Source organism: Mycolicibacterium sp. P4_G11, assembly GCF_056555145.1.
This window is the reverse complement of the sequence record NZ_JBFUJW010000009.1, coordinates 55,967-282,893: the sequence shown is the minus strand read 5'-3', so window position 1 is coordinate 282,893 and position 226,927 is coordinate 55,967. Positions and strand designations below refer to the sequence as shown.

Here is a 226,927-nt window from a genome sequence, read left to right as displayed (position 1 = left end):
GGCTACCCCACCACCGGACTCACACCCGAACGCCTCCGCGACGGATGGCGCCTCAACCCCACCACCGAGACACCAACGATCTACTACATCACCGACGACAGCCACATCATCACCGCACCCGCCACCGCACCAACCGCCCACATCGCCAGCCAAATGTCCGCAGAATTCCGCAACCGACACCCCATCGAGAACCCACCACCAGCCCACGACACAGGCACCGACATCTTCGACTGAAACAATCGGCCACAGTTGCGCTCCCGCAACCGCACGCCGGAATAGCGCCCGAGCGCAGAAACCGGAACCCACGCCGGTGGGCACCGAGACTCAGCCCAGGACGATCGAGTCCCCCTGCACCTGAACAACTTTGGCCGCCAGCGGCTTCTTGGCCGGCCCCTGCGCCACCGTGCCGTCGAGGTTGAACTTGCTGCCGTGGCACGGGCAGTTGATGGTGCCGTCCGCGACCGTGGTCACCGCGCAGCCCTGGTGTGTACAGGTCGTCGAGAATCCCTTGAACACGCCCGCCGTCGGCTGCGTCACGACCAGTTCGCCGACGATCACCCCCGAGCCCACCGGCACCGCGGACGTCTTGACCAGCCCGCCGTCAGTTTTGATCGGCCCCCCATCTGTCTTGGCCCCGCCGTCAGGCGCCGGGGGCGGCGCCTGACTGGCTGCGGCGGGCGGCTTGCCGTAGGTCTGGCAACCCGCTATCGCGGTGACGCCCAAGGCGATTCCCGTGTAGGCGAGCACATCCCGCCGGCCCAGGTTTTCGGACATCAGAACTTCAACCCCTCTCCGACGAAGAGCCACAACGCCGAGGTCAGCCAGAGGTAGACCAGGCTGGTGAACACTGCACCGCCGAGCACCGGAAGCGCCCAGCCGGGAACACCCTTGCGCGTCAACAGCAGCATCTTCGCGACGAACGCGCCGTAGAAGAAGCAACCCAGCAGTGAATGGGTGAGCACCCGCAGATCGGTGGTCTGGAACCCCACGGCGTACAGGCAGTGCACCGCGACCGGGACACTGGCCAAGACGGCCAGCCGACCCGACCACACGTGCGCGGCACCGATCCACGTCGGCGCCTTCACCGGCACCTTGCCGTACAGCACCAGGGCCGAGAAGACTTGGAACAGCCCAAGACTCGCGGACAACGTGGCCAGCCACGCCTTCGCATACAGCCCGCTGGAGAAGCCGGCGAAGTTGACCGAGAAGAACTTCGGCTCGTGGACCGACCCGAACACCCCGAGGCCGACCGCAACCAGTGCCCCGACCATCAGGGTGACGACGACGAAACCCGCGCCGCCCGAAGGGATTGGCGCGCGCTGCGTAGGGGCGTCGGCCGACGGATCAAACGCCATCGCTGTCGCCTTCCACGCGCTTGGCGTCCGGGGTCAGCGGAGGGGCCGGCGATGTCGCACCGTCGGCCGCGCGCTGCACGCCCGTCACCGACTTGTCCTCGCCGACGATCCAGCTGTTGCGCACGCCGTTGTCCTGGCTCACGTACAGGCCGGCCGGGGGCTGAACGGCGGAAGCCGTGAAGGGCCAACTCTTTTCGCCGATCGACAGCGTGCCGGCCACATTCTTGCCGTCATGCCGGCCCTCGAGGTGGCTGGTCTTGTCCTTGCTCGTCAGGGTGACGGTGCCGGCCTCTGCCGGTCCACTCAGCCAGGTTTCGATGGCCTTGCCATCGCACGCGTAGGCGCGGGCTGTCGCACCCTTGACCGAAATGTCCAGCGTGATGACGCCGGTTTTCGTCTCGACCTTGCCCTGGTAGTCAGCGGCCGCCGGGAACGGCACCGCGGCGGGCGCGGTGCTCGGCGGCGCCGTGGCCGACGTGGCCGGTGCGGCCTGACTGGTCGATGTCGCCGGCGCGGTGGTCGGTGCCGCGGGCCCTGACTCCTTGGAAACATTCACCGCGTAGATCCCGACGCCGAGGGCGGCGACCGCGCCCAGGGTGACGAGTGGACCCGTTACCTTCATGTTTGCTCCTCATCGGCTGTGAACCCGATGGCAACAATGATCCACCCGTCGGGACACCCGTTCATCAGATTCGGTGAGATATTCGGCCAATTCCAGTTAACGATTGGCCGACTCAACCGGAACAACGGAGCAGCGTCACAGAAGGTTCAAAGCAACTTGCTAGCCAGGAAGCACGGGCAGCGCGCCCGCGACCATCAGCGGCCGGACATCGGTCCACATCAGGTTGTTGTCCGCTGCTGAGCCCGACAGCTGCAGGACCCCGCGCTGGTCGGCGATGTACACCGTCGAGGTGTTGGCCGCCACGGTGGACACCGGAACCACCAGATTCCGTGTTGGCCCATCGGAATTCACGCCGTCGAGGTTGACGTACGACACGGGATGCGCGCCGTCGGTGCGCGTCACCACGATGTCGTCGCCGGTGCGCCAGGACAACGACAGCGCCGTGTTGCCGAGGCCGTAACCGAGTCGGCGCGGGTAGGTGAGCGCGAGCTGACCGCCCTGGCCTTGCTCGACGCTGGCCAGGATCACCTGGCCGTTGATCACCATCGCGGCCCGCGTGGCGTCCCGGGACAGCTGCAGCCCGCTGATCGGGCCGGGGAATTTGGTGGCCACGGCCGACGAGTCGACGGGGATGCGGGCGGGTTGGCCCGAAGCCGCTTCCTGGATCGCCCGTACGACGTTGGTGCCGTCGACCACGATCCAGATTGCGTCGTCGAGCGACCAACTGGGACGCGACAGGGTGTGCGCGTCAAGCGCCTGCGCGGCGTCGCCGTTGACCGGGCCCACCCACAGCGACTGCGCCATGTCCGGGGCACCGGGCCGCAGCGTCACCACCGAGGCGACCTCCTGCCCGCTGCGCGACAGCGCGGCCGAGGTCTGGCCCGGCAGTTGCCCGAAGGCCCCGCCGACCCGCGGCGCGTTGTCGCCTTCCAGGGAAACCAGCGATCCTCCGGCCAGAGCATGCAAGCCGGCCGCGGCGCCGGGGTCGGCACCCGGGTCGGTGGCCGCGACGTCGGAGGTGTTCCAGCCTTCGGCGAACCGGTCGTCGAGAGCGGCGCCGTCGGCGTTGATCACGTACGGGCCGTTGACCCCGGCCCGGAACAACGTCCAGATGATCTGCGCCGCAAGCAATTGCCGGCTGTGCGGGTCAGTGGTCGACAGGCTCTCGAGGTCGATCCTGGCGCCGCCATACCCGCGCCCGACACCGGTCTTGCCGCCGTCGGCCCGGGTCACCGGACCACGCAGCCGCAGCGGTGCGGCCATCAGATTCCGAACGCTGCTGGCCATCTCGGGCCGCGGTCCGGACAGCAGCTTGGTGACCAGTTCGGTGGCCAACTGGTCAGGGTCGGACACCGCGACGTAGCGCGGGTCCGGCACGACGGTCTTGCCGGTCGGGTCGACGAAGTAGAGCGTGTCCCGTTTGTAGGTGGACTGGAACTGTTGCCAATCCAGGAAAACCCCATTGGGTAGCTTGTCGATCCGCCAGCCCCGCGGCGTCTTCACGAGATCGATGGGGCCGGGGTCGGGCAGCGCGCCCTCGCCCGTCTCGAACACCCCGACGTCCGACAGCGAGCCCAGGATGTCGGCGTGCATGGTCACCGAAACCTTGTCCGTGCCACGGGTTTCCACGAAGACGACGCGGTCGATCAACAGGGCGCTGCCGGCGTCGTCCCAGGAGCGGGACGCCGATTCGGTGAGGAACTGACGCGCGGCCAGGTGCCGATTCGCGGGATCGGCGGTGGCCTTGAGGAATTCGCGCAGCAGCAAGTCCGGGTCCATGCCCGGCGACGGTGTCGGCAGATTGCGCGGCGCCGGCCGGTCGACCGTACCCACAGCCTGCGGCGCGGACGAACTGGGCACCCCAGCGCACCCCGTCAACACCAGCAGCAGCACGGCGCAGACCGCCAATGCCCCTTTCACGAGGTCTCCACGGCGGGCAGTTCTCCGGCGGAAAGGGCCGTAACCGATTTGGGCCCAGCAGGTTTGAGCGGCAGCGGGCTGGTGGTCACCTTGTGACCTCGCACCAGCGGCAGCGTGAGCCGGAAGCAGGCGCCGTGGCCGGGTTCGCCCCAGGCCTCCAACCGGCCCTGGTGCAGGCGGGCATCCTCGATGCTGATGGCCAGGCCGAGGCCGGTGCCACCGGAGCGGCGCACCCGCGAGGGGTCGGACCGCCAGAACCGGCTGAACACCATCTTCTCCTCGCCCGGTCGCAGACCCACGCCGAAATCGCGGACCGTCACTGCCACGGTATCCACGTCGGCCGCCATCTTGATCTGCACTGGCTTCTTCTCGGCATGGTCGATCGCGTTGGCGATGAGGTTGCGCAGGATGCGCTCGACACGGCGGGGATCCACCTCGGCGATGACGGCCTCGTCCGGAAGATGCACGGCGAGTTTGATATTCGCGTCGTCGGCCAGGTGCCCGACGTTGTCGAGCGCGCTCTGCACGGTGTCGCGCAAGTCGACCGACTCCACCGATAGTTCGGCCACACCGGCGTCGTGCCGGGAGATTTCCAGCAGATCGGCCAGCAGCGTCTCGAAGCGGTCGAGTTCGTTGACCATCAACTCCGTCGAGCGCCTCAGCGCCGGCTCGAGGTCCTCGCTGTGGTCGTAGATCAGGTCCGCCGCCATGCGCACGGTGGTCAACGGCGTCCGCAGTTCGTGACTGACGTCAGAGGTGAAGCGGCGCTGCAGGTTTCCGAACTCTTCGAGCTGGGTGATCTGCTTGTGCAGGCTTTCGGCCATGTCGTTGAACGACACCGCCAGGCGCGCCATGTCGTCCTCGCCGCGCACGGGCATGCGCTCGGTGAGGTGGCCCTCGGCGAACCGCTCGGCGATGCGCGACGCTGACCGCACCGGCAGCACGATCTGCCGGGCCACCAGCAGCGCGATGGCCGCGAGCAGGCCCAGCAGCACGATGCCACCGGTGGCCATGGTGCCGCGCACCAGCGCGATCGTGCTCTCTTCGTTGCTCAGCGGAAAGATCAGGTACAGCTCGAGATTGGTGACCTGCGACGACGTCGGGCTGCCGACGATCAGCGCGGGCCCGGAGAAGCCGTCGGTGTGGACGGTGGCGTACTGGTAGCTGACCTGTCCGGCTTTGACGAAGTCGCGCAAGGAATTCGGAATTTCCCCCACCGGGCCGGCCGATGTGGCCGCGCGCGGACCGTCACCGGGGACCACCAGAACCGCATCGAAGGCACCGGCCAGGCGGGAGCCCGAATCGACCTTGCGGTCGATGAGGGTGTTGCGCGCCAGCTGCAGGCTGCTGCCCAGCGAGCGCGTCTCCTCGCCGCCGACGATGCCACTAACTGTGGTTCGGGCGTGCTCGACCTCTTCGGTGCCGGCGCGGACCTTGGCTTCCAGGATGCGGTCGGTGATCTGACTGGTCAGCACAAAACCCAGCACGAGGATGACAGCGAGGGACAACCCCAGAGTCAGGGACACCACGCGCAGCTGCAGCGAGCGGCGCCAGGCGTAGCCGACCACCCGGCCGACAGCACCCAACCCACGCACGAAAGCGCCCGAGCCGAAACCGCCACGGATGCGCCGTCGGGATCCCCAGATCACCGGCGCCCTACGGTCTCAGGCTCGGGCTTGACGAGCCGACCGATCACGGCGGTCCGGCCTTGTATCCCACTCCTCGAACGGTCAGCACCACCTGCGGGTTCTCCGGGTCCTTCTCGACCTTGGCCCGCAGCCGCTGCACGTGGACGTTCACCAGACGGGTGTCTGCCGGGTGGCGGTAGCCCCACACCTGTTCGAGCAGCACGTCACGAGTAAACACCTGGCGCGGCTTCCGCGCGAGGGCGACGAGCAGGTCGAACTCCAGCGGCGTCAGCGAAATCTGCTCACCCTGACGGGTCACCTTGTGGGCCGGCACGTCGATGTCGACATCGGCGATGGACAGCATCTCTGCCGGCTCGTCGTCGTTGCGGCGCAACCGCGCCCGCACCCGCGCCACGAGCTCCTTCGGCTTGAACGGCTTCATGACGTAGTCGTCGGCGCCGGACTCCAGGCCAAGCACCACGTCGACCGTGTCGGTCTTGGCGGTCAGCATGACGATGGGCACGCCCGAGTCGGCGCGCAGCACACGGCACACGTCGATGCCGTTCATTCCAGGCAGCATGAGGTCCAACAGCACCAGATCAGGGCGCAGCTCGCGGACCGCAGTCAGCGCCTGGCTGCCGTCACCGATGACGGCGGTGTCGAAGCCTTCACCGCGCAGCACGATGGTGAGCATCTCGGCCAGAGATGGGTCGTCGTCGACGACCAGAATGCGTTGCCTCATGGCGTCCATGGTGTCACCAGATCGCGATAAAGCTGTGATCTCCGATGGGTGTTTTGCTTCTTACCTGACAACTTGCTGGTAAACGGCGCAGCCGGGTCAGCCCAGGAGTCGGCCGGCCAACTCCCCCGGGTCGACGTCGGGCGCGACCAAAGCCCAACGCCCGACCCAATTTTCGGCCGCCAGCGCGGTGTACACCGCGCCCGTACGACCCTGCAGGCCCCCGTCGCGCTCGTAGGCGTCGCGGGTCCGCGCAGAGTCCTGGGCTTCCCGGCGCGCCGCCCGCTCAGCGGCCAACTCCGTCGGCACATTCAGATAGAGCTGCCAGTCCGGCACCGGCAGTGCCAATCGCTCGAACTCCAGCTGCCGCACCCAGGCGACGACGTCCCCGTCCGCGTCCTGGTGCAGCCGCGCCGCGCTGTACGCGGCGTTGGAGCCGACGTACCGGTCGAGGATCACAACATCGTGCGCGTCGTTCATCGCTGCGATCTCGGCTTTGGCGCCGGCGCGGTCGAGCGCGAACAGCATCGCCATGGCGTACACCGACTCGGCGAGGTCACCGTGCTGACCATGGAGCGCCTCAGCGGCGATGTCCGCCTCGACGGACCGGCCGTACCGCGGGAACGCCACGGTGGTCACCGACTTGCCGCGGGCTTCGAACTGCGCCCGCAGCCCCTGGGTCAGGGTGTTCTTCCCCGCTCCATCGACGCCTTCGATTGCGATCAGCACGGTAGGAGCGTAATTGGCGCCCGGGCGTATGCCCTGGCGCCCACGGTCACAAACCCAACGGCCGCAGCATCAACTGATCGAGCTCCGGGCCGAGTTCTGAAACGCTGAAGTCCCCTTCGAAGTTCACCGCCACCTGGCCGACCTCCAGTTCCGGTGAGGTGCACCAGGCGGTGTCGCCACCGTTGGTGGTCAGCCACAGCATCTGCGTCGACGCGATGCGGTCCTCGGTGTTCCAGTCCGGGATGCCGTCCGGAAAATCGGGAAAGCCCGCCCACGCGGCGAATGTGGACATGTACGACGGCTGCGCCAGTCCGTAGGACTCACCGTCGAGCATGGTGAAACCGGGGTGCACGTCGGTGAGGAACGTGCGCACCGCAGCTGGCAGGGATTCCCAATACGGCGGCGTCGGTCCGGTGTTGAACCGCGGATCCCAACCCACCCAGATGAGCGGATCACCGTCAGTGCCTTCGAAGTAATACAGCAGCGCGACACCGTCCTCACGCCAGAAGCTGACGCGCACGTCGCGCAGCCGCGTTCGCAGTGCGTCCGCGAAACCTGGCACCATGGCCAGGAAATCGGCATTCCACCGAGCCAGTGCCAGCTGCACACGCTCGGCAGGATCGCCAGATAACGCGATCGCCCCGAACGGACCCGCCATGTCCGGAACCGGGGACTCGAACACAGCCACCTCGTCGGCGGCACACAGCTCCTCCAGCTTGCGCGGCCCGGTGACCGTCGACGGCACCCCGTAGTCGAGTTGGTCGAGCGCAGTGGTGTCCCCGGCCGCCGCCGTGGCAACCACGTGGCGCAAATGGGCGCGCACACCTTCCTCCAGCGCCACCTGGTCGGCCTGATAACCGGAGTCAACACCACGCAGCCACTGAGCGCTGCGACCGCTCTGCATCCAGTACACGGGACGCGATACCCACTGCAAGTTGAACGGCGTGTAGGCCACTCGAGACATCTGCTCGGGGGTCAGCTCGGTGAAGCCGGGGATGTACAGGATTTCGGCGAGCGTGATGATCCGTGCCGCAACCACCGCGGCCTCGAACTTGCCCTTACCGATTGTCGGGGGTACCAACGGCGCTTCATCCACGCCATCCAACGTAAGGGCGAAACCGGAGGGCTCCTGACACGAATTTCTTTGTCGGTGGCAGGCGGTACCGTCATGAACGTGGGCGGAGGCCGGTCGCTGAATGCTGCACCGATGGCCCGAATCATGTTGCACCATAGGATAATTCACGCGATTTCACGGTTGCGCCGCACCACACAATGCGAGTAGTATCGAACATATGTGCGAGACCGTGTTCGCCATCGATCCCGACGCCACCGAGGCGGCGTTGGTCGATCAACTCGCCGCGATGAGCCGCGCCACCTCCAGCATCGCGGCAGCCCAGGCCCAAGTGACCGCATTGCTGCAAGCCAAGCGCAAAGCACGCGAAGACGCCGAGCACGTGCCGGCGTCTCAGCGCGGCAAGGGCCTCGCCACCGAAATCGGGCTGGCTCGCCAAGCCTCGCCGTGGCACGGCGCCAGGTACCTGAAGATGTCCCGCATCCTGGTCGACGACATGCCTCACACGATGGCCGCACTGGCCCGCGGAATGCTCACCGAGCGCCGGGCCATGATCATCGCCGGCCACGCGGAGTGCCTGTCACCCGAGAACCGGCGGGCACTCGACGCCGAACTGTGCGCCGACCCGGCCGAGCTAGAAGGCAAGGGCGACAAGAAGATCAACGCCGACGCCGGGCGCATCGCCTTCCGGCTCGACAGCGACGCCGTCCTGGCCGCCATGAGTCGCCACCAATGCGACCGCACCATCACCGTGCGTCCCGCGCCCTACGGCATGGCATATGTCACCGCACTGCTCACCGCCGCCGAAGCCTGTGCCGTGCAGCAGGCACTGCAACAGGATGCGGCCGACGCAGCCGCCGAATCGATCGCCAGCGGCGGCGGACTCGGCAGCCGCGGACAGCTGTTGGCCGACGCGTTCTACCGCCGCACCACCGGTCGCGACGTCGGCGCCGCCGTCCCCATCACCATCAATCTGGTGCTGTCCGACGAAAGCCTGCTGGCCCAGGGCACCGAACCCGCGATCCTCGACGGCTACGGCCCCATCCCAGCGGCCGTGGCGCGCCAGATGATCTGGGCCACGGTGGTCGACCCGGATACCGACGCCGCGGTGCGCAGGCTGTACGCCAACCCGGCCACCGGCAACCTCGTCGCGATGGAATCACGGGCGCGCGCATTCCCGAAGGGCCTCAAGTGGCTCATCAAACTGCGCGACCAAACCTGCCGCACCCCTTACTGCGACGCCCCCATCCGCCACATCGACCACGTCAACCCACACGCCGCCCATGGCGCCACCAGTGCCCACAATGGCCAAGGACTCTGCGAGAGGTGCAACTACACCAAGGAACAGCCCGGGTGGCAGACCAGAACCATCTATGACCAATACGGTCGGCACACGACCGAGGTCATCACACCTACCGGCCGGACCTACCGCAGCACCGCGCCACCGACCCCCACCGGTGCCCGAGTACTCACCAGCGACATCCACGTCGTCAGAATCCACGCCGCCTGAATCGGGGGCACACCAGACGGTAGGTTGGCGCGCATGACCGGGGTCGAGGAGTCGCGGGGTTCGCGGAAAAAAGCGCGAACCTATGCCGCGATCCTGGATGCCGCTGAGGTGCTCTTTCGTGAGCGTGGCGTTCGGGCCACCACGATTGACGACGTGGCCGAACAGGCCGATGTCTCGGTCGGGTCTGTCTACGTGCACTTCAAGAACAAGTCAGGCCTGTATTTGGCACTGGTCGAACGGGCCTTGGACTTGAACGAGAAGGCGATGGCTCGTGTTGCCGAGCAGAACATCGCAAGCCCGCTCGAGCGGGTCCTTGCGGCTGGTGAGGCGTATCTGCGGTTCCACCTCGAGGAGCCGGGCGCGTTCCAGATGATTGCGTTGCGCGTCCTCGAGCCGGGCTCGGGCCAGGACGACCCGGAGGTGGAAAGTCGCATTGCCGATCGCGTCGAAGCCCTTGTCGGTGCCGTACATGCCGACCTGGTGCTGGCAGCGCAGGCGGGCGAGATCCGCGACGATCTGGACCTCGCCCGCGTGATGCGCTTCGTCTGGGGCGCATGGAACGGCGTCATCGCTTTGGCGTTGCGTCAGGATCGCCTACGTGTTGACGACGCCGAGCTCGAACAGACCCTCAACGTGGGTCTGCAACTCCTCAGTGACGCGCTGCGCGTCGACGGCGCACGGCCGTAACAGCCATCCCGACGAACCCGACGGTCGTCGACACGAACGAAGCCCCCGCCGCTGCCTGATACTTCTTGTCCTGAAAGAGCTTTGGCTCGAACGCCAGTGGCAGGAACAGCATCGCGTTGCTCCACGCGCCGGTGGCCAGCGAGCGCTGGACGATCTTCGGGGCGTCGGGGACCGCAAGCCCGAGAGCCACGGTGCAGGTCCCGAGCATGACCAGGTCAAGGTGCCATTGCCGCACGCGCTCGGCACTGACGATGCCCAGGCGCTCGGCCTTTTCCTTGTCGGTCATCGCCAGGGTGTAGACCCACCCGGACAGGGCTGCGGCGGCGAGCTCGACGACACCGGAGGTGACGAGCCCGGAGGGACGCGCGCTCACGCGTTGACCTCCTTGCGCCGCGCGGCCTGCGCGCGGTCGTAGAAACGGCGACCGACCAGGTTCTGGTAGCTCCACGCCGCGGCGGCGATGGTTCCGCGCTGCTGGAGCCAGAACCGGTCACTGGCATACGTCTCGGTCGTGCGGCCCAGCTCGACCTGAGCCATGGCGATGCCTTCACCTTGCTCACGGCTTCGACGGGCGAGGACGCGGCCGGTCTTGTCGACGATCTGAGCGCCGCCCTCGAAGTGGCCCCGATACGTGAACGGGGTTCCGAGGAAGCGGCACTCAACGGTTCCGGCGTGGGCGGCGTGGATGACCGGTGCGCCGACGTGGCGGGCGAAGGTCGCGGGCGCCCGGGTCGCACGAGCCTGGTTGCCGGGCTCGAGACGGGTGAGCAGCGGCCAGTTGGTCGGCAGGCTCCACCAGCCCGAACCGCCGACGACCAGGTCGACCTGCCCGCCGAGTCGGGCGACGGTCTGCGAGCGCATGAGTTCCCAACACATGGCCACGCCGACCGAATGCTCGCCGGCCTCGAAGCGGCCGGGATCGGTGCCGCCGGTGTAGAGAGCGCTCTCCCACATCGTGGGGAGGTCCTTGTCATGGCGGCCGACGAGGTCGCCGCCGGGACCGTAGAGGAAGAACGCGTTGCGGGTCTCGCCATCGCTGTCGCGAACAATGATGGAGCCGCCGACATGGATGCCGTGTGACTGTGCAAGGCGCGCAAGGAGTTTGGTCGGCTCGCCGTCGGCCGGTGGCGCGTTCTCGGTCAACTCAGGAAGAAAGCCGACGCCCGTGGCGAAGAACTCGGGCAGTACCACCCAGCTCGCGCCGTCGCCGGCTGCCCGGTTCACGAGACGCTCGCAGTCCTCGAGGTTGTAGTCGATGTCACCGACCTTCGCCTCGGTCTGGACGGCAGCCGCCAGTACCATTTTTGTAGCCTCACTCATAACTGAACGATACTATAAAAACTCTTCGGCGGGCAGCCCCCCACACCGGATTGAACGATTTCCGCGCGCCCTACGTGTCAACAGGTATAGGACCGGAAGGACCCTGAGATGCGTACTGCACTAATAACTCTCATTACACTCGCCGCCACTGCCGCCGTTCTTGCCCCCGCCGCGCCGGCAGCGGCCGAGTCAGCCATCGTCACGATCGGCCAGTTGGAGGCCGAGGGATTCCACGTCAACGTCGACCGGGTCGGCAGCGGACCGCTCGATCAGTGCGTGGTCACCAGCGTCCGCAACCCGCAGGAGCAGACCAGGCTCATTCGGGTGGACGGTCCCGGCAACCGGGATCAGGTCATCCGCGTGGTGGTCCGCCGGACCATCACCGTGTCGCTGGATTGCAGCAGGTAGCGCGGGCTCAGTGCGCGATCACCGGCAACGTGATCGACGACGGATGTGCCGGGTCGTGCAGGATGGTCTGCGTCGCCACCACGGTCGCCGCGTCGCGCCCGAATGGCGCCCCGGTGTTGGGGTTCGGCGCGAACTGCGGGTAGTCGCTGCTGGAAATCTCCACCCGCACCCGGTCCCCGGCGCTGAGTTGGTAACTGGTGGGCCAGATTTGGATGCGGTACTGGTACGGCTGGCCGGGCACGATGGGCGTCGGCGCTGACAGCGAGTCCCGGAACGACGCCCGCAGAATCCCGTTGTTCAGATTGACGGCCGTCCCGTCGGGCTTGACCACCACCAGCTTGGCCGTGAAATCGGTGTCCACCGCAGATGATTGGGCCCACAGCGTGACGGTGGCCGCCCCGGTGATCTCGGTGGCGTGAGCCACCGGGTCGCCGGTATAGACGAGAACGTCGGAGCGCTGCTCCACGGGTGTCTGATCATAGGGTCCTTGCGGACCGGAACGCGCACCGCAGCACGAGTGCCCGCCCAGGCTCGGAGCCGGGTTCAGCGGGTCGTAGGTGTAGGTGTCGGGCGGCTGCGGTCCGGGCAGGACGGGCTGCAGCTTTCCCTCGCGGTCGGCGATGCCGCCGGCGCCGGATAGGAAGTAGTTGATCCATTGGGTCTGTGGCAGTGGCCAATTGGTGGCCGTCTGCCAGGTGTCGGCGCCCATGGTGAAGTAGTCGACGCGCGGCTTGCCGGCCACACCATTGTCGACTCCCTTGAGGAAGTGGTCGAACCAGGCCAACATCAGCTCATTGATCGGGCTGTTGCCCACTGCCCCAATATCTTTGAGCATCGGTGCAGGTTCGGAATCGGGGCGGCCCCAGGCCACGTGGTCCCACGGCCCGATCACCAAGCGCTGGTTCGCACGCGCAACGTCATTGCCGCCGTGGGCGACCATCCCGGCGAAGTTCTCCACTCCCCCGGCCAGGAAGGCGTCGTACCAGCCCTCGAAGTGCAGCACCGGAATTCGCACTGCCGGATACCGGTCGCGGATGCTGAGCTGCTGCCAGAAGGCATCACGCGTGTTGTGCCGGACCCAGTCGAAATACCACGGCGCCACCGCCGGGTTGTGCGGCTGCATCGGCGGAAGGTCTTGTTGCGGGCGGAAATTCAGCCAGCGGGTGGGGTCGGCTGCAGCATCCCGCAACAGCCGCTCCGCCTCGGCGTCCCGGCGGTTCTGCGCAGCCCCGAGGGCAATCGAATCGATGGCCCACGGCTGCACGAACCCCAGCCGGAACTCGCCGCCCTCGTAGGTCCAGCCGTCGTAGTAGTCGGATGCCGTGTTGGCCGGCGCGATGGTCACCAGATGCGGCGGCGCCGTCACCGCTGCAAGCCACTGCGTCGCACCGACATACGACGACCCGTACATGGCGACCTTGCCGTTGGCCCCGGGCAGTCCGGCTGCCCATTCGACGGTGTCGTAGCCGTCGGCCATGTCGTTGGTGAACTCGCTGAACACCCCGCCAGAGCTGCCTTGGCCCCGAACATCTTGAATCACAACGAGATAGCAGTGCGAGGCGAACCAGTCCGGCGGCTGGTAGCGCTCCGGCGAGGTCTGCGCCCCCGACTTTCCGTACTGAGTGCGCATGAGCAGCACCGGTACGGGGTCAGCGGTCTTCGGGCGGTAGACGTCAGCGCGCAGGACGACGCCGTCGCGCATGGTGGCGCCGACGTCGCGTTGGGTATCGACCGCGCACGGCCCCCGGCCCGCGGCAGCAGGAAACAGCGAGCCCGGCGGGCGGTCCGCACCACAGGCAGCCACCAGCACCAGCACCATCGCGAACACCGCACCGCGGATCAAAGCGCGCACGCTCCCACGCTAGTGCGTCGCCGAAACCGCGGGTGCGCGGACGGTTACGGAAGCCCGGGGCCGCCCGACGTCGTCGTCAGGACCAGGACGTTCTGGTCCCGGTCCAGGAACGCCTGGGTCGCCATGGTGGGGCTGGAGAACAGCTTGTTCAGCTCGGGGCCCGACAGATACGGACCATCGGGCAGCTCCGACTGCAGAATCTTCTGCACCATCGGTTGCCGGTCGGTGGCGACCGGGTGGTACTCCGCCAACAGCCGGGTGGTCTCCGCGGGCGACAGTTTGACCACCGCGTCGATCCAGTTCACCTTGCCGGCCAGGCTGGGATCACCACTGTTGTTCCAGGTGACCCACACCGCTTCGTCGGGCTTGTGCAGTTGCGGGAACTGCCAGACCAATTGCTGGACGTCGTGCCGGACCATCCCCGGCGGTACCGGCGGGCCCTTGACGGGCTGCGACGTGCCGCCGAAGAAGTCGAGGCTGCCCAGATTCACGCCGTCGCAGCCGGCGGTCAACGCCACCCCGACCAGGGCCAGCAACGCGACGAGCCTTCCCACCGGGTTGTTCCGCATGCCTCGACCTCCCGTCACGAGGGTGCCCTGATGTGCGGAGATTCTAACTCTGAAACCCGCCGATCAGCAGTTCTTCAGCAAACACTTCAGCGCGTCGCCGGAATCGTAATTATCGCGCATTGCAATATAAGCCGCCACCGCAGGCGGACACTTCAGCTAATCTCACACCCGCCCGCCCCCAGGCGATTACGTCACACCCTTCGCGGGCACGCAAAAGCCCCCAATTTCCTTGGAAATTGGGGGCTTTCGCGTTTGCTCGTGCCGCGAAGGCTACTTAGTAGCGGTAGTGCTCCGGCTTGTACGGGCCTTCGACGTCCACGCCGATGTACTCGGCCTGGTCCTTCGACAGCTTGGTCAGCGTGCCGCCGAGAGCCTCGACGTGGATGCGCGCGACCTTCTCGTCGAGGTGCTTGGCCAGGCGGTAGACCTCGTTGTCGTACTCATCGTTCTTGGTCCACAGCTCGATCTGGGCGATGACCTGGTTGGAGAACGAGTTCGACATCACGAACGACGGGTGGCCGGTCGCGTTGCCCAGGTTCAGCAGGCGCCCCTCGGACAGCACGATGATCGACTTGCCGCTGTCGCCGAAGGTCCACAGGTCGACCTGCGGCTTGATGTTCAGCTTGGTGGCGCCGGACTTCTCGAGCGCGGCCATGTCGATCTCGTTGTCGAAGTGGCCGATGTTGCCCAGGATGGCCTGGTTCTTCATGGCCTTCATGTGATCGAGCAGGATGATGTCGTAGTTGCCGGTCGCGGTGATGACGATGTCCGCCTGGGCGATGCCCTGCTCGACGGTGACGACGTCGAAGCCGTCCATCAGCGCCTGCAGCGCGTTGATCGGGTCGATCTCGGTGACCGCGACGCGCGCGCCCTGTCCGGCCATCGACTCCGCACAGCCCTTGCCGACGTCGCCGTAGCCACAGATCAGCACCTTCTTGCCACCGATCAGCACGTCGGTGCCGCGGTTGATGCCGTCGATCAGCGAGTGGCGGGTGCCGTACTTGTTGTCGAACTTGCTCTTGGTGACCGAGTCGTTGACGTTGATGGCCGGGAAGACCAGCTCACCCGCGGCGGCGAACTGGTACAGGCGCAGCACGCCGGTGGTGGTCTCCTCGGTGACACCCTTGACCGACTCGGCGATCTTGGTCCACTTGGTCTTGTCGTTCTCGAAGCCGTTGCGCACCAGCTCGAGGAAGACCTTCCACTCGGCCGAGTCGTCTTCTTCAGCGGGCGGCACGACGCCGGCCTTCTCGTACTGCGCACCGCGCAGCACCAGCATGGTGGCGTCGCCGCCGTCGTCCAGGATCATGTTGCAGGGCTCGCCGTCCCAGGTGAGCATCTGCTCGGCGCACCACCAGTACTCCTCCAGCGTCTCGCCCTTCCAGGCGAAGACCGGGGTGCCCTGGGGCTCCTCGGGGGTGCCGTGCGGGCCGACGACGATGGCCGCGGCGGCATGGTCCTGGGTGGAGAAGATGTTGCACGACGCCCAGCGGACCTCTGCGCCGAGCGCGGTCAGCGTCTCGATGAGCACCGCGGTCTGCACGGTCATGTGCAGCGAGCCGGAGATGCGTGCACCCTTGAGCGGCTGCACGTCGTGGTACTCGCGACGCAGCGCCATCAAGCCGGGCATCTCGTGCTCGGCGAGGCGAATCTCCTTGCGGCCGAACTCGGCTTCGGACAGGTCGGCGACCTTGTAGTCGATGCCGTTACGGACGTCTGCCTTCAATTCCGTCATGGATTAGAGCCCCATTCATTCGTCAGTTGCCTGTGCGTGCGCCAAAGCGCACCGGAGTGACCCCATGGCCTGCGGGCTCGCGGGACAGGCACCAAGAAAACTGCTCGCATGGCGCGCTGACGGCTACGGAGTATCCGTACTACCGTAACGGTCGGCGAACGGCGTCATGAGCCGGGCCAGGTCAGCGGCCACATCGTGGTCCGCTTCCGGCGGCATTGACACGTAACTGATCGCCAGCCGGACGATCGCCCGGGCCAGCACCCCGGCGTCTTCGTCGGAAGTCCGCACCCAGCTGCTGCGGAAGATCTCGGTCAGGCGCACAGAACAATGCGAGATGATCGGCGCGCTGTCGGTGGTGATGATCTGCAGCAGATCGGGCTTGGCGACGCCGGTCAGCAACGAGATGACCAGCGGGTCGGACGCCGACTCGGTGAAGAACATCCGGAAGCCCTGCAGGAACGCCGCGTGGATGTCACCGACGTTGGCGTAGATGGAGTGCTCGACGGCGTCGACCAGGCGATCGGCGAGGCGCATCGCGTAACCCTCGGCCAGGCCCTGGCGCGAGCCGAACTCGTTGTAGATGGTCTGTCGACTGATGCCGGCCGCGCGGGCGACGTCGGAGAGCGTGATGGACGACCAGTCCTTGGCCAGCAACAGCTCTCGCATGCCGTCCAGGATCGAGTGCCGCAGCAGGACCCGAGAGGCCTCGGCGTACGGCACGCGAGGTGCCGCGGGACGCGGCACCTCGGGTCCGTCGGGTACTGCGGCGGCGGCGGTCACGACGCCACGACCTCCACCATGTCGAAATCGGCCTTGGCGGCGCCGCAGTCCGGGCAGCTCCAGTCTTCGGGGATGTCGGCCCAGCGGGTGCCGGGCGCGATGCCGTCCTCCGGCCAGCCCTTCTCCTCGTCGTACTCGAAGCCGCACTGCAGGCAGACGAACTTCTTGAACGGCTCACTCATTGGTTCACTCCCACCTGTTCGAAATCGACCTTCTCGCGGACCGCACAGTCGGGGCAGCACCACTCGTCGGGGACATCATCCCACGCCGTGCCGGCCGGAAACCCTTCACGCGGAGCCCCTTTGGCCTCGTCATAGACATAACCACAGCCCGGGCAAGCGTATGAACTCATACTCAGGCCACCCCGTACTTGGCCATCACCTTGTTCCGCACCCGCGGGTGGACGTTGACCTTGGTGATGTCGCCGTCGTAGTGCTCGATGACCCGGTGGTCCATCATCCGGCGCCACAGCGGCGGGATGTAGGTCAGGCCGATCAGGGTGGCGTAGCCACTGGGCAGATTCGGGGCGCCGTCGATGCTGCGCAGCGTCTGGTAGCGACGCGTCGGGTTGGCGTGGTGGTCACTGTGCCGCTGCAGGTGGTACAGGAACAGGTTGGTGACGATGTGGTCGGAGTTCCAGCTGTGCACCGGCGCGCAGCGCTCGTAGCGTCCGCTCTCGGTCTTCTGCCGCAGCAGGCCGTAGTGCTCCAGGTAGTTGACCGACTCCAGCAGGCTGAATCCGTAGATGCCCTGGATCAGGACGAACGGGATGAGCGCCGGGCCGAACACCGCGATCAGGACGCCGAAGAACACCAGCGACATGAGCCACGCGTTGAGGACATCGTTCTTGAGGTAGGTGCGGGGATCCCACGGGCTGCGTCCGAGGCGACGGATGCGCTGGGCCTCCAGCTCGACCGAGGACTTCAGGGCACCCCACACGGTGCGCGGCAGGAACTCCCAGAAGGTCTCACCGAAGCGGGCCGACGCGGGGTCTTCCGGGGTGGCGACGCGGACGTGGTGACCGCGGTTGTGCTCGATGTAGAAGTGGCCGTAGAACGTCTGGGCCAGGGTGATCTTGGCCAGCCAGCGCTCCAGGTTCTCCTTCTTGTGTCCCATCTCGTGCGCGGTGTTGATACCGACGCCACCGAGCACGCCGACCGACAGTGCGACGCCGAGCTTGGCCCACCAGGCCAGCCCGCCCTCGAAGCCGAGCCAGCTCAGGTCCTTGGCGGTGAACAGGTACGCGCCCATGATGACGCTGGCGTACTGGAACGGGATGTAGACGTAGGTGCAGTAGCGGTAGTACTTGTCGTTCGCCAGCTGGTCCATCATCTCGTCCGGCGGGTTCTCCCCGTCGGGCCCGAACTTCAGGTCGAGGATCGGCAGCAGCACATAGAGCAGGCCGGGGCCGATCCACAGCGGCACCTGCGCCAACGCGTGCCATCCCGCCTGGTTCAGTGCCCAGATCAGCGGGAGCATCACGAACAGCGCCGTGGGCGCGATCAGGCCCATGAGCCACAGATGACGCTTGCGATCACGCCACTGCTCAACGTTGACGTCGGATACCTCGACTGACACGGGTCCACCTCCATTGGTTTGCCGACAACTTGTGATCTTGACTATAGACCGCAGTTTGTCGCCGGTCTAGACATTAGAGGCGATTTTGTAAAACGACTTGTGGCAGCCGTCACCGCTGCAGGTGACTGCGGGTTTTGTCGGCGTCAGCCGCGGTACAGGTCGGGCTCGATGTAGATGATGCGGGCGTTGGGGACCGCAGCGCGGATCGCGACCTCGGCGGCGTCGATCGTCGTGGCGACGGTCTCCAGGTCGGTCTTCGGGGCCAGCGCGACCTTCACACCGACGAGCATCTCCTCCGGCCCCAGGTACTGGGTCCGCAGGTGGATGACGCGGTCGATGTGCGCCGTCTGCTCCAGCGCGCTGCGGATGCTGCCGGTCTCGTCGACGGTCGCGCCTTCACCGATCAGCAGGCTCTTCATCTCGACCATCAGCACCACCGCGATGACGCCGAGCAGCACACCGATGGCCGCGGTGCCGATGCCGTCCCACACCGGGTCGCCCGTCAGCATCGACAAGCCGACGCCGCCCAGGGCCAGCACCAGACCGATCAGCGCGCCGGTGTCCTCCAGCAGCACCACCGGCAGCTCCGGGTTACGCGAGGTCCGGATGAACCGCCACCAGCTGCCGGACCCCTTGAGCGGACGCGATTCCTTCACCGCGGTGTAGAAGCTGAAACCCTCGAGCCCGATCGCGACGACCAGGATGGCGACGGCGACGATCGGCGAGGACAGCGGCTCGGGGTGGCTGATCTTGTGATAGCCCTCGTACAGGGCGAACATGGCACCGAGGCTAAACAGCACCAGCGCCACCACGAACGAATAGAAGTAGCGGCTACGGCCGTAGCCGAACGGATGCAGATGGTCGGCATCCTTGCGCGCCTGCCGCTGCCCCCACAGCAGCAGCCCCTGGTTGGACGTGTCCGCCAGCGAGTGCACCGACTCCGCGAGCATCGACGAACTACCGGTGATCAGAAAGCCGACGAACTTCGCCGCCGCGATCCCGGCATTGGCCAACAGCGCCGCGACAATCGCGCGCGCACTCCCCGAGGCCGACATGACCTGCCCTTTCGTAGGTTTTTTTAGATCCCTACCGTCGCACGGAACACCGTCGACGGCTCTTCGGCCACCAACCGCACGGGTCCCTCCCCGGCGGCGATCCAGGCGGCGGCCCCCTGGTTCAGGGTCAGCTCGCCACCTGCGGAATGCACCTGCACCCGGCCCTGCGTGCCCAGCAGAATCTGCGGGCCGGCGTGCTCCTTGGGCACCTCGACCGCACTGCCCACCCGGTCGTCGCCGATCCGCAGGATCGACACCGCGAACTCCGGTGCGGGCGTGTCGAACACCTCCTCGACGCCGGCGGTTGAGCCATGCTCGGCCGGCCGCGGGCGGATCGGCCGACCATCGGTCGGGGTGAAGTCGAGTACGCGAAGAAGTTCCGGCACATCCACGTGCTTGGGTGTCAGGCCACCGCGTAACACGTTGTCGGAGTTGGCCATGACCTCGAACCCCAGGCCGTGCAGATAGGCGTGCAGATTGCCGGCGGGCAGATAGATGCCCTCCCCCTCGACCAGGCTGATGCGGTTGAGCAGCATGGCGGCCAGCACGCCGGCATCGCCCGGGTACCGCTCGCCGAGTTCGAGCACGGTCTTGGCCTCGGCCGCGAATTCCGTTGCCCCCGAACGGATGTAGTTCACCGCGCCGTCGAGCACGGCCGGCACCAGCACGTCGAGATCGGGCTGCGGCAAGGTGATCCAGGTGGTGAACACGGCCCGCAGCCCGGCCCCGTCCGACTGGCCGGCCAGCAGGTTGATGTACGGATCGAGGTCGGACACCGCCAGTGCCCGCATCAACTCGACGGTGCGGACCACCGGCCGGAATCCGGCGAGCGCCTCGAACGGGCCGAGGGCCACGATCAACTCGGGTTTGTGGCTGCGGTCCCGGTAATTGCGATTGCGCGCGTTGACGGCAATACCTTGGCGCTCTTCACGATTGAAGCCCTCGGCGGCCTGCTCGGCACTGGGGTGCGCCTGCAGCGACAGCGGTTCGTCGGCGGCCAGCACCTTCGCCAGGAACGGCAAGACCTCACCGAACCGGGCCCGGACCTCAGGCCCCAGCTCGCCGCCGGGATCGGCCCGGATGACGTCGAGCAGCGACACCTCGCCGTCTGCGGTCTCCAGCCGCGCCGGGTCCCCCGGGTTCGCACCCAACCACAGTTCAGCCTCGGGATGCGCTGTGGGACTGGGCTTTCCGGCGAAATCGGCCAAGGCGGTACGCGACCCCCAGGCGTAGTTCCTGACCGCGCCTCGTAGCAGATGCACTATGTCTAACCTCGAACCAGTTTCAGGTACACGGCCGTCATCTCCAGCCGTACCGCCAGCATCGCGATCTGTTGTTCCAAGCGGCTACCCGGCACCTGCAGCCCCGCGTCGGGCACGTCGTCGGCGCTGAGCACGTCGACGTCACCACCGAGGGCGTCCATCCGGGCGATCACGCCGGGGCGCTCCTCGTCAGCACACAGCACCACGGTGCGGACCCGGGCCGGCACGGGCCCGTCGATCTCGGGATCATGGAAAAGCGAGTCCTCGTAAGACATTTCGACGGTCTGCCGGCCGAGCCCACCGTGCAACGCCACCAGGGCGTCGGCGCCGCCGGTCGCGGTCACCAGTTGATGGGCCACCCGCAGCAGCACCGTCGCGCCATGGCGGACCAACGCCAGCATGGCCGCGCCCTCCCCGGCCAGCACCACCTGCCGGCCGGACATCCGCTCGGCCAGGTTCTTGGCCGGGTTGGTGAAGATCTCGCGGGCCGCGCTGTTGCGCAGGGCCTCGGCGTCCAACTCGTCGGCCAGGGCATCCAGATCGATGCGCAGTGCCGGGTCGACGACCATCATGGTCGCGAGCCCCGCGGCCAGGTACCGGGTGAGGCCGAAGTCGTCGGGCACCGACAGCCGCGGCGGCAGCACCACCGCACGGCCGGCGGCGGCGTCGCGCAACGGACCGTCGTTGGGCGCCACCACGATCACGCGGGCACCGCGGCGCACGCCGGTCGCGACCGCGGTCACCAGCGCCGGGTCGGCCGCGTCGTCGCCCGCCACGATCACGACGTCCAGTGCGCCGATCCACGGCGGCACATCCGGGGTGACCACCAGCGGGATCGACGACGTCGCCCCCAGTGCCGCGGCCAGCACGGCCCCGGCCGCGCCGGGTGCTCCGGACGCCCCGCGCCCGCACACCCAGGTGACGGTGCGCGGACGTTGATCGGAGCGCAGCTCGTCGAGTTCGCCCTCAGTGAGTGCCGCGGCGACCGCGCGGGTCTGCGCGCCGGCCATCGACGCCGCCCGCAGCAGGCCGTCGCGGTCGGCCGCGATCAGGCCATCGACATCGTCGAGGTCCAGGGTCGCCGGGGCGGCACTCATGGCGTCGACTCGCCGGTGCGCCCACTGACCGCCTTGATCTGTGCCGCGATGTGCTCGACGATCTGGTCGACCTCCGCACCCGTGCGGGATTCGACGTTGAGCCGCAGCAGCGGTTCGGTGTTGGAGGTGCGCAGGTTGAACCAGCGCCCGTCGCCGAGGTCGACGGTCACCCCGTCGAGTTCGTCGGTCGACACGATCTCGCTGCCGTACGAGGTGATGACCGCCTGGACGCACGCCGGTGCGTCGGCGACGGTGAAGTTGATCTCGCCGGACGCCTCGTACCGCTGGTACTTGGCCATCAGCTCGGACAGCGGACGGTCCTGCTCCCCGAGCGCCGCCAGCACGTGCAGTGCGGCGAGCATGCCGGAGTCGGCACCCCAGAAATCGCGGAAGTAGTAGTGCGCCGAATGCTCGCCGCCGAAGATCGCGTTGCTCTCGGCCATCAGGGCCTTGATGTACGAGTGGCCGACGCGCGAGCGCACTGCCTTACCGCCGCGCTCGGCGATCAGTTCGGGCACCGCACGCGAGGTGATGAGGTTGTGGATGACGGTCGCGCCGGCCTCCCGGGTCAGCTCGCGATCGGCGACCAGCGCCGTCACGGCCGACGGCGACACCGGGTCGCCCTTCTCGTCGACGACGAAGCAGCGGTCGGCGTCGCCGTCGAAGGCCAGACCGATGTCGGCGCCGTTGTCGATGACATGCTTCTGCAGGTCCACCAGGTTGGCCGGGTCCAGCGGGTTGGCCTCGTGGTTGGGGAACGTGCCGTCGAGTTCGAAGTACAACGGCAGCAAGGCGATCGACGCGACGGTGCCCAGCACCTCCGGAGTGGTGTGCCCGCCCATGCCGTTTCCGGCGTCGACCGAGACCCGCAGCGGACGCAGCCCCGAGACGTCGACCAGCGAACGCAGGAAGGTGCCGTACTCGGCGAGCACGTCGCGATCCTCCACAGTGCCGGCGGCGCCGTCGTGACCGGGCACGCCGCCGATGACCTCATCGCTGATGTCCGTCAGACCAGTGTCCTTGCCGACAGGCTTCGCCCCGGCGCGGCACAGCTTGATGCCGTTGTAGGCCGCCGGGTTGTGGCTGGCCGTGAACATGGCGCCCGGGCAATCGAGCAGACCCGAGGCGAAGTAGAGCTGATCGGTCGACGCCAACCCGATCCGGACCACGTCCAGACCCTGCGCGGTGACCCCGCTGGCGAACGCCGCAGCCAATGACGGTGAGCTGGGCCGCATGTCGTAACCGACCGCCACGCGGGTGGCGCCCTCGGCGCGCATCAGCCGGGCGAACGCACCGCCGACGTCGGCGACAAACGACTCGTCGATCTCCTCGCCGACCAGCCCGCGTACGTCATATGCCTTGATAACGCGCTGTACAGAGGCAGCAGGCCGAGACATAGCCCTCCCGATCTCATCGTTTGCAGACCACTGCATACCGAGGGTCTGTGACAGTCAGCCTATCGGCTGGCCCATCTGCCCGGGGACGGTCGGTGGGGTTCGGCAGGAGTTGGGGCGCTAACCCTCAGGAGGGTCCGGCAACACTCGCAGATGGCCGCGGCGTCGTCCATTGGGCTGCCCGCCGTGCTGCGTGCGCGGCGCGGGCGGTGCCATGACCGCGCCACCCTGCGCTCCGGCGTGGCTGCCGGGGGGCGGATCGCTGAAACCTGTTGGGATACCGCCGCGAGACGGCGAGTCGCGACCTTCGCGCACCGCGTCGGCGAGCGCGACGAGGTCGTCATCGTCCGAAGGCGTGGGCAGCGGACCCGCATGGCGGACCAACTCCCACCCGCGGGGCGCGGTGATGCGGCTGGCGTGCGACACACACAGGTCCCACGAATGCGGCTCCGACACGGTCGCCAACGGACCTACGACTGCCGTGGAATCCGAATAGACAAATGTCAGCGTCGCCACGGCGTAGTGCGGGCAACCTGGCCGGCAGCAGCGACGGGGAACATTCACTCGGCGAGATTATCGCGCCGCCGACGCGCCCACTGCCGGACACGCGCGTCGCGGGTACGTCGATCTCCAACCGTTACTATCGGCCGATGGCCCACTCGCGTGTGCGCCGCCGTCGCGGCATGCGCGGCCCGCTACTCCCCCCGACCGTTCCCGGATGGCGCAGTCGCGCCGAACGATTCGACATGGCGGTGCTGGAGGCCTACGAACCCATCGAGCGCCGCTGGAGCAGCCGGGTGTCCGGGCTCGACGTCGCAGTCGATGAGATTCCGCGGATCTCCCCCAAAGATCCCGATGCCATCCAGTGGCCGCCCGAGGTGATCGCCGACGGGCCGGTGGCGCTGGCGCGGCTCATCCCGGCCGGGGTGGATGTTCGAGGGAATTCGACACGGGCGCGAATTGTGTTGTTCCGCAAGCCCATTGAGCGGAGGGCGAAGGACTCCGTTGACCTCGCCGACCTGTTGCACGAGATTCTCGTGGCGCAGGTAGCCACGTATCTCGGCGTTGAACCATCGGTGATCGACCCGACCATGCTGGACGACTGACAGGCCGGTCGACCTACCCGCGAGCGCGGTGCGTCAGATGACGCCGCGCTTGATCCGCCGGCGCTCGCGCTCCGACAGACCGCCCCAGATGCCGAAGCGCTCGTCATGCGCCAGGGCGTACTCGAGGCACGCGTCGCGCACCTCGCAGCCCAGGCAGATGCGCTTGGCTTCCCGGGTCGAGCCACCCTTCTCGGGGAAGAACGCCTCAGGGTCAGTTTGCGCGCACAGGGCACGCTCCTGCCACTGGTCTTCCGTGAGCTCGGGCTCGTTGTCGATGTGTTCGGGCACCAGACTCAGCTGCGGCCGTCCGGCGACGACGTTCTGGACAGGTCCGGTGTTCGTGTGCGGTGCGGTCCCAACAGAGCCGAGCATCCGCCCATCGAATTGAACGACATGATCGAAATCAGCGTGTTCGTAAGACATTTGCCGCCTCCTCCCCTGCTTTACGTAGTTTTCAAAACGGAGTCCAACTACTTGCCCTGCGTGCCGTCGGTGGCGATCAAAATTCGAACATACGGTCGAATCTCAGTCTGCTGCACCGGAACCGGTAAACAAACCGGGAATGACACTGGTGTGATTACACACGGGTTAGCTGCCATGGTCAAGCGGATGAAGCGCATTTCCTACCATCTTGTGACCTGTTTACGGCGCGTCGTTATCGCGGCGTGTCGCGATAGTGACCAATAACACGCTGCTGCACAACGCACTTGGTAATTGCGATAGCCGATACGCCTGTTACTCAAGTGAATACTGAGGTTTTAAGTTTGCTGCGCGCCAAATTGCCTTTCCGGGCGCGTCATTCCACCCGGCCGTCATCGCCTAGGGTGAGTCGACGTGAAGGTGACGGTTCTGGTCGGTGGCGTCGGCGGCGCTCGTTTTCTGCTCGGCGTCCAGAAACTTCTGGGGTTGGGTCAATTCGCCGAACCCGGCACAAACTCCTCGGGCCCCTCGCCGCACGAATTGACCGCGATCGTCAACGTCGGTGACGACGCCTGGATGTACGGCGTCCGCATCTGCCCCGACCTCGACACGTGCATGTACACCCTCGGCGGCGGCATCGACCCCGAACGCGGCTGGGGCCACCGCGACGAGACCTGGCACGCCAAGGAAGAGCTCGCCGCGTACGGCGTACAGCCGGACTGGTTCGGGCTCGGCGACCGCGACCTGGCCACCCACCTGGTGCGCACCCAGATGCTGCGGGCCGGCTACCCCCTGTCCCAGGTGACCGAGGCGTTGTGCGACCGCTGGCAGCCCGGCGCCCGGCTGCTGCCGGCCAGCGACGATCGCAGCGAAACCCACGTGGTGGTAACCGATCCCGAAACCGGCAACCAGCGCGCCATCCACTTCCAGGAGTGGTGGGTTCGCTACCGCGCCCAGATCCCCACCCACAGCTTCGCGTTCATCGGTACCGAGAAGGCCACCGCCGCACCGGGAGTCGCCGACGCCATCGCCGGCGCCGACGTGGTGCTGCTGGCCCCCTCGAATCCCGTCGTCAGCATCGGTTCGATCCTCGCCGTGCCCGGCCTGCGCCGCGCGCTGCGGTCCACGCCCGCACCGGTGATCGGGTACTCCCCGATCGTGGCCGGAAAACCGTTGCGCGGGATGGCCGATGACTGCCTCAAGGTGATCGGCGTCGACAGCACCTCGGAAGCCGTGGGCACGCACTACGGCGCCCGCGGTACGACCGGCATCCTCGACGGCTGGCTGATCGACGAGGGCGACCACGCCGAGATCGAAGGCGTCAACGTCAAAGCCGTGCCGCTGTTGATGACCGACCCGGCGGCCACGGCCGAGATGGTCCGGGCCGGACTGCAACTCGCCGGAATCCAGCTGTGACCGAACGCGCCGAAGTGAGTGAACACGGCGCCGCGGCCGCCATCGAAATCCTGCCCGTGCCAGGGCTGCCCGAATTCCGCCCGGGTGACGACGTGGCCGCCGTCATCGCCGCCGCCGCCCCCTGGCTGCGCGACGACGACGTGCTGGTGGTCACCAGCAAGGTGCTCTCCAAGTCCGAGGGCCGCATCGTCGCCGCACCGACCGACCCCGACGAGCGGGACGCCCTGCGGCGCAGGCTGATCGACGACGAGGCCGTGCGCGTGCTGGCCCGCAAGGGCCGCACCCTGATCACCGAGAACGCCATCGGCTTGGTCCAGGCCGCCGCCGGTGTCGACGGATCCAATGTCAGCACAACCGAATTGGCCCTGCTGCCGGTCGACCCCGACGGCAGCGCGGCCCGGCTGCGCACCGGCCTGGCCGAGCGGCTCGGCGTCACCGTCGCCGTCGTCGTCACCGACACCATGGGCCGGGCCTGGCGCAACGGTCAGATCGATGCCGCCATCGGCGCGGCGGGACTGGCTGTACTGCACGGCTATTCCGGTGTCCAGGACACCCATGGCAACGAATTGCTGGTGACGGAGGTCGCCATCGCCGACGAGATCGCGGCCGCCGCCGATCTGGTCAAGGGCAAGCTCACCGGTATCCCCGTCGCCGTCGTGCGGGGCCTGTCGCCGCGCGACGACGGCTCGAACGGCCGAACCCTGGTGCGCGCCGGTCAGGACGACCTGTTCTGGCTGGGCACCGAGGAAGCACTGGCGTTGGGCCGCAGGCAGGCTCAGCTGATGCGTCGTTCGGTGCGCACGTTCAGCGCCGAGCCGGTCGCACCGGAACTCATCGAGGAATCCGTCGCCGAGGCCCTGACCGCGCCCGCACCGCACCACACCCGCCCGGTCCGCTTCGTCTGGGTGCAGGACCACGACACGCGGATCCGGTTGCTGGACCGCATGAAAGACAAGTGGCGGACCGACCTGACCGGCGATGGCCGGCCCGCCGATTCGGTCGACCGGCGCGTCGGACGCGGCCAGATCCTCTACGACGCACCGGAACTCGTCATCCCGTTCCTGGTTCCCGATGGCGCACACAGCTATCCGGACGCGGCCCGCACCGACGCCGAGCACACCATGTTCACCGTCGCGGTGGGCGCCGCGGTACAGGGGCTGCTGGTGGCCCTGGCCGCGCGGGATGTCGGCAGCTGCTGGATCGGGTCGACGATCTTCGCCGCCGACCTCGTGCGCGCAGAGCTCGACCTGCCGGCCGACTGGGAGCCGTTGGGCGCCATCGCGATCGGCCATCTGCCCGAGACCGACGAGCCACGCACACCGCGGGAGCCGGTATCCACCGACGAGCTCTTGATCCGCCGATGAGCGACACCCTGCACGCCTCCGTTGTGGCAGCGCTGCGCGACTGGCCGGCCCCGGACGCTGACCAGGACACCTTGCGGCATGCTGTCGCGGCATTCGTCGCAGCCCGGCCCGACGCCTGCCGGCGGGCCTGCGAGCCCGGACACATCACCGCGTCGGCACTGGTGCTCGATCACACCCGGACCAATGCCCTGCTCACCCTGCACCCGCGTTTGGGCCGCTGGGTGCAACTCGGCGGCCATTGCGAGGACGTCGACACCGACATCCGGGCCGCCGCACTGCGTGAGGCCACCGAAGAGTCCGGTATCGCCGGATTGACTATCGCCGAGTTGCCGGCCGCGCTGCACGTGCACGCGCTGACCTGCTCACTGGGCGTACCGACCCGGCATCTCGACGTGCAGTACCTGGCCGTCGCGCCCGAGCACGCCGAAATTCATTGCAGCGACGAATCGCTGGATCTGCGGTGGTGGCCCCTGGACGCGTTCCCGGACCCCGACCCCGGCCTGGAACGGCTCGCGCGGGCCGCTCAGACGTCCGTCGAGTAACGAATACCGCCGTCGGGGATGGTGACCCCCGGCCACACCCGCGCACCGCGCAGCAGCTCGCACCGGGCGCCGATGTTGGCACCGTCACCGATCACGCCGTCGCGGATCAGCGCCCGCGGGCCGATCCGGGCGCCGAACCCGATGATGGACCGCTCGATCACCGACCCGGCCTCGATCTTGACGCCGTCGAAGATCACCGCACCGTCCAGCCGGGCACCGGCGCCGATCTCGGCGCCGCGGCCCACCACGGTCCCGCCGATCAACAACGCACCGGGCGCCACCGCGGCACCCTCGTGCACCAGGCTCTCGCCGCGGTGCCCGTCGAGCACCGGCGACGGCGCGATACCGCGCACCAGATCCGCTGAGCCACGGACGAAGTCGTCGGGCGTACCCATGTCACGCCAGTAGCTGGCGTCGACGTAACCGCACACCTTGAAACCGTCGGACAGCAGCTTGGGGAACACCTCGCGTTCCACCGACACCTCACGGCCGGTGGGGATCTCGTCGATCACCTCACGCTGGAACAGGTAGCAGCCCGCGTTGATCTGGTCGGTCGGCGGGTCCTGCGTCTTCTCCAGGAACGCCGTCACCACACCGTCGGAATCGGTTGGCACACAACCGAACGCCCGCGGGTCACTCACCCGCACCAGGTGCAGTGTGACATCGGCCTGCCGCTCGAGGTGGCTGGTCAGCATCGCGCGCAGGTCCAGGCCGGAGAGCACGTCACCGTTGAACACCATGGCGGTCCGGTGGCGCAGCTTGGGCGCCACGTTGGCGATACCGCCACCGGTGCCCCGGGCCTCCTCCTCCACCACGTACTCGATCTCGAGGCCCAGCTTGGAACCGTCGCCGAATTCCTCCTCGAAGACCTCCGCCTTGTACGAGGTGCCCAACACCACGTGGCGGATGCCCGCGGCGGCGATCCGCGCGAGCAGGTGGGACAGGAACGGCACACCAGCGGTCGGCAGCATCGGCTTGGGGGCCGAGAGGGTCAGCGGGCGCAGCCGGGTGCCCTGCCCACCCACCAGGATGACCGCGTCGACGTCAACCGGATTCACCGCGTCACTCAACTCGCGTCCTTTCACCATGACTGAAGATGTTTGCGCCGATGCAAGCCCCCGCCACCATCGGTCGTCGCAGGTAGCCTAGTTTGCCCGACGGCGCTTACGCCTGGAATTGCCCACCACTGCGCGTTCGCGGGCACCGAGGGCCGATTTGATGGTCCATCGCAGCGGGGCCTGCCACCAGCGCGGATGCCGGTCGGCCAGGAATGTATAGGTGCTGCGGTGGTGCGCGGCCAGGTTGCGGGCCGGGTCACGTCCGGTGGAATGTCCCTTGTCGTGCAGGATTTCGGCGGCCGGGACGTACACGTTCTGCCAGCCCCCACGTGCCAGCCGGTCGCCCAGGTCGACGTCCTCCATGTACATGAAGTAGTTCTCGTCGAATCCGCCGATCTGCCGGAACGCCTTGGTGCGCAACAACAGACACGAACCCGACAACCAGCCGACCGCGCGTTCGCTCGGCTCCAACCGGTCCTGGCGGTAGGCCGCCGTCCACGGGTTGGATTTCCAGAACGGACCGACCACGGCATGCATGCCGCCGCGGATCAGGCTCGGCTGATGCCGGGCCGAGGGGTAGACCGAACCGTCGGGGTCGCGGATCAGCGGTCCCACCGAGCCGGCGGCCGGCCATCGCGCCGCACCGGCGAACAGCTCGTCGATGCTGTGCGGGCCCCATTGCACGTCCGGGTTGACCACCACGAAGAACTCCTGGTCGACGACGCTGTCGGGCGTGTCCAGGTACGCCGCCACCGCGCGGTTCACCGCGGTGCCGTAGCCGAGGTTGCCGCCGGTACGGAACAACTCGACATCGGCATACCGGTGCAGGGCCGCCTCGGGGGCACCGTCGGTCGATCCGTTGTCGGCCATCACCACCAGCAGCTTGCGTTCGGTGGCGTGCGCCAGCGTCTTCAGGAAACGGTCCAGATGCGGGCCGGGTGAATAGGTCACCGTCACCACGAGCAGCGGGCGGTCCGGCACAGGTGATCTGTCGGACTGCGTCCTCGGCGGTCCGGAAGGCTCCTCGATCACGGGCTAGAGGTTAGCGGGCCGACGGCCGTACCCGCACCACGGTGTGACCCGCCGAACCTCGGGCTACCGGCCACGGCAACCGCTCACCAGTAGCCTGTCCTGGTGCCAGGTCGACTGTTCCGCATCCTCGCCGTCATGATGACGGTGCTCGTGATGGTGGGCACCGGCGTGGCCTGGAGCAGCCTGCGTTCGCTGGAATCGGGCATCAACCGCATCAGCGCCGCGGCCCTCGGCGGCGGGGGCGACGACGGTGCCGTCGACATCCTGCTGGTGGGCATGGACAGCCGCACCGACGCGCACGGAAACCCCTTGTCAGAGGACGAACTCGCGACGCTGCGGGCCGGCGACGACGTGTCCACCAACACCGACACCATCATCCTGGTGCGCATCCCCAACAACGGGCGCTCGGCCACCGCCATCTCGATCCCGCGCGACTCCTATGTGCAGTCGCCGGGTCTGGGCAAGACCAAGATCAACGGCGTCTTCGGTCAGGTGAAGCTCGAGAAGATGAAGGAACTCGTCGAGCAGCAGGGCGAGGACGCGGCCACCGCGGAACCGAAGGCCGTCGAGGCCGGACGCGAAGCGCTGATCAAAACCGTGGCAAAGCTCACAGGCGTCACCGTCGATCACTACGCCGAGGTCGGATTGCTGGGCTTCGCCTTGATCACCGACGCGCTCGGCGGCGTCAACGTGTGTCTGAAGAACGCCGTCGACGAACCGTTGTCGGGGGCCAACTTCCCGGCCGGCTGGCAGAAACTCAACGGCCCGCAGGCCCTGAGCTTCGTGCGGCAGCGCCACGATCTGCCCCGCGGCGACCTGGACCGGGTGACCCGCCAGCAGGTGTTCATGGCGTCGCTGGCGCACGACATCATCTCCGGGCAGACGCTGTCCAGCCCCAGCACCCTGAGCCGGCTGCGCCAGGCCGTGCAGCGGTCGGTGGTGCTGTCCGACGGTTGGGACATCATGGATTTCGTCCAGCAGATGCAGAAGCTGGCGGGCGGCAACGTGGCATTCGCCACCATCCCGGTGCTGGCCGAGGACGGCTGGAGCGACGACGGCACCCAGAGCGTCGTGCGGGTCGATCCCGCGGAGGTGCAGGAGTGGGTGGCCGGTCTGCTCAAGGACCAGGCCGACGGCAAGACCGAGAAGCTGGCCTATACGCCCGGCAACACCACCGTCGACGTGGTCAACGACAGTGACATCAACGGACTGGCCGCGGCGGTGTCGGAGGCACTCACCGCAAAGGGCTTCGTCGCAGGCAAGATCGGCAACAACGAGGCCGACCACGTGACATCGAGCCAGATCCAGGCCGCGAAGTCGGACGACCTCGGGGCGCAGGCCATCGCCCAGCAACTGGGCAATCTGCCCGTGGTGGAGAACGCCTCGGTGCCCAGCGGTGCGGTGCGGGTGGTGCTGGCGCACGACTACGCGGGCCCCGGCTCCGGCCTGGAGGGCGGAACGCACACCGTGACGCAATCCGCCGCCGACACCACCGATTCCGGCGCGGCCACGCCGGTGCCGCCGTCCCCGATCATCACGGCGGGTACCTCCGATCCGAAGTGCGTCGACTGACCGTGACCAATCTGTCCAGCGCGATCCTCGACCCGTTGCTGCGCGCCGACCCGGCCGGGCCGCGCATCACCTACTACGACGACGCCACCGGCGAGCGCATCGAGCTGTCGGCGGTGACGCTGGGCAACTGGGCCGCCAAGACCGCCAACCTGCTGCGTGACGAACTGGGCGCCGGGCCGGGCAGCCGGGTCGCGGTGCTGCTGCCCGCGCACTGGCAGACGGCGGGCGTGCTGTTCGGAATCTGGTACATCGGCGCGGAAGTTGTTGCCGGCGAATCACTTCCGGCGGACTGTGACGTCGCGCTGTGCACGGCCGACCTCTTCGACGCGGCCGACGAGACCGGCGCCGCCGAGGTCGTGGTGCTGTCACTCGACCCGTTCGGCAAGTCCGTCCCCGACCTGCCGATCGGGGTCACCGACTACGCCACCGCCGTGCGGGTGCACGGCGACCAGATCGTGCCCGAACGCGCGCCCGGTCCGGCACTGGCCGGCCGCTCGGTCGACGACGTGCTCGCCGAAGCCCAGAACGGTGCCGCGGCAAAGGGATTCACCGCAGGCACCCGGCTGCTGTCGACCGCCGCCTGGGGTACCGCCGACGAACTCGTGGCCAACCTGCTGGCAGTCTTCGCCGGCGGCGCCTCCCTGGTGCAGGTGGCCAACCCCGACGCGGGCGCGCTGGAGCGGCGCCGCGCGACGGAGAAGGTCACCCAAGACCTCTAGCCCGACGCGTCAGCGCAGCAGAGCGCGGGACATCACGACCCGCTGAATCTGGTTGGTGCCCTCGTAGATCTGGGTGATCTTGGCGTCGCGCATCATGCGCTCCACCGGGAAGTCGACGGTGTAACCGGCTCCGCCGAACAGCTGCACGGCGTTGGTGGTGACCTCCATCGCGACATCCGAGGCGAAACACTTCGACGCCGCCGAGATGAAGCCCAGGTTGCCTTCACCACGCTCGGCGCGGGCCGCGGCGCTGTAGACCATCAGCCGGGCCGCCTCGGTCTTCATCGCCATGTCCGCGATCATGAACTCGACGCCCTGGAACTGGCTGATCGACTTGCCGAACTGCTTGCGGTCCTTGGTGTAGGCGATGGCCGCGTCCAGCGCACCCTGCGCCACCCCGACGGCCTGCGCGCCGATGGTGGGGCGGGTGTGGTCGAGCGTCGCCAGGGCGGTCTTGAAGCCGGTGCCCGGCTCGCCGATGATCCGGTCGCCGGGGATGCGGCAGTTCTCGAAGTACAACTCGACGGTCGGCGAGCCCTTGATGCCGAGCTTGCGCTCCTTCGGGCCGATGGTGAAGCCCTCGTCGTCGAGGTGCACCATGAACGCCGAGATGCCGTTGGCGCCCTTGTCGGGGTCGGTCACCGCCATCACGGTGTACCAGGTCGACTTGCCACCGTTGGTGATCCACGCCTTGGCGCCGTTGAGAATCCAGTCGTCGCCGTCGGCCTTGGCGCGGGTGCGCATGGCGGCGGCATCGCTACCGGCCTCACGCTCGGACAGCGCGTACGACGCCAGCTTGCCGTCGACGAGGTCGGGCAGCACCTTGCGCTTGAGGTCGTCGGAGCCGCTCAGGATCAGGCCCATGGTGCCGAGCTTGTTGACCGCGGGGATCAGCGACGCCGAGACGTCGACCCGGGCCACTTCCTCGATGACGATGCACGCGGCGACCGAGTCGGCGCCCTGGCCGCCGAACTCCTCCGGCACGTGGACGGCGTTGAAGCCCGACGCGGTCAGCGCGTCACTGGCCTCCTGCGGGAAGCGGGCGTGCTCGTCGACGTCGGCGGCGTACGGAGCGATTTCCTTCTCGGCCAGGGCCCGGATCGCGGCCCGAAGTTCCTGATGCTCTTCCGGCAGCTGAAACAGATCGAATGACGGGTTACCGAGAGACATTGATGGCTCCTTGCCTGCCCATGTGGCGAGATACGGGTTGTTGCTACTCGCCGGTAACTTTACCGCCCCTGGCCCGACACCTTCTGCAGACCACGGACCAACTCGCGGTAGGTGCGGTGATAGACGGTGCGCAGCGTCTCGCTACGGCGCAGCACGTCGACGGCCGTCACCGGGCCGAGCAGCAGCACCGGATGCCCGGCGAAAACCGAGGTGGTGTGCTGCATGCGGGCCGAGCGGTGCGCCGCCGACTCCAGTTCGGCCTGGTAGTAGTCGCAGTACTCCGGCTGGGTGAAGAACACCTTGTTGAACCCGATCGCGAACGGGGCCAGCCCGGCTCCGTCGTCGAGGTACTTGAGTGTGCCCACCGCGACGCCGGGCCAGAACTCGTTGAAGACGTCGTCGGCGATGACAACGCCGCCGTCGGCCAGCGTGGCCTCGGCCAGCTGCATGTCGCTGTAGACGATCTCCTCGGTGTGCCCACCGTCGACGCTGAAGAACCGGATGGGCCCACCCGCCTCCTCCAGCAGCACCTCGGGTGCCAGCTTGGTGGAGTCGCCCTGGTGGATCACCACGCCGTCCATCGACGACCACACGTCGACGTTGCTGGTGAACTTCGCCAGGTCACCGGCCCCGGAACCGTCGATGTTGAGGTCCTGGTCGCCGAAAATGTCGATGGCAACGGACTTTTCGTCGTCTCGCTGCAACAGGTTCAGGCCGATGAACAGCTTGCCGTGGTGCACGCCGATCTCGGCGACCGCACCGGCGACGGACCTGGCCCGCTGGGCCTCGTCCAGCGCCCCCGCGACCAGGAGCACCTCTGGCTCCATGAATCCCGTGACGAGCTTGTGGCCGACGCTGCGGTACCGCGCGAATGAAGATTTCATCGATCGTGAGCTTACTTGCCCAGCAACCGATTCCGTAGCGCCTCGTCCTTGGCGAGCACCATCTGCTCCAGGTCCGCCTGGAAGCGCTGCATCCGGGCACGCAATCCGGCATCGGCCGACCCCAGGATGCGTACCGCCAGCAGGCCCGCGTTGCGCGCGCCACCGATCGACACCGTGGCCACCGGCACACCGGCGGGCATCTGCACGATCGACAGCAACGAGTCCATGCCGTCGAGCCGGGCCAGCGGCACCGGCACGCCGATCACCGGCAGCGGGGTGGCCGACGCCACCATCCCGGGCAGGTGCGCGGCACCGCCGGCGCCGGCAATGATCACCTCGACGCCCCGGTCCGCGGCGGACTTCGCGTAGTCGAGCATGCGCTGCGGGGTGCGGTGCGCCGACACCACGCCGACCTCGAACGGCACCTCGAACTCGGCGAGCGCGGTGGCCGCGTCCTCCATCACCGACCAATCGCTGTCACTGCCCATGATCAGGCCGACCCGCGGTCCAGCCTGTCCGGCCACGTGCTCACTCATGTCCACTCCATCCGTCCGTCCACTCAGCGTGCGACAACCAATGCGCGGCCCGTACGGCCCGCTCGCGCACGTCTGCCACGTAGTCCTCGTCGTCGAGCGAGCCGCCCGGCGCGCCGACGATGTTGACGTGCCCGATCTTGCGGCCGGGCCGCTCCCCCTTGCCGTACAGGTGCACCCGGGCCTCGGGCAGCCGGCCGAACAGGTGATGCAGCCGCTCGTCCATGGTCATCTCCGGCTGCGTCGGCGCGCCCAGCACGTTGGCCATCACCGTCACCGGGGCCAGCGGTGCCGTCGACCCCAGCGGGTAGTCCAGCACTGCCCGCAGATGCTGCTCGAACTGGCTGGTCGTCGCGCCGTCCATCGTCCAGTGCCCGGAGTTGTGCGGCCGCATGGCCAGCTCGTTGACCACCAACGCCCCGTCGACGGTCTCGAAGAGCTCGACCGCCAGCACGCCGACCACACCGAGCTCGTCGGCGATCCGCAGGGCGAGCTGTTCGGCCGCGGTGGCCACTCCGGAGTCCAACCGCGCCGCAGGCGCGATCACCTCGACGCAGATGCCGTCCTCCTGCACGGTGTGCACCACGGGCCAGGCCGCGCCCTGCCCGAACGGCGAGCGCGCGACCAGCGCGGCCAGCTCGCGCCGCATGGCGACCTTCTCCTCGACCAGCACGGCGACGCCGTCGGCCAGGTAGCCCTCGGCGGCGGCGCGGGCCTGTGCCACGTCGTCGGTCAGGGTGACGCCCTTACCGTCATAGCCACCACGGCTGGCCTTGACGACGAGCCCGCCGCCGACCTCAGCGGCGAGTTCGTCGATGGCATCGAGATCGGCGGCCGACGCCACCTCCCGGTAGCGCGGCACCGGCGCACCGAGTTCGGCCAGCCGGCGGCGCATCACCAGCTTGTCCTGCGCGTGGACCAGCGCCGACGGCGGCGGGGCCACGTTGACCCCGTCCGCGACGAGGGCCTCCAGCAGCTCGGTGGGGACGTGCTCGTGATCGAACGTCAGAGCCGACGCACCGGCCGCCACCTCACGCAGCGCGGCGAGGTCGGTGTGCGAGCCCAGCACCACCGCCGGACTCACCTGGGCGGCCGGCTCGTCGGCGGAGACCGCCAGCACCCGCAGGGTCTGGCCGAGCGCGATGGCTGCCTGGTGGGTCATGCGGGCCAGCTGGCCGCCACCGATCATTGCCACGACGGGGGGTTGCGTCACGGCGCCTAGTTTGTCACGCACCACGGATGTCCCCCGAATCTGCCTATGCCGCCTAGCTACCGCCCGCTACCTGCACGGGTACGTGAAATGCAGGTACTTTCCGTAAACTGCCCGATTATGTCGTTCACCGAGGCCACAATCGCGCGGCTCCCGCGAGTGATCAGGCCGTTTGCCGAACGGCATCACGAGCTCATCAAGTTCGCGATCGTCGGCGCCACCACGTTCGTCATCGACTCGGGCATCTTCTACACGCTCAAGCTCACCGTGCTCGAGCCCAAGCCGGTGACCGCGAAGATCATCGCCGGCATCGTCGCGGTGATCGCGTCGTACGTGCTGAACCGCGAATGGAGCTTCCAGAACCGCGGCGGACGCGAGCGTCATCACGAGGCCCTGCTGTTCTTCGCGGTCAGTGGCGTCGGCGTGCTGCTCAGCATGGCCCCGCTGTGGGTGTCCAGCTACATGCTGCAGTTGCGCGTGCCCAACGTGTCGCTGACCGTCGAGAACATCGCGGACTTCGTGTCGGCGTACATCATCGGCAACCTGCTGCAGATGGCGTTCCGGTTCTGGGCGTTCCGGCGCTGGGTGTTCCCCGACGAGATGGCGCAGCACGCACCCGACATGACGCTCGAGGCGACCATGACCGCCGGCGGTTTCGCCGAGGCCTACGACGGGCTCTCGGACGACCCTCAGCTGGGCGACTCCTCCGACCCCAGGGTGTCGAAGACTTCGTGATACAGCAGCGAGTGGACCTGCTCCACTCGCGGAATGTCATGGAATTCCAGCGGATCCTGCGATGCCGACTCGATGATCAGGGTGCCGGTGCGCAGTATCCGGTCGATTAGTTGGTGCCGGAACTCCACACTGTTGATGCGGGCCAGCGGAATGTCGATGCCCGACCGGGTCAGCACCCCGCGCCGGAACATCACCCGGCGGTCGGTGATCACGAAATGCGTTGAGCGCCAGTTCAGGAACGGCCAGACGGTCAGCCACCCGACCACCACCAGCCAGATCACCCCGATCACCGCGAAGATGATGTTCTTGGCGTTGCTGTCCCAGTTGGTGTGGTTGACCACCGCCGCGACGAACGCGGCCAGCGCCGTCCCGGCCAGGAGCACCACAACCGGGCCGATCAGCCGTTTCCAGTGCGGGTGCCGATGCAGCACGACATTCTCGTCGGCCGCCAGCACGTTGTCCGGGTAACCCATACCCAGACTCTAGGTGGTGCTGGGCCGCAAATGGACGACGTCGCCGGCAGAGACGGCGACGACACCGTCGGCCGAGTCGATCACCAATGAACCGTTGACGTCGATGTCGGTCGCCTGTCCGACCACCTCGCGCCCGCCGGGCAGCTCGGCCCGCACCGACTGCCCCAGCGTGCTGCTGTGGTCGCGGTAGACAGCCAGCAGCTCGACGTTGCCGCCCGCGCGCCATTCGGCGATCCTGGCATGCAGACGATTCAGCAGCGCCACGGCCAGCCGCTGCCGGTCCGGTTGCGCCACACCGAGACTCAACAAAGACACGGCCACCGGGTCGGGCAGTTCGTCAGCGGCGAGCGACACGTTCAGGCCGATCCCGACGACGATGACGGGCGACCCGCCACCGGGTGCGGCGACCTCCGCGAGGATCCCGGCCAGCTTTCCGGTGCCAACCAAGACGTCGTTGGGCCACTTGAGTGCGGCCTGCACGCCGGCCACCTCGGCCACCGCCTCGACGACGGCCACACCGGCCGCCAGCGACAGCAGTCCCCAGGTTTCGCTCGGCACGTCGGTGGCGTCCACGCCGACCGACACCAGAATCTGTGAGCGCGGCACGGCCGTCCAGGTGCGGCCCTGGCGTCCCCGGCCCGCGATCTGATCCTCGGTGAACAGGGCCACCCCGGCGACCTTCTCACCGGCCTGCGCCCGGGCCGCGAGATCGGCGTTGGTGGAACCGGTTTCGGCCACCACCTCGACGCGCCAGCGGTCGCCGGACTCCGCCTGGATCGCCGCGGCGTCCAGTGGCAGGCGGTCAGCAGTCATTGGTTACCTTCTTCCCGGCGAACCGATCCGCCATCCAGTCGAGCATCTCCTGCGCCGCGGGCGGGTTGTGTCCACCCCGCGGATCGAATTCCGCGGTCACCGTGCCACCGAGCGAGCAGGCCCGCCCGATCGCGGCCTTGGTCCAGCCGGCATCGATGAAGGGGTCCTGACCGCCGTACCAGACGTACAGCGGCGCCGTCAGCCGTCGTTGCGGAATCGCCCACGCCTGCAACAGATTCTGCAGCCGCTCGGCGGCGTCCGGCGAGACCGGGAGGAAGTCGCGCGGCCCGAGTTGCCCGGAGGCGACGGCGCGCTTGTAGGCCGCGTCCGCGCTGCAGTCCGTCAGCACATTCCAGTAGCGCGCCGCGCCGCCGTGCCGGTAGTCGTCCCGGTTGAGGTCGGTGTGCAGCCGGGCCAGCGATTCGATCAGTGCCTGCAGCACCGGCCGCTGCTCGCTGGTCAACGTGCCCGTCTGCGATTTCGACACCAGGCCACTGACATCGGCCGCGGGAGCGACGGCGACGGCACCGACGAGCGTGAGCTCCGGGGCGTAGGGCTCGGCCTGTTCGTCTGCCGCCCATGCCGCGGCGCCGCCCTGAGAGTCACCGAAGGCCGCCCATGTCGTCCCGACGTCACCGAACACATGACGCGCCGCGCGGACCGCATCGATCAGGTTGAGACCGGCGGTGCGGGCGTCGGAGTACGGGTGGATGCCCTTGACGCCGAGGCCCTGGTAGTCGGGCAGCGCGACGGCGTACCCGAGATTGATCACCACTTTCGCGATGGGCAGCAGGTTCATCAGCGTCGGTGACAGCGACGGCCCGCAATTGTTGTCGATGCCCAGGGTGCCGTGGCCGAGGGCCACCACCGGCCAGCCGCCCTTGGGCGCCCGGCCCAGCGGGGTGAGCACCGCACCCGAGACGACGGTCTGTGCACCGGTGTCACCCGAGGTGGAGCGGTACACCACCCGTGCGGCGCGAATCCCCTGGCCGTTGAAGGTGCTGGTGACTCCCGGCATGGTGGTCGCCGACAGCAGGCTGCCCGGACCGGAGCCGGCGAGATCGGCCGAACCGATCGGCTCCGGAGCGCCCGACAGCGGGATGAACATGTCCAGGACCTTCGAGGTCCCGATCAGCACCAGTGGCCGCAGGTAGGTCGCGGCGGTGAGTCCACCGACGACGAGTACGGCGACCACGATCCACGGCAGGGCTTTACGCATCAAAGGGGATTATTCACCGGCGGTCGCCCGAACGGGTTCAGTAGGCGCCGGAACCGCCGATGATCGTGCGGAAAGTCTTGGCCGCGATCAACAGATCGTTGGTGATGGACCAGTTCTCGACGTAGGACAGGTCGAGTCGCACCGAGTCCTCCCACGACAGATCGGCCCGGCCACTCACCTGCCACAGCCCGGTGATCCCGGGGAGCACCAGCAGCCGGCGGCGCACCTGCTCGTTGTAGGTGTCGAATTCACGGCGCAGCGGCGGCCGCGGACCGACCACGCTCATGTCGCGGCACAGCACGTTGAAGAACTGCGGGAGCTCGTCGATGCTGTAGCGCCGCAGGTACTTTCCGACGAGCGTGACCCGCGGGTCCTCGTGGATCTTGAACAGCACGCCGCTGCCGCTCTCGTTGAGATCCAGGCTGATCAGGTCGTCGACCATCCGGTCGGCACCCTGCACCATGGTGCGGAACTTCGTCATCTGGAAAGGCTTGCCGTCCAGGCCGATTCGCTCGGAGCGGTAGAAGACGGGGCCGCGGCTGGTGAGCTTGATGGCGATGGCCGACAGCACCATCAGCGGCGAGGTCACCGTGAGCGCGAACAGCGCGACGAAGATGTCGAAGGCGCGCTTCTGGAGTTTCTTGGTTCCGCTGTACTGCGGACGCTCGACGTGGATCAGCGGCAGTCCGGCGACGGGACGCATGGTGAGCCGAGGGCCGGCGACGTCGATGACGCTCGGCGACACGACCATGTCGATGCCCAGCTTGTCCAGCTCCCAGGACAGCTCGCGCATCCCTTCCGGCCCGAGATGATCGGTCGTGGTGAGGGCGACGGCGTCGAAAGCGGCCTTGGTGATGGCATCGGAGACCTGGGACTCGTTGCCGAGCACCGGCAATTCGCCGACCCCGGCCACCTCGAAGGTGCCACCTGCCGGGCGTCCGGTGAGGCAGACGCCGGCGACGGAGTAGCCGTACCACCACTCGCGGTGCAGGGACTGCACCAGATTGGTGACGGCGCGCGGGTCACCGACCGCCAGCACCGAGGAGACGCACTTGTTGCGCCGGCGCAGCCGCGCCAGCACCCGGCGGCAGACGGTCCGGCCGACCACCAGACCGACCAGGCCGAGCGGCAGCGCGACGGCCAAGTAGCCGCGAGCGTAATCAGGGCGGAAGATCATCAGTGCGACGGCGATGATGCCGACGGTGGCCAGCGTCGCGGAGAAGACCCGGCGGTACTCCTCGACACCGGCGCCGACGATGCGCGGCGAACGGGTCCGGTACGCGGCCAGCATGGCGAGCCAGATCACGGCGACGAAAAGGGACAGCACCGAGTAGTACGAGAAGACGTGCAGGTACGTCGAAGTGAATTCCAGTGACGCATTCGGTGTACCGAGCTTGACGAACTGGGCACTCGCCAGGGCCAACACCACGACGAGCAGATCGAATGCGATCAGGCACCACCGGTAGCGCGATTGCCAGGCCCGGTCAGCTAAAGGTGCGACGGCCCGTACAGGAGGCGCGGGAGAAGCCTTTGGAACGAAGAGTTCTTCTGCCACTGACACTGACGCCTGCTCCCTCCCATTTGCTGGAAGTTCGCTATAGCCCCCGCTCAGCGAACTGCGACTACTATCGCATCGTTTGCTCGAAATTACCACCGATCGGAAAAATAGGCAGGTCAACCACAGTGTCCCTGCAGAGCAGCCTTAGCGAACCCGGCAAACTGATAGAAGAACGTCAATTCCCACCCGATCGGCGAAAAGTCATAGTCCCTGGGCAGCGCCACCGCAACCACTGAACCCTGATTCGTCGAATAGCACTGCCGGAAGACCAAGCGGGCACGCGGCAGGTGATACCGCCAGCTGACCACGATGATCCGGTGCCAGGCGCGGCCCTCGGAAAGTTCGCGCATCATCATGGCCTCGCCGCGGGTCGTCAGGATCTCCGGCTTCCGGCAGATCACCTCGATGTCCGTCGCCGGCGCGCAGGCGCTCTTCATCTGCGAGTCGCCCGGCAGATACGGATTGGACAGCACGACGGTGCGCGCCCAGCCCTGCCGGGCCAGGCTCAGTCCGTACTGTTCGCGGCCGTCGTGTTCGCCGGCGAGCACGATGATGGCGTCGGCCCGCTGCAGTTGATCGGATTTGGCGTTGGCGAACAGCGCCACCCCGGCGAGCCCCACATCGACCAGCACCACGACCGTGACCACGGCGATGACCCGACGAATGACCCGGCCGAGTTCAGCGCGCGGCATGGTCCGCAAGTTGTTCCCCACACATCTCGCGGTACTGCTGCCACATGCGGCGACCCAGCTCGCGCTGCCCGGCGGCGCTGTAGTGCCGGTCGTCCGGGCTGTTGTACGAATCCCGAGGTCCCGGCACGAAGGTGATCAGCGGCCACCGGTTCGGGGTGTCGGCGTGCACGGCGTCGATCGCCGCGTAGGGCTTGCCGCTCAGCTCCATCTCCTCGGGCACCATCTGCCCCAGGACGAACGGCAGGTCGGCGCCGTACCGCGCGCGCAGGTCGCCGATCAGCGAGTCGAGCTTGGCCTGGTACTGCGCGCCCGAGATCAGCGGCACGTCGGTCTCGCCCTGGTGCCACAGCACGGTGGCGATCTCACTGCCGGGAAACCGCGCCAGTGCCGCATCGATGGCCGCCACCGCCCGGCGGTACAGGTTCACCCGGGTCTTGCGGTCGGCCGGATCCCAGGTGTGCCCGTTCTTCGGGGTGAACGAGGTGTCGCCCCGCGCTCCGGGGATCAGCAGCACCGGGCGCCCGGTGGCCTCGGCGAGTTGTTTTGCGAAGGTCGGGCCGAAACCGACGTATTTGCACGGTATTTCGTGCAGCAGCGGCTGCGTCGCCAACACCGCGGTGCCTTTGGACGGCCCGCACATGGCCCACTGGTGCACCAGCGGATGCGGCCGGTCCAACCCGTCGGGCTCGACGGGCAGCCCCATGCCGAACGCGTTGGACTGCCCGAGGATGGGCAGGATCAGGTACGGCCGTTCGGTGGCGCCGACGGCGGTGCCGCGCGGCGCGATCAGTCGCTTCACGATGCACTTCGCCTCGATCAGCAACTGCTGATGAATCGGGCTGTCGCCGTCGGGATTACGTGGTTCCCTGCGCAGGACAGTCATTGACCGCCTCGCCTCCCCTGAATCGTTCTGCCAGCCACCGCAATTGACCCGGACCGTCGATGTCCGCGTGCCCGCCATCCGGCTGGAAATTCCAGACCACCGTACCGCCCAGCGAACACGCCCGGGAGATGGCGGCCTTCGTCCACGCCGGATCGAGGAAGCTGTCCTTGCCGCCGTAGACCACCGACATGGGTGCCGACAACGGCTGCTGCGGCAAAGCCCAGTCCTGCAGGTAGCGCCGCAGCCGGTCGGCGGCCGCCGCGTCGACCGGCGCCAGGTCGGCCGGTCCGATCTCGTCGATGGCGGCGGCACGGTAGGCGACGTCGGGACCTGAGCACGCCGACAGCACCTTCCAGTACCTGGTCGCCGCGCCCCTGCGGTAGTCGTCGCGGTTCAGGTCGGGATGCAGCCGGGCCAGCGACTCGACGATCGCCTGGAATGCCGCCTGCTGGTCCTTGGTCATGGTGCCGGCCTTGCCCTGGTCGAAGATGCCGGCCTTGTCGACGATGCCCGCCACATCGGCCGACGGCACGCTGGCCGCCGCGCCGATCAGGTCGAGTTCGGGGGCGTACGTCCGCGCCTGTTCGTCGGCGGCCCACGCCGCACCGCCGCCCTGCGAGCCGCCGAACACGGCCCAGCGGTTGGAGATGTCGCGGAAGGTGTGGCGCAGGGCCCGAACGGAGTCGATGACGTTGCGGCCCGCGGTGCGGCTGTCGGTGTACGGATGGACGCCGGGCGCACCCAGTCCCTGGTAGTCGGCGAGGGCGACGGCGAAACCGAGGTGGACGAAGCCCTGCACGAACACCACGTTGCCGAGCAGATTCGCCGACAGCGACGGCGCACAGGGCTGGTCGATGCCGGTGGTGCCGTGCGCCAGCGCGATCACCGGCCAGCCGCCGTCGGGCGCCTTGCCCATGGGCGTGAACACCGATCCCGACACCACCGTCGGCGCGTCGGTGTCGCCGGAGGTGGACCGGTAGACAACGCGGGCGGCCTGTAGGTCCTTGCCTTCCACCGAGTTGGTCACCGTGGGCATGGTCATCGCACTGATCAGGCTGCCCGGGCCGGAGGCCGTGAGGTCGGCGGTGCGGATCGGCATCGGGTTACCGGCGCCGCCGTGCCGCAGCTTGTCCAGCGCCCAGCTACCGACCTGCCACATCACCGGCAACGACGCCGCGATCAGGAGCACTGCGGCGATCGCGGCACCCCATTGGATCGCACGACGCATTCAGGACCACCTGGTCCGGTACCGCTTGGCGAATTTCATGACGGGCTCTTCCACCGCGTAGTACGTGACGGCCGAGACCACCAGTGTCACCGCCAGGACGAGCGCGACGTTGCGCAGCATGCCGGGCACGGAGTCGCCGGCCATCAGACCCCAGCGTCCCATCAACAGCATGAGTGGGAAGTGCCAGAGGTACGCCGACAGCGAGACCTTGCCGACGAACCGGAAGGGCGCGGTGTCGAGCAGCTCCGCCAGCCCGGACCGCTCGCCGCGGAACAGCGGCGCGACGATCACCAGGATGCCGAGCGCGCACAGCACGGCCAGGGCCGACGTGGCGTACGGGTTCGCCAGCGCGATCAGCCCGAGCATGACGACGCCCACCGGGAACATCGCCAGGAAGCTGTACAGCCGGACGCGGCGGCTGAGCTTCTCGCGAATCACCTTGTGCTCCATGGCCACGACCAGTACCGCGGCCGCCATACCGAACGCGAAGGTGTCCGAGTTGGTCAGGAAGGTCTTGGTATAGACCGCGACCCAGTTGGCGCCCCAGTTGATCTGCGTCGGGTCGGTCAGATGCAGCGCCGAGATCATCCACGGCACGAATGCCCGGCCGATGAACCCGAGCGCGATCAGCAGCGCCGGCCCGAGCGTCACGATCAACCACGGCCGCAGGTTCGAGCGCCGGCCGAGGGCGAACAGCAGCATGCCCAGCAGCGGGATCGACAGGTAGAAGGCGTATTCCAGCGTCAGCGACCACGACGGGTTCAGGCCCGTCTGGAAGTACTTCGGGATGTACGACTGCGTCAGGGTCAGGTTGGCGATCAACTGCCACGGGTCGGTGATCATGCCGGTGCCGTCTTCGGTGCGGGTCGGCTGCAGCGACGCGTTCTGCACGTAGACGATCTGCAGCAGGTAGTTGCACAGCAGGAAGATCACCAGGTAGCCGGGCAGAATCCGGGCGATGCGGTGAACGGCGAAATTCGCGGTGCTCGGCAGTTCGCGCTGCTCGATCAGGTTGCGCACGTACGGCAGGAACAGCAGGAACCCGCTGAGCGCGTAGAAGAAGATCAGCGACAGCCCGACCAGGTTCGTCTTCCAGTGGGAGGCGGTCAGCGGTGAGTAGTGGCCGGTGACGTGCATGACGGCGACGCCGAGGCACGACAGCCCGCGGGCGCCGTCCAACCCGATGATGCGGGCCCGGGTCCGGACCGGTGCCGATGTCGGCGCGTTCACTGTCCTGCTCCCTGGGTGGATTCGAATGACGGACAACTGTTGGGCGCGGGAACGCCGTCGAAGCGGTCCTTGATCCAGTCGGAGGACATGGCCACGTCGATGTCGGCGTGCCCCTTGGTCGGCTGGAACATGATGTCGATGACGTCGCCGAGCCGGCACGCGGCGGAGAGCGCCTTGTTCGTCCAGTCCGGCAGCAGCAGCGTGTCCTGACCCCCGTACAGCACCAGCATCGGCGCGGATGTCGGGTCCTTGGGCAAGCTCCGCTTGGCCAGCAGTTCCTGCAGGTTCGCTTCGGCCTGCGGGCTCGCGGGCCGCAGGTCCTCCGGCGTGATCTTGTCGATCGCCGCGGCCCGGGCGGTGGCGTCCTCGGTGCGGCACGACGCGAGGACGTTCCAGTGCTCGGCGACGTCGCCGCGGCGATAGTCCTGCAGGTTCAGCGACGGATTCTCTGTGGCCAGTGCGGCGAGGATCAGCTGCAGGATGGCGCCCTGCTCTTTCGACAGGCTGCCGGCCGCGGCCCCGGCGGCCAGGCCGGTGAGATCAGTGGCCGGCGACAGGCTGACGGTGCCGACGAGCGTCAGTCCGGTGCCGTAGCGGGCGGCGAGTTCGTTTGCGGCCCAGGTGGCTTGGCCGCCCTGGGATACCCCGACGGCGAGCCAGCGGTCCGCCGATTCCGGCACCAGCCGGTGCGCCGCCCGCGCGGAGTCGATGACGTTGTAGCCCACCGTGGTGGCATCGGCGTACGGATGGCCGGCGGTGCCCGGCCCGAGGCCCTGGTAGTCCGGCAGGCTCACCAGGTAGCCGGCCTTGACCAGCGCGGTGACCGTCGGCGAGAGACCGAGCAGCGTCGACGACCCGGACGGCCCGCACTCCGGTTGCATGCCGGACGTGGCGTGGCCGAAGACGACGATCGGCCAGCCGCCCGGCGGCGGCGTCCCGTTCGGCACGAACACCGAACCCGAGACCTCGGTGTGCTCACCGGTGATGCCCGACGTCGACGTGTAGGCGATGCGGGCCGCCAGCGACACCGCCGATTTCAGCCGCAGGTCCAGCGTGGGGAACGTCGACGCCGACACCAGTGCGCCGGGTACCTGACCGGCGCCCTTGGTGTCCGGTTTGAGATCGATCCCCGGAACCGTAACGGGCCCGGCCTTTTTCGGGGGTGAATCACTCTGGCAGGCCGGTGCGGTCAGGCACACCGCGGCGAGCAGACCCGCCGAGACCGCGCGCCGCAGCCGCCGCGAGTTCATCCCGGCGTCCCGGCGCTCGCGTCACCGACCACCCGTTCGAGGTGCCGGCGACTCTGTACCCGGTCCAGGATCAGCGCCCGGGCGATCACCGCGAGGACGCACAGCGCGAAACCGAGCACCGTCCCGGTCATCACGTAGGACCACACCCCGCCCACGCGCTCCGCGGGACTGGCGTCGTCGATGACGACGAGCGTCGCACTGGTACCGGCGACCAGGGCCAGCCGGGTCCCCACTGCGACCATGTCGTTGACGACCTCGTGCGCGATCTGCGTGGTCTGGTCGGCGTCACCGCCGGTGACCGTGACGTTCAACATCGCTGTGGCACTGGGCAATATGACGATCCGGGCGGCGAGTTCCTTGTCGGACTCGATCAGGCCCAGCTTCTGGATGATCGGCGCGGTGATCTGTGAGCTGGTGGCCAACTGCCGGTAGGTCTCCATCAGGCCGAGCATGTCGGCGTCGCCGTAGTAGGCGTCCAGCGGCGAGGCACTGCCCTCGGTCCTGACGAACACCGATGCGGTCGACTGGTATTCGGGCTTGGCGTTGTCCCAGCCGACCCAGCCCACCAGCGCGCTCGCGATGGTGGTGATCAGCACGAGCACCCAACTGTTCTTGACGAACAGCACGTAGTCGCGCACCCGCGGCACTGCCGCCGGGGTGATCACGTTGCCCCCACGCAGACGTCGGCGACGCGCTCGCCGTCGAACCGCGCCTGCAGCCAAGCCAGCGCGTTCTGCATCGTCTGATCGTTGATCTGGCCGCTGTCGCCGACGCCGCGCATCACCACGATCTGCTGGCCGCGGGCGCAGGCGGCCCCGGTGGCCGCCAGCACGCCGGCCGGCGGATTGACCGTGTCGGCCGTGCCGAATGCCACCAGCACCGGCGGATCAGCGGGTCCGGCAGCGGCACCGGGCAGTGCGACGGCGCCGAGGCGGCGCTTGAGGTCCGCGGCCGCGGCCGCATCCTTGGCCTGGAAATCGTTGGGCGTCAACTGGTTCAGCGCCAACTGAGCAGACGCGACGTCGCGCGGGGCGCAGTCGACCAACAGGTCCCACTGGTCTTTGAGTTTCGCCGAGCGGTGCGCGTCGAGATCGAAATCGGGCTGCATGGTTTCCAGGCTCTGCAGCATCCGAATCTGCAGCCGATATTGGTCGGCCGTCGCCAGCGCGGCCGTGCGGTCCGGGTCGGCCAGCGGCGCCAGATCGGCGATCGGGTTGACGGCCACCGCGCCCACCATGTTCATGCCCGCGCCGTAGGCCCCGTTGCGTTCTGCCGCGGCCCACGCGGCCAGGCCGCCTTCGCCGGCGCCGAGGGCGCCCCAGTTGGTGCTGGTGGACGGTACCGCGCGATGGATCGCGCGGGCGGCATCGATGATGCTGTTCCCGAGGCTGGCCGTATCCAGGATGGAGTGCTGGCGGGCGCTGGCACCCGGGTCGATGCCCAGCCCCTGATAGTCGGACAGGGCGATGGCGAAGCCGCGCCGCAGATAGACCGACATCCCGGTCGAATAGCCCCAGAACTGCGGGGCGAGGGTCGGCGCGCACTTGGGCAGCAGCCCGGTGGTGTCGTGTCCGAACGAGATGATCGGCCAGCCGCCCTTCGGCGCCGGGCCGGCGGGCACTGCGATCAGGGCGCTGACCTGGATGGGACGGCCGTCCACGCCGCTGGTCGAGCGGTAGACGATGCGCGCCGCGGTGGCGCCGGCCTCGTCGAAGCTCCGGTCACCTTTGACGGGCTTCAACTCGACCAGCGAGCCCGGGCCGTCGTCGGTGAGGTCGGGAGCCGGGAGGGCCTCGGCGCCCGGGAACATCGGCGTCAGTTCCCGGGTGGGACGCGAGTCGTCACCCGACCGGGGCGGCACCGGGCCCGACTGGCCGCACGCAGCCACGGTGACCAGCACCGCAGCCAGTGCCAGTACGGTGCGCCGCAGCTCAACCCGACGTCGCATCACGGCTTCTGGTGCGCCGCCGTCTTGGCCTCGGACTCGGGTGCGGCCTTGGGCGCGGCCTTGGCTGCCGCCTTCTTGCCGCCACCGGACTTCGGGCCGTCGGACCCGCCGATGTGGATCTTGAACTCGACCGGTTCGTCGGTGGCGACCGAGCCGATCAGCACCGCGTTGGCAGACTTCAGGGTCTGCACGGCACGGGTGAGCGCGCTGCTCGTGGTGTGCCGGATGCGGCCGACCAGCAGCGCACCGTCGGACAGCGCGGCGGCAACGGCACCGTCGTTGTACTTGCCCAGGGACGGGGTATCCACGACGACGTAGTCGAACTGGGCAGACAGTTCGGCGAACAGGTTCGAGGTGTGGTCGCCCGCCCACAGCTCCCCCGGACGGGTGGTGGCGGGGCCGGCCGGCAACACCGCGATCCGGTGCTGACCGACGGGAACCTCGGGGATCAGGCCTTCGGCGAGGGTGTTCTCGCCGACCAACACGGTGGTCAGACCGCGATCGGCTGCGCCTTGACGGGCCGCCGGCGTCAGGTCCAATCGCTGCGCCACCGCCGGGTTGCGCAGGTCACCGTCCACCAGCACCACGCGCTTGCCGGTCTCGGCGAGTGCTGCGGCCAGGTCGATCGCCACGGTCGTACGTCCGTCGGACCGCGACGGGCTGGCCACCGCGATCACCCGAGCGGCTTCATCACGGTTTGCCGGCACGGCGAACCGCAAATTGTTCCGGAGCTCGCGCAGGGCCTCGGGGTAGGCACCCTCGGCGGCCAGGTCGACCACCGGCGCGTGGCTTCGCGCCGAGTCCGCGGGCAACGCGCCCATGAGCAGCGACCCACTGGCGTCGGCCACGCGCTCGCGGCCACGCACCCGGCGGTCGATGATGCCGAGCGCGATCGCGGCCAGCAGACCGAGGACCGCGCCGCCTGCGATGCCCATCCCGATCCGGGTGATCATCGAATAGCCAAGGGGCTTGGTCGGATAACCGGCCTCGTCCACCACGATGGCGCCCGCGGCGGGGCKGCCGCCGCGGCGGGAGGTCTCCAGCTCCCCGACCAGTCCGGCGAGCTGATCGGCAACCGCGCTGGCATAGGTCTGCGCCTGGCCCGGATCCTTGTCTGTCACCGAGACCTGCAGCAACACCGTCTTCGGCAACGGGACGGCGGTGATCTTGGCCCGCAGCTCGTTGGCGGAGATGGTGGCCTTGAGCTGGTCCACCGCACGGGCGGCCACCTGCTCGCTCATGGCGAGCGTGGCGTAGGAGTTCACGCGGTCCTGGGAGAACAGGTTGTTCTGGTAGGCCTCGGTGACCGAGGTGCCGTTCTGGGTCGCCACGAACAGCGTCGCGCTGGACTGGTACTCGCGATCGCCGAATTCCCACCACGACCAGCCCGCGACACCCCCGACAACCGCGAGCGCCACGATCGCCCACCAGTACCGGCCGAATATCCGCAGGTACTCTTTGATCTCCAAGGTCGTGCCCCTTATTTCAGCAATGCGACAGCTCACAGATTAACGGCTGGGAACCGGACCGACCATTCAGACTCGCCACGGGTCCGGGCAACCTGCTTGAGCTTAGCTGGTTGAGCTGAGAACATAGTCGGCATGAACGCCCGTTTGGGTCAACTCGGCAATCTTAAATCATCGGCCGGGATTCTGGCTGGGATCATGGGCTTGGTCTGGTTGGCGACGTCTTTCGGCCAGCTCACTTTGTTGGGCATTGTCGCTATTGCCGCACTGGTCGCCGGCATCTATGTCGGTTTGCGGCATCCACTGTGGTTCTTGTACGGATTGGCGCTCGTCACCGGTGCTCTGCCATTCGGGTATTTCCCTGGCGTTCACGTCCCCTTATATCTGCCGTTCGCATTCGGTGCAGTGGTCGCGTTGTTCGTGCATCCCCGACTGGCCCGCCCGATTCACCCGATGGAATGGTCGATCATCGCTCTGGTGCTGACCTCGATCGCCTCCGTCGCGGTAACCGGCGTCGGCATGGGCGACGTCATCCAGATCGTCCGGTGGTCCGTCGTGACCCTCGTCGCGATCGCACTGAGCAGCCTGACCACCGAGCATCTGGAGAAATTCGGCCGGATATTCGTCTACGGGACGTTGTTCAACGCGGTATTCGGCTTGTACATCGTGGCTTTCGACCCCAATCAGACCTCGTTCCGATACCTGCGAGTCTTCGGCTATGCCGCGGAATACACCGCCACCCGTTTCGCCTTCACCGACGGCGGCATGGCCCGCTCCATGCGACTCGGCGGCACGTCGGTCGATCCCAACGCCGAAGGCATCGCGCTCGTGGTCGCGATCGCCGTCGCCCTGGTCGTATTTGCCGGCTGGCAGCGCATCGCGATCACCGGCATCTTCGCGGTCGCGTTGCTGCTCACGCTGAGTCGGGCCGGCATGTTCACCGTCGTCGCCGGGACGCTGCTGGTGCTGGCCTTCCACACCATGCGGTCGAAGGATCGCGCGCTCGCCATCGCCGCCATGGTGGCCGCCCTGGGCCTGGCTGCGGCGATACCCGAAGTGCGCACCAGGTTCATGCATTCCTTCAGCAGTGACGACGTCGGCTCCACTTCACGAATTGATGCCATCCGCGAATTCCCCGATACCATGGCCGGCTACTGGTTGTTCGGAAAAGGCTGGAACCGACTCGAATTCCGGGACGGCAACTATGCCTTCGTGCTGAACCACGTGTCGAACGCGCCATTGCTGACGATTTACCGCGGCGGCATCTTCACCGGCCTGGCGTTCTTTGCGATCATGCTGATCGGTTGCATCATGAGCTACCGGGCCATCCGCTCCAATTCATTTCCATGGGCGGTGTATGGCGGCATCTTCATCGGATTCTGCGTTGTCGCGCTCCAACTCGATCACCCGGTGGTCGGTATCCCGCCGGCCACCCTCAAATTCTCGATTTTGCTGGCATTCCTGGTGCATATAGACCGACAACGCCGAGAAGAGATACGGCTGCGACACGCCCAAGCAGATTCACAGCAAATGCCCATTACTGCTGCACACTGAGTGCGCGTTTGCTCCCTGCGACGCACTTCATAGGTGAAGGGCGGTTGCATGATGCCCGGGAAGCGCCCCACTGGATCTGCCCGCCGCTTCACCAGCGTGGCATCGACGATCGCCGGCACCATGGTGTGCACCCTCATCGCCCTGACCGGCATCCCGGGCGACGCCCCGCAGCAGGTCAGGGTGGCCGAGCGGGCCAACGTCGTCACCCTGCCGACCACCATCGGTTTCGCGGACTCCGACATCTATGGCCTGTCGCAAGACGATGTGAACCGGACGTTGACCCTGATGGCCAACAATCGGGTGAACACCATCAGGTTGATGATTCCGTGGGCCGGGGTCGAGCCGGTCCTCGGCCAACTCGACTGGAGCCTGGTCGACAAGACGGTGAATGCCGCTGCCGCCATGAACATGTCGATCATCGCGTTCATCAACGCCACCCCACCGTGGGCCATGTCGCAAGGGGGTCTGCCGCTGAGCAGCCGGCCTGCCAACCCGGATGCCTACGGCAATTTCACCGCGAAGGTGGCCACCCGCTACAAGGGGAAGATCTCCGCATACGAGGTCTGGAACGAGCCGAACGCGGTGTTCTTCTACAGCCCCGCACCGGATCCCGCCGGCTACACCGATCTGCTGAAGGCGGCCTACCCACGGATCAAGGCCGTCGATCCGGACGCGACGGTGATCGGCGGGGTCGTCGGCGCGGTGGTGGATTTCGGCTCGTGGGCGATCAACCCCGTGCGCTTCATCGCCGGGATGTACGCCGCAGGCGCCAAGGGGAACTTCGACGCGTTGTCGTTTCACCCGTACAACTACAACCTGAAGTTCTCCGACGGCATGCTGATCGCGAATTCGCCTGTCCTGCAATTGGTTCAGATGCGCCAGGTGATGATCGACAACGGCGACGAGGAAAAGCGGATCTGGGCCACCGAGTACGGCGAGCCCACCTCGGTGGTCAACGAAACCACCCAGGCCGCCTACCTGAAGGACATCTACACCAAGTGGCAGGAGATGCCGTACACCGGCCCGCTGATGGTGTACACCACGCGTGACCGGAAGACCGGAAGCAATCAGGCGGACGCCACCGTCGGGCTCTACCGCAGCGACTGGACGCCGAAGCCCGCGGCGGCAGAACTGGCGGCGACCATCGCCGCCGGCGTGCCGAAATCACCGGAATTCCAGCGCTTTTCGCAGATCACCGACCCGGCACACGGCTCGGTCCTCAGCCCGGTGTTCAAGGCCACCAAGACGGTGTGGGCGCAGGTGCGCACGATCAACACCATCTACGAGATGCCGAGCGGCTACGTATCGTCGCCGCGCCCGGTGGCCGACATTGCGATGGCGCGCAACTCAGTGCCCGCGAGCCTGTTCGCCAACGGCCAACAGGACTTCTCCGGGGGCAGCCAGTTCCGGGTGTGGTGGTCGCCCGAGACCGGTGCGCACTGGGCCTCGAGCGCGTTCGCGCAGGCCTGGAAGCCGCAACTGGGGCTGGCCACCATCGACGAGCGCTACGTCAACGGCACCAACCGCGTCGACTTCCAGCACGGCTACATGGTCTGGGCGCCGTGGGTGGGCGTGAAGGTCTACTACACCTGATTCTCGCCGCGCAGCAGGTCGGCCACCGCCCGGTGCGGCAACCGGTCCTGCCACCGCTGACGATTGATCTCGTACAACTGGTTCCCCAGGTCGACCGCGGCCGGCACCTCCGTGAGCAGACGGCGGCATTCGGCGATGAACGCGGCGTCGTCGTCCAACGGGCGCAGCCCGAAGATCGGCCCGAGTGATCCGATGGCAGCGGTGGTCGCCACCGCAGGCAGCCCGATCCGGATGGTGTCGAGCAGCTTGACCCGGACTCCCCCGCCGGTGCTGATCGGTGCGATCAGGGCGCGGCAGGTGCCGAGGAACGCCCCGAGGTCGTCGACGAATCCGAGGTCGCGGACCCCGTCGGGGTAGACGGGGTCGGCCGCACCGGGCTTCTTCGCCCCGATGATGCACAGTTCGGCGCCGGCGATGCCCGCCGAAATCCGCGGCCACAGTTCGAGGGCCCGCAGGAACCCCTCCTGGTTGGGTGGCCAGTCGCGGGTGCCCATGAACACCAGCCGGGGCGGGGACGCCGCGACGTCGACCTGCGTGCCCGGCGGCATCGTGATGTCCATGAAGCGGGCGTCGCGGACACCGTTGTCGCGGTAGTACCCGGCTTCCTCGGCGTCGTAGGTGCCGACGCCGTCGGCCGCGCGCGCGACGCGCAGTTCGTCACGGATCAGCCGTGGTTCCTCGATGCGCCCGAGCGCGCCGCGGGAGGCCCGCCAGACCAGCGACTCGCTCACGTTCGTGTTGACGACGAGTCGCTTCTTGCCGAAATGCTTGCTGCGGAAGAAGGATTCGGCCATGTAGCTGTGTTCGGCGACGAACACGTCGGCGTCGCTGCGGTCGATGGCGCGGACCAGCTCGTCGGTGTCGAAGCGGACATGCACCAAGCTGCGCCGGCGCCGCAGGGAGTCGATGAGCAGCCGGTGCGGGCGCACGGCCGGCTTGTGCACCCGCTCCAGCGGCAGGCCGCCGGGAATCAGGTCGGCGGTGACGGTGCCAGGTTCGGGCGACAGGGCGATGGCCGACACCTCGAACGAGTCGGCGGCCAGCCGCATGAGCATGCGGGCCAGCGCGACGTCACCGGTGTGTTCGAGCACCGGGTCTTTCGACAGGATGAACGCGGCCTTCGGTGTGGTCATGATTCCTGGGTGTGATCGGACGGCTCGGCGGTCGGTACTGCGTCGCGCGGCCGGTACACCGCCCAGGTGAACCCGGCCAGCATGATCGCGTCGGCGACGGTGGCCGCGATGGCGGCGCCCACCGCGCCGAGCGGCGTCAACGTCGCGAGGGCGGCGACCATGCCGAGCTTCACCGGCACCAGTCCGACCGCGATGGTGAGCCGGAAGACGTCGCGACGCTGGGTGTACAGGATCACCTGGAGCACGAAGATGCAGATGCGCAGGGCGGCGAAGCCACCCATGATCATCATGGTCGTGGCCAGCTGGGTGGGCGCCCCGAAGGCGAACAGGCAGGCGCCGATGATCAGCAGCAGCGACCCGCCGAGTGCTGCCATCCGCAGGATGTTGCGCAGCGGTGGGGCCGCCGACAGGTCACCACCACTCTCGCGCAGCGGCTCGTGGTAGGTCATGCCGAAGGACTGCCCGGCGGCTGCCACGGCTGCCGCCACCACCCACGCCAGCTGGTAGTAGCCGGCGGCCTTGGTGTCCACGAGGGTGCCGAGCAGCAGCACGTCGCCGCCCAGATACAGGGTGGTGCCGAGCATTTCGCCGGTGAGCGCCGCGATCAACCGGGGCGGGCCGGGCGGTGCCGGCCGGTGACCGATGGCCAACTTGGCCCCGACCAACAGCGCCAGCACGTAGGGCGTGCAGTACAGCAGCGACGCGTGGGTGAGCGTCGGGTGCGCCGCCGTGTACAGGTACACCGCGCCGATGCCGGCGCTGGTGAACTGCCGCGCCGTGTCGAGCCGATACACCTTGTCCGGGTGGCCATCTCGCGCCGACTGGCTCTTCACCACGTTCATGGCGATCTCACCGCCGGCGACCATCAGGCCGAAGCCGATGACGTAGTTGAGGTCGAAGGTGGCCGCGCCGGCGGTGACCAGCCCCAGCGCGAGCAGGTAGCGCATGGTGCGTTCACGAAGGAAGTGCTCTTCGGATTCCCGGATGGCCCGGACCGCGAAGGCGTTGTCGATGGTGTTGCCGACGATGCCGTTGAGGACCGTCGCCATGGCGTACAAACCGTATTCGGAGACGCCGAGGCGCTGGACGATGATCAGCGTCCACAGCAGGCCCACCCCGCGACCGCCGTAGATCCAGATCAGGGAGATGAGCGTCTTCGCCACATTACGGCCGGGCGCTTCGGTGGCAGTCAGGTCACACGCTCACAGATGATCGGGACAGCAGGTCGGTCCACACCCGCCCGAAAGCTTCGGCGGTGCGCGGCCCGGAACAGGCTGCACGGTAGGCCTCGACGTGCCGGCCGAACTCGGCCAGCCGCTGATCGTCGTCGACGAGGGACACGATGGCCTCGGCCAATGAGGCCGCGACCTGCTCGGCGTCCTTGTCGCCGATGGGGACCACGAGGGCACCGGCGCGCTCGTCCAGTTCGGCCAGTGCGCCGTAGTCGGTGCACACCACGGGCGTGCGGTACGCCATCGAGTGGGCCACCGAGCCGGACGCCGGGTAGGTCTCGGCGTAGAAGTGCCGCTTGCCGTACGGAATCACCACGGCCCGCACCGAATCGAAGAACGCATCCTCGGCCGCACCGTCGACCGGGCCCACGATCTCGACCCCGGGGCCACCGGTCAGCGCCTCGGTCCCCCGGCCCGCCACCCGGATCACGATGTCATCGGGCAACTGCCGGCGAATCCGGGCGATCTGCTCAAAACCCTTGCCCCGGTATACATGCCCGAAGAAACCGACCGCCTTCGGCCGCTCGGTCAGCGGACGCAACTGCGGCCGTTCGGAGATGATGTGCGGCACGGCGGCGACGTTGGAATCGGGGTACGTGGCCTTGATGGAGTCCGCGCCGATCTGACTCAACGCGATCATCGTCCGATCACCGTTGACCATGCCCTCGACCATCCGCGACACCGGACGCAACGGGTAGTGCAAGCCGTGCATGACGAGCCGGTGCTGGGCCACGAACCGCGTCCGCGCCGGCCACCAGATGCCCTGCGGCGGATCATGAACCGTCGCCGTCACCGGCACGCCACGCAACCCGGCGATGGACCAGAACGCCGACACCGCACCGGCCGCCAGCTCCGCGTGCACCAACACCCGCCCAGGCTTCCCGCCGGCCACCATTTCGGCGACGGCGCGCCGGTGCCCCCGCACCTGGGCCACCGTCTCGGCGCCGGGTCCCAGGGTGCGACGTTGCACGACCTCGCCGAACAGTGGCTGTACCGCGTTGACGAAGTTCTCGGCGTAGTCACCCACGGCCGTCTGGCCTTCGGCCGGCCCTATGTAGACCAACCGGTACTCGCGTAGATCGACCGGCATCAGCAGAACAGCGGCCGGTACTTTGCGCTGTAGCCCAAGGCATCCGGATTTCGCTTGGCGAACACTTTGGCGGGGTTACCGCCGACCACGTCGAGCGGGGCCACGTCTTTGACCACCAGCGCCTGTGCGGCGACGACGGCGCCGCGGCCGATCAGCGCGGGCAGCACCATGGCCCGGCTGGCGATCCAGACGTAGTCCTCGATCACCGTCGGGATCGGGATCGGCAGGAAGTCCGGGTGATTGATGTCGTGACCACCGCCGAGCAGGTGCACGTCGCTCGCGATGGTGACGTTGTCACCGATCCACAGGCCGGCGCGCGCGTCGAGCAGGCACCGGAACCCGATGGTGGTGCCGTTGCCGATCGTCAGGAATTCGATGTCGAGGATGGTGGTGCCGCGCATGATGGTCGACCACTCACCGATGGTGGCGCCGAACAGCCGCAGGAAGCCCTGGCGGATGGTGTGCGACGGGATGTGCGTGATGAACATGTTGAACAGCAGTTCACCAATTCGGTTGCGCGCCTTGCGACGAACATCCATGGCCTGCATCTTGTAGTAAGTGACGCGACCGTCCTCGCCGAGCTCCCATTCCGGCTCGGGTGGCAATTTCAATGTCGGTGCGGCCGCTTTCTTACGTGCCACATCTGCCGGGTCTGCCGTTGCCGGCTCGCCAATCACGTTGTTCGCTCCCGTCGTCCCGGATTCCGAGTTAACCACAGTGTTTCGGCCTCGTCAGTGCAGTCGGCCCTGGCGCGCCAGCATCTCCGACCACTTTGCGGCGTAGGCGGCGGCGACGTTCTCCGGCGAGCGTTCGCGACGGGTCCGGTCGGCGTTCACCTCCAGTTGCTTGAGCCGGATTTCGTCATTGAGCAGCGCTTCGATGGCCGCGGAGAATCCGGCCGGCAGCGCCTTCGGATCGTCGGAGTCCATGGGCACGACGACCGCGCCGGTCTCGGTGCCGAATTCGGCCAGCGAGCCGTAGTCGGTGCAGACCACCGGTGTGCGGTAGGCCAGGGCGTGCGCCGCGACAGAGGACGCGGGGTAAGTCTCGGCGTAGAAATGCCGCTTGCCGTACGGAATCACCACGGCCCGCACCGAATCGAAGAACGCATCCTCGGCCGCACCGTCGACCGCACCAACGATCTCCACCCCGGGGCCGCCCGGCAACGCCTCGGTCCCCCGGCCCGCCACCCGGATCACGATGTCCTCGGGCAACTCCCGGCGAATCCGGGCGATCTGCTCAAAACCCTTGCCCCGGTACACATGCCCGAAGAAACCAACCGCCTTCGGCCGCTCGATCACCGGGCGGACCTTGGGCCGCTCGCAGACGAGATAGGGGGCGTACGCCACATCGGTCTTCGGATAGGTGTCACGAATGGACTGCGCGCCGATCTGGCTCAGCGCGAACAACGTCCGATCGCCGTTGACCATGCCCTCGAGCATCCGCGACACCGGACGCAACGGGTAGTGCAGCCCATGCATCACCAGCTTGTGCCGTGCCACGAACTTCGTGCGCCCCGGCCACCAGATGCCCTGCGGCGGATCGTGCACCGTCGCCGTCACCGGCACCCCACGCAACCCCGCGATCGACCAGAACGCCGACACCGCACCGGCCGCCAGCTCCGCGTGCACCAACACCCGCCCCGGCTTGCCGGCCGCAACCAGACCCGCCACCGCACGCCGGTGCTCCAGGACTTCCCGCGCGCTGTCCGAACCCGGACCCAGCGTGCGGTGCTCGACCAGCTCGCCGACGTGTGGCCGCAGCGCGCGGGTCAGGTTCTCGGCGTAGTCGCCGACCGCCGTCTCGTGATCCGCCGGCCCGACGTACACCAGGCGGTAGTCCTTCAGCGTGGCGACCGGAGTCGCGTCTGGCGCCATCAGTACCCGGCCAGCTTGTCGACCGCTTCATGCAGTCGAGCGCTGAACGCGTCTTCGGTGAACTGGGAGACGTGGTGCTTGATCTTCTCCTGGTCCCACGTCGCCGATTCGAATCGGTCCAACGCCTCGCGAACCGAATCTGGTTGCGGCTCATCGAAATACAGTCCGGTGACACCCTCGTCGATGGTGTCGAGGAAGCCGCCGAAGCGCAGGGCGACGCTCGGCCGGCCCCACACCCCCGCCTCGATCGGGGTCAGGCCGTAGTCCTCGAAACTCGACGACATCAGCGCCCGGCAGTTCTTGTAGAGCCAGGCCATCTGACCGTCGGTGAGGTTGTGGAGCATGGTGACGTTGTCGGTCTTCATCGACCGCAGGCGGTCGGCCTCCGGACCGTTGCCGACGACCACCAGCTGCCGGTCGCTGCCCGCGAACGCCCGCACGATGACGTCGACGTTCTTGTACGGCAGCAGCCGGCACACGACCAGGTAGAAGCTGCCGTCCGGATCGCTCAGATCGACCTTGTCCTCGAGCTCTTCGACGGGCTCGACGGCGTACGACCGCGACATCGCCACCGGAGCGAACATCACCTCGGCATCGATGTCGTAGGCCTTCTTGACGTACCCGCTGATCATGGTCGAGATCGCGAGGTACTTGTCAGCGGCGAGCGCCTGCCGGCGGTCCCAGTCCAGCAACCGCTTCTTGGTGAGCTTGAGGCCCAGACTCTTGAGCGGGTTCGCGTGGTCCCCGAGGTAGGCCTCGGTCTGGTACAGCCAGCGCGCCGGGTTGTAGCAGTAGACGAGCTTCTTGCCGTTGGTGCGGAAACCGTGCGACCAGCCGCTGCAGCTCGCCAGCACGACGTCGGCGTCGATGTACATCGACTCGGCGACTCGTGGGTAGATCGGCAGGGCGGCCCGGTGGTACTTGCGGGCCAGACCCACCTTGTTCAGCGCGGAAACCCGGATATCCAGGTCGGCAAACTCCGGATAGGTCAGCTCGGGGTCGTACAGCATCGTGTACAGCGGGGCGTCCGGGAACGCCTTGGTCATCGACAGGACAACTTTTTCCGCGCCGCCGAACTGGGTCAGATAGTCGTGGGCGAGCGCAACCTTCGGCCCGTCCACTCCGTCGTACTTGCGCGTCGAATGCACTGTTGAATATCCCCTTGCGCCGATCGGCGGATCATTTCGCGGTCGTGAAGTCAGCTACCCGAAAACAGCGGGCACGCATATCGAACCGCAAACTTACGCAAATGACAAGCTAAATGCATCGGACCTGCACAGGACGTGCCTACGACAAAGCCGACTCACCCCTCCAGCTAAGTCGATTCCAGTGCTCACGGACGGTGACGGGGCGTACCGGTCAGGCGGGTCGACGCGCACACCGCACTGGCCCGACCAGGCATTACCCACCCCGCGGCGAGCAGCCGCCGGCGCTGCGCTCAGGGGCTGCTCAGCAAATATCACGCCCCGAGCGGCATTCAACCCAAGTGACGGGCGAGACACGCGCGCGGAGTGTATATTTACCTACCAGCAAACTGCTGACGCAGGACGCGCCAGCCACGGGGGCGGAACAATCTATGAACGGTGCGCAGATGAGCGGTACACACGTGGACGTCGACTACAAGGACCTGGACACCCTGTGGCAGGGCTACGACGAGTCCGTCCGCACGCTGGCCGAGCGCGAAGGCGTCAAGGCCGTCGCCGAGCTCGGTGGCGGAGCCAACCCGATCATCGGCGGCGACGACTGGAACTTCGCCGACGAGCGCGTCGTCATCGACATCTCGGCCACCGAGCTGGCCAAGGCCAACAGCCGCGTGCACACCCGCGTCGCCGATCTCTGCAAACCGATCGACAACGAGTTGAACGCATACGACCTGGTGTTCTCCAAGATGCTCTGCGAGCACCTGCCCGACGCCCGGACGTTCCATGAGAACTGCTTCAAACTCCTTCGCCCGGGCGGACTTTCGGTGCATTTCTTCCCGACGCTGTTCGCGTTCCCGTTCGTGGTCAACCTGCTGATCCCCGAGCAGGCGGCGCGCACGGTCATCAGCAAGCTGCAGCCGGGGCGCCTGCAGAACCCGCACCACGAGAAGTTCCCGGCCTACTACCGCTGGACCACCGGCCCCACCCAGAAGGCCATCAAGCGCTACGAAAGCGTGGGCTTCGAGGTCGAATCCTGGTCCGGCGCCTACGGCCACGGCTACTACCGCGTGCTGCCGCCGCTCGACGCCCTCGAGCGCGCGAAGAGCCGTTTCCTTCTTAAGCACCCGGTCCCGGCACTCACGAGTTTCGCGGCAGTGGTCCTGCGCAAACCGGCGTGACCCGCCGAGTGGGCACCCCAACTTCACAACTTTCTTAGAGAACCGTTAACATCGTCGCCATGACGAGCGTGACCGAGCCAACGGTGGACAAGGCGATCGACATCCACACCACCGCAGGCAAGCTGGAAGACCTGCGTAGGCGTACCGAAGAGACCCTGCACCCCGTCGGCGAGGCCGCCGTGGAGAAGGTCCACCAGAAGGGCAAGCTCACCGCCCGCGAGCGGATCCTGGCGCTGCTGGACGAGGGCTCGTTCGTCGAACTCGACGCGCTGGCCAAGCACCGGAGCACCAACTTCGGCCTGGGCGACAAGCACCCGCTCGGCGACGGCGTGGTGACCGGCTACGGCACCATCGACGGCCGCGAGGTCTGCATCTTCAGCCAGGACGCCACCGTCTTCGGCGGCAGCCTCGGCGAGGTCTACGGCGAGAAGATCGTCAAGGTCCAGGAGCTGGCCATCAAGACCGGCCGCCCGCTGATCGGCATCAACGACGGCGCCGGCGCCCGCATCCAGGAGGGTGTGGTCTCGCTCGGCCTGTACAGCCGCATCTTCCGCAACAACATCCTGGCCTCGGGTGTCATCCCCCAGATTTCGCTCATCATGGGTGCCGCGGCCGGCGGCCACGTCTACTCCCCCGCGCTCACCGACTTCATCGTCATGGTCGACCAGACCAGCCAGATGTTCATCACCGGACCCGACGTCATCAAGACCGTCACCGGCGAAGAGGTCACCATGGAGGAGCTGGGCGGCGCCCACACCCATGAGGCCAAGTCGGGCACCGTGCACTACGTCGCCTCCGGCGAGCAGGACGCCCTGGACTACGTGCGTGACCTGCTGAGCTACCTGCCCCCGAACAACTACGCCGAGCCGCCGCGCTTCCCCGCGCCGCCGCATCCGGGCGCCATCGAGGACAACCTCACCGACGAGGATCTCGAGCTCGACACCCTGATCCCGGATTCGCCGAACCAGCCGTACGACATGCATGAGGTCATCTCGCGCATCCTCGACGACGACGAGTTCCTCGAGATCCAGCAGGGCTACGCGCAGAACATCGTCATCGGCTTCGGCCGCATCGACGGCCGTCCGGTCGGCATCGTGGCCAACCAGCCGACCCAGTTCGCCGGCTGCCTGGACATCAACGCCTCGGAGAAGGCCGCGCGGTTCATCCGCACCTGCGACGCCTTCAACATCCCGATCATCATGCTGGTGGACGTCCCGGGCTTCCTGCCGGGCACCGAGCAGGAATACAACGGCATCATCCGCCGCGGCGCGAAGCTGCTGTACGCCTACGGTGAGGCCACCGTCGCCAAGATCACCGTCATCACCCGTAAGGCCTACGGCGGCGCGTACTGCGTCATGGGCTCCAAGGACATGGGTTGCGACGTCAACCTGGCGTGGCCGACGGCCCAGATCGCCGTCATGGGTGCCTCCGGTGCGGTCGGCTTCGTCTACCGCTCCGAGCTCAAGGCCGCCGCGGCCAACGGCGAGGATGTCGACGCCCTGCGCCTGCAGCTGCAGCAGCAGTACGAGGACACCCTGGTGAACCCGTACGTCGCCGCCGAGCGTGGTTACGTCGACGCGGTCATCCCGCCGTCGCACACCCGCGGCTACATCGCCAACTCGCTGCGACTGCTGGAGCGCAAGATCGTCCAGACGCCGCCGAAGAAGCACGGGAACATCCCACTGTGAGCGGGGCGAACGATTTGGCAGACGTGAGCGCCGACAACGTGTCCGAAGCTGAAGCCGCAGAAGCGCCCGTGGCCCCGCTGTTCCAGGTCGTCAAGGGCAACCCGTCCGACGAGGAGCTCGCTGCTCTGGTGACGGTGCTGGCCTCGGCCTCCGGCGGCGGTGCCGCCGAGGCAGGCGACCGCAACGACTGGGGCCACCCGGTCTCCAAGCTGCGGTACGCGTACACCAGCTGGCAGCTGGTGACCCTGGTGGAGCGCACCTTCATCCGTCGCTGATGAGGCTCGTCCTCGGCTCGGCCTCCTCCGGCCGGCTCAGCGTGTTGCGCAAGGCCGGTGTCGAACCGGTCGTGCTGGTGTCCGATGTCGACGAGGACGCGATCATCGCGTCTCTCGGCGACGCCGGCCCCGGCGACGTCGTGCAAGCCCTGGCGACAGCCAAGGCACAGCGGGTCGCCGAATCACTCGACCCGGAGCTGTCGTCGGATTGCGTTGTGATCGGCTGCGATTCGATGCTCGAGTTCGACCGCCGACTGACCGGCAAGCCGGGCTCCCCCGATGTGGCACGGCAGCAATGGAATTCGATGGCGGGGCGTAGCGCCGTCCTGCATACCGGTCACTGCGTGCTGCGCCTGAACGACGGCAACGTCACCGCCGCGGTCAGTGAACTCGGTTCCACCACAGTGCATTTCGGCAAGCCGAGCCCCGCCGACCTGGAGGCCTACCTCGGCACCGGCGAACCGCTGTGGGTGGCGGGCGCGTTCACTCTCGACGGCCTCGGCAGCTGGTTCATCGACGGGATCGACGGCGACCCCTCCAACGTCATCGGGCTGAGCCTGCCGCTGCTGCGCCGGATGCTGGCACAGCTCGGCGTCTCCGTCGCCGAATTGTGGGCGGCGAACAGTCCCGGACCGTCCGAATAGATTTTCCCGGAATCCACCTATCCGCACCGCAGCCCGCTCCGAATTCCTGGTGACCAACCAGGAGGGACGGCACAGTGCGGCGGATTGCAGTGATCGGGAGCGGCATATCGGGGCTCACCGCGGCCTGGGTGCTCGCGCGGGACGCGGAAATCACGCTGTTCGAGGCACAACCGCGATGCGGTGGCCACGCCCACACCCATGAATTGGCCGTTCGTCACGGCAGCAGCGGCACCGTCGGCGTCGACTCCGGCTTCATCGTGCACAACGACCGGACCTACCCGACCCTGCTTCGACTGTTCTCCGAACTCGGCGTCCGCACCCAGGAGTCCGACATGTCGATGTCGGTCTGCTGCGAAGGATGCGGCTTGGAGTACGCCGGGGCAAAGGGGCTGACCGGTCTCTTCGCCGCGCCGGGCTCGCTGTTCACCGCGCGCTATCTGCGCATGCTCGCGGAGGTGACGCGGTTCCACCGGCTCGCCCGCGCCGAACTCGCGGCCGGGGTGGCCGACGGCCGGACCCTCGGTGAATTCCTCACGGCAGCAGGGTTTTCCAGCTATTTCATCGCGCATTTCATGGTGCCGTTGGTCGCCGCGGTCTGGTCGTGCCCACCGGACGTCGCGCTCGACTATCCGGTCGGCTATCTGCTGGCGTTTCTCGACCACCACGGGATGTTGACGGTGTTCGGTTCGCCGACCTGGCGCACGGTCACCGGAGGGTCAGCGCGCTACGTCGAGGCGATCACCGCCCGGCTACCATCGGTGCGCTCCGGGGTGCCCGTGCGCACCGTCACCCGCAACGCGGACGGAGTGACGGTGCGTGACGACGCGGACCGAGTCGAGCAATTCGACGCGGCAGTGATCGCGACGCATCCGAATCAGGCCCTCTCGATCCTGGACCAGCCGGCGGCGAACGAGATCGAGATACTCGGCGCGCTGCGGTACTCGATCAATCACACTGCGCTGCACACCGATACGTCGCTGCTACCACGACGTCCCGGCGCCCGCGCGTCGTGGAACTATCGGATGCCGGCCTGCGACGTGACCGCAGACCAGGTCCTGGTCAGCTACGACCTGACCCGCCTGCAGCGACTCGACGGGATCGCCGATCGCCGCTTCGTGGTGACGCTGGGTGGCGGTGGTCGGGTCGACCCGAGCCAGGTCATCGCCACCATGCTGTACGACCATCCGCAGTACTCCCCCGAGTTCCGCGCGGCACAGCAGCGCCTGCACACGCTCGGCGATCACCGGTTGGCGTTCGCCGGCGCCTATCACGGCTGGGGTTTTCACGAGGACGGCGCGGTGTCCGGCGTCGTCGCGGCGGAGCGACTCGGCGGCAGGTGGAGCGGTCCGGTGCCGCCGCTGCTCCGTCCAGCGGGGAATGTGGCATGAGCCCACCACAGATCGTGCGGACCAGCATCCACCACGCTCGCACCGCCCCTGTCCGCCACGCGTTCACCTATCGCAGCTACAGCTGGCTGGTCGACCTCGACGCCGTGCCCGAACTACCCCGGCTGCTGCGGCCGCTCGCCGGGTTTCATGCGGCCGACCACGTCGGCGATCCGCACCGGACGCTGCGCGAGAACGTCGACTCCTATCTGGACGGACACGGGATCGACCTCGGCGGCGGTCGGGTCCGAATGCTGGCCAACGCCAGGGTTTTCGGCTTCGTGTTCAATCCGCTGACCCTCTACTGGTGCCACGATGCCGGCGGCGCGCTGGTCTGTGTCGTCGCCGAGGTGCACAACACGTACGGCGGGCGGCACCGGTACCTGCTGCGCATCGATCATCGCGGCGAGGCGAGCGTGCCGAAGGCGTTCTACGTCTCACCGTTCAACCCGGTGGGTGGCCGGTACGTGCTCCGGGTGCCTGCGCCTTCGCATGACCGGCTCAGCGTCGCGATCACGCTGCGCGACGCGTCCGGCGCGGTCGTCCTCACCGCCAGCTGGGCAGGGTCGATCCACCCCGCCCGCCCCGCAACCGTTTTGACCACCGCACTGGCAGCGCCGCTGGCGCCGCTGCTGGTCGCCGCACGCATCCGCTGGCAAGGCCTGCGCCTCTGGGCGCGCGGCCTGCCCCTGCACCCCCGCCCCCAGGAGGCCGCCCTATGACGAATCAGCTCCACGACGGTGCTGCGTACGATCCGTTCCTGCCGGCCAGGTGGACCGAAATCGCCCAGGTGCCAAGCGGTCTGCGCACCAGGCTTGGTGCTCCCGTCGCCCGCGCGTTGTTCCGGGGCGCCGTACGGGACCTACCGCTGCGGGTCGAATATCCGGACGGCACCGTACAGGGTGCAGCCGGAGCGGCAGACCCGGCAGCACCGCGAATGTTGTTGCACCGCCCCGATGATTTCTTCGGCCGGATCGCGAACAGTGGTCTGATCGGCTTCGGCGAGGCGTATATGGTCGGCGACTGGTCGGCCCCCGAGCTCACCGCCGTACTGACCGCGCTGGCGTCGCGCATCGACACGGTAGTACCGGCCATGTTCCAGGGACTGCGGACCGTTCTGCTGCCCCGGACACCCCGCAACCACCGCGGGGCGCGCCCGGACACCCGCGCGAACATCGCGCATCACTACGACCTGTCCAACGAGTTCTTCAGCATGTTCCTCGATCCGACGCTGACCTACTCGTGCGCGCTGTTCGGCACGGTCGACCCACCGCCGGCCTGGCGCGATCTGAAGTCCGCGCAGCACCGCAAGATCGACCGGCTGCTCGACGCCACCGGCGTCGGGTTCGGCACGCGCCTGCTCGAAATCGGCACCGGCTGGGGCGAATTGGCGATCCGCGCCGCGCGGCGTGGAGCACACGTGCACACCGTGACACTGTCGCGCGAGCAACAACTGCTGGCCCGGGAGCGCATCGCCGCCGCAGGGCTGTCGGACCGGATCACCGTCGAGTTGTGCGATTACCGCGACATCACCGGCACCTATGACGCGATCATCTCCATCGAGATGATCGAGGCCGTCGGGTATCGCTACCTACCCGCCTACCTGCGCACGCTCGACAGCCTCCTCGATGTCGACGGACGCATCGGCCTACAGCTGATCACCATGCCGCACAAGCGCATGCTGGCTTCCCGCGACACCTACACCTGGGTGCACAAGTACATTTTCCCGGGCGGGTTCCTGCCGTCGGTGAAGCTCATCGAGCGCTCGATCGCGGCCCACACCGCACTCCGGATCACCGACCGCCATTCGTTCGGGCCGCATTACGCCCACACCCTGAGACTGTGGCTGCAGCGATTCACGGCCAACAGCGCCGGCGCCGACGCACTTGGGTTCGACCGGGTTTTCCGGCGGATGTGGCGCTTCTACCTCGCCTACTCCGAAGCCGGCTTCGCTTCCGGTTACCTGGACCTGCACCAGCTGGTGCTGCAGCCGGAGGCACGATCGTGAGCACGCCTTCGGGATCCGATGGGTTGCGCCGGACCGACACGGCTGCCGCCCGGCTGTGCGACGATGCCCGGATGGAGGCCGAGCCGGACCGCGCCGCACTCCTGGCCGCGATCGCCGACGGCGACGGCGCGGCTTTCACCGAGTTCTACGACCTGACCTCTGCGCGCGTACACGGGCTTGCCTATCGCGTCGTACGTAACCAGGTGCTGGCCGAGGACGTCGTACAGGAGGTGTTCCTCCAGGTGTGGACGACGGCGGCGCGGCAATACGATCCCGCGCTCGCCAGCCCGATGGGCTGGCTGCTGACCTTGACTCATCGTCGCAGCGTCGATCGGGTGCGCTCCGAGCAGTCGGCTGCGGACCGCAATCACGTCTACGGCGTATCGAGCCTCGGCCGGGAACACGATGCCGTCGCGGACGAGGTTGCACAGCGACTCGACGAACAAGAAGTTGCCGACTGTCTCGATGGACTGACCACCGTCCAGCGTGAAGCCATCGGCCTGGCGTACTACAGCGGCCACACCTACCGGGAGGTCGCCGAACACCTCGACGTCACGCTCCCCACCATCAAGGCCCGTATCCGCGACGGACTGATCCGTCTGAAGAACTGCCTGGGGGTGGGCACCGATGCCTGACAGCTACACCGACGACGAACAGCAATTGCTCGATCTGGCCTACGTGTACGCACTCGATGCGGTGTCCGAAGCCGAACGCTCGGATATCGCCGGTCGCCTCGGTGCGGTCGCGCCACACACCGCACAGGAGTTCGCCCGGATCGTCGGCGACGCTCAGGAGACCATGGCACTGGTCACCGCCGGCGACGCCCTGCCGCCATCCCCCGAGCTGCGCACGCGCATCCTGCAGGCGATCGGTATCCAGTCGGCAGGCGACGGTTCAGATGAACTGGCGCTCAAACGCATTCGACGACGCAGGCTGATGGTCCGAGTCGTGGCCGCAGCGGCCGCGATCTGCGCGGTCGTCATCGGCACGACGGTGGTCGCCGAGCGGTTCGCGAATCACCCGGCGCAGCAGACGGTTTCGCAGGTGCTGGCCAACCCCGACATCCGCACGTTCTCCGCTGCGGTCGCCGGCGGCACCATCACGCTCAGCGCCTCACAACAGGCGAACGCCGTCGTCGTGGCCATGTCCAATGTGCCTGCGCCACCGGCAGGCCACGTCTATCAGATGTGGTTCATCCCGGCGTCCGGAGCACCGCGGTCCGCCGGCACCATGAGCGCGGACACCATGCCACCGCCCGGCGGCGAGGTGATACCTGCGCTGAACTCGGCCGCCAAGGTGGCCGTGACCGTCGAGCCCGGAACGGGATCGAGCCAACCGACGAGCACACCGGTGGTCGTCGTCTCACTGACCTGATCATGACTGCCGAAGGATTGTTCGACCAGCTGCTGGACCGCACCGTGGTGCTCGGGTATTCGCGTGTGGGTTTGGCCGTGCGGCAACGGTTCTGGCCGGCGTCCGGCCTGCCGTCAGACGCACTCTCCGGCCGCACGGCGCTGGTGACCGGCGCGAATTCGGGCATCGGCAAAGCCATTTCCACCCAACTAGCGGGGCTCGGCGCGACAGTGTTGATGACGGTGCGCGACCGGGCCCGCGGGGAGGCCGCGCGACGCGACGTGCTCGCCGCCGTGCCGGACGCCGACATCGTGGTCGAGGTGTGCGACGTATCGCACCTGGCCGCGGTCCGCACGTTCGCCGGCGACCTGTTGCGCCGGCGTCAACGCCTGGACACGGTGATCCACAACGCCGGGGTGATGCCGGAACGCCGGACCGAAAGCGCTGAAGGGCATGAGCTTTCGTTGGCCACCCATGTGCTGGGTCCCGTGTTGCTGACGGAACTCCTGCTGCCCGCGCTGGCCGCGGCGCCAGACCCACGCGCCGTGCTCATGTCCTCGGGTGGCATGTACACCCAGCCGCTTCCGGTCGACGACATCGAATACCGGCAGGGGCACTACCGCGGCGCGACGGCCTATGCCCGTAGTAAGCGCATCCAGGTCGCGTTGACTCCACTGTTGGCGCAGCGCTGGTCCGGCGTGATGCTGGCCGCCATGCATCCCGGCTGGGCGGACACACCCGGCGTGGCTCAGTCGCTGCCCGGATTCCGTCGGCTGACGCGGCCGATCCTGCGTACCTCCGAGCAGGCCGCCGACACCGCGGTCTGGTTGACCGCGACCAAACCCACTCCAGTTTCCGGACAGTTCTGGCACGACCGCCGGATCCGTCCCACGCATTATTTGCCCACCACGCACCACGCCGATGCGGAGCTGGATGAGGTGTGGCGGTACTGCACCGCCGCCGTGGACATGTGACGACTTCGGCTGTCGCGGAATCAGATTCGCGCCAATTCGCGGCGAAGGCCACGCGCCCCGTCGTCGAGTAGGTGCGCCACCGCCAGTTGGAGCAGCGGTTCGAGCCACCGCAGCCAACCCTGAAAGGCAAATCTGACCCGGTAGGTGATGCGGGTCCCGTCGGCGTGCGGACTCACCGTGATGGTGTCACGAGCGATCAGGTACTGGTTGACCCCGCGCAGTTCGATCGACCGCCCCGGCGTCATGCTGGTCACCTCGTAAGTGATGTCCGACGTGCGGCCGGCGAAGCGCGACGTGTTGACGTAGCGCGTGCCCACCCGGCCGTCGCCGGCGATACGTTCAGTCCGCACGGTGGCGGGGTCCCACTGCTGCGTGGTGGTGAAGTCGGCGAGGTAGGCGAACACCGCGTCGGCCGGCGCATCGACGACCAACTGTCGCTGTGCGTCGATCATCGGCTCGCCCTCACGAGGTCTCCTCGAGATGACCCAGCTGGTGGCGCAGGCACTGCTCCAGTGCGGGCCGCCGGAATCGATGTCCCGCCTCGATGAGCCGGGCGGGGACCACTCGCTGGCTCGCCAAGGCCAGCTCGCGAGCGCCCTGAGGCCCCAGCAGCAGCCCCGGCGCCACCGCGGGCACCCGCAGCACGGCCGGGCGGTGCAGCACCCCGGCCAGCGACCGGGTGTAGTCGACGTTGCGGACCGGTTGTGGCGCAACCGCATTCACCGGGCCGGACAACCCGGCATCGACCAGAGCCCGGTGGTACACATCGATCAGGTCATCGATGTCGATCCAGGAAAGCCACTGGCTGCCGTCGCCCAAGGGCCCGCCCAGACCGGCGGCGAACAACGGCCGCATCAGCTGCAACGTGCCGCCTCGTGGCGTCTGCACGATCCCGGTGCGAACGTTGACCACGCGCAGTCCTGCAGCGGCGGCCGGTGCCGTCGCCGCTTCCCACGCGGCGACCACCTCGGCCAGGAATCCGTCGCCCCGGTGTGCCGACTCATCGAGTTGCTCGTCGGCCCGGTCATGCCCGTACCACCCGATCGCCGACGCGCTGACGAAGACCGACGGTCCGTCGGTCGCCCGCGCGGCACACTCAGCCAGCCGCCGGGTCGGCTCAATCCTGCTGTCGCGCACCGTCTTCTTGTGCCCTTCGGTGAATCGTCCGGCAATCGACGCGCCGGCGAGGTGCACCACGGCATCGATCCCGTCGAGCAGTTGCTCGGCGGGCGACTCGGGATTCCAGCGACGTTCGGTGTCGTCTCGCGGCTCATGGCGGACCAGCCTTATCACCCGGTAGCCACCAGTCGTCAGGAAGGCGGTCAGCGCGCTGCCGATCAATCCCGACGCCCCGGTCACCGCCACCGACCCGGGTCGGTCACCGTGCTCACTCGCCCATCGGTGGGCGGCCAGATCGTCGCTCAGCTGGCGGTGCCGATACTGGAACGTCGGCCGCAGCAGCCGCCCGGGCACCGGTGTGTCGACGCGATCGGTGATTCGGGTACGCCCGTCGCCGACCGTGTCGAAACGATGTTCATGCCGCCAATGCCCGATCAGACCCGTTGGCAGCGAACGCAATCCGCCCCGGCTCAATTCGTCGACGAAGCGGGCGGGTGGGGCGTAGCGATCGGGATTGTGTTGCGCGTGCCAGCGCAGCCCGCCGGGCAAGCCCAGTACCGCGCACCCGTCGGCCAGCGACGCCGCTTCCGCGACGACGCTCATCGGCTGCCACGGCGGCAGCATCCGGTGGATGGCACCCGGCCGTGCGTGCCAGGCGAACACGTCGTCGCGGGGTGCGTCGACGACGCTGCTGTACTCGATTCCCATGAAACCTCCGAGTCGATTCGGCCTCAGGTGAGATTCGTAGCCACCCGGCCGGCGGATGGGTCCGGAATACCCGCGAGGAGATTTCAGAAACGGTGAATCAGCTCACCGGCTTATAGCTGAACGACACCTTGCCGTCGGCGACGTCGGTGACCTTGAGGGTGTAGTCGCGGCTCTGCCCGCCGACGAGCGCGGTGCACTCCTGGGTCGCCCCGACCTTGCTGTCCACATCTCCGGCGCACTTGACGGTGCTCGGGCTCTGGCCCAGTTGCGCCGCGAGAGAACTCTCCGCCACCGACTTCTCCAACACCGGCGTCAGGCCGTAATTCATTGCGAGCCCGGATACTTCGCTCACGATCGCGGTGCGCCGGCTGGTGAAACCGTCATCGGTGATGTCGCACAAGGCCACCGCCCCCTGCTTGCCCTCGAGCCCCGACAGGCACACCACGGCATCGGGTGCGGACTTGCGCGCCCGGGTCACCATGTCGGCCACAGCCGCCTCCAACTGGGGCTTGGAGACGGCCGGGGTCATCGAATAACTGACCTTGCCGCCGTCGACCCCCGACACCGTGATGGTCGGCTGAATACCGTAGGCCGCCGACATCGTGACATCGCAGCGCGTGCTCTGCCCGACCCGGGCGATGAGGCCGCGCTCGCAGATCACCGCCTGGGGCGGCTGGCTGGTGAAGGCGTCGTGGATCGCCCGCTCCAGTGACGCCTTGTCCACCATCGGCAACTGCGCCGACGGCTTGGCCTGAGTGGCTTCCTGGTCCGGGCGCGTCAGGCTGTAGACCAGCGCCGCCAGCCCGGTGAGGAGCAGCCCAGCGATGACGACCAGTGCCAAGATGCGCGCCCTCATGCCGCCATTCTGCCTGGGCTACATCAAGTCATTTGCGGGCACGTCATTTCGGTGCTCGCGGTACCACGCGACCGTGCGCGCCAGACCGTCGTCCAGGGCCACCTGCGGCGACCAGCCCAGCGCCCGCATCTTCGAGATGTCCGGGCATCGGCGCGGCGTGCCACCGGCCTGCAATTCGCCGGGCTTGATCTCGAGCTCGACCCCGACGGCCCGGCCGATCCGGGTCGCCAGCTCCCGGACGCTGAGTTCCTCGTCGCTGCCGATGTGGTAAACCTCGCGGTGCCCGCCCTTTTCGTACATCGTCAAGATGCCCTGGACGATGTCGTCGACGTAGCAGAACGAGCGCGTCTCGCTGCCGTCGCCCTGGATCGGGAACACCGGGTCGCCGGCCTCCTGGCAGCCCAGCGCCCGCAGGATGAACTGCGGCTCGACGTGCTTCCACCCCATGTTGGGTCCAAACACGTTGTGCGGCCGGAAGACCTGCACCTGCCGGTAGTGGTCCTGCCCGTAGTTGAAGGCGATCAGCTCGCTGACGATCTTGCCGCCGCCGTAGGAGTACCGCGGGTTGAGGCTGTCGGGCAGCATCAGCGGGATGGTCTCGGGCGTCGGGATGATCGCGGGTGTCTGGTAGACCTCGGCGGTCGAGGCGACGATGAGGTCCGGCACCCCCGCAGCGCGTCCGGCATTGGTCACCGCGAGCGCGCCGCGCAGGCCGACGTCGAGCACCAGTTCCGGTTGCTTGTAGAAGTTCTCGGTGCCGTTGATGGCGGCCAGGTGCATGACGACCTCGGCGCCGGCGAACGCCTTCTCCAGCGCGTCCTGATCGCGGACGTCGCACGTGAAAAGCTCGACGTCCGAGGCGACTTCGGCGAATCGGCTCGCATCGCCGCGGACCATGGAGTCCACCACCGCGACCTGCCAACCGTCCCGGACCAGTCGCTTGACCAGGTAGGCACCGATGAATCCGCCACCACCGGTGACCACGACCCGCTTAGACACGCTCGACGACCTTTCCGCTGCGGCCCACGGCGAAGTAGCTGTCGCCCAGTTCGGTGGACGGCAGGTGGCTGTAGTGGTTCCAGTAGTCGAAGACGAAACCGTCGGGGCTGATGAACTCGCTGATGGTGCGCGGCGAGATGGTGCCCAGCGACGGGTGGTTGTTGCCGAGGACGACGACGTCCGCGCCGCTCACCGCGTCACCGAACCGCTTGTAGATCGTGTGCCCCGGGAACGCTTCGGCCAGCACGTCATTCGGCGTGACAGGGTCGTAGACCCCGATCTCGGCATCCGGGTGCGCAGCCTTCAACTCGCCCAGCACCTTGATGGACATCGACCCGCGCAGGTCGCTGGTCTCGGGCTGGCCCTTGAACGCCATGCCCAGCAGGTTGATCTTCAGCGGCCCTTCGGCACCCAGCTTCCGGCGCGCGATCTCGCTGCTGATGAAGCGCACGGTCTCGGCGGGCTGGCGTTCGTTGACCAGGCGGCCGGCGGCGGTGATGTCCAGCGTGACGCCGCGTTCGCGCACGCTCTCCATCAGGATGTGCGGGTCCTTCTCCAGGCACGGCCCGCCGACCAGACCCGGCAACGGGATGTTGGTGCGGTTGTATCCGAGCTTGCCCGCCGAGATCACCTCGTAGGCGCTGACGCCGAATGCATCGCAGATCCGGGCGACTTCGTTGGCGAACGCGAACTGCACATCGCGGAACGTGTTGCTCACCAGCTTGATGATCTCGGCCGTCTCGATATCGGAGACCAGCACGATCGAGCTGGTGAGCTTGCGGAACACCGCGGCGGCACGGTCGGCGACCGCCGGGTCGTCGGCGCCGACGATCTGCGGCAGCTCACGCAGCTCCTGCAGCGCCTTGCCCTCCAGGGTGCGCTCGGGGCACATCGCGATGTCGAAGCTCTTGCCGCTGGCGGCCAGCTGTGGCGCCACCACGTCGCGGGTGGTGCCGACCTTGACCGTCGACCGCAGGATGACGAGCGCGCCGTCCTGCATGTTGCCGGCGATGTCGCGGGCCGCCGCCTCGATCATGTCGACGCGGGCCACGCCGTCCGCCGACAACGGGGTGCCGACGGTGATGATGTACGTGTCGCACGAGAAGCTGTCGTCAAATGCGGTGACGGCCTTCAGTTTCCCGAATCGGGTGACGCCCTCGAGGGCGTCGGGCAGGCCGGTCTCGGTGAAATGCGGCAAACCCTGATTGGTCATATCGACCAATTCCTGACGGGTCTCGATTCCGATTACGGAGTTTCCGGCTTCCGCGAGCACGGTGGCCAGGGTCAGCCCCACATATCCCAGGCCGATGATTCCGACGTCGTATTTCTCTGGCAAATCCTCAATCCCTCCAGTCAGCCCTGTGGGAGACAGCTGATTTCATACCGCAGCGGCTCTCGCGCAAACAAGTTTCGACCTTACGGGTCTGCGGCGCATTTCGGGCCTAGGTACGCTCACAGTGTGCCGCTGCCCGCAGACCCGCATCCCGCTTTCTCCACCTATGCGCATCCCGATCGCCTGGTGACCGCCGACTGGCTGTCAGGCAACATCGGACGCCCCGGTTTGGTCATCGTCGAATCGGACGAAGACGTCCTGTTGTACGACACCGGCCACATCCCCGGCGCGGTGAAGATCGACTGGCATACCGACCTCAATGACCCGCACGTCCGCGATTACATCGACGGCGCCCAGTTCGCCGCACTGATGGATCGCAAGGGCATCAGCCGGGACGACACCGTGGTGATCTACGGCGACAAGAGCAACTGGTGGGCGGCCTACGCGCTGTGGGTGTTCACCCTCTTCGGACACCCCGATGTCCGCCTGCTCGACGGTGGCCGCGATCTATGGATCACCAACGGCCGGGACACCACCTTGGACGTCCCGAGCAAGCAGACCACGGGTTACCCGGTGGTCGAGCGCAACGACGCTCCGATCCGCGCCTTCAAGAATGACGTCCTCGCCATCCTCGGCAAAGAGCCGCTGATCGACGTGCGGTCGCCGCAGGAGTACACCGGCGAGCGCACCCACATGCCCGACTACCCGGAGGAGGGTGCGCTGCGCGGCGGCCACATCCCCACCGCGCGGTCCATTCCGTGGGCAAAGGCCGTCGACGACAGTGGCCGCTTCCGCAGCCGCGCCGAACTCGACGACCTGTACGGCTTCATCTCCCCCGACGACAAGGCCGTCGCCTACTGCCGCATCGGCGAGCGCTCCAGCCACACCTGGTTCGTGCTGACACATCTGATCGGTCTGCCTGCCGTCCGCAACTACGACGGTTCGTGGACCGAATGGGGCAACGCGGTGCGGGTGCCGGTGGCTGTTGGTGAGGAACCGGGGCCGGCGCCGGGCCCGGCATGACCGTGCCCGCGGCCCTGGCCGAGGTGGTGTCGGATTTCGCCGACGTCCAGGGACAGGACAAGCTGGCGCTGCTGCTGGAGTTCGCCAACGAACTCCCGCCGCTGCCGTCGTCGCTCGAAGAAGCCTCGATGGAGCCGGTGCCGGAGTGCCAGTCACCGTTGTTCCTGCATGTCGATGCGCAGGACCCCGAGCACGTGCGGCTGTACTTCAGCGCGCCGGCCGAAGCACCGACGACGCGGGGTTTCGCGGCGATCCTCGCGGCCGGTCTGGACGGCCTGCCGGCGTCCGACATCTTGGCGGTGCCCGACGATTTCTACGCGGACCTGGGGCTGGCCAAGCTGATCAGCCCGCTGCGCCTGCGGGGTATGTCGGCGATGCTGACGCGCATCAAGCGCCGTCTGCGCGACGCCTGACCCGGGTACGGCTCAGAAGAACGGCAGCTTGAACTTGCCGCTGTAGTGCAGCGCGTCCGGGTTGCGCTGCCCGATGATCTTGCCGGGCACGCCGCCGACGATGCCGAACGGCGGCACCTCCTTGTTCACCACGGTGTGTGCGGCGACGACGGCGCCGCGGCCGAGCAGGCACGGCAGGATCATGGCGCGGGTCGCGATCCACACGTGGTCGTCGATCACGATGGGGTCCGGCGGGTTGGGTGCCGGCACGAAGTTCGGGTGATTGATGTCGTGCCCGCCGGCGATGATGTGCGTGTCGCTGGCGATGACGACGTCGTTGCCGATCGCGATGCCCGCGCGTGCGTCCAGCAGGCAGCGGAAGCCGATCGAGACCCGGTCACCGATCACCAGGTAGGGAATGGACCAGACGCTGGTGCCGCGGTTGATCGCGGTGTCCTTGCCGATCTTGGCCCCGAACAGCCGGAGATAGCCCAGCCGTATGAAATGGAACGGGATATGGGTGACGACCGAGCTGTAGAACAGGGCGGCATAGGTGTCCCGGATGCGGTGCCACAGGGTCTCCCCGGGCAACTCGTGCTTGAGGATGTTGCCGTCCTCGTCGGTCACCCACTGCATCTTCGGTGGGATGCGGACGTTCGGGTTGACCGCCCTTTTACGTGCGATCAATTCCGGGTCTGATGCCTGCGGCTCGACGAACAACGGCGTCCCCTTACTCGCGGCTCCCTGGCGGGACCGGTGCCGCATCAGTATTGCTCAAGCCGTCGGACGCGGCAGAAAGTGCCGGTGAAACCGGTCGATTCGGCGATTTCTAAGAAAATCTCCTAACGACCCGCTACCCGAATCGGGGATCCACCTGTATTGGCCTTACACTGCACCCGATACATTCTTAAAGACATTTCTTAGAGAACCGCCGTCAGGAGGCACTGTGGCCAACCACGCCAGTTCCAAGATCTCCAAGGTGCTAGTCGCCAACCGTGGAGAGATTGCCGTCCGGGTCATCCGGGCTGCCAAGGACGCCGGACTGGCCAGCGTCGCCGTTTACGCGGAGCCGGATGCCGATGCGCCGCACGTGCGGCTCGCCGACGAGGCCTTCGCGCTGGGCGGCCAGACCTCGGCCGAGTCGTACCTGGTCTTCGACAAGATTCTGGATGCCGCTGCCAAGTCGGGCGCCAACGCGATCCACCCGGGCTACGGCTTCCTTTCCGAGAACGCCGACTTCGCGCAGGCCGTCCTCGACGCCGGCCTGATCTGGATCGGACCCAGCCCGCAGTCGATCCGCGACCTGGGTGACAAGGTCACCGCGCGGCACATCGCCGCCAAGGCCAACGCTCCGCTGGTGCCGGGTACCCCGGACCCGGTCAAGGACGCCGACGAGATCCTGGCTTTCGCCAAGGAGTTCGGCCTGCCGATCGCCATCAAGGCCGCCTTCGGCGGTGGTGGCCGCGGTATGAAGGTCGCCCGCACCATCGAAGAAATCCCCGAGCTGTTCGACTCGGCCACCCGTGAGGCCGTCGCCGCCTTCGGCCGTGGCGAGTGCTTCGTCGAGCGTTACCTGGACAAGCCGCGCCACGTCGAGGCTCAGGTCATCGCCGATACGCACGGCAACGTCGTCGTCGCCGGTACCCGCGACTGCTCGCTGCAGCGCCGCTTCCAGAAGCTGGTCGAGGAGGCCCCCGCGCCGTTCCTGACCGACGCCCAGCGCAAGGAAATCCACGAGTCCGCCAAGCGCATCTGCAAGGAAGCCGGCTACTACGGCGCGGGCACCGTCGAGTACCTGGTCGGCCAGGACGGCCTGATCAGCTTCCTCGAGGTCAACACCCGTCTGCAGGTGGAACACCCGGTCACCGAGGAGACCGCAGGCGTCGACCTCGTGCTGCAGCAGTTCAAGATCGCCAACGGCGAGGCCCTGGACATCACCGAGGACCCGACCCCGCGCGGCCACTCGTTCGAGTTCCGGATCAACGGCGAGGACGCCGGTCGCGGCTTCCTGCCGGCCCCCGGCCCCGTCTCGAAGTTCGAGGCCCCGACCGGCCCCGGTGTCCGCATGGACTCGGGTGTCGAGACCGGTTCGGTCATCGGCGGCCAGTTCGACTCGATGCTGGCCAAGCTGATCGTCACCGGCGCCACCCGCGACGAGGCCCTGGCCCGCTCGCGTCGTGCGCTGGCGGAGTTCAACGTCGAGGGTCTGGCCACGGTCATCCCGTTCCACCGCGCCGTGGTCTCCGACCCGGCCTTCATCGGTGACGGCGAGAAGTTCGACGTGCACACCCGCTGGATCGAGACCGAGTGGGACAACACGGTCGAGCCGTTCACCGGTGGCGAGCCGCTGGACGACGAGGACGCCACCCCGCGCCAGAAGGTCGTCGTCGAGGTCGGTGGCCGTCGCGTCGAGGTGTCGCTGCCCGGTGACCTGGCCATCGGTGGTGGCGGCGGTGGCGCAGCCACCGGCGCGATCAAGAAGAAGCCGAAGCCGCGCAAGCGTGGCGCTGCCGGCGGCAAGGCCGCCTCGGGTGACTCCGTCACCGCGCCGATGCAGGGCACCGTCGTGAAGGTCGCCGTCGAGGAGGGCCAGCAGGTCTCCGCGGGTGACCTGATCGTGGTGCTGGAGGCCATGAAGATGGAGAACCCGGTGACGGCCCACAAGGACGGCACCGTGACCGGCCTGTCGGTCGAGGCCGGCGCCGCCATCACGCAGGGCACCGTCATCGCTGAGCTGAAGGACTAGTTTCCAGTCTGCTGGTTTGACTCAGGGCTGCGATCCACCACGGATCGCAGCCCTGAGTTGTCTTTGAGGAGGAGTGCTGTGGAAGCCATCGAGATCAACGCCGGCGCCTGGTATCTGCGCGCCCTGCGCGCCGATGAGCGGATGGACGACCGGCCGTCCCTGGCGGATTTGGGCGAGCACTCCCCCGATCACGTGGAAACCCGCACGGCGCAATGGGAATCCGACACGTTGTACTCGTGGGCCGTGTGCGAGCCGACGACCGGTGAACTGCTCGCCGAGATCACCTTGGACCCCGCCACGCGGGAGATTTCCGTTCGCACCCGCGCCGGGTTCGACGAAGCCGCCGCAACGGGAGTCGAGTCCGTGCGCCGCTTCGCCGCCGCGATGCTCGGCTAGGAAGTCGCGCCGAACAACCTCAGGCGAACAGCAGCACCGGCAGGCTCATCGTCAGCACGATGGACATCAGCAGCAACAGGAACCATCCGGCGCCCTGCCAAGCCCACCAGACCTGATTGTCGCGCCAGGCCCGATAGGTCCGGACGAAGGCCCACACGCCGCTGCCGAACAGGAACAGCGGACCGGCCAGTGCCAGCACGGTTCGGTAGGGCTTCGAATACACCCAGGCGCACTCCGTCGTATCAATACCGTGGCAGTGCCGGACCCAGACGGCGGCCAGCACCATGAACCCGACCCCGAGGCTCCCCATCACCAGACCGAATCGCGCGGCCTCGTGCACGCTGGGATCGTCGTCGCGGAACTGGTCAGTTGTCGGACTGAGCATCGATATCACCGCCAACCCCAGTATGCGCTCGCCCGGCACTAGGGCGCCAGCGGCCCCTCTGCAATCCGCTTGATCGCGGCCAGTCGCCGATCCCATTGCCTGCCAATGGTTTCCAGCTCGTTGCCCAGCGCGCTGAGCTTGGCGCCCAGCGCCCGGTAGCGAATCTCTCGACCCACTTTGACGGGCTCGACCAACCCCGCGTCGGCCAGCACCGTCAAATGCTTGGCGATGGCCTGCCGGCTCACCGGCAACCGGCCCGCCAGTGCGCTCGCAGACAGGTCATCGGCGCCGAGCTCGGTCAGGATCCGCCACCGGGTCTCGTCGGCGAGCACCGCCAACACCGCCGGCATGTGGGTGTCGGTCACACCGACACTCGCAGGTACGCCACCAGGTCGTCGAGTTCGGCCGCCCAGCCACCGGTGTTCTCGGCCTGCGCGGTCTGCGGGTCGGTGAGGTTCTCAAAGCCCGTCTCGCACAGGTCAAGTCGAGTGCCGCCCTCGATCTCGGTCAGCTCGAAGCGCACGACGGTGGAGTTCTCGGGAGTCGGATCGGCGTCGGCCTCGCGGTGCGCCCACCGATATACCAGGGTGTGCGGCGCGTCGGCGCTTTCGACCACGACGCGGAACTTGCCGTGGGCGTTCCAACCGAAAAACCCGGTGCCACCCGGGATCGCCTCGAGTTCCGCTTCGTCACCGAACCATTGCGCGATGAGCTCGGCTTTCGTCAGCGCATCCCAGACGCGCTGGATCGGAGCGTTGATGTCGATGGTGCGGGTGATGTCCAGCGTGTCCATGATTCCCCTTCGAGCGGCGTTATGTGCAACTCAAGAGTTGCACAACCCTGCTCGTACTGCAACCGTCAGATTGCAGTTTGTGCGACGCGGCGCTCCCGCAGCAACATCAGCCCGATGGTGCCGAAGACCAGGTTGGCGGCAATCTCCAGGATCGCGGTCACCCACGAGAACGTCGTCACCCGCGCCCAAGACGGCGCATTGATGAAGCTGTCGCTGAAGAATCCCCATTTCGGAAGCAGGTGCGCCGCAGTGAATCCCACCGCGCCGGCATAGCCAATTCCAACGGCGGCGAGCGGCGCCCACCTGTTCCGTTTGAACACCAACGCGATCGTCACAGCCGCGAGAATCAGCTGCAACGTGCCGCCCACCATCACCGCCGGCGGGATGACGTCCATCCCCCGCCTCAGATGATCGGCGCCGTGCAGCACCAGCGCGACCGCCAAAAAGCCTGCAGCCCAATCGAAGTTACGTTGCCAATTCCTGGAATCACCAGTCATCCGGATCACCTCTACTACGGAGAGTAGTAGTCATGTGATGTCGTGTAAAGACCTGATTGGTCTCCGCCCCGGACCGACGGCGCCTACACTCAGCAGTTGTCGAGGTACTACACAGCAAACACTCAAATCTGCGCCATCCACCCCCAGGAGTCCGCCATGACTTCCCCAGCGCGCATCATCGTTTCAATCCCAGCCGTCATCGCCTGTATTGCCGTGGCCGGCGCACCAGTTGCCTCCGCTGATCGGAACGGTTACCTGGCCTGCATGAAAGAGGGAGTCAAGAGCTTCACCAGCTGCTGCATCGACAACGGCGGTGGCTATGCCTGGGACCCGGCGCATGAGCCGTATCCGCACTGCAGTTGGTCGGCCAGCGTGTCACCGAATCAAGGCGACACCCCGCCGCCGACCAAGGCCCCGGTCACGGTGCCGCAGGCACCCGCGCCAGGCCGGTCCAGCTGACCTGGTTGCCCACCGGCACAGAGCATTTCGCCCGAAATCCTCGGGCTACGATTCTGGCGTGCGGATGAAACTCTTGGGCGCGGCAGGGCTGTTCGCCGGCGGCGCGGCGTATCTGCACGGCTGGACGTGGCCACCGGCGCTGGCCGTGGCCGTCGGCGTCCCGTTACTGCTCGCCGCCATCCCGCACATCGTCGCCGGAATGCGCACCCCGAGCCGCCGCGAGGACCCCGTGCACGACATGTCCGGCACCGAATTCGAGGACTACGTCGCACGTATCGCCCGGTCCTGCGGTGTGCCCGTCATCATGACCGAGCTGTCCGGGGACTGGGGCGTCGATCTGATCGTCGGGACGCGCCCCAATCGCCTTGCCATTCAATGCAAGAGATTGTCCCGGCCCGTTGGCCCCGGTGCCGTCCAGGAGGTGGTCGCCGGCGCTCCCATGCAGGACTGCGCGCACACCATGGTGGTCACCAACAACGATTTCACCGCAGCCGCACGGAAATTGGCCGAGTTGCACGACTGCACCCTGGTCAGCGGCACCGAGCTGACTCGGCTCCGCGGGTTGATCCGGCAGCAGGTTCTAGAGCGTCCGTAGCACTTCCCGCACGGCCTGGACAGCTTCGTCGATCTCGGCCCGCGACACTGTCAGCGCCGGGCGGAACCGCACCGAGTCGACGCCACTGGCCAGCAGAATGACATGTCGCTCCCAGAGCCGCCGGATCGCCTCGTCACGCTGCGCGGTCGACGGCATGCTGAACGCGCACATCAGCCCGCGGCCGCGCGGGTTGAGTACCAGATCAGGAAATTCGCTTGCCAGACAACGCAGCTGGCCGACCAGGTACCACCCCATCCGCACGGCGTTCCCGATCAGCCCGTCGGCCTCGATGACCTCGAGGATGCGGCGGGCCCGCACCATGTCGGTGAGGTTGCCACCCCAGGTGGAGTTGATCCGTGAGCTGACCCGGAAGACGTTGTCGGCGACGTCGTCGACGCGTCCGCCCGCCATCACCCCGCACACCTGGGCCTTCTTGCCGAAGGCCACCACGTCGGGCGTGACACCCAATTGCTGGTAGGCCCAGGGGGTTCCGGTCATCCCGACGCCCGTCTGTACCTCGTCGAAGATCAAGAGCGCGTCGTACTCGACGCACAAATCCCGCATTGCGGCGAAGAACTCGGCCCGCAGGTGCCGATCGCCGCCTTCACCCTGGATCGGCTCGGCGATGAAGCAGGCGATGTCGTGCGGGTACGCCTCGAAAGCCGCCCGGGCCTGCCGCAGCGATTCCCGTTCCAGTGCAACGATATCCACGCCCGGAGCCACCACGGGCGCGTCGATACGCGGCCAGTCGAACTTCGGGAAGCGGGCCACCTTGTTGGGGTCGGTGTTGGTCAGCGACATGGTGTAACCGCTGCGGCCGTGGAAGGCGCCGCGCAGGTGCAGCACCCGGGTGCCCAGCGCCGGGTCGATCCCGCGCGACTCATTGAGCCGGCTCTTCCAGTCGAAGGCGACCTTCAGCGCGTTCTCCACCGCCAGTGCACCACCGTCGACGAAGAACAGGTGCGGCAGCGCCGGGTCACCCAGCACGCGCGCAAACGTCTGCACGAAGCGCGCCATTGGCACCGAGTACACGTCCGAGTTGCTCGGCTTGTTCACCGCCGCCTGCGCGAGCTCGGCCCGGAAGGCCGGGTCGGTCAACGCCGGATGGTTCATCCCCAGCGCCGACGACGCGAAGAACGTGAACATGTCGAGATACCGGCTGCCGTCACGCGCATCGACGAGATATGAGCCACCGGAGCGGTCGAGATCGAGAACGAGGTCCAAACCGTCGGTCAGGATGCTGCGCCCCAGTACGTCACGAACGTCGCGGGCGCTGTCCGCCGACAGCCCGTCACCAGAAGTCAGAACAGCGGTCATGCCGCCATCCTAACGCAATATTTACAGTTTGTTCGACCTCAAACAGGAACTATTCCGGTAGCGACACCTGATCATCGTAAAAAGTCTGTAAGATGATGGTGCTTCGCGTGCGAACGTTGGCGACGGTCCGAATCCGCTGCAGCAGGCCTTCCAGCGCCCGCGCCGAGGCAACACGCACCACCAGCACGTAGCTCTCTTCGCCGGCCACCGAGTGGCAGGACTCGATTTCGGTGAAGGACTGCAGCCGCGCCGGGGCATCATCAGGTTGGGAAGGATCAAGTGGGGTGATCGCGACGAACGCCGACAGCATGTGGCCGACGGCCTCGGGGTTGATCCGTGCGGTGTACCCGATGATCACGCCGCGAGATTCCAGCCTGCGCACCCGTGACTGCACCGCCGACACCGACAGGCCCGCCGCCGTCGCCAGGTGCGCCAACGTCGCCCGGCCGTCGGCTATCAGCTCCCGCACCAGGATTCGATCGACGTCGTCAAGCTCCGCTTCGGCCATGGCCGGAGATTACCCCCAGGCGCAGTCATGACAGTTCAGACGTGGGAGCTGCGCGCCGCGTTCGCCGCCGCGCTGTCGCGCATGTACGGCGCCGAGGTTCCCGCCTACACCACACTCGTGGACGTCAGCACGGCCGTGAACCGGGACTGCGCCACCGACGGCCGGCTCGGTTCCCTCGACCGGGTCACCGCGGAACGGCACGGCGCGATCCGGGTCGGCAGCCGGGCCGAACTCGCCGACGTCGCAGACCTTTTCGCGGCTTTCGGCATGTACCCGGTCGGCTTCTACGACCTGCGCGAAGCCACCTCGCCCGTGCCAGTGGTCTCCACCGCGTTCCGTCCCATCGAGGCAGACGAGCTGGACCGCAACCCGTTTCGGGTCTTCACCTCGATGCTGGCCACCGATGACGCCCGCTTCTTCTCCTCCGACCTGCGGACTCGCGTACAACGGTTCGTCGGGCAGCGTCAGCTGTTCGACCCGGCACTGATCGCGCAGGCCCGTCGCATCGCCGTCGACGGCTGCCCGACGGCCGATGCCGGCGAGTTCGTCCGCCGCTGCGCCGGGGCGTTCTCGTTGTCCCGCACACCGATCGACAAGGCCTGGTACGACGAGCTCAGCGACATCTCCGCCGTCGCCGCCGACATCGCCGGCGTCAGCACCACCCACATCAATCACCTGACGCCGCGCGTGCTCGACATCGATGAGCTGTACCGCCGGATGACGGCCCTCGGTATCACCATGATCGATGCGATCCAGGGGCCGCCCCGCACCGACGGACCGCCGGTCCTGTTGCGGCAGACGTCGTTTCGGGCCCTGGCCGAGCCGCGCACGTTCCGCGCCCCGGACGGCACCGTGTTCGACGGGAGTCTGCGGGTGCGTTTCGGTGAGGTCGAGGCACGCGGGGTGGCGCTGACCCGTGCGGGCCGGGAACGCTACGACGCCGCCATGGCCGACCGCGAACACTGGGACCGGTACTTCCCCGCCACCGACGTCGAGATGGCGGCTCAGGGGCTGGCCTACTACCGCGCCGGCGATCCCGCGAAACCCGTTGTCTACGAGGACTTCCTGCCGGCGTCGGCGGCAGGCATCTTCCGCTCGAACCTCGACAGCGAGACGCGTGCCAGCGACGCGGTCGCCGACCCCGCTCACTACAGCCTCGACTGGATGGCCGGCGCCATCGGCCATCACATCCATGACCCTTACGACCTCTACGAGAAAGCGGCATCATGACTTCCGTGCAGACACTGTTGCCCACCGCAGACCAGCTCCGGGACCGCGTGCGAACCGCGCTACAGGCCGTGGGAGCGCACGTCGCCCTGGGAGAGCCCGGCGCCCAGGGCTTGCACGCCAGCACACCCATCACCGGTGAGGTCCTGTTCACCATCGCGGAGAGCACGCGTGACGAGACGGATGTCGCGATCGCCGAAGCAGCACAGGCCTTCTCCACGTGGCGCACCACCCCGGCACCGGTGCGCGGCGCGCTCGTGGCCCGCCTGGGCGAGCTGCTCATCGAGCACAAGGCCGATCTGGGCACCCTGGTGACCATCGAGGCCGGCAAGATCACCTCGGAAGCCCTCGGCGAGGTGCAGGAGATGATCGACGTCTGTCAGTTCGCGGTCGGCCTGTCCCGACAGCTCTACGGCAAGACGATCGCCTCCGAACGCCCCGGGCACCGGCTCATGGAGAACTGGCATCCGCTCGGGGTCGTCGGCGTCATCACCGCGTTCAACTTCCCCGTCGCGGTGTGGGCCTGGAACACCGCCATCGCGCTGGTGTGCGGCGACACCGTGGTGTGGAAGCCCTCCGAGCTGACCCCGCTGACCGCCGTCGCCTGTCAGGCGCTGCTGGAGCGCGCCGCGGCTGATGTCGGGGCGCCCGGCGCGGTCTCGCGGTTGGTGCTGGGCGGCCGCGAGATCGGCGAGCAGCTGGTCGACGACCCCCGCGTCGCGCTGCTGAGTGCGACGGGGTCGGTGCGGATGGGTCAGCAGATCGGCCCGCGCGTGGCCGAGCGATTCGGGAAGGTGCTGCTGGAGCTCGGCGGCAACAACGCGACCATCGTCACGCCGTCGGCCGACCTGGACCTGGCGGTGCGGGGCATCGTGTTCGCCGCGGCCGGCACCGCCGGCCAGCGGTGCACCACACTGCGCCGGGTCATCGCACACCGCAGCGTGGCCGACACGTTGGTGGAGCGCATCGTCACCGCGTACCAGAGCCTTCCGGTGGGCGACCCCTCCGCCGAGGGCACCCTGATCGGGCCGCTGATCCATGAGCGGTCCTACCGCGACATGGTGGGCGCGCTGGAGCAGGCCCGCGCCGAAGGCGGCGAGGTCACCGGCGGCGAGCGGGTGCAGCTGCACCCCAGCTCCTACTACGTCACACCGGCGGTGGTCAGGATGCCCGGGCAGACGGCCATCGTGCACCAGGAGACGTTCGCGCCCATCCTGTACGTCCTGACCTACGACACTCTTGAGGAGGCCATCGCCCTCAACAACGCGGTGCCGCAGGGCCTTTCGTCGGCCATCTTCACCACCGACATCCGGGAGGCCGAGCGCTTCATGGCCGCCGACGGGTCCGACTGCGGCATCGCCAACGTCAACATCGGCACGTCGGGCGCGGAGATCGGCGGGGCGTTCGGCGGCGAGAAGCAGACCGGCGGCGGTCGCGAATCCGGCTCGGATTCCTGGCAGGCCTACATGCGCCGGGCCACCAACACCGTCAACTACTCGTCCGATCTTCCTCTGGCTCAAGGAGTTCAGTTCGGCTGAGCCCGCGATGCGGTAGACATGAGCCCGTGAAGATCGAAGGTGCGGTGGCTGTGGTCACCGGGGCGGGTTCGGGCATCGGCAGGTCCATCGCGACGGCGCTGGCCGCCGCGGGCGCGTCAGTGGTGGCCGGCGACATCAACGCCGAAGCCGCCGCCGAGACGGCCGCGGGCTTCGGGGGTGTCGGCGTCGGTGCCGATGCCTCGTCGGTGGACGGCATTGCAGCGCTGCTCGACGCGGCCCGCGAGGCGTACGGGCCCGTGGACATCTACGTCGCCAACGCCGGTATCACCGGGGCACCGGGACTGGGCGACGACGAAGCCGCGTGGGACCGCATCATCGACATCAACCTGCGCGCGCACATCCGCGCCGCCAAAGCTGTTGTGCCCGAATGGGTTGAACGCGGCACCGGACATTTCGTCGCCGTGGCTTCGGCCGCCGGCCTGCTCACCCAACTCGGCGCGGCCGGGTACAGCGTGACCAAGCACGCCGCTGTCGGCTTCGCGGAGTGGCTGACCATCACTTACGGCGACCAGGGCATCGGCGTGAGCTGCGTCTGCCCGATGGGCGTGGACACCCCGCTGCTGCGCGGGATGACCGACTCCCCCGACGCCGCGATTCGGGTCGCCGGCAACGCCGTGACCCACGCCGGCAACGTCGTCGGGCCCGATGACGTCGCCACCCTGGTGGTCCAGGCCATCGGACAAGGATCGGCGGACGGCTCCTTTCTCGTCCTGCCCCATCCCGAGGTGCTGGAGATGTACCGGCACAAGGGCGCCGATTACGACCGCTGGATCGCCGGCATGCGCCGCTACCAGCGCACCCTCTGACCTGCGATTTGTGCACGATTTTCCGCGCTGACCGCGGATCTTCGTGCACAAATCGCTCGGGCTTGTCGGTGCCGCCGGGCAGGATGGACACGTGAATCCGCTCGACAGGTTCAGTGACCTGACCCGGGAGTGGTTCTCGGCTGCCTTCAGCACGCCCACCCCGGCTCAGGCACAGGCCTGGCAAGCCATCGCCGACGGGCACAACACGCTGGTCATCGCCCCCACCGGGTCCGGCAAGACGCTGGCGGCGTTCCTCTGGGCCATCGATCAGCTGGCGCAGGAGCCCGACGGCAAGGGCACCCGCGTGCTGTACGTATCGCCGCTGAAGGCGCTCGCGGTCGACGTCGAACGCAACCTGTCCACGCCGCTCACCGGCATCACACGGGTGGCCGAGCGCCTGGGCAAGCCCGCGCCCAAGATCACCGTGGGTGTGCGGTCGGGCGACACCTCCCCGGCGCAGCGCCGCCAGCTGATCGCCAAACCGCCGGACATCCTGATCACCACACCCGAGTCGCTGTTCCTGATGTTGACGTCGGCGGCGCGCGAGACACTGGCGACGGTGCGGACCGTCATCGTCGACGAGGTGCACGCGGTCGCTGCCACCAAACGTGGTGCACACCTGGCGCTTTCGCTGGAGCGGCTGGACCAGCTGACCGCGGCACCTGCGCAGCGGATCGGCCTGTCCGCCACCGTCAAACCACCCGAGGAGGTGGCCCGTTTCCTGTCGGGCGCAGCCCCCACCACCATCGTCAAACCACCGGCCGCCAAGACCTTCGACCTGACCGTCGAGGTTCCGGTGCCCGACATGGCCAACCTCGACGGCGGCACCATCTGGCCCGATGTCGAGGAACGCATCGTCGACCTGATCGAGTCGCACAATTCGTCCCTGGTGTTCACCAACTCCCGGCGGCTGGCCGAACGGCTCACCGCGCGGCTCAACGAGATTCACGCCGCCCGCTCCGGCATCGAGCTACCCAACGAACGGAACCCGCAGATCGGTGGCGGCGCGCCCGCCACCATCATGGCCAGCGGCCAGACCTTCGGCGCACCGAGTCTGCTGGCCAAGGCTCACCACGGATCGGTCAGCAAGGAGGCCCGCGCCCAGGTCGAAGATGACCTCAAGAGCGGCCGGCTCAAAGCCGTGGTGGCCACCTCGAGCCTCGAACTCGGCATCGACATGGGTGCGGTCGATCTGGTCATCCAGGTCGAAGCGCCACCGTCGGTGGCCAGCGGCCTGCAGCGCATCGGCCGCGCCGGTCACCAGGTCGGCGAGATCTCCGAGGGCGTGCTGCTGCCCAAGCACCGGATCGACCTGATCAACTGCGCGGTCACCGTGCAGCGGATGCGCGCCGGCGAGATCGAAACCCTGCAGGTACCCACCAATCCCCTCGATGTGCTGGCCCAGCACACCGTCGCGGCCGCCGCCCTCGAGCCGCTCGACGCCGACCGGTGGTTCGACGCGGTCCGCCGCAGCGCGCCGTTCGCCGCGTTGCCGCGCAGCGCCTTCGAAGCGACAATGGATCTGCTGGCCGGCAAGTACCCGTCCACCGAGTTCGCGGAGCTACGGCCGCGGCTCGTCTACGATCGCGACACCGGAACCCTGACCGCTCGCCCCGGCGCGCAGCGACTGGCCGTCACCTCCGGCGGCGCGATCCCGGACCGCGGCATGTTCACCGTCTACCTGGCCACCGGTGACGAAAAGCCCTCGCGGGTAGGCGAACTCGATGAGGAGATGGTCTACGAGTCGCGCCCTGGCGACGTCATCTCCCTGGGTGCCACCAGCTGGCGGATCACCGAGATCACCCATGACCGGGTACTGGTCCTGCCCGCACCCGGCCAGCCCGCGCGGTTGCCGTTCTGGCGCGGCGACGCCGTCGGCCGTCCCGCCGAGCTGGGTGCCGCTATCGGTGCCTTCACCGGAAAACTGGCCGGACTGACGCGCACCGACTTCGACGAGTACTGCAGCACAATGGGTTTCAACGGCTACGCCACAGACAATCTGTGGCAGCTGCTGGACGAGCAGCGCCAGGCCACCGGCACCGTACCGACCGACACCACCTTCGTGGTGGAACGGTTCCGCGACGAGCTCGGCGATTGGCGGATCGTCCTGCATTCCCCCTACGGACTGCGGGTCCACGGGCCGCTGGCGCTGGCCGTCGGCCGCCGGATCATGGAGCGGTACGGCATCGACGAGAAGCCCACCGCATCCGACGACGGCATCGTGCTGCGGCTGCCCGACACCGGGGAAACCCCGCCCGGCGCAGATATTTTCGTGTTCGACGCCGACGAGATCGAGTCCATCGTCACGGCCGAGGTCGGCGGGTCGGCGCTGTTCGCCTCCCGCTTCCGCGAGTGTGCGGCACGGGCGCTGCTGCTGCCGCGGCGTCACCCCGGCAAGCGGTCGCCGCTGTGGCATCAGCGGCAGCGGGCCGCCCAGCTGCTGGACATCGCGCGCAAGTACCCGGATTTCCCGATCGTGCTGGAGACCGTGCGGGAATGCCTGCAGGACGTCTACGACGTCCCGATGCTCACCGAGTTGATGCGCCGCGTCGCGCAACGCCGGATCCGGATACTCGACGTGCAGACCGCCACACCGTCACCGTTCGCCGCGTCGTTGTTGTTCGGCTACGTCGGGGCGTTCATGTACGAGGGCGACAGCCCGCTCGCCGAACGTCGCGCTGCCGCACTGTCGTTGGACGCCACCTTGCTCGCCGAGCTGCTGGGCCGGGTGGAACTGCGCGAGCTGCTCGAACCCGACGTGGTGGCGGCCACCATCCGGCAGCTGCAGCATCTGACCGAGGACCGGGCGGCCCGCGATGCCGAGGGAATCGCCGACCTCCTGCGGCTGCTCGGACCACTGAGCACCGAGGAACTTCGGCAGCGTTGCACCGCAAGCGATGTCGAGGCCTGGTGTGCCACCCTGCAAGCCGCCAAACGAGCGGTCGCGGTGACCTTCGCCGGGCAGAGCTGGTGGGCCGCCGTCGAAGACATGGGGCTGCTGCGCGACGGCCTCGGGGTCGCGGTGCCGGTCGGAGTGCCGGCCAGTTTCACCGCTGCCGTGTCCGACCCGCTCGGCGAACTGCTCGGCCGCTACGCCCGGACCAACGGGCCGTTCACCACGACCCAGGCGGCCGCCAGGTTCGGCCTGGGCCACCGGGTGACGGCCGATGTCCTGAGCCGGATGGTGTTGGACGGCAAGCTCATTCGCGGTGAGTTCACCGACATCCCGGACAGCGTCGATCAACAATGGTGTGACGCCACGGTTCTCAAGATTCTGCGGCGCCGGTCGCTGGCCGCGCTGCGGGCCCAGATCGAACCGGTCAGCACAGCCGCATACGCGCGGTTCCTGCCCGCCTGGCAGCAGTTCGGCGACGCCCGCGGCATCGACGGCCTGGCGTCGGTCGTCGAACAGCTTGCCGGCGTGCCGATTCCGGCGTCGGCGGTCGAGCCGCTCGTGTTCGGTCAGCGCGTGTCGGACTACCAACCGGCGATGCTCGACGAACTGCTGGCGTCCGGTGAGGTCACCTGGTCGGGGGCGGGACAGATCGCCGGCAGTGACGGGTGGGTCGTCTTCCATCGGGCCGACACCGCGCCACTGTCCCTGGCACCCGGTACGGAGATCGAATTCACCGACACGCATCGCGCGATCATGGAAACCCTCGGCTCAGCTGATGGGCCCGGTGGCGCCTACTTCTTCCGCCAGCTGGCGTCGGAGGACAACGCCGAGGCGAAACAGGCGCTGTGGGAACTGATCTGGGCCGGCTGGATCACCGGCGACACCTTCGCGCCAATACGTGCGCTCCTGGGCAACGCGGGGCGCAAACCCGGCGGCGCGCACCGCCAGCGGCAGCAGCGCCCGCCACGGCTCAGTCGCTACAGCGTCGCCCGGCCGCAGGCCCGCACCGTCGACCCGACGGTCGCCGGCCGATGGTCGGCACTGCCGCCCGCCGAGCCGGAATCCACCATGCGGGCACACTTTCAGGCCGAGCTGCTGCTGAACCGCTACGGCGTCGTCACCCGCGGCGCAGCCGACGGCCTGCCCGGCGGATTCGCCACGCTGTACAAAGTGCTGACGGCTTTCGAGGAGGCCGGGCGCTGCCAGCGCGGATATTTCATCGAATCGCTTGGCGGCGCGCAGTTCGCCGTGGCCTCGACCGTCGACCGGTTGCGTAACTATCTCGACAGCGTCGACCAGAGCAGCCCTGACTACACCGCCATCGTGCTGGCCGCCACCGATCCCGCGAACCCCTACGGCGTCGCGCTCCCATGGCCCGAGGTGGCCGGCCACCGGCCAGGTCGCAAGGCGGGCGCGCTGGTGGCGTTGGTCGACGGCGAGTTGGTGTGGTTCCTGGAACGCGGCGGAAAGTCGTTGTTGTCGTTCGATGCGACCCCGGATCAACAACGTGCGGCGGCCGGCGCGCTGGCCGACCTGGTGAGTGCGGGGCGCTTGCAGTCGCTGCTGATCGAAAAGGTCAATGGGGAGCCGGTATTGGCCCCTACCCCCGACGCCGCGCAGGCGCAGGTCCATGCGGCGCTGGCCGGCGCCGGTTTCTCCCGCACGCCGCGCGGGCTGCGGCTGCGCTGATCCGATGGGTCGAGTTGGATCTCTCTAGATCCTGCAAGCTCACGGTCCACTGCTTACGATGTGATGAGCTCGGAAATCATCGGCCGGCGTCCCACACGCCGGTCGGTGTGACGAGCGTCGCCATCAGTCGACCTACCGTCTAGTTAGGTTAGGCTAAGCTGGTTGATTGCGTCGGCTGCCGGCCTGGCCGCGCCGGCCATGGCGGGTCGCTCAACGACGAGAACCCACGGGACACGCCGGTATGCGGCTGAAGGGTTTGAGGAGACGCGATTGCCCGGACTGTACGACCCGGATCAGGACAAGAGCAGTTGCGGTGTCGGCTTCTTGACCCGGAAGGACGGCGTCCAGACTCACGACGTCATCCGCAAACTCCACGAGGCGTTGTGCGCCGTACCGCACCGCGGCGGCATGTCCTCCGAAGGCGTGGGCGACGGCGCAGGCGTCAACCTCGATCTGTCACTGCGATTCTTCGCCGAACTCACCAATCGGTCCGACCTACGCCTCGGCCAGTTCGGCGTGGGCAACTTCTTCCTGCCGAATGATCCCGCCCACCATGACGAGGCCGAGGCGGTTGTCGAGAAGGCGCTCCTTGACCAGGGTTTCGAAATTCTGCTCAAGCGCGATGTCCCCGTGGATGATTCCGCAATCAGGGCCGCCGCGACGAAGTATCAGCTCCCCATCCGGCAGTGGGTGTTCCTGTCGGATTCGGATCGCAAGATCCACGATGCCCTCATGGCCATCGAAGCGATCGCCTACACCCGCCCCGAACTGCTTGGCCTGTACCCGCTTTCGTTGAGCGCACGCACGCAGGTGCTCAAGGGCCGGCTCAACTCGAACGAGGTGGTGCCCTACTTCCGCGATCTGTCCGATCCGCGGATGGAGGTGCACTCCATGTTCTTCCACACCCGCTTCTCCACCAACACCGCGCCCAATGCCACCATGGCCCAGCCATTCCGGTTGATGGCCCACAACGGCGAGCTCAACACCGACAAGAAAAACCGGCTCTCCGACAACGCGATCGCACGGGCTCACAACCGCGCCATCATCCGTCCCGCCGGACAGTCGGACAGCTGCCGGCTCGACCAGACGCTGCAGCACCGGGTGCTCGAGGACGAACTGGACCTCGTCACGGCCGTGGTCGCCATGATGCCGCCGGCGTGGGAGAACGACACCACACTGTCGCCTGAGGTCCGCGCCATGCTCGAGTACTTCAGCCTCTACGAGGAGAAGAACGACGGTCCTGCCGCACTGATCTTCGGCGACGACCGGTTCATCGGCGCGCGCCTCGACCGCTTGGGACTGCGCCCGCTGCGCACCGTGGAGACCGCCGAGTATCTGGGCGTCATGTCCGAAGCCGGGCAGGTGTACTTCCCGCCGGAGGAAGTGATCAAACGGGGCCGCATCGAAGCCGGCGGAATGCTGTACTACGACCACAAAGAGCAGCGGTCGTACGGCTCCACCGAAGCCCTGGAAATGCTTGCTGCACAACATGATTATCCGGCCATGCTGGCGCGGGCCCGGGTCAACCTGGCCGACCTGCCCGCGGTGCCGCCGGAAAACCAGCTCTCCCCCGCCCGGTACAACGGCGACCTGAACCGCTATCAGCGCTATGTCGCCTATTCCATGAGCCAGGAAGATTTCAAGTTCCTGATGGACCCGATGCTGGCCACCGGGCAGGAGAAGATCTCGGCGATGGGTTACGGCGCCGCGATCAACGCGCTGTCCAACCACGAAGGCGGTATTGCCCGGTATTTCTCACAGCGGTTCGCTCAGGTCACCAATCCGCCGCTGGACAGCATCCGTGAAGCCGACGGCATGACACTGCGGGTGGCACTCGGCGCCAAGCCGGGTAGTGGCGGCATACCGGCGCCGCAGATCGTCATCCCGTCTCCGATCCTGTCGCACCTGGACATGCTGATGATCCGCGACCAGAGCCACACCCCGGTGCGGGTATTCGGCATGCGATACCGAGTGGCCCTCGATGGCGGGCAGTACAACGCCGACGTTCTGGTGCACGCGATCGACAAGCTGTGCGATGAGGTCGAGGCGTTCGCGCGCGAGTCGGGCGGCATCGCCGTCATCTCCGACCGTCACGTCGAAGGTGCCCGGGCGCCAATGCCTCTCACCATCGTGGTTTCGGCCATCAACCAGCGGCTCATCGAAGAAGGCCTGCGGCTGCGGGTGTCGCTGATCGCCGAGAGCGGCCAACTGGCGTCGTCGCATCACATCGCGACGGTGCTCGGGTTCGGCGCGTCCGCGGTGTATCCGCTGACGGTGCAGATGCGCGCCGAGGAGAAGTTCGGCCCCGACGAGCAATCGGTTGCCGCCGCCTACAAGCGTTTCGCCAAGGCGGCGGAGAAGTCGTTGATGAAGACCATGGGCCGCGTCGGCCTGTGCACCGTCGAAAGTTACATCGGCGGTGAGTTTTTCGAGCCCAACTACCTCGACACCGCAGGGCCGGTGCTCCGCAAGTACTTTCCGAACGTCACCGCGGTCGTCGGCGGCGTCGGCTTCCGTACGCTGTCCGACACCTCGGCTGAGTGGCATAACCGCGCCCTGCAGGTCAGCACCGAAAAAGACCTGCCGCTGCTCGGCCTGTTCAAGGAACGGGCGGAAGGCGCCGGGCACTCGTACGGCACCACGGCCGTGCGGGGATTCGTCGACATGACCGAGGAATCCATCGCATTCGACGACGCTGCGCGGCCCAATAATGCCGACATGGCCGACCCGGTGTTCCTGCGAACGCTGCCATTGAACCAACTCGAAGGTGCGTTCGGCCTGAACGACGAAGCCTACCGCAACAACAGCTTTGAGGAACTGACGCCGCGGGCCATCAACAGCTTCGACATCACTCCCGGCTACCGCAGTTTCGTGTTCGCCATGAACGACGAACGTGCCCGCCGGCCTGCAGCTCTGCGCGATGTGCTGGCGTTCCCCGCCGACGTCACTTTCGCCACCACGGCGGACGAATTCCGTTCCGAGATGGGCAAGTTCGCTCGCTTCGGCAACAACTCCTACCTGGTGCGCGGTCTGACGGTGGACCGGATGGGAGACGAGTTCACAATCCGACTGAGCCACTCACCGGAGCGACTGCACGCACTGGCGGACTCGTTGGTGCAGCGGTTCGGTGAGGAAATCATCGACCACCGGATCGCCGACGACCGGCTGTGGCTCGTCGCTCGCGCGAGAGCTCGGCATTTCCTGGGAATGACGCAGACCGCGCCGGAAGCGATTCCGCTGGATTCGGTCCAACCGGCCGATGAGATCGCGGCCACGCTCACCTCCGGCGCCATGAGTCACGGTGCGCTGGTGGCGAACGCCCACGAGGCCGTCGCGCACGGCACCAACATGGTGGGCGGTCTGTCGAACTGCGGTGAGGGCGGCGAGCACATCAGCCGCTACGGCACCATCCGCGGCTCCCGCATCAAGCAGTTCGCCTCCGGCCGCTTCGGCGTGTGGGCCGGCTATCTGGCCGATCCGATGCTCCGCGAGCTGGAGATCAAGATCGGGCAGGGCGCCAAACCCGGTGAGGGCGGCCAGCTTCCGGCCCCCAAGGTGACGGTACAGATCGCGGCCGCCCGCGGCGGCACCCCCGGCGTCGAGCTGGTGTCGCCACCGCCGCACCACGACACGTATTCGATCGAGGACCTGGCGCAGCTGATCCACGACTGCAAGGCCGCACGCGTGCGGGTGATCGTCAAGCTGGTGTCGAGTGAAGGAATCGGAATCATCGCCGCCGGTGTCGCCAAGGCCGGCGCAGACGTCATCAACGTGGCCGGCAACACCGGTGGCACCGGCGCGGCCGCCGTCACGAGCCTCAAATACGCGGGCCGCTCGGCGGAGATCGGCGTCGCCGAAGTGCATCAGGCCTTGGTGGCCAACGGTATTCGGCAGAAAGTCATCCTGCGATGTTCAGGCGCGCACCAAACCGCCAGTGACGTGATCAAATCGGCGCTACTCGGAGCGGACAGCTACGAGTTCGGCACCACCGCCCTGATGATGCTCAAGTGCGTCATGGCGAAGAACTGCAATATCAAATGCCCGGCAGGCCTGACCACCAACGCCGAGGCGTTCGAGGGCGATCCTCGTGCCTTGGCGCAGTACCTGCTCAACATCTCCCATGAAGTCCGCGAAATTCTCGCCACGCTCGGGCTGCCGTCATTGCAGCATGCCCGCGGCCGCAGCGACCTGCTACACCTGCTGGATCACCCGTCGAGTATCGGCCAACTCGATCTGCGGGCAGTGCTCGCCCCCGCAGAGGGTTTCGTCCCCGAAGACCCGATCTACATGGAACGGGACTACTCCGTCGACGACTCGTTTCTGGCCCAGCTCGACCTGGCCGGCGTCGCGATGGAACCGGTGACGCTGACCAACCGGAACAAGAGCGTCGGCGGACAGCTGGCGATCGACATCGAGCGCATGCTCAACCACGAGGGTGCCGATGGTCCGGCGGTGGCGACCGACGACCGCGGCCGCCGCTTCCTGAAACCGGACAGCGTCGTCATCACCACGTCCGGATCGGCCGGACAGAGCTACGGCGCGTTCTGCAACGATGGAATGCTGTTGACGCACACCGGAACCTGCAACGACGGCGTCGGCAAGAGCGCCTGTGGCGGCACCATTGCGGTGCTGTCCCCCGGCGGCGGATCGGACGAGCCCGGCGGCAACGTGCTGATCGGTAACTTCGTTCTGTTCGGCGCATCGGGCGGCCGGCTGTTCGTCGCAGGTGAGGCTGGTGACCGGTTCGCCGTGCGTAACTCCGGCGCCACGGCAGTGGTCGAAGGCGTCGGCGAATTCCTCTGCGAGTACATGACCAACGGCGCGGTGTTCAACATCGGCGAGTTCGGCAAGGGTGTCGCCAATGGCATGAGTGGCGGATTCCTCTACCAGTTCGACCCCGACGGTCAGCTGCCCTCGAAGGTCAGTGCCGACTCGGTGGTCGTCGCCCCGATAGCGGAGGCGCCGTTTCACGAAGCGACGGCACTGACTCTGCTGCAGTGGCATGCTGAGGCCACAGGTTCGGCGAAAGCGCGGCGGCTGCTTGACGATTGGCACGTCACCCGCCAGCACGTGGTGTACGCCATGCCGCGGGCACTGCTGCAGTACCAGGACGCCGACGCAATCCTGGCGGCCAAGACCCGCAAGGAACTGCTCGACGAACTGGCCACTGCGCTCGCCGGCTACCAGGTGGCCAAATTCAAGCGGTCCTACCGCAACAACGAAACAGTGCTCGGCGGTGCGGTACCCGGGTACGGCGATACCGACACCGAGGAGATGTACGCGCTGCTCAACACCTACACGGTGCTGCACATGGCTCAGCAACTCGCCATGTCTCGCACCCCCGGGGTGGCTGACGTGACCGATCCACGGATCGGAAAGACTGTGCGCAACTTGGTGCTCACCGAGGATTTCTTCCTCATCCAGAAGCTGCAGCGCTACGCCCGCGAGGCCATCGACGGGTTCAGCGACGAGGACCTCGCGGTGTTCGTCGCCAACAAGCGGATCAACGACTACAAGGAGGCGCTGGCCCAACGCAATGTGCTGTCCATGGACAGTCCCGGCACCTACGGCTGGATTCTGTACCAAGATGCGAAGAACGTCGAGAAGATCGGCCGACTGCCGTCCTTCGAGGAACTGTTTGCCGCACAATCTGTCCCGGATGTCGCCGCCTCGTTCGACTCCCTGGAGAGCGCACAGTGAAGATCGCCTACATTCCCGAAGACGCCCCGTTCAGCGGAGACCAGCGTGCCTGGATCTCCGGCTTCCTGGCCGGTCTGCATTCCCGACTGGCGATCAATGTCGCTGCCCCGCCGCCCGTGGTCGTCGGTGACCAACCGGCCTCGCTTCCGCAGCTGCGTATCCTGTACGGAACCCAGACGGGCAACGCCGAGGGCGTCGCCAATGATGCTGCGGCAGCGGCCAAGTCACAGGGTTTCGACGTCAAGGTCAGCGGACTCGACGAGATCGAACTGGGCGAGTTCGCCGGCCTGAAGTTCGTGCTGATCGTCACCTCGACCTATGGCGAGGGCGAGATGCCCGACAATGCCGAATTGTTCTGGGAGGCCCTGTCGGCGTCGACGGCACCGCGGCTGGAGGGTGTCTCGTTCGGTGTACTGGCCCTCGGCGACACCGGCTATGACGCCTTCTGCCAGGCCGGCAAGCTGTTCGACATGCGCCTGGAGCAACTCGGCGCGACCCGCGTCGTCCCGCGCACCGACTGCGACGTCGACTACGAGGCACAGGCCGCCGACTGGATTCAGAGTGCACTGATGGCGCTGGTGCCGACATCCGGTGCCAGTGGGCGCCCGTCGGCGCCGCCGCCCAGTGCGGTCGCGCGCTCCGGATGGACGCGGAAGAACCCGTTCGTCGCGGCGTTGGCGCTCAACCGCTTGCTGTCGGGCTCGGGTTCGGACAAGGAGATCCGGCATTACGAATTCGCCTTGGCGGACAGCGGTATCGAATACGAGGCCGGTGACGCGCTGGCCGTGCTGCCGCAGAACAATCCTGCTCTGGTGGAGGCTATCGCCGAGCATTTCCGGGTGTCCGTCGACACGATGGTCGACGGCGAGCCGCTGAGCGAGCTCCTTGGTAATCGCTACGAAATCAGTTCTCCATCAAAGGATTTGCTCGGCGAGGTGGAAAGCCGCGCCGAAAACGAAGAACTGTCGCATGTGCTGCGCGGCGGCGTGAAGGAGAGACTGGACCGCTGGCTGTGGGGCAAGGACATCCTCGACGTGCTGCGCATCGCCGGCGACGACCTGGGCGTCGAAGAATTCGTCGGATTGCTCAAACCCCTTCAGCACCGGGCATATTCGATCTCATCGAGCGCGCTCGCGCATCCTGATCGTATCCACCTGACGGTGGCCAGCGTGCGCTACGAAATGGGCGGGCGCATGCGCGGCGGCGTGTGCTCGACGTTCCTGGCCGACCGCAGCGAGACGGCGAAAATCTTTCTGCAACCGAACAAGTCGTTCCGAGTACCGGCCGATAACGACGTGCCGATGATCATGGTCGGTCCAGGCACCGGCATCGCACCATTCCGGGCGTTCCTGCAAGAACGCGAAAAGCGCGGTGCCGGCGGCCGCAACTGGCTGTTCTTCGGCGACCAGCATCGCGCGGACGACTACGTCTACGAAGACGAACTGACGGCGTGGCAGGCCTCCGGTCTGCTGGACCGGCTGGACCTGGCATTCTCGCGCGATCAGAGCGAGAAGGTCTATGTGCAGCACCGGATGCGCGAAAACGGCAAAGAACTGTTCGGCTGGCTCCAGGACGGTGGCCACTTCTACGTCTGTGGCGACGCGTTACGGATGGCCAAAGATGTCGACCAGGCACTGCACGATGTGGTCGCCGAACACGGCGGACTCGATCATGACGCCGCCACTGACTACGTCAACGAACTCAAACGCGAGAAACGGTACGTGCGCGATGTGTACTGACGGTCGACGATGCCCGAACTGCCCCGCACAACGGCTCGCGGCCGGCAGCCGCGCACTGGCCGAAGCGCTGCCCGCGCTGGGCACGGTGGTCTCGGTGACCGCCAATGATGCTGCGCTACTGTCGCAGACCGGCGAGTACGGCGCGGTCGCGCACCCCGGTGAAGCGCTCGTGTACAACGAGGATCGGATCGGACTACGGATCTCGCCCAGTGTGGTCGGGTACCGGAGCTCGCGGGCACTGACACTGCTCGACGACTTCGGCACGCACCGCGCCTATCTGACACCGTTGACGGACCAGCTTGTGGTGGAGGCACTCTCGACTACACCGGCCGATGCATCGGAGCCTGTCTCGCCGGTCGACTGGGGTGCGGTCAACTGGGACGACACCGACCAACTCGACCATCTCGACGATCTGTCGCACGCGCGCTACCAGGTGCTGCCATTTCAGGGCGCCCGGCGGATTGTTCCTGCAGTGGTTCCTCACCTCTTGGCGTATCTGGTGTCCGAGGGGCTGGGTTTCACGGTCGCTGTGCGCGGCGGCGGGTGCGTGCAGCTACACCGCGGCCGGGCGTCGATGGCAGATGGGGCGAACCAACATTTCGCGGTGATATTCGGGGCAGCACGATATGCCGTTGACCCCGTGCAGCTTTCGGAATGCTGGGTGACCCGCGCGCATGGCATATCCGGGCCGACGTCAGCGATCGAGCTGTACGACCACAGCCGCCACTGCGTGACGGTTCTGACGCAGACCGGAGCGGTGTGCGAGCATGTCCGGAAAGCCTGGGAAGCCATGGTGGCATCGTTGCCGACCTGCGAGGACTAGAAAGCTCAGGCAGCAGCAGGGTTTTCGATCACAATCGCGACGCCCTGACCCGAGCCGACGCAGACGCCGATGGCCCCGTACCGCGCGTTGCGCTCGCGCAGTTCGGTGGCCAGGGTCAGGACGTACCGGGCCCCGGTGGCGCCGAACGGATGGCCGATCGCCACGGCGCCTCCGTTGGGCGTGAGCTTCTCGTCGGGAACGACGAACCCGTCGAGCTGGTTCGGCAGTTCCCGCAGCACTCCGAGAGCCTGCGCACTGAACGCTTCATGGACTTCCCAGACGTCGATCTGCTCGGGCGTCAATCCTGCACGTTTGATCGCCAGGGGCAGCGCCCACGCCGGCGCGAGACCCATGAACAGCGGATCGATCCCGTACACCGCCGAGGACACCACCCGTGCCAACGGCTCGACGCCGAGTTCTGCCGCCCGCTCCCCCGACGCCAGGACCAGGGCGCTGGCGCCATCGGTCAGCGGCGTCGAGTTGGCAGCGGTCATCTGCGTGGTGCCCGGTTGCGGGCGCAGGGCCGCCAGTTGCTCGGCCGTGGTTTCGTCGCGGATGAATTCGTCATGTTCGAACAGCCTTGCCGGGGATTTCTTCGTCGCGGCGATCTGGACCGGCATGATCTCCTTGGCCAGGCGCCCGGAATCACGCGCCGCCTTGGCATTTCGCTGCGTCCGCAGCGCAAACGCGTCGATCTCCTCGCGCGTCAGGCCATAGCGATCAGCCACTTTCTGCGCGGTCTCGATCATGCTGATGTACGCGTTGCGCGCCAGCAGCGCCGGGTTGGGTGGGCCGCCGGCGCCGGCCCACATGGTGTCGAGCAGGATGACCGGCCCGCGCGGCGCGAAGGCCGCGTCACCTTTCATGTAGGCCCAGCCCGATCGTGACATCGACTCGACACCGCACGCGATACCGACGCCGAGGTCGCCGGCCTTGATGGCATGCGCGACGTTGATCGTGGCACTCAGCGACGACCCACAGAACCGGTTGATGGTCGTCCCGGCCACCGTGTCGGGAAATCCGGCGGCGAGCGCCGCCCAGCGGGCGATGTCGCCCATTCCCTCGTGCGCGGGATTCACACAGCCGGCAATGACGTCCTCGATGGCTCCGAGATCGACGCCGACGCGCTCGCACGCACCCTTCATCGTCATGCCGAGGAGGTCGTCGGTGCGGATGTGCGACAGCGAACTGCCGTACCGCGCAAATGGAGTGCGGACACCACCAAGCACAAATGCTTCTGTCATCAACCGTCTCCCGCTCGATGTCAAAGCGAGCGTAACCAGTCGAGCACCTGCTGCGCGTGGGTATTCGGCGGGAAGATCGGATAGAAGACGTGCTCGATCCGGCCATCCCGGATCACCATGGTCAGGCGGGTGTAGAGCCGCGGGTGCCCGTCGGCGGCGAAAGTCGGGAGCCCCAACTCTTCTGCCAGTGCGAAGGTCTCGTCCGACAGCATGTGGAACGGCAATCGCAGGCGCCGCACCACTTCCGCCTGATAATCGACATCCTGGCTCGATAGTCCCCAGACGTGGTTCGCACCAGCGGCTTTCAACTCGGCGAAGTGGTCGCGGAAGTCGCACGCCTCGGTCGAGCAACCCCGCGCGCCGGGAATCGCATCCCAGCCCTCGGGGAGGTCGGCACCAGGACGACCGGTCAGCGGATACAGGTACAGAATCGTCCGTCCCGCCGGCAGATCACTCAGCTGAACCTCACCGCCGCCACTCGCCGGCAACATGATGTCGGGCATCGCAAGCCCGACCAGATGGTCAGCCGCACCGTCGTTTTCGGGGACAGGCAGGCCGGTGGGAAGCGTCGTGAAATCGGTCAACGGATCATCCTTCGTGTCGAATGCTCGGCATGCAGCGGCGTCGAGCCGCGCCGCGAGGTCCTGCCGCCGCTGTGTCAGCGACGCAATGGTCTCGTCCAGAACCGCGATGCTGTCCCGATAGGCCGCAAGCGACTCGGGGCACTCATCGCTGTGTTCATGTCCGAGGCGAAGACAGTCGATGAATGGGCCGGCCTTCGACGGGGCGATGCCGACGGCAGCGAGCGCACGCACCTCGCTCACGACCTGCACGTCTTCCTCGGAGTAGTCCCGGTACCCGTTACCCAGGCGCGACGGATCGAGAAGACCGAGCTGCTCGTAATACCGCACGGCCTTGGTCGACGCGCCCGTTCGCCGGGCCAGTTCAGAAATCTGCATGTTCAGTCCTCGGCACCGAGGGTAAACATTGCCACCAGGGGCAAGGTCAAACCCGAGTCATAGAGTGAAACCATGGCGCTGCACACCCCGCTGACCGAGCTGTTCGGCATCGCCCATCCGATCGTCCTGGCCCCGATGGGCGACGTATCCGGTGGCCGGCTGGCGGCGGCGGTGTCCGAAGGGGGCGGACTGGGCCTGATCGGCGGCGGTCGTGGTGACCTCACCATGCTCGCCGCCGAATGCCAGTTGGCCGCCCAGGACACCGAAAAGCCCTGGGGTATAGGTCTACTCACGTGGGCTGTCAATCGGGAGATCATCGATTGGGTCATCGCCCGACGACCCGCCGCCATCATGCTGTCGTTCGGTGACCCGGCCCCATTTGCCGAGGCCATCCATGACGCGAACATCCCACTGATGTCCCAGGTGCACACCCTCGACGAAGCCAGACAGGCCCTCGACGCGGGGGTGCAGGTGCTGGTGGCGCAGGGCAGAGAGGCCGGCGGCCACCACGGCGGCCGGTCGACGCTGCCGTTCGTTCCCGCAGTGGTCGACCTGGCGCACGGCACCCCGGTGCTGGCGGCGGGCGGCATCGGCGACGGCCGCGGTCTGGCGGCGGCACTGACTCTCGGTGCCGCGGGCGCCATGATCGGCACCCGGTTCGAAGCCACCCACGAGTCGCTGCTCAGCGCCGCCGAGTCGAAGGTCATGCTGAAGGCGACGGCGGAAGACACCACCACCGGCCGCGCCATCGACATCGCCGCCCGGCCCCTCGAAACGCGGTGGCCGGCCCAATATCCGGCGCGGACGCTGCGCAGCGTCTTCACCGACCAATGGCAGGACCGGGACGCCGAACTGGAAGCGGATCCCAAGGCACAAAAGGAGTTCCGCGACCGGGCGGCCAAGGTGGATCTGGACTACGTCCCCATCTGGGCCGGCGAAGCCCTCGACCTGATCGACGAGCTCGAACTGGCCGCTCCCCTGGTGCAGAAGATCGCCCATGATGCCGAACAAGCTCTGACCCGAGCCCACACCTACATCCGCTGATGCCCGAAGGCGACACCGTCTGGCATACCGCAGCAGTCCTCCGCGAGGCACTGCAGGGAAAGACGCTGACGCGCTGCGACATTCGCGTCCCGAAATTCGCGACCGTCGACCTCAGCGGACAACAGGTCGACGAAGTGCTCAGCCGCGGCAAGCACCTGTTCATCCGCACCACCGGGGCCAGCATCCACTCGCACCTCAAGATGGAGGGCAAGTGGCAGGTCAACACCAGGCCGAGAAGGCCCGACCACAAGACCAGGATCATTCTGGAAACCAACGACATTCAAGCGGTGGGCACCGAGCTCGGCACCTTGGAGATTCTCGAAAGAGACCACGACCAAGACGTCGTCAAATACCTCGGACCGGATCTCCTTGGCCCGGACTGGGATCCGCGCACAGCAGCCCAGAACATCACCCAGGACCCGGAACGTCCACTGCACGAAGCGCTGCTCGACCAACGCAATCTGGCCGGCGTCGGCAACGTCTATGCCAACGAGCTGTGTTTCATCGTCGGCCGCCGCCCCACCGCCCTGGTCAGCACCGTGAAAGACCCGCTGCGACTGGCGCAGCGGGCCCGGGACATGTTGTGGTTGAACAGAAACCGGTGGAACCGGACTACAACGGGTGATACCCGACCCGGCCGTCAACTCTGGGTGTACGGCCGGGCCGGGCAGGCGTGTCGCAGGTGCGGGACGCTGATCGAATCAGGCGACCGAGACCGGCTCGCGAACCTCGGGAACCTCGCTGACCGGATCACCTTCTGGTGCCCGCTTTGTCAGCCATGAGTCCGGCAGGGCCAGGCGGCAGATCTTCTTGACCACCGAGAAGAACTGCGTGTGGAGCGGGCCGGAGTTGTAGGGCAGGTCGTACTTCTCGCATAGCGCCTGGACCTCCGGCGAGATTTCCGCGTAGCGGTGCGCCGGGATGTCGGGGAACAGGTGGTGCTCGATCTGGAACGAGAGGTTGCCGCTGAAGATGTGGAACCACTTGCCGCCGGACAGGTTTGCCGAACCCAGCAGCTGGCGGTAGTACCACTGGCCGCGGGTCTCCGCCTTGGTCTCCTCGATGGTGAACTCGTAGGTGCCCTCGGGGAAGTGACCGCAGAAGATGATGGCGTACGACCACACGTTGCGCATCAGGTTGGCGGTCATGTTGCCGGCGAACACGAACGGCAGGAACGGTCCGGCGAGCAGCGGGAAGGCGACGTAGTCCTTCAGCGTCTGGCGACTGACCTTGGCCCACATCTCACGCAGCATGTCCTTCTTGTCCCGCAGCTTGATCTCGCCGGAGCGGATCCGCTCGGTCTCCAGCTCGTGCAGCGCGACGCCGTACTGGAAGAACACCATCAGCAGGAAGGCGTAGACCGGGTTGCCTAGGTAGTACGGGGTCCACTTCTGGTCTTCGCTCATCCGCAGCACGCCGTAGCCGATGTCGCGGTCCAGGTCGACGACGTTGGTGTAGGTGTGGTGCATGTAGTTGTGCGAGTGCCGCCACTGGTTGGACGGGCAGGCCGAATCCCATTCGAAGTTCTGGCCGCGCAGCGCCGGGTCGCCCATCCAGTCGTACTGGCCGTGCATGACGTTGTGGCCGATCTCCATGTTGTCGAGGATTTTCGACAGGCCGAGCATCACGGTGCCGACGGGCCACGCCGGGGGTAGGAACAGCAGCGCACGGCCACCGATCTCCAGCTTGCGCTGCATGGCGATGATGCTGCGGATGTAGTCGGAGTCACGGTCGCCGAGGTCGGCGAGGTGGCGCTCGCGGATGGCGTCGAGCGCGCGGCCGAAGTCGTCGAACTGCTCGGGAGTCAGGGTGTTGGGACGTTGAGCCATGGGTTCGTCTCCTTGAGTGCGTGGGCTGGTGGGGTGGTTCAGAGATCGATCTGGACGTCGCCGCACGGGGCGGTCACGCAGATTTCGATGATTTCGTCGGGGGCGGTCGAGACCGCGCCGGTGATCAGGTTCTTCACGGGGCCGCTGATCTTCGTGCGGGTGCAGGTGTGGCAGATACCCATCCGGCAGCCGCTGGTCGGGTTCAGGCCGGCGGCTTCGGCCTGCTCGAGGATGGAGCGACCGTCGTCGACGATGTCGACTTTGCTCTCGGTGAAGGCGATGTTGCCACCCGACGCCTCTGTCGGGACGGCGATGACCGGGGGCACGAAGCTCTCGGACTGGGCACCCGGCAGCAGGTCCTTGACCGCGTCGACCAGGGCCGGCGGGCCACAGACGAACACGGCGTCGGGGTTGGGCATTGCGGCCGCCAGGTGGTCCGGCCCGAAGTGGCCGCTCAGGTCACCGCGGTTCGACCGGGTGAAGCTGTGCAGCACCTTCACGCCCGGGGTGGCCGCCAGCTCGGTGGCGTAGGCAGCCTCTTCGGGGTTGCGGGCGTAGTGGATGAACGCGACCTCGCCGTCGTAGTTCTCCTCGCGCAGGGTGCGCAGCATCGACAGCACCGGCGTGATGCCGCTGCCGCCCGAAACCAGCAGGATGCGACGCGGTCGGACGGCCGGCATCACGAAGTCGCCGCCGACGGAGTCGAGGTGGACGACCATGCCGGGCTCGGCGTGCTCGTACAGGTGGGTGGAGACCAGGCCGCCGTCGTGCAGGCCGACGGTCAGCTCGATGACCGGGCTGCCCTCCGAGTTGGCCGGCGAGTAGCACCGGGTGCGGCGGCGGCCGTCGATCTCGACGGTCAGGTTGATGTGCTGGCCGGCTTTGAAGCCCTGCCAGGCGTCGTTGGGCTGCAGCGTCAGGGTCACGCTGCGCGGCGTCTGCCGACGGACCGCGACCACCTTGGCGCGGGCATCGTTGACAGTCCAGGTGCGGTCGAAAACCTCGGTGTACCGGTCCACGCCGTGCGGGCCGGTGAGGATGCCAACCAGGGCGGAGCGCCGAACTCGGCGGCTCAAAGTTTCGGTGAACATGTGTACACAGTGACCGATTCCAAGCGTTCGCGTCAAGACTTAAAGCGCAGGTTGTTGCTGGGATCACACAGTGAACATCCGTATGCTTGTGCCATACACAAGCGTTTCAATCTGCGGCAATGCCACGCTGTGTAAACTTTGTTCGGTGAACAGTCGTACCCCTGGTTCACGCGACCGGAGGTCGAGCCGCTCATCAGGCTCTCGCGTCCAGGACAACCTGTCGCGCGAAGAGCGCAAGGAAGCAACCCGCCGCGCCATCATCACGGCTGCCCTCACACTGCTCGAAGAGGACAGCTTCAGCGCGCTCAGCCTGCGTGAGGTCACCCGCGAGGCCGGCATCGTGCCCGCCGCCTTCTACCGGCACTTCGAGACGATGGATGCGCTCGGCCTGGTGCTCATCGACGAGTCCTTCCGCGCTCTCCGCGAGATGCTCCGCGGTGGCCGCGCCGGCCAGCTCGACCCCAAGCGCTTCATCGAGTCCTCCGTCGACATCCTCTTCAACAGCGTTGCCGAACGACCCGAGCATTGGCGCTTCATCAGCCGGGAACGCAACAGCGGCGTCACCGCGCTGCGCTACGCCATCCGCACGGAAATCCGGTTGATCACCTCGGAGCTCGCGATCGATCTGGGTCGGCTACCGGGGCTCACCACCTGGAGCGCCGAGGACCTGAACATCGTGGCCGGACTGTTCGTCAACACGATGATGACCACCGCCGAGTCCATCGACGACGCCAATGACGCGAAGGCACTGGACGACGTCAAGCGGACTGCACGCAAGCAGCTGCGAATGATCGCCGTCGGCGTGGCCGGGTGGCACAGCAGCTAACGTCAGCTGCATGCCGCCGCTGTCACTCTCCTATCCGCGCCCCGATATCGCCGTTCTGACGCTGGACCGCCCGGAGAAACTCAATGCGCTGAGCTTCGAACTCGTCGAAGCCCTGCACAGCACACTCGAGGACATCCACCGGAACAACGAGTGCCGCGTCGTCGTACTCACCGGTGCCGGCCGCGGATTCTGTTCGGGCCTGGACCTGTCGGACCCCAACCCACCGGAAGCCGGTGGCGGACTGGAATTTCCGCGGTCGGGCATGCGCTGGCAAGAACGTATCGCCGAGCTGACCACCCGTATCCAGAATCTGCGCCAGCCGGTGATCGCCGCGGTGAACGGGCCCGCGTACGGCGGCGGCTTCGCCATCGCACTGGCCGCCGACATCCGGATCGCCGGGCCGGGCGCACGGTTCTGCACCCAGTTCATCAAGCTGGGCATCGGCGGCTGCGACATCGGGGTGAGCTACACGCTCCCCCGGATCGTCGGTGCCGGGCAGGCGTTCGACCTGATCCTGACCGCCCGGACGGTGGCGGCCGACGAAGCACTGCGCCTAGGGCTGGTCTCACGGCTGTCCGCGGACGACGTCGTCGCCGATGCCCTGGCCATCGCCGAAACCCTGTGCAGCTACGGCAAGTTCGGTGTCGAGTCGACCAAGCAGGTGCTGTGGGCCAACCTCGAAGCCCCCAGCCTGCAGGCCGCGCTGCACGTGGAGAACCGCAGCCAGATTCTCGCTGCCTCAGCCCAGATCGATTTGGCGGCAAAGGCGTTCGGCGACCGGTAGGCGGCTAAGCCACCAGCGCGGGACTCGCGGGCACGCGCTTCTTCAGTCGTGCCACCCGGTGCAGCTGACCGAAGATGTTCAGCGAGGTCAGCATCGGGATGCCCCCGATGAAGGTGCGAAACGAGGGATGGCCGCCGTGGACCTGCAGCTCGTAGAGGCACCCGACGACGTAGAAGGAGCCCATGGTGAAAAGGACTGCGGGTATCGCGTAGGCCAGCGGTGAGCCGGCGTCAGACACCAGTTCGTTCGCATAGTCGATCTCGCCCTGCGACATCGGTTGGCCTTTACGCACTTTGGCCAGGACGGCTTTGTGGGCGCCCACCTGTTCGCCCAATGGAGCGGGTGGTCGCCGCTCCAACCCGCGGACGTACACGAAGACACACGCGACGAAGGTCAGCGCCATCATCCCGGCAAGGATGGTGAGACCGCCCCACAGCTCCATGCCCGTCATGCGTCACCTCCGTGGCTTCGCGCGCCTGCACCCGATCCACTCACCGCCGGATCCCCGTCCTCCCACAGCAGCAGCTGACGCACCGCCTGACGTGACCCGTACGGCTGCAGCATCTGACTGGCCGGGCGTTGCCGCACCTTCAGCGGCCACCAGAACCACCGCCCGAGCAGCACCGCGATGGACGGCGTCATGAACGACCGCACGATCAAGGTGTCGAACAGCAGGCCCAGGGCGATCGTGGTGCCGATCTGGCCGAGCACCCGTAGGTCCGCGAACACGAAGGACGCCATGGTCGCGGCGAACACCAGCCCGGCCGAGGTCACCACCGCGCCCGAGCCGGCCATCGAGCGGATGATGCCCGTGTTGATGCCGGCGTGGATCTCTTCTTTGAACCGCGAGACCAGCAGCAGGTTGTAGTCCGACCCCACCGCCAGCAGCAGGATGACGGCCAGCGCCAAGACAATCCAATACAGCTCGATACCGAAGATGTCCTGCCAGATCAGTACGGACAGCCCGAATGAGGCACCCAGCGACAGCGCCACGGTGCCCACGATGACCAACGCGGCGACGATGCTTCGGGTGATGAACATCATCACCAGCAGAATCAGGCTCAGCGCAGCGATTCCCGCGATCATCAGGTCGTACTTGGCGCCCTCCTGAATGTCCTTGTAGGTGGCCGCGGTACCGGCGAGGTAGACCTTCGATCCACCCAGCGGCGTGCCTTTGACCGCCTGCGCCGCGGCGTGCCTGATGGCGGCGATATGCGAAATACCTTCCGGCGTAGCGGGATCGCCTTCGTGCGTGATGATCATGCGGGCGGCCTTGCCGTCCGGTGACATGAACAGCTTCATGCCGCGCTGGAACTCGGGGTTGGTGAACGCCTCGGGCGGAAGATAGAACGAGTCGTCAGTTTTCGACGCGTCGTACGCCTGCCCCAGCGCGGTCGCGTTCTCCAGCGACGCGGCGGCCTGATCGTTCAGACCCGAGTTCGTGGCGTAGTTCGTCATCGTCAGTTCGCGGTTGGTCTGTTGACTGGCGATCTGCGGCGGGATCAACGCGAGCAGTTTCGGTTGCAGCGCATCGAGTTTGGCGATGCTGCCCGCGACATCACCCAGTTGATCGGTCAGGTCGTCGATACCGTCGAGAGAATCGAACACCGACCGCAACGCCGCGCAGACCGGGATGTCGTAGCAATGCGGCTCCCAGTAGAAGTAGTTGCGCAGCGGCCGGAAGAAGTCCTCGAAGTTGGCGATCTTGTCGCGTAAATCCTTGGCGGTCGCGACCGTCTGCTGGAATGCCTGGGCCTGTTCGTGGGTGATACCGCTGGACTGCTGTTGCAGCGAATACTGTTGGCGCAGAATGTCGATCGACTTGTTGATCACGTCAACCTGCTTGAGCAGGTCGGCGCTGCGAGCCTGCTGAAAGGGCAGGTTGTTGATCTGCCCAGCGTTACCGGCGCTGATCAGGAACGGTATCGACGAGTGGTCCAGGGGCGTCCCGAGCGGCCGGGTGATCGATTGCACCTGCGCGATGCCGTCGGTGTGGAAGACGGCTTTCGCCACGCGCTCCAACAGGATCATGTCGGTGGAATTGCGCAGATCGTGGTCGGCTTCGATCATCAGCAATTCGGGATTGAGTCGGGCCTGCGAGAAATGGCGTTCGGCGGCCGCGTAACCGATGTTGGCGGGCGCGCTTGCCGGCATATATGGCCGGGTGTCGTAGCTGGTCTTGTACCCGGGCAGGGCGATCAGGCCGATGAGGGCCACTGCGACGGTCACCACGAGGATTGGGCCGGGCCAGCGCACGATGGCCGTGCCGATGCGCCGCCAGCCCTGGGTCTGCAGCTGGCGCACGGGTTCGAAGAGGCCGAAATGCCGGCCGATGCACAGCATCGCGGGCGCGAGCGTCAACGCGGCGACCACCGCGACGAGAACACCTGTGCCGGCGGGAATTCCGAGACTCTGGAAGTACGGCAGCCGGGTGAACATCAGGCAGAACACCGCGCCGGCGATGGTCAGGCCCGATCCCAGGATGATGTGCGACGTCCCGCGATACATGGTGTTGTACGCGGTGACCCGATCCTGCCCGGCGTATCTGGCTTCGTGGAACCGGCCGAGAATGAAGATCGCATAGTCGGTGCCGGCAGCGATGACCAAGAGCGTCAACAGGTTTGTCGAGTACGTCGACAGCTCGATGATGCCGGCGTTGGCCAGCGAGGCGACGACGCCGCGCGACGCCGTCAGTTCCATCATCACCGTGAAGATCACCATGATCACCGTGGTGAACCGGCGGTAGAGCGAGAACAGCATCACCATGATCACGCCGATGGTGATCAAGGTCGTCTTCAGCGTCCCATGACGGCCCACCTCGAACTGGTCGGTGATCAGGGGCGCGGCGCCGGTGAGGTACACCTTCAGACCTGTTGGCGGCGGGGTGTTCTCGATGATCCTGCGGACGGAGTCGACGGACTCGTTGGCCAGCGACTCACCCTGATTGCCGGCGAGATACACCTGCACCAGCGCGGCCTTGCCGTCGGCGCTCTGCGAACCGGCCGCCGTCAGCGGGTCACCCCAGAAGTTCTGCACATGCTGGACGTGTTTGGTGTCGGCGGTGAGCTTGTCGATCAGGCCGTCGTAGTAGTGGTGCGCGGCAGCGCCCAATGGCTGGTCGCCCTCCAGCACGATCATGGCCGAGCTGTCGGAATCAAACTCGTGGAAGACCTTGCCGATCCGCTTCGCCGCCTGCAACGACGGCGCGTCTGTCGGGCTCAGCGACACGTTGTGGGATTCGGCCACCGTCTCTAGCTGTGGCACAAAGACATTCGTGACGACGGCCAGGGCCAGCCAGAAGAAGGCGATGAGCACTGAATACCGCCGGATGAAGTTCGGCACCCGGTTCGCGCTCATCCGGATTTGTCCAGACAGTAGGTGAAGGCGTGCACAGTGTTCACCGTTCTCTCGTCCTTGACGGCGTCATCGATGGTGATGCGGCAGCCGATCGAGTCGCTGTCGCCTTGCGCCTGGAGGTTGACGAACACCGCCGGCTGCGTGGTGGTCGTGTCGTAGGTCCACGGCAACCTGACGGCGTCGGCGCGCTGTGGCCGGGCATCGACGTCCAGGTAGGTGACGGTGGCGACGGTGCCCGGCGGTCCGAACACCTCCATCACCACATGTTTGGGGTTGAACGGCACGATGTCGTTCACCGCACCGCTCGGGGTCGACGTGACGTCCTGCGACGCGAAGATGCCGTGCAGTCGGTACACCGCGAATCCGGCGACGACGACCACCACCACGGCCACCACATACATCCAGTGCTGACCGAGTCTGCGTCTGATCGAAAACCGCTGCATCCGTGGACCTTTCGCACGGGTGGGCGCGAACTGCGCGGAACGTCTCTGCTGCGTGGCTAATCAAGAAGGTTGACGGTACGACATTAGACCCGCCAGGGCTATAATTCAACACGTAAAGAATTCTGTGAACGGGGAGCCGAATGACCGAGCGAACCTCTCGCGGTGGACGCCGTCCAGGACCTAACGGCACCCGCGAGGCGATCGAGGAAACCGCACGAAAGCTGTTCGCGGAGCTCGGGTACGAGCGCACGTCGCTGCGGCAAGTCGCGTTGCAAGCCGGCGTCGACCCCGCGTTGGTCAGCCACTTCTACGGCAAGAAGCTCGACCTGTTCCTCACGGTCGTCGAACTGCCGGTGGAACCCTCCGCGATCATCGGCCGGGTACTCGACGGCGACAAGGACTCGGCAGGGCTGCGATTGGCGACGTTCATCCTCGAGGTTCTCGACGACGAGGTCCGGCGACGGCCCATGATCGGCATGGTGCGCGCCGCCACGGCCGAGCCCGAGGCCGCGAAGCTCGTGCGGGACTTCCTGGCCCGCAAGATCATTGCGCCCATCGCCGAGGGGCTCGGCTCAACGGACGCCGACTACCGCGCCGCCCTGGTCATGTCGCAGGTCAACGGTTTCGCGATGGCGCGGTACGTCATCGGCCTCGAACCGCTGGCCAACCGGTCCAACGAACAACTCGCCGCCGACCTCGGCGTCACGCTGCAGCGCTACCTACTCGGCGATCTCGCACCGTCCGGTTCAGCCAGCTGATCGTGCCGGCGACCGGACTGAGCCAGCTCATGCCGGATGAGGCGCGAGCTGTTGGTGACAACGGCGACCGATGATGCGTTGTGCAAGATCGCGGCCAGTACCGGGGAGAGTCCGCCGATCGCTCCGAGCAGTAGCCCGACCGCGTTCACCGCGATCGACATGGCGTAATTCTGTCGGATGACGGCGACCGCGTGGTTGCTGAGATCTCTGACGTCAAGCAGCCGTCGCAGATCGTCTGTCGACAGAGCCACGTCGGCGGTCTCGACGGCGACGTCTGTGCCGGCCAATCCCATTGCGATACCGATGTCTGCCGCGGCCAGCGCGGGTGCATCGTTGACCCCATCGCCTACCACGGCGACGGTATAGCCCTCATCGTGCAGACTGCGCACGAGCGCGAGCTTGTCCTCTGGTAGCGCGTTGGCCTTCCATTCGGTGATGCCGAGTTCGGCAGCGACCGCCTGCGCAGTCTCTGCGTGATCACCGGTGAGCATGACGATCCGCTGCACACCCGATGCTCTCAGGCGCGCAAGCACTTTTGCCGATTCGGGGCGTACCTCATCGCGAAGGCTGATCAAACCCACAAGTTCACCGTCGACGGCAAGCAGCAGCGGTGTCTCGGCCTGACGGCGCAGGCGCTGCACCCATGCATCTGCCTCGCCACACACGGCGACATCCTCGCGATCGAGCAAAGACGGGCTGCCGAGCAGCAACGTGCGGCCGTCGGCGCGGGTCCGCATGCCCAGACCCACGAGCACCTCGCACTCTTCGTGCGGCGGAATCACGATGTGTTTGGCCTCGGTCGAGCGGATCACTGCTTCGGCCAGTGGGTGCCGTGAGTGAATCTCTGAGCTCGCGGCGTAGGCGAGGATGTCCTCTGGAGCCCAATTATCTTGGAAAGAAACAATATTCGTGACAATGTGCCGACCCATGGTGAGGGTGCCGGTTTTGTCGAAGATCACGGCATCGGCCCGGCCGGCCGCTTCCAGGTGCGAACCGCCTTTGATGAGAATGCCGCGACGGGCTCCGTTACCGATGGCGGCACTGATCGCGGTCGGGGTAGCCAGCCCCACCGCGCACGGGCACGCCACCAGCAGCATGGTCATTGCTCGGCGGACGTCGCCGGTGGCGAGGAACGTTGCCGCTGCCAATACGAATGAAGCGGGCACAAAGCGACGGGAGAAGTTCTCTCCCACTGTCTGGATCGGCGCCCGATCACGTTGCGCTTCTTCGACTCTCGCCACGATCCGGCCCAGCACGGTATGACTGCCCACCGCCCGGGCGCGCACGACGACACGGCCCCGCACGACCACTGACCCCGCGTGTACGGTCGCACCGAGCGCCACGGTCACGGGCAAGGTCTCACCGGTTATGGCGGACTGGTCGACGATCGCCTCCCCCGCGACGACGTCGCCGTCGACGGGGATCGCGACCTGCTCATGAACGACGACCAGATCGCCAATCCGCAGAGCTTCGGCGTTGACCTGCACTTCGGTACCGTCTTCCAACTGCACCCATGCGGTGTCCTGAACTCCGCGCAGTAGGTCTGCGATGGCGCGGCGGGTACGGCGCAGCGTCAGATCCTGAAGGTACTCGCCGATATTCAGCAGCCACAGCACCGTGAGTGCGACGACGTTCTCGCGGAGGATCAGACTCGCGATGGTGGCCGCAGACACCAGCAGATCGGTGCCGGGAGATTTGCCCCCACGCAGCGAGCGAAGCGCGCCGCGCAGAAACGGGTATCCGGTGATGATGGTCGCTCCGGTGGCGAACGTCCGACTGGCCGGCCCGAGCAGCCGCGGGCGGGACAGGCCGTAGCGACGGACTCCCAAGAGCCCCAGGGCCAGAGCCCCGAGCGCCATCCGTAGGACATCCGCGTTGTGAATGTCGGCCGAACGTGGCGGGCGGGCCGGGACCAGCTGCGGCGGTATGACTCGCGCGGCGAGAATCGCGGTCAGCAGCTCCGTGGTGTCGCAGCGCTGAGGCGAGTACCAGATCACCACCGACGCGGTGCGTGGGTAGGCGTGGACCGTTCTGACGCCACCGATCTTGTCGACAGTGTCTTCGATCGCCACAGCGCGGATGGAGTCGCCCCGCAGCCACGGAGCATGAACCCGAATCCGCCCCGCAGCAACGGATATCACCGTCAGGTCGGACTTGGCATCGACACGGGACGCATCGGCCGCATCGGTCAGCACATCAGTGGTCATGGGAATGTTCGGAGTCGGCCACCGACGGCGGTGGCACCTCTTCGCCGATTCGCTCGCGCGCTTCGGCCATCACATCGGCGACCTTCAGCCGGGCGTTCTCCGCCGCTTCCTCGGCTTTACGGGTACCGCGCAGTGCCCACGATGCCGTGGTGACACTCGCTTCGTGGATGGGCGCCGCGCGCAGTGCCTTACGTAGTACGTCGTAGGCTGCCACGCCGATGACGCCGGTGGCCACAGTCCTGGTGGCTTTGATCAATGCTGGGTGAATGGACATCAGGCGGTCCCTCTCATCGTGTGATGTGTTGTGCAATTGTGGTTTTCGCTCGCTCCCCGGTGGTGAGGCACGAGCAGCGGCCGTGATCACGGCGCACCGGGTCGGCACCGCGGACACGCGTCATACAGGTCAAGGTAGTGCGTGATACCGGTTGGTGGCGAGCTTGCGCCTAATGGCGCGTCGGGACTGCGCGCGACAGTGGCGCCGCGGCACCTTTCAGACGTGACTGTGTGCTGCGGTCCATGCCGGCAGGGGATCCGCGTACCGCAGCCACGCGCTCGTGCCGTCGGCAATTTCGTCGTCGGTGAGCAGCGCTGAGTCGAGAAGCGCTCGCACCTTGCCGGATTCGAGGCGAATGCCAATGAAGACGATCTCTTGGCCGGGCTCGATCTCGGTACTCGTCCAGTACTGGGCGGGTTCGATGGTCAGGTTGGGTCCGGCCTGCGACCAGATTGCGGCGATGTTCGGTCGGGTGGCGATCCAGCAGAAACCCTTGCTGCGCAGCAATCCTCGCACCTGATCGAGGGCAGCGGCGAGGCGCTGCGGATGGAACGGCCGGTCGGCACGGAACGTCATGCTGCTGATGCCGTATTCCTCGGTTTCGGGCGTGTGCCCATTGGCGATCTCTTCATCCCATCCCGGCGCCTCGGCGGCGAGGTCCGGATCGAACAACCCGGTGTCCAAAACGGTTGCCAGCGGCACGATCCCGTGCTCGGTGCGCTCGATCCGCGCCTTGGGGTTGAGCCGTCGCACGACGGCCTCAACGGTCGCAATCGTTTTCGCGCTGACCAGATCGGTCTTGTTGACCAGAATGACGTCGGCGAACTCGACCTGATCGACCAGCAGATCGGCGATGTTGCGTCCGTCGCCGTCGCCCACCGCCAGATTGCGCTCGGTGAGCGCTTCCCCGCGCGCCAACTCCGGTAAGAAGGTGCACGCATCGATGACGGTGACCATCGTGTCCAGGCGGGCGAGGTCGGACAGCACGAAGCCGTCTTCGAATTCCCAACTGAAGGTGGCGGCCACGGGCATCGGCTCGGAGATGCCCGTCGATTCGATCACGATCTGGTCGAATCGCTGCTGACGAGCCAGATCGGCGACGGCGGTGATGAGGTCTTCACGCAGGGTGCAGCAGATGCATCCGTTGGTGAGTTCGACCAGCTTCTCTTCCGTCCGGTCCAGGTGACCTTGACCGGCGATCAGGGCCGCGTCGATGTTCACCTCGCTCATATCGTTGACGATCACCGCGACGCGGCGGCCTTCCCGGTTGGCGAGGATGTGGTTGAGCAGCGTGGTCTTGCCGGCTCCCAGGAAGCCTGAAAGCACGGTCACCGGGATGAGATCAGCGGAGGTCGAGGGCATGACCTTAATGGTAATCATTTTCATTAAGGAACGCGAGCCGCCCAGGAGCGGCCGACGTCGGTCAGACGCTTGAGCGAGGCGACCCCGACGCGATACTTCCGACCGGCAGATCGCCCCAGCCCGCGTTCTCGACCAGGTCGAACCACGTCAACTGCGGCGCCTCGGGGTACATCAGTTGGTGGACATGACCGGAGAAGCTGAGCGGCGGCGCTTTGAGCGGATTGTCCTGTGCTTGCCGCGCGATGACTTCCGCGAGGGCATATCCGAGGTTGTGACGCGGGAACGCCTCATGGACGCGGTCAGCGAAACCACTTGGCAGCAGCTGACGCCCGATCCCGATGATGTCCGTCCCGATGCCCAGATGCGCGATGCCCTGCACGGCGCCGAACCTGGGGGCCAACCCGGCACTGGTGTGCAAGGCGATCGCCTGCCACACAGTGTTGATCTCCGCTTCTGGCACGGCGCGCTCCCGGAGAAACCGAGCCGCGGCGTCGGCACCGTCGACCTCGAAACGCTGATCGCCATTGCCATCCTCGGTCGCGCCGAGGTCGTGCAGCATGCAGCTCAAGAACACGAGTTCGTCGTCGTAGTCGGTGCCTGCCCGCAATCCCTGGGCCGCGGCAATCTCACGCGCGAACAGATAACTGCGGACGCAGTGATGAGCCACGAACTCTGGTGAGACCGTGTAGACGAACTCCTTTGCGGCAGTGGCGATATCGGAATCCGGGAGGCCGAATTTCTGCCCCTGGTCGGTGAGCTGATCGGCCATGGAGATCCCTTCCTGGGTGAACATGACACGACAGTGCCGCACGGACGGCCCCCAGACCAGTGGCCAGATGGACCAATGTTGTGCAAATCTGGCCACATGCTCATTGGCGTCCTCGCGCTCGGTCAAGTCGTCGGATTCGAGCTGATGATTCCCGGCCAGGTCTTCGGGATGGCCAATCTGGCGAGCGCAGAGGACGGCCACACACCGCGCGCGGGAGACTCCCCCGTGCCGCCACGGTTCGATATCCGAGTCTGCGGTCAAGGCAGGTCCGTGGGCACCGCGGCGGAATTGGGACACGTCGAGATACGCACCCCGCACCGACTCGACACCCTCCTGCAGGCCGATCTGATCATGGTGCCGGGGACCCAAAAGTTCTTGGAACAGCCTGATCCCCAAGCGCTTTCCGTGTTGCGGGCGGCCGCGGAGGGCGGCATCCGGATCGCCTCCTTCTGCGTCGGCGCGTTCACCCTTGCGGCGGCCGGACTGTTGGACGGGCGACGTGCGACCACCCACTGGCAGTACGCCGGCGAATTGGCCCGGCGCTACCCCCGGGTCGACGTGGACCCACGGGCGCTGTTCGTGGACGACGGGCCGGTGCTCACGTCGGCTGGTGTCGCCGCCGGCGTCGACCTCTGCCTACACCTGCTCCGTCAACTGGCCGGGCCTGAGCTGGCCGGGCGGACGGCACGTCGAGTTGTCGTGCCCGCCTGGCGTGACGGCGGCCAGGCCCAGTACATCGAGAACGCCGAACACGTTGCCGCCGAACATCCCCTGCAGCCGACGATCAACTGGATGAAGGACAACGCGGTCGCCGACCTCGACCTCCGAACCATCGCGAACCACGCTGCCGTGAGCGTGCGGACACTGAATCGGCAGTTCCGCGACTACCTCGGTACCACCCCGTTGGGGGTGCTGGCCGGCATGCGGGTCGACCGCGCCCGCGGACTCCTCGAGACGACCACCCTGCCCATGGATCAGGTCGCCGAGCGGGCCGGATTCGGCTCGTACGCCTCGCTGCGCTACCACTTCGTCCGCACCGTTGGGGTGTCGCCCCAGAAGTACCGACAGAGTTACTTCGCCGGGCGCTGACCCCTCGGGGCGACGCGCTGGGGCGACTGCGCCGGCCGACTCCCAGAGATTCCCACCGGCCGCGGGAAATAATCCGGACCGTAGTCCGGTTGGACACCTTCAGAGGCCGGAACGCCGGCGCTCGGACCAAGAACAAAGGACAGGCACATGACCACCGCAACCACTCCCCTCAGTGTCGGCACCTGGGCGATCGACAATGCCCATTCCACGGTCGAGTTTTCGGTACGCCACCTGATGGTCAGCAAGGTCCGCGGCAAGTTCGAGAACTTCAGCGGCGCCATCACCGTCGACGCCGACGGCACCCCGTCGGTCACCGCCGAGATCGACGTGACGTCGCTCAACACCGGCAACGAACAGCGCGACGGCCACGTCAAGTCGGCCGACTTCTTCGACGCCGAGAACCACCCGGTGGCGACCTTCGCATCGACCTCGGTTCGGCAGAACGGCGCCTCCTACCTGCTGGACGGCAACCTGACCATCAAGGGCAACACCCGCCCGGTCACGCTGAGCCTGGAGTTCAACGGCGTGAGCCCCGGCATGGGTGCCGGCGAGGTCTCCGGCTACGAAGCATCAGTTGTCATCAACCGCAAGGACTTCGGCGTCGACCTCGACCTGCCGATGGAGACCGGTGGCGCCGTCGTCGGCGACAAGGTCACCATCACCCTCGACATCGAAGCCGTCAAGCAAGCCTGATCAGAAAGGCAACGCCGGGCCGGGTTCCCAAGCCTGTCACCCGGCCCGGCATTGCCCATCCCGGTCGTGCGGACTCACTCCGGCCAGGCGTTGTTCTCAATGAGGTCAACGAAATTCGTCCGCTGGAACGACGGGTCGAAGTGTGCGAGCACGTCGTCGTTCATCGTGCCGAACGTGGTGTCCGGACGATTGACCATGCCGTCGTTGAACGCCCGAAGGATGCGGTTCTTGAAGTCGGGGCGCGGATGCGCCGCCACCACCTCAGCCCGTTGTGCGTCGGTGATCTCATCCAAACCCATTCCCAGCACATCGGTTTCGACGCCGAGACTCACCACGGCAACCTCGGGTGCCAGGTGGTGCGGCACTTCCGGAGTGGTGTGCAGCGCGATCGCCAGCCACACGTTCGTCGCCTCCTGCTCGGTACGGCCGAAGTCCAACAACAGCTTCCGAGCCATTGCCGCGCCATCGATCTCGAACCTTTGATCCTTGGTGCCATGCGCCGCCGTCAGGCCCAGGTCGTGGAACATGCCGCCGACGTAGGCGAGTTCCGGATCGACCTCCAGCCCGCGCGCAGCCGCTTTCAATGAGCCCCACAGGAACACGCGGCGGGAATGGTTGAACAACGTTTCGTCGGTCGCCTGCCGGACGATCGAGGTGGCCTCCCGGACCAGCTCGGTGTCCGGAATCGTCACTCCTGCAATCACTTCAGCCATGATGTGCCACTCCCGTCGGGACTAATTGGACACATTCCATTTTGCCCGCCGGTTAGCCGCGGCCACATGGCGCAAGCGGCCACGCAGCCCTCAATTCAGGACACCTTGTCAGACGTACTTCTCGTGCACGTAGCACCACCGCCAGTTCTCGCCCGGCTCGAAGGACTGCACGATCTCGTGCCCCGGCGTCTGCGCGTGAGCACTCGCGTGGCGCATCGGCGACGAATCGCAACAGCCGACGTGGCCGCACGTCAGACACAACCGCAGATGGACCCAGCGGGTACCGGCCGCGATGCAGTCCTGACACCCCTTCGTCGTCTGCGGGGTGACCAGGCGGACGTGCTTCAGGTGCGAGTCGCCGAAGATGGATGCCACGGCTCCCACGGTAGCCCCATCGGGTAAGTAGTCCACCTGGCGGCGTCGCCCGAAAGCTGATGAACTGGAGCTTCTTCGGGACTGGGGGCGGACTCTGTGACACAGCACTATGACATCGTCGTCGCCGGTGGTGGCCCGTCGGGTTCCGCCGCGGCATGGCAGGCGGCGCAGGTGGGCGCCAAGGTGCTGGTCGTCGACAAGGCCGAGTTTCCCCGGGATAAGCCGTGTGGTGACGGATTGACCGCCCGCGCCGTCAGTTACCTGCAGAAGATGGGCCTGGCAGACGAAGTCGCGACCTTCCACCGGGTCAACCGGGTCACGGTGTTCAGCCCGAGTCGGTGGGAGATGTCCTTCCCGAGGCGCCCCGGTATGCCCGATCACGGACATACCGTCAGCCGCACCCACCTGGACACGGTGTTGCTCAGGCACGCCGAGAAGGCCGGGGCGGAAGTTCGCGAGGGCGCCGAAGTGGCAGGACCGGAACTCGATGCAGACGGTCGTGTGGTCGGCGTGGTTCTCAAGACCGGGGAGAAGATCTCGGCAGATGCAGTCATCGCCGCCGACGGTGCGTACTCACCGATCAAGCGCGCGCTGAACATCGATTCGGAGTACAACGGCTACTCGGCCATCGCGATCCGCTCGGAGATGCACGTCAACCGGCCGGACACCGATTCGCTCGACATCTACCTCAAGCTGCAGTTCGAGGGCGATCAGTTGCCCGGCTACGGCTGGGTGTTCCCGATGGGCGACGGCGTGTTCAACATCGGCGTGGGCTATGTCAACTGCTTCCGAAACTGGCAGGCGATCAACGCCACCCAGCTACTCGGCGAGTTTCTGCGTTCCCTGCCGCGTGATTGGGACCTGCCGCCGATTGCCGACTTGAAGAAGAGCAAGAGCGTGCGGGCATGGCGACTGCCGATGGGTTTCACTGCATGGCCACCGTGGCGTCCCGGCGTCGTCTTCACCGGCGACGCACTCGGTGCCGCCAAACCGGTTTCGGGCGCAGGCATCTCGAAGGCGCTCGAATCCGGTTTGGTCGCCGGGGAAAGCGTGATCGCGGCCCTGCTGAACGGCGGCCCCGACGATTTCACCAACTACACCCAGCGCCTTGAAGCTGCCTGGGGCAGGGAGTACCGAATGGGCCGCTTCGGACACAAGCTCGCCGGTATCCCTGCCATCCCGAACGCAGGCATCAAGCTCCTCGACAACGGGCTCGTCCGCGATTGCGCTCTCAGGGTGATGTACGGGAAATCGCACGGTCCCCTGCATACGTACTGACAGCCGGCTGCAGCCCTACCTCGGTGTCCCGCCGCCGTCGACGATGACGACCTGCCCGGTGATGTAACTGCCTGCGCCCGAACACAACAGCAGCGCCGCGCCCACCAATTCATCGGGGTTGGCCAACCGCTTCAGCAGGGTGTTGGAGGCCATCGCGTCGATGACCGACTGCGGGTTGTTGCGCACCATGTCGGTGTCGACTGGGCCGGGCGCGATGGCGTTGACGCGGATGCCGTCGGCTGCGAAACCGGCCGCCATCGACCGGGTGAACGACAACAGCGCCGACTTACCCGCGGCATACATCGACACGAACGGCGCGAACTGGAACGCGCCGACCGACGACATGTTCAGCACCGCCGCGGCCGGGCTGGCCTTCAAGTGCGGCAACGCTTTCTGCACCAGGAACACCGGACCGCGCAGGTTCGAGTCGTACGACTTGGCCCACGCCTCGGGCGTCATCTCCCCCAGCGGCTGGGCGAGCGCGTTGGCCGCGTTGTTGACCAGGACGTCGATGCCACCGAACTCCGCGACGGTGGCCGCCACCAGCCGGTCGAGATCGTCCAGGCTGCCCATGTTGGTGGGCACGCCGATCGCCTTTCCACCCAGACCGCGCAGGTGCTCGGCCGCAGCCTCACAGGCGTCGGGCTTGCGGCTCGCCACCACCACGTTGGCACCGGCCAGGATGAACCCCTCCGCCATCGCGAGGCCGATGCCGCGCGTCCCGCCCGTCACGATGACGGTGCGGCCGGTCATGTCGAACAGGCGGTCAAATGTGGTGCGGTCCATGGCTAGCAGTAGAACACAGGGGTTGAACGCGTTGACCCGGCCTACTCCACTGGGCGGGCACAGGCCGCCGAGACCAGCTCGGCGTGTCACGGCGAGATCAGCGCGGCGTATCGGCTCTGTTGTGACACTTGCGGTTTGGGGGCGTCAACTTTCCTGGACGCGTCAGGGAAAGTTGACGGCTTCCAGCGCGAGTTGAGTGGAGAGAGCTGGCTCGACGGCGCCGCGGTTCCCCGGATCTAGGTCCCAGCCTCCAACGTCCGCTCACTGACGAACTCCTGCTCAACCCCGGTCACCGGATCGGTGAACGCCAGCCGGTGGGCCAGCAACTGCAGCGGCGTCGAGAAGTCCCCGGCGGCAACATCAAGCACCGCGGGATACAACGGATCCCCGTCGATGGGCAGTCCGAGCGAGTTCATGTGCACCCGCAGCTGGTGCGTACGGCCCGTCGACGGCGTCAGCTGGAACAACCCCGAACCCAACGGCGCGACCACCGTCACCGCGTTGACCTCACCGGGTTCCACGACGGCCTGTAAAGACCCGCGCCGCTTCACAATTCGGTTGCGCAACTCGACGGGCTCGGCCAACGTCCCGGCCGACGACCGGGCCAGATACGTCTTGGACACCGCACCCGAGGCGAACATCGTCTGATAGGCCCCACGCACCGAGCGGCGCGCCGTGAACACCAGCACGCCCGCCGTCAGCCGGTCCAGGCGATGCGCCGGTGAGAGCTCCCACAATTCCAAGGCTCGGCGCAGCCGCACCAGGGCTGTCTGCACCACATGCCCACCGCGGGGCATGGTCGCCAGAAAGTGCGGCTTGTCGACCACGACGATGTTCTCGTCGCGGTACAGCACCGGCACGTCGAACGGCACCACGGCCTCGTCGGGCAAGTCCCGGTACCAGTAGATGAACGCGCCGGCGGGCAGCTCGGTGATCTCATCCACGACCGACCCGTCAGCGCAAACCACTTCGCCGGCAAGCACTTTCGCGGCTGCCTCGTCGCCGAACCGGGACCGCAGCTCGGCCAGCACCGGTCCGCCGTGCAGCCGTAGCCGGGAAGGCCCGATCCCCTCGTATCCGGGACGGACAGGCAGGCTCAATCGAGCGGCACCGGCTCGAGAATCTCCGCACGGGATTCCGGAGCCGCGGCGCGCAGCGCGTCGGCCGATTCATCGTCGGGCTGGGTCTGCGACAGCACCTCGGCCTCGACGCGCGCCAGGTAGGTCGCGACCTCGCGGTCGATGTCCTCGGCACTCCAACCCAGTACCGGCGCAATGACTTCCGCAACCTCGCGGGCGCAGTCCACGCCGCGGTGCTGGTACTCGATGGAGATCCGCATGCGGCGGGCGAGGATGTCCTCGAGGTGCAGCGCACCCTCGGCGGCGGCCGCGTACCAGGCCTCGACCTTCAGGTACACCGGCGCCTCGGTGATGGGCTCCAGCAGCTCGGGGCGGTCGGCGGCCATGTCCAGCACTTCGCCGATCAGCGAGCCGTAGCGGTCCAGCAGGTGGCGCACCCGGTAGGGATGCAGGCCGTAGTGCTGGCCGACGTGTTCGGTCTGGTTGATCAGCGCGAAGTAGCCGTCGGCGCCGAGCAGCGGCACCTTCTCGGTGATCGACGGCGCCACCCGCGTCGGCACGAACTCGCTGGCCGCATCGATGGCGTCCTCGCCCATGACGCGGTAAGTGGTGTACTTGCCGCCCGCGATGGCCACCAGGCCCGGGGCCGGCACCGCGACCGCGTGTTCGCGGGACAGCTTGGAGGTCTCCTCGCTCTCCCCGGCCAGCAGCGGGCGAAGGCCCGCGTAGACGCCGTCGATGTCGTCATGGTTGAGCGGGGTGGCCAGCACCTTGTTGACGTGCCCGAGGATGTAGTCGATGTCGGCCTTGGTCGCCGCCGGGTGCGCCAGGTCCAGGTTCCAGTCGGTGTCGGTGGTGCCGATGATCCAGTGCGTGCCCCACGGGATCACGAACAGCACCGACTTCTCGGTGCGCAGGATGATCGCCACCTCGCTGACGATCCGGTCCCGCGGCACGACGATGTGCACGCCCTTGGAAGCGCGGACCCGGAAGCGCCCGCGCTGCTTCGACAGCGCCTGAATCTCGTCGGTCCACACGCCGGTGGCGTTGACCACAACGTGGCCGCACACCTCGGTCACCGCGCCGGTCTCGGAGTCGCGGACGCGGACGCCGGTGACCCGGTCACCTTCGCGCAGCAGCGCCACGACCTGCGTCGAGGTGCGGACCACCGCGCCGTAGTGCGCCGCGGTGCGGGCGACCGTCATGGTGTGCCGCGCGTCGTCGACGACGGTGTCGTAGTAGCGGATCGCACCGACCAGCGAGCTGCGCTTGAGCCCCGGCGCCAGCCGCAGCGCCCCGGCCTTGAGCAGGTGCTTCTGCGCGGGGACCGACTTGGCGCCGCCCAACTGGTCGTACAGGAAGATGCCGGCGGCGATGTACGGGCGTTCCCAGATCCGCTTCGTCAGCGGGAACAGGAACGGCAGCGGCTTCACCAGGTGCGGCGCCAGGGTGGTCAGCGATAGTTCACGTTCGTACAGCGCTTCACGGACCAGACCGAACTCGAGCTGCTCCAGGTAGCGCAGGCCGCCGTGGAACATCTTGCTGCTGCGGCTGGACGTGCCGGAGGCAAAGTCGCGTGCTTCGACCAGTGCGACCTTCAGCCCGCGCGTCGCCGCGTCCAGCGCCGCACCGGCACCGACGACGCCGCCGCCGATCACGATGACGTCGAACTGCTCGGAACCCAGCCGGTTCCAGGCGGTCTCGCGCTGCGCGCGGTTCAGCAGGGTCTGCCCATTGCCTGGACCGGGAATCGGGTCACTCACGGCGGAACTCCTCGTGGTTACTCGTCGGTAGGCCTTGCATGGTCGAGCCTACGTGGTCGGCCCCGGTTCGTGCGTCAGTCCAGATCGTCGTGAGCCATGAGCCGGCGGGCCGTTTCGATGATCGAGCCCGACAGCGACGGGTAGACCGACAAGGTCTGCGCCAGATCGGTCACCGAGATCCGGTTCTGTACCGCCAGGGCAATCGGCAGGATCAGCTCGGAGGCGATCGGCGCGACCACCACGCCGCCGATCACCACGCCGGTGGCCGGACGGCAGAAGATCTTCACGAAACCGTGCTCGAGCAACGACATCTTGGCCCGCGCATTGGTGTTCAGCGGCAGCATCAGGGTGCGGGCCGGGACTGTGCCGGCGTCGATCGCCGATTGCGGCACTCCGACCGCGGCGATTTCCGGGCGAGTGAAGACCGCAGCCGCAACCGTGCGCAGCTTGATCGGCGAAACCCCTTCACCCAGTGCGTGATACATCGCGATGCGGCCCTGCATGGCGGCCACCGAGGCCAGCGGCAGCAGGCCGGTGCAGTCACCCGCGGCGTAGATGCCCGACGCCTTGGTGCGCGACACCCGGTCGACGGTCAGGTAATTACCGGGCCCGAGCTCGATGCCCACCTTCTCCAGTCCCAGGCCCGAAGTGTTGGGTACCGAACCGATGCTCATCAACGCATGGCTGCCCTCCACGACGCGACCATCGGCCAGGCTCACCTTGACGCCCTTTTCGGTACGGACCACCGAATCGGCGCGGGCGTTCTTGACCAACGTCACACCGCGCTCGGAGAACACCTCCTCGAGCACCGCAGCGGCGTCGGAGTCCTCGTGCGGCAGGATCTGGTCGCGGCTGGCCACCACCGTGACCTTGACGCCCAGTTCGGTGTAGGCATTGCAGAACTCGGCACCGGTGACACCGGAACCCACGATGATCAGGTGCTCGGGCAGGTCGGTGAGGTCGTAGAGCTGACGCCAGTTCAGGATGCGATCCCCGTCGGGTACCGCGTTGGGCAGCACCCGAGGGCTGGCGCCGGTGGCGATCAGCACCACGTCGGCCTTCAGCACGCCGGACCGGCCGTCGGGTGTGGTGACTTTCACCCGGTGGTGCGCCATGCCGGGGATGCTGTCGACGAGCTCGCCGCAGCCTGCCACCACGTTGACGCCCGCGCGCAGCAGCTGCCCGCCGATGTCGACCGACTGGCTACGGGCCAGCGTCTTGACGCGGTTGTTGATCTGCGGCAACGAGATCTTGGCGTCCTCGATCTTGATGTCGAAGCCCAGCCCGTCGGCGCGGCGCAGCTCGGTGCGCACGCCGGTCGACGCGATGAAGGTCTTGGACGGCACGCAGTCCCACAGCACGCAGGCGCCACCGATACCGTCGCGGTCGACGACGGTGACTTCAGTTGCCTCAGGGCCATAACCGGCAGCAACCAGGGCTGCCTCATACCCGGCGGGACCGCCGCCGATGATCACGATGCGGGTAACCACGGCTACATCTAACCCTGAGTTGGGTGTTGGTCGCCGGACAACAAGCCGTACGCTTGCCAGGTGCCGCTCTACGCCGCTTACGGATCGAACATGCATCCGGAGCAGATGCTGCAGCGGGCCCCTCATTCCCCGATGGCGGCCACCGGTTGGCTGCACGGCTGGCGGCTGACGTTCGCCGGCGCGGACATCGGCTGGGAGGGCGCGCTGGCGACGCTGGTCCAGGATCCCATGTCCAAGGTTTTCGTCGTGCTCTACGACATGACCCGCGAAGACGAGGAACGCCTGGACCGCTGGGAAGGCTCAGAGCTCGGCATCCACAAGAAGATCCGGTGCCGGGTGAACCGAGTGTCGTCGGACACTTCGACCGAACCGGTGCTGGCGTGGCTGTACGTGGTCGACGCCTGGGAAGGCGGGCTGCCATCGGCGCGCTACCTGGGCGTGATGGCGCTCACCGTTGATGAGCGCGACGAAATGGTCAGGCCGTGAGCGCTGATCCGCATCATCCACAGTTCGCGATCCATCCACAGATGGCGCGCGAGCACTGTTGACGAACGCGATGCGACTCCAGGATCGGGATTGCCATGCAGCTGCGTCACGCTCGGGCCGCGTGACAGTGCCCAAAATGCACCGAAATTGCAGCGTGTCGGACGCAAACACGCACGCTCGCGGTTAGAAGGAAGCGGCCTGCTCGATGATGTTGACCAGCACCCGGACGCCGACGCCGAGGGCGCGTTCATCGAGATCGAAGGTCGGCTGGTGCAGGTCGAGCTGCGGGCCGACGCCGGGCCACACGCCGAGGCGCGCCATCGCTCCCGGCACCTCTTCGAGGTACCACGAGAAGTCTTCTCCGCCACCGGATTGCTTGGTGTCGGCCAGGGAGTCCGGGCCCAGCGCTTCGATGGCGTGAGTCATGATCCGGGTGGACAGTTCTTCGTTGACCACCGGCGGGACGCCGCGCCGGTACAGCACCGTGTGATCCACGTTGAGCGGCGCCAGCAGCGACGAAACGATCTCGCGGACAATCGATTCCATCTCGACCCAGGCGTCACGGCTGGCAGTGCGGATGGTCCCGGCCAGGGTCCCCGTCTGCGGAATGGCGTTCGACGCGAACCCGGCGTTCACCGCACCCCACACCATGACGGTGCTGTGCCGCGGATCGACCCGGCGGGACAGAATGCCGGGCACCCCGGTGATCAACGTGCCGAGCGCATAGACCAGATCGCCGGTCAGATGGGGGCGCGACGTGTGCCCACCCGGCGAGTGCAGGGTGATCTCCATCTGGTCGGCGGCCGACGTGATCGGCCCCGGAATGGTGGCGACCTTGCCCACTTCCAGCCGCGGATCACAATGCAGCGCAAAGATTCTCGACACCCCGGCCAGTGCACCCGCAGAAATGGCATCCAGTGCACCGCCGGGCATCAGCTCCTCGGCGGCCTGGAACACCAGGCGCACCCCGACGGGCAGCGTCGGTGCGGACGCCAGCGCCAGCCCGGCACCCAGCAGCACCGACGTGTGGCCGTCGTGGCCGCAGGCGTGTGCCACGTTAGGGATTGTCGACGCGAACGGCAGGCCGGTGCGCTCATCCATCGGCAGCGCATCCATGTCGGCACGCAGGGCGATCCGCGGCTGGTCCTCGGGACCGAAATCGCAAGTCAGACCGGTACCGCCGGGCAGAATCTTCGGGTTCAACCCGGCCTCGGCCAGTCGTGTCGCAACGAACTTGGTGGTCTCGAACTCCTGCCTGCCCAACTCCGGGTTGGCGTGCAGATGCCGCCGCCACCCGACCAGGTCACCGTAGTTCGTGGCCAGCCAGCGCTCGGCGTGGTCCGAGAGGGTCATCCGCGCCCTGCCTTCACTTGTTGCTGAACCGCTGCCCGGTCCGCCATCTTCTGCAAAACCCGGGCTCGCTCATCAGGCGCCTGCGCCAGCGCAACCACGGTGCGCGCCAACATGATTGCGCCCTCGGTGACGGCCCTGTCCGCACTCGGCCCGGCCGCGGCCGCGGTGAACTCCGGTTGGTGGATCGACGCCCCGTTGGCCTCGATCCCGACCACCGGGTGGATACCCGGCATCACCTGCGTGACGTTGCCCATGTCGGTACTGCCAAGGGGTACAGAGACTTCCAGGTCCATCGGCAGCGGGGTACGGCCCAGCCGCTCCATCTCGGCGCGGAACACCGTGGTCAACCACGGGTCGGGCGTCAGCGCGTCGTACCGGGGCGACACCTCGGTCACCTCGTGCGTACAGCCCGCCGCCAGTGCGCCGGCCGCGAAGCAGGAGAACATCCGTACCTCCAGCTCGTCCAGCGACGCCGAGTCGGTCGCCCGCATGGTATACAGCAATTCCGTATGCGCCGGAATGACATTCGGGGCCTGACCGCCGTCGGTGACGATGCCGTGCATCATCTGGCCGGGCGTCAACTGCTGACGCAACAGCCCGATCGCGACCTGAGCGACCGTCACCGCATCGGAGGCGTTGATACCCAGATACGGCGCGACGGCGGCATGCGATTCGCGCCCGCGGTAGGCCACCGACACCTCGGACAGCGCCAGGGAGCGCGCGCCCGCGATGTCCACCGGGCCGGGGTGCAGCATCACCGATGCCGCGATGTCGTCGAACACTCCGGCATTGAGCAACAGCGCTTTTCCGCCACCGGCTTCTTCGGCGGGCGTGCCGATCAAGGCCACGGTGATGCCGATTTCGTCGGCAACCTCGGCCAGCGCCAGCGCCGTGCCGACCGCCGAAGCGGCAATGATGTTGTGCCCACACGCATGTCCGATGCTGGGCAGCGCGTCGTACTCGGCACAGATGCCGATCACCAGTTCGCCACTGCCGTAGTCGGCGCGGAACGCGGTGTCCAGACCGCCGGCGGCCGCGGTGACCTCGAAGCCACGCTCGGCGACGAGCGCCTGGGTCTTGGCGCAACTGCGATGCTCGGCGAAGGCCAGTTCCGGCTCGGCGTGAATCGAGTGGGACAGTTCGATCAGATCGGCACGGTGACGCGCGACGGCATCGGAGACCGTCTGCAGCGCGTCGCCAGTGAGCATCATGGAAGTATCGCACCGGCCCGTTTGGGCGCGGCTGGCAACTAAGGTGGACGCCGTGACCGATCCGCAGGCCACCCCTGACCTCGCCGCCGCTGAGGCCGCCGCCGCCATCCGTGACCGCACCGGAATCTCGCACTTCGACGTGGCTGTCGTGCTGGGTTCGGGCTGGGCCCCCGCTGCCGCGGTGCTGGGCGAGCCGACCTCCGCCATCGCCATGGCTGACCTACCCGGATTCACCCCGCCGACCGCGTCCGGACACGGCGGGCAGGCGCTGGCGCTGCAGGTCGGCGCCCGCAACGTGCTGGTCCTGTTGGGCCGCATCCACGCCTATGAGGGCCATGACCTGCGCCATGTGGTCCACCCGGTGCGCACCGCCATCGCGGCCGGTGCACGGACCGTGGTGCTGACCAACGCCGCCGGCGGCCTGCGTCCCGAGTACTCGGTCGGCCAGCCGGTGCTGATCAGTGACCACCTGAACCTGACGGCGCGCTCACCCTTGGTGGGCGCGCAGTTCGTCGACCTGGTCGACGCCTACTCGCCGCGGCTGCGGGCCCTGGCGCGAGAGGTGGACCCGTCACTGACCGAGGGTGTCTACGCCGGCCTGCCCGGCCCGCACTACGAGACGCCCGCCGAAATCCGGATGCTGCGCACCCTGGGCGCCGATCTGGTCGGCATGTCGACGGTGCACGAGACCATCGCCGCCCGCGCGGGCGGCGCCGAGGTGCTCGGCATCTCGATGGTGACCAACCTGGCCGCCGGCATGACCGGCGAGCCGCTGAGCCACGCCGAAGTGCTGGAGGCCGGACGCCAGTCCGCGACCCGAATGGGGACGCTGCTGGCCGAGGTGCTGGCGCGGCTGTGACCGTCACACCCCTGGCGTTCGGCACCGCCGGCCTTCGTGGTCCTATGCGCGAAGGCCTCGACGCCATGAACGTCACCACCGTCAGCCGGGCGACGTGGGCCGTCGCGAAGGTGCTCAAAGACCGTTGTCTGGGCGGGTCGACGGTTGTGGTCGGCCGCGACGCGCGGCATCACTCCGACGAATTCGCCACGGCGACAGCGGAAATCTTTGCCGCCGAGGGATTTTCCGTCGTCCTGCTCCCCCACCCGGCGCCCACGCCCGTCGTCGCCTACGCGGTGCGCCAACTCAATGCCGTTGCCGGCGTACAGATCACCGCGTCGCACAATCCGCCGGCCGACAACGGCTACAAGGTCTACTTCGACGGCGGCATCCAGATCGTGCCGCCGACTGACAGCGACATCGAAACCGCGATGCGACAGGCGCCGACGGACATCGCCCGGCAGCCGGTCACGCCCACCGATGACACCCTCATCGAGCAGTACGCGCGACGGGCCGGGTCACTGCGTAAGACCGAAGGCGACGTCCGGGTGGCGCTGACCGCCATGCACGGCGTCGGGGGTGCGCTGGCAGTCGACGTCCTGAACCGAGCCGGCATCACCACTATCCACACGGTGGCAACACAATTCGCCCCCGACCCCGACTTTCCGACGGTCGCGTTCCCCAACCCCGAGGAACCCGGCGCCACCGACCTGCTGCTCGCGGTGGCCGCCGAGAACAACGCCGAAGTCGCCATCGCCCTTGACCCCGATGCCGACCGCTGCGCCGTGGGCATCCCGACCACCAGCGGTTGGCGCATGCTGTCCGGCAACGAAACCGGTTGGCTGCTGGGCGATTACCTGCTGTCGGACCTCACCCCGAACCAAGCCAAAAATACCGTCGTTGCCAGCTCGATCGTCTCGTCGCAGCTGCTCGCCAACATCGCCGCCGACTACGGGGCCCATCACGTCGAAACCCTCACCGGCTTCAAATGGCTGGCTCGCGCCGACAAGGACATCCCCGGCGCCACGCTGCGGTACGCCTACGAAGAGGCCATCGGCCACTGCGTCGACCCTGACACCGTGCGCGACAAGGACGGCATCAGCGCGGCCGTCGTGGTCTGCGATCTGGTTGCGGCACTGCGCAATCAAGGTCAGACGGTGCCGGACCGATTGGACGCACTCGCAGCGAAACACGGCGTGCACGTCACCGGCGCGGTATCGGTGCACACCGACGCCGACGCGGTGATGGCCCGCCTACGCGCCGAGCCACCAACCGAGATCGCCGGTATCCCCGTCACCACCGAGGACTTGGCCCAGCTCCGGGGTCAACGCCGCACCGACGCGCTGATCTTCACCGGCGACGGCCTGCGGGTAGCGGTGCGCCCGTCGGGCACCGAACCAAAAGTCAAGGGCTACCTGGAGATCAGCAGACCGCCCGCTGGGGACGTATCTGCCTCGCGGACTGCCGCCGAATCAGAACTGGCGAGAATCAAAGCCGCTGTGACGGGCCTGCTGGCGCCACGTTGAGCGCTCGACCTATCCACCTGACTTCTTCGCGCCGGAACCCGTCAGCGTGGGTTGACATTGTCAACACACGCTGACGCCTCCCGATCGCAAGTGTTGCAGGAGAGGACGACACGCCGCCCCGCACGACGCGCCCAACATCACCTTCAGCGCGGCCCGAACTGCCGATCCCCTGCATCGCCCAGGCCCGGCACGATGTAGGCGTCTGCGTTCAACGAAGCATCAATGGTGGCCGTGAACAGTCGCAACGACGGAACGGTCTTCTCCACCAACGCAATTCCCTCCGGCGCGCACACCACACACACGGCGGTGATGTCATCGGCGCCGCGGTCGAGCAGCAACTGCAGCGTGTGAGCCATGGAACCGCCCGTGGCCAGCATCGGGTCGAGCACCATCACCGGCCGGCCGCTCAGGTCGGCGGGCAGCGACTCGAGGTACGGCGTCGGTTGGTGCGTCGTCTCGTCACGGGCCATACCGACGAAGCCGACTTGAGCCTCCGGAATCAGCGCGTGCGCCTGATCGACCATGCCCAGGCCGGCCCGCAGCACCGGGACCAACAAAGGCGGGTTCGACAGCCGCGACCCGGTGGTCAACGCCACCGGGGTCTGAACCGGCAGCTCGTCGCAGGCCAACGAGCGCGTGGCCTCGTAGACGAGCATCAGCGTCAGATCTCGCAACGCCGCCCGGAACCCGGCATTGTCGGTGCGCTCGTCACGCAAGGTGGTCAGCCGCGCGGCGGCCAACGGATGATCGACGACCCGGACGTCCATGCGCGCCAACATTAGTGGAACCGAACGGGCCTGACGCCCGTCTTATCCACATGACCCGAAATCTGACCGCGGACCCGTCGGCTCTGCACGCCCTTGCCGCGGACTACCGCGGCCACAGCACCGAACTGGCGGCGCACGCCGCGGACCTGGCCACCATCGCCGGACAGTTCAACGTGTTCGGCCCGGTCGGCGCGGCCTTCGCCGCCGCCCTGGCACAGGCCACGCACCATCAGGCCCAACTGGCGCACCGCCTCAGCGCGCACCTCGACACCGGCAGCGAAGCGGCCGTCGCCACCGCGGACGGCTTCGTCGACGCCGACCACAGTGTCGGTAGCCGGATCGGAGCCTGGTGATGATCGGCTCACTGACATCCGCACTGGCAGCCCCGATCCGTGAGGTGCAGGCCCTCCTGGGCCCCGGTTTCCCCGGCCCCGACCCGGCCGACGCCCTGCGCACGGTGCAGTCCGGGCTCGACGGCGTCGCCGCCGCTGCCGACAACGCATGGCAGCAGACCCAAGGCCAGTGGACCGGCGCCGCGGCGGGCAGTGCGGGTCAGTTCGCGAATGCAGCCGTCACGGCCATCGTGGCGATGGCGATGACCGCCGGGCAGCTGAGCACCCACACGCAGCAGGCCGCTGCCGCGGTGACCAGGGCGCGCGAACGACTCGACACCATCCTGCGCAATTTCGAGACCAGAGCGGCCGAACTCGAAGCCACCCTGGAATCCCCCGCCGACGCCGCGGTGCTCATCGACGAAGCCAGCCGCGCGCTCGACGAGGCCATCACCGTCGTCGACGAGCTGCACACCGAACTCGCCGCGCAGGCCGAGCAGATCACCGCCATGGCGAGCACTCCTCCGCCTCAGAACGGATCGCCTTGGGAGGCAAGTGGATCCGGCGCAGACACCGGATCAGGTGCAGGCACCGGCGCGGGCATGAGCCTGCCGAGCCTGGGCACGCCGGCCGGTCCCGGCGCCGATTGGGCGAGCGGACTCGCCGCGCCCGCGGCCCACGCCGCCCAGGCCGCGCTCACCCACCGCCGACCGCCCGACCCCGGGAAGTTCGGCGCCGGCGAAGCCGTCACGCTGCCCGACGGCAGCACCGCCACCGCGCCCAACAAGGTTGCGGCCGATGCGGTCCGCCACGCCCTCACCCAACTCGGCGTGCCGTACGTGTGGGGTGGCACGACGCCCGGCGTCGGACTGGACTGCAGCGGCCTGACGCAGTGGGCCTACCGCGAGGCCGGCCTGGACCTCCCGCGGCTGGCGCAGGAGCAGGACATCGGCGCCGCCGTCGACCGCGGCTCGCTGCGCCCGGGCGATCTGGCGGTGTGGGACGGTCATGTCGCGATGATCGTGGGAAACGGCCTGATGGTGGAGGCAGGCGACCCCGTCCAGCTGTCCCCGATCCGCACCACCAACCTCGATCAGGGTTTCCACGGCTTCTTCCGCCCGACCGCATGACCATCCAATGACGGCCGCATGACCGCCGCCGATTACGACGACGCGATGGCACGTGCGCGCACGACGCTGGCGGTGCTCAAACGCGCGGCCGCGGAACTATCCACGCCGGGGCGGGACTCCGACGCCGCGGCCACCGTCCTGCGCCATCTACGCGACGACCTGTACCGACCCGACGCCCCCAGCATGGCCCCAGCCGCACGTCGATAGGCTGTGCCGCATGGCTGCTGACATCGTGCCGGTTCGGCTCGGTTTGACCCATGGCGATCTCTACACCCTGTGGGCGCCGTTGTGGCGTGACTCGGACGACGAGTGGGAAGCGTTCCTCGGCGACGACGACGCCCTCTTCGGGTTCGACTCCGTCGCTGACCTGGCCGCCTTCGTGCGGACCAACACCGACAACGACCTCGCTGACCACCCCAAGTGGCAGGCGCTCGGCGAGGCCAACGCCCACCGCCTGAACCCGGACGAGAGCCACCTGCACGACCTGGTCGGTGTGCCGGAACTGGTCGCCGAGAAGCCCACCGACGAGTCCGTCACCTCGCTGCGGCGCACGCTCCAGGTGGTCGGCGCGCTCGGCTCGGTGTGCGATCTGATCGCGGTGGCGAAGTTCTTCAACGGCAACCCCGTGTTGTCGACGCTCGGCGGCGGCGCCGAGGCCTTCTCGGGCCGCGCCGGCCGCAAGCGCTGGGCGGACATCGAGGCCGCCGTCGGCCGCAGCTGGGATCACGTGCTCGACGCCATCGACGAGCTGGTGACCACCCCCGAGGTCGACGCCACGGCGGCGGCCAAGGCCCAAGCCGAGCTCGACGAGCCCGCACCTGAGCCCGAGGAAGACGAACTCGACGAGGCCGAAGCGGCAGCCGAGGACTCCGAAGACGAGGTCATCGAGGGCGAGGTGGACACCGACTCCGAGGAGGCGGCCCTCACCGTCCAGGCGGAGCGCCAGCTGCTCGGCAGCGACGAGGACTTCTGGGAGCGCGTCGGCATCGACCCGATCCGCATCATGACCAAGGGCGGCACCTTCTACACGCTGCGGTGCTACTACAACGACCAGCCGCGGTTCCTCGGCCGCAACGGCCGCATCAGCGTGTTCGGCTCGGAGCGCACCCTGGCCCGCTACCTGGCCGACGAGCACGAGAGCGACCTGTCGAGCTTCGAGGCCTACGCCGACATCCGCACCGCGGCCACCGACGGCTCGCTGCAGATCCGCGTCACCGAGGACAACGTCTACGTGCTCAGCGGGCTGTCCGACGACATCTCCGACGGCCCCGACGCCGTCGACCGCGAGCAGCTGGACCTGGCGGTCGAGTTCGCCCGCGACGTCTGCGACTACGCCGACGACGGCACCGCCGACAAGGCCCTGACCACGAGCCAGCCGCTGGGCAAGTTCGTCGGCCACGTGCTCGAGCCCGAGACCGTCGGCGCCCCGTCGAAGCCGTACGCCGAGGCCGTCGCCCAATGGGAGACCCTCGAGCGCTTCGTCGAGTCCCGACTCCGCCAGGAGTAAGTCCAGACGGCGATGAGTTCCGGGGATGCCACCGGTCTGCACTGACATGACCCAGACCGGCACCCAGCCCATCGTCCGAAATCTCGCCGTACCCGGCGCGACCCTGCACTACGAGGTGCGCGGCAGCGGGCCGGTGCTCGCCGTCATCGGTTCCCCGATGACGGCGTCCGAGTTCGCTCTCGTCGCCGACGCGCTGGCCGCCGACCACACCGTCGTGACATACGACCCACGTGGGCTCGGCGCCAGCCCCATCGACGATCCCGCACAGGACTCGACGCCAGAGCTGCGGGCCGCCGACGTCGCCGCGATCCTCGATGACCTCGGCGCCGGTCCGGCCGACGTGTTCGGCTCCAGCGGCGGCGCGGTGACCGGTCTGGCGCTGGCCACGAAGTACCCCGGGTGGGTGCGGACACTGGTCGCGCACGAGCCACCGCTGCTGGAGCTGCTGCCCGCATCGGAAGCCTCCAAGCAGCGCGCGGCGACGCAGGACATCATCGCCACCTTCCACAGCGACGGGCCCGGCGCGGCGATGGCGAAGTTCATGGCGACGGCGGGCTTCGATCAGTCCGAAGACGGGGCTCCGGGGCAGCCGGGACAGCCCTCGCCCGACGAGATGACCAAGCAGCTCGCCGACCTGGCCCGGTTCTTCAACCATGAATTGCTGTGCACCACAACGTATGTGCCGGACCTCGAGGCGTTGAAAGCAAGCCGGGTCATCGTCGGCATCGGCGCCGATTCCGAACATCTCATCACCCACGGCACCTCGATGGCGCTGTGCCACCTGCTAGGTGTCGAGCCCGTCATCTTCCCCGGCGATCACGGCGGGTTCATGAGCGCGCCCGACGAGTTCGCGGCCGCACTGAGGGCCGTTCTGCCCGACTGAAAATCCCAGGTCACCCGGCCACCGCGCACACTCCCAGCCGACACCCGGCATAACCGCGTTGCAATATTAGTTAGCAAGGCGTAAGAATTTCCCAAGAATCCGCTGAGTCAGCGGAGCCGCCTGCCGAGGGCAGGACAGGCAGCAGCCTGATCGTCGGGGTTTCGGTCAGCGGGTTGAGCGGAAGGTGGTCGGGTGCGGTCGTTTTCGATGGGGCGCCTGGTGAAGAAGGTCTGGATACCGCTTCTTCTGGTGGTCGTGTTGGCGGTGTCGGGCCTGGTGGTGTCGCGCCTGCACGCGAAGTTCGGGTCCGAGAACCTCAATGCCCATGCCGGTGCGGGGATCGAGATCGTCCAGTTCAACCCCAAGGTCGTCGTGTACGAGGTCTACGGACCACCCGGGAGCTCGGCCGACATCAGCTACTTCGATCCGGACGCCAACGTGCACTCGGTCACCGCGACACTGCCGTGGTCGGTCACCCTGTCCACCACGCTGCCGACGGTCAGCGCGAACTTGATGGCCCGCAGCGACGGTGAGCAGAGCAGCGACCACATCGGTTGCCGTGTCACCGTCAACGGCACCGTCCGTGAAGAGAAGTCAGCCGATGGCGTCAACGCCCAGACCTACTGCTTGGTGAAGTCCGCATGACCGAAACACTTGAGACACAGCCCAGCACGACAGCCAAGCGGCCCAAGTTCGCCCATGCGCTGCGCATCCTGTCAGTGCCGATCATCCTGTTCTGGATCGCGATCGCCGTTCTGGTGAACGTGATCGCACCGCCGCTGGAGGTCGTCGGCGAGCTGCACGCCGCGCCGATGGCGCCCGAGGACGCCCCGTCGATGCACGCGATGAAGTTGATGGGCAGCAACTTCAAGGAGTTCAACTCCAACAGCACGATCATGGTCGTCGTCGAGGGCAAGGAGCCGCTCGGCCCGGACGCCCACAAGTACTACGACGAGATCATCCGCAAGCTGCAGCAGGATCCCGAGCACATCCAGCACATCCAGGATTTCTGGGGTGACACGCTGACGGCGGCCGGCGCGCAGAGCGCCGACGGCAAGGCGTCCTACGTGATGATCAACCTCGCCGGCGAGCAGGGCATGACGCTCGCCAACGAAGGCGTGGACGCCGTCCGCAAGGTGATCAAGGAGACCAAGGCCCCACCGGGGGTCCAGGCCCACGTCGCCGGTCCCGCCGCACTGACCGACGACATGCACGTCATCGGCAACGCGAGCCTGATCATGATCACGCTGATCACCCTCGCCGCGATCGCCGGCATGCTGCTGGTGGTCTACCGCTCGGTCAGGACCACCCTGGTCCAGCTGTTCCTGACGTTCCTGGCACTGCTGACCGCTCGGGGCGTGGTGTCGGTGCTCGCCACCCACGACGTGTTCGGGCTGACAACCTTCGCGGGCAACATCCTGACCATGCTGGCGATCGCCGCCGCCACCGACTACGGCATCTTCATCTTCGGCCGGTACCGCGAAGACCGCGGCATCGGGCTGGACCGTGATGACTCGTACTACGCCACGTTCAAGTCCGTCGCACCCGTGATCGTGGGTTCCGGACTGACCATCGCCGGCGCGACGTACTGCCTGAGCTTCTGCCGCCTGCCCTACTTCACCACCATGGGCGCTCCGGTCGCGATCGGCATGCTCGTCGTGGTGGCGATCTCGGTCACGCTCGGCCCCGCCGTCCTGTACCTCGGCAGCCGAGTCGGCATGTACGAGTCCAAGCGGCCACCGCAGAGCAGGTTCTGGCGGCGCATCGGCACGGCCGTGGTGCGGTGGCCCGCACCGATTCTGATGGCCAGCCTGTTCGTGGTGCTGATCGGCATCGTCGCCATCCCCGGCTACAAGCCGGCCTACAACGACCGCTACTACCTGCCCGAGGACGCCCCGGTCAACGTCGGCTTCGCCGCCGCCGACCGGCACTTCACGCAGGCTCGCATGAACCCCGACATCCTGATGGTCGAGTCGACCCACGACATGCGCAATCCGGCCGACATGCTGGTGCTGAACAAGATTTCGAGCAACGTGATGCACACCGACGGCATCGCGATGGTGCAGAGCATCACCCGCCCGCTGGGCATCCCCATCCAGCACAGCTCGATTCCGTTCCAGACGAGCGTCTCTGGCCAGACCAGCAACATGAACCTGCCGTTCCAGCGCAAGCAGCTGGAGGACCAGCTGAGGATGGTTGACGCCACCAACGTGTCGATCAGCATCCTGGAAAAGCAGTACGCGCTGTCGCTCGAGCAGACCAAGCTGACCCAGGACTCGGCCGCCAAGTCCCAAGCGCTCCTGGAGGTCACCGAGGAGATGCGCAACAACATCGCGAACTTCGATGACCAGTTCCGGCCGATGCGCAACTACTTCTACTGGGAACCGCACTGCTTCGACATCCCGATGTGCGCCGCGGTGCGCTCGGTGTTCGATTCCCTCGACGGCATCGACGAGCTGACCGACCGGACCGGCGACGTTCAGGTCAACACCGACAAGCTGGCCGACCTGGCACCGAAGCTGACGGCGCTGCTCCCCCAGACCATCGCGTCGATGAAGACCAGCAGGGACCTGTCGCTGGCGTCGTACAACTCGCAGAAGGCCCTCATCGACCAGATGCAGGCCATGAACGACACCGCGCTGTCGATGGGTGCCGCCTTCGACGGCGCCAAGAACGACGACCTGTTCTACCTGCCGCCCGAGGCCTTCCAGAACCCGGACTTCCAGCGCGGGCTGAAGATGTTCATGTCACCGGACGGCAAGTCGGCGCGCATGTTCATCACCCACCAGACCGATCCGGCGACCGTCGACGGCATCGCCCGCGTCGAATCCGAGCGCAAGGCCGCGCAGGACGCCTTGAAGATGTCGTCCCTGTCGGACGCCAAGATCTACCTCGGCGGCGTCGCGGCGACCTACCGTGACATGGCCGACGGCGCCCGCTACGACCTGATGATCGCCGTCATCTCCTCGCTGACGCTGATCTTCATGATCATGCTCATCCTGACGCGCAGCGCCGTCGCGGCATTGACGATCGTCGGCACCGCGGGCAGTTCCATCGCCGCGTCGTTCGGCATCTCGGTGCTGATCTGGCAGGACCTGTTCGGCATCCAGGTGCAGTGGCTGGTCATGCTGATGTCGGTCATCATCCTGTTGGCCGTCGGCTCGGACTACAACCTGCTGCTGGTGTCCCGGTTCCAGGACGAGATCCACGCCGGCCTCAAGACCGGCATCATCCGGTCCATGGCCGGCACCGGCGGTGTCGTCACCTCGGCCGGACTGGTGTTCGCGGCCACCATGGCCGGCATGATGGCCAGCAAGCTGATCGTGCTGGCGCAGATGGGTTCGACCATCGCCATCGGCCTGCTGATCGACACCTTCATCGTGCGGTCGCTGCTGATGCCGTCGATCGCGGTGCTGCTCGGACGCTGGTTCTGGTGGCCGCAGGTGGTCCATCCGCGGGGCAAGTACAACTTCGAGAAGTTCGTGCCCAAGTCGTTCCGACAGGCGCAGCAGCCTGAGCCGGCAGGTGCGGCAGCCGGGCGGTCTGGCTTCGTCGACGACACCCCGACGGACAGCTACCCGACGAGCACGGCGTAACGCGGTTTGATGACTTCGTCGATGATCGCCAGCCGCTCATCGAACGGGATGAAAGCCGACTTCATGGCGTTGATCGTGAACCGCTGCAGGTCGGTCCAGCCGTAGCCGAACGCCTCCACCAGGTGCGCCATCTCCTGGGTCATGGTGGTGTCGCTCATCAGGCGGTTGTCGGTGTTGACGGTGACGCGGAAGCGAAGCCGGGCCAACCGGTCGAACGGGTGCTCGGCGATGCTCGTCGCGGCGCCGGTCTGCACGTTGCTGCTCGGGCACATCTCCAGCGGAATTCGCTTGTCCCGCACGATGTTCGCTACCCGGCCGAGCCGGAAGGCACCGTCCGGCCCAGCTTCGATGTCGTCGACGATGCGTACCCCGTGGCCCAGCCGGTCGGCGCCGCAGAAGGCGATCGCCTCGTGGATGGACGGCAGACCGAAGGCCTCACCGGCGTGAATCGTGAAGCGCGCGTTGTTGCCCCGCATGTATTCGAAGGCGTCGAGGTGACGGGTCGGAGGGTAGCCGGCCTCGGCACCGGCGATGTCGAACCCGACCACGCCGCGGTCGCGGAACCGGATGGCCAATTCGGCGATCTCGCGGGACCGGGCGGCATGCCGCATCGCGGTGACCAGGCACCGGACCGTCGCTGCCTGCCCTGCGGCTGCTGCGGCCTTCTCCCCGTCCGCGAACCCGGCCAGCACCGCGTCGACGACCTCGTCCAGCACCAGACCGCCGTCGATGTGCAGCTCGGGCGCGAACCGCACCTCGGCGTAGACGACGTTGTCGGCAGCAAGATCCTCGACGCACTCGTAGGCGACGCGGTACAGCGCGTCGGTGCTCTGCATGACGCCGACGGTGTGCGCGAACGGCTCCAGGTAGCGGACCAGCGAGCCGCTGTGCGCCTGGGTGCGGAACCACCTCGCCAGTTCATCGACGTCCATGGTGGGCAGGTCGCCGTAGCCGCTCTGCTCGGCCAACTCCACCACGGTGGCGGGGCGCAGGCCGCCGTCGAGGTGATCGTGCAACAGAGCTTTCGGTGCTTGCTTTATCTGATCCAGCGTCAGGGTCATGCGTCCATCTTGCGCCGGATGATGGCTTTTAGCCCGCCGGTTCCGTGGCCGGCAGCAGCCGTGTCCGGAACAGGTCCAGTACCTGGTCCAGCGCGGCTCGGGTGGCCTGGCCCGGCTCGTCGATCAGGTGCTCGGTGACCACCGAGTGCGGTGGCAGCCGCGCATCCGGGTTCGCGTCGGCGTCCTCGAGTTCGACGGCGATGAAGGCGTCCCCCAGCTGCTCCCGCAGGAAGTCGAAACGCGCTGCCGGGACCAGCTTGTCGCTCTTGAACCGCATGCCGAGGACGTTGAGCCCACGGGCGCACCGGCCTTTGACGACTTCCAGGTCGGCGGGCGAGATGTCGATGTTGTGGCGCTGTTTGGCGGTCAGGCCGATCGGCATCGACGGCTGGGACAGCACCGGGGCCAGGATGACGTCGTCGGTGGCCATCGCCAGGGCGTAGCCGCCGGTGAAGCACATCCCGATCGCGCCGACGCCGGGGCCGCCGCAGCGTTCGTGCTCCGACCGCGCCAGTGCCCGCAGCCAGTCGACCACCGGCGACGTCTTGCCGGTGGCGAGGAGGGTGAACTCCTTGCTGACGCACGCCGGCAGGACCGAGGCCATGCCTTTGAGCGCAGCCATGTTGCTCGCGTTGGGGTCAAGGCCCGGAATGCCGAACAGGTGGGGCAGGACGGCGGTACAGCCGATATCGGCGACCTTGCGGGCGAAGTCGAGAACCTTAGGCGTGATGCCCGGAATCTCGGCGATCACGATGACGGCCGGACCGGTACCGCGGCGGTAGACGGTGCGGGTCGTGCCATCGTGGGTGAACTCGGTGCGCTCGAAGTCGCGGAGGTCATCGTCAGCCATGCGGTCGACCCTAGCGGCGCAGACCTGCCAGAGCCATGGATGCTGCTTTCGCCCAAGGCGAATCAGCTGTCGTCTACCCGATGCGGTCGAGCACCACGGGCCGCTGCGCCGGCGCCGCGTTGTCCACGGACCAGCCACCGTCGAGTTCGGCCAAGGCTGACGGCAGCCGCTCGGGGGTCTCGGTATACAGCGTGAACAGCGTCTCGCCGGCAGCGACGGGCTCGCCGCTGCGCCGGTGGAGGTACAGCCCCGCCCCGGCCTGCACGGGGTCGCCGGGCTGGGCCCGGCCCGCACCGAGCCGCCACACGGCCATCGCGACCGCCATGGCGTCGATGTCGCCCATCACCCCACCGCGGGTCGCCACCACCGTCTCGGTGTGCGTGCCCATCGGCAGCGGCGCCTCGGGATCGCCGCCCTGCGCCGCGATCAGCTGCCGGAAACAGTCCATCGCGGTGCCGTCGGTCAGGGTCTGCGCCGGGTCGACGCCGTCGATCCCGGCAACGTCCAGCATCTCGCGGGCCAGCGCGACGGTCAGCGTGACGACGTCGTCCGGACCGCCGCCGGCCAGCACGTCCAGCGACTCGGCGACCTCGATCGCGTTGCCGACCGCGCGGCCCAGCGGCCGGTCCATGTCGGTGAGCAGCGCCCGGGTCGGAACGCCGTAGGCGACACCGAGGTCGACCATGGTGCGCGCCAGCTCGCGCGACTCGGCCTCGGTCTTGAGAAATGCGCCGCGACCGACCTTGACGTCCAGCACCAGCGAGCGGGCGCCCTCGGCCAGTTTCTTGCTCATGATCGAGCTGGCGATGAGCGGCAGCGATTCCGTCGTACCGGTGACGTCGCGCAGGGCGTAGATCTTCCGGTCGGCGGGCGCCAGGTCCCCGGCCGCGAAAACCGCTGCCCCGATATCGGAAAGCTGTTGGCGGATACGGCCTTTGGACAATTCGGCGGTGAACCCCGGAATCGCTTCGAGCTTGTCCAAGGTGCCACCGGTATGCCCGAGGCCGCGGCCCGCCGCCTGCGGGACGGCGCCGCCGCAGGCCATGACGACGGGGACCAGCGGGATGGTGATCTTGTCGCCGACGCCGCCGGTCGAGTGTTTGTCCACCAGCGCCAGCGGCCGGCCGGCACACCGCAGGTCGGTGAAGTCGAACCGCTCGCCCGAGCCGACCATCGCCGCGGTCCAGCGGGCGATCTCGGCCGGCGTCATACCGCGCAGGAAGATGGCCATCAGCAACGCCGACATCTGCGCGTCGGCCACCCGGCCGTGGGTGTAGCCGTCGATCACCCAGTCGATCGCGGCATCGGACAGCACACCGCCGTCGCGTTTGGTGCGAATGACTGTCGGAGCATCGAGATGCGACCCGTGGTTGTGCGCGTCCGACGACACGATGACATCCTCCTGCCGGCGACCCTGGCCGCCTCGTCGAGCTGGTTACCGGCCAGTAACCAGAAGTGTTGCCCCGCTTGGCGTTACCGGCGGTTCAGGTCATCCGGCCCGAAGGCGTCGGGCAGCAGTTCGGCCAGCGCCCGCGGACCCGATGCGTGGTCGATCAGCATGGCCGGTCCGCCGTGCTCGAGAAGCACTTGCCGGCACCGCCCACACGGCATCAGCACCGCCCCGGAACCGTCCACGCACGCCAGCGCGAGCAGCCGTCCGCCGCCGCTGGAATGTAGGGCACAGACCACAGCACACTCGGCGCAGAGGCCAAGGCCATATGAGACATTTTCCACATTGCAGCCCACCACGATTCGACCATCGTCGACCAGCGCCGCCGCCCCCACGGGGAAGTTCGAGTAGGGCGCGTAGGCATCACCGGAGACAGCTATTGCCTTGTCCCGCAACAGCTTCCAGTCAATTTCCGACATCACCGACACCCCGTTCCCGGCGCCCCGAAACCACCTCGAGACCCGTCCCGACCACCCAGTAAGTTAATGTAGGCAAACCTAATTTCCGACGCGGGTTCACCATTCCCCCCACACCGTAGTTCTGACTGTGCGCAAATTGGGATTAGAGTCGCCCCGAGGTTTGGGCTCGGCACGCGAAAAAGTTGCTGCCGGGTCATGCGTCCACCGACGGCGTTGGAGGTCGAAATGAGTACAGCGGCAGCCGCGGATTCCATACCCGCGCCGCGTTCATCCCCGCAGAAGCGGCGGAGCCTGTATCGCGGAGACCCGGGCATGTGGTCCTGGGTACTACACCGCATCACCGGTGCCACCATCTTCTTCTTTCTGCTGGTCCATGTTCTGGACACGGCACTGGTCCGGGTCAGCCCCGAGGCCTACAACGAGGTGATCAACACCTATAAGACGCCGATCATCGGGCTCATGGAGATGGGCCTGGTCGCGGCGGTGCTCTACCACGCCCTCAACGGCGTGCGAGTCATCCTGATCGACTTCTGGCAGCAGGGACCCAAGTACCAGCGGGTCATGCTGTGGACCATCCTGGCCATCTGGATCGCGGTCGTCATCGCCGCAGTTGGGGTAGAGGGCATGCACATGGTTGAGCACTACGGGTGGCTCAAGTGACCACGCATACCGATTCCGGCGCCGCTGAGGCGCGCCGCGGAGGACGTCCGGCCCCGGTCCTGGAGCGCGAGTACGACCGCCCCGCCGCCCTCGACCACCCGCGCGCTCCCCGGCGCCCCCGCGGCATCCCGTACTTCGAGAAGTACGCCTGGCTGTTCATGCGCTTCTCCGGCGCGGCACTGGTGCTGCTCGCCCTCGGTCACCTGTTCATCGGGCTGATCTGGGCGAACGGCGTCTACCGCATCGACTTCAACTACGTCGCGCAGCGGTGGGCCTCCCCGTTCTGGCAGATCTGGGACATGGCCCTGCTGTGGCTGGCGCTGGTCCACGGCGCCAACGGCATGCGCACCATCATCGGTGACTACGCCCGCAAGAACACCACCAAGTTCTGGCTGAACTCGATTCTGCTGCTGGCCACCGGATTCACCCTGGTGCTGGGCAGCTACGTGCTCGTCACCTTCGACGCGAACATCAAGTAGGGACGCAGATGATTCAGGAACATCGCTACGACGTCGTCATCGTCGGTGCCGGTGGCGCAGGTATGCGCGCGGCCGTCGAGTCCGGTCCCCGGGTCCGCACCGCGGTGCTGACCAAGCTGTACCCGACTCGCTCGCACACCGGTGCCGCCCAGGGTGGCATGTGCGCCGCGCTCGCCAACGTCGAGGACGACAACTGGGAGTGGCACACCTTCGACACCGTCAAGGGCGGCGACTACCTCGCTGACCAGGACGCCGTCGAGATCATGTGCAAGGAAGCCATCGACGCGGTGCTGGACCTCGAGAAGATGGGCATGCCGTTCAACCGGACGCCCGAGGGCCGCATCGACCAGCGTCGCTTCGGCGGCCACACCCGCGACCACGGCAAGGCCCCGGTCCGCCGCGCCTGCTACGCCGCCGACCGCACCGGCCATATGATCCTGCAGACGCTGTACCAAAACTGCGTCAAGCACGACGTCCAGTTCTTCAACGAGTTCTACGCACTCGACGTGGTCCTCACCGAGACCGCCAGCGGCCCGGTTGCCACCGGCATCATCGCCTACGAACTGGCCACCGGCGACATCCACATCTTCCACGCCAAGGCGATCGTCTTCGCCACTGGCGGCTCGGGCCGGATGTACAAGACCACCTCCAACGCCCACACCCTCACCGGTGACGGCCTGGGCATCATCTTCCGCAAGGGACTTCCCTTGGAGGACATGGAGTTCCACCAGTTCCATCCGACAGGCCTGGCCGGCCTGGGCATCCTGATCTCGGAAGCCGTGCGTGGTGAGGGTGGTCGTCTGCTCAACGCCGACGGCGAGCGCTTCATGGAGCGCTACGCCCCCACCATCGTCGACCTCGCGCCCCGCGACATCGTGGCCCGCTCGATGGTGCTCGAGGTCCTCGAAGGCCGCGGCGCCGGACCCAACAAGGACTACGTCTACATCGACGTGCGTCACCTCGGCGAGGAGGTGCTGGAGGCCAAGCTGCCGGACATCACCGAATTCGCCCGCACCTACCTGGGCGTCGACCCCGTCACCGAACTGGTGCCGGTGTACCCGACCTGCCACTACGTCATGGGCGGTATCCCGACCACGATCAACGGCCAGGTGCTGCGCGACAACGTCAACGTGGTTCCGGGTCTGTACGCCGCCGGTGAGTGCGCCTGCGTCTCGGTGCACGGCGCGAACCGCCTTGGCACCAACTCGCTGCTCGACATCAACGTGTTCGGCCGTCGCGCCGGCATCGCTGCCGCCGAGTACGCGCAGAACCACAACTACATCGAGCTGCCCGACAACCCGGCGGACATGGTCATCGGTTGGGTCGGCGACATCCTGTCCGACCACGGCAACGAGCGTGTCGCCGACATCCGCACCGCGCTGCAGCAGTCGATGGACAACAACGCCGCGGTGTTCCGCACCGAGGAGACCCTCAAGCAGGCGCTGACGGACATCCACGCGCTCAAGGAGCGGTACTCGCGAATCACGGTGCACGACAAGGGCAAGCGCTACAACAGCGACCTGCTCGAGGCCATCGAGCTGGGCTTCCTGCTCGAGCTGGCCGAGGTCACCGTCGTCGGTGCGCTGAACCGCAAGGAGTCGCGTGGCGGCCACGCCCGCGAGGACTACCCGGACCGCGACGATACCAACTACATGCGCCACACCATGGCCTACAAGCAGGGCGCCGACCTCCTGTCCGATATCCGGCTGGACTACAAGCCTGTCGTCCAGACCCGGTACGAGCCGATGGAACGGAAGTACTAACCATGAGTGCACCTGTCCTCGACAAGCCCGAAGCCGGCGACCCGCCGCTGCCCCCGGTGCCGGACGGCGCCGTCATGGTCACGCTGAAGATCGCCCGGTTCAACCCGGAAGACCCGGACGCCGCCGGCTTCCAGAGCTTCCGCGTGCCCTGCCTGCCCAGCGACCGGTTGCTCAACCTGCTGCTGTACGTGAAGGGCTACCTGGACGGCACGCTGACGTTCCGGCGGTCCTGCGCGCACGGCGTGTGTGGCTCGGACGCCATGCGGATCAACGGCGTCAACCGGCTGGCCTGCAAGGTCCTCATGCGCGACCTGCTGCCGAAGAAGGCCGGCAAGGACCTGACCATCACCATCGAGCCCATCCGCGGCCTGCCCGTGGAGAAGGACCTCGTGGTGGACATGGAGCCGTTCTTCGACGCCTTCCGCGCCGTGAAGCCGTTCCTGATCACGTCGGGTAACCCCCCGACCCGTGAGCGCATCCAGTCGCAGACCGACCGCGCCCGCTTCGACGACACCACCAAGTGCATCCTGTGCGCCTGCTGCACCACCTCGTGCCCGGTGTACTGGAGCGAGGGCTCGTACTTCGGCCCCGCCGCGATCGTCAACGCGCACCGGTTCATCTTCGACTCGCGTGACGAGGCAGCCGCCGAGCGGCTCGACATCCTCAACGAGGTCGACGGTGTGTGGCGCTGCCGCACCACCTTCAACTGCACCGAGGCCTGCCCCGTGTTGGCTTGTGTTCGAGATTCATTGAAATTCTCGAACACAAGCCAACTTTCGTTAGTAGGGTCCACCTGCGGCGCGGAGGGCGTCGCGAGTGCGGGCAATGATGGTGCTTTGGCGCGAACGAAGTAAGTCAGCGCCGACGCGAACCATGCGCCAACCGAGATCCCGATACTCCACGTCTTGGTCGATGTCTTTTGTGCGCCGGCGCGGGTCCTGCCAGTGCTGGATGCCGTCGTACTGCACGCCGACTTTCCACTCCGGCCAGCCCATGTCGATGCGGCCCACCAAGTATCGGCCATCGAACACCTCGATCTGGGTATGCGACGGCCGCATGCCGTTCTCGGTGAACAACAGTCGTAGTCGGGTCTCCTGCGGCGACTCCCCGCCATAGTCGGCGAGGTCAAGCACCTGCTCCAGCTGCCTCAGTCCTCGAACTCCGGGATGGCGATCGGCGAGTGATTGCACTTCCGGGATCTTCAACTCGGTGGCCTGGAGCAAGGCGTCCACCCGGACTACGGCGACCGTCTGCCCTTTTCGTCGCCCAAGGTCGAATGCCGTTCTTGCCGGCGTCGTGACGTTGATGCCCCGCACCTGACATATCTCGTCGTCGGGGAGCTTGTCACTGCGGATGAGAATGCCAGTTGGCCGCGTCCTGCTCGCCTGGTTGAGCTCTGCGGGTTGCCTCGCATCGATCCAAAGTGAGCCGTGCAGGGCGGCGGCCGACAACCCGACAGCAGTTGCCCTGCGCTCGGACCACAGCCAGGCCGCGACCGCCTTGTCGACGGGTGTGAGCTCCTGACCACGGGCAACGTAGACATTGCGATGAATCGCGTCGTATCGAGTTCTGAGTTGGTATCGATTGACCCTGCCCGCGGCCAGTGCCTCAGTACCCAAAAACGGCATGTGGATAAGACGCGTGCGCCACCTGCCCGGTTCCACCTTCATCGAGTGTTGGCCTGTGTGCGACTAATGCGCGAAATGTCGCACACAACCCAACACTCGGCGCAGGAAATTTCGGGTATTTACTGGGACCGCCGTTCCCGGTAAATTGGTGGCATGACTCAGGCAATGAAGCCCGACTACCAGAACCTGCTCGATGTGTTGTCCGAAGGCTCGGTGCGACGCCGCTTCGACCCGTACCTCGACATCGCGTGGGACGCCCCCGACATGCAGATCGACCTGCAGGATCCGCGGTGGGTGCTGTCCACCACCATCGACCCACTGGGCGCGACCGAGTGGTACCAGAGCCAGCCCCTCGCCCGGCAGATCGAGATCGGCCGCTGGCGGACGCTCAACACCGTCAAGGTGGGTGCGGCGTTCGAGAGCATCCTGATCCGCGGGCTGATGGCGTTCATCATGAAGCTGCCGAACAACTCCCCCGAGTTCCGCTACGCGCTGCACGAGATGACCGAAGAGTGCAACCACATCCAGATGTTCCAGGAGCTGGTCAACCGCTCCGGGACCGATGTGCCGGGCATGCGGAAGCTGTTCTTCCGGCTGTCGCCGTACATCGGATTGGTGGGCCAGTACTCGCCGACGGCGTTCATGGCAGGCATCCTCGCCGGCGAAGAGCCCATCGACCACTTCCAGAAGGGCATGATCCGAGACGGCGCGAACCTGCCGCCGGCCGTGCTGCGGACGATGCAGATCCACATCGCCGAGGAGGCCCGCCACATCTCGTGGGCCAACGAGTTCCTCAAGACCCACATGCCGAAACGGTCGTGGCGGTTCAGGGCCTTCGCCACCGTCGCGTTCCCGCTGACGCTGCGCTGGTTGGCGCACGAGATCATGGCGTCGCCGAAGTCGTTCGGCAAGCAGTTCGATATCCCCGAAGAGGTCATGCGGCAAGCATTCTGGCGCAGCCCGCAGTCGCGGAAGATCATGGCGAGCTTCTTCGACGAGACCCGTGCGCTCGCCGAGGAGATCGGCCTGATGAACCGCGTCGGACGCTGGATGTGGAAGCGCTGCGGCATCGCCGGTGAGACGGCCCGCTACCGCAGTGCCCCCAACCGCCAGGCGCAGTTGATCGCCTGATGCCCCACGTCATCACGCAGTCCTGCTGCAGCGACGCGTCCTGCGTCTACGCCTGTCCGGTCAACTGCATTCACCCCACGCCCGACGAGCCCGACTTCCACACCGCCGAGATGCTCTACATCGATCCGGTGGAGTGCGTCGACTGCGGTGCGTGCGTGACGGCCTGCCCGGTCGACGCCATCAAGCACGACGGTTCTCTGGACCCGTCCGAGAAGGTCTTTCTGGAGCTCAACGCCGACTTCTACAAGGAACCCCGGCCCCGTCCGCTGCTGGCCCCGGTCGTGCCGCCGCTGCAAGTCCGAGCGCCGGGCAAGCTGCGGGTGGCCATCGTCGGGTCAGGCCCGGCCGCGATGTATGCGGCCGACGAAGTGCTGACGATCCCGGCAGCGCGCGTCCGGATGTACGAGCGACTCCCCCAACCTGGTGGCCTCGCCCGCTTCGGGGTGGCTCCCGATCACCGGCGTACCCGGGCAGTGTCCCGGCAGTTCGACGCCATCACCGCCGACCCGCGGCTGGAGCTGGTGACGGGCGTCGAGGTCGGCACCGACGTCACCCATCAGCAGCTGCTCGCCGACCATGACGCCGTCATCTACGCGGTCGGCGCAGCCACGGACCGCCCGCTCGACGTACCCGGCGCCGACCTGCCGGGCGTCAGCTCGGCCACCCGATTCGTGGCTTGGTACAACGGCCATCCCGACTTCGCCGACGCCACCTTCGATCTGTCGCAGCCCCGCGCCGTCGTGATCGGCAACGGCAACGTCGCACTCGACGTCGCCCGGATACTCACCATCGATCCCGACCGCCTGGCCGCCACCGACATCGCGCCCCAGGCGTTGAAAGCCTTGCAGCAGAGCAAGATCGACGAGGTCGTGGTCGTCGGGCGGCGGGGCCTCGCGCAGTCGGCGTTCACGGTGCCGGAGCTGGTCGGCCTGACGTCCATGCCCGACGTCGACGTCGTCGTCGCCGATGCGGACCTGCAGGCGCTGCCCGACACCGATCCGCGCGCCCGCATCCTGCGCGACCTGCCGCGACGCCCCGGCAACCGCCGCATCGTGTTGGCGTACCTGCAGTCGCCCACCGCCATTGCGCGCACCGCGGCCGGACTGGAAATCGAATTCGCCCGCAACGAGCTGGTGGCGGCGGCCGATGGCACCACGAAGGTCAAACCCACCGGGGAGCTGCACACCGTCAGCGCCGGACTCGTGCTGACGTCCATCGGATACCGCGGTCGGCCGGTCACGGACCTGCCGTTCGATGACGCGCGCGGCACCGTCCCGCACACCGCGGGCCGGGTCGACGGAGTCGCAGCGACGTACGTGACCGGCTGGATCAAACGCGGCCCGACGGGGTTCATCGGCACCAACAAGTCGTGCGCGCAGGAAACTGTGCGCAGCCTGGTCGCTGACTACAACTCGGGGTTGCTTGCCTGACGGTTCGCCAGCGCGGCGACGACCGCGACCAGCGGTTCGTCCCGGCTGACCTCGAACCCGATGGCCCGGGCGGCGCCGTCGATGACGTACCACGTGAAGTCGGCCAGGTGCGCAATCATCTGTTCGCGAGTGTGGGTCGGCGCCGGGCTGCGCACCCAGGCGAACAGCGTCTCCTCGACCATCGTCACAATCGCCAGCGGGACCAGTTTGAACGCGCTGTCCTCGACGCCGATGGCCAACTGGATAGCGGCGATGATGCCGTCCGCGCGCTCGATGATGCGCAGCTTCAACTCACCGACGGCGTCGAGCGTCTCATCCCCTTCGAACGACGGACCGCTGCGGGCGAACTCGTTCAGCCGCGGATGGTCGATCATCCAGTCCGCCACCGACTCGATGGTCCGGGTCAGGATCTCCCGGAGCGAACCGTCGGTGATGTCGAGCTTGCCGACCAGGACGGAGCCGAAGTCGTCGATCAGGTACGACCGCACCCGACGCTCGAGCTCCTCCTTGCCGGAGGTCTGCCGGTAGATCACCGACTTGGCGACGCCGGCGCGCTTGGCGATGGCCGCGACGGAAATGTCGACGCCGGGTGGGCTCTCCTCGAGCAGCTCGATCATCGCGAGCAGGATTTGGGACCGCCGTTCGGCGTTGTGCTGTTCCCACCGCGCCTCGTAGCCACTCACCGACGCAGGGTTCGGGGCCACAGACATGTGTGCCACGGTAGTCGCTGACCCTCCGCGTGACGCCCGCCACACCCCGTCACACATCGCCGCCCTGTCTCGTCCAACCGATATGACGACAACACCACGCATCGCGCCCCTGCCCCCACAACGAGCCGGCCTGCTGACCCGGCTCATGTACCGCTACGCCAAGCGTGAGTTCGGCGAAGTGCCCGAACCGTTCGCCGTCGCGGCGCACCACCCGCGACTGCTGGTCGCCAACGCCGTGCACGAAGGCCTACTGAAGAGCGGTTCGAAGACGCTGCCCGAGTCGGTGCGCGACCTCGCCGTGCTCTGGACCGCACGGACGGTGGGCTGCTCCTGGTGCGTCGACTTCGGCACCATGCTGATGCGTCTGGAGAGCCTGGACGTGGAGAGGCTCAAGCACATAGACAGTTATGCGACTTCCCCTTTGTTCACCGACGACGAGCGGGCCGCGATCGCCTACGCCAACGCCATGACCACCGATCCGCACACCGTGACCGACGAACAGGTCGACGACCTCAAGCGCCGGTTCGGAGAGGCCGGCGTCATCGAGCTGACCTACCAGATCGGCGTGGAGAACATGCGAGCCCGGATGTATGCGGCGTTGGGCATCACCGAGCAGGGCTTCAGCTCCGGCGACGCGTGCCGGGTGCCGTGGGCCGACTGAGCCCGGGGCGCTGGCTTCCCGACGCAGCAAGGTGGTAGAACACGTTACAGAAATAGCGTCCCGAGTCGCTGAAACCACCTGCTCAACGAGGAGCGCCCATGCACTGGTACACCGGCAACACGTTCTACGACACGGTGCTGACCGCTGCCTTCGCGTTCGCCGCATTCGTGATCATCGGCGGTTTCTTCGCACAGAGTTCGTACGGGCGTTTCTCGACGACGAAACTCGGCTTGAACCTCAACCCGAAGCTCGGCTGGTGGCTGATGGAAATCCCCGCGACCGTGGTGTTCCTGATCAGCTACCTGGCCGGGCCGCACCGGTTCGAGCCGACCTCGCTGGTGCTGGCCGGGATCTGGCTGCTGCACTACGCCAACCGGGGTTGGTTCTTCCCGCTGGCGATCCGCCAGGCGCCCGGCAAACGCGGCACCTTCAACGTCTCGGTGATCGTGATGGGCATGCTCGTCACGTCGATGCACGGCTACCTCAACGGGACCCTGTTCAGCCACGACTTCTTCGGGCAGTACACCACCGCGTGGCTGACCGATCCTCGATTCCTGGTGGGGTTGGCGATCTACCTGTGCGGATTCGCGCTGCTGGTGAACTCCGAATCGATCGTTCGGAACCTGCGCGACAAGAACAATCCCGGCGGTGCGGAATATCGGATTCCGTTCGGCGGCGGCTTCCGGTTCGTCACCAGCCCGGCATACCTGGGCGAGCTCATCGCCTGGTCCGGCTTCGCGCTGCTTACCTGGGCGCTGCCAGGGCTCGTCATCCTGCTCATCACCGCGGGCAACCTGATCCCCCGAGCGTTGGGCACGCATACCTGGTACCAGGAGAAGTTTCCCGAGTACCCCACCGATCGCAAGGCGTTGCTCCCCTACGTGCTGTGAGCCGCTAGTTCTGCTTGAGCGGGGACGCCGTGAACTTGTCCGGGTTCGCGATGTCCCACAACGCGACGACTTTGCCGTCGCGCACACTCAGCGCGGTGACGCGCGGCAGCATCTCGGGATGCTCGCCGTCGGCCGGCAGACCCGGCGAGTAGGCGCCGAGCTCGCCGTTGATCAGCGCCAGTTGCGACGTCGAAAGCCATTGCGGTCCATAGCGTCTGGCCAAGCCGAACAGGAACCGAGCCACCTTGTCCGCGCCGACGATCGTGCGGGGGGCCGTGGGTGCCCGGCGGTTGGAGTCGCCGGTGAACGTCGCGTCGGGGTGCAGCAGTTCGACGACGGCGGCCATGTCACCACTGGCGAGGGCGGCCATCAGCTTGCCGACGATCTCGTTGTGGCCGGCATCCGGCGGCGGTGCCGGAGCCGCGGCGACCGCGCGGCGGGCTCGCGACGCGAGTTGCCGCGCACCCGCGTCGGTCACGCCGAGAACCGAGGCGATCTCGGAGAACGGCACCGCGAAGCCGTCGTGCAGCACGAAGGCCACCCGCTGATCGGGCGTCAACCGCTCCAGCACCACCATCGCGGCGAAGCGGGCGTCCTCCCCTGCAACCACGGCGGCCAGCGGATCGGCGACGTCGAAACCGGTCACGACCGGCTCCGGCAGCCACTCACCGAAATACGCTTCGCGGCGGTGCGCGGCAGACCGTAGCCGGTCCAGGCCGAGGCGGCTGACGACTGTCGTCAGCCAGGCGCGGGGTTCGGCGATGGTCTCGATATCTGCTGCGTGCCAGCGCAACCAGGCGTCTTGCACGATGTCCTCGGCGTCGGCGTACACGCCGGTCAGCCGATAGGCGACGGACAGCAGGTGCGGGCGCAGCCGCTCGAACTCGTCGGTGTCCTGCGCGGTAGTCACCCCACCAACCTACGACTCGTCGCTTCGAGGCGGCGAACCGTAGCATCTTCTGGTCAATCGTCAGGAGTGAGCGGGGAGCGTAGATGACGGCAACTGCACCGGGCATCGTCGTCGAGGACAAAGGCCTCAAACGGGGTGCCCTCGGTCTGGTGTCCAGCGTGGTGGTGGGACTGGCGTCCACGGCGCCGGCGTACAGCCTGGCCGCGACGCTCGGCCTGGTTATCGCGGCCGGCGGCACACTGCTGGCGGGCGTCAAAGCGCCTGCGATCATGCTCATTTCGTTCGTGCCGATGTATCTCATCGCCGTCGCCTACCAGGAGCTGAACAAGGCCGAGCCCGACTGCGGCACCACGTTCACCTGGGCGGCAAGGGCTTTCGGCCCGGTGGTCGGCTGGCTGGGCGGTTGGGGCATCATCGCCTCCGACGTCATCGTGATGGCCAATCTGGCGCAGATCGCCGGGTCGTACTCGTTCACCTTCGTCGGCGACCTGGGGTGGCATTCGGCCGCGGGTCTGGCGAACAGCACCCTGTGGTCGACAGTGGCGGGCGTCATCTGGATCGTGCTCATGACGTACATCTGCTACCGCGGCATCGAGGTGTCGGCCCGGTTGCAGTACGTGTTGTTGACCGTCGAGGTCGTCGTGCTGATCGTGGTGTCGGTGGTAGCGCTGGCGAAGGTGTACACGCACCATGGGCATGCCTACTCGATCATGCCGTCGTGGTCCTGGTTCTGGCCTGGCGGAATGGATTTCGGCACGGTGATCGCCCCGGCGGTGCTGGCCACGATCTTCATCTACTGGGGCTGGGACACCGCGGTGGCGTGCAACGAGGAGTCCGACGATCCGGGCCGTACGCCGGGCCGCGCCGCCGTCATCTCGACGTTCCTGCTGCTGGCCACCTATGCGTTGGTGACGGTCTCGACCATCGCGTTCGCGGGCGTGGGCACCGAAGGCATCGGGCTGGGCAACCAGGAGAACGCCAAGGACGTGTTCACCGCCATCGGGCCATCGTTGTTCGGCGACAGCGTGATCGGGAAGATCGGCATGCTGCTGTTGTCGGCCTCGATCCTGACCTCCGCGGCCGCCTCGACGCAGACCACCATCATGCCGACGGCGCGCACCACCCTGTCGATGGGTGTATACCGTGCGCTGCCACAGAGTTTCGCGAAGATTCACCGCCAGTATCTGACGCCGACCACCTCGACCATCGTGATGGGCGTGGTGTCGGTGCTGTGCTACGTACTGTTCACCGCGATCAGCACCGATCTGCTGACGGCACTGATCGGTTCGGTCGGCCTGATGATCGCGTTCTACTACGCCCTGACCGGGTTCGCCTGCGCCTGGTTCTACCGAAAGACCTTGACCCGCAACATTCGCGACTTCGTGATGCGTGGCCTGTTGCCACTGGTCGGTGGCATCACGCTGTCTGTGGTGTTCGTCTACGGCCTGATCCAGTACAGCAAGCCGGACTGGCTCAAGGACGAAAACCACCACGACGTCACCATTTTCGGTTTCGGTGCGGTGGGTGTGGTCGGTGTCGTCGGACTGTTGCTCGGTGTGGTGCTGATGTTCGCCTGGCGCGTCGCACGCCCGGAGTACTTCCGCGGACTGACGCTGCCGCGGCGTCACGACCTGGTACTGGATACCCCCGCGGTGGCCCATTTCGGACTGCCGGACTCCGGTGACATGCCGACGGTCATCGCGCCCGACCTGTCGAACCTGCCGCCTGGCGAGACCGCGGTGGACACGGCGACCGGCGAGGAATTCCGCCGCGGCTGACACGATTGTCGGCAAGCAGACGCGAAAACCCCCAATCCAGCGGGACATTGGGGGTTTTCACGTCTGCTCGCGCAGGGAAAGTTACCGTCTACCTGTGTCGCACAAGCCGTCCATCGATCCGGTGCGCTGGACCCCGCCACCGGTCGACGCCCTGCCCGATTTCCCGTCCGCGGAACTCACCATCGTGCCGATGCCCGGCGACGCCCCGGAGGACGTCGTCGTCGGCCCCGACGGCACGCTGTGGACGGGCCTCGTGGACGGACGGATCGTGCGAATCTCCCCCGACGGCAACATCGATGTCGTGGCCGATACCGGCGGCCGACCGCTGGGGCTGCACGTCGCCCGCGACGGGCGGGTGCTGGTCTGCGACAGCTATCGCGGGCTGATGTCCCTGGACCCCGGCACCGGCGCTCTCGACGTGCTGGTGCCCGATATCGACGGCCGGCCGCTGCGGTTCTGCTCGAACGTGGCCGAAACCGCTGACGGCACAATCTATTTCACGGAGTCGACCAGCTCCTTCCACTACGAGCATTTCCGCGCGGCGATTCTCGAGGCCCGTGGCGACGGCGGCCTGTACAAACTGGCGACCGACGGCACGGTCAGCACGCTGCGCGACGGCTTGTACTTCGCCAACGGCGTCACCGTCACCGCGGACGGCACCGCGCTGGTGTTCGCCGAGACCCAGGGTCGCCGGCTGTCGAAGTACTGGTTGTCGGGACCGCAGGCCGGGACCATCACCCCACTGGCGGTCAACCTGCCCGGCATGCCCGACAACATCTCGACGGGCGCCGACGGCCGGATCTGGGTCGCGTTCGTCACCCCGATCAATGCCGCCGCGGAGTGGCTGGCCCCGCGGCCGACGATCCTGCGCCAGCTGGTGTGGCGGTTGCCGGAGGCGCTGCAACCCCAGATGCCGTTGGAGGTGTGGGCTGTCGCCTTCGACCCCGACAGCGGCGCCGCGGTCGCGGGCGTGCGCGGCCGGCACCGCCAGTTCGGACAGGTCACCGGACTGGTCGAACACGACGGGCGGCTGTGGATGAGTTCCATCGGCGTCCCGGCACTGGCCCACTGCGCGCTCCCGGAGCGCGTGTAGCCGCCGGTTACCTAATTCACATTTGTAACTTCAACCCCATTTGTCACAGCGCGGCAACACCGTTTCCAGGGCTCCGTCGCCTAATCTGGCGACACCATGGCGACCACCCGATCCACGGCACAACGCGCTGCAGCCCTGGCAGCAGCGTTTTTCCTGGCGACCGCGCCGGCGCTGGCCTATGCCGAACCCGACCCGCCGGCAGCTGATCCATGCCCGTACCGGGTTAACACGCCACCCGCGGTCGACCAGTCCGAGGTGCCCAAGGCCGGCGACCCGCCGGCGCCCGTCCCCGTGCCGGCCACGCCGCTCGGTGGGGAGCTGCTGGGCGGCTGCGGCATCATCGCCGCACCCGACATGCCGCCGCTGCCCGGCGACGTCTCGGCGGACGCCTGGATCGTCGCCGACCTCGACAACGGCGACATCATCGCCGCCAAGGACCCGCACGGCCGGCACCGCCCGGCCAGCATCATCAAGGTGCTGATCGCGACCCAGGCCCTACGTGAACTGCCCATCAACAAGCGCGTCACCGGCACCCCGGAGGACGCCGGCGCCGAGGGCACCCGCGTCGGCGTCGACGACGGTGGCATCTACACCGTCAACGACCTGCTGCACGGCCTACTCATGCACTCGGGCAACGACGCGGCGCACGCGCTGGCGATGCAGGTCGGCGGCATGGACACCGCGATCGACAAGATCAACGATCTGGCCTCCAAGCTCGGCGGCCGCGATACCAGGGCAGCCACCCCGTCAGGCCTCGACGGTCCGGGCATGAGCACCTCGGCCTACGACATGGGCTTGTTCTACCGCTACGCCTGGCAGAATCCGACGTTCGCCTCGATCGTGGCGACGCAGAAGTACGAGTTCCCGGGGCATCCGGCCAAGCCCGGCGAACCCGGTGACCACCCCAGCTACGAGCTGGAGAACGACAACAAGCTGCTCTACAACTACCCGGGAGCGCTCGGCGGCAAGACCGGCTACACCGACGATGCCGGGCAGACGTTCGTCGGCGCCGCCGACCGCGGCGGACGCCGTCTGGTCGCGATCCTGCTGCACGGCACCCGGGTGCCGATCGCGCCGTGGGAGCAGGCCGCACGGCTACTTGACTACGGATTCGCCACGCCGCCCGGCACCAAGGTCGGCACCTTGATCGAGCCGGACCCGTCGCTCACCCAGCGCAAGCCCGACGCCAAGCATCCCGCGGCGGCTCAGGCATTCGACGGCCTGCCACCAATGGACGCGGTGCCGATCCGCGTCGGCGTCGGCGTCGTGGGGGCCGCGGTGGTGCTGTCGCTGATGATGGCCGCCCGTTCGATCAATCGGCGCCCGCAGCACTCCAACCGGTAGAGAATGACCGGCGATGACGCTCATCTCGGCCGGCACCGTTGTTTTGGGAGGCTCAGCGCTCGACGCTGTGTCCCGGCCCGGGTGGCTGGAGATCAGCGGCGACCGAATTCTGGCGTGCGGTAGCGGCACCGCACCGCGCAGCGTCGATGTCGACTTTCCCGAAGGCGTTGTGGTGCCGGGCTTCGTGGACATGCATGTGCACGGCGGCGGCGGGTTTTCCTACAGCACCGACGATCCCGACGAGGTAGCGCGGGCCGCCGAATTTCACCGCGCCCACGGGACCACCACAACCCTGGCCAGCTTGGTCACCGCGGCTCCGGAAGTACTGCTGGCGCAGGTTCAGACCTTGGCCGACGCGGTACGTGCCGACATCGTCGCCGGGATCCATCTGGAAGGTCCGTGGCTGAGTTCCGCTCGCTGCGGCGCACACGACATGACGCAATTGCGCGACCCCGACCCCGCCGAGATCGACAGCTTGCTCGCCGCGGCCGATGGGGCCATCCGGATGGTGACGATCGCTCCGGAACTGCCGGGTGCCGACGTCGCGATCGAACGATTCGTCGACGCAGGAGTCATTGTGGCCGTGGGCCATACCGACGCCAGCTACGAGGAGACCAAGCGGGCACTGCAACTGGGCGCCACCGTCGGCACGCATGTGTTCAACGGCATGCGCCCGCTGCACCACCGCGATCCGGGCCCAGCACTGGCGCTGCTGGAGGATGCCCGGGTGACGGTGGAACTCATCGCCGACGGGGTGCATCTGCACCCGGCGCTGGTGCATCAGGTCGCGATCACCGCGGGCTCCGAGCGTGTCGCGCTCATCACCGACGCGATGGCGGCCGCCGGTATGCCCGACGGGTCATACCGACTGGGCGGACTCGACGTCGAGGTCAGCGGCTCGGTGGCACGGCTGTGCGAGCGGGCCACCATCGCGGGCAGCACCGCGACCATGGACGCCCTGTTCCGCACAGCGGCAACAGGTTTGGAGTCCGCCTCGGATTCTGCGTATCGGCACGCAGTGGCGATGACGGCGACGACCCCGGCGCGCACGCTGGGTTTCAGCGACGTCGGCGTGCTGGCGCCCGGCTCGTCCGCCGATCTCGTGGTGCTGGATTCGCAATTGCGGGTTCGCGCGGTCGCGAGCCGCGGGGTATGGCGGTCTGCCGGTAGTAGCTAGGCATGTATTGCCAAGCCCTGCTTCATCTGTCGGCGATCAGATGCGCTGCAGCTCGAACAGCGGAATCGCTCGGGTCGTCTTCGCCTGGTACTCGGCATAAGTAGGTTCCACGGCGGCAACTGTTGGGAAAGTTGCGTCGCGCTCGGCGGTCGGCAGTTCCCGGGCGACGACGTCGTGGGAATCCGTGCCTGCCTCGACGCGCGCTTGCGGGTTGGCCCGCAGGTTGTGCACCCAGGCCGGGTCGATGTCAGCGCCGGCCAGGGAACCGACGACGAGGAGCTTGCCGTCGATCCGCACCGGGGTCAGCACGACTGTCCGGGGCTGACCGGTCTTGGCGCCTTTCGTGGTGAGCAAGATCAGGTCAGCGCCCTCGAACGGGCCGCCCACCTTGCCACCGTTGGCGCGGAACTCGTCGATGACGGAGTTGTTGAACGCCTTGATCGTTTCCTTGTCGGGAAGCTCGTCAGCCATGTAGTCACCGTCGTACTGCGCATCCGACACTGTTGATAAACCTCCATAATCAAGTTACTTTGTGACGAAGGTATATTCGGGGCAGGGCGGTGTCAACGCCACAACAACAGAGGTGGGTGAGCGATAGCCATGGACGATCCGACCACCACGGGCGTCGCCGAACAACGCGCTCGCCTGATGGAAGAACTCAGGATCTACGGCTCGAACTACAACCAGTTCAGCCGCTTGTTCGGGCGCTGGCTCGGGTTGTACTCCACAGACTCGGAGGCATTGCTGGAGATCGTGTACGGCGAGGAGAGCGGCGAGCCGCTCTCACCCGCGCGCCTGGCGAGCCGAATCGGCCTGTCATCGGGCGCCACAGCGTCGCTGCTCAACCGACTCGAAGCAGCAGGACACATCGTGCGCAGTCGGGAAAGCACCGACCGGCGGGTCGTCACGCTGCGTAGCAGCCCCCAGGTGCACTCTCACGCAGAGGAGTTCTTCGCAACGCTGGCACAGCAATTCGACAGGACGATGTCGCGCTATCCGCCTGAACTGCTCAAGAGTTTCGAGTCCTTGGTGATCGATCTGCACACCACCATGGGTGCCCATCTGGCCGAGCGCAACGACGAACCTCAAAGCTGAAGACCCGCAGCGCACTCGGCGTCGTTGCGGCGCTGTTCGGTGGACGCCAAGCGCCCCTCATACCACCGTGAGCGGCAGCGCCCGGCCCAAGTCGCGACCCGCTGCGATGGACATCCGTTGTCTCCCAAGGGCAGGCCACGCCTGCACGGCGCAGAACGGCGCGCACTGGTCCTGGCTGGAGCGGGTTCCGACGTGCACGCAGCACTGCACCAGACGCTCTTCGATCATGGTCGAGATGTCCATGAACGGCTTGACGGTGATTCGAACCACCCTCTCCCCCAACAGCTTCCGCACCCGGTTCTTCCCGCCGGGCAGCGCCGACGAGGCGAGGGCGAGCAGGGTCGGCATGCCCAGATCGCAGTTCTGGCAGATGGTTCGCCAGACATCACCGATTCCGGGGTGCGACAGCGACGACTGCTCGGACAACAGGCCCAGTAGCGATTCCCGTACCGCCAGCTGCAGTTCGTGCGGCAGCTCGCTGTCGGCAATCCTGTTGGACACCAAACCGAGTCGGTCCTTGAGGACATCGTGGCCGATCAGCGAGACCAGCGACCGCCATTGCCCGGAATCGTCCCGGAGCACGTAGCCGACCGAGCAGCAGTGCGGGTGCGAGCAGGGCAGCGCGGTGAGGTCACGCCAGGTCACCAGGCCATCGGTCTGCGGGCCGAGCCGGCTCAGCACGCCGGTGTGGGTCAGCCGATCGAGCGCGTCCAGGCTCCCCGAGCGCCCCGAGCCGAACTGCGGCTGGATGGTGATGCCGCCGACATACGGGGTATCGAGCGCCAGCTGGACCATGTCGCCGATCTCGTTGTCGTTGACGCCCAACGCTGCGGCCATCACCAACGTCGTGAAGATCTGATGTTCCGAAAGCCGCTGCAACACCTGCTTTTTCAGCCTCCGGAGATCACCTCCGCGATGGTGCCGGTGGGCCGTCTCGGACAGCCCGTCGTACTGCAGATACACCTCGACCCGCTGCCGATGTGAGCTGATCAGCTCCAGCAGGCTGTCGTCGGTGGCGATCCGAACCCCGTTGGTGTTGATCAGAATTCGCGTGATGGGCCGGCTGGTCAGTTCGTCGAGCAACTCGGCCAGGTCGGGATGCAGGGTGGGTTCTCCGCCCGAGAGCATCAGCACATCCAACCGCCCGTTCTCCCGGGCCAGCCGTTGGTCGATGTTCGCGAGCACCTCGGCCACCGGAACCACATTGCGCAGATCGGGAGACGAATCGGTGAAGCAGGTGGGGCACCGCAGATTGCAGGCCTCGGCGATGTCTTCGAGCAGAATGCAGGTGTGCTGGGTCTGCATCTCCGGTAACCCCCGCAGATACGCGGAAGGGATCGGATCGAAATTGCCTGCCACATCAGGGGTGTGCGACTTGGTCGGTGCGGTCCACTCCTCCAGATACGACAGAATCTCGGGGCTCTCGTCGTACAGCGTGCTCACCAGTCCATGCGTCGGGCAGCCTCGCTCCAGCCACACTCGTTCGTCGCGCTCGACCAGCCGGCCGGCCAGGCGCGCGACGTCGGCCAGCGGCCGTTCCGGCACCTCGTGGTGGCAACGCGGACAGTACGCCGTCACGTAGCGCAGTATCCGGTCACCGCGCAGCCCCATCCCCGACGTCATGTGTACATCGTGGGGTTCAGGCCGGTGCAGAAGCCGACAGTCAGGATCGAGGTGAGCGCCCAGCCGATCATCAAGCCGAGACCGAGCCCTTTGGGCACCGGGCTGCCCGACTTCCACAGCGCAAACCCAGCACCGAAGGTGACCAGAGCCAGCAGCGCGGCGCCCAACCCGACCGTCATCTTCCCCTGGTCCGAAAGCATCACCGTGACGATCCCGATACCGAAGTTCAGCACCGGAAACATGAAAACCCCGCCGATCGCGGCGCCGACCGACACCGCGTTGGGCTTCGGCGGCGGATAGCCGTACTGCGGATACGGCGGCGGGTATTGCGGGTACTGCGGCGGATACTGGGGGTATTGCGGCGGATACTGGGGGTATTGCGGGTACTGGGGATACTGCGGATTCTGACCGGGCGGAACGCCATCGCCGGGCTCATCGTCGGGATACTCAATTGGCGGCTGGGACACGGTTGTCCTCCCTGTCTGCAGACGAAATCCGGTAGTAGCCACGGCGATAGCCACGCCATACCCGAAAACCCAAGAGCGCCAAGGACGGCAGCAAGACCCATTGGGGCCGGGTGAGATCCAGCCACACCGTCTCGTTGGCACGCACGAACTCCACGAAGAATCGGAACACCGCGTAGGCCGCCACGTAGATGACGAACAACTCGCCGGGATGGGTGATGCGGGGCCGCAGCCACATGAGCACGGCGAAAGCCGCCAACTGGAACACGATTTCGTACGCAAACGACGGATGCATGGCCAGCCCGGCCAGGCAGCCCGGACATTCGGGGGTGCTCGCCGGGGCGTGCACACCCCACGGCAGCGTCGTCGGGCGTCCGGGCGCCTCGGTCAGCAGGCAGCCGATTCTGCCGATCGCCATCCCCAAGGCGACCGCCGGCGCGAACAGGTCGCCGGTCTTGCCGCGATACCCGCCGAGGCGTTTGGCGATCAGCACACCCACGTAGGCGCCGAGCAGCCCGCCGAGGATGCTCTTGGAGCCGTACTCCCAGGCCTGCTCGACAGTGGGGTTGGCGGTGAAATCGAGGTGGCGCGTCAGGCCCGACAGGCGCATCCCGATCGCCCCGCCGACGAGGGCGCCGGTGACGGCCACCAGCGACTGTTCGTTCACCGCGCCGCGGCGGCGCGCCTCGTGGACGAACACGAGCACGGCGGCCAGCACGCCCAGCCCCACGAACAAACCGTGTACCGGCACCTGCACCGGTCCGATCTGCCATTGCGGGATCACAATGGCAACCTACCTGCAGGAATGGTCAGTGCACGATGATCCCGCGAATGTTCTTGCCTTCTCGGAGGTCCTGGTAGCCCTGGTTGACCTCTTCGAGGGTGTACTTCGTGGTCACCAGGTCGTCGAGCTGGAGCTGGCCGTCGTTGTAGAGCCGGAGCAGCCGGATGATGTCGTACTGCGGGTTGGCCGAGCCGAACAACGAGCCGCGAATGGTCTTCTCGAACAGGGTCAGTTCCAGGCCCGAGACATGAATCGTCAGCTTCTCGGGGTTGGCCATACCGATGACGACGACCGTCCCGCCCTTGCCGATGGCGTGGAATGCGGATGTGACGACGTCCTCGTCGACTGTTCCGACGCAGATGATGGCCTGGTCGGCGCCCTGTCCCCAGGACAGTTCGTTGATCTTCTCGGCCGCGGCCTCGGCGCTCGCAAACACATGTGTCGCACCGAATTTCAGCGCGGTATCGCGTTTGAACGCCACCGGGTCCACTGCCACGATGTATTTCGCGCCGGCGTGCGCGGCACCCTGGACGGCGTTGATGCCGATGCCGCCGATGCCGTACACGACGGTGATGTCGCCCGGCCGCACGTTGCCCGCATAAGTGGCACCGCCCCATCCGGTCGGGACGCCGCAGCCCACCAGGACCGCGGTCTCCAGCGGCAGCCAGTCGTCGACCTTGACCACCGAGTGCTGCGAGATGGTGGCCTTCTTGGCGAACGTGCCCAGCATGCACATGGCGCCGAAATCCGTACCGCCGTGGTGGAATCGGAACGAGCCGTCGGGCATGGAGCCCTCGAGAATGGTGGCGCCCATGTCACAGAGGGCCTGCCGACCGGTCGAGCAGTACCGGCAATGGCCACAGCTCGGAATGAAGCTACACACGACGTGGTCGCCGGGCTTGACCTTGGTGACGCCGGGGCCGACGTCCTCGATGATGCCGGCGCCCTCGTGCCCACCGACGATGGGATAGCGGGGTGGCAGATCACCGTCGGACAGGTGCAGATCGGAGTGGCACAGCCCCGCGGCGGTGTAGTTGATCAACACCTCGCCCGGCCCCGGTCCGTCGAGCTCGAGTTCCATGATCTCGAAGGGCTTGCCCGGCTCCAGCAGTACGGCTGCAGTGGTCTTCATGGGGGAATTCCTTTCAGGCTGAGTGGGTTTCGAGCGGGTGGCCGTGCTGATGTCCCTGCACTGGCGTCAGATCGCGCTGGAGGAAGTCGAGCTGATCGGCCAAAGCCCGCTGTTGCCACGGACCGTCGTAGAAGTCGAGATGGTCTGCGGGGTACTCGCGCAGCTGCGCCCAGTAGCCGGCGCGACGAGCCGCCTTTCGGGCCGCTGCCGCCGGCGCGATGCGGTCGTCGGTGCCGGGCTGTACCAGGATGGGGCACGTCAACTTCCCGGCTTTCGTGATCGGGCGGTTGAACGCGACGCCGAGCGCGTGCCGCCCGCGGACCTCGTTGCGCCACGTCGCCCCGGCCAGAGGGAGCCAGGCTTCTGCGGAACCCGACGTCGCGATCACCGCGTGCGATCCGGGCTTCCCCACCACCGGCACCATGTGCGATGGTCGCCCGAGTGCGCTGCCGACCATGTCCCGCACGGCATTCGTGCTGGCGCGCACCAGATAGCCGGCGCCGCAGGTGCGGACCAGGTGGGCCAGCGTGGCCAGGCCGTCGACCGCGGGATTCATCGAGATGACGGCCGCGATGCGCTGGTCCCGGGCGGCCACGGCGATGACGTGACCGCCGGCGTAGGAGGTGCCCCACAGCACGATCCGATCCGGGTCCACGCCGGGCAGATGCCGCGCCGCAGCGATGGCGGCGTGATAGTCCTGCCGCTGCCGGCCGATCGAAACATCCTGCCGCGGAACGCCTTCGGACTCGCCAAAGCCCCGATAGTCGAAGACCAGGACGTCGAGGCCCGCGGCGGCGAAGGGCTCGGCGAAGCTGAGCAGCGCGGTGTCCTTGGTGCCGCTGAAGCCGTGCGCCATCACCACACACGGCCGGCCGGACTCACCTGCCAGCGCATCGGTGGCAGCGGGCAGATGCCAAGCGGCGCACCGTACTTCGTGGCTGTAGAAGTAGAGCTGTTTCATGACGCTATTTCCCTACGAGGCGTACGCGACGGTCTTGACCGACGAGAACCGCAGGCCGGGGTCGTCGACGGGGCCATTGCGCAGCCGCTCGGCATCCATCTCGTACGCGTGCTTGAACAACCACGAACCGCTGTCCCCGCCCCGGGGGAACTGCGCAATGCCACGCTGGACATAGCCCGACGACAGGTCCATCAGCAGGCCGCGCTCCATGTCAGGGTTTTCCGGCACCGGGACGACGACGTCGTATCCGCCCGCGTCCATGTGGTCCAGCAAGCGGCAGAAGTGCTCGCACACCAGATCGACCTTCAGGGTCCAGGCGATGTTGGTGTAACCCAACGCGAATGCCATGTTCGGCACGTCGGAGACCATCATGGCCTTGTACACCGTGTGATCCGGCAGGTTGAGCACCCGATCGTCGACGCTCAACGCGATCTTGCCGAACGCCGACATATTCAAACCCGTTGCGGTGACGATGATGTCGGCCTCCAGCTCCTGGCCGGACTTCAGCAGGATGCCGCGCTTGGTGAACCGCTCGATCTGGTCGGTGACCACCGACGCCTTTCCGGACTTGACCGCTTTGAACAGGTCGCCGTCGGGCACCATGGCCAGGCGCTGCTCCCACGGGTTGTAACGCGGTGTGAAGTGCGTGTCGACGTCGAAGCCCTTGGGCAGCTGTCGGGCGACGTTGGCGATCAACAGCTTTCGCATCACCGTCGGGTACTTCTGGCACAGCTTGAACAGCCCGCGAGCCGTCGCGATGTTCTTGCGCCGCACGATCGGGAAGGCGCGCTCATGGCCCAGCACCTTGTTCAGCGCGTTGGTGATCGGATCGGCTGCCGGTACCGACAGCACGTAGCTCGGGGAACGCTGCAGCATGGTGATGTGACCGGCCTTGTCCGCCATCGACGGGATCAGGGTGACCGCCGTTGCGCCACTGCCGATCACGACGACCTTCTTGCCGGCGTAGTCCAGGTCCTCCGGCCACAGCTGCGGGTGGATCAGCGCGCCCTCGAAATCTTCCTTCCCCGGAAAGTCCGGGATGAACGGCTTCTCGTAGTCGTAGTACCCGGTGCCCAGGAAGAGAAAGCGGCCAGTGAACGTCGTCGTCTCACCGCCGTGCGTGGTGGTGACGGTCCACCGCCCGGTGTCCGTATCGAAGTTCGCGTTCTGCACCCGGTGGCCGAACCGGATGTGCTCGTCGAGCCCGTTCTCGTCGACGGCCTGTTGCAGATAGTCCAGGATGATGTGGCCGTCGGCGATCGACTTCCGGTGCGTCCATGGCTTGAAGCCGAACCCGAAGGTGGGCATGTCGGAATCCGACCGGATGCCGGGGTACTTGTGCAGGCTCCAGGTCCCGCCGATGGCGTCCCTCCCCTCAAGGATCAGGAACGACGTGCCCGGGCGGTTCGCCTTCAGGTGGTACGCCGCACCGATGCCGGAGATGCCGGCGCCGATGATCAATACGTCGACATCCCGCGTCGCTGACCGCTGCGCTGAGGTAGCTGAGGTAATTGACACTGTGTGGCTCCTGACGAGTGGACGGCTTTTGTGATGGCTCTCACGCTATGGACGCCGCCGGACACGTGACAGGTGCGACGGCCCAGTACTCGCCTTGCGATATGTGCGGGCGCATACTTCGTTGATGGCCGCCGAGACACCATCGCCCGAGGTCATCAACCTGATGGGCGACGTCGCTGAACTGATGCTGACCGAGCTCGATGAGCTGGTCGCCGAGATGGACGCCGCCGAGGTCGAGCTCTCCCCCGCCGCGGGCTCCGACGCGGCGGTGCTGGCCGATACCTCGGCGAGCAACCGGGCCAATGCCGCGCGAGTGCTGTCGATGCTGGCCCGCCGGGAAGCCAAGGCGGCACCCATCGACGTCCCACCCGAAGCGCTCGACGTCGCCCGGACGGTGGCCCGGCGCGGGATGGACCTCGACGTGATCTTCCAGTCCTACCGGCGCGGACAGAACGTGGCGTGGCGCCGCTACATGGCGCATGCGACCCGGCTGGTGCCTGTCGGTCCGCTGCTGCTGGAACTGCTGGAGGCGTCGTCACAACGGTTGTTCGAATACGTCGATCACGTGGTCGGCACTGTGATCGCCGCGGCCCAGCACGAGCGCGAGGAGGTGCTCGGCGGGGCGATCGCCCGCCGGGCCGAGACGATCCGGCTCATCCTGGACGGGGCCGCCATCGACGCGACCCGGGCCGGCGAACGCCTGAGCTACGACCTGCGCCAGCGCCACACCGCGCTGGTGCTGTGGACGCCGCCGCACGGTGATGTGCAGGGCGCACTCGAATCCGCCGCGGCGGTGCTGGCGCGGGCCGCAGGCACCCGCCCTGCGTTGACGCTGTCGGTTGGTCCGTCGACGTTGTGGGCGTGGCTGGGCAGCAGCGCCGAACCGGCTCTCGACGCACTACCGGAGGCAATCGAGCAGGCACAGAACCACATTCGCGTCGCCGTGGGTCCGACGCGGCCGGGCATCACCGGCTTTCGGCGCTCACACGAGGCGGCGCTGTCGATCCAGAGTCTGCTCGCCGGGCATCCCGGCGGCGCCCGGGTCGCTCTCTTCCGCGACCTCGAGGTCACCGCACTGGCGGCCCAAAATACCGACCGTGCAGCCGAATTCGTCGCCGCGACGCTGGGACCCCTGGCCGAGGACACGTCGGCGGCGGCCCGCCTGCGCGAAACCCTGCGGGTGTTCCTCGATGAGGCCGAGAACGCGCCCCGTGCCGCCACCCGGCTGCACACGCATCGCAATACCGTCCTGCAGCGGGTGGCCCGGGCCACCGAGCTGCTGGGGTACCAGCCGGGCGAACGCCGGCTGGCGATGGAACTGGCGCTGGAACTGGCGCACCAACTCGGACCCCGCGTGCTGACCGCGGGCTCACCCGGAGCATGACGGTCACATCGCCGTGAGCCCGGATATCCTGCCCGGCCAATTGACGGACCAGCAGCCGCCAACGGATCACAGTGTCCGCGCGATGATCTCCTTCATGATCTCGTTGGTACCCGCGTAGATCTTCTGCACCCGGGCGTCGACCCACATGCGCGAAATCGGGTACTCGGTCATGTAGCCGTACCCGCCGAACAGCTGCAGGCACTCGTCAGCCACCGCGACGCCACGGTCGCTGATCCACCACTTGGCCATGGCCACCGTCTGAATGTCCAACTCGCCCTTCAGGTGTCGACTGATGCAGCTGTCGACGAACACGCGCGCGATATGCGCCTCGGTGGCCACCTCGGCGAGTTTGAACTTGGTGTTCTGGAACGCGAAGATCGGCTTGCCGAATGCCTCGCGTTCCTTGGTGTACGCGACGGTCTGCTCGACCGCCGATTCCATGCCGGCCACACCGGTGACGGCGATGATCAGCCGTTCCTGCGGCAACTGCTGCATCAGCTGGATGAACCCCTGACCCTCTTCGCTGCCGAGCAGATTGGTGACCGGCACCCGCACGTCTTCGAAGAACAGCTCGGAGGTGTCCTGCCCCTTCTGACCGATCTTGCTCAGCGCCCGGCCGCGGCGGAAACCGGCCCGATCCGCCTCGACCAACACCAGCGAAATGCCCGACGCCGCCGCGGAGGTATCGGTCTTGACCACGACGATGATCAGATCGGCCTGCTGGCCATTGGTGATGAATGTCTTTGCGCCGTTGATCACGTACTCGTCACCGTCCCGCACAGCGCGAGCCTTGACGTTCTGCAAATCCGATCCGGTGCCGGGTTCGGTCATCGCAATGGCGCCGACCACCTCGCCGGAGGCCATCTTCGGCAGCCAGTGCTTCTTCTGCTCCTCGCTGCCGTAGGCCAGCAGGTAGTGAGCAACGATGCCGCTGTGCAAACTGCCGCCCCAGGAGGAGTCACCAACGCGCGCTTGCTCTTCCATGAGCACCGCTTCATGGGCGAAGGTGCCGCCCCCGCCGCCGTACTCCTCGGGAATCGACATGCACAGCAGACCCAGATCGCCTGCGATGTTCCACAGTTCGCGATCGACCTGGTGTTGTTCGGCGAACCGTTCAGCATTGGGCTGCAGTTCTTTCTCGCAGAAGTTGCGAGCGAGATCGCGCAGCGCGTCGAGGTCGTCATCGAGCCAGCTGGACCGGTAGTTGGACATTGTGCTCCCGAGAAAAGTCTGTGGGTACATGCTGTACCCAACGTTTGGGTACAGCATGTACCCAAACGCTGACCATGACAAGGCCCGGCGACCGATACGCTGCTCGCGTGGCATCTGCGGACGGCAAAACGGACAGTTTGCACGCCCGGCGCACCGCGCGTCGGGGCGACAGTGGTGAGCAACGTCGACGCGAGATCATCACGGCTGCCATCGGAGCCATCGAGGAATGCGGTCCGACAGCCAGTACCGGGGATTTCGCCGCTCGCGCCGGTCTCAATCGCACCCACATCTATCGCCACTTCGCCAGCAAAGAGGAACTCGATCGCGAGATAACCCTCGCCTTGTACCGGGAACACAAGGCGCGAATCCGGGCTGGAATCCGCGAGCACGCCACGCCGCTCGAAGCGATCCGTGGACCGATCGTGCACCACGTCTCCTGGGCCCACGAGCACCCGAATCTGTTCCGATTCCTCGTCGCCCGGCGGTATGCCCGCACCATCAGTCCGGCCGGCGGCGATCAGAGTGGTTTCGCCTTCGAGATCGCCGCAGCCGGCCAGAATTACGTGCCCGCGTTCTACGAACAGCGTGACGCCGCAGACGGTTTCATCGTGTCAGTGCACGGTCTGATCGACGCGTCCATCCAATGGTGGCTTGACCATCCGCACGAGACACGAGATGAACTCATTGACCGACTCGTGACGCAGACCTGGCTGTTGTTACGGCAACGGCTCGATGAGGCCGGCGTCGAACTCGCCCCGGCCATCTCGGCCGAGCCGGACCGGCGGGCGCGCAATCCGAAGTCGTCGATGTCTGGATAGGACTTCCAGCCGGCGCCTGGCAATCAGGTCGTCGGCAGCGTCACATCCAGCCGGAACCCGCCGGGCACGTGGGCGGCGGAAACCTGCCCGCCGTGTGCCTCGACGATGCCCCGCACGATGGCCAAACCGATTCCGCCGCCCGAGCCGTCGGCCTCTGGGGTCCGGGCCGCAGAGCCGCGCCAGCCCATGTCGAACATGCGACCGAGGTCGTGCGACTGCACGCCGGGGCCCTGGTCCAGCACCGTGAGGACGATCCGGTCGCCATCGAGGTGGTGGGCGGAGACCTGAATCTCGGAGTTCTCCGGCGCGTGTCGAATGCTGTTGACCAGCAGGTTCGCCACCACCCGGGACAGTTCGCCGGGATCGGCGTACAGCACCTGGTCGGTCATTTCCGCGTGAGTGATGGCGATACCGCGGGTGGCCGCGAGAGCGCGCATGTCCGACACCACATCGGACACCAGGTCCAGCAGCACCACCGGCTCCTTGCTCAGCTTGAGCATGCCGCTCTGAATCTTGGACAACTCGAACAGCCCGTCGACCATGCCGTTGACCGCGTCCACCTGATCGCGGATCTGCCGGATGTAGTCCGCCGGCTCGTCGACCACACCTTCCTCGAGCGCTTCGGCCATCGCCCGCATCCCGGCCAGCGGTGTCCGCAGATCGTGCGAAACCCAGGCCACCAACTGACGGCGTGACGCGTCGAGCTGCTCGACTTCGGCGCGGGCAGCGGCCAGCTGCGCGGATGACTGCGCCAGTTGGCTGGACAGTTCGGCGAATTCCCTGGAGCTGTCGACGTCCGCCGTGACGACTTCACCGCTACCGATCTGTTGGGCCGCGCGTTGCAGCCCAGCCAGTGACCGTCGTAACCGGCGCAGCATGAACCAGGCGGCGAGGCCGGCCATCAGCGCCGAGATGGCGATCACCGACAACAGCACCTGGAGGTCGTGCGATGACAGGTACATCTCGATCGAAATCGCCACGGTGGACGCGACAATGGCGACGATCGTCGCGCAGATCAGCGCCGTCACGTGCGTGCCGATGGATCCGCGCCGATTGAGCTGCATGACGAGGACGGCCGCCCCGGTGGCCACCGAGGTACAGATCAGGGCGGTCACCGCGATGACGACGAGGTCCACCGCGCCGAGGATCATGACGACTTCCCCGACGGCGTGAATCGGTACCCCGTGCCCCACTCGGTGCGCAGGTAGACGGGATCCCGCGGGTCTGCTTCGATCTTCTCGCGCAGCCGCCGGATGTGCACGGTGACGGTCGACGCGTCGCCGGCACTCCAGCCCCACACTTCGCGCAGCATCTCGTCGCGAGCAATCACGCGGTCGGGGTTCTTGAGGAGGAACAGCAGGAGTTCGTATTCGCGTCCGGTCAGCTCGACATCGGCACTGCCACAGGTGATCCGGCGAATCGTCGGGTCGATGCGGAACCGGCCGACCACAAACGGGGCGAGCGGCGATTGATGGGCGACTCTGTGCCGCAACAGTTTCGAGATACGCAGTTGTAGCTCGCGCAGCGCGAACGGCTTGGCCAGGTAGTCGTCGGCGCCGAGTTCGAGACCGTCGATCCGGTGCCCGCTCGCCCCGAGGGCGGTCAGCATGATCACCGGAACGTCGGAGCGGGTGCGAATCTCGCGCAGCAGGTCGTCACCGGAGAGCCCCGGCAGCATACGATCGAGCACGAGCACGTCGGGCGTCGACCGCTGCACGGCCTCGCGCGCGGTTTCCCCGTCGGCGTACTCGTCGATCCGAAAACCCTTGGCGCGCAGGTATGCCGCCACCGCGGCGCGCACCCGCTGGTCGTCTTCGACCAGCACGACATGCGCTCCGCCGCCGTCGTCGGAGCTCACGGGCGCATCCATATCGCACCTCTCATGGTGCTGAGCCTAGACAGCCGGCGGGGCATCGGGCCGTTTCTTACGGTTCTGAAATCTTTGTCGAATGCCCGTCGGGCACTACCTAACTTCATCGGCGACGGGGTGATCGGCACCCCACGATGCTCGAAGGAGTTCCACATGGTCATCAAGCCGATCGCAGCGACAGCAGCTGCGGTGTTCGCTCTGACGCTCACCGCGTGCGGCGCGAATGAGATGAAGTCGGCTGGTCCTTCCAGCCCCGCCAGTTCCGCCATGTCGTCCACCATGACCTCCGCGATGGGCACCGCGAGCGCCGCCGCGCGCATGGGCCACTTCACCGGCCTGAACGGCAAGCACGTCGGCGGCACGGCGACGGTCACCGGCTCGAATCTCGAGTTCACCGACTTCTCCTCGGATGAGGGCCCGGACCTGCACGTGTACCTGACGAAGGGGTCCGCCGAGTCCGATGTCGCCGCAGGCAAGCAGATCTCCGCCATCAAGTTCGACCAGGCGACGCAGTCGTTCTCGCTGTCCGGCATCGACACGATGGGCTACACCACCGTCGTCATCCACTGCGACAAGGCGAAGGCAGTCTTCGGCGCTGCCTCACTCATGTGATGTCCGATCTGATGACCACCCGCGCACTCACCACGCGCAACCGCGCCGACCTGGCCGCGTCGATACTCTTCGGCGCGGTCCGGGTCGGGCTGGGACTGCTATGGCTCCACGAGGGCTACGTCAAGTTCCGGGCCCACTTCGGGCGCGCGGACATCCTGCTCGTCGTCGACGGCGCGTCGGCGAATTCTCGTGTGCCGGAATATTTTCGGTTCGTGGCCGAGCACCTGCTGCGGCCGACGGCCGACCTCGCCGGCGTCATGACTCCGCTGACCGAGGTCGCGCTGGGCCTGGTCCTGGTACTGGGCGTGTTCTCGAAGCTGTCCGCGGTCGCATCGGCGGGATTGCTCGCGGTCTACTGGAGTTCAGATCAGCTCATCGCCCAATATCCGATCATGGCGCTGTTGAGCGTGGGCGTGCTTGCCGGACAAGGATATTCGAACCGCTGGTCGATCATGACGCTGGTGCGCCGGCGATCTGCTCACGAGGAAGAGGGATGACATGAAAGCGGTATTCGTCGCATCGGGGATGGCTGCGTTGGCTGCCGTCGTGATGCTTCACGCGCCGACGGCGTCGGCAGCGGCGTCGGCCGAAGGGGCCATCAACGACCTGCGGGCCGCGGGATATCTGGTGCAGCTCAACCAGACACCCACGGCACCGCTGACGGCCTGCACGGTCGGCGGCGTGCGCACGCTGGAGGGCGGCACCCCGTCGGCTCTCGTCGACATCGTGTGCCCTGACGGCTGCTGAGGGCCGGGCTGATCAGAGCTTTCCGGTGCGCAAGTCTTGACTGCTCTTCAAAACGGCCGCATCCAAACTCCAGTTCTCCGGCTGGACCCGCTCCCAGAGGCCGCCCTTCCCCGCCTCCCTGCCCAGTTCGTCCTCACGCTTGAACCACTGCTCGGCCGTGCGAATCCGATTCGGGTGGATTTCGTCCAGCAGCGCGTAGTCCCGCTTGATGATCCCGTCTTTCCACAGACTCCAGAAACCGGTGAAGTTGTCGCGAAATGTCATGGTGCTCGGGTCATTCGGGTCTGCGTTGTATCCGGCAGGGGTGTCGGCGACGCCGCCGAGCGGCCCCCGCCAGTAGGCGTCCACGTCGGTGTCGACGTATTGCGCGGGATGCCCGGTAACTGTTTCGAACGCCCGCGCAAGCTCGTGATACGCAATGTGGTCCACGGCGACCTCGAGATCCATGCCATTCGAACGGTCTGTGTTGTCGAAGAGCCAGCGGACGTAGTAGCCGCAATCCTCGAGCGAGACATGGGGCACCGCACCGTCGCCGAGTGGGACCCGCCAGGTGACGACGCCGTCCTCCACGCTGGGCGCCATGGGGGTCAGGGGCGAGATCGTCATCTCGATGTACGGACCCGTCGTGAAGATCGCGGCGCCCATCCGAGCCGAATTCGCCTGATTTTGCAGCAGGATCCATTCGGCGATGCGCCCCTTGCCGTCGTAGTGCCCGACGCGGTATTTGGAGTCGTAGCCGGCCTTCTTCAGCCCGTAGTCGAGGTTTCCGTACACGAAGAACCTGATGCCCTCTTCGAGGGCGATCTCGTAGGCACGCATGGCCCAATACATCTCGGTCTTCTCACCGGTGTTGAATCCGTCGATGTTGACGAACGCGCCGTCGCACCCGCGAAGGCCCTCTCGCAGCAGCGCTTCGTCGGTAAACGTGCCTTCGATCGCCGAGACGTTTGGCAGTTCGAGCAGCGATTTGGCGCGTGCACTCGTGGCATCGCGAGTGAGAAATCGGACGGCATACTTCCCGTCCGCGACCAGGTCGCGGACGACCGGGATGCCCTGGGCCCCGGTCGCGCCGATCATGAAAATCTTCGACGTGAGATGTGACATGGCAGCTCCTCCATTTGATGTATATACAACATTTGGGCATCGACGAAAGCCGACCCCAACGATTTCCTAGTCGCCGACCGACCGAACGACGTTGGTCGCGAGAGTCCGGACCGCCTTGACGCCGCCGGACCCCAAGAGTTCGGCGGCCTCCTGTTGAGCCCGTCGCCATGCCGGCATCACGGTCTCGATCTTCTGACGGCCCGCCGGGGTCAGCGCGACCTCACGCACCCCTTTGGCATTCACGGAAACCGCGTCCACCCAACCGTGTTTCATCAACAGACTCAGGTTGCGGCTGACGGTCGACCGCTCCAGCTGCAGCACCTCGCCGATCCGGGCCGGCGAGCAGGGGCCCGCCTTCCCCAGCGCCGCCATGAGATTGATCTGGGCGATGCTGACGCCGTGCTCTTCGAGGGCATGGTCGTACAGGCTCGTCACCGCCCGACCGAGTAGCCGGACGCGAACCGCCAGGCAATTGCTGGCGACCTCATCGACGGCAGAGTGGACCATGCCGCCATTGTTGCATATACACCATTGGTGAGCAATGAGCCGCTCGCCGAGCACGGTGATCACGAACTTGACGGGCGTCAACAGGATGCCTACGTTGCACTGAACCGCACCACCCCGGCAGCTCTCGACAGGAGGACCGTGCCTGCACCATCAGCATTCCGGTGGCCGGAGGCACGCGAGGCCGGCCCGCACGCCCGGATTCGCAACGCGCTCAAGCGAATCACCCGTTTCGACCTGTTCCCCGGCGACGAGATCGTCGACGGTTACGCCCGTCTGCTCACCACCGGCGACCCAGTTGCCGAACGGTTCGTCGACGAGACCTTCCTGGGCGATCTCGGGCCCGAACAATCCCGGGCGCTGTTGAACAAGGCGCTCGATCTCGGCGTCGATCAGGTGCCGGAAGCTCCGGATTCCATGCGGCAACTCTTCGCCGAATTCGAAGTGATCCCAGACTGGGTCAACCCGGAACTGATCGAGCAGGGCGCCGCGGTCTGGCGCCGCTGGGGCTACACCCTGGGCGCCATCGGCAATGCGGGCACCCTCGACACCTATACCGAGGGCTCGTTGGCCGTGCCGCTGTCACTCTCGGGTGGCTACGCCGGCGCGTCAGCACTGAACCGCTATCTGGAGACCACCCGCTGGTGGATCGAGGTGTGCCGGCCCGGCGCGGCGCTCACCCCGGGATCGCTGGGCCGACGCATCTCGATGCAGGTCCGGGTGATGCACGTCAGCGTCCGCCTCCGGGTAGCGGAAAACGCCGAATGGGACAGCGCCCGTTGGGGACTGCCGATCAGCCAGGCCGAGATGATGCTGACCCTGCTCGGCGGCAGTGTCGGCCCCGCGCTGGGCCTGTACTCGCTGGGCTACCTCACGTCACCGCAGGAAATCCGCGCGGCCATGCATTTCAACCGCTACCTCGGCCACCTGGTCGGGGTGCAGTCCGAGGTGTTCCCCAAGACCGTCGCCGACGGTGTGCGGATGCTGTATCTGTTCGACGCCACCCGGTCGCATGACTCCGGCGCGGCCGGCACTGAACTGGTGGAGTCGTTCGTCCCGTCCTTCGCGCCGCGCCAGGACCAGACCGGGCTGCAGCGGTGGCGCGCCAAACTGCATCTGCACATCCAGTCCGGCTACACCCGACTGTTCATGCTGCCCTGGAATCGCAAGCAATTCCGACTGCCGTCGCCCTGGCTGGGGTTGGCGCTGCTACTGGCCCGCGCGCCGTTCATCACCGTGCTGGAGATCGCCCGTCGGGTCAGCCCGGCAGTCGATGCGGCCTGGCAACGACGCTCGGTGGACGCCTGGGAGCGCTGGCAACGCTGGGCCTCAGAACACAAGCCAGAGCAGTTCATCGCCACGAATCCGCTGCGGCGCTGAGCACCTACCGGCGTCGAGTCAACCGCGAAAGACCAAGCCCACCAAGCAGGCCCACGGCCGCGCCGACCGCGACGCTGCTTGCGTCGACGCCTTCGCGCTCGCGATAACGCGTGACGATGGTGGTCGGCCCGGGCGGGGCCACCGGAACCAGTGCCAACGTGTCCGCGGACGTCGCCGCCCACGCCGTCGAGAACAGGATCAGCCGTGCGGTGACATAGGCGAACACCATCAGACCCAGCACCGGGCCGAACGTCGCGCCCGCCGGCCCGTGCATGACGGTCCGCAGGTAGATCGACCCCACCTGCTTGAAGAGTTCGAAGCCGACCGCGGCGATCAGGGCAGCGCGGGCCGAACTGCGGAAGCTGACCTTCTCCCGCGGTAGCCGGGCGATGATCCAGGTGAACATCAACCACGCCACGAGGAACGACACCGCCAAAGACGCCACCCGCAGCAGCACGCCGAGGCCGGGCACATGCCCGACACCGAACCAGTGCAGCACCGTCGTCATCAGCCCGGTGTCGCCCACAGCGGTCAGACCGATGGTGAGGACGATCGCCACGAACGCCGAGACCAACGCCAGCAGGTCCGACAGCTTGGTACCCACCCATCCGTCGGGTTCGCTCCGCTGCTCCCACATCTCGGTGAGGGCCTTGCGCAGGTTGGCCATCCAGCCAAGACCGGCCCAGGCCGCGGTCGCGAGACCGATGACACCGACCGAGGTGCGCGATTTCACCGCGGAATCCATCAACCCGACCAGCTGATTGCCGAAGTCACCGGAGACCGCCGACCGGATGTGCACCTCGAGCTCGGCCAGCAGGTCAGGGCGCGAGGCCAGCACGAAGCCGCCCGCGGCAAAACCGACCATGAGCAGCGGGAACAGCGCGAACACCGTGAAGTAGGTGATGCCGGCGGCATAGAAGTCGCCGTTGCAGTCCTGGTAGCGGTCCTGGGCCCGCATGATCCGATCCAGCCACGGGTGCCGCTGGCGCAGTCGGTCGAGCAGGCCCGGCTGGTCCGAGTCGGTCATTTCTGGCAAACCCCCTTGTTTGCCGGAAAGCCTAGTGGTCGACGCCGCCAGTGTCCTGGCGCGGCATCGCCGACATCAGCGCAGCCGCGGCAGGAAGCCCAGGCGGTCGTTGACGCGCTGCAGCGTCTTGAACGCCACCTGCTCGGCGCGCTCGGCGCCGGCGGCCAGCACCGACTCCAGTTCGGCCGGGTCGGCCAGCAGCTCGTCGACCCGGTTCTTGATCGGGGTGACGTACTCGACGACGGCTTCTGCGGTTTCCTTCTTCAGGTCGCCGTAGCCGCGCCCCTCATACCCGGCCACCAGCGCTTCGATGGCGGTGCCGGTGACCGCCGACTGGATGGTCAGCAGGTTGGAGATACCCGGCTTGGCCTCGGTGTCGAATCGAATCTCGCGCTCGCTGTCGGTCACGGCCGAGCGAATCTTCTTGGCGCTCTTGGCCGGATCGTCGAGCAGGTTGATCAGCCCGGCGTCGGTGGCCGCCGATTTGCTCATCTTCGCCGTCGGGTCCTGCAGGTCGTAGATCTTGGCAGTGGCCTTGGGGATCATGGCCTCGGGCACCACGAAGGTGTCGGGGAAGCGCGCGTTGAACCGCTGGGCGAGGTCGCGGGCCAGCTCCAGGTGCTGACGCTGGTCCTCACCGACGGGCACCAGGTCGGTGTCGTACAGCAGGATGTCGGCGGCCATGAGCACCGGATAGGTGAACAGGCCGATCGTGGTGGCGTCGGCGCCCTGCTTCTGCGACTTGTCCTTGAACTGCGTCATGCGCGACGCCTGGCCGAAGCCGGTGAAGCAGCCCAGCAACCAGGCCAGCTGAGTGTGTTCGGCGACGTGGCTCTGCACGAACACCGTGCTGCGGGCGGGGTCGATGCCGAGCGCCAGGTACTGCGCCGCGGTCACCAGCGTCCGGCGACGAAGCGTCTCGGGGTCCTGAGGGACGGTGATGGCATGCAGGTCGACGACACAGAAGAACGCGTCGTAGCCGTCCTGCAGGTGGGCCCAGTTCTGCACCGCACCCAGGGCGTTGCCCAGGTGCAGCGAGTCGGAGGTGGGCTGTGCCCCGGAAAAGACGACGCGCTTGTCCGCGCCTGCACCGCTGTTGCTCATGATGGCTCCAATTTTCGCACTGCTGTCATCCGGGTTTGTCCGGGGCTGGCCATCAACGAGGTGTGTCCGGCCCACGCAGGCCCGCGCGATGAAGCGGAACCGGTACAGCGAGTGTGTCAGCGACTACTAATGGATCGTGAGCCCGACAAGGAGAACAAGTGAGCCTCGATCAAACGTCGCCCGGTCACCTGATGGCCGCCGAAATCGCCGAACAGCCGCAGGTCTGGCGCCGACTGCTTGACGACGGCCGAGATCCCATCCGCGCCGCTGCCGCCCAGATCGCGGCGGCCGCACCACGATTCGTCCTGTTCGTGGCGAGAGGCACCAGCGACCATGCCGCGCTGTACGCGAAATACCTCGTGGAGATCAACCACGGGCTACCCGCAGGCCTGGTCTCGCCGTCGACCACGACGGTCTACGGCGCCCAACCCGACCTGCGCGACGTGCTCTACGTCGCGGTGAGCCAATCCGGTGGCTCGCCGGACCTGGTGCGTTCGGTAGAGGTGGCCCGCGACAGCGGTGCGCTGACCGTGGCCGTCACCAACAATCCGGCGTCGGACCTCGCTTCGGCAGCGGCGATTCACATCGATGTGCTCGCCGGAGCCGAAAAATCGGTGGCCGCGACCAAGTCATACACCGCAGAGTTGCTTGCGCTGCAGCTGCTGCTCGGCGGCGGTGCCGGTGATGTCGAGGCACTGCCTGATCTCGGCGAGCAGGTGCTCTCCTCCGGCGAGCTGGTGCGTGAGGTCGCGCAGCGGTACCGGTTCGCGCAACGGCTCATCACCACCGCCCGCGGCTACTCCTACCCCACCGCCCGCGAGGCCGCACTCAAGCTGATGGAGACGTCTTACCTTTCCGCGCAGGCATTTTCGGGTGCCGATCTGCTACACGGCCCGCTCGCGACGGTCGACCCGCAGGTGCCTGTACTGGCGGTGGTGCCCGAAGGGGCCGGCGGCCAGGCGATGGCGCCAGTGCTGGAACGACTGGCCGAGCGCAATGCCGATGTGTTCGGAGTCGGCGCTCCCGCGGCACTGTCCGGGCTCGCCGGCGGCATCGCGCTGCCCAGCGGCGTCAGCGGAGAGCTCTCCCCGCTGCTGGAAATCCTCCCGCTACAACAGCTTGCGCTGCATCTGGCGCTCGCCCGCGGTGGCGAACCGGACCAGCCGAGGGGGCTGCGGAAGGTCACGGAGACGCTATAACGCTGAGCACTCATGGCAGGTCGGGCGTCGGTGCCAGACGTTGCAGCACCTTGAGGAAGACCCGGCGCTCCTCGGCGCTCAGTTCGCCGAGCCAGTGTTCCTCACCGCGCTGAATGTCTGCCTGCACCGCGTCCTTGAGGCGGCGTCCCGACGCGGTGATCGACAGGAGGCGAACTCGGCGATCGTCGGGGTCGGGAGTCCGCTCGATGTAGCCGCGGTCCTGCAGGTCGTCGAGCGTGCGGATGATGCGGGTCTTGTCGGCCCCGATCGCCTGCGCCAGTACGGCCTGGGACCGCATCGGGGTCTCGTCGAGTGTCAGCAGCACGACGTAGCCCCACATGCTCACGCCATGGGCGTCGAGCACCGGCTGCTCGGCGGCGATCAGCTCACGCAGCAGCGGCGCGAGCAGCGCGGCGAGGTCAGGTCGCTTGGCTGACATCCGATCATCGTAGGCATTGCCATATCGTATGCGCATGCTTACGATAAGCCCATGCCTACATTATCCACCGATCTCCTCAGCAGTCACCGCGCGGCGGTCCTCGCTTCGGTCGACGTCGTCACCGCCATCGGCAGTTCCGATTTCGGACGGCCAACTCCCTGCACCGCTTGGGATTTGGCCCACCTACTCGCTCACATGACCGTCCAGCACCGCGGCTTCGCAGCCGCCGCACGTGGCGGTGGCCAGGATCTCGCGCTCTGGGATCCGGCTTCCGTTCGCGACACGCAGGACCCGGTCGGCGAATACGCCTCGGCCGCGCACGATGTGCTGGACGCGTTCGCCGCTGCCGATCCCGAAAGTCAGTTCGCACTACCGGAAATGGGCACATCGGTGCCCGCCGAGATGGCGATCGGTTTCCACCTCGTCGACTACGTGGTGCACGGCTGGGACGTCGCCGTCAGCCTCGGCATCCCGTTCACGCCGCCCGACGACGTCGTCGCCGCAGCCCTCCCCGTGACCCTGGCCGTGCCCGACGGCGACTTCCGCAACATGGAGAACTCGCCGTTCGGTCCCGCTCGTATTGGGCTGGCCACCAACGACTTCGACCGCCTACTCCGGCACCTCGGCCGCGACCCGCACTGGGGCGATGCGTTCGACCACGAGTCACTCCGTCCCGTCCAGTAACTAATTGGGGACTTCCGGCCCTGTTATCAGTAACTTTCGGCCACTGAGGTCAAGTGCTACGTCATCGATACCGTCGGTTGTATGACTTACGTTATCGGACGAGAATGCGTTGATGTCACGGACATGTCTTGCGTGCAGGAGTGCCCGGTCGACTGCATCTACCAAGGCGATCGGGCGCTCTACATCAATCCGCGGGAATGCGTGGATTGCGGTGCCTGCAAGCTGATTTGCCGAGTCGATGCGATCTACTACGATGCCGATCTGCCCGAAGATCAGCTCGCGTACCTCGCTGACAATGCCGCATTCTTCGATGAGGTACTCCCCGGACGCGACGCGCCCCTTGGCTCCCCCGGCGGCGCCAGTGCGATCGGTCGTGTCGGAGTGGACACCCCGCTGGTGTCGGCCCTACCCCTTCGGAGCTGAGCCCACCAGACCATCGCCGATATCGCGGCCGAGTCCGATCAGCTGTACTCGACCGTCACCGGTGCGTGGTCGGACCAGCGCAGCGCATACGCTTCGGCCCGCTCCACGCGCGCCGCGACGGCTTTGGGCGCCAGCTTGGCGTTGGCCAGGTGGTAGTCGATGCGCCACCCGGCGTCGTTGTCGAAAGCCTTGCCACGCCAGGACCACCAGCTGTACGGCCCGGCGACGTCGGGGTGCAGCTCACGCACCACGTCGGTCCAGCCGGCGGCCATCAGGTCGGCCAGCCACTGCCGCTCACTGGGCAGGAACCCGGACTTCTTGACGTTCGCCTTCCACGCCTTCAGGTCCAGCTCCGTCGCGCAGATGTTCCAGTCGCCACAGATCACGACGTCGCGGCGCTTGCGGCTCAGCTCGGCCATGCGGGCGGCCAGCGCCACCATGAAGCGCTCCTTCTCCACCTGCTTGTCGGTCTCGGCCTCGCCCGTGGGCACGTAGACGCTGGCGACCGTCGCGCCGTCGGTGTCGGCCTCCAAATACCGGCCGTGCGCGACGAACTCACAGTCGGGGGTCAGTCCCACCCGCACCGCGGTGATCGGAGCCCGTGACAGCACGGCAACCCCGTTGCGACCCTTCGCGTGCGGTTCAGCCGACGCCAGGTGCCAGCCGGCATCCAGCGCCGGCGCCAAGGCCTGTGCGAGCTGTGCGTCGTCGGCCCGGGTCTCCTGCAGGCAGATGACATCGGACTTGGTCTCGGCCAGCCACGGCAGCAGCCCGAGGTTCTCCTCGGAGCGTTCCTTGACCGCAGCGCGGATCCCGTTGACGTTGATGGTGGTGACGATCACGATGCAGAACCCTAACGTCCCGGTACGACAGTGCACCCGGGGCAAGAGCGCCCCGGGTGCACGTCGTTCGATTTGCGACTACTCCTGAGCGGAATCCAGCGCTGCGTTGAACGTGGTGCTCGGCCGCATCACCGCCGCGGTCTTCTCCGGGTCCGGTGCGTAGTAGCCACCGATATCAGCCGGGCTGCCTTGCGCCGCAGCCAGTTCCGCGACGATCTTCTCCTCGTTCTCGGCCAGCGTCTTGGCCAGCGGAGCGAACTTGGCGGCCAACTCGGCATCCTCGGTCTGCTTGGCCAGCTCCTGCGCCCAGTACATCGCCAGGTAGAACTGGCTGCCCCGGTTGTCCAGTTCGCCCGTGCGCCGTGAGGGACTCTTGTTCTCGTCCAACAGCTTTCCGGTCGCACTGTCGAGCGTCTTGGCCAGCAGCAGGGCCTTGGCATCGTCGGTCTTGTTGCCCAGGTCCTCCAGGCTGGCGCCCAGGGCCAGGAACTCACCCAGCGAATCCCAGCGCAGATGGTTCTCCTCGACCAGCTGCTGCACGTGCTTGGGCGCCGAACCACCGGCACCGGTCTCGTACAGGCCACCGCCGGCCATCAGCGGCACGATCGACAGCATCTTGGCACTGGTACCCAGCTCCAGGATCGGGAACAGGTCCGTGAGGTAGTCGCGCAGGATGTTGCCGGTGGCGGCGATGGTGTCCTGCCCGCGCATCACCCGCTCGATGGTGTGCCGCATGGCGCGTTCCTGCGACATCACGGAGATGTCGAGGCCTTCGGTGTCGTGGTCCTTGAGATAGGTCGCGACCTTCTTGCGCAGTTCGTTCTCGTGCGGGCGCTCCTGGTCCAGCCAGAACACCACCGGCATGCCGGAGAGCCGGGCGCGGGTGACGGCCAGCTTCACCCAGTCGCGGATCGGTGCGTCCTTGACGACCGGCATGCGCCAGATGTCGCCCTCTTCGACGGCCTGGGTCAGCAGCACCTCACCCGAATCGATGTCGACGATGTTGGCGACGCCGTCCTCAGCGATCTCGAAGGTCTTGTCGTGGCTGCCGTATTCCTCGGCCTTCTGCGCCATGAGGCCGACGTTGGGGACGGTGCCCATGGTCGTCGGGTCGAACTGGCCATGGGTCTTACAGAAGTTGATGATCTCCTGGTACATCCGGGAGAACGTCGACTCGGGGTTGACGGCCTTGGTGTCCTTGAGCTTTCCGTCGGCGCCGTACATCTTGCCGCCGAGCCGGATCATCGCCGGCATCGAGGCGTCGACGATGACGTCGGACGGAGAGTGGAAGTTCGAGATACCGCGGGCCGAGTCGACCATGGCCAACTCGGGACGGTGCTCGTGGCACTTGTGCAGGTCGTCGACGATCTCGTCGTGCAGCGACTTGGGCAGCGTCGAAATCTTGTCGTACAGGTCCGAAAGGCCGTTGTTGACGTTCACGCCCAGCTCGTCGAACAGCTTCTGGTGCTTGGCGAATGCGTCCTTGTAGAAGATGCGCACCGCGTGACCGAACACGATCGGGTGGCTGACCTTCATCATGGTCGCCTTGACGTGCAGGGAGAACATGACGCCCGTCTTGTAGGCGTCCTCCATCTGCTCCTCGTAGAAGTCGATGAGCGCCTTCTTGCTCATGTACATCGAGTCGATGATGTCGCCGGCGTCGAGCTTGACGAGCGGCTTGAGCTCAATCGTCTTGCCCGCCTTGGTCTTCAGGACCATCTTGACGTTGCGGGCCTTGTCCAGCGTCATGGACTGCTCGCCGTGGTAGAAGTCGCCGTGCTTCATGGTCGCCACGTGCGTGCGCGACGCCTGCGACCACGGACTCATGCTGTGCGGATGCTTGCGGGCGTACTCCTTGACGGCCTTCGGCGCGCGACGGTCCGAGTTGCCTTCGCGCAGTACCGGGTTCACCGCGCTACCGAGACACTTGCCGTAGCGATCCTTGATCGCCTTCTCTTCGTCGGTCTTCGGGTCGCCCGGGTAGTCGGGCAGGTTGTAGCCCTTCTCCTTCAGCTCCTTGATCGCCGCGATGAGCTGCGGCACCGACGCGCTGATGTTGGGCAGCTTGATGATGTTGGTATCCGGGGACTGCGTCAGCCGGCCCAGCTCGCCCAGGTTGTCGGGGACCTTCTGCTCGTCGGTCAGGTAGTCGCTGAACTCGGCGAGGATGCGGGCCGCCACCGAGATATCACTGGTCTGGACATCGATGCCGGCGGCACCGGCGAAGGTGCGCACGACCGGCAGGAAGGCGTACGTCGCGAGCAGCGGCGCCTCGTCGGTCAATGTGTAGATGATGGATGGTTTCTCGCCACTCATGGTCACTCTCCCGGCGTCACGGACGGTACGTACGAAAATCTATGTCGAGTCCGGCGTCTGCACATGACTACGCGTTGGCACGACGGTTACGAAGTTACCGTGACCGGCGAGGCAAGCTTCCGGTGGTCCGGTCTGACGCATACAGAACTGGATCGATACGGACAGGCTGCGCGAACCGGACCGACAGCGGCACGCTGTCTCCCGCCCACCGGACGGGACCAGCTAGCAGTTGCCGAGCCACTTGCGATACCCTCGAAAGCGGTCATGAGTGCCAGCGTCAAGCCCCGGCTTGCTGGCCGGCAACCCTCCATCCGCGGTGGGGTGCCCCGGGAGACGACCAGGTTGAGCAGCCGCATACCGGCTGCGAGGCAAGCGCGGGTCCGCCACCACGGACCCGGATGACTGGGTGAGTGGAGGCATTCTATGTGTCGCTGTCCGTGATTCGCAGAGTTCGCGAACCCATTCGTCGTACCTAAAAACTCACAGGAGACACCCCTAACATGACCACTGAGGCCATCGACCCCACCGCAAGCTGGAGCTTCGAGACGAAGCAGATCCACGCAGGTCAGAGCCCCGATAGCGCTACCAATGCCCGTGCGTTGCCGATCTACCAGACGACGTCGTACACGTTCCGCGACACCGACCACGCCGCCGCGCTGTTCGGGTTGGCCGAGCCGGGCAACATCTACACCCGCATCATGAACCCGACCACCGACGTGGTCGAGCAGCGCGTCGCCGCGCTCGAAGGCGGCGTGGCCGCGCTGTTCCTGTCGTCCGGGCAGGCCGCCGCGACCTTCGCGATCCTGAACATCACCGGCACCGGCGACCACATCGTGGCCTCGCCGCGGCTGTACGGCGGCACGTACAACCTGCTGCACTACACGCTGCCCAAGCTCGGCGTCGAGGTCAGCTTCGTGGCCGACCCCGACGATCTGGACTCGTGGCGCGCCGCGGTGCAGCCGAACACCAAGGCCTTCTTCGCCGAGACCATCTCCAACCCGAAGATCGACATCCTGGACATCCCCGGCGTCTCGGGCGTCGCGCACGAAAACGGCGTCCCGCTGATCGTCGACAACACCGTCGCCACCCCGTACCTGATCCAGCCGCTGGCCCACGGCGCCGACATCGTCGTCCACTCGGCCACCAAGTACCTGGGCGGACATGGCTCGGCGATCGCCGGCGTCATCGTCGACGGTGGCACCTTCGACTGGACCAACGGCAAGTTCCCCGGCTTCACCGAGCCCGACCCGAGCTACCACGGCGTGGTGTTCGCCGACCTCGGCGCGCCGGCCTACGCACTCAAGGCGCGGGTGCAGCTGCTGCGCGATTTGGGCAGCGCCCTGGCACCCTTCAACGCCTTCCTCATCGCGCAGGGATTGGAAACGCTGTCGCTGCGCGTTGAACGCCATGTGTCCAACGCACAGAAGGTCGCCGAGTACCTCGACGGCCGCCCCGACGTGCTCTCGGTGAACTACGCCGGCCTGCCGTCCTCCCCCTGGTACGAGCTGGGTCGCAAGCTGGCCCCCAAGGGCACCGGTGCGGTGCTGTCATTCGAACTGACCGGAGGCATCGAGGCGGGCAAGGCGTTCGTGAACGCGCTGACGCTGCACAGCCACGTGGCGAACATCGGTGACGTCCGGTCGCTGGTGATTCACCCGGCGTCGACGACGCACCAGCAGCTGACCGCCGAGGAGCAGCTGGCCTCCGGAGTCACCCCGGGCCTGGTGCGTCTGGCTGTCGGCATCGAGGGCATCGAAGACATCCTCGCCGACCTGGAGCAGGGATTTGCTGCCGCCGGTTCGGTGGGGGGTGCCGACCGAAAGGCGGCCTTGGTGTGACGATTATCGACGTGCCCGTGTCTGACATTTCCGCAGCGCCGCTGCTGCCTGCCGAGGGCGAGACCGGTGTGGTCAACATCGGCTCGCTGACGCTGGAGAGCGGCATCGTGCTGCCCGACGTGTCCATCGCGGTGCAGCGCTGGGGCGAGCTGTCCCCCGCCGCCGACAACGTGGTGATGGTGCTGCACGCGCTGACCGGCGACTCGCACGTCACCGGTCCGGCCGGGCCCGACCATCCGACTGGCGGCTGGTGGGACGGCGTCGCCGGCCCGGGTGCCCCGATCGACACCGACCGCTGGTGCGCCGTCGCCACCAACGTGCTCGGCGGCTGCCGCGGGTCGACGGGCCCCAGCTCGCTCGCGCCCGACGGAAAGCCCTGGGGCTCCAGGTTTCCCGCCATCACGGTGCGCGATCAGGTGAACGCCGACCTGGCCGCCCTGGCGGCCCTCGGCATCACGCAGGTGGCCGCGGTCGTAGGCGGCTCGATGGGCGGCGCGCGGGCGCTGGAATGGCTTGTGGGACATCCTGATACGGTGCGGGCCGGCCTGGTGCTGGCAGTCGGCGCCCGGGCCACCGCCGACCAGATCGGCACCCAGTGCGCACAGGTCGCGGCCATCAAATCCGACCCGAACTGGGCCGGCGGCGACTACTACCTGACGGGCCACACCCCCCACGACGGCATCCAGATCGCCCGCCGGTTCGCGCACCTGACCTATCGCGGCGAGAAGGAACTCGACGACCGGTTCCGCAATACTGCGCAGAATCATGAAAACAGTTCTGCCGACGGCCTTTACGCGGTCGAGAGCTACCTGGAGTACCAGGGTCGCAAGCTGGCCGCGCGGTTCGATGCGGGCACGTATGTGGCGCTGACGGATGCGTTGAGCAGTCACGATGTCGGGCGTGGGCGGGGTGGCGTCGCGGCGGCCTTGTCCAAGTGCCCGGTGCCGGTCATCGTCGGGGGCATCACCTCCGACCGGCTGTATCCCATTCGGCTGCAAGACGAACTGGCCACGCTGCTGCCGGGTTGTCCGGGTCTCGAGGTCATCGAATCCGACTACGGCCACGACGGTTTCCTGGTCGAGACCGACAAGGTGGGCCTGTTGATCCGCCAGACGCTCGACTTGGCCTCCCGGTGACGGGCGAACGCTCGCTGTCCTTCGGAGAGCAGGCTGCTGCCTACGAACGGGGACGCCCGTCATATCCGCCGGAGTCCATCAACTGGCTGCTGCCCACCGGCGCCGTCGACGTTCTCGACCTCGGCGCCGGTACCGGCAAACTGACCGTCCGACTGGCCGAACGCGGCCTGACGGTCACCGCCGTCGACCCCATCCCCGAGATGCTCGAGGTGCTCAGCGGGTCGCTGCCGTCGGTGCCGGCCCTGCTCGGTACGGCCGAGGAAATCCCGTTGCCGGACAACAGTGTTGACGCGGTGCTCGTGGCGCAGGCCTGGCACTGGTTCGACCCGGAGCGGGCCGCGGCGGAAGTGGCTCGGGTGCTGCGACCGGGCGGCCGGTTGGGTCTGATCTGGAACATCCGCGACGAACGGCTGGGCTGGGTCAAAGAACTGAACCGCATCATCGGCTGCGAACACGACCCGTCCGCGGATTCGCTGTGCGGCGGCTTCACCGACATCGAGACCCACCGGTTCGAGTGGACGAGTTACCTTACGCCGCAAGCGCTTCTGGACCTCGTCGCGTCCCGGAGCTACTGCATCACCTCACCCGCCGACGTGCGCCGGAAGGTGTTGGGCGAGGTGCGTGAGTTGCTGAACACGCATCCGGCGCTGGCCAGCAGCACCGGCCTGGCGCTGCCGTACGTCACCCACTGCGTGCGGGCGACGCTGGCCTGAGCGATTTGTGCACGTCTGGTCACGCTCAGCGTCACCACACGTGCACAACTCACTTCCCGATGAATCCACCGATGACCGCGGTACCCGGGCCGACGCGTGCACCAGGGCCGGGCACCGCGGTCGTCGACTGCGCCTCGAGTTCCCCGCCGCATTGGGCACATACCGCCATTGCCGTTGTGACACAGCCGCATTCGTCGTGCACCAGCAGCGCCGGGGGTCCGTCGTCTCCGGCTGCCCACTTGTCACCCCAGGCGAGCAGGGTCACGATCACCGGATAGAGGTCCCGCCCCTTGTCGGTGAGCACGTATTCGAAACGCGGTGGCGCGCTCTGGTATTGGCGCCGCTCCACGATCGCGTGCCGCTCCAGGTCATCGAGGCGCGCAGCCAGGACGTTCGAGGCGATGCCGAGATCACGGCGGATGTCCTCGAACCGAGCCATGCCTGCGAACAAGTCCCGCAGCACCAGGGCAGTCCACCGTTGCCCCACCACGTCGAGCGCCCGCGCGATCGAGCAGGAGATGTCGCCGAAGGACTGCTTGGACATCGCACCAGCCTAGTCCATTGCTTTCTGCAATGGACTCTGTTTAGGTAGGTTGCAAATAACAAGCGACCCGCAGGGGGTTCTGATGACGACAAGCACAGATTCGGTCGCGACGTTCTGCGCGGCCACGCGCACCGGGGATGTGGACCGCTTCATCGCCGCGCTGGCTCCCGACGTGGAGCTGACCTCCCCACTGTCGGGGCACATGGTGTTCCGCGGCCCGGACGATCTCCGCGTCCTGCTGACCGCGGTCTACTCCGGCATGCGAGACCTCGAGTGGGAGAACGTCATCGGCGACGGACCCACCCGCGTCGCGGTGAGCCGCGGGCGCATCGCGGGCCTCACCATCACCGACGCCCTGGTATTCGAACTCGACGATGCCGGACTGATCCGGCGACTGCGCCCGCACCTGCGGCCCTGGCTCGCGGTGACGGTCTTCGCCTTGCTACTCGGTCCCAAACTCGCCGCCCACCCCGGCGTCGCGCGCCGCGCGCTCAGGCGCTGATCTCAGCCGGACCGAACCACCGCTCCAGGGCAGCACGTAGGCCCTCGGCATCCGCCACGGCGAAAGCGTCTGCGGCCCAAGCGACATAGCCGTCGGGGCGGATCAGCATCGCGGCGGGACCCTCGGCCATGGCGGCGACCACCATGTCGACGCGGCGGTCCCACGGTGCGGCGACTGCGGCCGCCCCACCGCCGGCGAGGTCGAGCATCACGCCCCGACCATGGTGCAGCAGATCGGTGAGACGGCGTCCGTCGTCCAGCGTCGCTTCCGGCACCATGTATCCGGTAAATCGGTGCGGGACGCCACCCATGTCGTAGCGAACGTCCGCGCCCGCCAGTAGTCCGGCCATATGGGCGGCCGTATCGGGCAGCTCGAATAGTTCGCCCAGAAGCGTGCGCAAGGCGCGCACCTCGGGTCCGGGCGCGGTGAGCGCGATCTGGGCCAGCGAATGCATCATGACGCGCTCGCCGACCGGATAGCGCTCGGATTCATAGGTGTCGAGTAATTCCGCAGGTGCCCAGCCATTGATGACAGCAGCCAGCTTCCAGCCCAGATTCAAGGTGTCCTGCAGACCGAGGTTCAACCCCGGACCACCCATCGCCGAATGCACATGTGCGGCATCACCGATCAGCAGAATGCGGCCGGACCGGTAGGCGTCGGCCTGCCGGGTGTTCTGGCCGTCGATACGGCGCATCGCGAACGGACCGGGGCCGGTCGGCACTTCAAACGGCACGTCGACCCCGAGCACTCGGCGCAGACTCTGCCGGAGTTCGTCATACGTCAACTCCCCCGGCGCACCCTCGGGCAGTGAACCGAACTCGAGGGTGCCCAGCATCGGCGGATCTCCGTGCGCCTCGAAGAAGATCGCCATACCGGTGTCATAACGGTTGTGCCCAAACGGAATCCGCCCGAATCCGGGCACATCGAACTCGCCGTCGGGGGTGCGGAACTCGTCGGCGATGCGCACGTGCGCCAACCGGGCCACCGTCGGCGACGTGTGTCCGGGAAAGCCGATACCCGACTGCTTACGGACGGTGCTGCGGCCACCGTCGGCACCCACCAGCCAATCCGCTTCCAGCACATAGGCGCCGTCGGGAGCGGCCACATCGACGGTGACACCGTCAGGCCCGGCGGACAGCGCGGTCACGGCGTGTCCCCACCGCACCTCGACCCCGAGAGTCTGGGCCCGCTCGTACAGCAACTGGACCAACCGGGGCTGCTTCATCAGCACGGCACGCATCGGATTACTCTCGACGCCAACAAAATTCAGCGGCAGGCCGGAGAACATCCAGCCGTAAGCGGGCTGCGGCGCGTTGGGATCGCCCGTGAATGCCTGGTAGAGGCCCCGCATGTCGAGCTGCCGGATCACCTGTCCGACAAGGCCGTTGGCCTTGGGCTCGTCACCGGGCCCGGGCAGCGCGTCAAGGATGACCGGTTTGATGCCGGCGAGGGCGAGCTCGCAGGCCATCATCAGGCCGTTGGGTCCGGCGCCGGAGATCAAAACGTCAGCGGGCATGGTCACTCCTTCGTGCTGTTCGGTTCGGGCAGTCCCGCGATGACGGCATCGAAACCCGCGCGCATCAGCTGGGTGATGGACACCGGCGGATCGGCGTTGGCGTACGCCTCCATCGCGGTGTCCCCGATGGCGCGGACCACGGCCACCACCAGGCGCGGGTACATGTCGTCGGGGCCGAGGCCCGTTCGCTCGGCGATGGCCGCCACCCAGTCCTGGTAGAGGATCTGCGGCACCGCATTGCGAACCTCGGTTCGCATCAACAATTTTCGGACTTCGACGAGTTCGCGGCGGTCCGGGATGAGATCGGCACCCGTGATGTCGACCATCTCTTCTTCCAGCGTGCCCGTCACGGCCACGATGATCGACGTCCACAGCGGTTCGTCGGCCGGCCGCGACCGGAACGTCGCAACACTGCGCTGCATCCGCTCGGCAATGCGATAAGCCAGCGCCTCGTACTTGCCGCTGAAGTAGTTGTTGAACGTCCGTAGGGACACTCCCGCCAGCGCCGCGATCTCCTCGCGAGTGACGGCATCCAGCCCGCCGCGATCGAACGCCAGCTGCAGCGCCGCGTCACTGAGTGCTCGGCGCGTGTCGAGCTTCTTTCGTTCGCGCAGACCAGTTTCGGCTGATTCGGTCATGGCACCACCATACGGATAATTTTGCACGGCAGGCAAGTTTGCCCAGCGGGCAATTTCCTGTGAATATGGTTGACCCAAGTCATTGACTATGGTCAGTAAACCGAGTACAACTTGAGCCACCATGACCCGCGCCACCGCCAAACCGTCGCTGCGAGAAGCCAAACGGCTGGAAACCCGTCAGCGTGTGCTCGATGCCGCGATCACCGAATTCAAGCGCGCCGGCATGGCAGATGCCGATGTCGGCGCCATCATCAGCGCGGCCGGTGTCGCACACGGCACGTTCTACTTCCACTTCCCCACGAAAGAACACGTGCTGTTCGAACTCGAGCGCCAAGCCGAGGAATCCGCCGGTAACGAGCTCGCCAAGTTCCTACAGACCCCACACACCCTCGAAGCGGCGCTCAACGAGGTGGTCCGGGTCATCGTGGCCGTGGAACAGCGGCTCGGCCGGTTGCTCTTCAAAGACGTGCTGGCCCTGCACTTCTCGTCGAACCGCCCACTCGACGACGAATGGACCGACCACCGGGTGATCGTGCTGGTGGTCCAGGAGATCGAACGGGCACGCCAGGCCGGCGAAGCCGACGCGGACGTCGACCCATTCCACAGCGCGGTCTACTTCCTGCTCAGCCTCTACGCCCTGCTGACCACCAGTCGCGGGGCGGACCAGATCCGCACCGCATTGCTGGACAACTTCGTCCACACCGCGCTGCGGGGTATCGCAGCCCGCTAACCGGAGGAGACATCCATGTGGCAGGAAATCGCCCGGCTCGCCATCGCGTGGGGCGCCATGGCCGCCCTCATCGCCTTCTGGTACTGGATGTTCTCCAACATCGGGACCTTCTGAGAAACCCGGTCCCCCAGTGTCTCAGTCGATTACGGCCGCCGAGCTCGAGCGGGCCTGCGCGGTGACCGCGGTCGCGCTGTCGGAACGACGACGGACCGGGGTACGGCTGATCTCCGGCGAGCAGCGCCGCTTCGGACTCAGTGCCAGCCGGACCGTCGTCCACGTCCCGTACCCGGCGCCCGCAGCCGACTGGTCGTTGCGGACCTACAGCTGCGGCATCGCCCTGCAGTGCGCGCCGTCGAAAGACCGGATTGCGCAGTATCCGCTGCACCGGTTATCCGCGCGGGAACTCGGCGCGCTCAGGCTGGTCGAGGGTGGGGTTGCACTGGGCTGGGTGGCGGGCCACTGGCCCGGCCTGCTCCCGGAAGCGCGCCGGACGATGCCTGGGCTGGAACCGGCCGACCCGGATCTCGATGCGAGCGAAATCCTCAGTCGAACAGACGCATTGGCGCGGTCCGGGGCCCGGTTGGCGGAGTACCCGGTACTGGGCACACCGCCGCTCAGCGCGGCCGCCACCCGTACGCTGGCAAGCGCGGTCCGGCGGACGCTCGGGCGCATGCCGTGGACGTCATCGCGCTCGGACGCCCAACGCCTGATGTCGATCCCGGTCGGCGGCGAAGGCGGCGTACGCAACGCCAACCTGCCACCGGCCAGCCGGCCCGAGGACGACGACCTGGACGTCCGGCCCGACCAACGCGCCGGAATCCCCTACCCCGAATGGAATTCGTGGCGTGGGGCGTTCCTGCCCGATCACGTCGTGGTCCTGGAACGACGGCAGACCCGGCACGAGCAGCGCGGCGGCGCGGCACCGGACATCCGGCGCTGGTTCGACGAACCCACCCACCGCACGATGACCAATCGGCTCGAGGACGGCAGCGATCTGGACGTCGACGCCTACGTCGCGGCCTATGCGGACGCACGCGCGGGTTCGCCGCAGGAGCCGAAGGTGTTCCGCGCCTTGCTGCCGAGTGCGCGCGACACCGTCACCGCCGTGCTGATGGACGGCAGCTCGTCGTTGGGTGTCCATCAGGGCCGGGTGTTCGACCTCGAATTGGCGTGCGCCGACGCACTTTCCCGGGCCATGACGGTCGCGCGAGAGCGCCACGGCATCTTCGTCTTCAGCGGCAACACCCGGCACCGGGTCGAGATTCGGTGCCTGAAAGACTTCAGCGACAACCACTTTGCCCTGCCCAGCAAGTCCGGTCTGGTGACGGGCGGCTACACCCGACTCGGCGCACCGATCCGGCATCTGACCAGCCGCCTACTGACCCAGCCCGCGGGGCGTCGCCTGCTCATCGTGATCGGCGACGGCCTGATTTCCGATGAGGGCTACGAAGGCCGGTACGCGTGGGCCGACGTCGCGCACGCGGTCGATGAGGCCGACGAGGCGGGCGTCGGCGTCTACTACCTGGGTCTGGGACCGGTCCGGGTGGATCCGCTACCCGAGGTGTTCGGCTCCCGACGGTCCCGGCGGATCCGCCGTATCGAGGAACTCCCCCGCGTCCTGGCACACGTGCACCGAGAGTTGGTTTCCGCATGAGGAATTGGGCCGCAACCGATTCGCCGTACCTGCCGGCCGGCAACGAGGTGACCACGTTCCGCCAGGCGTATCAGCGGCGACTGCCGGTCATGCTCACCGGACCGACGGGCTGCGGCAAGACCCGATTCGTCGAGCACATGGGCACCGTGCTGGGTCGCCCCGTGCTGACGATCAGTTGTCATGACGATCTGACGAGTTCGGACCTGGTCGGCCGGTTCGTCGTCGCCGGCGGCGACGTGATCTGGACCGACGGCCCGTTGACCCGCGCCGTGAAAGAGGGCGCTATCTGCTATCTCGACGAAGTGGTTGAGGCGCGGCACGATTCACTGGCGATCCTGCACTCGCTCACCGATCACCGACGAACCCTGTACCTGGACCGGGCCGGCGAGGTGGTCCCGGCGCCCGATTCGTTCCTGCTGGTCTGTTCGTACAACCCGGCCTACCGGCATTCCCTCAAGGACCTCAAGCCGTCGTTCCGCCAGCGGTTCGTCACCATCGCGATGAACTATCTGGCGCCCGAACGCGAGGCCGACGTCTTGGTCGGAGAAACCGGCATCGACATCGGCGCCGCACAGCGGCTCGTGCAGTGCGCCAACAGTATTCGTCAGGCCGACGACGCTTTCCACTTCGAGCCGCCGTCCACCCGCGTGCTGGTCACCGCAGCGCATCTGATCGCCGCAGGGGCCGACGAGGTGTCGGCTGCCGAAGCCGCCGTGCTGGCCCCATTGAGCAGCGACGGCGCCATCGGGGATGGTCTGCGCGAGATCGCCGCGGCGTGCCTACAACCGGCGGTCATCCATTGATCACGAACATCCCTGTCAGAAAAGGAGATTCACGTACATGAACGAGCAGGATCGTAAACGCAAGCGGGCACTGATCGTCTTCCAGCTGTTCGCGTACGGATGGCTGCTGGCGATGTTCCTGATCCAGTTGCACATGTCGATCGTCCGGGGCTGGTGGTCGCTGTGAGCGCGACGACAGTACCGACCGTCAGCTACGACCAGCACCACGACGAATCCCGGCTCGCGCAACGGCAAGCGGACCGCTGGCTGATCACCGGCACCCTGTTGATGGGGTCGATGTTCATCGGCTTCGTCGGGCTGCCGTTCTTCCTGCGCGGCGTCTGGCTGCAACGGCGTGCGCAAAAGGCGGGGCTGTCGGTGCGGCCGATCATCGTGACACTCATCGGCTATCTGGTGATCCTCGACGCCGCGCTCAACAGCATCGGGTGGTCACTGGACCTGCTGGCCAACCACACCCTGCTGAACCGCACCATCATCACCGCGTGGGGCAACATGTTCGACGCCGGATACTTCTGGCACTACAACGAACTGTGGATCGGCGGAGCGGGCGCACCGGGCGAAAAGGCCTGGGAGGTCGCGCTGATCCTCACGGTGTTCACCATGCGCATCGCCGCCGGTATCGCGTTCCTGCAGATGAAGCGATGGGGCCACCAGTGGCTGATCATCACCTGCTGGTTCGGCATCGTCATCTGGATCGGCTACACATTCAACATGACGATGTTCGCCGATATCCGTTACGCCGGAGTGGTTTTCCCGGTCGTCGGCTGGTGGCTGTACGACATCTTCTACATCACACCGTTCCTGGCCATCCCATATCTGCACACTGTCAACCGCGAAATCTTCAGCGACTGAAGGACATCCAATGAGCATCGCCGACACCGAGTCGCCCAAGGCGGACGACACCCTGCCGCTGGGCACCACGCCCGTCTACGCCAACATGCACAAGTGGCTCAAGCGCGGCCTCTTCGTGTGCCTGTTCGGACTCGTCATCGAAGGTTCGTTCACCATGCCGGCGCTGGCCGTCTGGTACGGCTGGCCGACATTATCGTTCAGAGAGATCTGCAGCGAGCTGATGAAGGTGCGCTACTCCGACGACACCGTGGAATGCACGTTCCCGTACGACTTTTCGGGTGCGCCGTTCGGTGGACCCGCAGAAGCGACCGGGCAGAAAACCGCGCAGGACACCTGGGGCGTACAGCCGGTGCCCCACTATCATCGACTCGGCTTCCGGGAACTGGTGCAGATTCACGAAGACCGACTGGCCCGCACCAGCGGCCACTGACGGCGATTTGTGCACGTTTTTCCGCGGCGACCGCGGAAAATCGTGCACAAATCCCAGCGGATCAGAAGGCGTAGGCGCCGAACCGGCCCCAGGCCACGAACAGCGCCAGACCGAGCAGCACCACATTGATCGCCACGTTGGGGTATTCCTTGCGACGGCCATGGGTGACGATCGCGCCGACCATGGTCAGCGCCAAGCCGACGGCAGCCAGTGGGACCAGCACCGGAAGGATGTGGACCAGCGGCGGCACGATCAGGCCGATAGCTCCGGCCACCTCGGCGGCGCCGATCCCCCGGATGGCGTTCGGGTCGACGTCAGCGGCCCAGCCCTGGCCGGCCGCGACCAGCTTGTCTTTGGGAACCACCAGCTTCAGCACGCCGCTGCCCACGAAGACGAAGGCCAGTACGCCGGCGACGATCCACAGTGCCGTGTTCATGTTGAGCTCCTCAGCATTGAAGGTTGACGGTCTTACCGACCTGATGGAATTAAGCGGACTATAGTCCGAATTATTCCCAACCGTCCAACGCCGAGTGGCCACCTACTGCACACTTTTCGTGAAAAGCCGTGCAATAGGTGGCCACTCGGCGGAAGAAACTTAGGCAGTACCCAGCGGGTTGATGGTCCAGGCGACGTACAGCATCACGGCACTAACGGAGGCCGTCGTCGCGACGTCGATGATCCGGCTGCGGACCACCAGCAGACCGGCGCGGTCGTCGGTCAGCAGCAACCGCATGGCCGCGGCGATACCGACACCGATCGCCATCACCAGCGCACCGCGGCGCCAGTAGCCGCCGATCACCAAGGCGAACGCCACCACGAAGAACACGCCCACCGACAGGATCGGCCATTGGCCGGCGAACACCTTGCGGGCGAATTCCTTTGCGGTCAAGACAGTTTCGCCTCTTCCGCCTCGACGACGTTGGCCAGCAGGAAGGCGCGGGTCAGCGGCCCGACGCCACCGGGATTCGGCGAGACGGCACCGGCCACCTCCCATACGTCGGGGTGCACGTCACCGGCGAGCTTGCCGTCGACCCGGCTGACGCCCACGTCGACGACGGCCGCGCCCGGCTTGACCATGTCAGCGGTCAGCATGTGCGGCACGCCGACGGCGGCGATGATGATGTCGGCCTGCCGGGTCAGGGCGGGCAGGTCGCGAGTTCCGGTGTGGCACAACGTCACTGTCGCGTTCTCCGAACGCCGGGTGAGCAGCAGCCCCATCGGCCGGCCCACGGTGACACCGCGGCCGATCACCACGACCTGCGCGCCGGCGATCGGCACCTCGTAGCGGCGCAGCAGGTGCACGATGCCGCGCGGCGTGCACGGCAGCGGCGCGGGCTCGTTCAGCACCAGCCGGCCCAGGTTGGTCGGGTGCAGTCCGTCGGCGTCCTTGTCCGGGTCGATGCGCTCCAGAGCGGCGTTCTCGTCGAGGTGCTTGGGCAGCGGCAACTGCACGATGTAGCCGGTGCACTCCGGGTTGGCGTTCAGCTCGTCGATGACGGCGTTCAGCTCGGCCTGGCTGATGTCGGCGGGCAGGTCCCGGCGGATCGAGTTGATGCCGACCTTGGCGCAGTCGGCGTGCTTGCCGCGCACATAGGCGTGTGAGCCCGGGTCGTCGCCGACCAGCACGGTGCCCAGACCCGGTGTCCGGCCGGCAGCGGCCAGCGCCGCCACCCGCTTGGTCAGGTCAGTGAAGATCTCGTCGCGTGTGGCCTTGCCGTCCAGCGTGATTGCACCCACGACGAACATTGTGTCAGGCGCGGTGGAACCGGCGTTGACACCACCCGACACCACGTGGTCAGCTGCGTCGGTGAACACCCAGCCCAATGTGTCCACTGACGTTTTCAGTGAAGCCAAACTCGGTCCGATCACGCTGCGCAACCGGATCATCAAGGCCGCGACGTTCGAAGCGTCCACCCCTGATGCCCTGGTCACCGACGATCTGATCCGCTACCACCAGCTGCCCGCGGCCGGCGGCGTCGGCATGACGACCGTCGCCTACTGCGCGGTGTCCCCCGGTGGCCGCACCGACGGCTGGCAGATCTGGATGCGACCGGAGGCCATCCCCGGCCTGCGCAAACTCACCGACACCATCCACGGCGAGGGTGCCGCGATCAGCGCGCAGATCGGCCATGCCGGGCCCGTCGCCAACTCCCGCACCAACAAGGCCAAGGCCCTGGCACCGGTGCGGTTCTTCAACCCGCTGTCGATGCGGTTCGCCCGCAAAGCCACCCGTCAGGACATCGACGACGTCACGGCCGCGCACGCCAACGCCGCCAAACTCGCGATCGAGGCCGGCTTCGACGCCGTCGAGGTGCACCTGGGCCACAACTACTTCGCCAGCTCGTTCCTGTCCCCGCTGATCAACAAGCGCCGCGACGAGTTCGGCGGCTCGCTGGCGAACCGGGCCAAGGTGGCCCGCGGGACGGTCCAGGCCGTCAGAGAAGCCGTCGGCAACCAGATCGCCGTCATCGCCAAACTCAACATGAGCGACGGCGTCCGCGGCGGTATCCCGATGGAGGAGTCGCTGCAGACCGCCAAATGGCTGGAAGAGGACGGCGCGCTGGACGCGCTGGAACTGACCGCCGGCAGCTCGCTGGTCAACCCGATGTACCTGTTCCGCGGGGACGCACCCGTCAAGGAGTTCGCCGCGAACTTCAAGCCGCCGATCAGCTGGGGCATCCGGATGAGTGGTCACAAGTTCTTCCGCGAATACCCCTACCGCGAGGCCTACCTGCTGCGCGACGCCCGCCAGTTCCGGGCCGAGCTCAAGATGCCGCTGATCCTGCTCGGCGGCATCACCAACCGCGAGACCATGGACCTGGCGATGGCGGAGGGTTTCGAGTTCGTCGCGATGGGCCGTGCTCTGCTGGCCGAACCGGATCTGCTCAACCGGATTCAAGCGGACCGCAGCGTCAAATCGGGCTGCACACACTGCAATCTGTGCATGCCGACCATCTACAGCCACACCCACTGTGTGGTGACCGGGAAGCCGGACTGAACCGGCGGGTCCCCAGGAAAGTCGGCGGCAGCGGATAGAGTTGCCTCCGATGACTGGACCAGCCGCACTGCCAGCGCTCACTGTTCGCCATGACGCCGCCACTCGCACCTTCGCGCCGGGAAACGACGTCGTCGTCGGCCGCGATCTGCGCGCCGACTTCCGCGTCGCTCACCCGCTGATCTCGCGGGCGCACCTGATGCTGCGCTTCGATCACGGCCGCTGGGTCGCCGTCGACAACGGCAGCCTCAACGGGATGTACGTCAACGGGCAGCGTGTTCCTGCCGCCGATCTGCACAACGGCTCGGCGCTGAACATCGGTAACCCCGACGGGCCGCTGCTGACCTTCGAGGTCGGCCAGCACCTGGGGCCCGCCGGCACGCCGCCGACGACGTCCATGCCTGTCACCCCGGCGCCGACGACCAACCACCGGCCCAGCGCGACCTGGCCCAGCCAGCAGCCGTACACCCCGCCGTCGGCCGCGCAGCAGCGCTACCCGAGCGGTCCGCAGACCTCCAGCCCATCGGGTCCGCAGCCGCAGTATCCGAGCGGGCCGCAGCCGCAGTACCCGAGCGGGCCGCAGCAGCAATACGGCCAGCCTCAGCCGCCGCGCTACCCGACCGCGCCGCAGCAGTACGCACCACCGTCCGCTCCGGTGTCGCGGCCCGCGCCGGCACAAATCGCGCCTCATGACGAGCCGAGCTCGCCAGCCACGCAGTTCGGGCCGACCGCCGTGGCGCGGCCCAGCGAGAACAACCTCGGCACGACGATGCTCAAGATTCTGCGGCCCGGCCGCAACGCCGAGGTCCCCGCCGGAGCCATCAAGATCGGTCGCGGCACCGACAACGACATCGTCATCCCCGACGTCCTGGCATCACGGCACCACGCCACATTGGTCCCGTCGGCCGGCGGCGGCGCGCAGATCATCGACAACCGCAGCATCAACGGCACGTTCGTCAACGGCCAGCGGGTCGAGGAAGCGATGCTTCGCGACGGCGACACCGTCACCATCGGTAACGTCGACCTCGTCTACAGCGGCGGCACCCTGGCCCGTCGCACGGTCACCACAGCCGACACCCGCACCGGCGGTCTCGAGGTCCGCGGTCTGACGTGGACCATCGAGGGCAACAAGACCCTGCTGAACAACATCTCGCTGGATGCCCGCCCCGGCACGCTGACCGCGGTGATCGGCCCGTCCGGCGCCGGCAAGTCGACGTTCTCCAAGCAGGTGGCCGGCCTGACGCACCCGACCAGCGGCACCGTCACCTTCGAGGGCCACGACATCCACGCCGAGTACGCCTCGCTGCGGTCCCGAATCGGCATGGTGCCGCAGGACGACGTGGTGCACGGCGATCTGACCGTCCGGCAGGCCCTGATGTACGCCGCCGAGCTGCGGCTGCCGCCGGACACCACGAAGGAAGACCGCGAGCAGGTCGTCATGCAGGTGCTCGAAGAGCTCGAGATGACGAAGCACCTGGACACCCGGGTGGAGAAGCTGTCCGGCGGTCAGCGCAAGCGTGCTTCGGTCGCTCTCGAGCTGCTGACGGGGCCGTCGTTGCTGATCCTGGATGAGCCGACATCAGGCCTGGACCCGGCACTGGACCGCCAGGTGATGACGATGCTGCGGGACCTGGCCGATGCCGGTCGTGTGGTCTTGGTGGTCACGCACTCGCTGACCTACCTGGACGTCTGCGATCAGGTGCTGCTGCTGGCACCCGGCGGCTTGACGGCGTTCTGCGGCACGCCGAGCCAGATCGGTCCGGAACTGGGCACCACCAACTGGGCCGACATCTTCTCGTCGGTTGCCGGTGATCCAGAGGCGGCCCACCAACAATTCCTGCAACGCTCCGGCCCGACGCCGCCGCAGCCGGCCGCGGCAGCCCCGGCTGATCTGGGTGCGCCGGCGAAGACATCGCTGGTGCGACAGTTCTCCACCATCGCCCGGCGACAGGTGCGGCTGGTCGTGGCTGACCGCGCCTACACCGCGTTCCTGCTGTTCTTGCCGTTCATCATGGGTGTGCTGTCACTTTCGGTGCCCGGTGGTGGCGCGAACAAGTCCAGTGTTGGCTTCGGTAAACCTCTCCCGGCCGGCCCACCTGATTTCGGCGCCGCGCCGAGCGAACCGGGCCAGATCCTGGTGATGATGAACGTCGGCGCGATCTTCATGGGCACCGCGCTGACCATTCGCGCTCTGATCGGTGAGCGGGCGATCTTCCGTCGGGAACAGGCCGTCGGCCTCTCGACCACCGCGTACCTGGCGGCCAAGATCGCGGTGTTCACCGCATTCGCGGTCGTCCAGTCCTCCATCGTGGTGGCCATCACGATCATGGGCAAAGGCTGGGGTCCGGGCGCGGTCACCGGTGGTGCGGTGATACCCAGCCGCAACCTCGAGATGTTCATCGATATCTCGATGACGTGCGTGGCGGCCGCCATGACGGGTCTGGCGCTGTCCGGTCTGGCCAAATCTGCCGAGCAGATCATGCCGTTGCTGGTGGTGGCGGTCATGAGCCAGTTGGTGTTCTCCGGCGGCTTGATTCCGGTCACCGGCCGGGTGGTACTCGATCAGCTGTCCTGGCTCACCCCGGCACGGTGGGGTTTCGCGTCATCGTCGTCGACCATCGATCTGACCAGATTGGTGCCCGAACCGCTCCTGCCCAACGACAAGTTCTGGCATCACACCACCGGCGCCTGGTGGTTCGACATCGGCGCGTTGGTCGTGCTCTCGGCGTGCTATCTCGGCTTCGTGCGCTGGCGGATCCGCCTCAAAGCTGACTGAGGTGACTCGGCCGGGAAACGGCGGCTAGGAAGACAAGTCGAGGCCGTGGGCGACGGCGTAGGCGATGGCCTGGTCGACGTCGATGCGAGCGCCCCGTACCCGTGCAGTGGTCCAGAACGTCGCATCCATCCGGGCCGCCCGCAGATCAGCCTCCTCGAACTTCGCGTCCTGTACCCGCGCGCCACGTAGATCGGCGGCGCGCAGCACGGCTTTGCGCAGGTCGGTGCCGACGAGCGAGGCCTCGGACAGCCGGCAGTCGGTCAGGTCCACCGCACGCAGGTCGCAGCCGGCCAGGACCGCCAGCCGCAGGTCGACCTCGATCATCGTGATCGGCCGCAGTGAGCACTCCGTGAACGTCGACCCCAGCATGGTGCAGTGCCGGAAGGTGCTGTGCGCCAGCGAGGTCCGCCGGAAGGTGCAGTTGCGGAACGCAGAGCCCGAGTGCTCGGACTCGGTCAGGTTGACGCCGCTGAAGTCGCAGTCGGTGAACACCACCCGCTCGGTGCGGAGCCGGCTCAGATCCCCGTCGTATTCGTCGCGAAAGACGACTCCGGTGAATTCCGTGTCCTGCCAGTGCTCGTCGGGAACCGTCACGAGTTCGTACGATAGCCCGATGGCCGATCTGGCACGCCCCGCTGACCACCTGTCGAGACGTGGTTTCCTCACACTGACCGCGGCCGGACTGACCGCGTCACTGAGCACCCCGATTGCCTTGGCCGACAACGGCAAACTCATCGACTTCACGCACCTGCAGGTGCCGGTGGACCAGGTCGTGGCCGCGGGCTACACCGGGGTCATCGTCTACGTGTCCGAGCTGCGGCCGGGCGCGACGTTCGACTTCAAGCCCGTCAGCCGCGGCTACACCGACGCGCTGCGCGCGGCGGGTCTGCACGTGGTCAGCGTCTACCAGTACGGCAAACCGGGTTGGGTGAACAGCCCGTCGGACTTCACCCGCGGCTTCGACGGCGGCGTCGCCGACGCCCGCACCGCGTTGAGCCTGCACGCCGCGGCCGGTGGGCCGGATACCGCGCCGATCTTCTTCAGCGTCGACGAGGACATCTCCGCCGACACGTGGAAAAACGTTGCGCTGCAATGGTTCAAGGGCATCAATTCAGTGCTGGGTGTTGCGCGCACCGGCGTCTACGGCGGCGCCCGGCAGGTCACCTGGGCGGCCGACGACGGCGTCATCGGCCGGTCCACCACCCCGGGGCATCGCTGGGCCTGGCAGACCCGGGCCTGGTCCGGTGGCGCCCACGCGCCGATGGCGGTGCTGTATCAGGCGACGGTGGTGACGGCGTCGGACCCGGGCACGATGATCGGCGACTTCCACGTCGACGAGGACGACATTCTGGCCGCTGACTACGGCCAGTGGGACCTACCGCGTTAAGCCGGGGCGCCCAGACTGGTCAGTGCGTATTCGGTGACGGTGATCAGCGCGTCGCGCGCCGACTGCCGCTGCCGCGCGTCGACGGTGACGACCGGGATGTGGTCGGCCAGGGCCAGCGCCTTGCGGACCGCGTGGCCGGGATGCCTTGGGGCGCCATCGAACTCGTTGACCGCGATGATGAACGGTAGACCGCGCGCCTCGAAGAAGTCGACGGCGGCGAAGCTGTCCTGCAGCCGGCGCACGTCGACCAGGATGATCGCGCCGATGGCACCGCGCACCAGGTCGTCCCACATGAACCAGAACCGGCGCTGCCCCGGGGTGCCGAACAGGTAGAGCACCAGGTCGTCGGCGAGGGTGATGCGGCCGAAGTCCATGGCCACCGTGGTGGTGTTCTTGTCGGGAGTGCCGGCGAGTGCGTCGACCCCGGCCGAGGCGTTGGTGACGATGGCCTCGGTGCGCAGCGGCATTATCTCCGAGACCGCGCCGACGAACGTCGTCTTACCGGCACCGAACCCACCCGAGATGACAATCTTCGTCGACGCGGGGGCGTGCCGGTCAGAGTGCCCGTAGGCCACGCAGTGTCCTCCCAATCAAGTCACGCCGGTCGTCGATGCTCGTCGCTGTGCCGAGCGTGGCGTGTACTTGAAGATAACCCTGCGTGACGAGGTCGCCGATCAGTACACGCGCAACACCGAGTGGTATTGCTAACTTTGCCGCGACCTCGGCCACGGAGGGCCGGGTGGAACCGAGTTTGAGGATCTCGCCGCGCACATCGTTGCCGGGCCAGTGTGATGCGGAAGCGCCCGCCATCGGATAGATCGGCGCCTCCATGGGCAGCTCGATCTCAGTGGTGGTCCGGCCGGCGGTCAGTGTGTAGGGCCGCACCAGGCTGGGCTGCTCCGCGGTGAATGCGGCCTCCCAGGCGTCAGATGTCGGCTCCATGATGACGACCTACGACCTCATCCGATTCGTCGGCTCCGCCGTCCGGCGCGCGGACTGCACGACGGTGCCGACCCGTTCGACCAGAATCGCCATCTCGTAGCCGATCTGGCCGATGTCGCACGACCGGGTCGCGAGCGTCGCGAGGTTGGAACCGTCGCCGACGCGCATCAACAGCAGATAGCCGTGTTCCATCTCGACCACGGACTGCAGCACGTGCCCGCCGTCGAACAGCTGGGAAGCGCCGGTGGCCAGGCTGGCCAGTCCGGAGGCGACGGCGGCCAGCTGGTCGGCGCGCTCGGTCGGCATCCGCGAACTGGCGGCCATCAGCAGGCCGTCTGCGGAAACCAGGATGGCGTGGGCCACGCCGGACACCTCGTCGGCGAATTTCGTCACCAGCCAGTCCAGCGACTCGCGCTGAGTCGTACGCGTCATCACCGGCCTCCCGTATCCCGGGACTGCGACCGGCCCGCATGCACGCCACCGAAATGTCCACTGATACTCGCCCGGACCGCGGCGGGGTCACGCAGCGGCAGCCCCTCGGTGGCCGGGTCAGCGTGGACGTCCTCGTCGGGCGCACCGGGGATCAGCCGGGCACCGGGCTGACGGACCGGCAGGCCCGCCTCGGTGTGCTCGACGACCGGCGCATCCTGCGCGGCAGCTGCTGCGGACCAACCCTGGTCCCACACCGTCTGCCAATCGAGGTCGGTGCTGTTGGCCAGTTGCGTGGGATCGTCGATCAGCCATTCCGAGAGCATCTTCTGGTAGATGGCGTCCTCACTTCCGGCGGTGCTCTGCTGGGGCTTCGGGGCGGGGCGGGGTGTCGGAGCGGGGCGGACCTGAGGCGCTGGCTCTGGAGCTGACGGCTCGGGTGCCTGAGGCTGCGTCTGCGCCCGGGCCGCGAAGAACGACGACGTGTCGGTCGGTGCCTGCGCGGTCCGCTCGACCGGCGACTCGGCAGGCGCGGCGATACCGCTGGCGCCGGGGTTGCGCTGCGGCAGATTGATGCCACTGAGGTCACCGACGTCGGCGGGGCTGCCGAATCCGTTGCGCTGCTGAGGCACCACGAACGCCGGTTCCACCGCCGCGGCGGGCGGCGCCGGGGGCTGCGCGAAGGGCTGTTCCACGGCGCCGAACGTCGCGAAACCGCCGGTGTCCGGACCGAGGCCCGGCAGGGCGGTCACGCCGGTCTCCGCTGTCGACGAGCCGTCCCAGTAGGTGCCGAAGTCCGGGATCGCGGGCAGTCCGACGAGCAGTTCGACGGGCACGTAGATGCCGGCCGTGGTGCCCGAGTCCGGGTCGCCTTCGACCGTGTCGCGCAGCCGGACGACCAGACCGTGCTGGTTGGCCAGCCGGCCGACGACGAACAGGCCCATGTGCCGCGCGGTATAGGTGTTGACCTCCCCGCCTGAGCGCAGCCGGCTGTTGGCCATCCGGAGATCGGCTTCCGTCATACCGAGGCCGCCATCGCTGACCTCGATCACGAGCGCACCGTTTTCTGCGTGCACGGCGGAAACCTGTACCTCCGAACTCGGCGGCGAATAGCGCAACGCGTTGTCCAGCAGTTCGGCCATCATGTGCACCAGGTCGCCGGCGATCGAGCCATGGATCTCGGTGTCCGGGGAGTCGACGATGGAGACCCGGGTGTAGTCCTCGACCTCGGAGGCCGCGGCGTTGATCACGGTGGTCACGGGCACCGGCTCGCCCTGCTCGTGCGGGACGTTCGTGCCGGCGAGGACCAGCAGGTTGGCGCCGTTGCGCCGCATCCGCGCGGCCAGGTGGTCCAGCCGGAACAGCTTGGCCAGGCGCTGTGGATCCTGTTCGTCGCGCTCCAGCTGATCGATGACCGTCAGCTGCTGGTCGATCAACGACCGACTTCGCCGGGACAGCGTCTCGAACATGTCGCTGACCTGCAGCTGCAGCCTGGCCTGCTCACCGGCGAGCAGCACCGCCTGCTCGTGCAGTTCGTCGACCGCGTGCGCGACCTGACCGATCTCCTCGGTGCTCTGCACCGGCAGCGGCCGCACCGTCACGTCCGCGCCGGACCGTACCTCGTCGAGCTCACGGACCAGGTCCTCGTGGGCGACCTTGAGGGCGCTGTTGCGCAGCCGGCGCAGCGGCCGGATCAGCGTGCGCGCCATGTACAACACGATGAGCAGGGCCAGCACCATCACGGCGCCGACGATCACCGAGTCACGGATGGCTTCGGTGCGCTTGGCGGTGGCCTGATCGTCTACCGCCGAGATGACGGTCGCGGACGCGCTGTCGAGCATCTTCCCGGCGATCTCGCTGGTGGTCTGGATCGACTGGCTCAGGTCGGGATTGTTGACCAGCTGCACGTTCGGGTCGGACATCATGGACATCCGTTTGACCATTTCCTGGGCCAGCTTCAGCGCCTCGGGCGAGCCGACGCCCAGCACTTCGCTCATGCCGAACAACGTCGACGGTTCGGTACCGGCCAGGGTGGTCATCGAACTGCGCAGTTCGTTGTCCGGCAGTTCGCCGCCGAGGGTGACGAGCAGCTGCTGCATCATCATCTGGCCGCGGGCGCCGACGGCCCGGCTCAGGCCCTGCGTCTGGGCGCGAATCTTCACGTCGTCGATGCGCACCGAACCGGTGATGGCGTCTTCGGCGGTCAGCAGGATCGGCGCGTAGGAGGTGACGCGCTCGCGCAGCCCGATGCTGTTGGACGCGACCTTGTTGAGCAGCCCCTGGCCACCGTCGAGCAGGGTCTTGACGCCGGTACGGACGTCGGTCGCGACGTCGGTGTCCGTCAGCCGGTGTTGCAGACGACGTTTGCTCTCGTCATAGGCGCTCAGCGCCTGTTGTGCGTCGCCGCCGGTGGAGCTGGCCAGCATCGCCGCGTCGAACGTCGCCATGTAGTTCGCAATGGCCGGCACCATTTCGGCGCGATCGGCCGCGCGACGCAAATCTCCCGCGTCGGTCCAGCCCGAATAGATACGCATTCCGCCGAACGTCCCGGCCAGCACCAATGGCACAAAGGCGATGGCGAAAACTTTCCACGCGACCGGCCAATTCGACGGCGCGAAGCGAGACGGGCGTTTCGCGGGCGCGCGGGTGACTTGATCGGCTGCCGAAAACTGTTGCGCAGCAGTCATCGCGGCTCGGCTTCCCCGCCGGCCATCGGACCGCAATCAGCTAAAGGCACATGGTTCATATTGGTGTTCCCCGCCGGATTTTCAGCCCACTCGGGCACGGGAAATCCGCCTGGCAATCTGTCGCAGTATGACAGCGATGAGCAGCTGTTTCCATGCTTCACATCCAACGAACAGCGTTCGTGACCGATGTGTTGCACGGTTGTGTGGTAAAAGTGTGCGGCCATTGGTGATTTAGAGTGCCTAGATGGCACGGAGCCGGCTGACCCCCGACCAACGTCGGGACCAGATCCTCGATCTCGGTATGGCGGCATTCTCTGTCCTGCCTTTCGAGCAGGTGGCGATGGAGGACATCGCGGCACAGGCCGAAATCTCGCGGGCCTTGATCTACCACTATTTCCCCAGCAAGAAGGAACTGTTCGCGGCACTCTGGGCCAGGGCCCACGAGAAATTGGCCCACGACTCGCACTTCACCGCAGCCGACACCGTGCGTTCCCAGATCCGCGGGGCGCTCGTCGCGCACTTCACGTTCTACGAGCACAACCTGACGCTGATGATGATCGCCAATCGCAGCGCCATCGCCGCCGACCCCGCCGTGCGCAGCCCGATCACCTTCGAACTCACCCGGCTGCGCGACCACGCGCTCGACGCCCTGGACCTGGCCGGATCCGGTCGCGATCTGGTTTCGGTGGCGCTTTCCGGCTGGCTCGCGCTGGTTCGGGAAGTGGCCCTGGAATGGCTTGAGCTACAAAGCTTTTCTCGTGACGCGGCCGTCGACCTGTGCATGACCGCACTCGACGCCTTGGTGTCACCGCATGCCGATCTGAACCAGCTGCCCCGTGGCGTCGCCGGCCAGGCCACCGCGCGCTGACGATTTGCACGCTGCCCGGGGTGCGACACCGCGCCCAGCGCCGGGTGCTGGTTGACTCTCCCGATGACACCGGCGACCAGCCGGTCGGTGACCAGGCAGAGAGGCGGCACGGTGGCACTGAAGGTGCTGTTCTACTCACCCCGGATCGCGCCGAACACCGGCAATGCGATCCGGATGGTCGCAGCCACCGGCGCCGAGCTGCATCTGGTCGAGCCGCTGGGCTTTGACCTGTCCGAGCCGAAGCTGCGTCGTGCCGGGTTGGACTACCACGATCTGGCGTCGGTGACGGTCCACCCCGATCTGCCGGCCGCGTGGCAGGCACTCATGCCGGCCCGGGTGTTCGCCTTTACCGCACACGCGAATTCGTCGTTCGCCGACGTGGCCTACCAGGGGAACGACGTGCTGATGTTCGGGCCCGAGCCCACCGGCCTGGACGCGCAGACCCTCGCCGATCCGCACATCACCGGACAGGTCCGGATCCCGATGATCCCGGGCCGGCGGTCGTTGAACCTGTCCAACGCCGCGGCCGTCGCGGTGTACGAGGCGTGGCGCCAGCTCGGCTTCGCTGAGGGTATTTAGCCGAGCTGACGCGTCAGCTCACCAGGTGTCCCAGTGCGCGAGCTGCTCGGCCGGCAGCCGCTGGGCCTTCTTGAAATCGGTGCCCTTGGTGTAGGCGATCGGGAACAGTCCGCCCTGCGTGTAGCGCTCGAACGGGATGCCCAGCAGCTCGGCGGCCTGCCGCTCGCCATCGCCGAGCAGGTGCAGCGTCGTCCAGGCCGAGCCCAGACCACGCGAGCGCAGGGCGAGCATGAAGCTCCATGCCGCCGGCAGCAGCGAGCCCCAGTACGACGCCTGCATGCCGGCTTCGGCACCGTCGGGCCGCCCCTCGAGGCACGGGATCATCAGCACGGGGGCCTTCTCGAAGTTCTCGTTGAGGAACTCCGCCGAGCTCTTCACCGCGCCGGCCCGGTCGTCGCGCATATCGCCGCGCTGCGGTGCTTCCATCGCCAGGTACGGGGTGCCGTTGGTGCGGTAGATATCGGCCAGGGCCTTCTTCTTGGCCTCATCCTCGACGAAGACGAACTGCCAGCCCTGGTTGTTGGAGCCGGTCGGCGCCTGCAGCGCCAGATCGAGGCACTCCATGACGACCTCGCGCGGTACGGGCTTGTCGAAGTCCAGTCGCTTGCGCACCGATCGGGTGGAGGTCAGCACTTCGTCAGCGGTGAGGTTCAGCGTCATAGCCGCACATTACCGCCAGTCCGACGCCGCCCCGTAGCGACGGTGGCGGCGCCGCTGAGTGCCTCTCAGTGTCGCGGCAGCTTGGTCACCGCACGCACGATCGGCACCAGCGACTTCTGCCACAGCGACTTCGACAGGCCGAACGGCGGGTCGAGGTTGAGCACCTTGGACGTCGAAATCGTCTGGGACTCGGTGTATTTCAGCAGGCCCTCGGCACCGTGCCGACGACCCACACCCGAAATTCCCATGCCGCCCATGGGCGCACCGAGGCTGCCCCAGGCCAGGGCGTAGCCCTCGTCGACGTTGACCGTGCCGGACCGCAGGCGGGACGCGATCTGCTCGCCCTCCTCGATCGAGGCGGCCCACACGCTGGCGTTGAGCCCGTACTCGGTGTCGTTGGCCTTGGCGATGGCCTCATCGACGTCGGCGACGGGATAGATCGACACCAGCGGACCGAAGGTCTCGTTGTTGGCGCACTCCATATCGGAGCTCACGTCGGTGAGCACGGTCGGCTCGTAGAACAGCGGGCCGATGTCGGGGCGGGCATTGCCACCGGCAATCACCTTGGCGCCCTTGACCTTTGCGTCGTCGACGTGGCCGGAGACGGTCTTGAGCTGCCCTTCGGAGATCAGGCTGCCCATGTCGACGGTGAAGTCGTATGCGGTGCCGAGCTGCATCTTGCGCACCTGGTCACCGAACTTGCGGGTGAACTCGTCGGCGATGTCCCGCTCGACGTAGATGCGCTCGATCGAGATGCACAGCTGGCCGGCGTTGGAGAAGCAGGCGCGGGTGGCGGCCTTGGCCACCTTGTCGAGGTTGGCGCCGCGGGCGACGATCATGGCGTTCTTGCCACCGAGTTCGGCGGAGAACCCGATGAGGCGACGGCCGGCATGCTCGGCGAGGTGGCTGCCGGTGGCCGAGGAGCCGGTGAACATCAGGTAGTCACAGTTGTCGGCGATCGCGGTGCCGACCACCGAACCCGGCCCGGGGACCACGGCGTAGAGCGCACGCGGCAGGCCGGCGCGGTAGAGCAGCTCGGCGCAGGCCAGCGCGCAGTACGGGGTCTGGCTGTCCGGCTTGAGCACCACCGCGTTGCCCGCGAGCAGGGCCGGTACGGCGTCGGACACGGTCAGGGTCATCGGGTAGTTCCACGGCGAGATGACGCCGACGACGCCCTTGGGCTGGTAGGCGACGGTGGTGCGGTTCAGTCCCGGCAGCAGCGGCGCGACCCGGCGGGGCTTGAGCAGCTTGGCCGCGACCTTGGCGTAGTAGTCCGCGTTGGCGAACAGGTCGATGATCTCTTCCTGAGCCGCCCACCGCGCCTTGCCGGCCTCGGCCTGCAGCAGGTCCATCAGGAACTCACGGTTCTCCAGGACCAGGTCCCGGTAGCGCGCGATCACCGCGGCCCGCTCGGAGACCGGCCGCTTGACCCAATCACGCTGGGCGGCACGCGCTTTGGCGAACGCCTTCTCGGCGTCCTCGGCGGTCGCGACCGGGATGGTGGCCAGCGGCTTGCCGGTGAAGACCTCGTCGATGGTGCGGGTCGGCCGGGCGTCGATGTCCTCAATGGCGGCCAGCTGGCGCAGACGATCGAAAACCTGCGCTGACGGTGCGGGCATACTGGCTCTCCTGAGTCGGTCGCGGATGCGCGGTAATTTTGCGGTACCGGCGGTCTCGGTAAGACTACGTGACAGCCTGCGGCCGCCATAGATCCAGCTTTTTACAAATCAGGCATTATGTCAATGAACTGGGCAAAATTACCCACTACGTCTGGCCGCTGGCCACTCATCAGGGTGATTTCTCTGCCCCATGCCGTCGAGATTGACGATCATCGGAAGTCCCGGGATTTGGCGGTCACCCGCAGATCGAGCCGGCCCATCCGGTCCGCGAGCACCGTGACCGCCCCGCTGGCGTTCTGCACGATGCCACGCACCAACAGCGCCGGCGCGGTCTGCGCCAGTTTCCGGTGCCGGGACCACACCCCCGGTGCGCACAGCACGTTGACCATGCCGGTCTCGTCCTCCAGGTTGATGAACGTCACCCCCTGCGCGGTGGCCGGACGCTGCCGGTGCGTCACCGCGCCGGCCACCACGATGCGGGTGCCGTCGGGCACCTCCAACAGCCGGTTGGCGGGCACCACGTCCAGTGCGTCGAGGTCCTCCCGCAGGAACTGGGTCGGATAGCTGTCCGGCGAGATGCCCGTGGCCCACACATCAGCGGCCGCCAGTTCCAGTTCCGTCATGCCGGGTAGCGCCGGGATGCCTCCGGCCGACCCGATGCCCGGCAACCGGTCGGGCCGTTCCGCGGCCGCCGCCCCGGCCGCCCACAATCCCTCACGGCGGGTGATCCCGAAACAGCCCAATGCCCCCGCGGTGGCCAACGCCTCGGTCTGCGGCACCGACAGCTGCACCCGACCGGTCAGGTCGAGCAGAGAAGCGAACGGCCCGTTGGCTTTCCGGTCGTCGACAATGCGCTGTGCCAACTCGTCCCCGATATGCCGCACCGTCCCCAACCCCAGCCGCACCTCGGTGCCGCGGTTCTCGCACGTCGCATACGCCAGGCTCGCGTTGACGTCTGGCCCGTGCACCAGCACCCCGTGCCGGCGGGCGTCGGCCACCAGCGACTGCGGCGAGTAGAAGCCCATCGGCTGAGCCCGCAGCAATGCCGCACAGAACACCGCGGGGTGGTGCAGCTTGAACCATGACGAGGAGAACACCAGCGACGCGAAGCTCAGCGCGTGACTCTCCGGGAAGCCGAAATTGGCGAAGGCTTCCAGCTTTTCGTAGATCCGCTCAGCCGTCGGCCCGGTGATGCCGTGCAGTTCCCGCATGCCGTCGTAGAACCGACCGCGCAGTTGCCGCATCCGTTCGGTGGAGCGTTTGGACCCCATGGCCCGGCGCAGCTGATCAGCCTCGGCGGGGGTGAAGCCGGCACAGTCGACGGCCAGTTGCATGAGCTGCTCCTGGAACAGCGGCACCCCCAGCGTCCTGGTCAGTGCCGCTTCCATGGACGTGTGCTCGCAGGTCGCGTCCTCCAGTCCGTTGTGCCGCCGGATGTACGGGTGCACCGAGCCGCCCTGGATCGGGCCGGGACGGATCAGCGCCACCTCGACCACCAGGTCGTAGAACTTCTTGGGCTTCAGCCGCGGCAGCGTGGCCATCTGCGCCCGGGACTCGACCTGGAACACTCCGACCGAGTCGGCCCGCTGCAGCATCTCGTACACCGCGGGCTCGGACAGGTCGAGCTTGGCCAGATCCACCTCGAGATCCTTCTGCTCCCTGGCCAGATCGATCATGTAGTGCAACGCCGAGAGCATGCCCAGCCCGAGCAGGTCGAACTTCACCAAACCGATTGCCGCACAGTCGTCTTTATCCCACTGCAGCACACTGCGGTTCTCCATCCGCGCCCATTCCACCGGGCACACATCGGCGATCGGGCGGTCACAGATCACCATGCCGCCGGAGTGAATTCCCATGTGCCGCGGCAGATTCCTGATCTGCAGCGCCAGGTCGATCACCGCCTCGGGAATGTCCTCGACGTCCGGGGACTCGGCCAGCCCGTTCCATCGGCTGATCTGCTTGCTCCAGGCATCCTGTTGCCCCTGCGAAAAACCGAGCGCCCGCGCCATGTCCCGCACCGAGCTGCGGCCGCGGTAGGTGATGACGTTGGCCACCTGCGCGGCGTAGTCCCGGCCGTACTTCTGGTAGACGAACTGGATGACGTTCTCGCGCAGGTCCGATTCGATGTCGATGTCGATGTCCGGCGGGCCATCGCGCGCCGGGGACAGAAACCGCTCGAACAACAGCTCGTTGGCCACCGGGTCGACATTGGTGATTCCCAGGGCGTAACAGACTGCCGAGTTCGCCGCCGACCCACGGCCCTGGCACAGGATGTCGCTGTCCCGGCAGAACTCGGTGATGCTGTGCACCACCAGGAAGTAGCCCGGGAACTCCAGCTGCTCGATGATCTTGAGCTCATGCTCGATCTGCCGGTACGCCTTCTCCCGCTCTGCATCCGGCTTCCAGCCGTAGCGACGAGCCGTCCCGTCCGCCACCAACTCCCGCAGCCAACTGATCTCGGTGTGCCCTTCCGGCACGTCGAACGGTGGCAGTTTCGGTGCGATCAAACGTAATTCGAATGCACACTGCTCCCCCAGCTCGGCAGCGCTCGTGACCGCACCCGGGTGGTGGGCGAACAGCCGTGCCATCTCCGCCCCGGACCGCAGGTGCGACCCGCCCAGCGGGGCCAGCCAGCCTTCGGCCTCGTCCATCGAGTTGCGGGCCCGGATCGCCCCCATCGCCATCGCCAGCTGCCCCCTCGACGGTGCGGCGAAATGCGCGGCGGTCGAGGCGATGACGTCGAGGCCGAACCGCGGCGCCAGCGCGGCCAACGTGGCATTGCGTTCGTCGTCGAGTGGGTGCCCGTGGTGGGTCAGTTCGACAGTCACCCGGTCCGCGCCGAACCGGGCCACCAGATCAGCCAGCGCCTTGTCCGCGGCCTCCGCCCCTCCCGTCGACAAGGCTTGGCGCACATGGCCTTTACGGCAGCCGGTGAGGATCTGCCAATGCCCGCCGGCGGCCTCGGTGAGGGTGTCCAGGTCATAACTGAGCACCCCCTTCTCGCCGCCGGCCAGATGAGCCCGGGCCAATTCCCGGGACAGCCGCCGGTACCCCTCGGGGCCGCGTGCCAGGACCAGTAGATGCGGACCGGGTGGGTCGGGCAACTCGGTGCGGGGAGTGTTGCTGAGCGAGAGTTCAGCCCCGAAAACCGTTGCCATGTCGAGTTCCTTGGCGGCCTCGGCAAATCGCACGACGCCGTAGAGCCCATCGTGGTCGGTCAATGCGATGGCCCGCAGATCCAGCCGGACGGCCTCCTCCACCAGTTCCTCCGGCGTGCTGGCGCCATCGAGGAAGCTGTACGCGGAATGGGCGTGCAACTCGGCGTACGGCACCGACGTTCCCGGCCGAGCCGGGCGGTCCACCGGTTGATAGTCACCGCGTTTGCGCGACCAGGCCGGGCTGTCGCCGCCGTCGGCCGGCGATTCCGGGGATGCACCAGCCACCCGCGGCTTGCCCTCGAGCACCCGCTGCATCTCCGCCCAGCTCGGCGGCCCGTTGTGCCAACCCACCAGATCAGGATATTCGAAACTTTGTTCGAATGCCAGATGTGGAAATCCGCGGGAACTCCGCCGGCTCTCGTGCGACTAGATCTCCGAGGCGTCGGAGAGGGACAGAAGATGACCAGGCTGAGGCACTTGGGCAATCTGGAACGCGAGGTGATGGATCACCTCTGGGGCGCGGACGCGCCGCAGACCGTTCGCGAGGTCCATCAAGCCATCTGCGCGGAACGCAAGCTCGCGTACACGACCGTCATGACGGTGCTGCGCAGGCTCGCAGGTAAGGGCGTGGTCCGGCAACTGCGCCATGATCGTGCACACCGCTACGTCGCATCACACAGCCGAGATCAGCTGGTGGCGGGCCTCATGGTCGACGCGCTCGGCCAGGCTTCCGATCAGAGCGACAGGCACGCGGCGCTGGTGCACTTCGTCACGCAGGTCGCGGCCGACGAGATCGATGTACTGCGCCGGGCCCTGGCCACGGTGGACCCGCGCGCTTCCGAAACCGATCGTCCCGCAGTGCGTTTGGCGCCCCGACTCACCGCCTGACCGGAGCGGCGTTCGAATCCGCTCAGTCGGTGAAGTCGATCCGGACTGACACCGGAGTGGTTTCCAGCGCCTTCACCACCCCGGCCCCAACCCGGCCGAATTTCCGAGCGCGCGCGACGACGTCGTCGTCCGGCCTGAATTCCGCGACCCCGCTGCGCCACCGATCTCCCTGCCGCACACGGATATTCGGATTGTTCGCGATATTGCTGCCCCAACCGGACCGGGTACCGTGCTGGCAGATCACCCATGCGCCCTCGTTGTCGAACTGCACCGAAACAGGGACGCGACGCAGCTGCCCGGTCTTACGACCGATGGTCTCCAGTTCCGTGGCCAACGCGGTGCGCACGCCGAGTCTGCTCAACCCCTGCACAGCGGGGTTGAGCAGATAGCGGCCGATCGCCCGTTCTCTGCGGAACTTTCGCAACGTCTTGTCCGGGTTGGCATTCGTCATGACCGTCTCCGTAGTCGAAGCACCCGACCACCTGATTGGTGACCTCTAGGTCAACATAGTAGACCGATCGGTATACGTCAATCGATGATTGCCGCTCAGCCACAGACCCGCGGATCAGCCGAGCCGGGCCTGGACGCTCATCTGCTGCACCCCGTCACGGGCCGACTCATATCGCTGCAGCAATTCTTGTGGAAGGCGCCCACGGCTACCGACCTCATGGCCGTTCAACCGCAGCCACTCACGCGCTCGCCGGGCGTGCGTTTGCGGCCTTTCGAACGGCGGCTGTTCCACGAGCGAGATCGTTCGTTCGCCGGAACGGCTGGCCTTGCTCGCCGCCCGGATGTACGGCTCGAAACAGCTACGCATACGCAGTGCGTTCGCCTCGGACAGATCAATCGCATAAGCGACCCCATCGAAGGAGAACTCGAGCGTCGTCGCTGCCACAGAACCGTCCAAATCGTCGGTCCACAGAGTCGAATACCGTTTCGCCACTGGAGCATTCACCTCCGCAAACCGCACACCATGCAACACCTGCCAAGACAAGCTAGCGGAGCATCACAAGACCGGCTACGCGCTTTCGCCTCTTTCATTTCAGCTGAGCAAGTGCTATAAGCCCGAACCCGAAGATGAACCTCAGAAGTCGTCGGGCACCCCAGGGGCGACGGGCCAGCCGAACGCGACCGCGGTCCGATGCACCGACCCCGGAGTGAACTCTTCGACGAACCCCGCGTTCGCCAGCGCCTGCAGACTCACCCCGCCGAGGTAGCAGGCACCGAGGTCACGCACCGAGACGGCGATATCGGCTGGCGCCGTGGTGCTTTCGCATTCGGCACCGTCGGGCCCGCCATGGAGATGCCATCGGCCGGCGTTCCACGGGCAGAACTCGTCGGTGATATCCAGCACCACGTCGACAGGGGCGGCGTAGCTGCGCAATGTCAGTGCGCGAGGCACATCGACCAGCCTGACGTACACGCCGTCCCGCGCTTCGCACGCCAGCGCACGCTGGTCGGCCACCAAGCTGCGGAGCGGCTCATCGACCGCAGCACCGTCGTAAGCGAAGGTCCTGACCAAATCCATATCCAGGAGGTAGCGCCAAATCCGTGCGTACGCACGATGATTGGTGGCCAGTACTTCTTGGACCTGGAGTTCACCGTTGGGCTGGCCGCGGTCCGTCCAGCTGTTCTTGGGCCGGTAGATGGCGAATCCGCTGGCGATGCCGTCGGCCTCGCGATGCAGGAGGAAGCGAATCTTGCTGGCCTCCTTGCGCCTTTCCTCGCTGTCGTGGATCCAGTTGTCCCACCACGGGCGCGGCCGCTCCATCACGCCGGGCCGCTGCATCATGGCTCGCTGATGAATCTCCGGCGCGCTCGCCATCAATGTCTCGGCGTCGACGTGGGTGACCGAACCGTCGCCGAACTGGACGTCCGGGCGGAAACCCAGTTCGCGTACCTTGCCGGAAAGCTCCGCAATCGGCACAGCCATCCCGTAGCCGAAGCGCCCGTAGATGGATGCCTCCGATGCGAACAGCATGGCCAGCGCCTCGGTACCCCGTGATCGGATGTCGTCGAGCTGGTGGCGCATCATCGCCGTGAGCAGCCCACGACGTCGGTGGCTGGGCGACACCGTGACAGCGGTGACGGCGGCCACCGCTGCGGTCCCGCCGCCCGGCAGCACCACCTGCTTGCCGAAGTCTCCGGCAGTAGAAACCCAACGGCTGCCGTCGTGGAAGCCGAACATGCGGTCGTACTCGGTGAAGGCGCGCATCAGGTCGATCTCGTCCTGCCGCGGGTCCTGCAGGAACACCCCGTACGACGCGGCCATGAACGCATCGAAGTCGTCACTGTCGCTGACAGCGCGCAGCGTCAAATCAGTCATGTTCCAACGGATATCACACGGCCTCGTGGCAAGTCATCCGAATTTCCTTGCAGCAAACGAAGACTGAACGCCTCCGCCCGAGCTCGGGAACTCGAGGAGCCGTGTCCCTGACACGGGCTGTCGCTAGGTGGCACAGTGTGGGCTGTGGACGTGCACACATCTCACGGGGACGGCTGGGAGCTCGCCTGGCGCCGGCCACGATCGGTGGGTGCCCGGGCTCAGTACTACGCCGGTTTCGCCGAGCAACTCGATCAGCCTCGGCGGACCGTGGAGTGGGCCACGCCGTGTGCTCGAGTGGTGATGGTCTTCGACGCGACCATGACGGTGACGACATCAATTCCGACCGGCGCGGCCCACGTCGGGGCGTTCATCGTCGGGCCGCGAGCCGAACCGGTGTTTGTCGACCAGCATGGATCGTTCCGCGGCGTCGAGATCGGCCTCGCGGCGCAGGATGCTGCGTGCTTCCTCGGGACGGCGTTGGGTGACCTCGGCGAACGAGTGGTACCCCTTGGCGAGTTGATCGGCCGACGAGCCGAGGAAATCCATGACCGGCTGGCCACGACACCGGACTGGGCCGACGCCTTCGACATCATCGACGGGTACTTTCAGCCGAGCGGCGACTCACCAGTGGATCCGCGACTCTGCTGGGCCTGGGACATGATCGAACGCACTCAGGGTCGGGTTCGCGTCGAGTCAATCGCCGCGGAGATCGGGTGGAGCCGACGCCATTTCGCGGCCACGTTCCACCGCGCCTTCGGCGTGACACCGAAGGTAGCGGCCCGCCTCTTTCGTTTCGAAAGCGCCACAAGGCTTCTCCGCAACGGTCTGGCACCGGCACGGGTCGCTGCTGACTGCGGCTACTTCGATCAGGCGCACATGCATCGCGACTTTGCCGGCTTCGCCGAGTGCACACCGGGCGCGGTCTCAGCCGCCAACGGAACCGGCGGTGGGCTCGGATCCGCGTGGCCTCCGGAGGGCATCTAGGTCACTTTTCTCCAATGCGGCGGTGAGTCAGTTTCGTAGCCTCGGACGCAACGACGAAGAGAGGCAACCCGCATGACCGGCGAAGTAACCCATATCGAGATCGGCGCACCCGACGCGAAGAAGGCCCAGTTGTTCTTCGGGACGCTTTTGGGCTGGACCTTCGAGAGCTTCGGCAACGGCAATCAAGCCGTCATCCAGACGCCTACTGTCCGTGGCGGTCTCCACGACGGTGTGCAGACGAGCACACTTGCCACCTACTTCGCGGTCGATGACATCGACGAAGCGGTCGCGAAATTGCGCGAGCTCGGTGGCAGCGCCGCGGATCCCTCACCAGAAGAACCCGGCTTTGGTCGATTCGCCAACTGTGTCGACGACCAGGGGTTGGCGTTCGGTTTGCATCAGCCGCCGGCTGTATGACGCCGTGCCGGGCTGCCCGAGACGAGTTCGTCGTACCGCCGCATCGAGCTTGCCGCAGCCTCCCGGTAGCGGTCCACACCGGCAAGCTTGATCGACTCATACCCACGAATCATGTCGGGCAGGTCCGCGATCTCGATTGCCAAAGCCAGGTTTGCGTCGGTCAGCCCACTCACCACCTCATCGATCATTGCCCGATACTCGGTGATGAGCTCGCGCTCACACCGGCGCACCCTCGCCAGCCCGAACAGATCGGCCCTGGTTCCCCGTAATTTCTTACCTGAAGCCAGGATTCGAAAAGCGGGACGGACCCATGGCCCCAACGAGATCTTCCGCTTGAGGCCGAGCGCGCGAAGAAATGGCGGGTGGAATCGATAAGCCACACGAGCGCCGGGGCCAAACTCGGCGGCGACCATTGCCGAGACAGCCGGATCGAGCGACAACCGCGCGACCTCGTATTCGTCCTTGTAGGACATCAACTTGTACAGTTCGCGTGCGACCGAAGCGGACAGCTGCTCAGATCCCGGGATCCGCGCCTGTTCCACTCGTACGACGTTCGCCACGTAGCGGGTGTACTCCCCCGCGTAGCGCAGGCTTTGGTAGTCGATGAGATCGGCGATCCTGATGACCAGCAGACGTTCCAGCTCTCCACCGGGCTCGGCGCCCACCTGACGAACCAACTGCTGCACCGCGGCAGACCTGCTCGGGCTCGGCGTTTCATCCGCACCGGCCTCCTTCGCGAAGGCCGAGGGGTCCGCCACGGCCAACCGGCCGTACCGGAACGCAGCGATATTCGCCTGCACCCCAGCGCCGTTGAGGCTGATGGCCTCTTCGATCGCCGAGGGCGGCAAGGGCAGGGCACCCGCCTGGACCGCGGCGCCGGCCAACACGAGGTTGGCGTACTGGTCGGTACCGAACAAGCGGGTCGCCGCCGCTCGCGCATCAAGAAAGATGCTGTCGCGCACGGCATCTCGCAACGTCTCGCGCAACGGACCCGCATCCGGAAATGACACAGCCGGGTCGACGACCATCTGTCCGGTCGGCACCTCACTCGTCGAAACCACAGCGGTGGTGCGAACCCGGTCGACAACCCTCAAGTACTTGTCGTCCACCGCCACCAGGAGATCGCAGCCGAGGTAGAGGTCGCATTCCCCCTCGGCGGCCTTGCTGGCCTCCTCGACCGGCACTCGGGTGAGCTTGATGTCCGAGACCACCGCACCACCCTTTTGCGCCAATCCGGTCTGATCAAGGGTCCGCACCCGCCAGCCCGCCAATGTTGCAGCCGCACTGAGAATCTGTGCCAGCGTCACGACACCTGTGCCACCGACACCCGTGATCCGCGTCGTATGGGTCGCGGCGTCCGACGTCGGTGGCGCCGGCAACTCGGACCAGAAATCGGTTGAAACATGTTGTCGCGGTCTCCCGTTGGGAGCGGGAATGACCGTGATGAAGGATGGGCAATCGCCTTCCAGACACGACAAGTCCTTGTTGCACGACGATTGGTCGATGCGGGTCTTGCGGCCGAACTCGGTAACGACGGGTTGCACCGACAAGCAGTTGGACTTCTGCCCGCAGTCGCCGCAGCCCTCACAGACCCGCTCGTTGATCATGATGCGCTCGGCCGGTTCCGGCGCAAGTCCACGTTTACGCTTTCGCCGAAGTTCGGTGGCGCACTCTTGGTCGTGGATGAGCAAGGTCACGCCGGCCGTATCCGCCAATGCCAGCTGGGCCTCGTCGAGGCGGTCGCGGCTCCACACGGCAACGCCGCGAGGCAGTTTGACCTTGCGGTACGCCGTCACGTCATCGGTGGTCACGATGATTCGCGCTACCCCCTCGGCGAGCATCGCCGCACAGATCTGACTGACGGACATGCCACCCACAGCCTGCTGTCCGCCGGTCATCGCCACCGCAGAGTTGTAGAGCAACTTGTATGTGATGTTCACGCCGGCTGCCACCGCCGCCCGAATTGCCAGACTCCCTGAATGGTGGAAGGTCCCGTCCCCCAGGTTCTGGATCAGATGGTTGCGCTGCAGGAACGGCGCCATGCCGATCCACTGGCTGCCCTCACCGCCCATCTGGGTCATGCCGATGACGTCACCCACTTGGCGCTCATCCATCAGGGTCACAAGTGCGTGACAACCGATTCCGGCCCCCACCGTGGATCCATCGGGGATTTTCGTCGAGATGTTGTGTGGGCAGCCTGAACAGAAGTACGGGGTGCGGCTCACGATCGGCAGGTTCAGTGACCGACGGCGTCGCGGTTGTGCCTCTGTCGCCGCAAGCACGCCGAAGCGCTGGAGCACCGGAGCCAGGTGCTCGACAACAGCCTCCGGGTCCAGTTCACCATCGGCGGGAAACATGCTGTATCCATCGGGATTTCGCTTGCCGTAGATCTTCGGCGCGCCGGTCACCCCGTACAGGATGTCCTTCAGGCCCAACTCGATCAGTGGCCGCTTCTCCTCGACCACGATGATGTGGTCGAGGCCCGAGGCGAACTCGGTGGCGATGTTCGGCTCGATCGGGTGAATCATCCCCAGACGCAGCACCCGCACCCCGCTCTCGACCCCCATCATTCGCATCGCCTGAGCGAGATCGAGATAGGACTTTCCTGCCGCTACGATGCCGATTCGATCGTCCGCCGACCGCCGAGTGATCTGGTTCAAGCCGTTGGCAGCCGCGTACCTGCGCGCGATCTCCAGTCGCGAGCCATCGCGACTTCTCTCGAGCTCGCCGAGCGCGGGCTGGGCCAACCGCGCCGTGACGGTGTGCCGATACGCCACCCCATTGACCGCCAGCTCGGGTACGACCGGCCGCACCCGCTCCGGGTCCATGTCTACCGTGCAGGAGCCGTCCGCGACATTGGTGACGATCTTCATCGCCACCCACAGTCCGCTGCATCGTGACATCGCAATACCGTGGCGGCCGAAATCCAAGGCTTGCTGGGGATCTGCCGGGTAGAGGATCGGTAGGCCGAGGTCTGCCAGCAGCAGTTCGGAGGCCCCCGGCACACTGGACGACTTCGCCGACGGGTCATCCCCCACCAGTGCCAGTACCCCGCCTTCGGGGTGCGTGCCCATGAGATTGGCGTGCCGGATTGCGTCTGCCGCCCGATCCAGCCCAGGCGATTTGCCGTACCAGAATGCCGCCACTCCACCCACGCGCTTGTCTGGTTGTACTGCGGCCAGTTGGGTGCCCTGCACCGCAGTGGCCGCCAACTCCTCATTGACCGCGGGCACGAACACGATCTCGTGCTCGTCGAGCAACGCGGCATTCCGCAGTAGCTCGGTGTCGTAACCGGCCAACGGCGATCCCTCATAGCCGGAAATGAAGGCCGCAGTTGACCTTCCGTCGGCGATATCGGCGCGCCGCTGGTCCAGAACCAGGCGCACGAGGGCTTGGATGCCGGTGAGGTGAACCTCGCCGCTTACGGTGGTGTACCGGTCCAACAGTGTGGGAACGACGTCAAGCACGAAAACTCCTCAGAAAACTACGACTGCGTTTCGAGATCGGCCGCACAACATGCCTGCCTTATCGCGAAGTTGATTTCCCTGACGTGGTCCCCGGTCAGGCCGGCACCGATCCAAGCGATATGGCCGTCCGGTCGAACCAGAACCGCACGATCCTGCTCGAACCCCGGCAGCGCAGCACCGTCGATCATCAAGTCACGTCCAATGACGAATGCCTGCAAGGGAATTGCGACGTCATCCCGGCAAAGTCCGTCCAGCCACGCCGCGCCGTCAGGTCCGACGAGAAGGACGAAGCCAGCGCCGACAAGGTCCAGCGTGGAGATCCGTTCACCGGCCAGGGTCACCCATCGATGCGGCACCCGGCCGCCCACGATCGGTTCGCTGATCGGGTCGGAGTCCACCGAACCGGACTCGCCGTAGACGTAGCCGAGCTCAAGGTCCAGGTAGTCGAAGTGCGGGCGTTGTTGCGGCACCGCTTCGGCCAGCCGGAGACGTTCTGCGGCAGCGACTTCGGGATCGTCACTCTCCAGTTTCGCTGCGACAGCGAGAGTATTCGGACCGATCCCCGCATCCGCCATCTTGATCACGTTGGCAATACTGTTTTCGGCATTTGCCAACGCCACTGGTCGTCGTTCCGATTCGTAGGTATCGAGCAAGCGTTCCGGAGCCCAGCCCTGCAAAACGGCCGCAAGCTTCCAGCCAAGGTTGTCGGCGTCGACGAGGCCGGTGTTCATGCCCAGGCCACCGGTAGGCGGAAACTGGTGTGCGGCATCGCCAACCAGAAATGTCCGGCCCTTTCGATACTGACAAGCCGTGCTCGCGCCAAGTACCCACGTGCCGACGGAGCGCACCTCGATCTCGAGATCGGAGACGCCGACCGCCTGGCGGACGAGGTCCCGGCACCGGTCGGGTGTGTAATCGGTGACGGCAGACTTTCCGGGATCGAAGCTCGTGTGAAATGTCCATCGGTTGGCGCCCAGTCTGATGAACACACCTGGGCATTCGGTGTTCAGTGCCCAGAACAGCAATTCAGATTTCTTGTCTGTCCACTCCGACAGGTCAGCGTGGAAGTAGATGTTGAGCTGTTGCCCGAACTCTGGGATGCCTTCGACACCGATGCCGATACTGTCGCGCAGTCGCCCGCCGGCGCCCTCGGCGTCGATGAGGTAGGCGGCCGTAAGCGTTTCCCGCCGGCCATCTGCGTCCACCGCTATCACGACGTCATCGCCACGATCCTCAATACTCAAAACCTTTGTGCGGTATCGCACTTCAGCCATACCGGACTTCCGCACCGCATCGAGCAGGCGCTCCTGGACCCGGTCTTGTGCACATGAGGCCATGGCGACCGGGGAGGCGTTCTTCCGCCGGGCGAGATGCTCTGCGGGCGCCTCGGCCAACTCGATTCGACCGAATTCCTCGCCGGCAACGGTGTGCTTCCACAAGATGCTGATGCCGTCGCGCAGGTGGATTGCTTCGGCGCTGATGTGATCAGCGATTCCCCAATTACGAAGTAGCTCCATTGATCTGGTGTTGATGACATGGGCACGCGGATGGGGGTTGACGCCGTCGTGCTGGTCGCACACGATCGTGCGCACGCCATAGCGACCCAACACATACGCCGCTGCCAATCCCGTCGGACCGCCACCGATGATGACCACAGAAGTCATTGAACTGCCCTCCCTCACGGCCACTTGACGAGCTCGACAAACGGCTCACCGGCCTCAAAGCGTGCTATCAGCTCCTCAGGATCGAATGTGATGCCAATCGGGTTAGCCGCGAACGCGTCCGATGTGACGAAGTCCTGCGTTTCTTCGTTTGTCATGGTGTCGATCTGCAGCTCGATCTGGTTGCCATCAGGGTCGCGGTAGTACATCGACAGCGTCGGCCCGTGGTTCACACACCAAAATGGTTGCACGCCTTGACTCTTGAGGCTGGCGTAGTTGTCGAAGAGCGCCTGCATCGAGCCGAACGTGAATGCAATGTGATGCAGACCGGTGTGGCGGTCCTCGGGCGGTTCGGAGGCCCCCGTCGCCACGAACGCGAGACGGTGGTGCTCGTCGTCGTAGGTCATGAACGCGATCCCGGGGGTGGCGAAGGCGACCTCGCCACCGAGGAGCCGTACGTACCAATCGGTCATCTCTTGGACGCGACCGGTACGCAGCACCACGTGCGCGAGTTTCTCTGGTGAGGGCATCGACAAAGCTCCTGGTTGTAGCGGAATACACACCCCTCTTGAATGTGATACAAGACACGGTAGTCATTGTCTTGAATGAAAGTCAAGAGAGCCGCCTACGCCAATTCCCAAGCAACACAAAGAGACCGGCCCGAAGGGCCGGCGCAAACAGTGGCTTGGCGCCCGGTTACCGACCGCGCTTCGTCGCGGCAACTGCGGCCAACGACTCGAACACGAGGCCGATCAATTCCCCGGCCGAGCGGTCCAGGCGGCGACTGCTGATCAGCATTCCCTCGAACAACACATGCGCCATGTCGGCGATCAGTTCGGCGTCGACAACGCCCGGGTTACGCTCGGCGATCGCAGCGAGGAGCCGCTCGTCCAGCCACGACTGCACGCGGTCGTAGGCGGCACGGATCGCCTCCGACTCTTCCATCCGCTCATAAGCCTCGCGATGCAGACTGCGATACGACTGCGCGTCCGACACCAATGCCACCAGTTCCGCGTAGGGGTCTCCGTTGATCTTCCGATCAGCCTCGACCCGTTCGCGCACAGAGTCGAAGATGGAAGTGAGCGCCGCGGCGAACAGATCGTCCTTGGTCGGGTAGTACCAATGCACCGCGGCCGGGGCCACACCGGCAGCGCGCCCCACCGCGGCCACGCTCGTCCCCCGATATCCATTGGCCGCGAACAGTTCCACGGCCTGCTCAAGAATGGCCGCCTCGCGCTCGGCCCGCGGAATCTGCTGACGGTTCCTTGGCATGCGGGAATGATACCGATCCACCCAGGCCTCTTGACTGCGCGTCAAGTAATCTCTTAACTATTAGATAAGAGATTCGGCTGGACTGAGGAGAACCCATGCGGCTGTACGCAACTGACCGTGGCATCGGCAGAGAGGATCACGTCGGCACATTGGCGCTGCTCGACCTCCCCTACCGCGACCTCGGCGAGCTGTTGTCGGGGCCCGGCCTGGACGCCGCTCGAAGCGCAGCGGTCACCGAGGAGGTCGAACTGGCCGAAGCCAGGCTCTTGGCCCCGATCATCCGGCCCGGAAAGATCCTCATCGTCGGCTTGAACTACCCGAGCCATGCCGAAGAGGCATTGGCGGCCTTCGCGGCCATGGGTCGCGGCGACATAGCCATGCCCACCGAGCCAAACATGCATCTCATCGCTGGATCGGCGACCATCGGCCCGACCGACGAGATCAAGTTGCCCGCCATCGCACCAGACGAAGTCGACTATGAAGGCGAGCTCGCCGTCGTCATGGGCCAGGCTGCAGCATCAGTTCCGGTTGATCGAGCATGGGACTATGTGGCCGGTTTGACCATCGCAAATGACCTCGGAGCGCGCGACATCCAACGACGCGCCATGGCAGGCGATCCCGTCGCGTCGATCGGAGTGGCGAAAAGCTTCGACACTTTCAAGCCCCTCGGACCCTGTCTCGTCACAGCAGACGAGTTCTCGGACGGCCCGGATTTGAGGCTGCAGACGCGCGTGAATGGCGAAGTGCGACAGGATGATCGAACCAGTAGCTTCATCTATTCGATCGCGGAGTTGGTCGCGCACTTCTCGAAACACCAGACGCTTCACCCCGGCGACGTCATCTGCACCGGCACACCGAGCGGGGCCGGCTTCTTCACCGGGCGCTACTTGCGGCCCGGCGACGAGGTCGAGGTCACCATCGAACGCATTGGAGTGCTGCGCAACCGAGTATCCGCAGCATGACCCCCAATGCCTGGAATTGGTCGACGGCGCCAACCATGGAATTCTTGGAGCGATCCGGAATCGTCTGTCCCGCTATGGATTCGACTACGTGGTCGCCAAAGCCGCCTCAGGGTGACGAAGGAGTCAAGAACTCGCTCCGCCGCTGCGCCTACTTCAGCAGACGGCCGGCCCCAGCAGCGACGAGGCGTTGGTAGGCCGAACCCAGGACCCGCGCCATGAGGTCCAGCGCGATCGCGTCGGGACCGATCAACACGCGCGCTTTCTTCGTCTCGACCCCGTCGGTGATGGTCTTGGCCGCAGCCTCGGCGGTCGTCCGGGCGAGCCGCTTGTTGAAGACCTCGGCAAGCCGCTGCGCATCCCGTCCCTCGCCCGCGGTCGAGTTGTTCGCGATGTTGGTCTTGATACCACCGGGATGCACACACGTCACGGCGACGGGATGACCCGCCACGATCATCTCCTGACGCAGCGCTTCGGTGAACCCACGAACGGCGAATTTCGCTGCGTTGTAGGCACTCTGGCCGGGGATCGCAATGAGGCCGAACAGAGACGAGACGTTGATGACGTGGCCGTCGCCGGAGGCGATCAGGTGCGGCAGAAACGCTTTCGTGCCGTTGACGACGCCCCAGAAATCGACGTCCATGATGCGCTCGATGTCTTTGAAGTCCGAGTGCTCCACGTCGCCGGTGAACGCGATACCCGCATTGTTGTATACCTGGTTGACCTTGCCGAAGTAGCCGGCGACATCGTCCGCATACAGCAGAAAAGCCTCGCGCTCAGCGACATTGAGCCGGTCGGCCTTGACCTCGACACCGAATTGCCGCACCAGGCGTTCAGTTTCGGCGAGGCCGTCGACGTCTACATCCGAGATCGCGAGCTTCGCACCCTTGGCGGCGAGACGCACGGCCAGCGCCCGGCCGATCCCCGACCCGGCGCCGGTGATGACGCAGACCTTTCCTTCAAATGACGTGCTCACGTGTGTACCTCCTGAGGTGGGACTGCGTGGTGAGTTATCGCCGGACCTGAACAGAGCCACGTCGGCTATGAGTGTCAAGTACGTCGGCACTGATGATCAGCGGACGAGCGCACTGGGCGAAAGGTGCACGTATCCCAAATATCAACATTTGATGTGCAAAGTGCACCACCGCGGAGCAATCCCTCGCCGTGTCGGAACGGCAAAGGACCTCCCACCCCGCCCTATTGAGGAAAACTGCGTTTCCGGAGGTAGATCGAATGAGCGACGACCCGAGCGGCGCAAGTGCGGCGGCGAAGACCAAGCCCGAACGTCGCGGCATCATGCAGTCCTTCACCGCACTGTGTGTCCGCTATGTCGAACGCCTGATGCCCGACCCGTACCTATTCGCCGTCATCTTGACGCTGATCGTCGCCGGCCTGGTCGCGTTCCTGGTGCAGGGCGCCACGCCCAGTGGGATGCTCAAGGCCTGGTACGGCGGA

The 226,927-nt window shown here is 66.8% G+C and carries 217 protein-coding genes, 4 pseudogenes and 1 riboswitch (1 of these 222 only partly in view); of the genes and pseudogenes, 96 read left to right on the top strand and 125 right to left on the bottom strand.

Features of this window, described 5'->3' with window-relative positions; genetic code table 11:
* A pseudogene (locus tag AC1U2B_RS21190) lies at positions 1-234 on the top strand (hypothetical protein); the annotation flags it as partial.
* Between the two features lie 90 nt (positions 235-324).
* Here AC1U2B_RS21190 and AC1U2B_RS21185 read toward each other — a convergent pair.
* The 8 genes from AC1U2B_RS21185 to AC1U2B_RS21150 all read right to left on the bottom strand — a co-directional run bounded on the left by AC1U2B_RS21185 (position 325) and on the right by AC1U2B_RS21150 (position 8,089).
* Positions 325-774 carry a QcrA and Rieske domain-containing protein gene (locus AC1U2B_RS21185; protein WP_480218321.1) on the bottom strand — a complete coding sequence of 150 codons (450 nt, stop codon included), beginning with the start codon at positions 772-774 and terminating at the stop codon, positions 325-327.
* On the bottom strand, positions 774-1,355 hold the full coding sequence (locus AC1U2B_RS21180; RefSeq protein ID WP_480218320.1) for a DUF6529 family protein: 582 nt from the start codon (positions 1,353-1,355) through the stop codon (positions 774-776). The genes AC1U2B_RS21185 and AC1U2B_RS21180 overlap by 1 nt, the downstream gene beginning before the upstream one ends.
* On the bottom strand, positions 1,345-1,977 hold the full coding sequence (locus tag AC1U2B_RS21175; RefSeq protein ID WP_480218319.1) for a hypothetical protein: 633 nt from the start codon (positions 1,975-1,977) through the stop codon (positions 1,345-1,347). The genes AC1U2B_RS21180 and AC1U2B_RS21175 overlap by 11 nt, the downstream gene beginning before the upstream one ends.
* A gap of 159 nt (positions 1,978-2,136) precedes the next feature.
* Positions 2,137-3,897: an MtrAB system accessory lipoprotein LpqB gene (gene lpqB, locus AC1U2B_RS21170; protein ID WP_043392397.1), complete on the bottom strand. Its 1,761-nt coding sequence runs from the start codon at positions 3,895-3,897 to the stop codon at positions 2,137-2,139.
* Positions 3,894-5,546: an MtrAB system histidine kinase MtrB gene (gene mtrB, locus AC1U2B_RS21165; RefSeq protein WP_260940009.1), complete on the bottom strand. Its 1,653-nt coding sequence runs from the start codon at positions 5,544-5,546 to the stop codon at positions 3,894-3,896. The genes lpqB and mtrB overlap by 4 nt, the downstream gene beginning before the upstream one ends.
* Positions 5,547-5,589: 43 nt before the next feature.
* Positions 5,590-6,276 carry a two-component system response regulator MtrA gene (gene mtrA / locus AC1U2B_RS21160; RefSeq protein WP_020102929.1) on the bottom strand — a complete coding sequence of 229 codons (687 nt, stop codon included), beginning with the start codon at positions 6,274-6,276 and terminating at the stop codon, positions 5,590-5,592.
* 87 nt (positions 6,277-6,363) lie between these two features.
* A complete protein-coding gene (locus AC1U2B_RS21155; RefSeq protein ID WP_480218318.1) occupies positions 6,364-6,993 on the bottom strand; it encodes a dTMP kinase in 630 nt (209 codons plus the stop codon).
* A 46-nt stretch (positions 6,994-7,039) separates the two neighbouring features.
* Positions 7,040-8,089: a hypothetical protein gene (locus tag AC1U2B_RS21150; RefSeq protein ID WP_480218317.1), complete on the bottom strand. Its 1,050-nt coding sequence runs from the start codon at positions 8,087-8,089 to the stop codon at positions 7,040-7,042.
* 196 nt (positions 8,090-8,285) lie between these two features.
* Here AC1U2B_RS21150 and AC1U2B_RS21145 point away from each other — a divergent pair, with 196 nt between their 5' ends.
* Positions 8,286-9,575, top strand: a complete 1,290-nt coding sequence (locus AC1U2B_RS21145) for an HNH endonuclease signature motif containing protein (protein ID WP_480218316.1) — start codon at positions 8,286-8,288, stop codon at positions 9,573-9,575.
* Between the two features lie 33 nt (positions 9,576-9,608).
* Positions 9,609-10,262 (top strand): TetR/AcrR family transcriptional regulator, encoded by a 654-nt coding sequence (locus AC1U2B_RS21140; RefSeq protein ID WP_043985945.1) that lies wholly within the window; start codon positions 9,609-9,611, stop codon positions 10,260-10,262.
* Here the strand turns inward: AC1U2B_RS21140 and AC1U2B_RS21135 are convergent.
* Positions 10,225-10,635, bottom strand: coding sequence for a hypothetical protein (locus AC1U2B_RS21135; RefSeq protein ID WP_480218315.1), 411 nt, complete (start codon positions 10,633-10,635; stop codon positions 10,225-10,227). The two genes, AC1U2B_RS21140 and AC1U2B_RS21135, sit on opposite strands and share 38 nt — an antisense overlap.
* Positions 10,632-11,564: a carbon-nitrogen hydrolase family protein gene (locus AC1U2B_RS21130; RefSeq protein ID WP_480218340.1), complete on the bottom strand. Its 933-nt coding sequence runs from the start codon at positions 11,562-11,564 to the stop codon at positions 10,632-10,634. The genes AC1U2B_RS21135 and AC1U2B_RS21130 overlap by 4 nt, the downstream gene beginning before the upstream one ends.
* 126 nt (positions 11,565-11,690) lie before the next feature.
* On the opposite strand from AC1U2B_RS21130, the gene AC1U2B_RS21125 reads away from it, so the two are divergent.
* Positions 11,691-11,990, top strand: a complete 300-nt coding sequence (locus AC1U2B_RS21125; RefSeq protein WP_480218314.1) for a hypothetical protein — start codon at positions 11,691-11,693, stop codon at positions 11,988-11,990.
* Positions 11,991-11,997: 7 nt separating this feature from the next.
* On the opposite strand, the gene AC1U2B_RS21120 is transcribed toward AC1U2B_RS21125, so the two are convergent.
* The 12 genes from AC1U2B_RS21120 to AC1U2B_RS21065 all read right to left on the bottom strand — a co-directional run bounded on the left by AC1U2B_RS21120 (position 11,998) and on the right by AC1U2B_RS21065 (position 23,876).
* The gene (locus AC1U2B_RS21120; RefSeq protein ID WP_480218339.1) at positions 11,998-13,818 is read right to left on the bottom strand and encodes a CocE/NonD family hydrolase; all 1,821 of its coding nucleotides are present in this window, start codon (positions 13,816-13,818) and stop codon (positions 11,998-12,000) included.
* A 68-nt stretch (positions 13,819-13,886) separates the two neighbouring features.
* Entirely contained in the window at positions 13,887-14,411 is a 525-nt protein-coding gene (locus tag AC1U2B_RS21115; protein ID WP_480218313.1) for a hypothetical protein, read from the bottom strand.
* A 274-nt stretch (positions 14,412-14,685) separates the two neighbouring features.
* Positions 14,686-16,146: an adenosylhomocysteinase gene (gene ahcY / locus AC1U2B_RS21110; protein ID WP_480218312.1), complete on the bottom strand. Its 1,461-nt coding sequence runs from the start codon at positions 16,144-16,146 to the stop codon at positions 14,686-14,688.
* A gap of 123 nt (positions 16,147-16,269) precedes the next feature.
* Entirely contained in the window at positions 16,270-16,926 is a 657-nt protein-coding gene (gene alkX / locus AC1U2B_RS21105; RefSeq protein ID WP_043985949.1) for a TetR family transcriptional regulator AlkX, read from the bottom strand.
* Positions 16,923-17,108 (bottom strand): rubredoxin, encoded by a 186-nt coding sequence (locus AC1U2B_RS21100; RefSeq protein WP_138231750.1) that lies wholly within the window; start codon positions 17,106-17,108, stop codon positions 16,923-16,925. The genes alkX and AC1U2B_RS21100 overlap by 4 nt, the downstream gene beginning before the upstream one ends.
* Entirely contained in the window at positions 17,105-17,278 is a 174-nt protein-coding gene (locus AC1U2B_RS21095; RefSeq protein ID WP_260940042.1) for a rubredoxin, read from the bottom strand. Before AC1U2B_RS21095 ends, AC1U2B_RS21100 begins: the two co-directional genes overlap by 4 nt.
* Before the next feature lie 2 nt (positions 17,279-17,280).
* Positions 17,281-18,540: an alkane 1-monooxygenase gene (locus tag AC1U2B_RS21090; protein WP_377042048.1), complete on the bottom strand. Its 1,260-nt coding sequence runs from the start codon at positions 18,538-18,540 to the stop codon at positions 17,281-17,283.
* 107 nt (positions 18,541-18,647) lie between these two features.
* On the bottom strand, positions 18,648-19,559 hold the full coding sequence (locus AC1U2B_RS21085; RefSeq protein ID WP_480218311.1) for a cation diffusion facilitator family transporter: 912 nt from the start codon (positions 19,557-19,559) through the stop codon (positions 18,648-18,650).
* 23 nt (positions 19,560-19,582) lie between these two features.
* On the bottom strand, positions 19,583-20,821 hold the full coding sequence (manA, locus tag AC1U2B_RS21080; protein WP_480218310.1) for a mannose-6-phosphate isomerase, class I: 1,239 nt from the start codon (positions 20,819-20,821) through the stop codon (positions 19,583-19,585).
* Between the two features lie 5 nt (positions 20,822-20,826).
* Complete coding sequence (locus AC1U2B_RS21075; protein WP_480218309.1) at positions 20,827-21,918, bottom strand: TobH protein; 1,092 nt, start codon at positions 21,916-21,918, stop codon at positions 20,827-20,829.
* Positions 21,915-23,315, bottom strand: coding sequence for a phosphomannomutase/phosphoglucomutase (locus AC1U2B_RS21070; protein WP_260940049.1), 1,401 nt, complete (start codon positions 23,313-23,315; stop codon positions 21,915-21,917). Before AC1U2B_RS21070 ends, AC1U2B_RS21075 begins: the two co-directional genes overlap by 4 nt.
* 117 nt (positions 23,316-23,432) lie before the next feature.
* Positions 23,433-23,876 carry a DUF3499 domain-containing protein gene (locus tag AC1U2B_RS21065; protein WP_260940050.1) on the bottom strand — a complete coding sequence of 148 codons (444 nt, stop codon included), beginning with the start codon at positions 23,874-23,876 and terminating at the stop codon, positions 23,433-23,435.
* Between the two features lie 119 nt (positions 23,877-23,995).
* Between AC1U2B_RS21065 and AC1U2B_RS21060 the strand changes: the two genes are divergently transcribed.
* Positions 23,996-24,418 carry a metallopeptidase family protein gene (locus tag AC1U2B_RS21060; protein ID WP_043392897.1) on the top strand — a complete coding sequence of 141 codons (423 nt, stop codon included), beginning with the start codon at positions 23,996-23,998 and terminating at the stop codon, positions 24,416-24,418.
* Between the two features lie 33 nt (positions 24,419-24,451).
* Here AC1U2B_RS21060 and AC1U2B_RS21055 read toward each other — a convergent pair whose 3' ends face one another.
* Positions 24,452-24,790 (bottom strand): WhiB family transcriptional regulator, encoded by a 339-nt coding sequence (locus AC1U2B_RS21055; protein WP_480218308.1) that lies wholly within the window; start codon positions 24,788-24,790, stop codon positions 24,452-24,454.
* A 462-nt stretch (positions 24,791-25,252) separates the two neighbouring features.
* On the opposite strand from AC1U2B_RS21055, the gene cofD reads away from it, so the two are divergent.
* Genes cofD through AC1U2B_RS21040 form a run of 3 tightly spaced genes read left to right on the top strand, consistent with a single transcriptional unit; the run spans position 25,253 to position 28,160 of the window.
* Complete coding sequence (gene cofD, locus AC1U2B_RS21050) at positions 25,253-26,254, top strand: 2-phospho-L-lactate transferase (protein WP_480218307.1); 1,002 nt, start codon at positions 25,253-25,255, stop codon at positions 26,252-26,254.
* A gap of 14 nt (positions 26,255-26,268) precedes the next feature.
* Positions 26,269-27,618 carry a coenzyme F420-0:L-glutamate ligase gene (locus AC1U2B_RS21045; protein ID WP_480218338.1) on the top strand — a complete coding sequence of 450 codons (1,350 nt, stop codon included), beginning with the start codon at positions 26,269-26,271 and terminating at the stop codon, positions 27,616-27,618.
* A complete protein-coding gene (locus AC1U2B_RS21040) occupies positions 27,615-28,160 on the top strand; it encodes an NUDIX hydrolase (RefSeq protein ID WP_480218306.1) in 546 nt (181 codons plus the stop codon). The genes AC1U2B_RS21045 and AC1U2B_RS21040 overlap by 4 nt, the downstream gene beginning before the upstream one ends.
* On the opposite strand, the gene manB is transcribed toward AC1U2B_RS21040, so the two are convergent.
* Positions 28,142-29,218, bottom strand: a complete 1,077-nt coding sequence (gene manB, locus AC1U2B_RS21035; RefSeq protein WP_043392895.1) for a mannose-1-phosphate guanylyltransferase ManB — start codon at positions 29,216-29,218, stop codon at positions 28,142-28,144. The two genes, AC1U2B_RS21040 and manB, sit on opposite strands and share 19 nt — an antisense overlap.
* An 87-nt stretch (positions 29,219-29,305) precedes the next feature.
* The gene (locus AC1U2B_RS21030) at positions 29,306-30,199 is read right to left on the bottom strand and encodes a glycosyltransferase family 2 protein (RefSeq protein WP_071285847.1); all 894 of its coding nucleotides are present in this window, start codon (positions 30,197-30,199) and stop codon (positions 29,306-29,308) included.
* A 186-nt stretch (positions 30,200-30,385) separates the two neighbouring features.
* Between AC1U2B_RS21030 and AC1U2B_RS21025 the strand changes: the two genes are divergently transcribed.
* A complete protein-coding gene (locus tag AC1U2B_RS21025) occupies positions 30,386-31,822 on the top strand; it encodes an LCP family protein (protein ID WP_480218337.1) in 1,437 nt (478 codons plus the stop codon).
* A 2-nt stretch (positions 31,823-31,824) separates the two neighbouring features.
* Positions 31,825-32,541 (top strand): TIGR03089 family protein, encoded by a 717-nt coding sequence (locus AC1U2B_RS21020; RefSeq protein ID WP_480218305.1) that lies wholly within the window; start codon positions 31,825-31,827, stop codon positions 32,539-32,541.
* 9 nt (positions 32,542-32,550) lie between these two features.
* On the opposite strand, the gene AC1U2B_RS21015 is transcribed toward AC1U2B_RS21020, so the two are convergent.
* The 4 genes from AC1U2B_RS21015 to AC1U2B_RS21000 are packed head-to-tail and all read right to left on the bottom strand — an operon-like array spanning position 32,551 to position 36,341.
* Positions 32,551-33,711 carry an acyl-CoA dehydrogenase gene (locus tag AC1U2B_RS21015; RefSeq protein ID WP_260940054.1) on the bottom strand — a complete coding sequence of 387 codons (1,161 nt, stop codon included), beginning with the start codon at positions 33,709-33,711 and terminating at the stop codon, positions 32,551-32,553.
* Positions 33,712-33,770: 59 nt separating this feature from the next.
* Positions 33,771-34,595, bottom strand: a complete 825-nt coding sequence (locus AC1U2B_RS21010; RefSeq protein WP_071285849.1) for a class I SAM-dependent methyltransferase — start codon at positions 34,593-34,595, stop codon at positions 33,771-33,773.
* Between the two features lie 11 nt (positions 34,596-34,606).
* Positions 34,607-35,131, bottom strand: coding sequence for a 5-(carboxyamino)imidazole ribonucleotide mutase (gene purE / locus AC1U2B_RS21005; RefSeq protein ID WP_260940055.1), 525 nt, complete (start codon positions 35,129-35,131; stop codon positions 34,607-34,609).
* The gene (locus tag AC1U2B_RS21000; RefSeq protein ID WP_480218304.1) at positions 35,124-36,341 is read right to left on the bottom strand and encodes a 5-(carboxyamino)imidazole ribonucleotide synthase; all 1,218 of its coding nucleotides are present in this window, start codon (positions 36,339-36,341) and stop codon (positions 35,124-35,126) included. The genes purE and AC1U2B_RS21000 overlap by 8 nt, the downstream gene beginning before the upstream one ends.
* 117 nt (positions 36,342-36,458) lie before the next feature.
* Here AC1U2B_RS21000 and AC1U2B_RS20995 point away from each other — a divergent pair, with 117 nt between their 5' ends.
* Positions 36,459-37,073: a GtrA family protein gene (locus AC1U2B_RS20995; RefSeq protein WP_071285855.1), complete on the top strand. Its 615-nt coding sequence runs from the start codon at positions 36,459-36,461 to the stop codon at positions 37,071-37,073.
* On the opposite strand, the gene AC1U2B_RS20990 is transcribed toward AC1U2B_RS20995, so the two are convergent.
* The 12 genes from AC1U2B_RS20990 to AC1U2B_RS20935 form a co-directional block, all read right to left on the bottom strand.
* Positions 37,028-37,546, bottom strand: a complete 519-nt coding sequence (locus AC1U2B_RS20990) for a PH domain-containing protein (protein WP_480218303.1) — start codon at positions 37,544-37,546, stop codon at positions 37,028-37,030. The genes AC1U2B_RS20995 and AC1U2B_RS20990 overlap by 46 nt on opposite strands.
* A gap of 9 nt (positions 37,547-37,555) precedes the next feature.
* Positions 37,556-38,359, bottom strand: a complete 804-nt coding sequence (locus AC1U2B_RS20985; RefSeq protein ID WP_260940057.1) for a biotin--[acetyl-CoA-carboxylase] ligase — start codon at positions 38,357-38,359, stop codon at positions 37,556-37,558.
* The gene (locus AC1U2B_RS20980) at positions 38,349-39,578 is read right to left on the bottom strand and encodes a lipase family protein (protein ID WP_480218302.1); all 1,230 of its coding nucleotides are present in this window, start codon (positions 39,576-39,578) and stop codon (positions 38,349-38,351) included. The genes AC1U2B_RS20985 and AC1U2B_RS20980 overlap by 11 nt, the downstream gene beginning before the upstream one ends.
* Positions 39,579-39,615: 37 nt before the next feature.
* Complete coding sequence (locus AC1U2B_RS20975; RefSeq protein WP_480218336.1) at positions 39,616-41,133, bottom strand: sugar transferase; 1,518 nt, start codon at positions 41,131-41,133, stop codon at positions 39,616-39,618.
* Between the two features lie 119 nt (positions 41,134-41,252).
* Complete coding sequence (locus tag AC1U2B_RS20970; protein ID WP_260972317.1) at positions 41,253-41,828, bottom strand: YdcF family protein; 576 nt, start codon at positions 41,826-41,828, stop codon at positions 41,253-41,255.
* Positions 41,815-42,711 carry a sialate O-acetylesterase gene (locus AC1U2B_RS20965; RefSeq protein WP_480218301.1) on the bottom strand — a complete coding sequence of 299 codons (897 nt, stop codon included), beginning with the start codon at positions 42,709-42,711 and terminating at the stop codon, positions 41,815-41,817. Before AC1U2B_RS20965 ends, AC1U2B_RS20970 begins: the two co-directional genes overlap by 14 nt.
* Positions 42,683-43,939 (bottom strand): lipase family protein, encoded by a 1,257-nt coding sequence (locus AC1U2B_RS20960; RefSeq protein ID WP_480218300.1) that lies wholly within the window; start codon positions 43,937-43,939, stop codon positions 42,683-42,685. The genes AC1U2B_RS20965 and AC1U2B_RS20960 overlap by 29 nt, the downstream gene beginning before the upstream one ends.
* Positions 43,940-45,169: an acyltransferase family protein gene (locus AC1U2B_RS20955; RefSeq protein ID WP_480218299.1), complete on the bottom strand. Its 1,230-nt coding sequence runs from the start codon at positions 45,167-45,169 to the stop codon at positions 43,940-43,942. It lies immediately after the preceding gene.
* A complete protein-coding gene (locus AC1U2B_RS20950) occupies positions 45,166-46,419 on the bottom strand; it encodes a lipase family protein (RefSeq protein ID WP_480218298.1) in 1,254 nt (417 codons plus the stop codon). Before AC1U2B_RS20950 ends, AC1U2B_RS20955 begins: the two co-directional genes overlap by 4 nt.
* Positions 46,416-47,084 carry a YveK family protein gene (locus tag AC1U2B_RS20945; protein WP_260940065.1) on the bottom strand — a complete coding sequence of 223 codons (669 nt, stop codon included), beginning with the start codon at positions 47,082-47,084 and terminating at the stop codon, positions 46,416-46,418. Before AC1U2B_RS20945 ends, AC1U2B_RS20950 begins: the two co-directional genes overlap by 4 nt.
* A complete protein-coding gene (locus tag AC1U2B_RS20940; protein WP_480218297.1) occupies positions 47,081-48,367 on the bottom strand; it encodes a lipase family protein in 1,287 nt (428 codons plus the stop codon). Before AC1U2B_RS20940 ends, AC1U2B_RS20945 begins: the two co-directional genes overlap by 4 nt.
* Positions 48,367-49,836, bottom strand: coding sequence for a tyrosine-protein kinase domain-containing protein (locus AC1U2B_RS20935; protein ID WP_480218296.1), 1,470 nt, complete (start codon positions 49,834-49,836; stop codon positions 48,367-48,369). Before AC1U2B_RS20935 ends, AC1U2B_RS20940 begins: the two co-directional genes overlap by 1 nt.
* Before the next feature lie 132 nt (positions 49,837-49,968).
* On the opposite strand from AC1U2B_RS20935, the gene AC1U2B_RS20930 reads away from it, so the two are divergent.
* Together AC1U2B_RS20930 and AC1U2B_RS20925 are read left to right on the top strand one after the other, a co-directional pair.
* Positions 49,969-51,387 (top strand): O-antigen ligase family protein, encoded by a 1,419-nt coding sequence (locus tag AC1U2B_RS20930; RefSeq protein WP_071285873.1) that lies wholly within the window; start codon positions 49,969-49,971, stop codon positions 51,385-51,387.
* Positions 51,388-51,435: 48 nt separating this feature from the next.
* A complete protein-coding gene (locus AC1U2B_RS20925) occupies positions 51,436-52,980 on the top strand; it encodes a beta-galactosidase (protein ID WP_236737212.1) in 1,545 nt (514 codons plus the stop codon).
* Here the strand turns inward: AC1U2B_RS20925 and AC1U2B_RS20920 are convergent.
* From AC1U2B_RS20920 to AC1U2B_RS20895, 6 genes are all read right to left on the bottom strand, one after another.
* Complete coding sequence (locus AC1U2B_RS20920; RefSeq protein ID WP_480218295.1) at positions 52,971-54,113, bottom strand: glycosyltransferase; 1,143 nt, start codon at positions 54,111-54,113, stop codon at positions 52,971-52,973. The two genes, AC1U2B_RS20925 and AC1U2B_RS20920, sit on opposite strands and share 10 nt — an antisense overlap.
* The gene (locus tag AC1U2B_RS20915; protein ID WP_480218294.1) at positions 54,110-55,276 is read right to left on the bottom strand and encodes a polysaccharide biosynthesis protein; all 1,167 of its coding nucleotides are present in this window, start codon (positions 55,274-55,276) and stop codon (positions 54,110-54,112) included. The genes AC1U2B_RS20920 and AC1U2B_RS20915 overlap by 4 nt, the downstream gene beginning before the upstream one ends.
* A 31-nt stretch (positions 55,277-55,307) precedes the next feature.
* Complete coding sequence (locus tag AC1U2B_RS20910) at positions 55,308-56,435, bottom strand: glycosyltransferase family 4 protein (RefSeq protein ID WP_480218293.1); 1,128 nt, start codon at positions 56,433-56,435, stop codon at positions 55,308-55,310.
* Positions 56,435-57,076: an acyltransferase gene (locus AC1U2B_RS20905; protein WP_480218292.1), complete on the bottom strand. Its 642-nt coding sequence runs from the start codon at positions 57,074-57,076 to the stop codon at positions 56,435-56,437. The genes AC1U2B_RS20910 and AC1U2B_RS20905 overlap by 1 nt, the downstream gene beginning before the upstream one ends.
* 90 nt (positions 57,077-57,166) lie before the next feature.
* Positions 57,167-58,312, bottom strand: a complete 1,146-nt coding sequence (locus tag AC1U2B_RS20900; protein WP_480218291.1) for a glycosyltransferase — start codon at positions 58,310-58,312, stop codon at positions 57,167-57,169.
* On the bottom strand, positions 58,312-59,460 hold the full coding sequence (locus AC1U2B_RS20895; RefSeq protein ID WP_480218290.1) for a glycosyltransferase: 1,149 nt from the start codon (positions 59,458-59,460) through the stop codon (positions 58,312-58,314). The genes AC1U2B_RS20900 and AC1U2B_RS20895 overlap by 1 nt, the downstream gene beginning before the upstream one ends.
* A 443-nt stretch (positions 59,461-59,903) precedes the next feature.
* Between AC1U2B_RS20895 and AC1U2B_RS20890 the strand changes: the two genes are divergently transcribed.
* The 10 genes from AC1U2B_RS20890 (at position 59,904) to AC1U2B_RS20845 (ending at position 68,959) form a co-directional block, all read left to right on the top strand.
* The gene (locus tag AC1U2B_RS20890) at positions 59,904-60,632 is read left to right on the top strand and encodes a class I SAM-dependent methyltransferase (protein ID WP_231575506.1); all 729 of its coding nucleotides are present in this window, start codon (positions 59,904-59,906) and stop codon (positions 60,630-60,632) included.
* Positions 60,633-60,691: 59 nt separating this feature from the next.
* Positions 60,692-62,320, top strand: a complete 1,629-nt coding sequence (locus tag AC1U2B_RS20885; RefSeq protein ID WP_480218289.1) for an acyl-CoA carboxylase subunit beta — start codon at positions 60,692-60,694, stop codon at positions 62,318-62,320.
* A 23-nt stretch (positions 62,321-62,343) separates the two neighbouring features.
* A complete protein-coding gene (locus tag AC1U2B_RS20880) occupies positions 62,344-62,595 on the top strand; it encodes an acyl-CoA carboxylase subunit epsilon (RefSeq protein WP_110789065.1) in 252 nt (83 codons plus the stop codon).
* Complete coding sequence (locus AC1U2B_RS20875) at positions 62,595-63,239, top strand: Maf family protein (RefSeq protein WP_480218288.1); 645 nt, start codon at positions 62,595-62,597, stop codon at positions 63,237-63,239. The genes AC1U2B_RS20880 and AC1U2B_RS20875 overlap by 1 nt, the downstream gene beginning before the upstream one ends.
* Before the next feature lie 74 nt (positions 63,240-63,313).
* Entirely contained in the window at positions 63,314-64,627 is a 1,314-nt protein-coding gene (locus AC1U2B_RS20870; RefSeq protein ID WP_480218287.1) for an NAD(P)/FAD-dependent oxidoreductase, read from the top strand.
* Positions 64,624-65,346: a DUF1365 domain-containing protein gene (locus AC1U2B_RS20865; RefSeq protein ID WP_480218286.1), complete on the top strand. Its 723-nt coding sequence runs from the start codon at positions 64,624-64,626 to the stop codon at positions 65,344-65,346. Before AC1U2B_RS20870 ends, AC1U2B_RS20865 begins: the two co-directional genes overlap by 4 nt.
* Positions 65,343-66,632 carry a class I SAM-dependent methyltransferase gene (locus tag AC1U2B_RS20860; RefSeq protein ID WP_480218285.1) on the top strand — a complete coding sequence of 430 codons (1,290 nt, stop codon included), beginning with the start codon at positions 65,343-65,345 and terminating at the stop codon, positions 66,630-66,632. Before AC1U2B_RS20865 ends, AC1U2B_RS20860 begins: the two co-directional genes overlap by 4 nt.
* A complete protein-coding gene (gene sigK / locus AC1U2B_RS20855) occupies positions 66,629-67,267 on the top strand; it encodes an ECF RNA polymerase sigma factor SigK (RefSeq protein WP_480218284.1) in 639 nt (212 codons plus the stop codon). The genes AC1U2B_RS20860 and sigK overlap by 4 nt, the downstream gene beginning before the upstream one ends.
* The gene (locus tag AC1U2B_RS20850) at positions 67,260-68,006 is read left to right on the top strand and encodes an anti-sigma factor (protein ID WP_480218283.1); all 747 of its coding nucleotides are present in this window, start codon (positions 67,260-67,262) and stop codon (positions 68,004-68,006) included. The genes sigK and AC1U2B_RS20850 overlap by 8 nt, the downstream gene beginning before the upstream one ends.
* A 2-nt stretch (positions 68,007-68,008) precedes the next feature.
* The gene (locus tag AC1U2B_RS20845; protein ID WP_480218282.1) at positions 68,009-68,959 is read left to right on the top strand and encodes an SDR family NAD(P)-dependent oxidoreductase; all 951 of its coding nucleotides are present in this window, start codon (positions 68,009-68,011) and stop codon (positions 68,957-68,959) included.
* A 20-nt stretch (positions 68,960-68,979) separates the two neighbouring features.
* On the opposite strand, the gene AC1U2B_RS20840 is transcribed toward AC1U2B_RS20845, so the two are convergent.
* The 5 genes from AC1U2B_RS20840 to AC1U2B_RS20820 form a co-directional block, all read right to left on the bottom strand.
* On the bottom strand, positions 68,980-69,411 hold the full coding sequence (locus AC1U2B_RS20840) for an SRPBCC family protein (protein WP_480218281.1): 432 nt from the start codon (positions 69,409-69,411) through the stop codon (positions 68,980-68,982).
* Between the two features lie 10 nt (positions 69,412-69,421).
* Positions 69,422-70,786 carry a TIGR01777 family oxidoreductase gene (locus AC1U2B_RS20835; protein ID WP_480218280.1) on the bottom strand — a complete coding sequence of 455 codons (1,365 nt, stop codon included), beginning with the start codon at positions 70,784-70,786 and terminating at the stop codon, positions 69,422-69,424.
* A gap of 97 nt (positions 70,787-70,883) precedes the next feature.
* On the bottom strand, positions 70,884-71,642 hold the full coding sequence (locus AC1U2B_RS20830; protein ID WP_480218279.1) for a DUF4333 domain-containing protein: 759 nt from the start codon (positions 71,640-71,642) through the stop codon (positions 70,884-70,886).
* An 18-nt stretch (positions 71,643-71,660) separates the two neighbouring features.
* On the bottom strand, positions 71,661-72,641 hold the full coding sequence (locus tag AC1U2B_RS20825; RefSeq protein ID WP_418005331.1) for an NAD-dependent epimerase/dehydratase family protein: 981 nt from the start codon (positions 72,639-72,641) through the stop codon (positions 71,661-71,663).
* On the bottom strand, positions 72,634-73,977 hold the full coding sequence (locus tag AC1U2B_RS20820; RefSeq protein ID WP_480218278.1) for a nucleotide sugar dehydrogenase: 1,344 nt from the start codon (positions 73,975-73,977) through the stop codon (positions 72,634-72,636). The genes AC1U2B_RS20825 and AC1U2B_RS20820 overlap by 8 nt, the downstream gene beginning before the upstream one ends.
* A 123-nt stretch (positions 73,978-74,100) precedes the next feature.
* Here AC1U2B_RS20820 and AC1U2B_RS20815 point away from each other — a divergent pair, with 123 nt between their 5' ends.
* Together AC1U2B_RS20815 and AC1U2B_RS20810 are read left to right on the top strand one after the other, a co-directional pair.
* Entirely contained in the window at positions 74,101-74,997 is an 897-nt protein-coding gene (locus AC1U2B_RS20815; RefSeq protein ID WP_480218277.1) for a sulfurtransferase, read from the top strand.
* Positions 74,994-75,410, top strand: coding sequence for a SufE family protein (locus AC1U2B_RS20810; protein WP_043392251.1), 417 nt, complete (start codon positions 74,994-74,996; stop codon positions 75,408-75,410). Before AC1U2B_RS20815 ends, AC1U2B_RS20810 begins: the two co-directional genes overlap by 4 nt.
* Positions 75,411-75,422: 12 nt before the next feature.
* Here the strand turns inward: AC1U2B_RS20810 and AC1U2B_RS20805 are convergent, their stop codons facing one another.
* Positions 75,423-76,154, bottom strand: a complete 732-nt coding sequence (locus tag AC1U2B_RS20805; RefSeq protein WP_260940090.1) for an acyltransferase — start codon at positions 76,152-76,154, stop codon at positions 75,423-75,425.
* Between the two features lie 181 nt (positions 76,155-76,335).
* On the opposite strand from AC1U2B_RS20805, the gene AC1U2B_RS20800 reads away from it, so the two are divergent.
* Positions 76,336-78,135 (top strand): acetyl/propionyl/methylcrotonyl-CoA carboxylase subunit alpha, encoded by a 1,800-nt coding sequence (locus AC1U2B_RS20800; protein WP_071285897.1) that lies wholly within the window; start codon positions 76,336-76,338, stop codon positions 78,133-78,135.
* A 78-nt stretch (positions 78,136-78,213) separates the two neighbouring features.
* Positions 78,214-78,531: a hypothetical protein gene (locus AC1U2B_RS20795; RefSeq protein ID WP_043392245.1), complete on the top strand. Its 318-nt coding sequence runs from the start codon at positions 78,214-78,216 to the stop codon at positions 78,529-78,531.
* 19 nt (positions 78,532-78,550) lie between these two features.
* Here AC1U2B_RS20795 and AC1U2B_RS20790 read toward each other — a convergent pair whose 3' ends face one another.
* The 4 genes from AC1U2B_RS20790 to AC1U2B_RS20775 all read right to left on the bottom strand — a co-directional run bounded on the left by AC1U2B_RS20790 (position 78,551) and on the right by AC1U2B_RS20775 (position 80,206).
* Positions 78,551-78,916: a hypothetical protein gene (locus AC1U2B_RS20790; RefSeq protein ID WP_071285962.1), complete on the bottom strand. Its 366-nt coding sequence runs from the start codon at positions 78,914-78,916 to the stop codon at positions 78,551-78,553.
* 38 nt (positions 78,917-78,954) lie between these two features.
* Positions 78,955-79,266 (bottom strand): ArsR/SmtB family transcription factor, encoded by a 312-nt coding sequence (locus AC1U2B_RS20785; RefSeq protein WP_043392868.1) that lies wholly within the window; start codon positions 79,264-79,266, stop codon positions 78,955-78,957.
* Between the two features lie 11 nt (positions 79,267-79,277).
* Positions 79,278-79,709 carry an SRPBCC family protein gene (locus AC1U2B_RS20780; protein WP_480218276.1) on the bottom strand — a complete coding sequence of 144 codons (432 nt, stop codon included), beginning with the start codon at positions 79,707-79,709 and terminating at the stop codon, positions 79,278-79,280.
* 65 nt (positions 79,710-79,774) lie between these two features.
* Positions 79,775-80,206 (bottom strand): hypothetical protein, encoded by a 432-nt coding sequence (locus AC1U2B_RS20775; protein WP_480218275.1) that lies wholly within the window; start codon positions 80,204-80,206, stop codon positions 79,775-79,777.
* Positions 80,207-80,470: 264 nt separating this feature from the next.
* On the opposite strand from AC1U2B_RS20775, the gene AC1U2B_RS20770 reads away from it, so the two are divergent.
* Both AC1U2B_RS20770 and AC1U2B_RS20765 read left to right on the top strand, forming a co-directional pair.
* Complete coding sequence (locus AC1U2B_RS20770) at positions 80,471-80,665, top strand: hypothetical protein (protein ID WP_480218274.1); 195 nt, start codon at positions 80,471-80,473, stop codon at positions 80,663-80,665.
* 64 nt (positions 80,666-80,729) lie between these two features.
* On the top strand, positions 80,730-81,260 hold the full coding sequence (locus tag AC1U2B_RS20765; RefSeq protein WP_480218335.1) for a restriction endonuclease: 531 nt from the start codon (positions 80,730-80,732) through the stop codon (positions 81,258-81,260).
* On the opposite strand, the gene lat is transcribed toward AC1U2B_RS20765, so the two are convergent.
* Positions 81,246-82,577, bottom strand: coding sequence for an L-lysine 6-transaminase (gene lat, locus AC1U2B_RS20760; RefSeq protein ID WP_480218273.1), 1,332 nt, complete (start codon positions 82,575-82,577; stop codon positions 81,246-81,248). The two genes, AC1U2B_RS20765 and lat, sit on opposite strands and share 15 nt — an antisense overlap.
* Before the next feature lie 49 nt (positions 82,578-82,626).
* A complete protein-coding gene (locus AC1U2B_RS20755) occupies positions 82,627-83,085 on the bottom strand; it encodes an Lrp/AsnC family transcriptional regulator (RefSeq protein ID WP_043392230.1) in 459 nt (152 codons plus the stop codon).
* A 27-nt stretch (positions 83,086-83,112) separates the two neighbouring features.
* On the opposite strand from AC1U2B_RS20755, the gene hglS reads away from it, so the two are divergent.
* The 7 genes from hglS to AC1U2B_RS20720 all read left to right on the top strand — a co-directional run bounded on the left by hglS (position 83,113) and on the right by AC1U2B_RS20720 (position 99,524).
* Positions 83,113-84,315 carry a 2-oxoadipate dioxygenase/decarboxylase gene (hglS, locus tag AC1U2B_RS20750; protein WP_480218272.1) on the top strand — a complete coding sequence of 401 codons (1,203 nt, stop codon included), beginning with the start codon at positions 83,113-83,115 and terminating at the stop codon, positions 84,313-84,315.
* Entirely contained in the window at positions 84,312-85,850 is a 1,539-nt protein-coding gene (amaB, locus tag AC1U2B_RS20745; RefSeq protein WP_480218271.1) for an L-piperidine-6-carboxylate dehydrogenase, read from the top strand. The genes hglS and amaB overlap by 4 nt, the downstream gene beginning before the upstream one ends.
* 26 nt (positions 85,851-85,876) lie before the next feature.
* A complete protein-coding gene (locus AC1U2B_RS20740; protein WP_480218270.1) occupies positions 85,877-86,677 on the top strand; it encodes an SDR family oxidoreductase in 801 nt (266 codons plus the stop codon).
* Positions 86,678-86,768: 91 nt separating this feature from the next.
* Positions 86,769-91,262: an ATP-dependent helicase gene (locus tag AC1U2B_RS20735; protein ID WP_480218269.1), complete on the top strand. Its 4,494-nt coding sequence runs from the start codon at positions 86,769-86,771 to the stop codon at positions 91,260-91,262.
* Between the two features lie 198 nt (positions 91,263-91,460).
* Entirely contained in the window at positions 91,461-96,962 is a 5,502-nt protein-coding gene (locus tag AC1U2B_RS20730; protein WP_480218334.1) for a glutamate synthase-related protein, read from the top strand.
* Positions 96,959-98,701, top strand: coding sequence for a sulfite reductase subunit alpha (locus AC1U2B_RS20725; protein ID WP_480218268.1), 1,743 nt, complete (start codon positions 96,959-96,961; stop codon positions 98,699-98,701). The genes AC1U2B_RS20730 and AC1U2B_RS20725 overlap by 4 nt, the downstream gene beginning before the upstream one ends.
* Positions 98,691-99,524, top strand: a complete 834-nt coding sequence (locus AC1U2B_RS20720; RefSeq protein ID WP_480218267.1) for a ChuX/HutX family heme-like substrate-binding protein — start codon at positions 98,691-98,693, stop codon at positions 99,522-99,524. The genes AC1U2B_RS20725 and AC1U2B_RS20720 overlap by 11 nt, the downstream gene beginning before the upstream one ends.
* 5 nt (positions 99,525-99,529) lie before the next feature.
* Here AC1U2B_RS20720 and AC1U2B_RS20715 read toward each other — a convergent pair whose 3' ends face one another.
* Both AC1U2B_RS20715 and AC1U2B_RS20710 read right to left on the bottom strand, forming a co-directional pair.
* Positions 99,530-100,768, bottom strand: a complete 1,239-nt coding sequence (locus AC1U2B_RS20715) for a thiolase family protein (protein WP_480218266.1) — start codon at positions 100,766-100,768, stop codon at positions 99,530-99,532.
* Positions 100,769-100,788: 20 nt separating this feature from the next.
* On the bottom strand, positions 100,789-101,727 hold the full coding sequence (locus AC1U2B_RS20710) for a redoxin family protein (RefSeq protein ID WP_480218265.1): 939 nt from the start codon (positions 101,725-101,727) through the stop codon (positions 100,789-100,791).
* A gap of 72 nt (positions 101,728-101,799) precedes the next feature.
* Here AC1U2B_RS20710 and AC1U2B_RS20705 point away from each other — a divergent pair, with 72 nt between their 5' ends.
* A complete protein-coding gene (locus AC1U2B_RS20705) occupies positions 101,800-102,771 on the top strand; it encodes an NAD(P)H-dependent flavin oxidoreductase (RefSeq protein ID WP_480218264.1) in 972 nt (323 codons plus the stop codon).
* Positions 102,771-103,553 (top strand): endonuclease VIII Nei2, encoded by a 783-nt coding sequence (gene nei2, locus AC1U2B_RS20700; RefSeq protein ID WP_480218263.1) that lies wholly within the window; start codon positions 102,771-102,773, stop codon positions 103,551-103,553. Before AC1U2B_RS20705 ends, nei2 begins: the two co-directional genes overlap by 1 nt.
* On the opposite strand, the gene AC1U2B_RS20695 is transcribed toward nei2, so the two are convergent.
* On the bottom strand, positions 103,473-104,600 hold the full coding sequence (locus tag AC1U2B_RS20695) for a fatty acid desaturase family protein (RefSeq protein ID WP_480218262.1): 1,128 nt from the start codon (positions 104,598-104,600) through the stop codon (positions 103,473-103,475). The two genes, nei2 and AC1U2B_RS20695, sit on opposite strands and share 81 nt — an antisense overlap.
* 38 nt (positions 104,601-104,638) lie before the next feature.
* Positions 104,639-105,691 (bottom strand): ferredoxin reductase, encoded by a 1,053-nt coding sequence (locus AC1U2B_RS20690; RefSeq protein ID WP_480218261.1) that lies wholly within the window; start codon positions 105,689-105,691, stop codon positions 104,639-104,641.
* A gap of 145 nt (positions 105,692-105,836) precedes the next feature.
* On the opposite strand from AC1U2B_RS20690, the gene AC1U2B_RS20685 reads away from it, so the two are divergent.
* Positions 105,837-106,517: a TetR family transcriptional regulator gene (locus tag AC1U2B_RS20685; protein ID WP_480218260.1), complete on the top strand. Its 681-nt coding sequence runs from the start codon at positions 105,837-105,839 to the stop codon at positions 106,515-106,517.
* 10 nt (positions 106,518-106,527) lie between these two features.
* Positions 106,528-107,301: an enoyl-CoA hydratase/isomerase family protein gene (locus AC1U2B_RS20680; RefSeq protein WP_480218259.1), complete on the top strand. Its 774-nt coding sequence runs from the start codon at positions 106,528-106,530 to the stop codon at positions 107,299-107,301.
* A gap of 4 nt (positions 107,302-107,305) precedes the next feature.
* Here the strand turns inward: AC1U2B_RS20680 and AC1U2B_RS20675 are convergent, their stop codons facing one another.
* Genes AC1U2B_RS20675 through AC1U2B_RS20665 form a run of 3 tightly spaced genes read right to left on the bottom strand, consistent with a single transcriptional unit; the run spans position 107,306 to position 111,101 of the window.
* The gene (locus AC1U2B_RS20675; protein ID WP_480218258.1) at positions 107,306-107,752 is read right to left on the bottom strand and encodes a hypothetical protein; all 447 of its coding nucleotides are present in this window, start codon (positions 107,750-107,752) and stop codon (positions 107,306-107,308) included.
* On the bottom strand, positions 107,749-110,658 hold the full coding sequence (locus AC1U2B_RS20670; RefSeq protein WP_480218257.1) for an MMPL/RND family transporter: 2,910 nt from the start codon (positions 110,656-110,658) through the stop codon (positions 107,749-107,751). The genes AC1U2B_RS20675 and AC1U2B_RS20670 overlap by 4 nt, the downstream gene beginning before the upstream one ends.
* Positions 110,655-111,101, bottom strand: a complete 447-nt coding sequence (locus AC1U2B_RS20665; protein WP_260937853.1) for an MmpS family transport accessory protein — start codon at positions 111,099-111,101, stop codon at positions 110,655-110,657. Before AC1U2B_RS20665 ends, AC1U2B_RS20670 begins: the two co-directional genes overlap by 4 nt.
* Positions 111,102-111,241: 140 nt before the next feature.
* On the opposite strand from AC1U2B_RS20665, the gene AC1U2B_RS20660 reads away from it, so the two are divergent.
* Positions 111,242-111,859: a TetR/AcrR family transcriptional regulator gene (locus AC1U2B_RS20660; RefSeq protein WP_480218256.1), complete on the top strand. Its 618-nt coding sequence runs from the start codon at positions 111,242-111,244 to the stop codon at positions 111,857-111,859.
* Here the strand turns inward: AC1U2B_RS20660 and AC1U2B_RS20655 are convergent.
* The 4 genes from AC1U2B_RS20655 to AC1U2B_RS20640 all read right to left on the bottom strand — a co-directional run bounded on the left by AC1U2B_RS20655 (position 111,817) and on the right by AC1U2B_RS20640 (position 116,495).
* On the bottom strand, positions 111,817-114,066 hold the full coding sequence (locus AC1U2B_RS20655) for a heavy metal translocating P-type ATPase (RefSeq protein WP_480218255.1): 2,250 nt from the start codon (positions 114,064-114,066) through the stop codon (positions 111,817-111,819). The two genes, AC1U2B_RS20660 and AC1U2B_RS20655, sit on opposite strands and share 43 nt — an antisense overlap.
* Complete coding sequence (locus tag AC1U2B_RS20650) at positions 114,056-114,340, bottom strand: DUF1490 family protein (RefSeq protein WP_480218254.1); 285 nt, start codon at positions 114,338-114,340, stop codon at positions 114,056-114,058. Before AC1U2B_RS20650 ends, AC1U2B_RS20655 begins: the two co-directional genes overlap by 11 nt.
* 216 nt (positions 114,341-114,556) lie before the next feature.
* Positions 114,557-115,702: a GTP-binding protein gene (locus AC1U2B_RS20645; protein WP_480218253.1), complete on the bottom strand. Its 1,146-nt coding sequence runs from the start codon at positions 115,700-115,702 to the stop codon at positions 114,557-114,559.
* A gap of 61 nt (positions 115,703-115,763) precedes the next feature.
* Complete coding sequence (locus AC1U2B_RS20640) at positions 115,764-116,495, bottom strand: HD domain-containing protein (protein ID WP_480218252.1); 732 nt, start codon at positions 116,493-116,495, stop codon at positions 115,764-115,766.
* Between the two features lie 72 nt (positions 116,496-116,567).
* Between AC1U2B_RS20640 and AC1U2B_RS20635 the strand changes: the two genes are divergently transcribed.
* Together AC1U2B_RS20635 and AC1U2B_RS20630 are read left to right on the top strand one after the other, a co-directional pair.
* Positions 116,568-117,560: a GlxA family transcriptional regulator gene (locus tag AC1U2B_RS20635; RefSeq protein WP_480218251.1), complete on the top strand. Its 993-nt coding sequence runs from the start codon at positions 116,568-116,570 to the stop codon at positions 117,558-117,560.
* A 147-nt stretch (positions 117,561-117,707) separates the two neighbouring features.
* Positions 117,708-118,253 carry a YceI family protein gene (locus tag AC1U2B_RS20630; RefSeq protein ID WP_480218250.1) on the top strand — a complete coding sequence of 182 codons (546 nt, stop codon included), beginning with the start codon at positions 117,708-117,710 and terminating at the stop codon, positions 118,251-118,253.
* Between the two features lie 74 nt (positions 118,254-118,327).
* Here AC1U2B_RS20630 and AC1U2B_RS20625 read toward each other — a convergent pair whose 3' ends face one another.
* Positions 118,328-118,966: an HD domain-containing protein gene (locus AC1U2B_RS20625; RefSeq protein ID WP_480218249.1), complete on the bottom strand. Its 639-nt coding sequence runs from the start codon at positions 118,964-118,966 to the stop codon at positions 118,328-118,330.
* Between the two features lie 108 nt (positions 118,967-119,074).
* The gene (locus tag AC1U2B_RS20620) at positions 119,075-119,341 is read right to left on the bottom strand and encodes a UBP-type zinc finger domain-containing protein (protein ID WP_043986734.1); all 267 of its coding nucleotides are present in this window, start codon (positions 119,339-119,341) and stop codon (positions 119,075-119,077) included.
* A gap of 96 nt (positions 119,342-119,437) precedes the next feature.
* Here AC1U2B_RS20620 and AC1U2B_RS20615 point away from each other — a divergent pair, with 96 nt between their 5' ends.
* Positions 119,438-120,619, top strand: a complete 1,182-nt coding sequence (locus AC1U2B_RS20615; protein ID WP_480218248.1) for a geranylgeranyl reductase family protein — start codon at positions 119,438-119,440, stop codon at positions 120,617-120,619.
* Between the two features lie 15 nt (positions 120,620-120,634).
* On the opposite strand, the gene AC1U2B_RS20610 is transcribed toward AC1U2B_RS20615, so the two are convergent.
* The 4 genes from AC1U2B_RS20610 to AC1U2B_RS20595 form a co-directional block, all read right to left on the bottom strand.
* Positions 120,635-121,405 carry an SDR family NAD(P)-dependent oxidoreductase gene (locus AC1U2B_RS20610; protein WP_260937842.1) on the bottom strand — a complete coding sequence of 257 codons (771 nt, stop codon included), beginning with the start codon at positions 121,403-121,405 and terminating at the stop codon, positions 120,635-120,637.
* Positions 121,406-121,641: 236 nt separating this feature from the next.
* On the bottom strand, positions 121,642-122,505 hold the full coding sequence (locus tag AC1U2B_RS20605; protein ID WP_480218247.1) for a pseudouridine synthase: 864 nt from the start codon (positions 122,503-122,505) through the stop codon (positions 121,642-121,644).
* The gene (locus AC1U2B_RS20600; RefSeq protein WP_480218246.1) at positions 122,502-124,247 is read right to left on the bottom strand and encodes a glycerol-3-phosphate dehydrogenase/oxidase; all 1,746 of its coding nucleotides are present in this window, start codon (positions 124,245-124,247) and stop codon (positions 122,502-122,504) included. Before AC1U2B_RS20600 ends, AC1U2B_RS20605 begins: the two co-directional genes overlap by 4 nt.
* Positions 124,248-124,321: 74 nt before the next feature.
* Entirely contained in the window at positions 124,322-125,737 is a 1,416-nt protein-coding gene (locus AC1U2B_RS20595) for an NAD(P)H-quinone dehydrogenase (protein ID WP_043397580.1), read from the bottom strand.
* A gap of 60 nt (positions 125,738-125,797) precedes the next feature.
* Between AC1U2B_RS20595 and AC1U2B_RS20590 the strand changes: the two are divergent.
* A pseudogene (locus AC1U2B_RS20590) lies at positions 125,798-126,184 on the top strand (gamma-glutamylcyclotransferase family protein); the annotation flags it as partial.
* 222 nt (positions 126,185-126,406) lie between these two features.
* Here the strand turns inward: AC1U2B_RS20590 and AC1U2B_RS20585 are convergent.
* Together AC1U2B_RS20585 and AC1U2B_RS20580 are read right to left on the bottom strand one after the other, a co-directional pair.
* Positions 126,407-127,576, bottom strand: a complete 1,170-nt coding sequence (locus AC1U2B_RS20585) for a M20 family metallopeptidase (RefSeq protein ID WP_480218245.1) — start codon at positions 127,574-127,576, stop codon at positions 126,407-126,409.
* The gene (locus AC1U2B_RS20580) at positions 127,573-128,784 is read right to left on the bottom strand and encodes a M20 family metallopeptidase (protein ID WP_480218333.1); all 1,212 of its coding nucleotides are present in this window, start codon (positions 128,782-128,784) and stop codon (positions 127,573-127,575) included. Before AC1U2B_RS20580 ends, AC1U2B_RS20585 begins: the two co-directional genes overlap by 4 nt.
* Before the next feature lie 46 nt (positions 128,785-128,830).
* Between AC1U2B_RS20580 and AC1U2B_RS20575 the strand changes: the two genes are divergently transcribed.
* On the top strand, positions 128,831-129,646 hold the full coding sequence (locus AC1U2B_RS20575) for a purine-nucleoside phosphorylase (RefSeq protein WP_480218244.1): 816 nt from the start codon (positions 128,831-128,833) through the stop codon (positions 129,644-129,646).
* A pseudogene (locus tag AC1U2B_RS20570) lies at positions 129,637-131,151 on the top strand (phospho-sugar mutase); the annotation flags it as partial. The gene AC1U2B_RS20575 and the pseudogene AC1U2B_RS20570, both read left to right, overlap by 10 nt.
* A gap of 143 nt (positions 131,152-131,294) precedes the next feature.
* On the opposite strand, the gene upp reads toward AC1U2B_RS20570, so the two are convergent.
* Positions 131,295-131,918 (bottom strand): uracil phosphoribosyltransferase, encoded by a 624-nt coding sequence (gene upp / locus AC1U2B_RS20565; protein WP_043986696.1) that lies wholly within the window; start codon positions 131,916-131,918, stop codon positions 131,295-131,297.
* Between the two features lie 50 nt (positions 131,919-131,968).
* Between upp and AC1U2B_RS20560 the strand changes: the two genes are divergently transcribed.
* The 7 genes from AC1U2B_RS20560 to AC1U2B_RS20530 all read left to right on the top strand — a co-directional run bounded on the left by AC1U2B_RS20560 (position 131,969) and on the right by AC1U2B_RS20530 (position 139,366).
* Positions 131,969-132,271, top strand: a complete 303-nt coding sequence (locus AC1U2B_RS20560) for a type VII secretion target (protein ID WP_480218243.1) — start codon at positions 131,969-131,971, stop codon at positions 132,269-132,271.
* A complete protein-coding gene (locus AC1U2B_RS20555) occupies positions 132,271-133,380 on the top strand; it encodes a C40 family peptidase (RefSeq protein ID WP_480218242.1) in 1,110 nt (369 codons plus the stop codon). Before AC1U2B_RS20560 ends, AC1U2B_RS20555 begins: the two co-directional genes overlap by 1 nt.
* Positions 133,381-133,398: 18 nt before the next feature.
* Positions 133,399-133,587, top strand: a complete 189-nt coding sequence (locus AC1U2B_RS20550) for a hypothetical protein (protein ID WP_480218241.1) — start codon at positions 133,399-133,401, stop codon at positions 133,585-133,587.
* A 10-nt stretch (positions 133,588-133,597) separates the two neighbouring features.
* Complete coding sequence (satS, locus tag AC1U2B_RS20545; protein WP_480218240.1) at positions 133,598-134,887, top strand: protein export chaperone SatS; 1,290 nt, start codon at positions 133,598-133,600, stop codon at positions 134,885-134,887.
* A gap of 46 nt (positions 134,888-134,933) precedes the next feature.
* Positions 134,934-135,770, top strand: coding sequence for an alpha/beta fold hydrolase (locus AC1U2B_RS20540; protein ID WP_480218239.1), 837 nt, complete (start codon positions 134,934-134,936; stop codon positions 135,768-135,770).
* Positions 135,771-135,977: 207 nt separating this feature from the next.
* Positions 135,978-136,415 carry an MmpS family transport accessory protein gene (locus tag AC1U2B_RS20535; RefSeq protein WP_043986731.1) on the top strand — a complete coding sequence of 146 codons (438 nt, stop codon included), beginning with the start codon at positions 135,978-135,980 and terminating at the stop codon, positions 136,413-136,415.
* A complete protein-coding gene (locus tag AC1U2B_RS20530; protein WP_480218238.1) occupies positions 136,412-139,366 on the top strand; it encodes an MMPL/RND family transporter in 2,955 nt (984 codons plus the stop codon). The genes AC1U2B_RS20535 and AC1U2B_RS20530 overlap by 4 nt, the downstream gene beginning before the upstream one ends.
* On the opposite strand, the gene AC1U2B_RS20525 is transcribed toward AC1U2B_RS20530, so the two are convergent.
* From AC1U2B_RS20525 to AC1U2B_RS20510, 4 genes are all read right to left on the bottom strand, one after another.
* A complete protein-coding gene (locus tag AC1U2B_RS20525; RefSeq protein WP_480218237.1) occupies positions 139,345-140,427 on the bottom strand; it encodes an adenosine deaminase in 1,083 nt (360 codons plus the stop codon). The genes AC1U2B_RS20530 and AC1U2B_RS20525 overlap by 22 nt on opposite strands.
* A gap of 28 nt (positions 140,428-140,455) precedes the next feature.
* Complete coding sequence (locus tag AC1U2B_RS20520) at positions 140,456-141,277, bottom strand: dienelactone hydrolase family protein (RefSeq protein ID WP_480218236.1); 822 nt, start codon at positions 141,275-141,277, stop codon at positions 140,456-140,458.
* Positions 141,278-141,350: 73 nt separating this feature from the next.
* Positions 141,351-142,667 (bottom strand): thymidine phosphorylase, encoded by a 1,317-nt coding sequence (locus AC1U2B_RS20515; RefSeq protein ID WP_480218235.1) that lies wholly within the window; start codon positions 142,665-142,667, stop codon positions 141,351-141,353.
* Positions 142,668-142,750: 83 nt separating this feature from the next.
* On the bottom strand, positions 142,751-143,146 hold the full coding sequence (locus AC1U2B_RS20510) for a cytidine deaminase (protein WP_480218234.1): 396 nt from the start codon (positions 143,144-143,146) through the stop codon (positions 142,751-142,753).
* Positions 143,147-143,371: 225 nt separating this feature from the next.
* Here AC1U2B_RS20510 and sdhC point away from each other — a divergent pair, with 225 nt between their 5' ends.
* The 4 genes and pseudogenes from sdhC to AC1U2B_RS20490 form a co-directional block, all read left to right on the top strand.
* Complete coding sequence (sdhC, locus tag AC1U2B_RS20505; protein WP_480218233.1) at positions 143,372-143,806, top strand: succinate dehydrogenase, cytochrome b556 subunit; 435 nt, start codon at positions 143,372-143,374, stop codon at positions 143,804-143,806.
* The gene (locus AC1U2B_RS20500) at positions 143,803-144,285 is read left to right on the top strand and encodes a succinate dehydrogenase hydrophobic membrane anchor subunit (protein WP_043397617.1); all 483 of its coding nucleotides are present in this window, start codon (positions 143,803-143,805) and stop codon (positions 144,283-144,285) included. The genes sdhC and AC1U2B_RS20500 overlap by 4 nt, the downstream gene beginning before the upstream one ends.
* Positions 144,286-144,293: 8 nt before the next feature.
* A complete protein-coding gene (gene sdhA, locus AC1U2B_RS20495; RefSeq protein WP_043397619.1) occupies positions 144,294-146,048 on the top strand; it encodes a succinate dehydrogenase flavoprotein subunit in 1,755 nt (584 codons plus the stop codon).
* Positions 146,049-146,050: 2 nt separating this feature from the next.
* Positions 146,051-146,773: pseudogene (locus AC1U2B_RS20490) on the top strand (succinate dehydrogenase iron-sulfur subunit); the annotation flags it as partial.
* A gap of 54 nt (positions 146,774-146,827) precedes the next feature.
* Here AC1U2B_RS20490 and AC1U2B_RS20485 read toward each other — a convergent pair.
* Entirely contained in the window at positions 146,828-147,676 is an 849-nt protein-coding gene (locus AC1U2B_RS20485) for a type IV toxin-antitoxin system AbiEi family antitoxin (protein ID WP_480218332.1), read from the bottom strand.
* A 153-nt stretch (positions 147,677-147,829) separates the two neighbouring features.
* On the opposite strand from AC1U2B_RS20485, the gene AC1U2B_RS20480 reads away from it, so the two are divergent.
* Together AC1U2B_RS20480 and AC1U2B_RS20475 are read left to right on the top strand one after the other, a co-directional pair.
* Positions 147,830-148,807: an AurF N-oxygenase family protein gene (locus AC1U2B_RS20480; protein ID WP_480218232.1), complete on the top strand. Its 978-nt coding sequence runs from the start codon at positions 147,830-147,832 to the stop codon at positions 148,805-148,807.
* Entirely contained in the window at positions 148,807-150,237 is a 1,431-nt protein-coding gene (locus AC1U2B_RS20475; protein WP_480218231.1) for an FAD-dependent oxidoreductase, read from the top strand. Before AC1U2B_RS20480 ends, AC1U2B_RS20475 begins: the two co-directional genes overlap by 1 nt.
* Here the strand turns inward: AC1U2B_RS20475 and AC1U2B_RS20470 are convergent.
* Entirely contained in the window at positions 150,213-150,947 is a 735-nt protein-coding gene (locus AC1U2B_RS20470; protein ID WP_480218230.1) for a TetR/AcrR family transcriptional regulator, read from the bottom strand. The two genes, AC1U2B_RS20475 and AC1U2B_RS20470, sit on opposite strands and share 25 nt — an antisense overlap.
* A gap of 82 nt (positions 150,948-151,029) precedes the next feature.
* Here AC1U2B_RS20470 and AC1U2B_RS20465 point away from each other — a divergent pair, with 82 nt between their 5' ends.
* Together AC1U2B_RS20465 and AC1U2B_RS20460 are read left to right on the top strand one after the other, a co-directional pair.
* Positions 151,030-151,608: a carboxymuconolactone decarboxylase family protein gene (locus AC1U2B_RS20465; protein WP_480218229.1), complete on the top strand. Its 579-nt coding sequence runs from the start codon at positions 151,030-151,032 to the stop codon at positions 151,606-151,608.
* A 98-nt stretch (positions 151,609-151,706) separates the two neighbouring features.
* Positions 151,707-152,498 (top strand): phosphatidylethanolamine N-methyltransferase family domain-containing protein, encoded by a 792-nt coding sequence (locus AC1U2B_RS20460; RefSeq protein WP_043397631.1) that lies wholly within the window; start codon positions 151,707-151,709, stop codon positions 152,496-152,498.
* A 4-nt stretch (positions 152,499-152,502) separates the two neighbouring features.
* Here the strand turns inward: AC1U2B_RS20460 and AC1U2B_RS20455 are convergent, their stop codons facing one another.
* A complete protein-coding gene (locus AC1U2B_RS20455) occupies positions 152,503-153,408 on the bottom strand; it encodes a sigma-70 family RNA polymerase sigma factor (protein ID WP_480218228.1) in 906 nt (301 codons plus the stop codon).
* An 83-nt stretch (positions 153,409-153,491) separates the two neighbouring features.
* On the opposite strand from AC1U2B_RS20455, the gene AC1U2B_RS20450 reads away from it, so the two are divergent.
* The 4 genes from AC1U2B_RS20450 (at position 153,492) to nagA (ending at position 158,800) form a co-directional block, all read left to right on the top strand.
* Positions 153,492-155,186, top strand: a complete 1,695-nt coding sequence (locus AC1U2B_RS20450) for an APC family permease (RefSeq protein WP_480218227.1) — start codon at positions 153,492-153,494, stop codon at positions 155,184-155,186.
* A 94-nt stretch (positions 155,187-155,280) separates the two neighbouring features.
* Positions 155,281-156,279 carry an SMP-30/gluconolactonase/LRE family protein gene (locus tag AC1U2B_RS20445; protein WP_480218226.1) on the top strand — a complete coding sequence of 333 codons (999 nt, stop codon included), beginning with the start codon at positions 155,281-155,283 and terminating at the stop codon, positions 156,277-156,279.
* A gap of 96 nt (positions 156,280-156,375) precedes the next feature.
* On the top strand, positions 156,376-157,623 hold the full coding sequence (locus AC1U2B_RS20440; RefSeq protein ID WP_480218225.1) for a D-alanyl-D-alanine carboxypeptidase family protein: 1,248 nt from the start codon (positions 156,376-156,378) through the stop codon (positions 157,621-157,623).
* 13 nt (positions 157,624-157,636) lie between these two features.
* Positions 157,637-158,800 carry an N-acetylglucosamine-6-phosphate deacetylase gene (gene nagA, locus AC1U2B_RS20435; protein WP_480218224.1) on the top strand — a complete coding sequence of 388 codons (1,164 nt, stop codon included), beginning with the start codon at positions 157,637-157,639 and terminating at the stop codon, positions 158,798-158,800.
* A gap of 36 nt (positions 158,801-158,836) precedes the next feature.
* On the opposite strand, the gene AC1U2B_RS20430 is transcribed toward nagA, so the two are convergent.
* Positions 158,837-159,271, bottom strand: a complete 435-nt coding sequence (locus AC1U2B_RS20430; RefSeq protein WP_480218223.1) for a nitroreductase family deazaflavin-dependent oxidoreductase — start codon at positions 159,269-159,271, stop codon at positions 158,837-158,839.
* A 129-nt stretch (positions 159,272-159,400) separates the two neighbouring features.
* On the opposite strand from AC1U2B_RS20430, the gene AC1U2B_RS20425 reads away from it, so the two are divergent.
* A complete protein-coding gene (locus tag AC1U2B_RS20425; RefSeq protein ID WP_480218222.1) occupies positions 159,401-159,895 on the top strand; it encodes a MarR family winged helix-turn-helix transcriptional regulator in 495 nt (164 codons plus the stop codon).
* Positions 159,896-159,952: 57 nt separating this feature from the next.
* On the opposite strand, the gene AC1U2B_RS20420 is transcribed toward AC1U2B_RS20425, so the two are convergent.
* From AC1U2B_RS20420 to AC1U2B_RS20395, 6 genes are read right to left on the bottom strand one after another with little or no spacing between them, the layout of a single operon-like run.
* On the bottom strand, positions 159,953-161,518 hold the full coding sequence (locus AC1U2B_RS20420) for a radical SAM protein (protein ID WP_043986681.1): 1,566 nt from the start codon (positions 161,516-161,518) through the stop codon (positions 159,953-159,955).
* Complete coding sequence (locus tag AC1U2B_RS20415; protein ID WP_480218221.1) at positions 161,515-161,985, bottom strand: hypothetical protein; 471 nt, start codon at positions 161,983-161,985, stop codon at positions 161,515-161,517. Before AC1U2B_RS20415 ends, AC1U2B_RS20420 begins: the two co-directional genes overlap by 4 nt.
* Positions 161,966-162,766 carry a prolipoprotein diacylglyceryl transferase gene (locus AC1U2B_RS20410; protein WP_480218220.1) on the bottom strand — a complete coding sequence of 267 codons (801 nt, stop codon included), beginning with the start codon at positions 162,764-162,766 and terminating at the stop codon, positions 161,966-161,968. The genes AC1U2B_RS20415 and AC1U2B_RS20410 overlap by 20 nt, the downstream gene beginning before the upstream one ends.
* Positions 162,767-162,791: 25 nt before the next feature.
* Positions 162,792-163,898, bottom strand: coding sequence for an NDMA-dependent alcohol dehydrogenase (locus AC1U2B_RS20405; protein ID WP_480218219.1), 1,107 nt, complete (start codon positions 163,896-163,898; stop codon positions 162,792-162,794).
* A 13-nt stretch (positions 163,899-163,911) separates the two neighbouring features.
* Positions 163,912-164,859, bottom strand: coding sequence for an alpha/beta hydrolase (locus tag AC1U2B_RS20400; RefSeq protein ID WP_480218218.1), 948 nt, complete (start codon positions 164,857-164,859; stop codon positions 163,912-163,914).
* A gap of 12 nt (positions 164,860-164,871) precedes the next feature.
* Complete coding sequence (locus AC1U2B_RS20395; protein ID WP_480218217.1) at positions 164,872-166,377, bottom strand: flavin-containing monooxygenase; 1,506 nt, start codon at positions 166,375-166,377, stop codon at positions 164,872-164,874.
* A gap of 124 nt (positions 166,378-166,501) precedes the next feature.
* Here AC1U2B_RS20395 and AC1U2B_RS20390 point away from each other — a divergent pair, with 124 nt between their 5' ends.
* Complete coding sequence (locus AC1U2B_RS20390; RefSeq protein ID WP_480218216.1) at positions 166,502-167,761, top strand: PucR family transcriptional regulator; 1,260 nt, start codon at positions 166,502-166,504, stop codon at positions 167,759-167,761.
* 66 nt (positions 167,762-167,827) lie between these two features.
* Here AC1U2B_RS20390 and AC1U2B_RS20385 read toward each other — a convergent pair whose 3' ends face one another.
* Entirely contained in the window at positions 167,828-168,973 is a 1,146-nt protein-coding gene (locus AC1U2B_RS20385) for an acyl-CoA dehydrogenase family protein (RefSeq protein WP_480218215.1), read from the bottom strand.
* A 107-nt stretch (positions 168,974-169,080) separates the two neighbouring features.
* On the opposite strand from AC1U2B_RS20385, the gene AC1U2B_RS20380 reads away from it, so the two are divergent.
* Positions 169,081-169,791, top strand: a complete 711-nt coding sequence (locus AC1U2B_RS20380) for a TetR/AcrR family transcriptional regulator (RefSeq protein WP_480218214.1) — start codon at positions 169,081-169,083, stop codon at positions 169,789-169,791.
* Between the two features lie 23 nt (positions 169,792-169,814).
* On the opposite strand, the gene AC1U2B_RS20375 is transcribed toward AC1U2B_RS20380, so the two are convergent.
* Positions 169,815-170,942: a sensor histidine kinase gene (locus AC1U2B_RS20375; RefSeq protein WP_480218213.1), complete on the bottom strand. Its 1,128-nt coding sequence runs from the start codon at positions 170,940-170,942 to the stop codon at positions 169,815-169,817.
* Positions 170,939-171,661, bottom strand: coding sequence for a response regulator transcription factor (locus AC1U2B_RS20370; protein ID WP_480218212.1), 723 nt, complete (start codon positions 171,659-171,661; stop codon positions 170,939-170,941). The genes AC1U2B_RS20375 and AC1U2B_RS20370 overlap by 4 nt, the downstream gene beginning before the upstream one ends.
* A 153-nt stretch (positions 171,662-171,814) precedes the next feature.
* Between AC1U2B_RS20370 and AC1U2B_RS20365 the strand changes: the two genes are divergently transcribed.
* Genes AC1U2B_RS20365 through AC1U2B_RS20355 form a run of 3 tightly spaced genes read left to right on the top strand, consistent with a single transcriptional unit; the run spans position 171,815 to position 173,020 of the window.
* The gene (locus AC1U2B_RS20365; protein WP_480218211.1) at positions 171,815-172,273 is read left to right on the top strand and encodes a DM13 domain-containing protein; all 459 of its coding nucleotides are present in this window, start codon (positions 171,815-171,817) and stop codon (positions 172,271-172,273) included.
* Positions 172,273-172,770 carry a DoxX family membrane protein gene (locus tag AC1U2B_RS20360; RefSeq protein WP_480218210.1) on the top strand — a complete coding sequence of 166 codons (498 nt, stop codon included), beginning with the start codon at positions 172,273-172,275 and terminating at the stop codon, positions 172,768-172,770. The genes AC1U2B_RS20365 and AC1U2B_RS20360 overlap by 1 nt, the downstream gene beginning before the upstream one ends.
* A gap of 1 nt (position 172,771) precedes the next feature.
* On the top strand, positions 172,772-173,020 hold the full coding sequence (locus AC1U2B_RS20355) for a hypothetical protein (protein ID WP_480218209.1): 249 nt from the start codon (positions 172,772-172,774) through the stop codon (positions 173,018-173,020).
* Between the two features lie 12 nt (positions 173,021-173,032).
* Here AC1U2B_RS20355 and AC1U2B_RS20350 read toward each other — a convergent pair whose 3' ends face one another.
* A complete protein-coding gene (locus AC1U2B_RS20350) occupies positions 173,033-174,124 on the bottom strand; it encodes an NmrA family NAD(P)-binding protein (RefSeq protein WP_480218208.1) in 1,092 nt (363 codons plus the stop codon).
* Between the two features lie 66 nt (positions 174,125-174,190).
* Positions 174,191-174,631 carry a MarR family winged helix-turn-helix transcriptional regulator gene (locus AC1U2B_RS20345; RefSeq protein WP_480218207.1) on the bottom strand — a complete coding sequence of 147 codons (441 nt, stop codon included), beginning with the start codon at positions 174,629-174,631 and terminating at the stop codon, positions 174,191-174,193.
* 138 nt (positions 174,632-174,769) lie between these two features.
* On the opposite strand from AC1U2B_RS20345, the gene AC1U2B_RS20340 reads away from it, so the two are divergent.
* On the top strand, positions 174,770-176,008 hold the full coding sequence (locus tag AC1U2B_RS20340) for an oxygenase MpaB family protein (RefSeq protein WP_480218206.1): 1,239 nt from the start codon (positions 174,770-174,772) through the stop codon (positions 176,006-176,008).
* 4 nt (positions 176,009-176,012) lie between these two features.
* On the opposite strand, the gene yhjD is transcribed toward AC1U2B_RS20340, so the two are convergent.
* Together yhjD and trpS are read right to left on the bottom strand one after the other, a co-directional pair.
* The gene (gene yhjD, locus AC1U2B_RS20335; RefSeq protein WP_480218205.1) at positions 176,013-177,035 is read right to left on the bottom strand and encodes an inner membrane protein YhjD; all 1,023 of its coding nucleotides are present in this window, start codon (positions 177,033-177,035) and stop codon (positions 176,013-176,015) included.
* 75 nt (positions 177,036-177,110) lie between these two features.
* A complete protein-coding gene (gene trpS / locus AC1U2B_RS20330) occupies positions 177,111-178,139 on the bottom strand; it encodes a tryptophan--tRNA ligase (protein WP_480218204.1) in 1,029 nt (342 codons plus the stop codon).
* Positions 178,140-178,330: 191 nt separating this feature from the next.
* Between trpS and AC1U2B_RS20325 the strand changes: the two genes are divergently transcribed.
* Complete coding sequence (locus AC1U2B_RS20325) at positions 178,331-179,338, top strand: SIS domain-containing protein (RefSeq protein WP_480218331.1); 1,008 nt, start codon at positions 178,331-178,333, stop codon at positions 179,336-179,338.
* 10 nt (positions 179,339-179,348) lie between these two features.
* On the opposite strand, the gene AC1U2B_RS20320 is transcribed toward AC1U2B_RS20325, so the two are convergent.
* Entirely contained in the window at positions 179,349-179,777 is a 429-nt protein-coding gene (locus AC1U2B_RS20320) for a MarR family winged helix-turn-helix transcriptional regulator (protein WP_480218203.1), read from the bottom strand.
* Positions 179,778-179,828: 51 nt separating this feature from the next.
* Between AC1U2B_RS20320 and AC1U2B_RS20315 the strand changes: the two genes are divergently transcribed.
* Complete coding sequence (locus AC1U2B_RS20315; RefSeq protein ID WP_480218202.1) at positions 179,829-180,461, top strand: TIGR03086 family metal-binding protein; 633 nt, start codon at positions 179,829-179,831, stop codon at positions 180,459-180,461.
* Positions 180,462-180,542: 81 nt separating this feature from the next.
* Positions 180,543-180,884 (top strand): ferredoxin, encoded by a 342-nt coding sequence (fdxA, locus tag AC1U2B_RS20310; RefSeq protein ID WP_480218201.1) that lies wholly within the window; start codon positions 180,543-180,545, stop codon positions 180,882-180,884.
* Between the two features lie 38 nt (positions 180,885-180,922).
* Here the strand turns inward: fdxA and AC1U2B_RS20305 are convergent, their stop codons facing one another.
* Together AC1U2B_RS20305 and AC1U2B_RS20300 are read right to left on the bottom strand one after the other, a co-directional pair.
* Positions 180,923-181,726: an exodeoxyribonuclease III gene (locus tag AC1U2B_RS20305; protein ID WP_480218200.1), complete on the bottom strand. Its 804-nt coding sequence runs from the start codon at positions 181,724-181,726 to the stop codon at positions 180,923-180,925.
* A 78-nt stretch (positions 181,727-181,804) separates the two neighbouring features.
* Positions 181,805-184,042, bottom strand: coding sequence for an NADP-dependent isocitrate dehydrogenase (locus AC1U2B_RS20300; protein WP_480218199.1), 2,238 nt, complete (start codon positions 184,040-184,042; stop codon positions 181,805-181,807).
* 260 nt (positions 184,043-184,302) lie between these two features.
* Positions 184,303-184,423: riboswitch (SAM riboswitch) on the top strand.
* Between the two features lie 119 nt (positions 184,424-184,542).
* Here AC1U2B_RS20300 and AC1U2B_RS20295 point away from each other — a divergent pair.
* Genes AC1U2B_RS20295 through AC1U2B_RS20285 form a run of 3 tightly spaced genes read left to right on the top strand, consistent with a single transcriptional unit; the run spans position 184,543 to position 187,729 of the window.
* Positions 184,543-185,880, top strand: coding sequence for a bifunctional o-acetylhomoserine/o-acetylserine sulfhydrylase (locus AC1U2B_RS20295; protein WP_480218198.1), 1,338 nt, complete (start codon positions 184,543-184,545; stop codon positions 185,878-185,880).
* 17 nt (positions 185,881-185,897) lie between these two features.
* Positions 185,898-187,016 (top strand): homoserine O-acetyltransferase MetX, encoded by a 1,119-nt coding sequence (gene metX, locus AC1U2B_RS20290; RefSeq protein ID WP_480218197.1) that lies wholly within the window; start codon positions 185,898-185,900, stop codon positions 187,014-187,016.
* Complete coding sequence (locus AC1U2B_RS20285) at positions 187,013-187,729, top strand: class I SAM-dependent methyltransferase (RefSeq protein WP_260937742.1); 717 nt, start codon at positions 187,013-187,015, stop codon at positions 187,727-187,729. Before metX ends, AC1U2B_RS20285 begins: the two co-directional genes overlap by 4 nt.
* A 49-nt stretch (positions 187,730-187,778) precedes the next feature.
* On the opposite strand, the gene AC1U2B_RS20280 is transcribed toward AC1U2B_RS20285, so the two are convergent.
* Positions 187,779-188,273 carry a winged helix-turn-helix transcriptional regulator gene (locus tag AC1U2B_RS20280; RefSeq protein WP_480218196.1) on the bottom strand — a complete coding sequence of 165 codons (495 nt, stop codon included), beginning with the start codon at positions 188,271-188,273 and terminating at the stop codon, positions 187,779-187,781.
* A gap of 82 nt (positions 188,274-188,355) precedes the next feature.
* Here AC1U2B_RS20280 and AC1U2B_RS20275 point away from each other — a divergent pair, with 82 nt between their 5' ends.
* Positions 188,356-188,775: a nuclear transport factor 2 family protein gene (locus AC1U2B_RS20275; protein ID WP_480218195.1), complete on the top strand. Its 420-nt coding sequence runs from the start codon at positions 188,356-188,358 to the stop codon at positions 188,773-188,775.
* Here AC1U2B_RS20275 and AC1U2B_RS20270 read toward each other — a convergent pair.
* Both AC1U2B_RS20270 and AC1U2B_RS20265 read right to left on the bottom strand, forming a co-directional pair.
* A complete protein-coding gene (locus tag AC1U2B_RS20270; protein ID WP_480218194.1) occupies positions 188,765-190,291 on the bottom strand; it encodes an FAD-dependent monooxygenase in 1,527 nt (508 codons plus the stop codon). The two genes, AC1U2B_RS20275 and AC1U2B_RS20270, sit on opposite strands and share 11 nt — an antisense overlap.
* A gap of 2 nt (positions 190,292-190,293) precedes the next feature.
* Complete coding sequence (locus tag AC1U2B_RS20265; RefSeq protein WP_480218193.1) at positions 190,294-190,929, bottom strand: TetR/AcrR family transcriptional regulator; 636 nt, start codon at positions 190,927-190,929, stop codon at positions 190,294-190,296.
* Between the two features lie 121 nt (positions 190,930-191,050).
* Here AC1U2B_RS20265 and AC1U2B_RS20260 point away from each other — a divergent pair, with 121 nt between their 5' ends.
* The 6 genes from AC1U2B_RS20260 to AC1U2B_RS20235 all read left to right on the top strand — a co-directional run bounded on the left by AC1U2B_RS20260 (position 191,051) and on the right by AC1U2B_RS20235 (position 195,398).
* Complete coding sequence (locus tag AC1U2B_RS20260) at positions 191,051-191,659, top strand: TetR family transcriptional regulator (RefSeq protein ID WP_480218192.1); 609 nt, start codon at positions 191,051-191,053, stop codon at positions 191,657-191,659.
* A 130-nt stretch (positions 191,660-191,789) separates the two neighbouring features.
* Complete coding sequence (locus AC1U2B_RS20255) at positions 191,790-193,313, top strand: nitric oxide reductase activation protein NorD (protein WP_480218191.1); 1,524 nt, start codon at positions 191,790-191,792, stop codon at positions 193,311-193,313.
* Positions 193,310-194,116 (top strand): CbbQ/NirQ/NorQ/GpvN family protein, encoded by an 807-nt coding sequence (locus AC1U2B_RS20250; RefSeq protein ID WP_480218190.1) that lies wholly within the window; start codon positions 193,310-193,312, stop codon positions 194,114-194,116. Before AC1U2B_RS20255 ends, AC1U2B_RS20250 begins: the two co-directional genes overlap by 4 nt.
* A 37-nt stretch (positions 194,117-194,153) precedes the next feature.
* On the top strand, positions 194,154-194,282 hold the full coding sequence (locus AC1U2B_RS20245; protein ID WP_256370088.1) for a hypothetical protein: 129 nt from the start codon (positions 194,154-194,156) through the stop codon (positions 194,280-194,282).
* Positions 194,279-194,968 carry a hypothetical protein gene (locus AC1U2B_RS20240; protein WP_480218189.1) on the top strand — a complete coding sequence of 230 codons (690 nt, stop codon included), beginning with the start codon at positions 194,279-194,281 and terminating at the stop codon, positions 194,966-194,968. The genes AC1U2B_RS20245 and AC1U2B_RS20240 overlap by 4 nt, the downstream gene beginning before the upstream one ends.
* A 10-nt stretch (positions 194,969-194,978) precedes the next feature.
* On the top strand, positions 194,979-195,398 hold the full coding sequence (locus AC1U2B_RS20235; RefSeq protein ID WP_480218188.1) for a hypothetical protein: 420 nt from the start codon (positions 194,979-194,981) through the stop codon (positions 195,396-195,398).
* A 61-nt stretch (positions 195,399-195,459) separates the two neighbouring features.
* Here the strand turns inward: AC1U2B_RS20235 and AC1U2B_RS20230 are convergent, their stop codons facing one another.
* From AC1U2B_RS20230 to AC1U2B_RS20220, 3 genes are all read right to left on the bottom strand, one after another.
* A complete protein-coding gene (locus tag AC1U2B_RS20230) occupies positions 195,460-195,834 on the bottom strand; it encodes a DoxX family protein (RefSeq protein WP_480218187.1) in 375 nt (124 codons plus the stop codon).
* Positions 195,835-195,993: 159 nt separating this feature from the next.
* Complete coding sequence (locus AC1U2B_RS20225) at positions 195,994-196,287, bottom strand: DUF3017 domain-containing protein (protein WP_043397716.1); 294 nt, start codon at positions 196,285-196,287, stop codon at positions 195,994-195,996.
* Positions 196,284-197,135, bottom strand: coding sequence for a bifunctional methylenetetrahydrofolate dehydrogenase/methenyltetrahydrofolate cyclohydrolase (locus AC1U2B_RS20220; RefSeq protein ID WP_480218330.1), 852 nt, complete (start codon positions 197,133-197,135; stop codon positions 196,284-196,286). Before AC1U2B_RS20220 ends, AC1U2B_RS20225 begins: the two co-directional genes overlap by 4 nt.
* 70 nt (positions 197,136-197,205) lie before the next feature.
* Between AC1U2B_RS20220 and AC1U2B_RS20215 the strand changes: the two genes are divergently transcribed.
* Both AC1U2B_RS20215 and AC1U2B_RS20210 read left to right on the top strand, forming a co-directional pair.
* Positions 197,206-198,396, top strand: coding sequence for an NADH:flavin oxidoreductase (locus AC1U2B_RS20215; protein WP_480218186.1), 1,191 nt, complete (start codon positions 197,206-197,208; stop codon positions 198,394-198,396).
* Positions 198,397-198,445: 49 nt separating this feature from the next.
* Complete coding sequence (locus tag AC1U2B_RS20210; RefSeq protein WP_480218185.1) at positions 198,446-201,169, top strand: FHA domain-containing protein; 2,724 nt, start codon at positions 198,446-198,448, stop codon at positions 201,167-201,169.
* A 24-nt stretch (positions 201,170-201,193) separates the two neighbouring features.
* Here AC1U2B_RS20210 and AC1U2B_RS20205 read toward each other — a convergent pair whose 3' ends face one another.
* Positions 201,194-201,763, bottom strand: a complete 570-nt coding sequence (locus tag AC1U2B_RS20205; protein WP_418005229.1) for a pentapeptide repeat-containing protein — start codon at positions 201,761-201,763, stop codon at positions 201,194-201,196.
* A 19-nt stretch (positions 201,764-201,782) separates the two neighbouring features.
* Here AC1U2B_RS20205 and AC1U2B_RS20200 point away from each other — a divergent pair, with 19 nt between their 5' ends.
* Positions 201,783-202,556, top strand: a complete 774-nt coding sequence (locus tag AC1U2B_RS20200; protein WP_480218184.1) for a DUF1906 domain-containing protein — start codon at positions 201,783-201,785, stop codon at positions 202,554-202,556.
* Here the strand turns inward: AC1U2B_RS20200 and AC1U2B_RS20195 are convergent.
* Genes AC1U2B_RS20195 through AC1U2B_RS20180 form a run of 4 tightly spaced genes read right to left on the bottom strand, consistent with a single transcriptional unit; the run spans position 202,553 to position 206,614 of the window.
* On the bottom strand, positions 202,553-203,131 hold the full coding sequence (locus AC1U2B_RS20195) for a GTP-binding protein (RefSeq protein ID WP_260937728.1): 579 nt from the start codon (positions 203,129-203,131) through the stop codon (positions 202,553-202,555). The two genes, AC1U2B_RS20200 and AC1U2B_RS20195, sit on opposite strands and share 4 nt — an antisense overlap.
* Positions 203,112-203,498, bottom strand: coding sequence for a DUF742 domain-containing protein (locus AC1U2B_RS20190; RefSeq protein WP_043988420.1), 387 nt, complete (start codon positions 203,496-203,498; stop codon positions 203,112-203,114). Before AC1U2B_RS20190 ends, AC1U2B_RS20195 begins: the two co-directional genes overlap by 20 nt.
* A 9-nt stretch (positions 203,499-203,507) precedes the next feature.
* Complete coding sequence (locus AC1U2B_RS20185) at positions 203,508-203,930, bottom strand: roadblock/LC7 domain-containing protein (protein ID WP_071287196.1); 423 nt, start codon at positions 203,928-203,930, stop codon at positions 203,508-203,510.
* Positions 203,930-206,614, bottom strand: coding sequence for a HAMP domain-containing sensor histidine kinase (locus AC1U2B_RS20180; protein ID WP_480218183.1), 2,685 nt, complete (start codon positions 206,612-206,614; stop codon positions 203,930-203,932). The genes AC1U2B_RS20185 and AC1U2B_RS20180 overlap by 1 nt, the downstream gene beginning before the upstream one ends.
* 244 nt (positions 206,615-206,858) lie before the next feature.
* On the opposite strand from AC1U2B_RS20180, the gene AC1U2B_RS20175 reads away from it, so the two are divergent.
* The gene (locus AC1U2B_RS20175; RefSeq protein WP_480218182.1) at positions 206,859-207,482 is read left to right on the top strand and encodes a TetR/AcrR family transcriptional regulator; all 624 of its coding nucleotides are present in this window, start codon (positions 206,859-206,861) and stop codon (positions 207,480-207,482) included.
* A gap of 111 nt (positions 207,483-207,593) precedes the next feature.
* Positions 207,594-208,061 carry a tRNA (cytidine(34)-2'-O)-methyltransferase gene (locus AC1U2B_RS20170; RefSeq protein ID WP_192830312.1) on the top strand — a complete coding sequence of 156 codons (468 nt, stop codon included), beginning with the start codon at positions 207,594-207,596 and terminating at the stop codon, positions 208,059-208,061.
* Positions 208,062-208,079: 18 nt separating this feature from the next.
* Here AC1U2B_RS20170 and AC1U2B_RS20165 read toward each other — a convergent pair whose 3' ends face one another.
* The 3 genes from AC1U2B_RS20165 to AC1U2B_RS20155 all read right to left on the bottom strand — a co-directional run bounded on the left by AC1U2B_RS20165 (position 208,080) and on the right by AC1U2B_RS20155 (position 213,849).
* Positions 208,080-208,721, bottom strand: coding sequence for a nitroreductase family protein (locus tag AC1U2B_RS20165; protein ID WP_480218181.1), 642 nt, complete (start codon positions 208,719-208,721; stop codon positions 208,080-208,082).
* A gap of 65 nt (positions 208,722-208,786) precedes the next feature.
* On the bottom strand, positions 208,787-210,340 hold the full coding sequence (locus AC1U2B_RS20160; protein ID WP_480218180.1) for a succinic semialdehyde dehydrogenase: 1,554 nt from the start codon (positions 210,338-210,340) through the stop codon (positions 208,787-208,789).
* A 209-nt stretch (positions 210,341-210,549) separates the two neighbouring features.
* Positions 210,550-213,849: an error-prone DNA polymerase gene (locus AC1U2B_RS20155; RefSeq protein WP_480218179.1), complete on the bottom strand. Its 3,300-nt coding sequence runs from the start codon at positions 213,847-213,849 to the stop codon at positions 210,550-210,552.
* A gap of 108 nt (positions 213,850-213,957) precedes the next feature.
* Here AC1U2B_RS20155 and AC1U2B_RS20150 point away from each other — a divergent pair, with 108 nt between their 5' ends.
* The gene (locus tag AC1U2B_RS20150) at positions 213,958-214,386 is read left to right on the top strand and encodes a BlaI/MecI/CopY family transcriptional regulator (protein ID WP_260971309.1); all 429 of its coding nucleotides are present in this window, start codon (positions 213,958-213,960) and stop codon (positions 214,384-214,386) included.
* Positions 214,387-214,408: 22 nt separating this feature from the next.
* Here the strand turns inward: AC1U2B_RS20150 and AC1U2B_RS20145 are convergent, their stop codons facing one another.
* The 3 genes from AC1U2B_RS20145 to AC1U2B_RS20135 all read right to left on the bottom strand — a co-directional run bounded on the left by AC1U2B_RS20145 (position 214,409) and on the right by AC1U2B_RS20135 (position 216,712).
* Positions 214,409-214,837, bottom strand: a complete 429-nt coding sequence (locus AC1U2B_RS20145) for a nitroreductase/quinone reductase family protein (protein WP_480218178.1) — start codon at positions 214,835-214,837, stop codon at positions 214,409-214,411.
* Positions 214,838-214,951: 114 nt separating this feature from the next.
* Entirely contained in the window at positions 214,952-215,329 is a 378-nt protein-coding gene (locus AC1U2B_RS20140; RefSeq protein ID WP_480218177.1) for a histone-like nucleoid-structuring protein Lsr2, read from the bottom strand.
* A gap of 141 nt (positions 215,330-215,470) precedes the next feature.
* A complete protein-coding gene (locus tag AC1U2B_RS20135) occupies positions 215,471-216,712 on the bottom strand; it encodes a GNAT family N-acetyltransferase (protein WP_480218176.1) in 1,242 nt (413 codons plus the stop codon).
* 144 nt (positions 216,713-216,856) lie between these two features.
* Here AC1U2B_RS20135 and AC1U2B_RS20130 point away from each other — a divergent pair, with 144 nt between their 5' ends.
* Together AC1U2B_RS20130 and AC1U2B_RS20125 are read left to right on the top strand one after the other, a co-directional pair.
* On the top strand, positions 216,857-217,696 hold the full coding sequence (locus AC1U2B_RS20130) for an AraC family transcriptional regulator (RefSeq protein ID WP_480218175.1): 840 nt from the start codon (positions 216,857-216,859) through the stop codon (positions 217,694-217,696).
* Positions 217,697-217,768: 72 nt separating this feature from the next.
* Positions 217,769-218,113: a VOC family protein gene (locus tag AC1U2B_RS20125; RefSeq protein WP_480218174.1), complete on the top strand. Its 345-nt coding sequence runs from the start codon at positions 217,769-217,771 to the stop codon at positions 218,111-218,113.
* On the opposite strand, the gene AC1U2B_RS20120 is transcribed toward AC1U2B_RS20125, so the two are convergent.
* From AC1U2B_RS20120 to AC1U2B_RS20105, 4 genes are all read right to left on the bottom strand, one after another.
* On the bottom strand, positions 218,095-221,580 hold the full coding sequence (locus AC1U2B_RS20120) for an indolepyruvate ferredoxin oxidoreductase family protein (protein WP_480218173.1): 3,486 nt from the start codon (positions 221,578-221,580) through the stop codon (positions 218,095-218,097). The genes AC1U2B_RS20125 and AC1U2B_RS20120 overlap by 19 nt on opposite strands.
* 17 nt (positions 221,581-221,597) lie before the next feature.
* Entirely contained in the window at positions 221,598-223,244 is a 1,647-nt protein-coding gene (locus tag AC1U2B_RS20115; protein ID WP_480218172.1) for an FAD-dependent oxidoreductase, read from the bottom strand.
* 14 nt (positions 223,245-223,258) lie between these two features.
* The gene (locus AC1U2B_RS20110; protein ID WP_480218171.1) at positions 223,259-223,771 is read right to left on the bottom strand and encodes a VOC family protein; all 513 of its coding nucleotides are present in this window, start codon (positions 223,769-223,771) and stop codon (positions 223,259-223,261) included.
* A gap of 166 nt (positions 223,772-223,937) precedes the next feature.
* Positions 223,938-224,513 (bottom strand): TetR/AcrR family transcriptional regulator, encoded by a 576-nt coding sequence (locus AC1U2B_RS20105; protein ID WP_480218170.1) that lies wholly within the window; start codon positions 224,511-224,513, stop codon positions 223,938-223,940.
* Between the two features lie 95 nt (positions 224,514-224,608).
* On the opposite strand from AC1U2B_RS20105, the gene AC1U2B_RS20100 reads away from it, so the two are divergent.
* Positions 224,609-225,475 carry a fumarylacetoacetate hydrolase family protein gene (locus AC1U2B_RS20100; RefSeq protein ID WP_480218169.1) on the top strand — a complete coding sequence of 289 codons (867 nt, stop codon included), beginning with the start codon at positions 224,609-224,611 and terminating at the stop codon, positions 225,473-225,475.
* Between the two features lie 148 nt (positions 225,476-225,623).
* Here the strand turns inward: AC1U2B_RS20100 and AC1U2B_RS20095 are convergent, their stop codons facing one another.
* Entirely contained in the window at positions 225,624-226,448 is an 825-nt protein-coding gene (locus tag AC1U2B_RS20095; protein ID WP_480218168.1) for an SDR family NAD(P)-dependent oxidoreductase, read from the bottom strand.
* Positions 226,449-226,768: 320 nt separating this feature from the next.
* On the opposite strand from AC1U2B_RS20095, the gene AC1U2B_RS20090 reads away from it, so the two are divergent.
* Positions 226,769-226,927 carry the 5' end (the start) of a TIGR00366 family protein gene (locus AC1U2B_RS20090; protein WP_480218329.1) on the top strand. It continues 1,209 nt past the right edge of the window, so the window shows 159 of its 1,368 coding nt (coding positions 1-159); its start codon is at positions 226,769-226,771; its stop codon lies off the right edge, out of view.

Bases quoted from the DNA above. Each gene is read 5' to 3' on its own strand.
- AC1U2B_RS20655 (WP_480218255.1), bottom strand. From the start codon at position 114,066: ATGACCACTGATGTGCTGACCGATGCGGCCGATGCGTCCCGTGTCGAT.
- AC1U2B_RS20990 (WP_480218303.1), bottom strand. From the start codon at position 37,546: ATGGGTTACCCGGACAACGTGCTGGCGGCCGACGAGAATGTCGTGCTG.
- AC1U2B_RS20530 (WP_480218238.1), top strand. From the start codon at position 136,412: ATGACCGAAACACTTGAGACACAGCCCAGCACGACAGCCAAGCGGCCC.
- AC1U2B_RS21025 (WP_480218337.1), top strand. From the start codon at position 30,386: ATGATGACGGTGCTCGTGATGGTGGGCACCGGCGTGGCCTGGAGCAGC.
- AC1U2B_RS20460 (WP_043397631.1), top strand. From the start codon at position 151,707: ATGCACTGGTACACCGGCAACACGTTCTACGACACGGTGCTGACCGCT.
- AC1U2B_RS20835 (WP_480218280.1), bottom strand. From the start codon at position 70,786: ATGGGAATCGAGTACAGCAGCGTCGTCGACGCACCCCGCGACGACGTG.
- AC1U2B_RS20890 (WP_231575506.1), top strand. From the start codon at position 59,904: ATGAGCGGTACACACGTGGACGTCGACTACAAGGACCTGGACACCCTG.
- AC1U2B_RS20860 (WP_480218285.1), top strand. From the start codon at position 65,343: ATGACGAATCAGCTCCACGACGGTGCTGCGTACGATCCGTTCCTGCCG.
- AC1U2B_RS20300 (WP_480218199.1), bottom strand. From the start codon at position 184,042: ATGAGTGGCGAGAAACCATCCATCATCTACACATTGACCGACGAGGCG.
- AC1U2B_RS20520 (WP_480218236.1), bottom strand. From the start codon at position 141,277: ATGGCTGACGATGACCTCCGCGACTTCGAGCGCACCGAGTTCACCCAC.
- AC1U2B_RS20370 (WP_480218212.1), bottom strand. From the start codon at position 171,661: ATGGATGCGCCCGTGAGCTCCGACGACGGCGGCGGAGCGCATGTCGTG.
- AC1U2B_RS20165 (WP_480218181.1), bottom strand. From the start codon at position 208,721: ATGACGCTGAACCTCACCGCTGACGAAGTGCTGACCTCCACCCGATCG.
- AC1U2B_RS20925 (WP_236737212.1), top strand. From the start codon at position 51,436: ATGATGCCCGGGAAGCGCCCCACTGGATCTGCCCGCCGCTTCACCAGC.
- AC1U2B_RS20680 (WP_480218259.1), top strand. From the start codon at position 106,528: ATGCCGCCGCTGTCACTCTCCTATCCGCGCCCCGATATCGCCGTTCTG.
- AC1U2B_RS20385 (WP_480218215.1), bottom strand. From the start codon at position 168,973: ATGTCCAACTACCGGTCCAGCTGGCTCGATGACGACCTCGACGCGCTG.
- AC1U2B_RS20765 (WP_480218335.1), top strand. From the start codon at position 80,730: ATGAAACTCTTGGGCGCGGCAGGGCTGTTCGCCGGCGGCGCGGCGTAT.
- AC1U2B_RS20125 (WP_480218174.1), top strand. From the start codon at position 217,769: ATGACCGGCGAAGTAACCCATATCGAGATCGGCGCACCCGACGCGAAG.
- AC1U2B_RS20670 (WP_480218257.1), bottom strand. From the start codon at position 110,658: ATGAGCGCGAACCGGGTGCCGAACTTCATCCGGCGGTATTCAGTGCTC.
- purE (WP_260940055.1), bottom strand. From the start codon at position 35,131: ATGAGTGAGCACGTGGCCGGACAGGCTGGACCGCGGGTCGGCCTGATC.
- AC1U2B_RS20560 (WP_480218243.1), top strand. From the start codon at position 131,969: ATGACCCGAAATCTGACCGCGGACCCGTCGGCTCTGCACGCCCTTGCC.
- trpS (WP_480218204.1), bottom strand. From the start codon at position 178,139: ATGAGCAACAGCGGTGCAGGCGCGGACAAGCGCGTCGTCTTTTCCGGG.
- AC1U2B_RS20910 (WP_480218293.1), bottom strand. From the start codon at position 56,435: ATGCCGGTCGATCTACGCGAGTACCGGTTGGTCTACATAGGGCCGGCC.
- AC1U2B_RS20160 (WP_480218180.1), bottom strand. From the start codon at position 210,340: ATGCCCGCACCGTCAGCGCAGGTTTTCGATCGTCTGCGCCAGCTGGCC.
- AC1U2B_RS20345 (WP_480218207.1), bottom strand. From the start codon at position 174,631: ATGGTCCACTCTGCCGTCGATGAGGTCGCCAGCAATTGCCTGGCGGTT.
- nagA (WP_480218224.1), top strand. From the start codon at position 157,637: ATGACGCTCATCTCGGCCGGCACCGTTGTTTTGGGAGGCTCAGCGCTC.
- AC1U2B_RS20625 (WP_480218249.1), bottom strand. From the start codon at position 118,966: ATGGCTGAAGTGATTGCAGGAGTGACGATTCCGGACACCGAGCTGGTC.
- AC1U2B_RS20705 (WP_480218264.1), top strand. From the start codon at position 101,800: ATGGCGCTGCACACCCCGCTGACCGAGCTGTTCGGCATCGCCCATCCG.
- AC1U2B_RS20775 (WP_480218275.1), bottom strand. From the start codon at position 80,206: ATGACTGGTGATTCCAGGAATTGGCAACGTAACTTCGATTGGGCTGCA.
- AC1U2B_RS20675 (WP_480218258.1), bottom strand. From the start codon at position 107,752: ATGACGGGCATGGAGCTGTGGGGCGGTCTCACCATCCTTGCCGGGATG.
- AC1U2B_RS20970 (WP_260972317.1), bottom strand. From the start codon at position 41,828: ATGCCGCGCGCTGAACTCGGCCGGGTCATTCGTCGGGTCATCGCCGTG.
- AC1U2B_RS21100 (WP_138231750.1), bottom strand. From the start codon at position 17,108: ATGAGTGAGCCGTTCAAGAAGTTCGTCTGCCTGCAGTGCGGCTTCGAG.
- AC1U2B_RS20350 (WP_480218208.1), bottom strand. From the start codon at position 174,124: ATGTCACATCTCACGTCGAAGATTTTCATGATCGGCGCGACCGGGGCC.
- AC1U2B_RS20550 (WP_480218241.1), top strand. From the start codon at position 133,399: ATGACCGCCGCCGATTACGACGACGCGATGGCACGTGCGCGCACGACG.
- AC1U2B_RS20440 (WP_480218225.1), top strand. From the start codon at position 156,376: ATGGCGACCACCCGATCCACGGCACAACGCGCTGCAGCCCTGGCAGCA.
- AC1U2B_RS20650 (WP_480218254.1), bottom strand. From the start codon at position 114,340: ATGTCCATTCACCCAGCATTGATCAAAGCCACCAGGACTGTGGCCACC.
- yhjD (WP_480218205.1), bottom strand. From the start codon at position 177,035: ATGACCGACTCGGACCAGCCGGGCCTGCTCGACCGACTGCGCCAGCGG.
- AC1U2B_RS20175 (WP_480218182.1), top strand. From the start codon at position 206,859: ATGGCACGGAGCCGGCTGACCCCCGACCAACGTCGGGACCAGATCCTC.
- AC1U2B_RS20375 (WP_480218213.1), bottom strand. From the start codon at position 170,942: ATGATCCTCGGCGCGGTGGACCTCGTCGTCATCGCGGTGACCGCCCTG.
- AC1U2B_RS20100 (WP_480218169.1), top strand. From the start codon at position 224,609: ATGCGGCTGTACGCAACTGACCGTGGCATCGGCAGAGAGGATCACGTC.
- AC1U2B_RS21130 (WP_480218340.1), bottom strand. From the start codon at position 11,564: ATGGTACTGGCGGCTGCCGTCCAGACCGAGGCGAAGGTCGGTGACATC.
- AC1U2B_RS20845 (WP_480218282.1), top strand. From the start codon at position 68,009: ATGACTGCCGAAGGATTGTTCGACCAGCTGCTGGACCGCACCGTGGTG.
- AC1U2B_RS20270 (WP_480218194.1), bottom strand. From the start codon at position 190,291: ATGCCCGCTGACGTTTTGATCTCCGGCGCCGGACCCAACGGCCTGATG.
- AC1U2B_RS20400 (WP_480218218.1), bottom strand. From the start codon at position 164,859: ATGAAACAGCTCTACTTCTACAGCCACGAAGTACGGTGCGCCGCTTGG.
- sdhC (WP_480218233.1), top strand. From the start codon at position 143,372: ATGAGTACAGCGGCAGCCGCGGATTCCATACCCGCGCCGCGTTCATCC.
- AC1U2B_RS20900 (WP_480218291.1), bottom strand. From the start codon at position 58,312: ATGGCGCCAGACGCGACTCCGGTCGCCACGCTGAAGGACTACCGCCTG.
- AC1U2B_RS20610 (WP_260937842.1), bottom strand. From the start codon at position 121,405: ATGGACCGCACCACATTTGACCGCCTGTTCGACATGACCGGCCGCACC.
- AC1U2B_RS20475 (WP_480218231.1), top strand. From the start codon at position 148,807: ATGCCCCACGTCATCACGCAGTCCTGCTGCAGCGACGCGTCCTGCGTC.
- AC1U2B_RS21040 (WP_480218306.1), top strand. From the start codon at position 27,615: ATGAGCGACACCCTGCACGCCTCCGTTGTGGCAGCGCTGCGCGACTGG.
- AC1U2B_RS20365 (WP_480218211.1), top strand. From the start codon at position 171,815: ATGGTCATCAAGCCGATCGCAGCGACAGCAGCTGCGGTGTTCGCTCTG.
- AC1U2B_RS20720 (WP_480218267.1), top strand. From the start codon at position 98,691: ATGTGTACTGACGGTCGACGATGCCCGAACTGCCCCGCACAACGGCTC.
- AC1U2B_RS20770 (WP_480218274.1), top strand. From the start codon at position 80,471: ATGAAAGAGGGAGTCAAGAGCTTCACCAGCTGCTGCATCGACAACGGC.
- sdhA (WP_043397619.1), top strand. From the start codon at position 144,294: ATGATTCAGGAACATCGCTACGACGTCGTCATCGTCGGTGCCGGTGGC.
- AC1U2B_RS20470 (WP_480218230.1), bottom strand. From the start codon at position 150,947: ATGTCTGTGGCCCCGAACCCTGCGTCGGTGAGTGGCTACGAGGCGCGG.
- mtrA (WP_020102929.1), bottom strand. From the start codon at position 6,276: ATGGACGCCATGAGGCAACGCATTCTGGTCGTCGACGACGACCCATCT.
- AC1U2B_RS20840 (WP_480218281.1), bottom strand. From the start codon at position 69,411: ATGATCGACGCACAGCGACAGTTGGTCGTCGATGCGCCGGCCGACGCG.
- AC1U2B_RS20135 (WP_480218176.1), bottom strand. From the start codon at position 216,712: ATGACTGATTTGACGCTGCGCGCTGTCAGCGACAGTGACGACTTCGAT.
- hglS (WP_480218272.1), top strand. From the start codon at position 83,113: ATGACAGTTCAGACGTGGGAGCTGCGCGCCGCGTTCGCCGCCGCGCTG.
- AC1U2B_RS20755 (WP_043392230.1), bottom strand. From the start codon at position 83,085: ATGGCCGAAGCGGAGCTTGACGACGTCGATCGAATCCTGGTGCGGGAG.
- AC1U2B_RS21115 (WP_480218313.1), bottom strand. From the start codon at position 14,411: ATGCGGAACAACCCGGTGGGAAGGCTCGTCGCGTTGCTGGCCCTGGTC.
- AC1U2B_RS20110 (WP_480218171.1), bottom strand. From the start codon at position 223,771: ATGCCCTCACCAGAGAAACTCGCGCACGTGGTGCTGCGTACCGGTCGC.
- AC1U2B_RS20985 (WP_260940057.1), bottom strand. From the start codon at position 38,359: ATGACTGCTGACCGCCTGCCACTGGACGCCGCGGCGATCCAGGCGGAG.
- AC1U2B_RS21145 (WP_480218316.1), top strand. From the start codon at position 8,286: ATGTGCGAGACCGTGTTCGCCATCGATCCCGACGCCACCGAGGCGGCG.
- AC1U2B_RS20325 (WP_480218331.1), top strand. From the start codon at position 178,331: ATGGCCGCCGAAATCGCCGAACAGCCGCAGGTCTGGCGCCGACTGCTT.
- AC1U2B_RS20190 (WP_043988420.1), bottom strand. From the start codon at position 203,498: ATGGAGCCGACATCTGACGCCTGGGAGGCCGCATTCACCGCGGAGCAG.
- AC1U2B_RS20980 (WP_480218302.1), bottom strand. From the start codon at position 39,578: ATGCGTAAAGCCCTGCCGTGGATCGTGGTCGCCGTACTCGTCGTCGGT.
- fdxA (WP_480218201.1), top strand. From the start codon at position 180,543: ATGACTTACGTTATCGGACGAGAATGCGTTGATGTCACGGACATGTCT.
- AC1U2B_RS21085 (WP_480218311.1), bottom strand. From the start codon at position 19,559: ATGTCGGCCTCGGGGAGTGCGCGCGCGATTGTCGCGGCGCTGTTGGCC.
- AC1U2B_RS21070 (WP_260940049.1), bottom strand. From the start codon at position 23,315: ATGTCTCGGCCTGCTGCCTCTGTACAGCGCGTTATCAAGGCATATGAC.
- AC1U2B_RS20425 (WP_480218222.1), top strand. From the start codon at position 159,401: ATGGACGATCCGACCACCACGGGCGTCGCCGAACAACGCGCTCGCCTG.
- AC1U2B_RS20730 (WP_480218334.1), top strand. From the start codon at position 91,461: ATGGCGGGTCGCTCAACGACGAGAACCCACGGGACACGCCGGTATGCG.
- AC1U2B_RS20260 (WP_480218192.1), top strand. From the start codon at position 191,051: ATGACCCGCGCCACCGCCAAACCGTCGCTGCGAGAAGCCAAACGGCTG.
- AC1U2B_RS20185 (WP_071287196.1), bottom strand. From the start codon at position 203,930: ATGACGCGTACGACTCAGCGCGAGTCGCTGGACTGGCTGGTGACGAAA.
- AC1U2B_RS20580 (WP_480218333.1), bottom strand. From the start codon at position 128,784: ATGCTCACTGGCGACGCGCTGCAGACGGTCTCCGATGCCGTCGCGCGT.
- AC1U2B_RS20275 (WP_480218195.1), top strand. From the start codon at position 188,356: ATGACGACAAGCACAGATTCGGTCGCGACGTTCTGCGCGGCCACGCGC.
- AC1U2B_RS20715 (WP_480218266.1), bottom strand. From the start codon at position 100,768: ATGACAGAAGCATTTGTGCTTGGTGGTGTCCGCACTCCATTTGCGCGG.
- AC1U2B_RS20465 (WP_480218229.1), top strand. From the start codon at position 151,030: ATGACGACAACACCACGCATCGCGCCCCTGCCCCCACAACGAGCCGGC.
- AC1U2B_RS20280 (WP_480218196.1), bottom strand. From the start codon at position 188,273: ATGTCCAAGCAGTCCTTCGGCGACATCTCCTGCTCGATCGCGCGGGCG.
- AC1U2B_RS20885 (WP_480218289.1), top strand. From the start codon at position 60,692: ATGACGAGCGTGACCGAGCCAACGGTGGACAAGGCGATCGACATCCAC.
- AC1U2B_RS21095 (WP_260940042.1), bottom strand. From the start codon at position 17,278: ATGAGTTCATACGCTTGCCCGGGCTGTGGTTATGTCTATGACGAGGCC.
- AC1U2B_RS20315 (WP_480218202.1), top strand. From the start codon at position 179,829: ATGCCTACATTATCCACCGATCTCCTCAGCAGTCACCGCGCGGCGGTC.
- AC1U2B_RS20785 (WP_043392868.1), bottom strand. From the start codon at position 79,266: ATGCCGGCGGTGTTGGCGGTGCTCGCCGACGAGACCCGGTGGCGGATC.
- AC1U2B_RS20850 (WP_480218283.1), top strand. From the start codon at position 67,260: ATGCCTGACAGCTACACCGACGACGAACAGCAATTGCTCGATCTGGCC.
- AC1U2B_RS20805 (WP_260940090.1), bottom strand. From the start codon at position 76,154: ATGCGGCACCGGTCCCGCCAGGGAGCCGCGAGTAAGGGGACGCCGTTG.
- AC1U2B_RS20510 (WP_480218234.1), bottom strand. From the start codon at position 143,146: ATGTCGGAAATTGACTGGAAGCTGTTGCGGGACAAGGCAATAGCTGTC.
- amaB (WP_480218271.1), top strand. From the start codon at position 84,312: ATGACTTCCGTGCAGACACTGTTGCCCACCGCAGACCAGCTCCGGGAC.
- AC1U2B_RS20660 (WP_480218256.1), top strand. From the start codon at position 111,242: ATGACCGAGCGAACCTCTCGCGGTGGACGCCGTCCAGGACCTAACGGC.
- AC1U2B_RS20420 (WP_043986681.1), bottom strand. From the start codon at position 161,518: ATGACGTCGGGGATGGGGCTGCGCGGTGACCGGATACTGCGCTACGTG.
- AC1U2B_RS20485 (WP_480218332.1), bottom strand. From the start codon at position 147,676: ATGCCGTTTTTGGGTACTGAGGCACTGGCCGCGGGCAGGGTCAATCGA.
- AC1U2B_RS21015 (WP_260940054.1), bottom strand. From the start codon at position 33,711: ATGTCTCTCGGTAACCCGTCATTCGATCTGTTTCAGCTGCCGGAAGAG.
- AC1U2B_RS20780 (WP_480218276.1), bottom strand. From the start codon at position 79,709: ATGGACACGCTGGACATCACCCGCACCATCGACATCAACGCTCCGATC.
- AC1U2B_RS20930 (WP_071285873.1), top strand. From the start codon at position 49,969: ATGAACGCCCGTTTGGGTCAACTCGGCAATCTTAAATCATCGGCCGGG.
- nei2 (WP_480218263.1), top strand. From the start codon at position 102,771: ATGCCCGAAGGCGACACCGTCTGGCATACCGCAGCAGTCCTCCGCGAG.
- AC1U2B_RS20355 (WP_480218209.1), top strand. From the start codon at position 172,772: ATGAAAGCGGTATTCGTCGCATCGGGGATGGCTGCGTTGGCTGCCGTC.
- AC1U2B_RS20360 (WP_480218210.1), top strand. From the start codon at position 172,273: ATGTCCGATCTGATGACCACCCGCGCACTCACCACGCGCAACCGCGCC.
- AC1U2B_RS20630 (WP_480218250.1), top strand. From the start codon at position 117,708: ATGACCACCGCAACCACTCCCCTCAGTGTCGGCACCTGGGCGATCGAC.
- AC1U2B_RS21055 (WP_480218308.1), bottom strand. From the start codon at position 24,790: ATGCTCGGCTCTGTTGGGACCGCACCGCACACGAACACCGGACCTGTC.
- AC1U2B_RS20665 (WP_260937853.1), bottom strand. From the start codon at position 111,101: ATGCAGCGGTTTTCGATCAGACGCAGACTCGGTCAGCACTGGATGTAT.
- AC1U2B_RS20555 (WP_480218242.1), top strand. From the start codon at position 132,271: ATGATCGGCTCACTGACATCCGCACTGGCAGCCCCGATCCGTGAGGTG.
- AC1U2B_RS20995 (WP_071285855.1), top strand. From the start codon at position 36,459: ATGTCGTTCACCGAGGCCACAATCGCGCGGCTCCCGCGAGTGATCAGG.
- AC1U2B_RS21185 (WP_480218321.1), bottom strand. From the start codon at position 774: ATGTCCGAAAACCTGGGCCGGCGGGATGTGCTCGCCTACACGGGAATC.
- AC1U2B_RS20480 (WP_480218232.1), top strand. From the start codon at position 147,830: ATGACTCAGGCAATGAAGCCCGACTACCAGAACCTGCTCGATGTGTTG.
- AC1U2B_RS20810 (WP_043392251.1), top strand. From the start codon at position 74,994: ATGACCGTGCCCGCGGCCCTGGCCGAGGTGGTGTCGGATTTCGCCGAC.
- AC1U2B_RS20535 (WP_043986731.1), top strand. From the start codon at position 135,978: ATGGGGCGCCTGGTGAAGAAGGTCTGGATACCGCTTCTTCTGGTGGTC.
- AC1U2B_RS20920 (WP_480218295.1), bottom strand. From the start codon at position 54,113: ATGACCACACCGAAGGCCGCGTTCATCCTGTCGAAAGACCCGGTGCTC.
- AC1U2B_RS20180 (WP_480218183.1), bottom strand. From the start codon at position 206,614: ATGACTGCTGCGCAACAGTTTTCGGCAGCCGATCAAGTCACCCGCGCG.
- ahcY (WP_480218312.1), bottom strand. From the start codon at position 16,146: ATGACGGAATTGAAGGCAGACGTCCGTAACGGCATCGACTACAAGGTC.
- AC1U2B_RS20405 (WP_480218219.1), bottom strand. From the start codon at position 163,898: ATGAAGACCACTGCAGCCGTACTGCTGGAGCCGGGCAAGCCCTTCGAG.
- AC1U2B_RS20115 (WP_480218172.1), bottom strand. From the start codon at position 223,244: ATGACTTCTGTGGTCATCATCGGTGGCGGTCCGACGGGATTGGCAGCG.
- AC1U2B_RS20640 (WP_480218252.1), bottom strand. From the start codon at position 116,495: ATGTTCACCCAGGAAGGGATCTCCATGGCCGATCAGCTCACCGACCAG.
- AC1U2B_RS20210 (WP_480218185.1), top strand. From the start codon at position 198,446: ATGACTGGACCAGCCGCACTGCCAGCGCTCACTGTTCGCCATGACGCC.
- AC1U2B_RS20320 (WP_480218203.1), bottom strand. From the start codon at position 179,777: ATGTCAGCCAAGCGACCTGACCTCGCCGCGCTGCTCGCGCCGCTGCTG.
- AC1U2B_RS20525 (WP_480218237.1), bottom strand. From the start codon at position 140,427: ATGACCCTGACGCTGGATCAGATAAAGCAAGCACCGAAAGCTCTGTTG.
- AC1U2B_RS21175 (WP_480218319.1), bottom strand. From the start codon at position 1,977: ATGAAGGTAACGGGTCCACTCGTCACCCTGGGCGCGGTCGCCGCCCTC.
- AC1U2B_RS20710 (WP_480218265.1), bottom strand. From the start codon at position 101,727: ATGCAGATTTCTGAACTGGCCCGGCGAACGGGCGCGTCGACCAAGGCC.
- AC1U2B_RS20960 (WP_480218300.1), bottom strand. From the start codon at position 43,939: ATGCGTCGTGCGATCCAATGGGGTGCCGCGATCGCCGCAGTGCTCCTG.
- AC1U2B_RS20250 (WP_480218190.1), top strand. From the start codon at position 193,310: ATGAGGAATTGGGCCGCAACCGATTCGCCGTACCTGCCGGCCGGCAAC.
- AC1U2B_RS20390 (WP_480218216.1), top strand. From the start codon at position 166,502: ATGGCCGCCGAGACACCATCGCCCGAGGTCATCAACCTGATGGGCGAC.
- AC1U2B_RS20230 (WP_480218187.1), bottom strand. From the start codon at position 195,834: ATGAACACGGCACTGTGGATCGTCGCCGGCGTACTGGCCTTCGTCTTC.
- AC1U2B_RS20265 (WP_480218193.1), bottom strand. From the start codon at position 190,929: ATGACCGAATCAGCCGAAACTGGTCTGCGCGAACGAAAGAAGCTCGAC.
- AC1U2B_RS21180 (WP_480218320.1), bottom strand. From the start codon at position 1,355: ATGGCGTTTGATCCGTCGGCCGACGCCCCTACGCAGCGCGCGCCAATC.
- AC1U2B_RS21010 (WP_071285849.1), bottom strand. From the start codon at position 34,595: ATGAAATCTTCATTCGCGCGGTACCGCAGCGTCGGCCACAAGCTCGTC.
- AC1U2B_RS20295 (WP_480218198.1), top strand. From the start codon at position 184,543: ATGACCACTGAGGCCATCGACCCCACCGCAAGCTGGAGCTTCGAGACG.
- lat (WP_480218273.1), bottom strand. From the start codon at position 82,577: ATGACCGCTGTTCTGACTTCTGGTGACGGGCTGTCGGCGGACAGCGCC.
- AC1U2B_RS20145 (WP_480218178.1), bottom strand. From the start codon at position 214,837: ATGACGAATGCCAACCCGGACAAGACGTTGCGAAAGTTCCGCAGAGAA.
- AC1U2B_RS20865 (WP_480218286.1), top strand. From the start codon at position 64,624: ATGAGCCCACCACAGATCGTGCGGACCAGCATCCACCACGCTCGCACC.
- AC1U2B_RS20585 (WP_480218245.1), bottom strand. From the start codon at position 127,576: ATGACCCTCTCGGACCACGCCGAGCGCTGGCTGGCCACGAACTACGGT.
- satS (WP_480218240.1), top strand. From the start codon at position 133,598: ATGGCTGCTGACATCGTGCCGGTTCGGCTCGGTTTGACCCATGGCGAT.
- AC1U2B_RS20965 (WP_480218301.1), bottom strand. From the start codon at position 42,711: ATGACTGTCCTGCGCAGGGAACCACGTAATCCCGACGGCGACAGCCCG.
- AC1U2B_RS20950 (WP_480218298.1), bottom strand. From the start codon at position 46,419: ATGAACTCGCGGCGGCTGCGGCGCGCGGTCTCGGCGGGTCTGCTCGCC.
- AC1U2B_RS20695 (WP_480218262.1), bottom strand. From the start codon at position 104,600: ATGGCTCAACGTCCCAACACCCTGACTCCCGAGCAGTTCGACGACTTC.
- AC1U2B_RS20540 (WP_480218239.1), top strand. From the start codon at position 134,934: ATGACCCAGACCGGCACCCAGCCCATCGTCCGAAATCTCGCCGTACCC.
- AC1U2B_RS20150 (WP_260971309.1), top strand. From the start codon at position 213,958: ATGACCAGGCTGAGGCACTTGGGCAATCTGGAACGCGAGGTGATGGAT.
- AC1U2B_RS20690 (WP_480218261.1), bottom strand. From the start codon at position 105,691: ATGTTCACCGAAACTTTGAGCCGCCGAGTTCGGCGCTCCGCCCTGGTT.
- AC1U2B_RS20940 (WP_480218297.1), bottom strand. From the start codon at position 48,367: ATGCGACGTCGGGTTGAGCTGCGGCGCACCGTACTGGCACTGGCTGCG.
- upp (WP_043986696.1), bottom strand. From the start codon at position 131,918: ATGGACGTCCGGGTCGTCGATCATCCGTTGGCCGCCGCGCGGCTGACC.
- AC1U2B_RS21125 (WP_480218314.1), top strand. From the start codon at position 11,691: ATGCGTACTGCACTAATAACTCTCATTACACTCGCCGCCACTGCCGCC.
- AC1U2B_RS21060 (WP_043392897.1), top strand. From the start codon at position 23,996: ATGCGCGGCCCGCTACTCCCCCCGACCGTTCCCGGATGGCGCAGTCGC.
- AC1U2B_RS21075 (WP_480218309.1), bottom strand. From the start codon at position 21,918: ATGAGTGCCGCCCCGGCGACCCTGGACCTCGACGATGTCGATGGCCTG.
- AC1U2B_RS20245 (WP_256370088.1), top strand. From the start codon at position 194,154: ATGAACGAGCAGGATCGTAAACGCAAGCGGGCACTGATCGTCTTCCAG.
- AC1U2B_RS20235 (WP_480218188.1), top strand. From the start codon at position 194,979: ATGAGCATCGCCGACACCGAGTCGCCCAAGGCGGACGACACCCTGCCG.
- AC1U2B_RS20200 (WP_480218184.1), top strand. From the start codon at position 201,783: ATGGCCGATCTGGCACGCCCCGCTGACCACCTGTCGAGACGTGGTTTC.
- AC1U2B_RS21140 (WP_043985945.1), top strand. From the start codon at position 9,609: ATGACCGGGGTCGAGGAGTCGCGGGGTTCGCGGAAAAAAGCGCGAACC.
- AC1U2B_RS20875 (WP_480218288.1), top strand. From the start codon at position 62,595: ATGAGGCTCGTCCTCGGCTCGGCCTCCTCCGGCCGGCTCAGCGTGTTG.
- AC1U2B_RS20430 (WP_480218223.1), bottom strand. From the start codon at position 159,271: ATGGCTGACGAGCTTCCCGACAAGGAAACGATCAAGGCGTTCAACAAC.
- AC1U2B_RS20635 (WP_480218251.1), top strand. From the start codon at position 116,568: ATGCTCATTGGCGTCCTCGCGCTCGGTCAAGTCGTCGGATTCGAGCTG.
- AC1U2B_RS20450 (WP_480218227.1), top strand. From the start codon at position 153,492: ATGACGGCAACTGCACCGGGCATCGTCGTCGAGGACAAAGGCCTCAAA.
- AC1U2B_RS20645 (WP_480218253.1), bottom strand. From the start codon at position 115,702: ATGCCCTCGACCTCCGCTGATCTCATCCCGGTGACCGTGCTTTCAGGC.
- AC1U2B_RS20105 (WP_480218170.1), bottom strand. From the start codon at position 224,513: ATGCCAAGGAACCGTCAGCAGATTCCGCGGGCCGAGCGCGAGGCGGCC.
- AC1U2B_RS20790 (WP_071285962.1), bottom strand. From the start codon at position 78,916: ATGCTCAGTCCGACAACTGACCAGTTCCGCGACGACGATCCCAGCGTG.
- AC1U2B_RS20830 (WP_480218279.1), bottom strand. From the start codon at position 71,642: ATGAGGGCGCGCATCTTGGCACTGGTCGTCATCGCTGGGCTGCTCCTC.